At 52.5% G+C, this 230,686-nt stretch carries 217 protein-coding genes, 2 tRNA genes and 2 pseudogenes (2 of these 221 running past the window's edge); 123 read left to right on the top strand and 98 right to left on the bottom strand.

Annotated features, from left to right (window positions below; genetic code table 11):
- Together ABKW30_RS18225 and ABKW30_RS18220 are read left to right on the top strand one after the other, a co-directional pair.
- Positions 1–22, top strand: the final stretch of a protein-coding gene (locus ABKW30_RS18225; RefSeq protein WP_348600321.1) for an L-serine ammonia-lyase. The gene continues 1,382 nt to the left of window position 1, outside the view; only the last 22 of its 1,404 coding nucleotides appear in the window; the start codon falls outside the window, past its left edge; its stop codon occupies positions 20–22.
- A gap of 66 nt (positions 23–88) precedes the next feature.
- Complete coding sequence (locus ABKW30_RS18220; RefSeq protein ID WP_348600320.1) at positions 89–526, top strand: DUF1489 family protein; 438 nt, start codon at positions 89–91, stop codon at positions 524–526.
- A 4-nt stretch (positions 527–530) separates the two neighbouring features.
- Here the strand turns inward: ABKW30_RS18220 and ABKW30_RS18215 are convergent, their stop codons facing one another.
- Positions 531–800 carry a hypothetical protein gene (locus ABKW30_RS18215; RefSeq protein WP_348600319.1) on the bottom strand — a complete coding sequence of 90 codons (270 nt, stop codon included), beginning with the start codon at positions 798–800 and terminating at the stop codon, positions 531–533.
- Positions 801–850: 50 nt separating this feature from the next.
- Positions 851–2,194 carry a D-alanyl-D-alanine carboxypeptidase family protein gene (locus tag ABKW30_RS18210; protein WP_348600318.1) on the bottom strand — a complete coding sequence of 448 codons (1,344 nt, stop codon included), beginning with the start codon at positions 2,192–2,194 and terminating at the stop codon, positions 851–853.
- Between the two features lie 281 nt (positions 2,195–2,475).
- On the opposite strand from ABKW30_RS18210, the gene ABKW30_RS18205 reads away from it, so the two are divergent.
- From ABKW30_RS18205 to ABKW30_RS18185, 5 genes are all read left to right on the top strand, one after another.
- Positions 2,476–2,808 (top strand): phasin family protein, encoded by a 333-nt coding sequence (locus tag ABKW30_RS18205; RefSeq protein ID WP_348600317.1) that lies wholly within the window; start codon positions 2,476–2,478, stop codon positions 2,806–2,808.
- Between the two features lie 216 nt (positions 2,809–3,024).
- Entirely contained in the window at positions 3,025–3,357 is a 333-nt protein-coding gene (gene clpS / locus ABKW30_RS18200) for an ATP-dependent Clp protease adapter ClpS (protein ID WP_162130135.1), read from the top strand.
- Between the two features lie 6 nt (positions 3,358–3,363).
- Complete coding sequence (gene clpA, locus ABKW30_RS18195) at positions 3,364–5,832, top strand: ATP-dependent Clp protease ATP-binding subunit ClpA (RefSeq protein WP_348600316.1); 2,469 nt, start codon at positions 3,364–3,366, stop codon at positions 5,830–5,832.
- Positions 5,833–5,934: 102 nt separating this feature from the next.
- Entirely contained in the window at positions 5,935–6,654 is a 720-nt protein-coding gene (locus ABKW30_RS18190) for an AzlC family ABC transporter permease (RefSeq protein WP_348600315.1), read from the top strand.
- Positions 6,651–6,995 (top strand): AzlD domain-containing protein, encoded by a 345-nt coding sequence (locus tag ABKW30_RS18185; RefSeq protein ID WP_348600314.1) that lies wholly within the window; start codon positions 6,651–6,653, stop codon positions 6,993–6,995. Before ABKW30_RS18190 ends, ABKW30_RS18185 begins: the two co-directional genes overlap by 4 nt.
- Here ABKW30_RS18185 and ABKW30_RS18180 read toward each other — a convergent pair.
- From ABKW30_RS18180 to ABKW30_RS18165, 4 genes are all read right to left on the bottom strand, one after another.
- Complete coding sequence (locus ABKW30_RS18180) at positions 6,990–7,421, bottom strand: HIT family protein (protein WP_348600313.1); 432 nt, start codon at positions 7,419–7,421, stop codon at positions 6,990–6,992. The genes ABKW30_RS18185 and ABKW30_RS18180 overlap by 6 nt on opposite strands.
- 84 nt (positions 7,422–7,505) lie before the next feature.
- On the bottom strand, positions 7,506–8,690 hold the full coding sequence (locus tag ABKW30_RS18175) for a GNAT family N-acetyltransferase (protein ID WP_348600312.1): 1,185 nt from the start codon (positions 8,688–8,690) through the stop codon (positions 7,506–7,508).
- Between the two features lie 104 nt (positions 8,691–8,794).
- A complete protein-coding gene (locus tag ABKW30_RS18170) occupies positions 8,795–9,514 on the bottom strand; it encodes a glycerophosphodiester phosphodiesterase (RefSeq protein WP_348600311.1) in 720 nt (239 codons plus the stop codon).
- Between the two features lie 2 nt (positions 9,515–9,516).
- The gene (locus tag ABKW30_RS18165; protein ID WP_348600310.1) at positions 9,517–9,981 is read right to left on the bottom strand and encodes a RidA family protein; all 465 of its coding nucleotides are present in this window, start codon (positions 9,979–9,981) and stop codon (positions 9,517–9,519) included.
- Between the two features lie 157 nt (positions 9,982–10,138).
- Between ABKW30_RS18165 and ABKW30_RS18160 the strand changes: the two genes are divergently transcribed.
- From ABKW30_RS18160 to lpxB, 14 genes are all read left to right on the top strand, one after another.
- Positions 10,139–10,924, top strand: coding sequence for a cell envelope integrity EipB family protein (locus ABKW30_RS18160; protein ID WP_348600438.1), 786 nt, complete (start codon positions 10,139–10,141; stop codon positions 10,922–10,924).
- A 177-nt stretch (positions 10,925–11,101) separates the two neighbouring features.
- Complete coding sequence (gene rpsB / locus ABKW30_RS18155) at positions 11,102–11,899, top strand: 30S ribosomal protein S2 (RefSeq protein WP_348600309.1); 798 nt, start codon at positions 11,102–11,104, stop codon at positions 11,897–11,899.
- A gap of 219 nt (positions 11,900–12,118) precedes the next feature.
- Positions 12,119–13,042 (top strand): translation elongation factor Ts, encoded by a 924-nt coding sequence (gene tsf, locus ABKW30_RS18150; protein WP_348600308.1) that lies wholly within the window; start codon positions 12,119–12,121, stop codon positions 13,040–13,042.
- A 99-nt stretch (positions 13,043–13,141) separates the two neighbouring features.
- Positions 13,142–13,864, top strand: a complete 723-nt coding sequence (pyrH, locus tag ABKW30_RS18145) for a UMP kinase (protein ID WP_348600307.1) — start codon at positions 13,142–13,144, stop codon at positions 13,862–13,864.
- 36 nt (positions 13,865–13,900) lie between these two features.
- Entirely contained in the window at positions 13,901–14,461 is a 561-nt protein-coding gene (frr, locus tag ABKW30_RS18140; protein WP_348600306.1) for a ribosome recycling factor, read from the top strand.
- A gap of 39 nt (positions 14,462–14,500) precedes the next feature.
- Entirely contained in the window at positions 14,501–15,220 is a 720-nt protein-coding gene (locus tag ABKW30_RS18135) for an isoprenyl transferase (RefSeq protein ID WP_348600305.1), read from the top strand.
- A gap of 17 nt (positions 15,221–15,237) precedes the next feature.
- Positions 15,238–16,044, top strand: a complete 807-nt coding sequence (locus ABKW30_RS18130) for a phosphatidate cytidylyltransferase (protein WP_348600437.1) — start codon at positions 15,238–15,240, stop codon at positions 16,042–16,044.
- A 59-nt stretch (positions 16,045–16,103) separates the two neighbouring features.
- Positions 16,104–17,240, top strand: coding sequence for an RIP metalloprotease RseP (rseP, locus tag ABKW30_RS18125; RefSeq protein WP_348600304.1), 1,137 nt, complete (start codon positions 16,104–16,106; stop codon positions 17,238–17,240).
- A gap of 230 nt (positions 17,241–17,470) precedes the next feature.
- Positions 17,471–19,873, top strand: a complete 2,403-nt coding sequence (bamA, locus tag ABKW30_RS18120; RefSeq protein ID WP_348600303.1) for an outer membrane protein assembly factor BamA — start codon at positions 17,471–17,473, stop codon at positions 19,871–19,873.
- Positions 19,874–19,927: 54 nt separating this feature from the next.
- Entirely contained in the window at positions 19,928–20,983 is a 1,056-nt protein-coding gene (gene lpxD, locus ABKW30_RS18115; RefSeq protein ID WP_348600302.1) for a UDP-3-O-(3-hydroxymyristoyl)glucosamine N-acyltransferase, read from the top strand.
- A complete protein-coding gene (gene fabZ / locus ABKW30_RS18110) occupies positions 20,976–21,461 on the top strand; it encodes a 3-hydroxyacyl-ACP dehydratase FabZ (protein WP_348600301.1) in 486 nt (161 codons plus the stop codon). The genes lpxD and fabZ overlap by 8 nt, the downstream gene beginning before the upstream one ends.
- Complete coding sequence (lpxA, locus tag ABKW30_RS18105; protein WP_348600300.1) at positions 21,461–22,285, top strand: acyl-ACP--UDP-N-acetylglucosamine O-acyltransferase; 825 nt, start codon at positions 21,461–21,463, stop codon at positions 22,283–22,285. The genes fabZ and lpxA overlap by 1 nt, the downstream gene beginning before the upstream one ends.
- On the top strand, positions 22,272–23,162 hold the full coding sequence (gene lpxI / locus ABKW30_RS18100) for a UDP-2,3-diacylglucosamine diphosphatase LpxI (RefSeq protein WP_348600299.1): 891 nt from the start codon (positions 22,272–22,274) through the stop codon (positions 23,160–23,162). Before lpxA ends, lpxI begins: the two co-directional genes overlap by 14 nt.
- Complete coding sequence (lpxB, locus tag ABKW30_RS18095) at positions 23,162–24,337, top strand: lipid-A-disaccharide synthase (RefSeq protein WP_348600298.1); 1,176 nt, start codon at positions 23,162–23,164, stop codon at positions 24,335–24,337. Before lpxI ends, lpxB begins: the two co-directional genes overlap by 1 nt.
- A gap of 64 nt (positions 24,338–24,401) precedes the next feature.
- Here the strand turns inward: lpxB and gltA are convergent, their stop codons facing one another.
- Together gltA and gltX are read right to left on the bottom strand one after the other, a co-directional pair.
- On the bottom strand, positions 24,402–25,694 hold the full coding sequence (gene gltA / locus ABKW30_RS18090; RefSeq protein ID WP_348600297.1) for a citrate synthase: 1,293 nt from the start codon (positions 25,692–25,694) through the stop codon (positions 24,402–24,404).
- Positions 25,695–26,005: 311 nt separating this feature from the next.
- Positions 26,006–27,433, bottom strand: coding sequence for a glutamate--tRNA ligase (gene gltX / locus ABKW30_RS18085; RefSeq protein WP_348600296.1), 1,428 nt, complete (start codon positions 27,431–27,433; stop codon positions 26,006–26,008).
- A 60-nt stretch (positions 27,434–27,493) separates the two neighbouring features.
- On the opposite strand from gltX, the pseudogene ABKW30_RS18080 reads away from it, so the two are divergent.
- Positions 27,494–29,290 (top strand): annotated as a pseudogene (locus ABKW30_RS18080) (ComEC/Rec2 family competence protein); the annotation flags it as partial.
- Positions 29,291–30,017: 727 nt separating this feature from the next.
- On the opposite strand, the gene lexA reads toward ABKW30_RS18080, so the two are convergent.
- Together lexA and ABKW30_RS18070 are read right to left on the bottom strand one after the other, a co-directional pair.
- Positions 30,018–30,734, bottom strand: a complete 717-nt coding sequence (lexA, locus tag ABKW30_RS18075) for a transcriptional repressor LexA (RefSeq protein WP_348600295.1) — start codon at positions 30,732–30,734, stop codon at positions 30,018–30,020.
- A 161-nt stretch (positions 30,735–30,895) separates the two neighbouring features.
- On the bottom strand, positions 30,896–31,918 hold the full coding sequence (locus tag ABKW30_RS18070) for a substrate-binding domain-containing protein (RefSeq protein ID WP_348600294.1): 1,023 nt from the start codon (positions 31,916–31,918) through the stop codon (positions 30,896–30,898).
- A 281-nt stretch (positions 31,919–32,199) separates the two neighbouring features.
- On the opposite strand from ABKW30_RS18070, the gene ABKW30_RS18065 reads away from it, so the two are divergent.
- From ABKW30_RS18065 to ABKW30_RS18040, 6 genes are all read left to right on the top strand, one after another.
- Positions 32,200–33,462 carry an ABC transporter substrate-binding protein gene (locus tag ABKW30_RS18065; RefSeq protein WP_348600293.1) on the top strand — a complete coding sequence of 421 codons (1,263 nt, stop codon included), beginning with the start codon at positions 32,200–32,202 and terminating at the stop codon, positions 33,460–33,462.
- A gap of 111 nt (positions 33,463–33,573) precedes the next feature.
- On the top strand, positions 33,574–34,521 hold the full coding sequence (locus tag ABKW30_RS18060) for a sugar ABC transporter permease (protein WP_348600292.1): 948 nt from the start codon (positions 33,574–33,576) through the stop codon (positions 34,519–34,521).
- Entirely contained in the window at positions 34,521–35,348 is an 828-nt protein-coding gene (locus tag ABKW30_RS18055; protein WP_348600291.1) for a carbohydrate ABC transporter permease, read from the top strand. Before ABKW30_RS18060 ends, ABKW30_RS18055 begins: the two co-directional genes overlap by 1 nt.
- Positions 35,349–35,375: 27 nt before the next feature.
- Positions 35,376–36,383, top strand: a complete 1,008-nt coding sequence (locus ABKW30_RS18050; protein WP_348600290.1) for an ABC transporter ATP-binding protein — start codon at positions 35,376–35,378, stop codon at positions 36,381–36,383.
- A gap of 31 nt (positions 36,384–36,414) precedes the next feature.
- The gene (locus tag ABKW30_RS18045) at positions 36,415–37,197 is read left to right on the top strand and encodes a ThuA domain-containing protein (protein WP_348600289.1); all 783 of its coding nucleotides are present in this window, start codon (positions 36,415–36,417) and stop codon (positions 37,195–37,197) included.
- Positions 37,198–37,283: 86 nt separating this feature from the next.
- On the top strand, positions 37,284–38,342 hold the full coding sequence (locus tag ABKW30_RS18040) for a Gfo/Idh/MocA family oxidoreductase (protein ID WP_348600288.1): 1,059 nt from the start codon (positions 37,284–37,286) through the stop codon (positions 38,340–38,342).
- Here ABKW30_RS18040 and glp read toward each other — a convergent pair.
- The 5 genes from glp to ABKW30_RS18015 are packed head-to-tail and all read right to left on the bottom strand — an operon-like array spanning position 38,334 to position 43,777.
- Positions 38,334–39,542 carry a gephyrin-like molybdotransferase Glp gene (glp, locus tag ABKW30_RS18035; protein ID WP_348600287.1) on the bottom strand — a complete coding sequence of 403 codons (1,209 nt, stop codon included), beginning with the start codon at positions 39,540–39,542 and terminating at the stop codon, positions 38,334–38,336. The two genes, ABKW30_RS18040 and glp, sit on opposite strands and share 9 nt — an antisense overlap.
- Positions 39,543–40,040, bottom strand: coding sequence for a cyclic pyranopterin monophosphate synthase MoaC (moaC, locus tag ABKW30_RS18030; RefSeq protein WP_348600286.1), 498 nt, complete (start codon positions 40,038–40,040; stop codon positions 39,543–39,545).
- Positions 40,037–40,852, bottom strand: coding sequence for an indole-3-glycerol phosphate synthase TrpC (gene trpC / locus ABKW30_RS18025; RefSeq protein WP_348600285.1), 816 nt, complete (start codon positions 40,850–40,852; stop codon positions 40,037–40,039). Before trpC ends, moaC begins: the two co-directional genes overlap by 4 nt.
- 2 nt (positions 40,853–40,854) lie before the next feature.
- Positions 40,855–41,874: an anthranilate phosphoribosyltransferase gene (trpD, locus tag ABKW30_RS18020; RefSeq protein WP_348600284.1), complete on the bottom strand. Its 1,020-nt coding sequence runs from the start codon at positions 41,872–41,874 to the stop codon at positions 40,855–40,857.
- A gap of 13 nt (positions 41,875–41,887) precedes the next feature.
- Positions 41,888–43,777 (bottom strand): SurA N-terminal domain-containing protein, encoded by a 1,890-nt coding sequence (locus tag ABKW30_RS18015; protein ID WP_348600283.1) that lies wholly within the window; start codon positions 43,775–43,777, stop codon positions 41,888–41,890.
- Between the two features lie 163 nt (positions 43,778–43,940).
- Here ABKW30_RS18015 and tpiA point away from each other — a divergent pair, with 163 nt between their 5' ends.
- The 19 genes from tpiA to ABKW30_RS17920 all read left to right on the top strand — a co-directional run bounded on the left by tpiA (position 43,941) and on the right by ABKW30_RS17920 (position 60,886).
- Positions 43,941–44,705, top strand: coding sequence for a triose-phosphate isomerase (tpiA, locus tag ABKW30_RS18010; RefSeq protein WP_348600282.1), 765 nt, complete (start codon positions 43,941–43,943; stop codon positions 44,703–44,705).
- Positions 44,706–44,792: 87 nt separating this feature from the next.
- On the top strand, positions 44,793–45,236 hold the full coding sequence (gene secG, locus ABKW30_RS18005; RefSeq protein WP_348600281.1) for a preprotein translocase subunit SecG: 444 nt from the start codon (positions 44,793–44,795) through the stop codon (positions 45,234–45,236).
- Positions 45,237–45,442: 206 nt separating this feature from the next.
- Positions 45,443–46,090 (top strand): L,D-transpeptidase, encoded by a 648-nt coding sequence (locus tag ABKW30_RS18000; RefSeq protein WP_348600280.1) that lies wholly within the window; start codon positions 45,443–45,445, stop codon positions 46,088–46,090.
- Between the two features lie 146 nt (positions 46,091–46,236).
- Positions 46,237–47,865 carry a CTP synthase gene (locus tag ABKW30_RS17995; protein WP_348600279.1) on the top strand — a complete coding sequence of 543 codons (1,629 nt, stop codon included), beginning with the start codon at positions 46,237–46,239 and terminating at the stop codon, positions 47,863–47,865.
- Between the two features lie 53 nt (positions 47,866–47,918).
- Entirely contained in the window at positions 47,919–48,815 is an 897-nt protein-coding gene (locus ABKW30_RS17990; protein ID WP_348600278.1) for a VOC family protein, read from the top strand.
- A 1-nt stretch (position 48,816) separates the two neighbouring features.
- Positions 48,817–49,647: a 3-deoxy-8-phosphooctulonate synthase gene (kdsA, locus tag ABKW30_RS17985; protein ID WP_348600277.1), complete on the top strand. Its 831-nt coding sequence runs from the start codon at positions 48,817–48,819 to the stop codon at positions 49,645–49,647.
- Between the two features lie 103 nt (positions 49,648–49,750).
- On the top strand, positions 49,751–50,113 hold the full coding sequence (locus ABKW30_RS17980) for a PRC-barrel domain-containing protein (protein WP_348600276.1): 363 nt from the start codon (positions 49,751–49,753) through the stop codon (positions 50,111–50,113).
- A gap of 146 nt (positions 50,114–50,259) precedes the next feature.
- Entirely contained in the window at positions 50,260–51,537 is a 1,278-nt protein-coding gene (eno, locus tag ABKW30_RS17975; RefSeq protein WP_348600275.1) for a phosphopyruvate hydratase, read from the top strand.
- A gap of 183 nt (positions 51,538–51,720) precedes the next feature.
- A complete protein-coding gene (locus tag ABKW30_RS17970; RefSeq protein WP_008128996.1) occupies positions 51,721–52,053 on the top strand; it encodes a septum formation initiator family protein in 333 nt (110 codons plus the stop codon).
- A gap of 128 nt (positions 52,054–52,181) precedes the next feature.
- Positions 52,182–53,213, top strand: a complete 1,032-nt coding sequence (gene pdhA / locus ABKW30_RS17965) for a pyruvate dehydrogenase (acetyl-transferring) E1 component subunit alpha (protein WP_348600274.1) — start codon at positions 52,182–52,184, stop codon at positions 53,211–53,213.
- Between the two features lie 13 nt (positions 53,214–53,226).
- On the top strand, positions 53,227–54,630 hold the full coding sequence (locus tag ABKW30_RS17960; protein WP_348600273.1) for a pyruvate dehydrogenase complex E1 component subunit beta: 1,404 nt from the start codon (positions 53,227–53,229) through the stop codon (positions 54,628–54,630).
- A gap of 15 nt (positions 54,631–54,645) precedes the next feature.
- A complete protein-coding gene (locus ABKW30_RS17955; protein ID WP_348600272.1) occupies positions 54,646–56,016 on the top strand; it encodes a pyruvate dehydrogenase complex dihydrolipoamide acetyltransferase in 1,371 nt (456 codons plus the stop codon).
- An 8-nt stretch (positions 56,017–56,024) separates the two neighbouring features.
- Positions 56,025–56,663 carry an SGNH/GDSL hydrolase family protein gene (locus ABKW30_RS17950; protein ID WP_348600271.1) on the top strand — a complete coding sequence of 213 codons (639 nt, stop codon included), beginning with the start codon at positions 56,025–56,027 and terminating at the stop codon, positions 56,661–56,663.
- Between the two features lie 18 nt (positions 56,664–56,681).
- Positions 56,682–58,127, top strand: a complete 1,446-nt coding sequence (lpdA, locus tag ABKW30_RS17945; RefSeq protein WP_348600270.1) for a dihydrolipoyl dehydrogenase — start codon at positions 56,682–56,684, stop codon at positions 58,125–58,127.
- Positions 58,128–58,223: 96 nt separating this feature from the next.
- Positions 58,224–58,421, top strand: coding sequence for a hypothetical protein (locus ABKW30_RS17940; protein ID WP_348600436.1), 198 nt, complete (start codon positions 58,224–58,226; stop codon positions 58,419–58,421).
- A 15-nt stretch (positions 58,422–58,436) separates the two neighbouring features.
- On the top strand, positions 58,437–58,718 hold the full coding sequence (locus tag ABKW30_RS17935) for a GlsB/YeaQ/YmgE family stress response membrane protein (protein ID WP_008128983.1): 282 nt from the start codon (positions 58,437–58,439) through the stop codon (positions 58,716–58,718).
- A 282-nt stretch (positions 58,719–59,000) separates the two neighbouring features.
- Positions 59,001–59,966 (top strand): lipoyl synthase, encoded by a 966-nt coding sequence (gene lipA, locus ABKW30_RS17930; protein ID WP_348600269.1) that lies wholly within the window; start codon positions 59,001–59,003, stop codon positions 59,964–59,966.
- A 3-nt stretch (positions 59,967–59,969) separates the two neighbouring features.
- Positions 59,970–60,443, top strand: a complete 474-nt coding sequence (locus ABKW30_RS17925) for a type II toxin-antitoxin system RatA family toxin (RefSeq protein ID WP_348600268.1) — start codon at positions 59,970–59,972, stop codon at positions 60,441–60,443.
- A 14-nt stretch (positions 60,444–60,457) separates the two neighbouring features.
- The gene (locus ABKW30_RS17920) at positions 60,458–60,886 is read left to right on the top strand and encodes a GNAT family N-acetyltransferase (RefSeq protein WP_348600267.1); all 429 of its coding nucleotides are present in this window, start codon (positions 60,458–60,460) and stop codon (positions 60,884–60,886) included.
- Here ABKW30_RS17920 and ABKW30_RS17915 read toward each other — a convergent pair.
- Positions 60,873–61,376, bottom strand: coding sequence for a CinA family protein (locus ABKW30_RS17915; RefSeq protein ID WP_348600266.1), 504 nt, complete (start codon positions 61,374–61,376; stop codon positions 60,873–60,875). The two genes, ABKW30_RS17920 and ABKW30_RS17915, sit on opposite strands and share 14 nt — an antisense overlap.
- The gene (locus ABKW30_RS17910) at positions 61,373–62,614 is read right to left on the bottom strand and encodes a bifunctional 2-C-methyl-D-erythritol 4-phosphate cytidylyltransferase/2-C-methyl-D-erythritol 2,4-cyclodiphosphate synthase (RefSeq protein WP_348600265.1); all 1,242 of its coding nucleotides are present in this window, start codon (positions 62,612–62,614) and stop codon (positions 61,373–61,375) included. The genes ABKW30_RS17915 and ABKW30_RS17910 overlap by 4 nt, the downstream gene beginning before the upstream one ends.
- A gap of 153 nt (positions 62,615–62,767) precedes the next feature.
- Between ABKW30_RS17910 and dusB the strand changes: the two genes are divergently transcribed.
- The 3 genes from dusB to ntrC are packed head-to-tail and all read left to right on the top strand — an operon-like array spanning position 62,768 to position 66,362.
- Entirely contained in the window at positions 62,768–63,760 is a 993-nt protein-coding gene (gene dusB / locus ABKW30_RS17905; RefSeq protein WP_348600264.1) for a tRNA dihydrouridine synthase DusB, read from the top strand.
- Positions 63,760–64,899 carry a nitrogen regulation protein NR(II) gene (locus ABKW30_RS17900; RefSeq protein ID WP_348600263.1) on the top strand — a complete coding sequence of 380 codons (1,140 nt, stop codon included), beginning with the start codon at positions 63,760–63,762 and terminating at the stop codon, positions 64,897–64,899. The genes dusB and ABKW30_RS17900 overlap by 1 nt, the downstream gene beginning before the upstream one ends.
- Before the next feature lie 2 nt (positions 64,900–64,901).
- Positions 64,902–66,362, top strand: coding sequence for a nitrogen regulation protein NR(I) (gene ntrC, locus ABKW30_RS17895; protein WP_348600262.1), 1,461 nt, complete (start codon positions 64,902–64,904; stop codon positions 66,360–66,362).
- 39 nt (positions 66,363–66,401) lie between these two features.
- Here ntrC and ABKW30_RS17890 read toward each other — a convergent pair whose 3' ends face one another.
- Both ABKW30_RS17890 and ABKW30_RS17885 read right to left on the bottom strand, forming a co-directional pair.
- On the bottom strand, positions 66,402–66,911 hold the full coding sequence (locus ABKW30_RS17890) for a DUF1993 domain-containing protein (RefSeq protein ID WP_348600261.1): 510 nt from the start codon (positions 66,909–66,911) through the stop codon (positions 66,402–66,404).
- Positions 66,912–67,084: 173 nt separating this feature from the next.
- On the bottom strand, positions 67,085–67,873 hold the full coding sequence (locus ABKW30_RS17885; RefSeq protein ID WP_348600260.1) for a GGDEF domain-containing protein: 789 nt from the start codon (positions 67,871–67,873) through the stop codon (positions 67,085–67,087).
- Positions 67,874–68,089: 216 nt separating this feature from the next.
- Here ABKW30_RS17885 and ABKW30_RS17880 point away from each other — a divergent pair, with 216 nt between their 5' ends.
- The 8 genes from ABKW30_RS17880 to hflX all read left to right on the top strand — a co-directional run bounded on the left by ABKW30_RS17880 (position 68,090) and on the right by hflX (position 77,649).
- Positions 68,090–70,369 (top strand): PAS domain-containing sensor histidine kinase, encoded by a 2,280-nt coding sequence (locus tag ABKW30_RS17880; RefSeq protein WP_348600259.1) that lies wholly within the window; start codon positions 68,090–68,092, stop codon positions 70,367–70,369.
- Positions 70,359–71,720 (top strand): sigma-54 dependent transcriptional regulator, encoded by a 1,362-nt coding sequence (locus tag ABKW30_RS17875; protein WP_348600258.1) that lies wholly within the window; start codon positions 70,359–70,361, stop codon positions 71,718–71,720. The genes ABKW30_RS17880 and ABKW30_RS17875 overlap by 11 nt, the downstream gene beginning before the upstream one ends.
- A 7-nt stretch (positions 71,721–71,727) precedes the next feature.
- On the top strand, positions 71,728–73,104 hold the full coding sequence (trkA, locus tag ABKW30_RS17870; RefSeq protein WP_348600257.1) for a Trk system potassium transporter TrkA: 1,377 nt from the start codon (positions 71,728–71,730) through the stop codon (positions 73,102–73,104).
- A 17-nt stretch (positions 73,105–73,121) separates the two neighbouring features.
- Positions 73,122–73,880, top strand: a complete 759-nt coding sequence (locus tag ABKW30_RS17865; protein WP_348600256.1) for an MBL fold metallo-hydrolase — start codon at positions 73,122–73,124, stop codon at positions 73,878–73,880.
- A gap of 8 nt (positions 73,881–73,888) precedes the next feature.
- Positions 73,889–74,989, top strand: coding sequence for a lactonase family protein (locus ABKW30_RS17860; RefSeq protein ID WP_348600255.1), 1,101 nt, complete (start codon positions 73,889–73,891; stop codon positions 74,987–74,989).
- A gap of 12 nt (positions 74,990–75,001) precedes the next feature.
- Entirely contained in the window at positions 75,002–75,868 is an 867-nt protein-coding gene (locus ABKW30_RS17855) for a D-amino-acid transaminase (RefSeq protein WP_348600254.1), read from the top strand.
- Positions 75,869–75,990: 122 nt separating this feature from the next.
- Positions 75,991–76,230 (top strand): RNA chaperone Hfq, encoded by a 240-nt coding sequence (gene hfq, locus ABKW30_RS17850; protein ID WP_008129219.1) that lies wholly within the window; start codon positions 75,991–75,993, stop codon positions 76,228–76,230.
- Positions 76,231–76,278: 48 nt separating this feature from the next.
- Positions 76,279–77,649, top strand: coding sequence for a GTPase HflX (hflX, locus tag ABKW30_RS17845; protein WP_348600435.1), 1,371 nt, complete (start codon positions 76,279–76,281; stop codon positions 77,647–77,649).
- Here the strand turns inward: hflX and mazG are convergent, their stop codons facing one another.
- The 7 genes from mazG to ABKW30_RS17810 form a co-directional block, all read right to left on the bottom strand.
- On the bottom strand, positions 77,650–78,471 hold the full coding sequence (gene mazG / locus ABKW30_RS17840; RefSeq protein WP_348600434.1) for a nucleoside triphosphate pyrophosphohydrolase: 822 nt from the start codon (positions 78,469–78,471) through the stop codon (positions 77,650–77,652).
- A gap of 92 nt (positions 78,472–78,563) precedes the next feature.
- Positions 78,564–79,952, bottom strand: a complete 1,389-nt coding sequence (gene tagF, locus ABKW30_RS17835; RefSeq protein WP_348600253.1) for a type VI secretion system-associated protein TagF — start codon at positions 79,950–79,952, stop codon at positions 78,564–78,566.
- Between the two features lie 64 nt (positions 79,953–80,016).
- Positions 80,017–83,595, bottom strand: a complete 3,579-nt coding sequence (tssM, locus tag ABKW30_RS17830) for a type VI secretion system membrane subunit TssM (protein WP_348600252.1) — start codon at positions 83,593–83,595, stop codon at positions 80,017–80,019.
- The gene (tssL, locus tag ABKW30_RS17825) at positions 83,592–84,968 is read right to left on the bottom strand and encodes a type VI secretion system protein TssL, long form (protein ID WP_348600251.1); all 1,377 of its coding nucleotides are present in this window, start codon (positions 84,966–84,968) and stop codon (positions 83,592–83,594) included. The genes tssM and tssL overlap by 4 nt, the downstream gene beginning before the upstream one ends.
- 4 nt (positions 84,969–84,972) lie before the next feature.
- Positions 84,973–86,310 (bottom strand): type VI secretion system baseplate subunit TssK, encoded by a 1,338-nt coding sequence (tssK, locus tag ABKW30_RS17820; RefSeq protein ID WP_348600250.1) that lies wholly within the window; start codon positions 86,308–86,310, stop codon positions 84,973–84,975.
- Between the two features lie 18 nt (positions 86,311–86,328).
- The gene (gene tssJ / locus ABKW30_RS17815; RefSeq protein ID WP_348600249.1) at positions 86,329–86,847 is read right to left on the bottom strand and encodes a type VI secretion system lipoprotein TssJ; all 519 of its coding nucleotides are present in this window, start codon (positions 86,845–86,847) and stop codon (positions 86,329–86,331) included.
- Positions 86,848–86,960: 113 nt separating this feature from the next.
- A complete protein-coding gene (locus tag ABKW30_RS17810) occupies positions 86,961–88,310 on the bottom strand; it encodes an FHA domain-containing protein (protein WP_348600248.1) in 1,350 nt (449 codons plus the stop codon).
- 212 nt (positions 88,311–88,522) lie between these two features.
- Between ABKW30_RS17810 and ABKW30_RS17805 the strand changes: the two genes are divergently transcribed.
- Together ABKW30_RS17805 and ABKW30_RS17800 are read left to right on the top strand one after the other, a co-directional pair.
- On the top strand, positions 88,523–89,941 hold the full coding sequence (locus tag ABKW30_RS17805) for a caspase family protein (protein WP_348600247.1): 1,419 nt from the start codon (positions 88,523–88,525) through the stop codon (positions 89,939–89,941).
- A 46-nt stretch (positions 89,942–89,987) separates the two neighbouring features.
- Entirely contained in the window at positions 89,988–92,273 is a 2,286-nt protein-coding gene (locus ABKW30_RS17800) for a peptidoglycan DD-metalloendopeptidase family protein (RefSeq protein WP_348600246.1), read from the top strand.
- Between the two features lie 6 nt (positions 92,274–92,279).
- Here the strand turns inward: ABKW30_RS17800 and tagH are convergent, their stop codons facing one another.
- Positions 92,280–93,383: a type VI secretion system-associated FHA domain protein TagH gene (gene tagH, locus ABKW30_RS17795; RefSeq protein ID WP_348600245.1), complete on the bottom strand. Its 1,104-nt coding sequence runs from the start codon at positions 93,381–93,383 to the stop codon at positions 92,280–92,282.
- A 146-nt stretch (positions 93,384–93,529) separates the two neighbouring features.
- On the opposite strand from tagH, the gene ABKW30_RS17790 reads away from it, so the two are divergent.
- From ABKW30_RS17790 to ABKW30_RS17780, 3 genes are read left to right on the top strand one after another with little or no spacing between them, the layout of a single operon-like run.
- Positions 93,530–93,952: a DUF1036 domain-containing protein gene (locus ABKW30_RS17790; RefSeq protein WP_348600244.1), complete on the top strand. Its 423-nt coding sequence runs from the start codon at positions 93,530–93,532 to the stop codon at positions 93,950–93,952.
- 58 nt (positions 93,953–94,010) lie between these two features.
- Positions 94,011–94,778 (top strand): protein phosphatase 2C domain-containing protein, encoded by a 768-nt coding sequence (locus ABKW30_RS17785; RefSeq protein WP_348600243.1) that lies wholly within the window; start codon positions 94,011–94,013, stop codon positions 94,776–94,778.
- Complete coding sequence (locus ABKW30_RS17780) at positions 94,775–96,661, top strand: protein kinase (protein ID WP_348600241.1); 1,887 nt, start codon at positions 94,775–94,777, stop codon at positions 96,659–96,661. The genes ABKW30_RS17785 and ABKW30_RS17780 overlap by 4 nt, the downstream gene beginning before the upstream one ends.
- On the opposite strand, the gene tssG is transcribed toward ABKW30_RS17780, so the two are convergent.
- From tssG to ABKW30_RS17735, 9 genes are all read right to left on the bottom strand, one after another.
- Positions 96,658–97,665 carry a type VI secretion system baseplate subunit TssG gene (gene tssG / locus ABKW30_RS17775; protein ID WP_348600239.1) on the bottom strand — a complete coding sequence of 336 codons (1,008 nt, stop codon included), beginning with the start codon at positions 97,663–97,665 and terminating at the stop codon, positions 96,658–96,660. The two genes, ABKW30_RS17780 and tssG, sit on opposite strands and share 4 nt — an antisense overlap.
- Positions 97,662–99,464, bottom strand: coding sequence for a type VI secretion system baseplate subunit TssF (gene tssF / locus ABKW30_RS17770; RefSeq protein WP_348600238.1), 1,803 nt, complete (start codon positions 99,462–99,464; stop codon positions 97,662–97,664). Before tssF ends, tssG begins: the two co-directional genes overlap by 4 nt.
- Complete coding sequence (gene tssE, locus ABKW30_RS17765; protein WP_348600237.1) at positions 99,457–99,948, bottom strand: type VI secretion system baseplate subunit TssE; 492 nt, start codon at positions 99,946–99,948, stop codon at positions 99,457–99,459. Before tssE ends, tssF begins: the two co-directional genes overlap by 8 nt.
- 3 nt (positions 99,949–99,951) lie before the next feature.
- Entirely contained in the window at positions 99,952–100,764 is an 813-nt protein-coding gene (locus ABKW30_RS17760) for a type VI secretion system accessory protein TagJ (protein ID WP_348600236.1), read from the bottom strand.
- A complete protein-coding gene (tssC, locus tag ABKW30_RS17755; RefSeq protein WP_348600235.1) occupies positions 100,764–102,206 on the bottom strand; it encodes a type VI secretion system contractile sheath large subunit in 1,443 nt (480 codons plus the stop codon). The genes ABKW30_RS17760 and tssC (ABKW30_RS17755) overlap by 1 nt, the downstream gene beginning before the upstream one ends.
- A gap of 147 nt (positions 102,207–102,353) precedes the next feature.
- Positions 102,354–103,835, bottom strand: a complete 1,482-nt coding sequence (tssC, locus tag ABKW30_RS17750) for a type VI secretion system contractile sheath large subunit (RefSeq protein ID WP_348600234.1) — start codon at positions 103,833–103,835, stop codon at positions 102,354–102,356.
- Positions 103,836–104,357, bottom strand: a complete 522-nt coding sequence (tssB, locus tag ABKW30_RS17745) for a type VI secretion system contractile sheath small subunit (protein WP_008129253.1) — start codon at positions 104,355–104,357, stop codon at positions 103,836–103,838.
- 227 nt (positions 104,358–104,584) lie between these two features.
- Positions 104,585–104,779, bottom strand: a complete 195-nt coding sequence (locus ABKW30_RS17740; RefSeq protein ID WP_348600233.1) for a hypothetical protein — start codon at positions 104,777–104,779, stop codon at positions 104,585–104,587.
- A 20-nt stretch (positions 104,780–104,799) separates the two neighbouring features.
- The gene (locus ABKW30_RS17735) at positions 104,800–105,312 is read right to left on the bottom strand and encodes a GNAT family N-acetyltransferase (protein WP_348600232.1); all 513 of its coding nucleotides are present in this window, start codon (positions 105,310–105,312) and stop codon (positions 104,800–104,802) included.
- A gap of 127 nt (positions 105,313–105,439) precedes the next feature.
- Between ABKW30_RS17735 and ABKW30_RS17730 the strand changes: the two genes are divergently transcribed.
- From ABKW30_RS17730 to ABKW30_RS17720, 3 genes are all read left to right on the top strand, one after another.
- Positions 105,440–106,501, top strand: coding sequence for an ABC transporter ATP-binding protein (locus ABKW30_RS17730; protein WP_348600231.1), 1,062 nt, complete (start codon positions 105,440–105,442; stop codon positions 106,499–106,501).
- 125 nt (positions 106,502–106,626) lie between these two features.
- The gene (locus ABKW30_RS17725) at positions 106,627–107,649 is read left to right on the top strand and encodes an extracellular solute-binding protein (RefSeq protein ID WP_348600230.1); all 1,023 of its coding nucleotides are present in this window, start codon (positions 106,627–106,629) and stop codon (positions 107,647–107,649) included.
- 46 nt (positions 107,650–107,695) lie between these two features.
- A complete protein-coding gene (locus tag ABKW30_RS17720; protein WP_348600228.1) occupies positions 107,696–109,369 on the top strand; it encodes an iron ABC transporter permease in 1,674 nt (557 codons plus the stop codon).
- 132 nt (positions 109,370–109,501) lie between these two features.
- Here the strand turns inward: ABKW30_RS17720 and ABKW30_RS17715 are convergent, their stop codons facing one another.
- The 3 genes from ABKW30_RS17715 to tssH all read right to left on the bottom strand — a co-directional run bounded on the left by ABKW30_RS17715 (position 109,502) and on the right by tssH (position 113,435).
- Entirely contained in the window at positions 109,502–110,035 is a 534-nt protein-coding gene (locus ABKW30_RS17715) for an OmpA family protein (protein WP_348600227.1), read from the bottom strand.
- Positions 110,036–110,233: 198 nt separating this feature from the next.
- Complete coding sequence (locus tag ABKW30_RS17710; protein ID WP_348600226.1) at positions 110,234–110,710, bottom strand: type VI secretion system tube protein Hcp; 477 nt, start codon at positions 110,708–110,710, stop codon at positions 110,234–110,236.
- A 67-nt stretch (positions 110,711–110,777) separates the two neighbouring features.
- Positions 110,778–113,435 carry a type VI secretion system ATPase TssH gene (gene tssH / locus ABKW30_RS17705; RefSeq protein WP_348600225.1) on the bottom strand — a complete coding sequence of 886 codons (2,658 nt, stop codon included), beginning with the start codon at positions 113,433–113,435 and terminating at the stop codon, positions 110,778–110,780.
- A 285-nt stretch (positions 113,436–113,720) separates the two neighbouring features.
- Between tssH and ABKW30_RS17700 the strand changes: the two genes are divergently transcribed.
- Positions 113,721–114,830, top strand: a complete 1,110-nt coding sequence (locus ABKW30_RS17700; RefSeq protein WP_348600224.1) for a type VI secretion system ImpA family N-terminal domain-containing protein — start codon at positions 113,721–113,723, stop codon at positions 114,828–114,830.
- A 42-nt stretch (positions 114,831–114,872) separates the two neighbouring features.
- Here the strand turns inward: ABKW30_RS17700 and ABKW30_RS17695 are convergent, their stop codons facing one another.
- From ABKW30_RS17695 to metG, 5 genes are all read right to left on the bottom strand, one after another.
- The gene (locus tag ABKW30_RS17695) at positions 114,873–115,406 is read right to left on the bottom strand and encodes a hypothetical protein (protein ID WP_348600223.1); all 534 of its coding nucleotides are present in this window, start codon (positions 115,404–115,406) and stop codon (positions 114,873–114,875) included.
- Positions 115,407–115,547: 141 nt separating this feature from the next.
- Positions 115,548–116,018, bottom strand: a complete 471-nt coding sequence (locus tag ABKW30_RS17690; protein WP_348600222.1) for a YbaK/EbsC family protein — start codon at positions 116,016–116,018, stop codon at positions 115,548–115,550.
- Complete coding sequence (locus ABKW30_RS17685) at positions 116,015–116,821, bottom strand: MBL fold metallo-hydrolase (RefSeq protein ID WP_348600221.1); 807 nt, start codon at positions 116,819–116,821, stop codon at positions 116,015–116,017. Before ABKW30_RS17685 ends, ABKW30_RS17690 begins: the two co-directional genes overlap by 4 nt.
- Positions 116,814–117,614, bottom strand: a complete 801-nt coding sequence (locus tag ABKW30_RS17680) for a TatD family hydrolase (RefSeq protein ID WP_348600220.1) — start codon at positions 117,612–117,614, stop codon at positions 116,814–116,816. Before ABKW30_RS17680 ends, ABKW30_RS17685 begins: the two co-directional genes overlap by 8 nt.
- Before the next feature lie 4 nt (positions 117,615–117,618).
- Positions 117,619–119,226: a methionine--tRNA ligase gene (metG, locus tag ABKW30_RS17675; protein WP_348600219.1), complete on the bottom strand. Its 1,608-nt coding sequence runs from the start codon at positions 119,224–119,226 to the stop codon at positions 117,619–117,621.
- A 115-nt stretch (positions 119,227–119,341) separates the two neighbouring features.
- Here metG and ABKW30_RS17670 point away from each other — a divergent pair, with 115 nt between their 5' ends.
- Positions 119,342–120,103 carry a site-2 protease family protein gene (locus ABKW30_RS17670; RefSeq protein ID WP_348600218.1) on the top strand — a complete coding sequence of 254 codons (762 nt, stop codon included), beginning with the start codon at positions 119,342–119,344 and terminating at the stop codon, positions 120,101–120,103.
- Here ABKW30_RS17670 and ABKW30_RS17665 read toward each other — a convergent pair.
- The 4 genes from ABKW30_RS17665 to ABKW30_RS17650 form a co-directional block, all read right to left on the bottom strand.
- Complete coding sequence (locus ABKW30_RS17665) at positions 120,100–121,137, bottom strand: DNA polymerase III subunit delta' (protein ID WP_348600433.1); 1,038 nt, start codon at positions 121,135–121,137, stop codon at positions 120,100–120,102. The two genes, ABKW30_RS17670 and ABKW30_RS17665, sit on opposite strands and share 4 nt — an antisense overlap.
- An 11-nt stretch (positions 121,138–121,148) precedes the next feature.
- Positions 121,149–121,820 carry a dTMP kinase gene (gene tmk / locus ABKW30_RS17660; RefSeq protein WP_348600217.1) on the bottom strand — a complete coding sequence of 224 codons (672 nt, stop codon included), beginning with the start codon at positions 121,818–121,820 and terminating at the stop codon, positions 121,149–121,151.
- Between the two features lie 76 nt (positions 121,821–121,896).
- On the bottom strand, positions 121,897–123,126 hold the full coding sequence (locus ABKW30_RS17655; RefSeq protein ID WP_348600216.1) for a D-alanyl-D-alanine carboxypeptidase family protein: 1,230 nt from the start codon (positions 123,124–123,126) through the stop codon (positions 121,897–121,899).
- A complete protein-coding gene (locus tag ABKW30_RS17650) occupies positions 123,095–124,411 on the bottom strand; it encodes a septal ring lytic transglycosylase RlpA family protein (protein WP_348600215.1) in 1,317 nt (438 codons plus the stop codon). The genes ABKW30_RS17655 and ABKW30_RS17650 overlap by 32 nt, the downstream gene beginning before the upstream one ends.
- 241 nt (positions 124,412–124,652) lie before the next feature.
- Here ABKW30_RS17650 and ABKW30_RS17645 point away from each other — a divergent pair.
- The 3 genes from ABKW30_RS17645 to ABKW30_RS17635 all read left to right on the top strand — a co-directional run bounded on the left by ABKW30_RS17645 (position 124,653) and on the right by ABKW30_RS17635 (position 127,138).
- Positions 124,653–124,742, top strand: a tRNA-Ser gene (locus ABKW30_RS17645).
- 138 nt (positions 124,743–124,880) lie between these two features.
- Positions 124,881–125,870: an AraC family transcriptional regulator gene (locus ABKW30_RS17640; RefSeq protein WP_348600214.1), complete on the top strand. Its 990-nt coding sequence runs from the start codon at positions 124,881–124,883 to the stop codon at positions 125,868–125,870.
- A gap of 59 nt (positions 125,871–125,929) precedes the next feature.
- Positions 125,930–127,138, top strand: coding sequence for an MFS transporter (locus ABKW30_RS17635; protein WP_348600213.1), 1,209 nt, complete (start codon positions 125,930–125,932; stop codon positions 127,136–127,138).
- 78 nt (positions 127,139–127,216) lie between these two features.
- Here ABKW30_RS17635 and ABKW30_RS17630 read toward each other — a convergent pair whose 3' ends face one another.
- Positions 127,217–127,624 (bottom strand): DUF2000 family protein, encoded by a 408-nt coding sequence (locus ABKW30_RS17630; protein WP_348600212.1) that lies wholly within the window; start codon positions 127,622–127,624, stop codon positions 127,217–127,219.
- Between ABKW30_RS17630 and ABKW30_RS17625 the strand changes: the two genes are divergently transcribed.
- Complete coding sequence (locus ABKW30_RS17625; protein WP_348600211.1) at positions 127,623–128,516, top strand: AraC family transcriptional regulator; 894 nt, start codon at positions 127,623–127,625, stop codon at positions 128,514–128,516. The two genes, ABKW30_RS17630 and ABKW30_RS17625, sit on opposite strands and share 2 nt — an antisense overlap.
- A 30-nt stretch (positions 128,517–128,546) precedes the next feature.
- Here the strand turns inward: ABKW30_RS17625 and ABKW30_RS17620 are convergent, their stop codons facing one another.
- Positions 128,547–130,229: an ATP-binding protein gene (locus ABKW30_RS17620; protein WP_348600210.1), complete on the bottom strand. Its 1,683-nt coding sequence runs from the start codon at positions 130,227–130,229 to the stop codon at positions 128,547–128,549.
- 195 nt (positions 130,230–130,424) lie between these two features.
- Here ABKW30_RS17620 and ABKW30_RS17615 point away from each other — a divergent pair, with 195 nt between their 5' ends.
- From ABKW30_RS17615 to ABKW30_RS17595, 5 genes are all read left to right on the top strand, one after another.
- Complete coding sequence (locus ABKW30_RS17615) at positions 130,425–131,072, top strand: glutathione S-transferase family protein (protein ID WP_348600209.1); 648 nt, start codon at positions 130,425–130,427, stop codon at positions 131,070–131,072.
- Between the two features lie 177 nt (positions 131,073–131,249).
- Positions 131,250–132,092, top strand: coding sequence for a MipA/OmpV family protein (locus tag ABKW30_RS17610; protein ID WP_348600208.1), 843 nt, complete (start codon positions 131,250–131,252; stop codon positions 132,090–132,092).
- Positions 132,093–132,222: 130 nt separating this feature from the next.
- Positions 132,223–132,963 carry a response regulator transcription factor gene (locus ABKW30_RS17605; RefSeq protein ID WP_348600207.1) on the top strand — a complete coding sequence of 247 codons (741 nt, stop codon included), beginning with the start codon at positions 132,223–132,225 and terminating at the stop codon, positions 132,961–132,963.
- Positions 132,963–134,372 carry an ATP-binding protein gene (locus ABKW30_RS17600; RefSeq protein WP_348600205.1) on the top strand — a complete coding sequence of 470 codons (1,410 nt, stop codon included), beginning with the start codon at positions 132,963–132,965 and terminating at the stop codon, positions 134,370–134,372. Before ABKW30_RS17605 ends, ABKW30_RS17600 begins: the two co-directional genes overlap by 1 nt.
- Positions 134,373–134,720: 348 nt before the next feature.
- Positions 134,721–137,360, top strand: coding sequence for a glycosyltransferase family 39 protein (locus ABKW30_RS17595; protein ID WP_348600203.1), 2,640 nt, complete (start codon positions 134,721–134,723; stop codon positions 137,358–137,360).
- A 17-nt stretch (positions 137,361–137,377) separates the two neighbouring features.
- Here ABKW30_RS17595 and ABKW30_RS17590 read toward each other — a convergent pair whose 3' ends face one another.
- From ABKW30_RS17590 to ABKW30_RS17580, 3 genes are all read right to left on the bottom strand, one after another.
- The gene (locus tag ABKW30_RS17590; protein ID WP_348600202.1) at positions 137,378–138,490 is read right to left on the bottom strand and encodes an ionic transporter y4hA; all 1,113 of its coding nucleotides are present in this window, start codon (positions 138,488–138,490) and stop codon (positions 137,378–137,380) included.
- A gap of 523 nt (positions 138,491–139,013) precedes the next feature.
- On the bottom strand, positions 139,014–139,973 hold the full coding sequence (locus ABKW30_RS17585; RefSeq protein ID WP_348600201.1) for a pyridoxamine 5'-phosphate oxidase family protein: 960 nt from the start codon (positions 139,971–139,973) through the stop codon (positions 139,014–139,016).
- An 11-nt stretch (positions 139,974–139,984) separates the two neighbouring features.
- Positions 139,985–140,596, bottom strand: a complete 612-nt coding sequence (locus ABKW30_RS17580) for a glutathione S-transferase (protein ID WP_348600200.1) — start codon at positions 140,594–140,596, stop codon at positions 139,985–139,987.
- Between the two features lie 116 nt (positions 140,597–140,712).
- On the opposite strand from ABKW30_RS17580, the gene ABKW30_RS17575 reads away from it, so the two are divergent.
- Positions 140,713–141,612 carry a LysR family transcriptional regulator gene (locus ABKW30_RS17575; protein ID WP_348600199.1) on the top strand — a complete coding sequence of 300 codons (900 nt, stop codon included), beginning with the start codon at positions 140,713–140,715 and terminating at the stop codon, positions 141,610–141,612.
- 328 nt (positions 141,613–141,940) lie between these two features.
- Positions 141,941–145,033 carry a LysM domain-containing protein gene (locus ABKW30_RS17570; protein WP_348600198.1) on the top strand — a complete coding sequence of 1,031 codons (3,093 nt, stop codon included), beginning with the start codon at positions 141,941–141,943 and terminating at the stop codon, positions 145,031–145,033.
- A gap of 8 nt (positions 145,034–145,041) precedes the next feature.
- On the opposite strand, the gene hutH is transcribed toward ABKW30_RS17570, so the two are convergent.
- The 11 genes from hutH to ABKW30_RS17515 form a co-directional block, all read right to left on the bottom strand.
- Positions 145,042–146,511, bottom strand: coding sequence for a histidine ammonia-lyase (gene hutH / locus ABKW30_RS17565; protein ID WP_348600197.1), 1,470 nt, complete (start codon positions 146,509–146,511; stop codon positions 145,042–145,044).
- On the bottom strand, positions 146,508–147,509 hold the full coding sequence (locus ABKW30_RS17560) for an ornithine cyclodeaminase family protein (protein WP_348600432.1): 1,002 nt from the start codon (positions 147,507–147,509) through the stop codon (positions 146,508–146,510). The genes hutH and ABKW30_RS17560 overlap by 4 nt, the downstream gene beginning before the upstream one ends.
- A gap of 14 nt (positions 147,510–147,523) precedes the next feature.
- Complete coding sequence (locus ABKW30_RS17555) at positions 147,524–148,849, bottom strand: LLM class flavin-dependent oxidoreductase (RefSeq protein WP_348600196.1); 1,326 nt, start codon at positions 148,847–148,849, stop codon at positions 147,524–147,526.
- Entirely contained in the window at positions 148,846–149,919 is a 1,074-nt protein-coding gene (locus ABKW30_RS17550) for an LLM class flavin-dependent oxidoreductase (RefSeq protein ID WP_348600195.1), read from the bottom strand. Before ABKW30_RS17550 ends, ABKW30_RS17555 begins: the two co-directional genes overlap by 4 nt.
- Before the next feature lie 16 nt (positions 149,920–149,935).
- A complete protein-coding gene (locus ABKW30_RS17545) occupies positions 149,936–150,868 on the bottom strand; it encodes an ABC transporter ATP-binding protein (RefSeq protein ID WP_348600194.1) in 933 nt (310 codons plus the stop codon).
- The gene (locus tag ABKW30_RS17540) at positions 150,865–151,506 is read right to left on the bottom strand and encodes an ABC transporter permease (RefSeq protein ID WP_348600193.1); all 642 of its coding nucleotides are present in this window, start codon (positions 151,504–151,506) and stop codon (positions 150,865–150,867) included. Before ABKW30_RS17540 ends, ABKW30_RS17545 begins: the two co-directional genes overlap by 4 nt.
- Before the next feature lie 4 nt (positions 151,507–151,510).
- Positions 151,511–152,128: an ABC transporter permease gene (locus ABKW30_RS17535; protein ID WP_348600192.1), complete on the bottom strand. Its 618-nt coding sequence runs from the start codon at positions 152,126–152,128 to the stop codon at positions 151,511–151,513.
- A gap of 105 nt (positions 152,129–152,233) precedes the next feature.
- A complete protein-coding gene (locus ABKW30_RS17530; RefSeq protein ID WP_348600191.1) occupies positions 152,234–153,115 on the bottom strand; it encodes a glycine betaine ABC transporter substrate-binding protein in 882 nt (293 codons plus the stop codon).
- A gap of 203 nt (positions 153,116–153,318) precedes the next feature.
- Positions 153,319–153,651 carry a hypothetical protein gene (locus tag ABKW30_RS17525; protein WP_348600190.1) on the bottom strand — a complete coding sequence of 111 codons (333 nt, stop codon included), beginning with the start codon at positions 153,649–153,651 and terminating at the stop codon, positions 153,319–153,321.
- 138 nt (positions 153,652–153,789) lie between these two features.
- Positions 153,790–154,491, bottom strand: a complete 702-nt coding sequence (locus ABKW30_RS17520) for an anti-sigma factor (protein WP_348600189.1) — start codon at positions 154,489–154,491, stop codon at positions 153,790–153,792.
- The gene (locus tag ABKW30_RS17515) at positions 154,488–155,057 is read right to left on the bottom strand and encodes a sigma-70 family RNA polymerase sigma factor (RefSeq protein WP_348600188.1); all 570 of its coding nucleotides are present in this window, start codon (positions 155,055–155,057) and stop codon (positions 154,488–154,490) included. Before ABKW30_RS17515 ends, ABKW30_RS17520 begins: the two co-directional genes overlap by 4 nt.
- Before the next feature lie 218 nt (positions 155,058–155,275).
- On the opposite strand from ABKW30_RS17515, the gene ABKW30_RS17510 reads away from it, so the two are divergent.
- From ABKW30_RS17510 to ABKW30_RS17495, 4 genes are all read left to right on the top strand, one after another.
- Positions 155,276–156,058, top strand: a complete 783-nt coding sequence (locus ABKW30_RS17510; protein WP_348600187.1) for a DUF4394 domain-containing protein — start codon at positions 155,276–155,278, stop codon at positions 156,056–156,058.
- A 139-nt stretch (positions 156,059–156,197) separates the two neighbouring features.
- Positions 156,198–156,443 (top strand): hypothetical protein, encoded by a 246-nt coding sequence (locus tag ABKW30_RS17505; protein WP_348600186.1) that lies wholly within the window; start codon positions 156,198–156,200, stop codon positions 156,441–156,443.
- A gap of 42 nt (positions 156,444–156,485) precedes the next feature.
- Positions 156,486–156,656 (top strand): hypothetical protein, encoded by a 171-nt coding sequence (locus tag ABKW30_RS17500; protein WP_348600185.1) that lies wholly within the window; start codon positions 156,486–156,488, stop codon positions 156,654–156,656.
- 87 nt (positions 156,657–156,743) lie between these two features.
- Positions 156,744–157,175 carry a BA14K family protein gene (locus tag ABKW30_RS17495; protein WP_348600431.1) on the top strand — a complete coding sequence of 144 codons (432 nt, stop codon included), beginning with the start codon at positions 156,744–156,746 and terminating at the stop codon, positions 157,173–157,175.
- A gap of 63 nt (positions 157,176–157,238) precedes the next feature.
- On the opposite strand, the gene ABKW30_RS17490 is transcribed toward ABKW30_RS17495, so the two are convergent.
- Positions 157,239–157,859 (bottom strand): isoprenylcysteine carboxylmethyltransferase family protein, encoded by a 621-nt coding sequence (locus ABKW30_RS17490; RefSeq protein WP_348600184.1) that lies wholly within the window; start codon positions 157,857–157,859, stop codon positions 157,239–157,241.
- Positions 157,860–158,022: 163 nt separating this feature from the next.
- Here ABKW30_RS17490 and ABKW30_RS17485 point away from each other — a divergent pair, with 163 nt between their 5' ends.
- Both ABKW30_RS17485 and ABKW30_RS17480 read left to right on the top strand, forming a co-directional pair.
- A complete protein-coding gene (locus tag ABKW30_RS17485; protein ID WP_348600183.1) occupies positions 158,023–158,697 on the top strand; it encodes a response regulator transcription factor in 675 nt (224 codons plus the stop codon).
- Complete coding sequence (locus tag ABKW30_RS17480; protein WP_348600182.1) at positions 158,694–160,040, top strand: HAMP domain-containing sensor histidine kinase; 1,347 nt, start codon at positions 158,694–158,696, stop codon at positions 160,038–160,040. The genes ABKW30_RS17485 and ABKW30_RS17480 overlap by 4 nt, the downstream gene beginning before the upstream one ends.
- Before the next feature lie 4 nt (positions 160,041–160,044).
- Here ABKW30_RS17480 and ABKW30_RS17475 read toward each other — a convergent pair whose 3' ends face one another.
- Positions 160,045–160,434 carry a hypothetical protein gene (locus tag ABKW30_RS17475; protein ID WP_348600181.1) on the bottom strand — a complete coding sequence of 130 codons (390 nt, stop codon included), beginning with the start codon at positions 160,432–160,434 and terminating at the stop codon, positions 160,045–160,047.
- 346 nt (positions 160,435–160,780) lie between these two features.
- Between ABKW30_RS17475 and ABKW30_RS17470 the strand changes: the two genes are divergently transcribed.
- From ABKW30_RS17470 to ABKW30_RS17460, 3 genes are all read left to right on the top strand, one after another.
- Entirely contained in the window at positions 160,781–162,307 is a 1,527-nt protein-coding gene (locus ABKW30_RS17470; RefSeq protein WP_348600180.1) for an ABC-F family ATP-binding cassette domain-containing protein, read from the top strand.
- Between the two features lie 106 nt (positions 162,308–162,413).
- Positions 162,414–163,121, top strand: a complete 708-nt coding sequence (locus ABKW30_RS17465) for a glutathione S-transferase N-terminal domain-containing protein (RefSeq protein WP_348600179.1) — start codon at positions 162,414–162,416, stop codon at positions 163,119–163,121.
- 129 nt (positions 163,122–163,250) lie between these two features.
- Positions 163,251–163,379: a hypothetical protein gene (locus ABKW30_RS17460; protein ID WP_348600178.1), complete on the top strand. Its 129-nt coding sequence runs from the start codon at positions 163,251–163,253 to the stop codon at positions 163,377–163,379.
- Positions 163,380–163,396: 17 nt separating this feature from the next.
- Here ABKW30_RS17460 and ABKW30_RS17455 read toward each other — a convergent pair whose 3' ends face one another.
- Positions 163,397–163,717: a hypothetical protein gene (locus ABKW30_RS17455; RefSeq protein WP_348600177.1), complete on the bottom strand. Its 321-nt coding sequence runs from the start codon at positions 163,715–163,717 to the stop codon at positions 163,397–163,399.
- Positions 163,718–163,962: 245 nt separating this feature from the next.
- On the opposite strand from ABKW30_RS17455, the gene ABKW30_RS17450 reads away from it, so the two are divergent.
- A complete protein-coding gene (locus ABKW30_RS17450) occupies positions 163,963–164,208 on the top strand; it encodes a hypothetical protein (RefSeq protein ID WP_348600430.1) in 246 nt (81 codons plus the stop codon).
- 3 nt (positions 164,209–164,211) lie between these two features.
- Here the strand turns inward: ABKW30_RS17450 and ABKW30_RS17445 are convergent, their stop codons facing one another.
- On the bottom strand, positions 164,212–164,775 hold the full coding sequence (locus ABKW30_RS17445; RefSeq protein ID WP_348600176.1) for a flavin reductase family protein: 564 nt from the start codon (positions 164,773–164,775) through the stop codon (positions 164,212–164,214).
- A gap of 374 nt (positions 164,776–165,149) precedes the next feature.
- On the opposite strand from ABKW30_RS17445, the gene ABKW30_RS17440 reads away from it, so the two are divergent.
- Both ABKW30_RS17440 and ABKW30_RS17435 read left to right on the top strand, forming a co-directional pair.
- The gene (locus ABKW30_RS17440; protein WP_348600175.1) at positions 165,150–165,299 is read left to right on the top strand and encodes a hypothetical protein; all 150 of its coding nucleotides are present in this window, start codon (positions 165,150–165,152) and stop codon (positions 165,297–165,299) included.
- 241 nt (positions 165,300–165,540) lie between these two features.
- Positions 165,541–165,699 carry a DUF5320 domain-containing protein gene (locus ABKW30_RS17435; protein ID WP_008123123.1) on the top strand — a complete coding sequence of 53 codons (159 nt, stop codon included), beginning with the start codon at positions 165,541–165,543 and terminating at the stop codon, positions 165,697–165,699.
- Positions 165,700–165,900: 201 nt separating this feature from the next.
- On the opposite strand, the gene ABKW30_RS17430 is transcribed toward ABKW30_RS17435, so the two are convergent.
- Positions 165,901–166,347 (bottom strand): host attachment family protein, encoded by a 447-nt coding sequence (locus ABKW30_RS17430; RefSeq protein ID WP_348600174.1) that lies wholly within the window; start codon positions 166,345–166,347, stop codon positions 165,901–165,903.
- Between the two features lie 241 nt (positions 166,348–166,588).
- Between ABKW30_RS17430 and ABKW30_RS17425 the strand changes: the two genes are divergently transcribed.
- Together ABKW30_RS17425 and ABKW30_RS17420 are read left to right on the top strand one after the other, a co-directional pair.
- Complete coding sequence (locus tag ABKW30_RS17425) at positions 166,589–166,768, top strand: hypothetical protein (protein ID WP_348600173.1); 180 nt, start codon at positions 166,589–166,591, stop codon at positions 166,766–166,768.
- Between the two features lie 64 nt (positions 166,769–166,832).
- Entirely contained in the window at positions 166,833–167,198 is a 366-nt protein-coding gene (locus ABKW30_RS17420; protein ID WP_348600172.1) for an antibiotic biosynthesis monooxygenase, read from the top strand.
- Positions 167,199–167,258: 60 nt separating this feature from the next.
- Here the strand turns inward: ABKW30_RS17420 and ABKW30_RS17415 are convergent, their stop codons facing one another.
- A complete protein-coding gene (locus ABKW30_RS17415) occupies positions 167,259–167,582 on the bottom strand; it encodes a hypothetical protein (protein ID WP_348600171.1) in 324 nt (107 codons plus the stop codon).
- A 29-nt stretch (positions 167,583–167,611) separates the two neighbouring features.
- On the opposite strand from ABKW30_RS17415, the gene ABKW30_RS17410 reads away from it, so the two are divergent.
- The 5 genes from ABKW30_RS17410 to bfr all read left to right on the top strand — a co-directional run bounded on the left by ABKW30_RS17410 (position 167,612) and on the right by bfr (position 170,382).
- A complete protein-coding gene (locus ABKW30_RS17410) occupies positions 167,612–167,920 on the top strand; it encodes a hypothetical protein (RefSeq protein ID WP_348600170.1) in 309 nt (102 codons plus the stop codon).
- A 206-nt stretch (positions 167,921–168,126) separates the two neighbouring features.
- Positions 168,127–168,372, top strand: coding sequence for a hypothetical protein (locus ABKW30_RS17405; protein ID WP_348600169.1), 246 nt, complete (start codon positions 168,127–168,129; stop codon positions 168,370–168,372).
- 141 nt (positions 168,373–168,513) lie between these two features.
- The gene (rirA, locus tag ABKW30_RS17400) at positions 168,514–168,975 is read left to right on the top strand and encodes an iron-responsive transcriptional regulator RirA (protein WP_348600168.1); all 462 of its coding nucleotides are present in this window, start codon (positions 168,514–168,516) and stop codon (positions 168,973–168,975) included.
- A gap of 644 nt (positions 168,976–169,619) precedes the next feature.
- Positions 169,620–169,931 (top strand): (2Fe-2S)-binding protein, encoded by a 312-nt coding sequence (locus tag ABKW30_RS17395; RefSeq protein WP_348600167.1) that lies wholly within the window; start codon positions 169,620–169,622, stop codon positions 169,929–169,931.
- The gene (bfr, locus tag ABKW30_RS17390) at positions 169,897–170,382 is read left to right on the top strand and encodes a bacterioferritin (RefSeq protein ID WP_348600166.1); all 486 of its coding nucleotides are present in this window, start codon (positions 169,897–169,899) and stop codon (positions 170,380–170,382) included. The genes ABKW30_RS17395 and bfr overlap by 35 nt, the downstream gene beginning before the upstream one ends.
- Positions 170,383–170,450: 68 nt before the next feature.
- Here the strand turns inward: bfr and ABKW30_RS17385 are convergent, their stop codons facing one another.
- From ABKW30_RS17385 to pcsA, 6 genes are all read right to left on the bottom strand, one after another.
- Entirely contained in the window at positions 170,451–171,518 is a 1,068-nt protein-coding gene (locus ABKW30_RS17385; RefSeq protein ID WP_348600429.1) for a BMP family ABC transporter substrate-binding protein, read from the bottom strand.
- A 70-nt stretch (positions 171,519–171,588) separates the two neighbouring features.
- Positions 171,589–172,509, bottom strand: a complete 921-nt coding sequence (locus ABKW30_RS17380) for an ABC transporter permease (RefSeq protein WP_348600165.1) — start codon at positions 172,507–172,509, stop codon at positions 171,589–171,591.
- Between the two features lies 1 nt (position 172,510).
- Positions 172,511–173,602 (bottom strand): ABC transporter permease, encoded by a 1,092-nt coding sequence (locus ABKW30_RS17375; protein ID WP_348600164.1) that lies wholly within the window; start codon positions 173,600–173,602, stop codon positions 172,511–172,513.
- Positions 173,602–175,188: an ABC transporter ATP-binding protein gene (locus tag ABKW30_RS17370; protein ID WP_348600163.1), complete on the bottom strand. Its 1,587-nt coding sequence runs from the start codon at positions 175,186–175,188 to the stop codon at positions 173,602–173,604. Before ABKW30_RS17370 ends, ABKW30_RS17375 begins: the two co-directional genes overlap by 1 nt.
- 115 nt (positions 175,189–175,303) lie before the next feature.
- Positions 175,304–176,281: a quinone oxidoreductase gene (locus ABKW30_RS17365; protein ID WP_348600162.1), complete on the bottom strand. Its 978-nt coding sequence runs from the start codon at positions 176,279–176,281 to the stop codon at positions 175,304–175,306.
- Positions 176,281–177,033: a phosphatidylcholine synthase gene (pcsA, locus tag ABKW30_RS17360; RefSeq protein ID WP_348600161.1), complete on the bottom strand. Its 753-nt coding sequence runs from the start codon at positions 177,031–177,033 to the stop codon at positions 176,281–176,283. Before pcsA ends, ABKW30_RS17365 begins: the two co-directional genes overlap by 1 nt.
- Positions 177,034–177,184: 151 nt before the next feature.
- Here pcsA and ABKW30_RS17355 point away from each other — a divergent pair, with 151 nt between their 5' ends.
- Positions 177,185–178,384, top strand: coding sequence for a UbiH/UbiF family hydroxylase (locus ABKW30_RS17355; protein ID WP_348600160.1), 1,200 nt, complete (start codon positions 177,185–177,187; stop codon positions 178,382–178,384).
- On the opposite strand, the gene ABKW30_RS17350 is transcribed toward ABKW30_RS17355, so the two are convergent.
- Both ABKW30_RS17350 and ABKW30_RS17345 read right to left on the bottom strand, forming a co-directional pair.
- Complete coding sequence (locus ABKW30_RS17350) at positions 178,385–179,731, bottom strand: Nramp family divalent metal transporter (protein WP_348600159.1); 1,347 nt, start codon at positions 179,729–179,731, stop codon at positions 178,385–178,387.
- Between the two features lie 90 nt (positions 179,732–179,821).
- Positions 179,822–180,766, bottom strand: coding sequence for an AEC family transporter (locus ABKW30_RS17345; RefSeq protein ID WP_348600158.1), 945 nt, complete (start codon positions 180,764–180,766; stop codon positions 179,822–179,824).
- Positions 180,767–180,855: 89 nt separating this feature from the next.
- Here ABKW30_RS17345 and hspQ point away from each other — a divergent pair, with 89 nt between their 5' ends.
- Positions 180,856–181,188 carry a heat shock protein HspQ gene (gene hspQ / locus ABKW30_RS17340; RefSeq protein WP_348600157.1) on the top strand — a complete coding sequence of 111 codons (333 nt, stop codon included), beginning with the start codon at positions 180,856–180,858 and terminating at the stop codon, positions 181,186–181,188.
- A gap of 68 nt (positions 181,189–181,256) precedes the next feature.
- On the opposite strand, the gene ABKW30_RS17335 is transcribed toward hspQ, so the two are convergent.
- On the bottom strand, positions 181,257–181,877 hold the full coding sequence (locus tag ABKW30_RS17335) for an invasion associated locus B family protein (protein WP_348600156.1): 621 nt from the start codon (positions 181,875–181,877) through the stop codon (positions 181,257–181,259).
- A 379-nt stretch (positions 181,878–182,256) separates the two neighbouring features.
- Here ABKW30_RS17335 and ABKW30_RS17330 point away from each other — a divergent pair, with 379 nt between their 5' ends.
- Positions 182,257–183,981: an extracellular solute-binding protein gene (locus ABKW30_RS17330; RefSeq protein ID WP_348600428.1), complete on the top strand. Its 1,725-nt coding sequence runs from the start codon at positions 182,257–182,259 to the stop codon at positions 183,979–183,981.
- A gap of 9 nt (positions 183,982–183,990) precedes the next feature.
- Complete coding sequence (locus ABKW30_RS17325; protein ID WP_348600155.1) at positions 183,991–184,656, top strand: DsbA family oxidoreductase; 666 nt, start codon at positions 183,991–183,993, stop codon at positions 184,654–184,656.
- On the opposite strand, the gene mfd is transcribed toward ABKW30_RS17325, so the two are convergent.
- Together mfd and ABKW30_RS17315 are read right to left on the bottom strand one after the other, a co-directional pair.
- Positions 184,657–188,157, bottom strand: coding sequence for a transcription-repair coupling factor (gene mfd / locus ABKW30_RS17320; protein ID WP_348600154.1), 3,501 nt, complete (start codon positions 188,155–188,157; stop codon positions 184,657–184,659). It abuts the gene before it with no gap.
- A 45-nt stretch (positions 188,158–188,202) separates the two neighbouring features.
- The gene (locus ABKW30_RS17315; RefSeq protein ID WP_348600153.1) at positions 188,203–188,490 is read right to left on the bottom strand and encodes a succinate dehydrogenase assembly factor 2; all 288 of its coding nucleotides are present in this window, start codon (positions 188,488–188,490) and stop codon (positions 188,203–188,205) included.
- 116 nt (positions 188,491–188,606) lie between these two features.
- Here ABKW30_RS17315 and recG point away from each other — a divergent pair, with 116 nt between their 5' ends.
- Positions 188,607–190,715 (top strand): ATP-dependent DNA helicase RecG, encoded by a 2,109-nt coding sequence (gene recG / locus ABKW30_RS17310; protein ID WP_348600152.1) that lies wholly within the window; start codon positions 188,607–188,609, stop codon positions 190,713–190,715.
- Here the strand turns inward: recG and glmS are convergent, their stop codons facing one another.
- The 3 genes from glmS to ABKW30_RS17295 all read right to left on the bottom strand — a co-directional run bounded on the left by glmS (position 190,716) and on the right by ABKW30_RS17295 (position 194,842).
- On the bottom strand, positions 190,716–192,539 hold the full coding sequence (glmS, locus tag ABKW30_RS17305; RefSeq protein WP_348600151.1) for a glutamine--fructose-6-phosphate transaminase (isomerizing): 1,824 nt from the start codon (positions 192,537–192,539) through the stop codon (positions 190,716–190,718).
- 105 nt (positions 192,540–192,644) lie between these two features.
- Positions 192,645–194,006 (bottom strand): bifunctional UDP-N-acetylglucosamine diphosphorylase/glucosamine-1-phosphate N-acetyltransferase GlmU, encoded by a 1,362-nt coding sequence (gene glmU, locus ABKW30_RS17300; RefSeq protein WP_348600150.1) that lies wholly within the window; start codon positions 194,004–194,006, stop codon positions 192,645–192,647.
- A gap of 89 nt (positions 194,007–194,095) precedes the next feature.
- Positions 194,096–194,842, bottom strand: coding sequence for a cytochrome c biogenesis CcdA family protein (locus ABKW30_RS17295; protein WP_348600149.1), 747 nt, complete (start codon positions 194,840–194,842; stop codon positions 194,096–194,098).
- Between the two features lie 249 nt (positions 194,843–195,091).
- On the opposite strand from ABKW30_RS17295, the gene ABKW30_RS17290 reads away from it, so the two are divergent.
- A tRNA-Lys gene (locus tag ABKW30_RS17290) sits at positions 195,092–195,167 on the top strand.
- A gap of 57 nt (positions 195,168–195,224) precedes the next feature.
- Here the strand turns inward: ABKW30_RS17290 and ABKW30_RS17285 are convergent.
- Positions 195,225–195,995 (bottom strand): class I SAM-dependent methyltransferase, encoded by a 771-nt coding sequence (locus ABKW30_RS17285; RefSeq protein WP_348600148.1) that lies wholly within the window; start codon positions 195,993–195,995, stop codon positions 195,225–195,227.
- Between the two features lie 86 nt (positions 195,996–196,081).
- On the opposite strand from ABKW30_RS17285, the pseudogene ABKW30_RS17280 reads away from it, so the two are divergent.
- Positions 196,082–196,495: pseudogene (locus ABKW30_RS17280) on the top strand (alpha/beta hydrolase); the annotation flags it as partial.
- A 7-nt stretch (positions 196,496–196,502) separates the two neighbouring features.
- On the opposite strand, the gene ABKW30_RS17275 reads toward ABKW30_RS17280, so the two are convergent.
- On the bottom strand, positions 196,503–197,222 hold the full coding sequence (locus ABKW30_RS17275) for a Crp/Fnr family transcriptional regulator (RefSeq protein ID WP_348600147.1): 720 nt from the start codon (positions 197,220–197,222) through the stop codon (positions 196,503–196,505).
- A 124-nt stretch (positions 197,223–197,346) separates the two neighbouring features.
- On the opposite strand from ABKW30_RS17275, the gene ABKW30_RS17270 reads away from it, so the two are divergent.
- From ABKW30_RS17270 to ABKW30_RS17255, 4 genes are all read left to right on the top strand, one after another.
- Positions 197,347–197,577 (top strand): hypothetical protein, encoded by a 231-nt coding sequence (locus tag ABKW30_RS17270; RefSeq protein WP_348600146.1) that lies wholly within the window; start codon positions 197,347–197,349, stop codon positions 197,575–197,577.
- 105 nt (positions 197,578–197,682) lie between these two features.
- Positions 197,683–198,459, top strand: coding sequence for a hypothetical protein (locus ABKW30_RS17265; protein WP_348600145.1), 777 nt, complete (start codon positions 197,683–197,685; stop codon positions 198,457–198,459).
- Complete coding sequence (locus ABKW30_RS17260; protein ID WP_348600144.1) at positions 198,371–199,924, top strand: DNA polymerase Y family protein; 1,554 nt, start codon at positions 198,371–198,373, stop codon at positions 199,922–199,924. The genes ABKW30_RS17265 and ABKW30_RS17260 overlap by 89 nt, the downstream gene beginning before the upstream one ends.
- Positions 199,921–203,169 (top strand): error-prone DNA polymerase, encoded by a 3,249-nt coding sequence (locus ABKW30_RS17255; RefSeq protein WP_348600427.1) that lies wholly within the window; start codon positions 199,921–199,923, stop codon positions 203,167–203,169. Before ABKW30_RS17260 ends, ABKW30_RS17255 begins: the two co-directional genes overlap by 4 nt.
- Here the strand turns inward: ABKW30_RS17255 and ABKW30_RS17250 are convergent.
- The 4 genes from ABKW30_RS17250 to ABKW30_RS17235 all read right to left on the bottom strand — a co-directional run bounded on the left by ABKW30_RS17250 (position 203,166) and on the right by ABKW30_RS17235 (position 207,786).
- Positions 203,166–204,257, bottom strand: coding sequence for an alcohol dehydrogenase family protein (locus tag ABKW30_RS17250; RefSeq protein ID WP_348600143.1), 1,092 nt, complete (start codon positions 204,255–204,257; stop codon positions 203,166–203,168). The genes ABKW30_RS17255 and ABKW30_RS17250 overlap by 4 nt on opposite strands.
- A gap of 18 nt (positions 204,258–204,275) precedes the next feature.
- Positions 204,276–205,655, bottom strand: a complete 1,380-nt coding sequence (locus ABKW30_RS17245; protein ID WP_348600142.1) for an aspartate aminotransferase family protein — start codon at positions 205,653–205,655, stop codon at positions 204,276–204,278.
- Positions 205,656–205,678: 23 nt separating this feature from the next.
- Entirely contained in the window at positions 205,679–207,172 is a 1,494-nt protein-coding gene (locus ABKW30_RS17240; protein WP_348600141.1) for an NAD-dependent succinate-semialdehyde dehydrogenase, read from the bottom strand.
- A gap of 116 nt (positions 207,173–207,288) precedes the next feature.
- A complete protein-coding gene (locus ABKW30_RS17235) occupies positions 207,289–207,786 on the bottom strand; it encodes an Lrp/AsnC family transcriptional regulator (protein ID WP_348600139.1) in 498 nt (165 codons plus the stop codon).
- Positions 207,787–207,870: 84 nt separating this feature from the next.
- Here ABKW30_RS17235 and ABKW30_RS17230 point away from each other — a divergent pair, with 84 nt between their 5' ends.
- From ABKW30_RS17230 to ABKW30_RS17180, 11 genes are all read left to right on the top strand, one after another.
- The gene (locus ABKW30_RS17230) at positions 207,871–209,256 is read left to right on the top strand and encodes a PLP-dependent aminotransferase family protein (protein WP_348600138.1); all 1,386 of its coding nucleotides are present in this window, start codon (positions 207,871–207,873) and stop codon (positions 209,254–209,256) included.
- Positions 209,257–209,380: 124 nt separating this feature from the next.
- Positions 209,381–210,178 (top strand): ectoine/hydroxyectoine ABC transporter ATP-binding protein EhuA, encoded by a 798-nt coding sequence (gene ehuA, locus ABKW30_RS17225; protein ID WP_348600137.1) that lies wholly within the window; start codon positions 209,381–209,383, stop codon positions 210,176–210,178.
- A gap of 51 nt (positions 210,179–210,229) precedes the next feature.
- Entirely contained in the window at positions 210,230–211,078 is an 849-nt protein-coding gene (gene ehuB / locus ABKW30_RS17220) for an ectoine/hydroxyectoine ABC transporter substrate-binding protein EhuB (protein ID WP_348600136.1), read from the top strand.
- Positions 211,079–211,151: 73 nt separating this feature from the next.
- Positions 211,152–211,811, top strand: coding sequence for an ectoine/hydroxyectoine ABC transporter permease subunit EhuC (ehuC, locus tag ABKW30_RS17215; protein WP_348600135.1), 660 nt, complete (start codon positions 211,152–211,154; stop codon positions 211,809–211,811).
- A 10-nt stretch (positions 211,812–211,821) separates the two neighbouring features.
- The gene (ehuD, locus tag ABKW30_RS17210; RefSeq protein ID WP_348600134.1) at positions 211,822–212,478 is read left to right on the top strand and encodes an ectoine/hydroxyectoine ABC transporter permease subunit EhuD; all 657 of its coding nucleotides are present in this window, start codon (positions 211,822–211,824) and stop codon (positions 212,476–212,478) included.
- Positions 212,479–212,489: 11 nt separating this feature from the next.
- Positions 212,490–213,269: an ectoine utilization protein EutA gene (gene eutA, locus ABKW30_RS17205; protein ID WP_348600132.1), complete on the top strand. Its 780-nt coding sequence runs from the start codon at positions 212,490–212,492 to the stop codon at positions 213,267–213,269.
- Between the two features lie 2 nt (positions 213,270–213,271).
- A complete protein-coding gene (gene eutB / locus ABKW30_RS17200; RefSeq protein ID WP_348600130.1) occupies positions 213,272–214,276 on the top strand; it encodes a hydroxyectoine utilization dehydratase EutB in 1,005 nt (334 codons plus the stop codon).
- Positions 214,264–215,256 (top strand): ectoine utilization protein EutC, encoded by a 993-nt coding sequence (eutC, locus tag ABKW30_RS17195; protein ID WP_348600129.1) that lies wholly within the window; start codon positions 214,264–214,266, stop codon positions 215,254–215,256. Before eutB ends, eutC begins: the two co-directional genes overlap by 13 nt.
- Positions 215,257–215,288: 32 nt before the next feature.
- The gene (doeA, locus tag ABKW30_RS17190) at positions 215,289–216,470 is read left to right on the top strand and encodes an ectoine hydrolase DoeA (RefSeq protein WP_348600128.1); all 1,182 of its coding nucleotides are present in this window, start codon (positions 215,289–215,291) and stop codon (positions 216,468–216,470) included.
- Between the two features lie 8 nt (positions 216,471–216,478).
- The gene (doeB, locus tag ABKW30_RS17185; RefSeq protein WP_348600127.1) at positions 216,479–217,483 is read left to right on the top strand and encodes a N(2)-acetyl-L-2,4-diaminobutanoate deacetylase DoeB; all 1,005 of its coding nucleotides are present in this window, start codon (positions 216,479–216,481) and stop codon (positions 217,481–217,483) included.
- Between the two features lie 167 nt (positions 217,484–217,650).
- Entirely contained in the window at positions 217,651–217,905 is a 255-nt protein-coding gene (locus tag ABKW30_RS17180; RefSeq protein ID WP_348600126.1) for a GlsB/YeaQ/YmgE family stress response membrane protein, read from the top strand.
- A 74-nt stretch (positions 217,906–217,979) separates the two neighbouring features.
- Here ABKW30_RS17180 and ABKW30_RS17175 read toward each other — a convergent pair whose 3' ends face one another.
- Together ABKW30_RS17175 and ABKW30_RS17170 are read right to left on the bottom strand one after the other, a co-directional pair.
- A complete protein-coding gene (locus ABKW30_RS17175; protein WP_348600125.1) occupies positions 217,980–221,066 on the bottom strand; it encodes an efflux RND transporter permease subunit in 3,087 nt (1,028 codons plus the stop codon).
- Complete coding sequence (locus ABKW30_RS17170) at positions 221,063–222,286, bottom strand: efflux RND transporter periplasmic adaptor subunit (RefSeq protein WP_348600124.1); 1,224 nt, start codon at positions 222,284–222,286, stop codon at positions 221,063–221,065. Before ABKW30_RS17170 ends, ABKW30_RS17175 begins: the two co-directional genes overlap by 4 nt.
- Positions 222,287–222,449: 163 nt before the next feature.
- Here ABKW30_RS17170 and ABKW30_RS17165 point away from each other — a divergent pair, with 163 nt between their 5' ends.
- A complete protein-coding gene (locus ABKW30_RS17165) occupies positions 222,450–223,013 on the top strand; it encodes a TetR/AcrR family transcriptional regulator (RefSeq protein ID WP_348600122.1) in 564 nt (187 codons plus the stop codon).
- 5 nt (positions 223,014–223,018) lie between these two features.
- On the opposite strand, the gene tgt is transcribed toward ABKW30_RS17165, so the two are convergent.
- Genes tgt through coaD form a run of 5 tightly spaced genes read right to left on the bottom strand, consistent with a single transcriptional unit; the run spans position 223,019 to position 226,866 of the window.
- On the bottom strand, positions 223,019–224,152 hold the full coding sequence (gene tgt / locus ABKW30_RS17160) for a tRNA guanosine(34) transglycosylase Tgt (protein ID WP_348600121.1): 1,134 nt from the start codon (positions 224,150–224,152) through the stop codon (positions 223,019–223,021).
- A complete protein-coding gene (queA, locus tag ABKW30_RS17155; protein WP_348600120.1) occupies positions 224,149–225,228 on the bottom strand; it encodes a tRNA preQ1(34) S-adenosylmethionine ribosyltransferase-isomerase QueA in 1,080 nt (359 codons plus the stop codon). Before queA ends, tgt begins: the two co-directional genes overlap by 4 nt.
- Before the next feature lie 17 nt (positions 225,229–225,245).
- A complete protein-coding gene (locus ABKW30_RS17150; RefSeq protein ID WP_348600119.1) occupies positions 225,246–225,755 on the bottom strand; it encodes a peptidylprolyl isomerase in 510 nt (169 codons plus the stop codon).
- Positions 225,756–225,779: 24 nt separating this feature from the next.
- On the bottom strand, positions 225,780–226,358 hold the full coding sequence (locus ABKW30_RS17145) for a peptidylprolyl isomerase (RefSeq protein WP_348600118.1): 579 nt from the start codon (positions 226,356–226,358) through the stop codon (positions 225,780–225,782).
- Between the two features lie 13 nt (positions 226,359–226,371).
- Positions 226,372–226,866 carry a pantetheine-phosphate adenylyltransferase gene (gene coaD / locus ABKW30_RS17140; protein WP_348600116.1) on the bottom strand — a complete coding sequence of 165 codons (495 nt, stop codon included), beginning with the start codon at positions 226,864–226,866 and terminating at the stop codon, positions 226,372–226,374.
- A 186-nt stretch (positions 226,867–227,052) separates the two neighbouring features.
- Here coaD and ABKW30_RS17135 point away from each other — a divergent pair, with 186 nt between their 5' ends.
- A complete protein-coding gene (locus ABKW30_RS17135; RefSeq protein WP_348600115.1) occupies positions 227,053–227,190 on the top strand; it encodes a hypothetical protein in 138 nt (45 codons plus the stop codon).
- 14 nt (positions 227,191–227,204) lie between these two features.
- Here the strand turns inward: ABKW30_RS17135 and gyrA are convergent, their stop codons facing one another.
- A complete protein-coding gene (gene gyrA / locus ABKW30_RS17130) occupies positions 227,205–230,009 on the bottom strand; it encodes a DNA gyrase subunit A (RefSeq protein ID WP_348600114.1) in 2,805 nt (934 codons plus the stop codon).
- A gap of 252 nt (positions 230,010–230,261) precedes the next feature.
- Here gyrA and ABKW30_RS17125 point away from each other — a divergent pair, with 252 nt between their 5' ends.
- Positions 230,262–230,686: the 5' portion of a MarC family protein gene (locus ABKW30_RS17125; RefSeq protein ID WP_348600113.1), read on the top strand. The gene runs 205 nt beyond the window's last position; only the first 425 of its 630 coding nucleotides appear in the window; its start codon is at positions 230,262–230,264; the stop codon falls past the right edge of the window.

Raw genomic sequence — 230,686 nt, 5'->3', positions numbered from 1 at the left:
TGTCAATGTCGTTGAGTGTTGAATTGCTACTGTGGAGAAACCGCTGCACAAGGTTGACCACGCAACCTTAAAGCGTAAATGCTAGCTTATGGCTCTCAATCTCGTAAAACTCTGTGTCGGCTGCACTGCAATCGAAGATCTTGCAGCGTGGATCGATTTTCGTCTTGATGAACGCAGGCGTGCAGGCTTGCCTGCAGAGCAGTTTCATACGACCCGCATGGTGCCCAAGCGCGCAGAAGAGCTTCTTGACGGAGGATCGCTCTATTGGGTGATCAAGGGTAATATCCAGTGCCGCCAGCGTTTGACTGATCTTCGCACATTTACCGATGATGAGGGTATTTCGCGCTGCAATCTTGTGCTGGAGCCACGCATCATCGTGACAGAATGGCAGCCTCGGCGTGCGTTTCAAGGCTGGCGTTATCTTACCAGCGAGGATGCACCTCCGGATGAGGGGCAGGGCAAACACAGTCGAGCCAAATTGCCACCGGAATTGCGAAACGAACTCGCCTCGTTAGGACTGTTGTAAATCCTCAGGAAAGACGCAGGCGCACAGCGGTTACGCCATTGCGGCGTTCGGAGCGAATGCGCAACGAAACCGGCGGCAGTGCAGCGCGGCGGGTTCTTGCCGCTTGGCACAGCAAAACGTTTACAAGGTCCATGGTTTTGAAGGCCGAACTTCCGCGACGGATATCAGCCAGGCGCAAGGCCGCCTGCTGTAGTGCACCTATACCAGCCAGACGAGACTTGGCCGGCTTTGCCGCAAATCCGAATGAACTATCTGTTTCCGTAATACTCGACATTGCCTGAACCCTTTACGCTGAACAATCGGGGCTTCTTCAATCAATGAACCTTACAATTGCGGTGCAATTGCAAAGCAGTTGAAACTTTGCCGTTTCAGGGCGGCGCAAGCGCTGTTCGCGGCTTTCGCAGAGGTGATGCCGGCGAAACGTGCACGATGATAAGTAATTGAACCCTTCTGGAACTTTTCCGTATAGGGCGACAGGCTCGATACAGGCGCGCCAACCTGAGTAATCGCCTTGGAAAGCAGGGCCTTGGCTTCCTGTGGGCTGCCGGTTGAACCAATCTGCACCATCCATCCACCGGGTGAGGCCGAAGCGGTTGTCACGGGATCAACCTCGGAAACATCGCCTTCGCCAACTTCCACTTTAGGTGTTGGGGCAGGGACGCGCAGAATATGCGCTGCCGGTGAATTTACAGGGGCAGGTGCTGCATAGGCAGTGACGACTTCTTCCGGCTCAAGCTCCGGCTCGGCTGCTGCTACCTGACGGCGTACTGGAACCGGAACATCATTTTCAGGAAGTGCCAGTGCTGCAACATTAATTTGGCTGTTCTTGCGGGATGCCAGCAGATTGCCACCATCGCGGCGCGAAGCTGCCGGAAGATACTGAGCGATCAGCTTTGCCATCTGGGCATCGCGTGAACCACCGCTTGTTCCGCCCATGACAACCGCAACAAGTTTCTTGCCGTCGGTATTGACTGACGAAACAAGGTTGAAGCCCGACATGCGGGTATAGCCGGTCTTGATACCATCTACGCCTTCGACCTTTCCAAGGAGGCGATTGTGGCCAACGATACGGCGACCCCGATAGCTGAAGCTGCGGGTGGAGAAATAACTGTAATATTGCGGGAAATGCTCACGAAGCGCGATACCAAGAACTGCAAGGTCGCGTGCTGTCGAATGTTGCTGCCCGTCCGGCAAACCATTTGCATTGCGGAACTGCGTGTTACGCATGCCGAGCTGGCGGGCCTTGTTGGTCATCATGACTGCGAAACGCTGTTCCGAACCGCCGAGATATTCGCCGATGGCAGTCGCTGAGTCGTTGGCCGATTTCGTGATGAGCGAGAGAATCGCAGCTTCCGCGCTGATGGTCTGACCCTTCTGAAAACCGATTTTTGTGGGCGGTTGGGAAGCCGCATAGGCTGAAACCGGAATTGGTGTCGATTTTGAAACCTTGCCTGCGGCCATGGCATCAAAAAGCATATAGAGCGTCATCATCTTGGTCAGCGAGGCCGGATAACGCTTGGCATCTGCATTGGATGAATAAAGAGTTTTACCCGTATTGGCGTCAACGACGATTGCAGCCGCCTTGCTTTGAGCCGCTGCCTGTGTGGCACTCCCCAAACTCAGCCCGGATACAATTGCTACTGCAAGCAGGGCATAAGCCATTTTCATAACTAGTCTGGAACTCTGGCGGGCCGGGTAAAGCACAATCAACACCTGCTCGGTATATGCGTCGAAATTTACTGACGATCAAATGCAGTCAGAACGGATGAGCAGACTTTAGCCGTATCAGCGTTACCAAACTCTTTATGGTAACCGGAAGGTTCACGCTTTTCCGTCGATTTTGATTAATATTTAAGGTTAAAATCCAACGCTTCCTTGAATTTGACTTTTTGTGCAGTGCACACTACCTCTTCAACAACAACAAAAGTTCATTTGAAAAGGTCTGAATTATGGTCACTTCGCTCGGCGCACTGAACGAAAAAAGCAAAGAATTTCTTGGCAGCAGTATGGCAAGCCTTTCGGCGGTGAATGAAGGTTTGCAGGCGATAGCCGGTGAAGCTGCGGACTATTCGAAGCAGTCACTCGAAGATGGTTCGGCGCTCATTCAGAAGCTCGCATCAATCAAGTCACCCCAGCAAGCGTTCCAGACTCACAGTGCTTTCTCGAAAAATGCATACGAAACATTTGTGGCGCAGGCCGCAAAGTTTGGCGAGCTTTACGCCGATCTCGCCAAGGACGCTTTCAAGCCATATGAGTCCATGTTGGTGAAAGTGCGCAAATGAGTGTGCTCTCATAAGGTTGATTTCGGGCCTGCTTGCACTGCAAGCAGGCTTTTTTTATCTTTGAAGCGGCAAATCGCCTTTGCAAGTGTAACTTGATATTGCAAGCTTCAGGATAGGGCTTAAAATTCGTTCATCGCGACCTACATAGAATGTACAGAGCGACACATGGCGACCAGGATGCAGGCAGCAAAAAAGATGAATACGTTTTCACCCACGATGCAGGATGAGGACAAAGGCAATGGCAACGGCCCCGGTCGGGGCACGGCTGTCATTACCCGTACCAAACCAAAGCTGAAAAAACCAAGTCTCTACCGTGTGTTGATTCTCAATGACGATTACACTCCCATGGAATTCGTCATTCATGTTCTGGAGCGTTTTTTCCAGAAGAACAAAGAAGATGCCACCAGGATCATGCTTCATGTGCATAATCATGGAGTTGGTGAATGCGGTGTCTTTACCTATGAGGTCGCGGAGTCCAAGATGACCCAAGTCATGGACTATGCGCGGCAAAACCAACATCCGCTGCAATGCGTGATGGAGAAAAAGTGAGGTTTCATGCCATCTTTCTCACCTAGTCTTGAGCGGGCCCTGCATCAGGCGCTAACCATCGCCAATGAGCATCATCACGAATACGCTACGCTGGAGCATCTGCTTCTTGCGCTGATCGACGATCAGGACGCAAGCAGCGTCATGCGCGCATGCAATGTCGATCTGGTGCAACTTACCCGCACGGTGAACGATTATGTCGATCATGAGCTTGATAATCTGGTTACGGGCTATGACGAAGATTCAAAACCTACTGCTGCGTTTCAGCGCGTGATTCAGCGCGCTGTTATCCATGTGCAGTCTTCAAACCGCGAAGAAGTGACCGGCGCGAACGTGCTTGTTGCTATCTTTGCCGAACGTGAAAGCCATGCGGCTTTCTTCCTGCAGGAACAACAGATGACCCGTTACGATGCGGTCAACTACATTTCCCACGGGATATCCAAGCGTCCGGGCATGTCTGAGCCGCGTACTCCGCTCGGCGCTGAAAGCAACAATGAAGAATCGCATTCTTCGGAGTCCGATGAAGGGACGAAGAAAAAGCAGGATGCGTTGACGGCGTACTGCATCAATCTGAATGACCGCGCCAAAGCCGGTAAAATTGATCCGCTGATCGGTCGTGATCAGGAGATCAACCGCACCATCCAGATTCTTTGCCGCCGTTCGAAGAACAATCCGCTTTATGTTGGCGATCCAGGCGTTGGCAAGACGGCCATTGCCGAGGGACTGGCAAAGCGTATCGTCGAAAAGAAAGTGCCGAGCGTGCTTCAGGACGCAACAGTGTTCTCCCTCGATATGGGAACACTATTGGCTGGAACACGCTATCGCGGTGATTTCGAAGAGCGTTTGAAACAGGTCATCAAGGAACTCGAAGAGTTTCCGGGTGCTGTCCTGTTCATCGATGAAATCCACACGATCATCGGGGCCGGTGCGACATCGGGCGGCGCAATGGATGCGTCCAACCTTCTGAAGCCTGCGCTATCGTCAGGAGCAATTCGTTGCATTGGTTCAACGACTTACAAGGAGTTCCGCCAGTTCTTCGAGAAGGACAGGGCCCTTGTTCGCCGTTTCCAGAAAATCGATGTCAACGAGCCTTCCATCCCTGATGCTATCGAGATCATGAAGGGCTTGCGGCCATATTTCGAAGACTTCCACAAGGTGAAATACACTGTGGAGGCAATCAAATCGGCTGTGGAACTTTCGGCACGCTATATCAACGACCGCAAACTGCCGGACAAGGCAATTGACGTGATCGACGAGACTGGTGCGAGCCAGATGCTGCTGCCGGAGGCCAAGCGCAAGAAGTCAATCGGCGTCAAGGAAATCGAGGCGACTATCGCAACGATGGCCCGGATTCCTCCGAAGACCGTTTCGAAGGATGATGAAGCCGTTCTTTCTAACCTCGAAGCTGAGTTGAAGCGCGTCGTCTATGGTCAGGATTTGGCTATCGAAGCACTGTCTTCATCGATCAAGCTGGCGCGTGCCGGACTGCGTGAACCTGAAAAGCCAATCGGCTCTTACCTGTTCTCCGGCCCCACCGGCGTCGGCAAGACCGAGGTTGCCAAGCAATTGGCTGCATCTTTGGGTGTCGAACTCCTGCGTTTCGATATGTCGGAATATATGGAGCGTCACACGGTTTCGCGTCTGCTCGGTGCACCTCCCGGTTATGTAGGGTTCGATCAGGGTGGTCTTTTGACCGATGGAGTCGATCAGCATCCGCATTGCGTATTGCTGTTGGACGAAATCGAGAAGGCGCATCCGGACCTGTTCAACATACTGTTGCAGGTTATGGATCACGGCAAACTGACGGATCACAACGGTAAGCAGATTGATTTCCGCAACGTCATCCTCATCATGACGACGAATGCGGGTGCTTCGGATGCAGCCAAGGCAGCTATCGGCTTCGGCTCCTCGCGTCGCGAAGGCGACGATCTGGAAGCGATCAACCGCCTGTTCACGCCGGAATTCCGCAATCGTCTCGACGCTATCGTGCCGTTCGGTCCGTTGCCTGTTCCAGTTATTCATCAGGTGGTGCAGAAGTTTGTTATCCAGCTTGAGGCACAGCTTGCCGATCGCGGCGTAACATTCGATCTGCAGCAGGAAGCAATCGCCTGGCTGGCTGACAAAGGCTATGATGATCGCATGGGTGCACGTCCGCTTGGCCGTGTCATTCAGGAATACATCAAGAAGCCATTGGCTGATGAGGTTCTGTTCGGGAAACTCAGGAAGGGCGGCACCGTCAAGGTTACAGTCGGTGAGAAGCCTGATGGTTCCCGTGGTCTCGTGCTTGACTACATAGCTGACGAGGTTGTGGTTAAGCCGAAGAAGGAAATACCGGTCGACAAAAAGCCGTTGGCACGAAAGAAGCCAGCGCCGAAAAAGCCGGTGCTGGAGAAGGCTTCGGCAGATGTCATCAGCGATGACCGCCCCACGGCGGCAACGCCCAAGGCCTCCGTGCCTAAGGTACCGCGCAAGAAATAGTAAAAAGGCCACCTCCGGGTGGCCTTTTTCTTGCCGACTACAAAACTAGCGTTTAACGCTTGAGGCATGGCTGATTCCGGAATCCCCACCGAAGAAACACAGATGCCTGAGCGTACGCCGCTCGGCTGGTTTCTGGCCGGTGCTTCTCTGATCGGAAGTATTCCAGCGCTTATTCTCATGACCGCTCATGTCGGGTTTGCGGGGTTTGCCAGCGAGAACGGCGTTACCATGCTGCAAGCAACATTCATGGTGGCTTCGATTTGGGCGCTTCCCGCTAATATCGTGTTGATAGGCGCGATTTCCGGCGGGTATTCGATTGTTGCGACGGCAATCGCGGTTGGTTTGTCTTCCATAAGGCTCATGCCAATGGTTGCTGCCTTCATACCGGAAGTACGAGGACCGAGAACCAGAAAGCGGGCGCTGATTCCGCTTGCACATTTCATAGCGATCACCGCGTGGGTGGTTGGCATGGAAAAACTGAAGCATGTGCCACGCGACATGCGCCTGACATTCTTTGCGGGTCTGGGAATCACGCTCACGACGGTTAATACGCTCGTTGTAGCTGTGGTCTACTGGTTGTCGGCAAGCTTTCCACCGCTTGTCTTTGCTGCCCTGTTTTTCCTGACACCCATGTATTTTCTCGCATCACTCTGGGGCTCGGCACATGATCGTTCCGTTCACGTGGCCATGGTTTCGGGACTGCTGCTCTTTCCTGTGATCCACTATATTGCCCCGGCTTACGATCTGCTTCTGACTGGTTTTGCCGGGGGCTTGGTGACGATGGCCTATGTGCGGCTTGCGCGTATGCGGAGGCCGACATGACCTGGCAAAGTCTTTCTGACTGGTGGTGGCCTTACGTCTTCATTCTGCTGGGCGGGGCATTTCCCACCTACATCTGGAGGTTTATCGGCGTATTCATTGGTGGACGCGTCAGTGAAGACTCCGAAGCACTGGTCATTGTGCGTGCCGTGGCTACCTCACTGGTCGCTGGCGTTATCGCGCAGTTGATCCTCTATCCAAGTGGTGCCTTGGTGGAATCATCCATATATTTAAGAGTGGGTGCTGCACTCGCCGGATTTCTCGCCTACCTCTATCTCGGCAGGCGCGTCATTATCGGCGTTGTTGTCGGTGAAGCGATCCTGATCGCAGGTCTGCTTTTATAGGCTTCCTAAAGCAGTCCTGATCTTTTCCGCATCGGCCGCAAGCACGGCATTATCTTCCATCGTGTTGTTATGCGGCTTGAGCGCAACTCCCTCAAAACGCGGGATTATATGAAAGTGCAGGTGAAAAACCGTCTGCCCGGCGGGAGCTTCATTGAACTGCGCAATGCTTACACCGTCTGCATCGAAGGCTTTGACCACAGCTTGAGCAATTTTCTGCGTGGTGGCGATGGCTGCGGAAAGATCGTTTGCACCGACATCAAGAAGGTTGCGGCTTTGCGATTTGGTCAGCACGAGGCAATGGCCTTTTCCCTGCGGCATCACATCCATCAGCGCATAGGTGCTGTCGTCTTCGTAAATCTTATGAGACGGAATTTCTCCACGGAGAATACGCGCGAATATATTGTTGCTATCGTATTGCTGGCTCATGCTGTGCGTGTCCTTACAAAATCATGGCTGATGTTTGAACATGCTCTGCTGATGGGTCAAGCGCATTTAAAATGGCTTGATAGTTTATTGGTCGGATTTCTTGAACGGGGCATGCTCGTTCAGCGCTTCGCTTATCAAGGCGACGTCAGCGCGTTCATGTCTCAGAAAATCATTGACCGCACGCCGCAATCCTTCATGGGCGATGTAATGCACCGAGTTGGTAATGACCGGAAGGTAGCCGCGTGCCAGCTTGTGCTCCCCTTGCGCGCCAGCTTCAACAACACGCAATTTACGCTCAAGCGCAAAATCGATGGCCTGATGGTAACAGACTTCGAAATGCAGAAAGCGGTGGTCTTCAATACACCCCCAGTTACGGCCATAAAGTCTGTCAGATCCGATGAAATTGATCGCGCCAGCAATATAGTGGCCGTCGCGGCGAGCCATGACGAGCATGATGTCGTCAGGCATACGTTCACCGATCAGCTCGTAGAACTTGCGATTGAGGTAGGGGCGACCCCATTTGCGACTGCCGGTATCCATGTAGAAAGTATAGAAATCATCCCAAACTTCAGGGGTTAGCTGGCTGCCGGTCAAGCGCTCAATGGTAATGCCATTGGCCACAGCCTCCCGCCGCTCTTTCTTCAGGGCTTTGCGTTTGCGTGAAGCCAGTGTGTCGAGGAACTCGTCATAGTCCGCATATTCATCATTGATGAAATGGAATTGCTGATCGACGCGATGCAGGAACCCCGCCTCGTTAAACGATGCAAGGTCGTCTTCGTTGACAAAAGTGGAGTGTGCCGATGAGACTTTTAGCTGCGTGGCTAGTTGCTGCAGGCCGTTGGCTAGTGCTGCGCGCACTGTATCGCCATCCCAATCACCATTGACCAGAAGGCGCGGTCCGGTTGCCGGGGTGAAGGGGATACTGGCTTGCAACTTTGGATAGTAGCGTCCGCCAGCGCGCTCAAATGCGTCGGCCCAACCATGATCGAACACGTATTCGCCTTGGCTATGACTTTTCAAATAACAGGGAACGGCACCGATGAGTGTGCCGCATTCATCCTCCAGCCGAAGGTATTGAGGTAGCCAGCCAGCCTTCGTTGCAACGCAACCAGAGTCTTCAAGTGCTGACAAAAAGGCGTGGGAGATAAACGGGTTGTAGTATGGCTGGTCGCGGGACGTTCCAGCCAGTTGCGACCATTCCACGGGCGTGAAACCGCCAATGCCTTCGCAGACACGCAAGGTAAAATTGCCTTGTTCGAGATTTTGCATCGGCGAGATTGGCTTTCCATAAGCGAAGGTGAACCGGAGGCTATGCATCCGGTTCAAACACTAAGCTAGGTGATTGATTTGCCGATACAAGAGGCAAGGCAATCTTATGCTATGCGCGGGTCAAATCCTTCGAAAGTGATCTGGTCGGCGAGAGCATCGCTTTTCGCCTTATCTTCAGCGCTACGCACAGTCCAAGAGATTACCGGCAGGTCGAGGTGCGAGCGAACAAACTCCAGAAAACGATTCTCCAGATGATGAACACTGTAGGAGACGAAATCGATTTCATACGCCAGCATCGAGAAATGGGCTTCCATATCCTCATCGCGCAGGCCGTCAGCGGTCAGACCCGCCGGAATGCCGGGCGCGTCCTTGCTGAACAGCCGGATAAGATGATGATCGAAAGACATGATGGCGGCCTGACCATCATAGCCGGCAAGATCATTGGCTACGGCCTTGACCAAACCGTCGTCACGTCCCGCGATACCTTTAAGTTCGATGATAATAGGTACGCGCCCATCAATTAGTTTGAGCGCGTCGGCCAAAGTGGGAATGCGGTCTTTCGTGCCGCCAACGCGTATTTCACCAGCCTGCTGCGCGGTGAGTTCGTCAATATTGCCCTTTTGGCCGGTAACGCGATCCAATGTGCCATCGTGAAAGACAACAGCTTTGCCATCGGCTGACAGGTGGACATCGCATTCAATGGCATAGCCCGCACTTGCCGCTGCATCAAAGGCGGAAAGAGTATTTTCCCAACGCTTGTTGTTGAGATCGTGCAAGCCGCGATGGGCTATCGGCGTATTCTTCAACCAGTCAATCGATGGCATAATCAGCGAACCTCAATAATGGCTTCGATTTCAACCGGGGCATTAAGGGGCAAGGCGGCGGTTCCGACAGCAGAGCGTGCATGACGACCCGCATCGCCGAGGGCTGCAACAAGCAGATCAGAAGCACCGTTAGCTACGAGGTGCTGTTCCGTGAACGTTGGCGTCGAGGCAACAAACACGGTAATTTTCACAATCCGGACAATCCTTTCAAGATCGCCAAGCGCGGCCTTTGCCTGAGCCAGAATGTTCACCGCGCATGCCTGCGCGCAAGCCTGACCCTGCTCTACATCCAGATCCGAACCGACTAAACCGGTGTGGACGAGCTTGCCGCCGACCAATGGCAATTGACCTGATGTCAGCAAAAGGTTTCCCGTCTGCATAAAGGGCACGTAATTTGCGGCAGGGGCTGCAGCAACGGGAAGGGTGATGCCGAGTTCGCCGAGGCGGGATTCGATGGGATTGCTCATGATTTGTTATCCTTGTGTTTCGGAATCGCAATTGATTGTGATGGAAGTTGCGATTTTTGCCTCGCTTCCGCCAAGAGTTTTTTTAATATGCACGTTCAAATAGTGGAGAATCTTGTCTATGCGCGTTTTACCCGTCCTTGTTTGCAGTCTCGGCGTCATGGCTCTGAGTGGCTCCAGCATGACATTTGCCGCCGGAACTGCAACGCTGGTTCCTCATCGCGCGATCTATGACCTGAAATTGGACAACGCGCAGGACTCCAGCGGCATAACAGGGCTGACAGGCCGCATGGTCTATGAATTCAATGGTTCCGACTGCGAAGGCTATACAACCAATTTCCGATTTGTGACTAGAGTCGACATGGAAGAGCAGCCGCAAAGGGTGACGGATCAGCAGACAACGACATTCGAGACAGCGAACGGCGAGAAGTTCCGCTTCGTCAACAAGACATTCGTTGACCAGAGCCTGACAAAGGAAGTGCGCGGTGATGCATCGCTGCTGAAGGACAAGACGGAAATCTCGCTGACCAAGCCGGTCGCATCCAAGGAAGACCTTGATCTTTCGCAATTCCCGACGCGCCACATGCAGGAATTGATCGAAAAGGCGCTTGCCGGCGAGGTTTTCTACCAGACCAAGCTTTTTGATGGCTCGGAAGACGCCAACAAGATCATGGCGACCACGGTTGTCATCGGCAAATCGGGCGTGGCCGAGCCAGACGACGAAATAAAGCACATGGGCCCGTTGGCCAAAGACGCGACGTGGCCGGTTTCGATCGCCTATTTCGACGAGAAGGAAAAGGCAGAAGGATTGCCGAGCTACCGCATCAACTTCAAGATGTATCGCAATGGCGTAACACGCGACCTTAAAATGGATTACGGCGATTTCTCCATGACCGGCAAGCTGGTAAATCTGGAGCTGTTCGATGCGCCGAAGTGCAAGAAGTAGAGCAGGGCTGAAGTCTTTTATGCGCGACGCCCTTGCGTTTGCCGCGATTATCCATTAACAGCCGCTTCATTCCACACACGGGATTTGGGTTGATATCGGGAGAAATCCGATATGGCCTCCGGTGGCGGGTTTCCCGCCTCTTCCCGTGGAGGTTCAACCGGAAAAGGAAAATACAAGATGGCATTGCCTGATTTCAGCATGCGTCAGCTCTTGGAAGCTGGCGTTCACTTCGGCCACCAGACACATCGCTGGAACCCGAAAATGGCACCATACATTTATGGTTCCCGCAACAACATTCACATTCTCGACCTTGCCCAGACCTATCCGCTGCTCAACACAGCTCTGAAGAAGGTTTCGGACACCGTTGCCCGTGGCGGCCGCGTTCTGTTCGTTGGCACCAAGCGTCAGGCTTCGGACATCATTGCCGATGCTGCAACCCGTTCTGCCCAGTATTACGTTAATGCCCGCTGGCTCGGCGGCATGATGACAAACTGGAAGACGATTTCGAATTCCATTCAGCGTCTGCGCAAGCTTGACGAACTTCTTTCCGGCGAAGCACAGGGCTTCACCAAGAAGGAGCGTCTGAACCTTGACCGCGAACGCGAGAAGCTCAACCGCGCTCTGGGCGGTATCAAGAACATGGGTTCGGTTCCTGACCTGATCTTCATCATCGATACCAACAAGGAAGCGATTGCAATTCAGGAAGCCAAGCGTCTCGGTATTCCAGTTGTTGCAGTGATCGACTCCAACTGTGATCCGGACCAGATCGATTTCCCGATCCCCGGCAATGATGATGCTTCCCGCGCTATCTCGCTTTATTGCGATCTGGTTGCCAAGGCAGCTCTCGACGGCATTCTTCGCCAGCAGGGTTCGCTCGGCGTTGACGTTGGCGCACAGGAAGAAGCTCCTGTTGAGCCAGCTCTCGAAGCTTCGACTGAAGAAGCTCCTGCACAGGAAGGTGAAGCCTCCGCTTGAGGCTTCATACACCCGTCTTATCGGGTGGTTAAAAACGATTCGACTGGCGCATGATGCGCCGCAAAGTTGGCATGCTGGTTCACCAGTATGCCTTCGTTTTTAAAGTGGTTTGGCATCGATAGATCGTGAAGCCACTTTATCTTTTTGTTTTCACGCAGTTTCGAACGGAAAGCCGATCCGTGTTTTCCTTGGGGATTGCTTTGAGAAGAGGCGATTAGAATGAGCATTACCGCAGCACAAGTAAAAGAACTCCGCGAAATCAGCGGCGCTGGCATGATGGATTGCAAGACAGCCCTGACCGAAACCAATGGTGATATGGAAGCCGCTGTCGACTGGCTGCGTGCGAAAGGTATTTCCAAGGCTGACAAGAAGGCTGGCCGCACGGCTGCCGAAGGTCTGGTAGGCGTTGCAACCAACGGCAAGAAGTCGGTTGTTGTTGAAGTCAATTCCGAGACCGATTTCGTTGCCCGCAACGACGCGTTCCAGGACATCGTTCGCAACGTTGCGAATGTTGCACTGACAACAGACGGTTCGACCGCTGCTGTTGCTGCAGCAACCTATCCTTCAACCGGCAAGTCGGTTGTGGACACGATCAAGGATGCTGTCGGCACCATCGGTGAAAACCTTTCGTTCCGCCGCTCGGCTGCGTTGAGCGTCAACGAAGGCGTCGTCGCGACATACATCCACAACGGTGTTTCGGATGGTCTTGGTAAGCTTGGCGTTCTCGTTGCTATCGAAACCGCAGGCAATGCCGATGCAGCAAATGCATTCGGCCGCCAGGTTGCGATGCACGTTGCTGCGACCAACCCGCTTGCATTGACTGCTTCGGAAGTTGATCCGGCAGCTGTTGAGCGTGAAAAGGCTGTATTTACCGAGTCTGCTCGCCAGTCTGGCAAGCCAGACAACATCATCGAGAAGATGGTCGAAGGCCGTCTGCGCAAGTTCTATGAAGAAGTTGTTCTTCTTTCGCAGGCATTCGTCATCAACCCTGACCTGACTGTCGAAGCCGCTCTCAAGGATGCGGAAAAGGCAATCGGCGCACCGGCAAAGATTACGGCATTCGCCCGCTTTGCTCTGGGTGAAGGCATTGAAAAGGAAGAAACAGACTTTGCAGCAGAAGTTGCAGCAGCTGTTAAGAAGTAATATTCAGTGACTTAAACATGGGGGCATCGCGTGACAACGCGATGCCCTTCGTGTATCCGGAATTTACATTCAATTAGAAAAGACCCTGAGGGAAACTCCATGGCTGGTACGGCTGTCTACAAACGCGTTCTGCTGAAGGCCTCCGGTGAAGCTCTGATGGGCGATCAGGGTTTTGGCATTGATGTTGCGGTTGCCGACCGTATTGCCAGCGATATTGCCGAGGCGAGGGCTCTTGGGGTTGAAGTTGGCGTGGTCATCGGCGGCGGAAATATTTTCCGCGGTGTCGCTGTGGCCTCCAAAGGTGGTGACCGTGTTACCGGTGACCACATGGGCATGCTCGCAACAGTCATCAATTCGCTCGCCCTTCGCACTTCCCTTGTGAAACTCGGCATTGATACCGTGGTGCTTTCGGCTGTCGCCATGCCGGAATTCTGTGAGACATTCTCGCAGCGATTGGCCACAGCCTATATGGATATGGGCAAGGTGGTGATTTTCGCTGGCGGCACAGGCAACCCGTTTTTCACCACCGATTCAGCAGCTGCGCTTCGCGCTGCGGAAATCAGCGCTGATGCCTTGTTCAAGGGCACGCAGGTGGATGGCATTTACTCGGCTGATCCAAAAAAAGACCCGAATGCCGTGCGATTTGACCATTTGACCCATAAAGACGTACTTGATCGTGGCCTTGCCGTGATGGACACGACGGCCGTTGCGCTTGCGCGTGAGAACAACATCCCGATTATCGTCTATTCAATTCACGAAAAAGGTGGTTTTGCAGAAGTGCTGCAGGGTAAAGGACGTGCAACAGTCGTATCCGACAGCTAATTTGCCTGATCGCCCAAGAATATAGGAGCATTGAGTATGAGTGATGCACTCGATTTGAACGATTTGAAGCGCCGCATGGATGGCGCCGTGCAGGCACTGAAGCACGATCTTGGCGGTCTTCGTACCGGGCGAGCTTCTGCAAGTCTGCTCGAGCCGATTACTGTCGAGGCTTATGGCTCGCAAATGCCCCTCAATCAGGTTGCGAATATCACTGTGCCTGAATCGCGCATGTTGTCCGTATCTGTCTGGGACAAGTCAATGGTTGGCAAAGTTGAACGCGCAATTCGCGAATCCGGGCTGGGCCTCAATCCTATTACCGATGGAAACAATCTTCGCATACCTTTGCCGGAGCTTAATGAGCAGCGCCGCAAGGAACTCGTCAAGATTGCCCATCAGTATGTCGAGCAAGCCAAGGTGGCTGCGCGTCATGTTCGTCGCGACGGCATGGACGAATTGAAGAAGCTTGAAAAGGATGGCGATATCAGCCAGGACGATAACCGCGTCCTATCCGAAAAGGTCCAAAAGCTGACGGATGACACAATCGCCGAAATGGATAAGGTTGTGGCTGTTAAAGAAGCGGAAATTATGCAGGTTTAGAACTATAGTCAGTTCTAATATCCATCGGAGGTCCAACCCATGTCCAACCCGCGCCACATTGCCATCATCATGGATGGAAATGGCCGTTGGGCGAAGGCCAGGGGCCTGCCGCGTGCTGCTGGACACAAGGCTGGCGTAGAGTCTCTCCGCGGGACAATTCGCGCTGCCGGGAAGATGGGTATTCCCTTTCTGACGCTTTTTGCCTTTTCCTCGGAGAACTGGTCTCGGCCCCGTTCTGAGGTTTCCGATCTCATGGGGCTTTTGAAGTTATTTATTCGCCGTGATCTTGCGGATCTGCACCGGGAAAATGTTCGCGTTCGCATTATTGGAGAGCGTGAGGGGCTTGCAAAAGATATCCTCGGGCTTTTAAGCGAAGCTGAGATACTTACTGAAAAGAACCAGGGGCTGACCCTTGTGATCGCTTTCAACTACGGCTCGCGCAATGAAATTACCCGTGCTGTGAAGCAACTGGTTGACGATGTTGCAGCGGGCATAATCGCAAGCGATGCGATTACAGCGGAAGCGATATCCGCGAGACTCGACACGGCAGATATGCCGGACCCGGACATGATTATCCGCACCAGCGGCGAGATGCGGCTTTCGAATTTCCTCCTCTGGCAGGCGGCTTATTCAGAATTCATGTTCTTGCCATGTTATTGGCCGGATTTCCGTCCATCACATCTCGCAGAAGCGGTAGAAACCTTTCAATCGCGAGAACGCCGTTTCGGTGGAGTTACGGCACAGGAAATCGCTCTGTGATTCTTTCCGGCAATGGGCTGTCCAATCTGCAAAAACGCATACTGAGTGCAATTGTTCTGATAGCTATTGCCGTTGTTCTGACGTGGACAGGGGGATTCGGCTTCGGCCTGCTTGCCAGCGCAATAGGGCTGAGCGTGCTGTTCGAATGGCAGTCCATGTCCAAAGATCGCATGAACAATTTGACAGCCGGGCTGTCGTGGGTGGTCTTGATCGCCACGTTGCTGGTGCTTTTGTTTACGCAGCATGTTTTGGCGATGTTCTGCATTTTATTTGCCGGGGCTGCGGTTATTGCCGCGCTGGGCGGGCGACAGTCTGGATACTGGCCCGCAGCAGGGCTGATCTACGCGGGTTTTCCCGCGATCTCGCTTACATTGTTGCGCGGCGACACCGGGGACGGTTTTGCAGCAATCCTGTTTTTGTTTGCAGTGGTGTGGGCGACCGATATTTTCGCCTATTTCAATGGCAGGGCACTAGGCGGGCCGAAGCTTGCACCACGGTTCTCGCCTAACAAGACATGGTCTGGCGCAATTGGCGGTACTGCGGCTGGCGTTGCAGCCGGGGTGGCATGCGCTTCATTCATTACTCCCGGCGGTGGTATGGCTTTGCCTTTTATCGCGCTGCTGATTTCAATCATCGCGCAGTTTGGAGATCTTGGCGAATCCTGGATGAAGCGGAAGTTTGGCGCGAAAGATTCTGGCACGCTGATTCCCGGTCACGGTGGCGTGATGGACCGTGTTGATGGGCTTGTCGCTGCCGCTGCATTGCTATACGTCATCGGAGCAATTCTGGTAACGCCGGAAACGCCATACGACATACTTTTCTAGACGGCTGAGCTTCCGGGGCCTTTTGGCTTATTCATTGAGTTGCGGGCCCGGAGGACACTTTGACAGATTTGTTGCACACGGTTTTTGGTACTCAAAGCGTGCTAGTAGGAACGATCCTGCCGTTTCTCATTGTTTTGACTGTCGTGGTTTTTGTCCACGAGATGGGCCACTATCTGGTGGGGCGTTGGTGCGGCATCGGTGTAAAAGCTTTTTCGATTGGCTTCGGGCCCGAATTAATCGGATTCAATGATTCAAAGGGAACGCGCTGGAAGCTTTCTGCCATTCCACTCGGCGGCTATGTAAAATTTGCCGGCGATGAAGACGTTTCCAGCTCCACAGCCGCCGACGTAACGAAAATGACAGATGCCGAGCGTGCGGTAGCGTTCCATACGCAACCGGTATGGAAGCGGGCGGCTACAGTCTTCGCGGGTCCGGCATTCAATATTTTGCTGACCATCGCTATTTTTTCGGTCTTCTTTGCGCTCTACGGAAAGATGGTATCCGATCCGATGGTTGCTGAGGTGCGCCCCGGCGGTCCGGCAGCTATTGCAGGTTTTCAGCCCGGTGATCGTTTCGTCAGTGTCGATGGTGACAAGGTGGTTACGTTTGCGGACGTACAGCGCCATGTCTCGGCAAGAGGCGGAGATGCCCTCGATTTTGTTGTCGAGAGAGCCGGTAAAGAGGTGCATCTGACGGCGACGCCTGAACTTTCCGAGCAGGAAGATGCGCTTGGCAATAAGGTAAAGGTCGCCGTGATCGGCGTTGTAACCAATCTGCAAGCTGGAAACGTTCGCCGTATTGAATATGGCCCAATCGAATCAGTCGGCCAGGCAGTTCGCGAAAGCGGGTTTATCATTGCCCGCACGGGACAATTCTTCAGCCGGTTTTTCGCGGGCAGGGAAGACAAATGCCAATTGGGCGGACCTGTGAAAATCGCAACGATGGCCGGTCAGGCAGCCAGTCAGGGAATTGATTGGCTGATTCAACTCACTGCCATGCTGTCCATCGGTATCGGGCTGCTCAATCTCTTTCCGCTGCCGCCGCTTGATGGAGGGCATCTGGTCTTTTATGCTGCCGAAGCCGTCATTGGGAGGCCTGTAAAACCTGCAGTACAGGAGTTGTTTTTCCGTGCAGGGTTCCTTTTAGTGCTAGGATTCATGGGATTCGTTATCTTCAACGATCTTTTCGCATGCTGATCAGAAAATTAAACATTAGTGAAAATTTGAGGCGCTTTATGGCAAATCGACATGATCTGTTTACTATACGTGCCGAATGGCGTGGCATGGATGCCACTGTTATGTGGGAAGTAAACAGTTTTTAACCGTAAGCCTTGCGTGTATATAAAAACCGGCTATGACGGTGTACGAGTAATGCTTAGTCCGGGATCTCGCCCGGGTACAACGAGAAACGAAGGTTCATAAGGCCTATGGCGGCAAGTTCAAAATTTGTTGGTGCAGCGTCGGCGCTCGCCATTTCAGCGGCACTCGTCAGTTCGGGTGCGATCGTAACAACGGTCGCAGGCGTGACTACAGCGCATGCAGCCACTGTCAGCCGCATTGAAGTGCGTGGCAATACACGCGTTGATGCACAGACAGTGCGTGACAATGTCGGCATTACGCCCGGCAAGTCATTCTCCAATGCTGATATCGATGCTGCAACCAAGCGCCTTTTTGCTACGGGCTTGTTCAGCGATGTGCGTATCAGCCAATCGGGCGGTGCGCTTGTCGTCACGGTCAACGAAAATCAGGTCGTAAATCAGGTTATCTTCCAGGGTAACAAGAAGATCAAAGATCCTGCGCTGCAGAATGCCGTTCAATTGAAGCCGCGCGCAGCCTTCGATCAGGCAACGCTTGATGCAGATACTGAAGCTGTCCGCGCAGCCTACCGCAATGTTGGCCGCAGCGACGCAACCGTAAACTCGCGTTTGATGGATTTGGGCGAAGGTCGCGTAAACGTTGTCTTCGAAATCAATGAAGGTGACCGCACGAAGATTGCCGCAATCAATTTCGTCGGAAACCAGGCTTTCGGCAATCGCCGCCTGCGTGACGTGATTTCTACCAAGAAGTCCAATCCGTTGTCATGGTTGACCCGCAATGACGTTTACAGCGAAGATCGTTTGCGTGCGGACGAAGAAGCTTTGCGTCGTTTCTATTACAATCGTGGTTATGCAGATTTCCGTGTTGTTTCCTCGACGGCCGATCTCGATGAGTCAACCAATGATTATACAATCAACATCACTGTCGAAGAGGGTGAGAAGTATACGTTTGGTGGTGTTCAGATCGAAAGTTCAGTTGAAGGCGTCGATACCGGCCAGCTGAATGGTCTCGTAGAATCACGCGAAGGCGACACTTATAGCGCCAAGGATGTTGAAGATTCGATCATCAAGGTTTCCGAAAAGGTTGCCGGTCAGGGCTATGCTTTTGCGAAAGTAGAGCCACGGGGCGATCGTAACTTCGAAAACCATACGATTTCGGTTACTTATGCGATTGATCAGGGCCCGCGCGCCTATGTCGAACGCATTGAAATCCGTGGCAACGAAAAGACCCGTGACTTCGTTATCCGTCGCGAGTTTGACGTGAGTGAAGGCGATGCTTTCAATCAGGTTCTGGTTCAGCGCGCCAAGCGTCGTCTTGAGCGTCTTGAGTTTTTCCAGACTGTCAATATTTCGACGGCGCCCGGCTCGCAGCCCGATCAGGTTATTCTGGTAGTGGATGTTATTGAGAAGCCGACAGGCGAATTCTCTATCGGTGGTGGCTATACGACAGGTGGTGAAAGCCCCGGTCCGACAGTGGAAGGCTCGGTTACGGAGCGCAACTTCCTTGGTCGTGGTCAGTATATCCGTATTGGTGCCGGTGGTGGTCTCGATAATAACCGTACCTATTCTCTTTCGTTCACAGAGCCTTATTTCCTCGGTCAGCGTATTCAGGCCGGCTTTGATATCTTCAAGCGTCAATCCGGTGTGAGAGACAAGTACGAAACCGATGTTACCGGTGGAACAATTCGCTTCGGTCTGCCAATCACAGAAGAATTGTCAGCTGGTGTTGCGTACAATCTCTCGCAGGAGAAGTATGAGATTGACGACGATGCAATGATGGACGACCCTGACAATCCAGGCGGGCCGCAGATTCCTAACCCTAGAGAGATTTCTCAGGCATTTGTTGATGCGGCGGAAGACAGCCCATGGATCAAGTCTTCGGTTAGCTGGTCGCTCACTTACAATTCCATTGATGATCTAAAGAACCCGCGGGACGGTATCTACGCCAAGTTCAATCAGGAATATGCAGGTATCGGTGGTGATGCGAACTTCCTGAAAACTACATTCAAGGGTCAGTACTACAAGACTCTTTTGGATGAGCTTGATGTAGTTGGTTTGGTCAGCGTTGGTGCCGGTCACATCGAGGGCTTTGGTGACAAGGGCTTGCGCGTATTTGATACATTCAAGAATACGCAAGACATGATCCGCGGCTTCAAATATGCCGGCATAGGCCCCCGAGATGGAAATACCAAAGACGATGATGGTAGCTTCCTCGGTGGTAAGACTTACTTCAACGCCAGCGTTGAAACACAATTTCCGATGCCGGTTATCCCTGAAAGTTTAGGTATCCGTGGCGCTCTCTTTGCTGACGCTGCGACCCTGTTCGGTAGCGATATCAAAAACTCGAAAGTTGACGTAGAGGGTGATAGCATGGAGTGGCGTGCATCTGCCGGTGCCAGCATCATGTGGGCATCTCCGTTCGGCCCGTTGCGCTTTGACTATGCAGTGCCGATCAAGAAAGTTGATGGCGATCAGGTGCAGAATTTCAACTTCGGCATGTCGAGCAAGTTCTGATAGATTGCTGACCTCCCGGGGGGAGCAAATTTCCCCGGGGGAGAAAGTTAGTCGATGGCCGATCCGATCTTTTATGAGCCACTGTCAAACGTAACCATTGGTCAGATCGCGGATCTGGCCAATGGCGTTCTTGTTGACGGTTCCTTGGCCAATCGCCCTGTATCCCGCTTGGCTTCACTTAATGATTCAGGTCCTGATGCCCTCGTGTTCATCGAGAGCAAGAAACTTGAGCTTGACGTTAGCGGACTAAAAGCTGCTTGCGTCTTATGCACGGAAGCAGTCAGGGCAAGTATCCCCAAAAGTGTTGCCATCATTGTAACACGCCATCCACAGCAGGCTTTCGCTGCCGTTGGTCGCGCGCTTTATCCCAATGCCGTGAATGCGCATTTGTGGAGCGGGCAGACCGGCATTTCATCGCATGCAATCGTGCATGAAACGGCTGAAATTGAAGACGGTGTAACGATTGAACCCGGCGCAATCATCGGCAGCCATGTGTCCATTGGCTCCGGTACAGTAATTGCTGCGAATGTCGTGATAGGCAATGGCTGCAAGATAGGTCGCGATTGCTATGTCGCTCCGAGTTGCTCGGTTCAGTACGCATTTCTCGGGAATAGGGTGCTTTTGCATCCGGGTGTTCGCATTGGTCAGGATGGATTTGGTTATGTGCCGGGCAAGGCTGGTCTCGACAAGATGCCTCAGCTTGGCCGCGTCATTATTCAGGATAATGTAGAGATCGGTGCAAATACGACCGTGGATCGTGGTGCTTTGGCGGATACTGTCATTGGCGAAGGCACAAAAATCGATAATTTGGTGCAGATTGCCCACAATGTGCAGATCGGCCGCCACTGTGTCATTGCGGCGCAATGCGGCATTTCCGGCAGCGTTATTCTTGGTGATATGACACGCCTCGGCGGCAGTGTCGGAATCAAGGATCATGTCACTATCGGCGCGAGTGTTGAAATCGCTGCAGCTAGCGGCGTTATGAATGATATTCCGGACGGTGAGAGGTGGGCCGGCGCGCCTGCCCAACCGTTCAAGCAGTGGTTCCGTGAGATTGCCAGCGTTCGCGCCATGACCCGGACCAAGAAGGAGAGCAGTTCAGATGACTGATACCATGAAAGCGGAGAGCCTTGGGGTTGCGGATATACAGAAACTTCTGGCCAATCTGCCGCATCGCTATCCATTTCTGTTGATCGACAGGATTGTTGATATCGATGCTGACAGATCAGCTACCGGCATTAAGAATGTCAGCATCAATGAGCCGCATTTTGCTGGACATTTTCCCGAACTCCCCATCATGCCGGGTGTTCTGATCATCGAAGCCATGGCGCAGACAGCTGGCGCTATCGTTCTTTTCAACAATGGCAGCGGAAAGCCCGGTCAGGTTTTCTTCATGACCATCGATAATGCCAAGTTCCGAAAGCCTGTTGTGCCGGGTGATCAGTTGAAGCTGCGCGTGACGAAGCTCAAGCAGCGCGGCAATATTCACAAATATGGTTGTATCGCTGAAGTAGACGGTGTGAAGGTTGCTGAAGCTGAAGTTGCTGCAATGGTCAGTTTTCCCGACGAAGAAGTGACCGGGGCTTGATGTCGAGCATTCATCCTACTTCCATAGTCGAGAATGGCGCACAGATTGGCGAAGGCGTAGCCATCGGGCCGTTTTGCCATATTGGTTCTGAAGCGGTCATTGGCGATAATGTAATGCTTTTGAGCCACGTGGTCATAATGGGGCCCACGACACTGGGAGATGGCTCAAAAGTCTATCCGAATGCTGTGCTTGGTGGTGATCCGCAGAACACGAAACACAAGGGCGGGCATACGACACTCATTATCGGCAAGAACTGCGTTATCCGCGAAGGTGTTACCATGCACCGCGGAACGGATGGCAGCCGGGGCATCACGACTGTCGGCGACAATTGCATGTTTCTTGCCTATTCCCATGTCGCTCATGACTGCATTATCGGCGACAATGTTACGTTTTCAAACAATGTGATGATTGGCGGGCATGTCACCATTGGTAACAATGTCATTATTGGCGGCGGTGCCGGCATTCATCAATTCGTACGTGTTGGACACCATGCCTTCATCGGCGGTCTCGCGGCGCTGGCAAGCGATCTCGTGCCTTATGGCATGGCCATTGGTAATCATGCTTATCTCGGGGGCCTCAACATTATCGGGATGAAGCGCTCGGGAATGGCGCGGCCGGAGATTCATAATCTTCGCCATGCTGTCCGGATGCTGTTTGATCGGACAAAATCGATCAAACATCGGGCTGACGATGTCCGTACAGCATTCCCGGAATCGCCTGCCGTGGCTGATCTGATTGATTTCATCAGCACCGATACCAAGCGCGCCTTCTGTACGCCGCCGCTCGATTCTGCAATCGAGATCAGTGACAGTGACGCCAGCTAACGCGCCAAAAACAAAAAAACTGCCAAGGCCTATCACTGGCCGTACCGCAATTATAGCGGGCAATGGCTCCTTGCCGGTGGCTGTTGCTGCAAGTTTGCGCAAAAATGGTGACAACCCTTTGATTATCAACATCAAAGGGGAGGCGGACCCCGAGCTTTATGCCAGCGAACATGCCGAGATATCCATTGTGGAACTCGGTGGCCTGATGAAGATTCTCAAATCCGAAAACATCACCAATGTTGTGCTGGCGGGTGGCATCAAGCACCGGCCGGAGTTTCGGGCTGCGCTTAAACCCGGCAATGGCAATCTGGTCGCACTTTATCGCTTTATGAGAGCTTTTCGGCTGGGCGATGATGGCTTGCTTCGCGCAGTTGTCGCGACGATTGAATCCTACGGTTTCCGGGTGCTCGGTGCTCATGAAATCGTGCCGGATATTCTCGCACCAGCGCCGGGTACGATAACCCGCAAGAAGCCGACACAGGAAGGCATCGAAAATATTCAAGCCGCACGAAAAGCAGCAGTTTTGATAGGCTCGCTCGATATCGGCCAGGCCGCAATAGCAATCGGCCGCCGCGTTGTTGCGCTTGAGGGCGTTGAAGGTACTGACGCCATGTTGCAGCGTGTCGCCGATCTGCGTCAGGCGAAGCGTATAAACCGCAAAGGCGGCGTGCTGGTCAAATGCGCCAAGCCGCAACAGGAAGTCAGGGCGGATTTGCCAGCTATCGGTGTTAGCACTGTTGAAAATGCTGTTAAAGCAGGCCTGAACGGGATTGCTGTTGAAGCAGGGCGCACTCTAATTCTGGCTTATGGCGAAACCATTGCTGCTGCCAATGCGGCTGGCCTGTTTATCCAGACCTTCGAGCAGGAGGAAAGCTGATGGCGGCCGAAAAACCGCTCCGCCTGGCTATTGTGACAGGGGAAGAATCTGGCGACCAGTTAGGCGCTGATCTCATAAGGGCACTCCGCAGCCAGTATGATGGAGAAATCACATTGACTGGAGTCGGTGGCGATCATCTGGCGGAGCTTGGTCTGGACAGCCTGTTTGATCAGCATGAAATAGCTCTAGTCGGCCTCAGTGCCATTGTTCGCAAGTTGCCCCAGCTTATTCGCCGTATTTCGCAGCTTGCCGCTTCAATTGTCGCCGCAAAGCCAGATTGCCTGATAATCATTGACAGTCCCGATTTTACCCATCGTGTAGCCCGCAAGGTAAGGGCGGCTGATCCATCTATACCGATCATAAATTACATCAGCCCATCGGTCTGGGCATGGCGGCCTGAACGCGCCAAAGCAATGCGTTCTTATATAGACCATGTACTGGTTATTCTTCCGTTTGAAGTGCAGGCTCTGAAAGATTTGGACGGACCGGCATCGACTTATGTTGGGCACAGGCTGGTTTCATACGCACCATTGCTCGAAGCTGCGGAGAGAAATCGGGCTCGCAATGCAGGGCTTGGTGATCGTGAGATCAAAAACCTTCTGATACTGCCGGGTTCACGCCGATCCGAAATTACAAGCCTTGTTGACGTATTTGGCGAGACAGCAGAATTGCTTGTCAGCCGCGGCAATCAGATCAATGTGACAATACCAACATTGCCAAGGGTTGAGGGCTTGGTCCGCGAGCTAACTGCGAAGTGGAAGGTGCGGCCTAACATAGTAGTCGGCGAGGCCGAGCGGCTGCGAGCATTTGCAGAGGCAGATGCTGCACTCGCCGCGTCGGGAACAGTGTCGCTGGAGCTGGCTCTGGCGCGGATACCTACAGTATTGTCATATAAGCCGGATTGGCTGGCTCGGACGTTTCTTGCACCGCGTATCAAGATATGGAGCGCTGCTCTGCCGAATATTATAGCCGATGAACCGGTTGTGCCGGAATATTTCAATATATTTGTGCGGGCAGGGTCATTGGCACGGCAGATTGAGCAATTGCTGACACCGGGTTTACGGCGCAACGCGCAGCTTGAGAGTTTCGACAAAATCACCAGATTGATGCAAACGGAACGTCCGGCCGGAGAAATCGCTGCCGAAAAAGTGCTTGAGCTGGCAAAGTCAAAATAGCTGATTGCAAGCTTGCAAATAAAAAAGGCGCCACTCGGCGCCTTTTTTATTTCTGATGTTCCGATTATTTGCGGTTTTCGACGTTTATATAATCGCGCTGTGTGGCGCCGGTGTAGAGTTGGCGCGGGCGGCCAATCTTCTGCAGCGGATCTTCGATCATTTCTTTCCACTGGGCGATCCAGCCGACAGTACGGGCCACGGCGAACAGTACGGTAAACATCGTGGTGGGGAAGCCAAGCGCCTTCAACGTGATTCCGGAATAGAAATCGACGTTTGGATAAAGCTTCTTTTCGATGAAATATTCATCGGTTAGAGCAATACGCTCAAGTTCCATCGCAACGTCCAGCAACGGATCGTCCTTGATGCCCAGTTCGGCGAGGACTTCACGGGTTGTCTGCTGCATGATCTTGGCGCGTGGATCGTAATTTTTGTAAACGCGGTGGCCAAAGCCCATCAGACGGAATGGGTCATTTTTGTCTTTAGCGCGGGCAATAAACTCTGGAATGCGATCAACAGTACCGATCTCGCCAAGCATATTGAGTGCGGCTTCGTTGGCACCTCCATGGGCAGGGCCCCAGAGACAGGCAATACCAGCAGCAATACAAGCAAATGGGTTTGCACCGGACGAACCTGCAAGGCGTACTGTGGATGTCGACGCGTTTTGCTCGTGATCAGCGTGGAGAATGAAAATGCGATCCATTGCACGTGCCAGAACAGGATTTGGAACATAATCCTCGCAGGGCACAGCAAAGCACATGTGCAGGAAGTTGGTCGCGAAATCGAGATTGTTCTTCGGATAAACGAATGGCTGACCGATATGATACTTATAGGCCATAGCGGCCAGCGTTGGGATCTTGGCGATCATTCGGATCGAAGCGACCATGCGCTGATGCGGATCGGAAATATCCGTTGAGTCATGGTAGAAGGCAGACAGAGCGCCGACACAGCCGACCATTACTGCCATTGGATGCGCATCGCGGCGGAAGCCGCTGAAGAAGCGTGACATCTGCTCATGCACCATAGTGTGGCGCGTTACGCGGAAGTCGAAATCCGCTTTCTGGCTCTTTGTCGGCAGTTCGCCGTAGAGCAGCAGGTAACAGGCTTCCAGAAAATCGCCGTGTTCGGCAAGTTGTTCGATGGGATAACCGCGGTGGAGCAGAACGCCCTCGTCGCCATCAATATAGGTAATTTGCGACTCGCAAGAGGCTGTTGATGTAAAACCGGGGTCGTATGTGAACGCGCCGGTATTCTTATAGAGAGTCCCAATGTCTACGACATCCGGTCCGATGGTCCCCTTTTTTATGGGTAAAGCGAATTCGTGACCATTGAGATCGATGTTTACGCTGTTCTCAGACATTGCCGTTCCTTTCTTGCTGACTTGCGCTGAACCCAGCGCAAAAGCACCTTTCCTCGAATGAGGTTATATTCGTGATTTTTACGGGCAGTGCACCGTACCCGAAAGGCACAATGTTGCAATGCAAAAATGCAATCAAACTTATCTGCTGGTGGAGTGAATTTGACATTTGTGACCCCATCCGGTCGCAGGCTCGATTTCAAATGTCAAATTCGAAAACTCCACCAGAAATATAAGGCTGCTAGTGGTCTTCCCGATTCCAGCATTCACTATGTGCGTGATCGAAATGGGATGTGAATGCTGGAATCAGACCACTAGTGCCCTTTTAATTGATCTTCGATGCGTCCAAGCGATTCTTCTTTGCCCAGTACCGCAAGCACATCGAAGACGCCAGGAGATGTTGCTCTGCCCGTCAATGCAGCTCGCAAAGGTTGAGCAATCTTTCCAAGTTTCAGGCCAGTTTTCTCGGCATGAACACGAACGGCTGCATCGAGAGCTTCAGCAGTCCAATCGGCGACACTAGCCAAGTCCGGAAAAACGCCTTGTAGGACAACCAATCCTTCTTCATTGAGTAGGCTCGCGGCTTTTTCATCAAGAGGCAGAGGCCGTTCGGCAAACAGGTATTTGGCGCTATCGGCAAGTTCCACGAGGGTTTTGGCGCGTTCTTTCAAACCCGGCATAGCAGCGAGTAGCTGTGCCTTGGTGTTGTCGTTGAGACGCGCCAATATTTCAGAACCACCTTCGATCTCGGGAAGTACGTCAATCAGGGCTTTGACCAGATCGGCATCTTCAGAAATTCGCATATAGTGGCCGTTGATTGCTTCCAGTTTCTGAAAGTCGAAACGTGATGCGCCGCGATTAATATCGGATATTTCGAACCACTGGATCATCTGCTCGTCGGACATGATCTCGTCATCGCCGTGGCTCCAGCCAAGACGAACAAGATAGTTGCGCAGGGCAGCTGGCAGATATCCCATCGCACGATAGGCCTCAACACCGAGCGCACCATGACGCTTGGACAGTTTTGCACCGTCAGCACCATGGATAAGCGGAATATGGCCCATGACAGGCACATCCCAGCCCATGGCATTGTAGATAACAGTCTGGCGTGCGGCATTGGTCAGGTGATCGTCGCCGCGAATAATGTGCGTTACGCCCATATCGTGATCGTCAACGACGACAGCGTGCATGTAGGTTGGATTGCCGTCGGAACGCAGGATGATGAAATCATCGAGATCCTTGTTTGGAAAACGCACATCGCCCTGTACCTGATCACGCACAAGGGTTTCGCCCTCCTGCGGAGCTTTGATGCGAATGACGGGCTTTACGCCAGCAGGAGCTTCCTTTGGATCGCGGTCGCGCCAGCGGCCATCGTAACGAGGCGGGCGACCTTCGGCACGGGCCTTTTCACGCATTTCTTCCAATTCGGCCTGTGATGCATAGCAATAATAGGCCTTGCCTTTGGTAACCAGTTCTTCCGCCACTTCGCGATGACGAGGTGCACGTTCAAATTGCGAGACAACATCGCCGTCCCAATCGAGGCCAATCCATTTCAACCCGTCGAGTATGGCGGTTACGGCCGCTTCTGAAGAGCGCTCGCGATCGGTATCCTCAATGCGCAGCAACATCTTCCCGCCAGTATGCTTTGCGTAAAGCCAGTTGAACAGGGCTGTACGGGCACCGCCAATATGCAGAAAGCCGGTGGGTGAGGGAGCGAAACGGGTAACGACAGAAGATGACATAGGGTCTCCAGGGCAGTTCGGTCTATTAGTCGAACGTCCAATCGAATTGATTTGGCGTTGATGTACCATAGCGGTGCTGTCGTGCAAGGGCATTGGCAGAAATGGGGATCAATGATCGAGCCGTCAACAGACGCGAAAACGAGTGAAACACGCTTCTGGTCTCAGTCAGAGGGCGCCCAAGAGCTGTTTGCTGTTGATGTCTATAATAGCGGGGTTGTTGAACGCAAATGGGCGGGTGTCCGCAGCTATCTTGTTGTTGCCAGGCAAATTGCCGAGGCTTGCGCCGCGAATATTGTTCGGGCCGTACCAAATGCCATCAGTAATGAGGCAACGCGCGGTACAACATTCCTGTTCTTGCCAGTGTTCGCAGGGATAGGTTCGATTGTTTATTTCAACGCAGGAACGGAGCCGCAGCTTAGCGCAATCCTGTTTGAAGTGACTGCGCTTGTAGCGGGCTATATGTTGGCAGACGCAAGACCAGCCCTAAAGCTGATCCTATTGTTCGCAGTTGCATTCGTTATCGGCATGCTGTGCGCCAAGTTGGAAACATTTCGGGCCGCGACGCCAATGCTGGGCTCTGAAGTGACAACCCGTATGACAGGGCGCGTTTCAGCAATAACAAGGGATGCAAGGGGTGGCTGGCGAGTTACCATGGATGTGCTTGCTACCGAGCGTCCGTCTCTGCGCTTTGGCCCCGATCGGGTCACCGTTTCGGCACGCAAAATGCCGCGAGACATCCGTGTGGGAGATGGATTGCACGGGCTCGTCCATCTGCGTCCGCAATCAGGCCCTGTGCGCCCGGGCAATTATGATTTTGCCTTTTACAACTATTATCGCGGGATAGGAGCCAATGGCTTTTTGCTTGGTTCTCCGGAAAAAATCCATGTTCCGCCAAAACAGGGACTGCTGGCAGCCGCACTGTTGACTGTGAGCAATATTCGCCAGCAACTGACCCAGCGCATTCTGCATAATATCAAGGGGGAACCGGGCGATATTGCAACGTCGCTCGTGACCGGGCAGCGTGACGGAATAAGCGATGATACGAACAACGCCATGCGTTTAAGTGGTTTGTCTCACATATTGTCGATCTCCGGTTTTCACATGGCTTTGGTCGCAGCAATTATCATAGGCGGGCTGCGAGCAGTATTCGCCCTGTTTCCAAATGCATCGGTCCGTTATCCGGTTAAGAAATTCGCTGCCGTCATCGCTTTGCTGGGCTCCGCATTCTATCTCCTGCTTTCGGGCGCCGATGTTGCGGCACAACGAAGTTTTGTGATGCTTGCCGTTATGCTGCTGGCGGTAACAGTTGACCGGTCGGCGATCTCCATGCGCAATCTTGCTATTGCGGCATGTATCACTTTGGCCATTTCACCGCATGAAATTTTAGGTCCCGGATTTCAGATGTCATACTCAGCGACGGCAGCGCTTATCGCCTTTTACGGCTGGTGGTCTCGGTATCAATTAAAGCGAAGTCGTCGGGGGAAGGGGACGGGATACGGGATGTGGTCAATTCCGTCGCGAGCGTTGAACTATGTTGGTGGTATCGCCATGACTTCGCTCGTCGCAGGAACAGCCAGCGCAATTTTTGCAGCTTATCATTTCAACAATACAGCTCCCTTCGGACTGATTGGAAACGCACTGGCATTGCCGGTTGTCTCAATACTGGTGATGCCGTTTGCCGTACTTGGCCTGCTCGCCATGCCTTTCGATCTCGATTGGCTGCCGTTCGCTGTCATGGGGCAGGGTATTGAATTGGTCATCATCATCGCAAAAGCTGTGGCATCCCACTCGCCCAGCGGAAACCTTGGCTTGATGCCCCCGTTGACGCTTATTCTTTTGGCCACAGCGCTTCTGCTGCTGGTGTTTCTTTCAACGTGGCTGCGGTTGTGTGCTTTACCGCTTCTTGTATTGGCGTTTATTGTCATGGGGAATTCGAACGAGCCGAGCATAATGATTTCAGAAGACGGCAAACTCGTTGCTCTAAGGACCAGCGAAGGAAACCTCGCCATCAACAGGGCAGTGGGAAGCGCATTTCATCTGAAAAACTGGCAGCAAGGATATGGTGCAGATGAACTCATTAAGCCTGTAGGAGCTGGGCTTGCTGTCAACGACACGCAATTCGAATGCTTTGAGCGGGTTTGCACCGCACGGGAGCCGGGAGGACTGGTTCTTGCATATACGGACGATCCTGAAAAAATGACCGATGCATGCATGTCAGGTGATATTGTTATTCTTGCCTATGCAGCCGAAGCCCCTACGTGCCGGGATGCTGGCGTATTGACGATTTCAAAACGCGATCTGGCAATTAAAGGGGCGATGGAAATAAGCTTCGACAATTCGCAATCCAAAAATAATTCAGAATCGAAAAACCCGGCGGATGCACTTTCACACCGCCTGCAAACTGCCCAGATGACATATGCTGTTGGGCAATCTAATCGACCCTGGAATACCTATCGCAATTATTCACGTGCTGCGCGAAATCTTCCTGACAAGCGCTCAAAGGAGAACTCTGGCAGCTTTCGTAACAACGCCCTGCAGGAGCGTATTCTTTCAGCGAGCCCATTCCTGCTCCTGATGCCGCAACTCAATAGCGACGTATCAGGCCGACCAATTTGCCCTGCACCTGAACCCGGTCTGGTCCAAAAATTCGTGTTTCATAGGCTGGATTCGCTGCTTCAAGTGCAATTGATGCACCCTTGCGCCGGAACCGCTTCAAGGTTGCTTCCTCATCGTCAACAAGAGCAACGACGATTTCACCGGGGCTGGCTGTATCGCCGCGTTTTATGACAACGGTGTCGCCATCAAAAATTCCGGCCTCGATCATGGAGTCACCCTTGACCTCAAGTGCATAGTGCTCGCCGCTGCCAATCATATCTGGCGGAAGGTTCAGCATATGAGTCTGGTTCTGGATTGCAGCGATAGGCACACCGGCAGCAATCCGGCCCATAACCGGAATACTGATCATGTTTGCAGCAACGATGTCTGCTGAGCTTGCTTGAGGGCGAGGCGGCGCAATATTGCGGCCGAGGCTGCCTTCTATGACACTTGGGGAGAACTTACGCTGGGCATTCAGTCCCGGCGCTATCGAATCCGGAAGGCGGAGCACTTCCAGGGCCCGGGCCCTATTTGCAAGGCGCCGAATAAAGCCTCGTTCCTCCAGCGCTGTGATAAGGCGGTGGATGCCCGATTTGGATGCGAGATCCAAGGCATCCTTCATCTCATCAAATGAGGGAGGGATACCCGTTTCCTTCAACCGTTCATGAATGAAAAGCAGAAGTTCATGTTGTTTGCGCGTGAGCATGGGGCGATCCTTCAGCGTGGAATCGGAAAAACAAAACCAGAACAAACACTATATGTTCCAGTTGTGTTCCACAAGGATTAATATCTGGTATAAACCAGCCACTTATAGCACACGACGGTAAAAATTAGACGAAACGTTGTGAAAAAGGCGAGAAGCGCCGATTAGCTGCTTACAGGAGGCCCGCTTGACTGGCGGACAATAAGGTCCACCGGCCAAAGTTCGTGAATGTCATCAACTGGCTCTCCATCAAGCACGCGCACGAGCATTTCAGCAATCCGGGTGGCCGCAGCCCGCATCGACGACCGCGTCGTGGTCATCGATGGCACCATGTTGCTGGCGTTGAGATAGGGGAAAACGTCATCATGCGTGATGAGCGACACCTGTTTGCCGAGTTGATAGCCATTATTGCGTACGGCACGAGCGACGCCCAGAGCAGTCATCATTGATCCCGCAATAATAGCCGTCGGCTGTGGTGTGCATGCAAGCAGGCGCTGCGTTTCGCGGAAGCCGATTTCATCGGAGAAACGGTCATGCACGATGAACCGCGAATCTATTTCAATACCGCGTTCGCCAAGTGCTTGCCGATAACCAAGCTCGCGATGTTCGGAGAATGTGAACCCCCTCAAGCCATCGATCATGGCGATATGGCGGTGCCCGAGATCAAGCAAATGGCTCGCCGCCTGATAAAACGCGCCCTGATTATCGATGTCGAGCCACGCGTGCGGTTTGCCGACATTGGTGCGTCCATGCAGAACAAAAGGAAACTTTGCGTCGATCAGCATCGAAACGCGCTCATCCACGAGAGACGGGTGAGAGACAATGATGGCATCGACGCGCTTGCTGGAAATCAGGCGCTTGTAGACCGAGATTTCATCATTGTCGACGAGAGGACTGATGAGGAAGTCTATTTCGTCATGCGCAAGGCGTTCTGCCAAGCCGGCAAGAAACTCGGCTGTGTGCGGTCCGAAACGCTGGCTTGATTCAGCGGGAACGATAATGCCGATGGCGCCAACGCGGCCCATGGCGAGCCGCCGGGCATTTGCATTTGCACTATAGCCGAACTTTAACGCCGCCTTGTTGACCCGCTCGCGCGTCGCTTCATTGACTTCAGGATAGCCGTTCAATGCCCGGCTAACTGTCGTCTGCGAAAGGCTGAGTTTATCAGCAAGTTCTTTAAGCTTCATGCCGGATGTCCAAACTACGTTCCGATCTGTGCGGTCCATCATCTAACTCAGCTTACTATAACCATACTTCAAAGCGCTTTAAATGATCAGAACAATTTTATTTGTACGATTACAGGCGTTCATAAACTATTTATTGACAATCGATTTGCGTTTTGACACCTTCCATCCAAAGCGCTTTGGATTGGTTAATTTCATCACTGATGCGCTTGAGGAGGGGTTTATCGATTGGGGTTACCTGCCGTCCGGCACTGGCGATCCATCAAACATTTTTGGGAGGGTTTATGAAAAAGAGTTCAATTCTTGCAGGTGCCCTGCTTGCAGCGCTTCTGTCTTCCGGTGCCTACGCGGCAAATCTTTCTATAGTTTACAGCTCGACCGGTAATGAGACTGCTGAGCTACGCAAGCAGCTTGACCGGTTTGAGAAAGAGACTGGAAATAAAGTTTCGATTGTTGCCATGCCATCCAGCAGCTCGGACAATTTCGGCCAGTACCGCCTTTGGCTGGCCGCCGGAAACACCGACATTGATGTCTACAAGACCGACGTGGTTTGGGCGCCGCAGCTATCGGAACAGTTCCTCGACTTGACTGAAGCGGCGAAAGACGTCGTCGATCAGCATTTCCCTTCAATTATTGAAAGTCAAACCGTTGACGGAAAGCTCGTAGCTTTACCGTTATATACGGACGCACCCGCGCTTTACTATCGCAAGGATCTTCTTGAGAAATACAAGAAACCGGTCCCGAAAACCTGGGATGAAATGGCTGCGACCGCCAAGGAAATACAGGATGCCGAGCGTCAAGCCGGTAACAAGGGAATATATGGATTTGTATTTCAGGGAAACGCTTATGAGGGCCTGACCTGTAACGCTCTGGAGTGGGTCAAATCATCCGGTGGTGGCCAGATCGTCGAGGCAGACGGTACAATTTCGATCAATAATCCTGATGCAATTGCGGCTATCGATCGCGCGAAAGGCTGGATCGATACAATTTCGCCGAAAGGTGCGTTGGCTTATCAGGAAGAAGAGTCGCGTGGTGTCTGGCAAACGGGCAATTCCGTGTTCATGAGAAACTGGCCCTATGCTTATTCTCTAAGCCAGGGTGCAGACAGCGCCATCAAAGGTAAATTCGACGTTGCGCCGCTTCCGGTGGGCAAAGAGGGCGAGAAATCTGCTGCAACGCTGGGTGGCTGGAATCTGGCTGTTTCAAAGTATTCGAAGTCGCCGGAAGAGGCTGTGAAGCTTGCGCTGTTTCTGACTGCCGTTGAGCAGCAAAAGGAAATGGCGATCAATATTTCCCATCTGCCGACCATAAAATCTCTCTATGACGATAAGGACATTGCTTCAGCACAGCCATTGATCCCGTTATGGAAACCCGTTTTCGAAACGGCTGTTCCAAGGCCATCTGCCCCAACAAAAGTCAAGTATAACGAGGTGTCTTCCATGTTCTGGAGTGCCGTTCACGACACATTGTCCGGCAATGGTACGGCAGCTGAAAATGTCGAGATACTTGAGGCCAAAATCGCAGAGCTTCAGGGAGGTAGCTGGTAGGTCTCTGCCAGCTTAAGGGCACGGTGCAAGTATTTGGAAGCCTCCTGACAATTACTTGCACCGATTGCCTGAGTTCACATCCCGTTGTTTCTCCTGGGCAGGAATTCAAACATGACCTCAACAGTTTTGCGATCAGAGCTACTGCGTCAGCGCTCGCGCTCGGCCCAACTATTTCTCATCCCGATGATCATCGCTCTGGCAATTGTTGCCGGATGGCCATTGATCCGCACAATTTATTTCTCTTTCACCGATGCTTCACTGACAAATATGAGTGCCGCCAAATGGGTTGGCCTCAAAAATTACATTTCATGGGTCCAGCTCAAAAGCGGCAGGACGATCTATTCCGGGCTTCTGGTTGATCCCGCGTGGTGGAATGCCGTCTGGAATACAGTGCGCTTTGCCGTGCTTTCCGTAGCACTGGAAGCATTTTTCGGAATGATCATTGCGCTTGTCCTGAATGCGGAATTCAAGGGCAGGGGCATTGTTCGTGCCGCCATTCTTATCCCTTGGGCGATTCCCACTATTGTTTCGGCCCGCATGTGGGGCTGGATGCTCAACGATCAGTTCGGCATTTTGAACGATTTGTTCATGCGGCTTGGCTTTATCGACAACCCAATTGCGTGGACCGCCAGTTCGGATACGGCGATGATCGCGGTCCTGATTGTCGATGTCTGGAAGACAACGCCCTTTATGGCCCTGCTGATTCTTGCAGGCCTGCAAATGGTGCCAAGTGATGTTTACGAGGCTGCCAAGATCGACGGTGTACATCCGGTAAAGCAGTTTTTCCGTATTACGCTGCCACTTGTCAGGCCGGCATTGATGGTTGCGATTATCTTCCGCCTGCTTGATGCCATGCGAATTTTTGATCTGATTTATGTTCTGACGCCAAACAGTGCGCAGACAAAAACCATGTCGGTGCTGGCGCGTGAAAACCTCATCGAGTTCGACAAATTTGCCTATGGTTCAGCGCAATCCACGCTGCTGTTTGTCGTAATCGCTTTCATGACCATTCTGGCTATCTGGATTGGTCGCGTTCGGCTGGATGGGGGAGACCGCTGATGCCTGTAGCTATCAAGAATACAGCATTCTATGCACTGGTCGTTCTTATCGTGTTGTTCGCGGTATTCCCGTTCTATTACGCGATCATCACGAGCTTCAAAACGGGCAGTGCCCTCTTTACAATCGAGTATTGGCCCACTTCATTTTCGTTGGCTAATTACATCAGTGTTATCGAAACGGGAAGCTTTCCCCGCAATCTTTTCAATTCGCTTGTCGTATCCGGTCTTGTGGTTGCCTTGTCGCTGCTCATGGCGGTTACAGCTGCTTTTGCTCTGGCACGGGTGCGGTTTCGCGGGCGTTCGCTTTTGCTCCTGACGATCCTTTCAGTCTCGATGTTTCCACAGATTGCAGTGCTTGCAGGGCTGTTTGAGGTGATCCGTTTCCTGGGGCTCTACAACACGCTGTGGGGACTGATCTTCTCCTACACGATCTTCACCCTGCCATTTACCGTCTGGGTGCTGACGACATTCATGCGGGACCTGCCGATCGAAATCGAGGAAGCAGCGATCGTTGATGGTGCAACGCCGTGGGTCATCATCACCAAAGTATTCCTGCCATTGATGTGGCCGGCATTGGTAACGACAGGCCTTCTGGCATTCATTGCCGCATGGAACGAGTTTTTGTTCGCGCTGACATTCACCTCGTCCACGGAAACGCGCACGGTTCCCGTCATCATTGCACTTTTATCCGGCAACAGCGCTCACGAAATACCATGGGGTCTGATCATGGCGGCGTCCGTCATCGTGACGGTTCCACTGGTTGTTCTCGTGCTTATTTTTCAACGCAAGATCATTTCCGGTCTTACCGCCGGTGGCGTCAAAGGCTAGAGCCGCGCGCTCAGGGGAGTTTCAAAAATGACAGTTATTCGCTTGAACAATGTCCGCAAATCCTTCGGTACTTACGATGTCATCAAAGGCGTGGATCTCGAAATCAATCCGTGCGAGTTCATGGTTTTCGTCGGGCCATCGGGTTGCGGAAAATCCACTTTGCTTCGTCTCATTGCAGGGCTCGAGGATATAACTTCCGGAACGCTGGCCTTTGACGACAAGGTGGTCAACAGCCTCACGCCATCGCAGCGCGGCATCGCCATGGTGTTTCAGTCCTATGCGCTTTATCCGCATATGACCGTCTACGATAATATGGCTTTCGGGCTGAAGCTGGCTAAGGGCGGTGCTGAAGAGATCAAGCGCCGGGTGAACGAGGCCGCTGAAATGCTGCAGATCACCGGCTATCTCGACAGGCTGCCCAAACAGCTTTCAGGCGGACAGCGGCAACGCGTTGCCATCGGCCGCGCTATTGTGCGTGACCCGAAAGTATTTCTCTTCGATGAGCCGCTTTCCAACCTCGATGCCGCATTGCGGGTGCAAACGCGTCTTGAAATCGCCAAGCTCCACGCGAAAATGCATGAAACCACCATGATCTACGTAACGCACGATCAGGTGGAAGCCATGACACTCGCGGATCGCATCTGCGTGCTGCGTGACGGCAATGTCGAGCAGGTCGGTACGCCGATGGAACTCTACGAGAAACCGCAATCCACTTTCGTTGCCGGATTTATAGGATCTCCAAAGATGAACTTCCTGACGGAAAAATTTGCCGATGCCTATAGGGCACACACGCTTGGCGTGCGTCCGGAACACCTCGAAATCCGGGAAAAGACCGGAACCTGGAACGGGAAGCTGATCCTTTCCGAGAATCTCGGCTCTGAAAGCTATCTCTATATCGATATTGGCGCAAAAGACCCGCTCGTTGTTCGTCAGGACGGGTCAGCGCGCCAGCAGCCGGGTGACCTTCTGCATGTTTCGCCCATTAACGACAATGTCCACCGCTTCGACCAATCGGGCCAGCCGGCCCAAGCATGAAACAGCACAAAGCATAAGTAAGGAAATGACCATGCCTATTCGTACGCTCGTCTGGGGTGAAAACGTTCACGAGCACATCAACAAGACCGTTGCCGAAATTTATCCCGAAGGCATGCACAGCCAGATTGCCAAGCTGATTGGCAAGGACAGCAATATCACGGTCAAAACCACGACGCTTCAAGAGCCGGAACACGGGTTGACTGACAAGGCACTGGAAGAAACAGACGTTCTTGTCTGGTGGGGCCACCGGGCCCATGGCGATGTTGCTGACGAGATCGTTGAGCGCGTGGCCAAGCGCGTTTGGGAAGGTATGGGGCTGATTGTTCTCCATTCCGGGCATTTCTCGAAGATTTTCAAGCGTCTGATGGGATCGCCCTGCGCTTTGAACTGGCGTGAGGCCGGCGAGCGTGAACGGCTATGGGTGGTCAATCCCGGGCATCCTATTGCCAAGGGATTGCCTGCTTATTTCGAGCTTGAGAATGAGGAAATGTACGGCGAGCCGTTTTCTGTTCCCGAACCTCTGGAAACTGTTTTCGTATCGTGGTTCCAAGGTGGTGAAGTGTTCCGGTCCGGCCTGACTTATCGCAAGGGGGCAGGCAATGTCTTTTATTTCCGCCCCGGCCATGAGACATACCCGACATATCATGACGAGACGGTAGGGCTGGTGCTGCGCAATGCGGTAAACTGGGCCTATAACTCCAGCCGCTTCCCGCACATTACAGAAGCTCCCAACGTGCCTGTCGAAAAAGCTCTGGAGCCTATCGAACAACGCGGTGGAAGTTTACACGAAGCTGGTGAAGAAGGGTTCCGTTGACCCGTCGCTCAACGCAGTACTGATCTATAATAATGATATCGCGACGTCGTACTCAGCGAGTGCGGCGCGTTCAAAGGACCGCAAGAATGCGCTTATTGATCCTCGGAACCGGCAGCATGGCCAATGCCCATGCAAAGAACTTCTCTGAAATCGAGGGGGTGACGCTGGCAGGTGCTGTTGACGTCAACATAAACAGTGTCGAGGCATTTCGGGAAAAGTACGGTATTGAGCGTGCTTTTACTTCACTCGATGATGCGCTTGCATGGGGTGATTTCGATTCTGTTGCCAATATCACCCCGGACAGCATTCACTATGCAACCACCATGCAATGCCTGAGGGCAGGCAAACATGTTTTCTGCGAGAAGCCGCTTGCGGTTAATCATCATGACGCAATGGAAATGGCCGATACGGCCGAAACTGCGCATCTGGTTGGCATGGTCAACCTGACCTATCGCAATGTCGCGCAATTGCAGGCCGCGCGCAAACTGGTCACCGGCGGCCAGATAGGCAAAGTCAGGCACATCGAAGCATCATACCTGCAAAGCTGGCTTGTCGCGAAAATGTGGGGCGAGTGGCGGACTGAAAGCCGATGGCTCTGGCGCTTGTCGAAGAAACACGGCTCCAACGGTACGCTTGGTGATGTTGGCGTGCATATACTGGATTTTGTGGTGTACGCCACTGACACTGAAATCGACGAGATTTTTTGTCGCCTGAAAGCATTTGACAAGGCAGATGGCAACAGGATCGGCGAGTATGACCTTGATGCCAATGACAGCTTCACCATGACGGTCAGCTTTACCAATGGCGCATTGGGGGTTGTTCATTCAAGCCGTTGGGCCACAGGGCATGTGAATGAGTTGCGCCTGCGGGTTTATGGCGACAAGGGCTCGCTTGAGATTCAGCATCGCCATGACGGGTCAAAACTCATGGTCTGTCTGGGCGATGATGTTGAAACAGCGACCTGGAAAGAACTCGAAGTCGATCCGGTGTCTACAAACTATCAGCGTTTTGTCGAAGCAGTTGCGCAGGGACGGACGCTTGAACCCTCATTCCGGCACGCTGCCAAGCTGCAAAAAGCTATTGATCTCGCGACTATTACTGAAAGTGATCGCAAAGAACATCAGCTCGAAGCGAACCTAGCGTAGCATCATCACCTTGCACATTGTCCCCGCTTTCATAGCGGGGGCATGAGGCTCGCGAATGATAAGACATTCGGCATCGCTAAGAAATTTCAGCATTGACGAATCCTGCAGCGGGAAGGGTGTTGCGGTAAGCGTACCGTCAGCATTTCTCAAGAGCGTTGCGCGAACGTAGTCTTGGCGCAGGTCATTGGTATTCATATCGCGGCCAAGCATTGCCGCTCGCAAATCCGGGTGATGCGGGAGCCCCAACATCGCCCGGATCAATGGCACCAAAAAGATATGGCCGCATATCAAACTGGATACGGGATTGCCGGGAAGGCCCAGAATGTTCATATCGTTCAACCGTCCGAACATAAGTGGTTTGCCCGGGCGTAACGCAATCTTCCAAAAATCAAGCTGCATCCCTTTGGCAGCCAAAGCAGGCTGGACCAAATCATGATCGCCGACCGACGCGCCACCAAGTGTGACCAGAATATCGGCTTTGGCGCTTACGGCGCGGTCGACGGCCTCGCTCAAAGCCTCCAGCCGGTCTTCAACGATCCCTAAATCAATCGGCAAACCGCCTGCCTGCCGTACAATCTCTGCCAGACCAAAACTGTTGGACGCAATAATCTGGTCAGGGCGAAGTTCTTCACCGGGATTTACAAGTTCATCGCCGGTGGCAAGTATCGCCACCCGGGGCTGCCGGTAGACCGGGACTTCCGGATAATTGGCTGCTGCTGCCAGCGCGAGCGCTGAAGGATCAAGCACCCGCCCAATTTGCAACAGCAGATCGCCTTCCTCGAAATCCAGCCCGGCCTTGCGAATATTTTTGCCGAGATCGATCTTTTCAGTGATTTCAATTTCAGTGCCGCGGGCAATCGTATTTTCCTGAATAACGACGCTATCGGCACCGGAAGGCACCGGAGCGCCGGTGAAAATGCGTACTGCTTCGCCAGCATTCAAAGAGCCGGAGAAGGCGTGACCTGCAGCAGACTGGCCGATCAGTTTCAGGATTGCAGGCAGCTGAGCAACATCAGCCGCGCGAACGGCATAGCCATCCATCGCAGAAGCTGCAAACGGTGGCTGTTGCCGCTTCGCACAGAGGTCTGTAGCGAGGACGCGGCCGCCAGCGTCGCTCAGTGCAACCGTTTCCGGTTCCGCTTCAACAGCCGCACCAATAATACGGGACAAAGCCTCGTCAACGGGAAGGAGACCGGCCATTTAGCCCTCACTGGAGGGGTTAGCTGACCAATCACCGGATTTCCCGCCGGTTTTTTGCAAGAGCCGAATGTTTTGGATGGTCATGGCTTTATCCACCGCCTTTGCCATATCGTAGATCGTCAGGCAGGCAACGGAAACAGCGGTCAGCGCTTCCATTTCCACCCCTGTTTTGCCGGTCAGCTTGACAGTTGCGATCACACGGAGCCCGGGCAATGTCTCGTCTGCTTCAATATCGATTGATATCTTGCTTAAAAGCAGTGGATGGCAAAGCGGAATGAGTTCATGTGTTTTCTTTGCAGCCATTATACCAGCGATACGGGCGGTGCCGATAACATCGCCCTTTGCTGCGTCACCAGCGCGTATGACCGCCAACGTCTCGGGGAGCATTGCGACAAAGCCTTCCGCTGTCGCGATGCGAACAGTTTCTCCCTTGTCGCCAACATCCACCATATTGGCAGCACCTGTCGCATCGAGATGGGACAGTTTAGCCGATGTCATGCCGCATCCGTTTGGGATGCATTGCCAAACAACAGCGATTTTGTTGCTGCTGTTACATCGCTCTGCCGCATGAGGCTTTCGCCGACAAGGAATGACCCGATATTCGATTTGGCCAGTCGCTGGCAATCATCATGGGTGAACACGCCGCTTTCGCTGACAAGGAATTTCGATTCCGGCACCATCGCCGCCAATCGTTCTGACACTGCCAGATCGACCTCGAAAGTACGCAGATTGCGGTTGTTAATGCCGAGAAGTGGGGATGTCAGCCTCAAGGCGCGTTCCATCTCGGCTTCATCATGCACTTCGACAAGAACATCCATGCTGAGTGAGAAGGCTGTGTCTTCAAGCGCCGTGGCCAGATCGTCGCTGACGCTTGCCATGATGATCAGGATGCAATCAGCTCCCCAGCTGCGGGCTTCGTAAACCTGATAAGTGTCGAAGAGGAAGTCCTTGCGCAGGGCAGGAAGGCTCACCGCGTCGCGGGCTGCTTTCAGGAATTCAGGCGCACCCTGAAATGATGGGCCATCGGTCAACACTGAGAGACATGCGGCACCGCCAAGTTCATAGGCCTTGGCGAGAGCGGGCGGGTTAAAATCTGCGCGGATCAGGCCCTTTGACGGGCTGGCTTTCTTGATTTCGGCGATAAGCGCGAACTCATTCTTTGCCCGTTTTGCCTGCAACGCAGCCAGAAAACCACGCGGCTTACCCTGATCGTCAAGACTGGCCTTCAGATCGTTGAGTGAGACCGTGGCTTTGGCAGCAGCGATTTCCTCGCGCTTGTACGCCTCGATCTTGCGAAGAATATCTACCATGGTCAGGCCATCCCGCTGTTTGAAACTTGGACCAGCTTCTTTAGCACATTTCGCGCAGCGCCGCTGTCAATGGAATGAGCTGCCATGTCGATGCCAGTTTTCAGATCGCTTGCCACGCCGGCTATTACAAGACCTGCACCGGCGTTGAACAGGGTGATGTCCCGATAAGCACCGTGAGCCCCATCGAGCACTGAAAGGAGCGAGACTGCATTTTCGTCAGCCGTACCTCCTTTGAGATCCTTCGGATTGACACGTGCGAGGCCAAAGCTTTCCGGCTCGATCTCGAATGTACGGATTTCGCCGTTTTCAAGCGCAGCCACTTTCGTCACACCGGCAGTCGTTATTTCATCCAGACCATCGCCATGAACGACCCAGACGGACTCAGAACCCAGGTTTTTCAATACTTGAGCGATTGGCTCTACCCATTCCGGAGCAAAAACGCCGACAAGCTGACGTTTTACTCCTGCGGGATTGGTCAGAGGACCGAGAAGGTTGAAAATCGTGCGGGTGCCAAGTTCAACGCGTGCCGGTCCTACGTGTTTCATCGCCGGATGATGCATCGGTGCAAACATGAAACCGATGCCCGCCTGTTCGATGCAGGTAGCTATCAGCTCAGGTCCGATTTCAATATTGATACCGAGAGCAGCCAGCGTATCCGCAGCGCCTGAACGGGAAGACAAAGCGCGGTTGCCGTGTTTGGCAACCGGGACACCGGCTCCTGCGGCTACAAAAGCGGCGCAGGTTGAGACATTGTAAGAACCCGACTGGTCGCCGCCAGTGCCAACAATATCAATCGCGTTGACCGAAGCTGAAACTTTGAGCATCTTCGAGCGCATTGCCGCAACTGCGCCGGTGATCTCATCGATATTCTCGCCGCGAACACGCAATGCCATCAAGAGCGCACCGATTTGAGCAGGTGTGGCCTGTCCCGACATCATTATGTCGAAGGCTTCAACTGCCTCGTCTTGCGAAAGAGCTTTGCCCGAAGCGGCAATACCAATGAAACGCTTTAGCTCAGCCATTATTCACTCATTTTTACCGGGCAAGCGCCTGATTGATGACTGTCTGATTGACGGTCACCGGATAGACGGTCTGCAACTGTACTACCAACTGGTCGAGAAGATCATCAGCGAGACGCGAGCCAAATGCATCTTTTTCCGCCGTAGTCAGCGAATCGGGGCCGACATTGGCTGGCTCGATCGACTCGGTAACCTTGAAAATTAGCTTCGAACCGTCGCTGGCTGATTCAGTCATTCCAACAATCCCCTCCGGACCGTCGAAAACCGAATCGACGCCGCCCTGACCGAGATCGCCATCCTTGCTTTCACGCGTAATGCCTCGCTTGGTCTCCTTGGTGAACTTGAACTCTGCTGCGATAGCATCGAGAGAGGCTCCATCGGCAACGCGCTTACGGACTTCCTCTGCCTTTGCATTGAGTTGCTTCTCAAGCTCAGCGGTCTTCCAGTTCTCGATGACTTTGGATTTTACTTCATCCAACGGTCGTTCGCGGGCCGGAGTTACGGCGTCAACATCATACCAAAGATAAGCATTGGTGCCGAGGCTGAACGGCTCGTTGTCAAACCCGACATCGGCCTGGAAGATCGCTGCCATCTGATTTTCATCGAAGGGCAGGTTGGCGACATCTTTTTCGTCAGGTCCACGACCATTCTGGTCGACTGCATCTATAGTGACAACTTTCAGATTTTGTTCCGCTGCGGCTTCAGCCATGGTTTTGCCGTCAGCTCGGCCATTTTCGTAGGCATCGTGAACGTCTGTCACGGCATTTGCTGCCTGTGCGAGCGCTATGTTCTCGCGGATTTCATTTTCCACCTCGGGTAGCTGCTTGACTAGTTCAGGCGTCACGGCAGTCACGCGAACGATGACTGGACCGAAAGCGCCTTTCAGAACATCACTGACGCCATTTGCCTGAAGCGCAGAAACCGGTTCGGCGATCGACTGATCGGGCAGGGCCGTTTTCGGGAACGTCCCAAGATGGACATCCTGCATGGTCTTGCCTTCAGCCTTGACCAGGTCGTCAAAGCTTGTGCCGGACTTCAGTTTTTCCAGACCGGCTTTTGCTGCGGCTTCATCAGCAAAGGATAGTTGCTCAATCGTCCGTGTTTCCGGTGTGGAATAGCGATCAATATTCTTGTCGTACTCAGCCTTGATCTCTTCAGGTGTTACGGTTGCCGCGTTTGCGATATCCGAAGCTTCAAGCTTGACGTAGCTGATCTTGCGATATTGTGGCGCGCCATAAGCTTCCTTGTTGGCTTCATAATAGGTTTTAAGATCGGCATCGCTTGGGTCAGCAACGCTTGCAACAAAATTCTTCGGCATGGCCACGTATTCAATGGTGCGAGATTCGCCTTTGAAGATGGCGATTGCCTTGATCAGCGTTTCAGGGGCTTTAATGCCGTCGGCGACTGCTTCAACGATCTGTTGGCGGCGAGCAACCTGCGCACGATTGTCGAGATAATTTTGCGGGGTCATGCCGGCATTGCGCAGAACTGCGTCGAACTGTGCAGTGCTGAACCGGCCGTTTGCGCCCTGAAATGCCGGGTCTTCGGCTGCAAGCTGCGCGAGCCGGTCCTTGGAAAGGCCAAGCGACATTGTGCGGGCCTGCTCATCCAGAACGACACCTGCAACCAGCTGACCCTGTACCTGATTGTTTATACCGATTGCATCAGCCTGTTCACGGGTCAGTCGCTGGCCAAAACGCTGCGACAGCGATGCAAGCTGGCGATCATAGGCCAAACGATAATCCACGGGAGAAACTTCCGAATGCCCGGCCTTGATGGCAGCGCTGCCGTTGATAGCGCCAAGAACGGTACTCGAAACTCCCCAGCCTACAAAGCTGAGACCGAGAAGACCGAGAAGCAACTTGGCCACCCAGGTCCGGGCAACGTCGCGAAGAGAGTCGAGCATATTAAAGTCACCGTATTAGAAGAAACGCAGTTGAATCCTAGCGGGAATAGCGTGATGCAAAGCTTGTGTCGATTGCTTTATCAAGTGAATTTGCTAGTCAGGCAATTAAAGACTTCAGAAAATCGCCTAAACCATGGCTTTCATGACCTTTAAGGAAGAGAAGATGACCCCCGATATTCGCCCTCTCGTCGCCGGTAACTGGAAAATGAATGGTGTGGGAGACCAGCTTGATGAACTCCGTGTCATCGTGAATCGGCCAAATTCAGCCATCGGTGAAAAGATCGACGCTTTGATCTGCGTGCCTGCTACCCTTGTATTCAGGGCTGTACAGTCCGTGGAAGGAGAGCGTCTCAGCATTGGCGGACAGGATTGCCATGCCAAGCAGTCGGGCGCGCATACGGGTGATATAGCCGCCAATATGCTTAAAGACGCTGGCGCTTCGCACGTCATCGTCGGTCATTCTGAACGCCGCACCGATCACGGCGAAACTGACGTAATTGTGAACGCAAAAGCGCGCGCGGGCTGGGAGGCAGGCCTTTCTGTCATTATCTGCATCGGAGAAACCGAACTGCAGCGTAAAGCAGGCTCGACGCTCGAAATCATCGCAACGCAACTTGCCGGGTCAATTCCTGAGGGTGCCACCGCCGGCAATACTATTATAGCCTACGAGCCGGTCTGGGCGATCGGCACCGGGCTAACGCCAACTGCTGAAGACGTTCGCGAAGTTCATGCTTCTGTCCGTGCTGCATTGAGTGAGCGCTTCGGTAATGAAGGCAACAAAATGCGCATTCTCTATGGGGGGTCGGTTAAACCATCCAACGCCGTTGAGCTTCTCGGTATAGACAATGTTGATGGGGCACTTGTTGGTGGCGCCAGCTTGAAAGCACCTGACTTCCTCGCCATCTGTGAAGCATATCATTCGCTTTAGTCTGAAAACTGTTGTCTGACGGGCTTGGTTTATCAACCGATACGGTGTAAAGAGCCGCGTCCGACACTTGAGAAGCAGAAAATACCCATGCAAACCGTCGTTATCGTGATTCATCTTCTGATTGTACTTGCCCTTGTTGGGGTCGTGCTCGTACAGCGCTCCGAAGGCGGCGGTCTGGGTATCGGCGGCGGGTCAGGTTTGATGACGGCTCGGGGTGCTGCAAACGTGCTGACGCGCGCAACAGCTATTCTGGCAACAGGGTTCTTCATTACGTCTTTGGCGCTTGGCATCATGTCGCGCTACAGCGAAACACCCACTGACATTCTCAACCGTATTCCGACAACGACTGGCAGCCAGCCTGCCGGGCAGCAGCCGCCTACGAGCGGTGGCATTCTAAACCAGTTGGGCGGCGAATCATCGACCACACCGCCAGCAACCCCAACCGCGCCAGCGCCCGAATCGACTACGCCGGCTCCAACGGCCCCTGTCACGCCTGCGCAGCCTGCAAATCCGGTACCGAATTCGCAGTAAAGTTATCTGGTTACATAATTACGCGGAACCACGGCAATGTGTTGCGGTTCCGCAACGTCCTGAATGCATCGATAGCTCATCCCGAATGATCACAGCGATTTGCATTGAGAAGAATCCCGTCTTCAGTTATCGCAATATCAAGTTGGCCTAGGGGGCCCGGCAAGCGTCGATTAGGACGTTTTGCAATCTATGCGGGAATATAGATCATGTTGTCACGTCGCTCATTGCTCGTTGGGATGTCTGTTCTGGTCATGGCCGGTCCAGCCGCTGCTGAGCCTATCCTCAAAAAACTTGCCAAGCCATTCACCGGCGAACGTGATGCGGCAAAGCCCGTAGAGGTTGCCGAGGCGCGGGGGCCAGCTCGTCCAAAGAAGACGAAGTACGGTTTTGATCCTAAATATCTGCCGCAGGAAGTAGAATTTTCCGGATATAAGCCAGGCACGATTGTTATCGATCCCCGGGCACGATTCCTCTACCTTGTTGAAAGCCCTTACTCTGCTCGCCGTTACGGAATTGCCGTTGGCAAGGAAGGGCTTGAGTTCAAAGGCACCGCTGTTATCCAGACAAAGCGTGAATGGCCACGCTGGATACCGACCAAGGACATGATCAAGCGCGAACCTGCTCACTATGCCAAGTACGAAAACGGCATGGATGGCGGTCCGGGCAATCCCCTCGGCGCGCGGGCTCTTTATCTGTCGCAGGGCAACAAGGACACGCATATTCGCATCCACGGAACCATCATCCCTTCGAGCATCGGTAGCTCGGCGTCCAATGGTTGTTTCCGCATGGTCAATGATCATGTGATTGACCTCTATGATCGCGTCAAAATCGGCACGGAAGTTATTGTTCTGTAATAACTAAACTATCCATGAATTGAACGGCCAGACTTCACGTCTGGCCGTTTTGTTTGAAATGTAGAAAAGATTTGTGCGGGAAAACGGCGCTTCTGCCGAATTTTTTTGTGGCCAAATCACTTGCAAAGGACTAACGAGATAAGCCCATGGCCCGATATGTTTTCATCACTGGCGGCGTGGTTTCTTCCCTCGGAAAAGGCATCGCTGCAGCCGCTTTGGCGGCACTCCTCCAGGCTCGTGGATACCGTGTACGGATTCGCAAGCTCGATCCTTATCTCAATGTCGACCCCGGTACGATGTCGCCTTATCAGCATGGCGAAGTGTTCGTAACCGATGATGGCGCTGAAACTGACCTTGATCTTGGTCACTATGAGCGTTTCACGGGGCGTCCTGCAAACAAGCAGGATAACATCACGACAGGGCGGATTTACCGCAATATTATCGAAAAGGAACGCCGCGGCGACTATCTCGGCGCAACTGTTCAGGTAATTCCTCACGTAACCGACGAGATCAAGAACTTCATTGTCGAAGGCAATGAGGATTATGATTTCGTGCTTTGTGAAATCGGTGGCACGGTCGGCGATATCGAAGCGATGCCGTTTCTTGAAGCAATCCGCCAGCTAGGCAACGATCTGCCGCGCGGAAGCGCGGTTTATATCCACCTGACACTTATGCCGTACATCCCGGCAGCGGGTGAACTCAAGACCAAGCCAACGCAGCACTCGGTCAAAGAGCTGCGTTCCATCGGTATTGCGCCTGATATTCTTCTCATTCGCGCTGATCGCGAGATTCCGGAATCCGAGCGTCGCAAGCTTTCGCTATTCTGTAACGTGCGGGCTTCGGCTGTTATTCAGGCGCTGGATGTCGATACGATTTATGATGTGCCTATGGCCTATCATGAAGAAGGTCTCGATTCAGAGGTACTGGCCGCATTCGGTATTGATCCTGCGCCAAAGCCTCGCATGGAACGTTGGGACGAAGTAAGCCAGCGTATCCATAATCCTGAAGGTGAGGTCACAATTGCCATCGTTGGTAAATATACCGGCCTGAAGGATGCCTATAAATCCCTGATTGAAGCGTTGCACCATGGCGGCATGGCCAACAAGGTAAAGGTCAATCTGGACTGGATTGAATCCGAGATATTCGAACAGGAAGATCCGACGCCTTACCTGCAGAAGGTACACGGTATTCTGGTGCCGGGTGGTTTTGGCGAGCGCGGTTCTGAAGGCAAGATACTTGCTGCCAAGTTTGCGCGTGAAAAGAAGGTGCCGTATTTCGGTATCTGCTTCGGCATGCAAATGGCTGTGATTGAGGCTGCCCGTTCATTGGCTGGTGTCGAAAAGGCATCATCCACCGAATTTGGCCCGGCAAGCGAGCCGGTTGTTGGCCTCATGACTGAGTGGCTCAAGGGCAATATGCTGGAGAAGCGGGCGCAGGCTGGCGATCTTGGCGGCACGATGCGCCTTGGTGCCTATGAAGCACTGCTAAAGTCCGGGACGCGTATTGCCGAGATTTACGGTTCTACGGATATTTCCGAGCGTCATCGGCACCGTTATGAGGTCAATATCGAGTACAAGGACCGCCTTGAAGAATGCGGTCTGGTATTCTCTGGCATGTCACCGGATGGCGTTTTGCCTGAAACAGTCGAATATCCCGACCATCCCTGGTTCATCGGTGTTCAATACCATCCCGAGTTGAAATCGCGTCCGTTTGAGCCACATCCATTGTTCGCATCGTTCATCAATGCGGCAATGGCGCAAAGCAGGCTGGTTTGATCTGCAAGGGTGTGACTTGAATTGCAATCCGCATTGAGGCACACCCTTTCACCATGAACACATCTTCACCACGTACACCCCGACCTGTTGATCATCTGGTTTTGCCCACGGCTGAGCTTGAAATTGCTCGTGGCCGTCTGGGGCAGCTTGGTTTCACGGTAGCGCCGGTCGGTGTCCATCCATTTGGTACAGAGAATGTATGTGTCTTCTTCAGCGATGACACGTTTCTGGAATCATTGGCTATAGGTCAGCGCGAGACGTGCGAGCAAGAAGCCAAGGCCGGCAACGTATTTGTTGCGCGAGACCAAGCTTACAGGTTCCGCAACGGACAAGAAGGCTTTTCAGCGCTTGTCATGGGCAGTAAAAATGCCAAGGCGGATCATCAGTCTTTCATTGAGGCAGGGATTTCGGCAGGCAATATTCTCGATTTTTCCCGGCCATTCATTTTGCCGGATGGAAAAGAGGACAGGGCCGGCTTCCGTCTTGCCTTTGCCGCTGATCTTCGTGCGCCTGATGTGTTCTTTTTTACCTGTGAGCGTATCAACACACCAAAAGTGGACCGAAGTGCATTGCAAGCACATGCGAACGGCGCTGCCGTTTTACGCGAGGTTGTTTTGTCCGAGATCAACCCCACAGATTTTCAGTATCCTTTGCAGGAAGTGCTTAATCAGCGCGATGTCAATGCGCACTCATTCGGCATGGATATCACTGCGGCTAACGCCAATATCACGGTGCTTACGCCATCCGGGCTACAGGCATTCTTCGGCATAGAAACATCAACGACGGAGCGCGGTTTGCGTCTGCAGGCTTTTGTTCTTGCTGTGCGTGATCTTGCGGCTGTTGAATCTTTGCTCACCAACAACAATATTCCCATCGAAAAGCGTGGCTCCCGCCTGATCGTGCATAAGGCACCAGGGCAGGGCGCTGCCATCGCATTTGAGGCTCTTTGATATGTCCCAGAATTCCACTGTTTCCGCTGGTAATGTTGCATTTTCCAACAGCGGCAAGCTCTCCCTTATTGCAGGTCCCTGCCAGATGGAAAGCCGTCAGCACGCCTTTGATATGGCTGGAGCGCTCAAGGAAATAACGGAGAAGCTGGGCATCGGCCTTGTGTACAAATCAAGCTTCGACAAGGCAAACCGCACGTCGCTCTCCGGTAAGCGTGGCTTTGGTCTGGAGAATTCATTACCGGTCTTTGCTGATATCAAAAAGGAATTCGGTCTTCCGACCCTGACCGATGTTCACACGGAAGAGCAGTGCGCAATCCTTGGTGAGGTTGTGGATGTCCTGCAAATTCCGGCATTTCTCTGCCGCCAAACCGATCTTCTGATTGCGGCTGCAAAGACTGGTAAAGTCGTCAATATCAAGAAAGGCCAGTTCCTCGCGCCTTGGGACATGAAGAATGTTGCTGCAAAAGTAACAGAGAGCGGCAATCCGAATGTGATGCTGACCGAGCGCGGTGCTTCCTTTGGTTACAATACGCTCGTCTCAGATATGCGTTCACTACCGATCATGGCAGGCTTCGGCACGCCCGTGATTTTCGATGCGACGCATTCGGTGCAGCAGCCAGGCGGGCAGGGTGGGTCGACCGGTGGTCAGCGCGAGTTCGTCGAAACCCTGTCACGCGCAGCTGTAGCTGTTGGCGTTGCAGGTGTATTTATCGAGACGCATCAAGACCCGGATAATGCTCCTTCTGACGGACCTAACATGGTGCCGCTGGATCAGATGCCCCGCCTGCTTGAAACTCTTCTGGAATTTGATCGCATAGCGAAATCCATTTAATCAAGGGGCGTAATTGTTCCACGATTAAAATTAAAGTTTTTTGCAACTCATGGGCAGGTTGACCCATTAACCCTTCATGCCAACGCAAGAAGGAGAGAGCAAAATGCCAACCGGTACAGGACATACAACTGCTATTCGCGCTTCGCGTGTCATCGGCACAAATGTTTACAACACTGCTGGTGAAAAGATGGGCGAGATCGAGGATGTCATGCTCGACAAGACGTCTGACAAGATCATGTTCGCAGTCATTGGCTTCGGTGGATTTCTTGGAATCGGCGAAAAGTATCATGCCGTACCTTGGTCGCTGTTGGACTATGACAAGGAGAATGGCGGCTATACTGTCGGGTTTACGCGCCAGCAGTTGGAGCAGGCTCCCGTACACAGCATTAGCGAGCTGACGGAGAATGACGGCCGCAAGGTCAGGGATATGTCATTCTCCTATTATAAGGTCGATAAGGCGGCTTAATGTCGCTGAATTCTGAAAAAGGCCGCTTTCGAGCGGCCTTTTTTTCGTTTTAATGCACAAATCGCCTTGTCAGGGTTTTCCTTGTCATCTTCATTCGCTATTCAGTTGCCAGCTTATGCTGTCCCACGTTTTCAAAAGGAACTCCCATGACTGCGATTGTCGATATTATTGGCCGTGAAATTCTGGATAGTCGTGGTAATCCGACTGTTGAAGTCGATGTCATTCTCGAAGATGGCTCCATGGGCCGCGCGGCTGTTCCCTCCGGTGCGTCCACTGGTGCCCATGAAGCTGTCGAGCTTCGCGATGGCGGCCCGCGTTATCTGGGCAAGGGCGTGCAAAAGGCAGTTGATGCGGTCAATGGCGAACTGTTCGATGCCATTGGTGGTCTTGAAGCTGAAAACCAGATTCACATCGACCAGACGATGATCGAGCTTGACGGTACACCGAACAAGAGCCGTCTTGGCGCCAATGCAATTCTCGGTGTTTCACTTGCGGTTGCCAAGGCGGCAGCTGAGGCATCAGGCTTGCCGCTTTACCGTTACCTTGGCGGTCCAAACGCACATGTTCTGCCAGTGCCAATGATGAACATCATCAACGGTGGTGCGCATGCGGACAATCCAATCGACTTTCAGGAATTCATGATCCTTCCTGTTGGCGCATCTTCTTTGGCAGAAGCGGTGCGCTATGGCTCCGAAGTGTTTCACACACTGAAGAAGCGCCTCAAGGATGCCGGCCACAATACCAATGTCGGTGATGAAGGCGGCTTTGCACCAAATCTGAAGTCGGCTGAGGAAGCCCTCGATTTTATCGTGGAATCGATTGAGAAAGCCGGTTTCAAGCCCGGTGAAGAAATCGCCATAGGTCTTGATTGTGCCGCAACGGAATTCTTCAAGGGTGGAAACTACGTTTATGAAGGCGACAACCAGACACGCAACCCGAAAGCCCAGGCCGAATATCTGGCCCAGCTCGTCGGCAATTATCCGATCATCACCGTCGAAGATGGCATGTCGGAAGATGATTGGGAAGGCTGGAAACACCTCACCGATCTCGTTGGAAAGAAATGCCAGCTCGTTGGCGACGATCTGTTCGTTACCAATTCTGCCCGCCTTCGCGATGGTATCAAGATGGGTGTCGCCAACTCGATCCTCGTTAAGGTCAACCAGATTGGCACATTGTCCGAAACCTTTGATGCCGTGGAAACTGCACACCGCGCTGGCTATACCGCGGTCATGTCGCATCGTTCAGGCGAAACTGAAGATTCTACGATTGCAGATCTCGCTGTTGCTACCAATTGCGGACAGATCAAGACGGGCTCGCTTGCGCGTTCGGATCGGGTCGCAAAGTACAATCAGTTGATCCGCATCGAGGAAGAGCTTGGCCCACAGGCAAGCTATGCGGGCCGCGGTATTTTCCGCTTTCTCTAGTATCTGATCACTTCGGATTTAAATGGCGGGCCTCGTGCCCGCCATTTTTGTTCATGGCCAAGTGATCCTAACCAAGCACGGTTTTCGCGTGCTGGTAATCGCCTGTTAAGCAAAACATTGTTTTATGAGTGCGTGACAAGTCAGGCCATTGTGACCTGATTCCGTAACGATCCGGATAAGGCAATGTGGACAAAACAGAGACGTAAAACCAGACGAGGGCGGTTGATTGTTCCGCTGCTCGCAGCCCTGTTTTTCGCCTATTTCGGCTTCCATGCCTATCACGGAGAGTATGGCCTTTACTCCACCATCAAACTGCAGGAACGCACGCAACTTCTTCAGGCTCAACTTGCTGCCGTCGTCGAGAATCGCAAGGAGCTTGAACGGCAGGTCAAACTTATGCATGATGGAACAATTGAGAAGGATATGCTTGACGAGCAAGCTCGCAAAGCACTGAACGTTTCGCGCCCGGATGAAGTCACGATAATGCGTGGTTCCGGCGATTTAGCTATTAACTGATATCCGGTTAATCGCTGTTTTGTTGTGTATTTTGAACGTCTTATTTGCATAGCACTTATTCGATTCTGCATATTGTAAGTTCTGCCCCTGCTGCTATTCTCTTGCGACCAAGTCACAGGGAGTGAGATATGGCCACGAGGGCGAAAAAAAGCCCTGCGCGTTCCGCGCAGACTTCTGCTGTAAAAGCACCAAAACCAATCGAATTCACCAAAGAACAAGAGCTGGAAGCCTACCGGCAGATGCTGTTGATCCGCCGTTTCGAAGAAAAGGCCGGTCAGCTCTACGGTATGGGCTTCATCGGCGGCTTCTGTCACCTTTACATCGGACAGGAAGCAGTCGTAACCGGTATGCAGATGTCGCTGAAGGAAGGCGACCAGAATATCACCGGTTATCGTGATCACGGTCACATGCTTGCTTGCGGTATGAGCCCGCGCGGGGTGATGGCTGAGCTGACCGGACGTCGCGGCGGCCTTTCCAAGGGCAAGGGCGGCTCGATGCACATGTTCTCCAAGGAGAAGCATTTCTACGGCGGCCATGGCATCGTTGGTGCGCAGGTTTCGCTCGGAACCGGTCTGGCCTTCGCCAACCGCTATCGCGACAATGGCAATGTTTCGCTCGCATATTTCGGCGATGGCGCTGCCAATCAGGGTCAGGTCTATGAAAGCTTCAACATGGCATCGCTATGGAAGCTTCCTGTGATCTACATCATTGAAAACAACCGCTATGCAATGGGTACTTCGGTTTCCCGCGCATCGGCCGAGACTGATTTCTCCAAGCGCGGTCTTTCATTCAACATTCCCGGTATTCAGGTGGATGGCATGGATGTTCGTGCTGTACACGCTGCAGCCGAGGAAGCGACAGCCTGGGCCCGTACGGGCAAGGGCCCGATGATCCTTGAAATGCAGACCTACCGGTATCGTGGTCACTCCATGTCGGACCCGGCCAAGTACCGTTCGAAGGACGAAGTGCAGAAGATGCGCTCCGATCATGACCCAATTGAGCAGGTGAAGAACCGGTTGATCGAGAAAGGATGGTCCAGTGAGGACGATCTGAAGAAGATCGATAAGGACGTTCGCGATATCGTTGCAGATGCTGCCGATTTCGCTCAGTCCGATCCGGAGCCGGATGCATCCGAGCTTTACACCGACATTTTGCTCTAAGGGAGGCGCAACCATGCCTGTAGATATTCTGATGCCAGCGCTCTCGCCTACTATGGAAGAGGGCAAACTTTCCAAATGGCTGAAAAAGGAAGGCGATAAGGTTACCTCGGGTGACATTCTCGCAGAAATTGAAACCGACAAGGCAACGATGGAAGTCGAAGCCGTGGACGAAGGCACAATCGGCAAGATTCTTATCGCCGAGGGTACCGATGGCGTTAAAGTAAACACTGTGATTGCCGTATTGCTCGGTGATGGTGAAAGCGCTGACGATGCCGCTGCGCCAAAGGCCGAGACTCCTGCCAAGGCGGAAGAAGCGCCAGCAGAGGCTAAATCCGAAGCTCCGAAGCAGGAAGAAGCGTCTGAAAAGGCCGGTGTTCCTGCTGCTCCGAAGACTGAAGTGGCTGCCGATCCGGATATTCCGGCAGGCACGGAGATGGTTTCGACAACTGTTCGCGAAGCTTTGCGCGACGCAATGGCTGAAGAAATGCGCCGCGACGACACAGTGTTCGTCATGGGTGAAGAAGTTGCCGAGTATCAGGGCGCTTACAAGATCACTCAGGGTCTTCTGGACGAGTTCGGCCCGCGCCGCGTTGTTGATACACCAATTACCGAGCATGGCTTTGCCGGTGTTGGCGTTGGTGCTGCGATGACTGGTTTGCGCCCGATCGTAGAGTTCATGACATTCAACTTTGCCATGCAGGCAATCGACCAGATTTTGAACTCTGCGGCCAAGACGCTCTATATGTCCGGCGGTCAGATGGGCGCGCCTATGGTGTTCCGTGGTCCAAGCGGCGCGGCATCCCGTGTGGCGGCTCAGCATTCGCAGTGTTATGCGGCTTGGTACAGCCATATTCCCGGCTTGAAAGTCGTCATGCCTTATTCGGCTGCTGACGCAAAAGGTTTGCTGAAGGCTGCAATCCGCGATCCCAACCCGGTCATCTTTCTTGAGAACGAAATCCTTTACGGCCACTCCTTCGATGTGCCGAAGCTCGATGATTTCGTCCTGCCTATCGGCAAGGCTCGCATCCACAAAAAGGGCAAGGATGTCACGCTCGTCTCCTTCGGTATCGGCATGAACTATACGGTGAAGGCTGAGGTGGAGCTTGCGAAATTGGGGATTGACGCGGAAATCATCGATCTGCGCACGATTCGCCCGATGGACATTCCAACGGTAGTGGAATCGGTAAAGAAGACAGGCCGTCTTGTAACGATTGAGGAAGGCTACCCGCAGTCGTCCGTTGGTACCGAAATCGCTACCCGCGTCATGCAGCAGGCATTCGACTATCTCGATGCACCAATCCTCACGATTGCGGGCAAGGACGTTCCAATGCCTTACGCCGCCAATCTGGAAAAGCTGGCATTGCCGAACATTCAGGAAATCATCGACGCCGTCAAAGCTGTGACCTACACAGCGTAAGGGGAGGAAATCGATATGCCGATCAATATCACCATGCCGGCGCTTTCTCCCACGATGGAAGAGGGCAATCTTGCCAAATGGCTCGTCAAGGAAGGCGATAAGGTTGGTCCCGGCGATGTAATTGCCGAGATTGAAACTGACAAGGCGACGATGGAAGTCGAAGCGGTCGATGAGGGCACTGTTGCCAAGATTGTCGTTCCGGCAGGCACAGAAGGCGTCAAGGTCAATGCATTGATTGCAATTCTTGCAGCCGAAGGCGAAGATGTTGGTGCTGCCGCCAAGGGCGGCGGTGACGCTGCTCCAGCCAAGGCTGAAGCAACAGAAGAAAAGAAAGCTGAGCCTGCTGCGGAAGCCCCCAAGGCAGAGACACCCAAGGCTGAGCCAGCCAAAGCGGAAGCTCCAAAGCAGGCAGCCGCATCGGCACCTGCGGAGGCCAAGTCCGGTGAACGTCCATTCTCATCTCCGCTGGCGCGTCGCATTGCCAAGGATGCCGGTGTCGACCTATCCGCTGTCACTGGTACCGGCCCTCATGGCCGTGTGATCAAGAAGGATGTTGAAGCAGCCATCGCTGGTGGCGGTGCAAAAGCCGCTGCTCCAGCGGCGGCAGCATCAGCTGCCCCTGCAGCACCGAAGCCTATGTCTGATGATGCTGTGCTCAAGTTGTTTGCCGAAGGCTCTTACGAGTTGGTACCGCATGACGGTATGCGCAAGACAATCGCCAAGCGTCTTCTTGAGGCAAAGTCGACAGTTCCGCATTTCTATCTCACTGTCGATTGCGAGCTTGATGCTCTGTTGGCTCTGCGCCAGCAGATCAATCTTGCCGCTCCCATGCGCAAGACCGATAAGGGCGATGTGCCGGTCTACAAGTTGTCGGTCAACGACATGATCATCAAGGCGATGGCTTTGGCTCTGCGCGATGTTCCGGAAGCCAATGTTTCCTGGACCGAAAGCAACATGGTCAAGCACAAGCATTCCGATGTGGGTGTTGCTGTTTCCATTCCTGGCGGTCTGATCACGCCAATTATCCGCAAGGCTGAAGAGAAAACATTGTCTGCCATTTCCAACGAAATGAAAGACTTGGCCAAGCGTGCGCGTGATCGCAAGTTGAAGCCAGAAGAGTATCAGGGCGGTACGACTGCGGTGTCCAATCTTGGCATGTTCGGGGTGAAAGACTTTGCGGCGATCATCAATCCGCCTCACGCGACTATCCTTGCCATCGGTGCAGGTGAAGAACGTGCCGTGGTGAAAAAGGGCGAGATCAAGATTGCCACAGTGATGTCTGTTACGCTTTCGACGGATCACCGCGCTGTTGATGGTGCCTTGGGCGCAGAACTCGCTCAGGCATTCAAACGCCACATTGAAAACCCAATGGGTATGCTGGTCTGAGTAGCACCATGAAAACAGTCCTCTGCTATGGCGATTCACTGACCTGGGGTTATATCCCGGACGGGTCGGGTCGCCATGCATTGGAGGACCGCTGGCCGCAGGTGCTTCAGGCTGAGCTTGGAGCAGGTGTCAATGTTATTGCTGATGGCTTGAATGGTCGAACGACCGCCTATGATGATCATTTGTCAGGATTTCAAAGGAATGGTGCCAAGACACTGACCACTGTGCTTGGAACCCATTTTCCTCTTGATCTGATCATGATCATGCTCGGCACGAATGATATGAAGACGTTTATCTGTGGCAATGCGCAGGGTACCAAACGTGGCATGCAGCGATTGATCGAGATCGTCCGTACGACGCCATATCAGTTGAATGCCAAGCCGCCGCAGATTCTTGTCATGTCCCCGCCCGCATTGGGCGAAACGGAAGGGCCGGAATTCCGGCTTACCTTCGAGCAAGGCGTCGAGCAGTCGCGTTTGCTTGCCGAGTTCTATCGTGATGCGGCGGACTTTGCCGGTTGCGCTTTCTTCGACGCGGGTTCGGTGGCGAAAGTATCGCCGCTCGATGGTGTACATCTTGATGCAGAAAATACACGGGCAATCGGCAAGGCCGTTGCACCAATCGTTCGAGACATACTCGATCTTTAATTCAGGAGGACAATGGTCTTGGCCAATAATTACGACGTGATCATCATTGGTTCTGGCCCCGGCGGCTATGTCACCGCAATCCGCTCGGCGCAGCTTGGCCTCAAGACAGCGATCGTGGAGCGTGAGCATCTTGGTGGCATATGCCTCAACTGGGGCTGTATTCCAACCAAGGCACTGCTGCGATCTGCCGAAATTTTCCATTATGGTCAGCACGCAAAAGACTACGGGCTAACAATCGAAGGCAAGATTTCCGCAGACATCAAAGCTGTCGTGCAGCGTTCTCGCGGCGTTTCGGCACGTTTGAATGCTGGTATCGGCTTCCTGATGAAGAAGAACAAGGTTGATGTTATCTGGGGCGAGGCCAAACTCTCGAAGCCGGGCGAGATCATTGTTTCCAAGACTTCAAAGAAGCCTATGGAGCCGCAGAATCCTGTTCCCAAGAATGCGCAGGGCGAGGGCACCTACACAGCCAAGCATATTATTCTCGCTACAGGCGCGCGGCCTCGTGCGTTGCCCGGCATTGAGCCGGATGGCAAGCTGATCTGGACTTATTTCGAAGCCATGATCCCGCCTGAAATGCCTAAATCCCTCGTTGTGATGGGGTCTGGCGCGATTGGTATCGAGTTTGCATCCTTCTACCGCACCATGGGTGCAGACGTAACCGTGGTCGAACTTCTGCCGAATGTCATGCCTGTGGAAGATGCAGAGATTTCTGCCATCGCCCGCAAGCAGTTCGAAAAGCAAGGTATGAAGATCATCACCGAAGCCAAGGTAACGAAGGTCGAGAAGGGGGCAAACTCTATTACAGCCCATGTTGAGACCAAGGATGGCAAGGTCGAAAAGATCACTGCTGATCGGTTGATTTCAGCGGTAGGTGTTCAGGGCAATATCGAAAATCTCGGCCTTGAAGCCCTTGGCGTGAAGACTGATCGCGGCTGCGTTGTTATCGATGGCTACGGCAAGACTAACGTTCCGGGTATCTATGCGATTGGTGATGTGGCCGGTCCGCCCATGTTGGCACACAAGGCTGAACATGAAGGCGTTATTTGCGTCGAGAAGATCGCCAATGTTCCCGGTGTTCATCCTATGGAAAAAGACAAGATTCCGGGCTGCACCTATTGTCATCCGCAGGTCGCATCTGTCGGCCTGACTGAAGCCAAGGCCAAGGAAGGCGGCCGTGAAATTCGCGTCGGACGCTTCCAGTTCGCTGCAAATGGCAAGGCCATTGCACTTGGTGAAGATCAGGGGCTGGTCAAGACAATCTTTGACAAGAAGACCGGGCAGTTGATCGGTGCGCATATGGTTGGTGCGGAGGTTACCGAGTTGATACAGGGCTTTGTCGTTGCCATGAACCTGGAAACGACTGAAGAAGAACTCATGCATACGGTATTCCCGCACCCTACCTTGTCTGAAATGATGAAGGAAAGCGTGCTTGATGCCTATGGCCGTGTACTCAACGCGTAACGTGTAAGCGCAAAGGAAGGGAATTCTACGCTGGTAACTATCAAGGACAGCAGGCCTTGGATCAGTTTTTCGTGGTCGATCCTGAAATGGTCGACTCTGATCGGGATTCTGCTTGGGTTCGTACCCGCTGCCTTGAGTCTGGTTTCGGGTAACACCATATCGGTAAACGGCACGGAAATTTCCGGCTGGACCGGTGTTTGGGTCGTCACTTTTGCCTGTGGTTTGGGTGGTTTTCTATTCGGTGCTATATGGGCCTTGGTGTTTCGTGCCATTGCCCTTGCATCCGGGCGCTAGAAAGGAACGAAGAAGATGGATCAGCCAGTAGTCGGTATCATGGGCATGCCCGAAGTGGGTTTCTTCGGCATGCTGGTTATCGGTTTCATTGCAGGTTATATCGCCGAAAAGGCGATGAACCGCGATCATGGGCTTTTCACCAACATTCTGGTCGGCATCGCCGGTTCGTTTGTTGGAGGAACGCTGGCAGGTCTGGTGAATTTCAATTTCTACGGATTCTTTGGAAATCTGATCGTTGCGACAGTTGGCGCAATTCTCATCCTGTGGGTCTTTGGTAAAGCCAAAGCCGCAAGCTAGAGCAAGTTTTGTTTATATAGAGTCATTCTGCCGGAGGGAATTCATGGACAAGGTCGAGGGATTTGGCAAGACCGATGTTTATCCATCGGGCGATGATAAAGCCCGAAGGATTTGGCCTGAATTCACCCGGCCCTTGGGGTTTCCGGCTGACGGCCAACCACTTTGTCATGCAGCTTCGTTCGATGGAACCACATCGCCCTCGCTGCCTTCCGCGTGGATTGCCTCGTCATCCGAGAAACAGAATGTGCTCGATATAAACAAAATTTGCTCTAGGATATCCTAATGGTAACGGTACTCGACACGATTGATCAAAAACGGCGTCTGCGCCATCCGGAAAAGGCTAATCGCCCCGATACGGAGCTTTTGAAGAAGCCTGACTGGATTCGCGTCAAAGCCCCGATCTCCAAGGGCTACTCTGAAACACGTGATATCGTTCGGTCGCACAATCTTGTAACCGTTTGCGAGGAAGCCGGTTGCCCGAATATTGGTGAGTGCTGGGACAAGAAGCACGCGACCTTCATGATCATGGGCGAAATCTGCACCCGCGCCTGCGCATTCTGTAATGTTGCGACCGGCTTGCCGAAGGCACTTGACCGCGAAGAACCGGACAATGTGGGCAAGGCCGTTCTAAAGATGGGTCTCCAGCACGTCGTTATTACATCTGTTGATCGTGATGATCTTGCCGATGGCGGTGCACAGCACTTTGCCGATGTAATCCTGGCTATCCGCCGCATTTCACCCGGCACGACTATCGAGATTTTGACGCCTGACTTTCTGCGCAAGCCCGGCGCACTTGAAATCGTGGTTGCCGCACGACCTGACGTTTTCAATCACAATCTCGAAACTGTGCCTTCAAACTATCTCAAGGTTCGTCCGGGTGCCCGTTATTTCCATTCAATCCGCCTGCTGCAACGCGTGAAGGAAATTGACCCGACGATTTTCACCAAATCCGGTATCATGGTTGGGCTAGGGGAAGAGCGGAACGAGGTTCTGCAGCTTATGGACGACCTTCGCTCTGCCGATGTGGATTTCATGACAATTGGCCAGTACCTGCAGCCAACCCGCAAGCATCACGCTGTTTTGAATTATGTCACGCCGGACGAATTCAAATCCTATGCAACGATTGCCAAGACAAAGGGCTTCCTCGTTGTTGCTTCAAGCCCATTGACGCGTTCCTCACACCATGCGGGAGAAGATTTCGCCAGATTGAGAGCTGCACGCGAGGCGTTGCACGCAAGCCGCGCCTGATCGATGCCGAAGTTTGATACGAACCGACCGGTTGCCCATCGCGCCGAACAGATGTTTGATCTGGTCGCTGACGTGGAAAAATATCCGCAGTTTTTGCCAATGTGCGAAAGCTTGAAAGTGCGCTCCCGTAAAGAACGGGATGGCAAGGTCCTGCTTATAGCGGACATGACAGTCGGCTATAAACTCATCCGCGAAACCTTCACCAGTCAGGTGCTGCTGAAGCGTGAGGAAAACATCATTGAGACCAAGTATATCGATGGTCCGTTTCGTTATCTGGATAATCGATGGCAGTTCGTTCCTGATGCGAACCCTGAGCACTCAACAGTGAAATTTTACATCGACTACGAGTTCAAGAGCCGGACCCTTGGGTTTCTCATGGGTTCGATGTTCGACATCGCGTTCCGGAAATTCACTGAAGCATTCGAAAAACGTGCCGACGCCATTTATGGTATGGACGGTAAATCTCCAGTCGCCTGAAAAGAGCTTTAGCCGTGCAGCACGAAAATCCCGATTATCAGCTCAGCGTCGAAACTCCATCTGTAGATGATTATCTGCGTCTACGGGTGATATCGGGATTAAGTCCCAAGGGCCGTGAAGCTGCGGAAACCGGCCTACCCAATACAATTCATGCTGCGATCATTCGGTATCAGGAGCAGGCTGTCGCGATGGGTAGGATCATTGGTGACAATGGTTGCTTTTATCAAGTTGTCGATATTGCTGTCGATCCTGAGCATCAGGGTCGGGGCTTGGGTAAGATGATTGTCGAAAACCTTGTTGATTATGTGCAGGCCAATGCGCCGGATGGAGCTTATTGCAGCCTGATCGCTGATGGTCCCGCCAAATATCTCTATGAAAAATTTGGCTTTAAGCCGGTTACTCCGAAGTCGATTGGTATGGCGTTCAAGGTTACGCGTTCTTAGCTTCAAGCGCGGAAAGCGCCATGTCGAGCGCTACATTAACCGCAGCCATACGGATCGAAGCTCGCCCCCGATCTTCGAAAATGTGCCGCGCCGCAATTGGCGGCTGTCCCTTCAGAGCCAATCCAAACCATACGAGACCGACTGGCTTTTGCTGTGATCCGCCACCGGGGCCTGCAATGCCTGTAACCGAGATTGCGATACCGGCGCGAGAATGAGCGATGACTCCAGCTGCCATGGCCAGCGCCACCTGCTCGGAAACAGCGCCGTATTGTTCTATCAGCTCAGTCGGAACGCCAAGCATTTCGTGCTTGGCCTCGTTGGAATAGGTCACAAAACTTCTATCAAAGACATCGGAAGAGCCGCCAATATCAGTCAGAGAAGCAGCTATAAGGCCGCCGGTGCAGGATTCGGCAGTTGCAAGCGTGATGCTTTTGCGGCGGCACGCTTCCAGCAGTGCAACAGCCTTCTCTTCTGCAATAAGCCCGCTCATTCCGGTAATCCACCCGGATAAATGACTGATGCTGTTGCTATCGCAGCGATGCCTTCCTCACGTCCGATAAAGCCTAGTTTTTCGTTTGTTGTCGCCTTGATGGAAATGCGGTCCGGTGTAATTCCCAGCATTCCGGCCAAAGCGGCTGTCATGGCTTCACGGTGTGGCCCGACTTTTGGAGCTTCACAGATCAGGGTAATGTCGGCATTGGCGATCCTTCCGCCAGCCTCTTTCACGATCTTCACGGCATGTTCGACGAAGATGTGTGATGCAGCGCCTTTCCATTGGGGATCAGAAGGCGGAAAGTGTGTGCCGATGTCCCCGGCACCGCGCGTGGCCAATAGAGCGTCGGTCAGAGCATGCAAAGCCACATCTGCATCAGAATGCCCTGACAACTTCTTGTCATGCTTGATAAAAACACCCGCCAGCCAGACACCATCGCCCGCTTCGAATGCATGAACATCATATCCATTGCCGGTCCGCACATCCGGGAAAGCAGATTGCTTCTGTGACAGGCGGTCATCGGCCATTTCAATATCCTTTGCCCATGTTAGCTTCGTGTTGTCTGCCGAGCCATCGACGATCCGGACGGGTAACCCGTGCCATTCGGCAATCGCGGAATCGTCGGTGAAATCAGAACGACCTGCAGCAAAAGCCGCGTTGTGTGCATCGAGAATTGGTGCGTATGGAAATGCCTGAGGGGTTTGAGCGGCATATAGCCCGGCACGAGGCACAGTAGCGCTTACCATCGCATCGTGACCGGCCGCCTTCAGTGTATCGGACACTGCCAGAACAGGCAAAACGCCGATATGGGGCGTAAGGTTGAAAATAACGCGTTCGAGCAAATCTGCGGCAATAAACGGCCTTACACCATCATGAATAAGAACGTGATCGATTTCTGCGCCATTCAATGCAAGCAAACCCAGTCGGGTTGATTCCTGCCGCGTCGGCCCTCCAGTGACAGCTTTTACCTTGCCGGTAAAATCACCCAGTGCTTGTGCGAACAGTGCATCATCCTCCTTATGGATAACAACCACGACCTGATTTATCAGGGGACAGCCAAGAAAAGCGCGTACAGTGTGCATAAGCACAGCTTCGCCGCCGATCCTGCGATATTGCTTCGGACCCTCGACGCTCTGTCCGGCACGTTCGCCGCGTCCTGCTGCTACGATGACGGCAGCTACCCGCAGTTTGTTGTCGTCAGTCTTGGCAGGCACAATTCTCTCCAATTGGTCCATCTGCGTTACCCTTTGCCAAAGCGAAAGGCCAGAGTTTTCGACTAAACAAGGTCGAAAACTGATCACAGAAAGACGCGGTTTGCCTTGCGAAGTGGCACAATCGTGTCTAAAGGATAGGCTATTATAAAATTGCATACGAAACAGGCAGGGCTGGTGACCGATTTAAAGCAACCATTGGCAGTAGGCGGCGTAGAATTGCGCAATCGCGTATTTCTGGCGCCTATGTCCGGTGTGTCTGACCTGCCATTTCGCCAACTCGCCTGGCAGGCGGGTGCTGGCATGGTCGTGTCTGAAATGGTTGCCAGTGCGGAGCTTTGCACTCGGGAGCGAGGCAATTTATTGCGTCTCAAGGGCGACGGGCTGGGCACGCATGTGGTTCAAATCGCTGGACGCGAGACGAGGTGGATGGCGGAAGCTGCCCGTATCGCTGAAGGCGAGGGTGCTCACATCGTCGACATCAATATGGGCTGCCCGGCGAAGAAGGTAACAGGCGGCCTGTCGGGTTCCGCCCTGATGCGCGATCTCGACCATGCTTTGACGCTGATCGAAGCAACCATTGAAGCGGTCAAAGTGCCGGTGACGCTGAAAATGCGCCTTGGTTGGGACGATGATACAATCAATGCGCCGGAGCTTGCATTGCGGGCAGAGCAGGCCGGCGTGCAGATGATAACCGTGCATGGCCGCACACGCTGTCAATTCTATGAAGGCAAGGCTGATTGGCGTGCCATTCATGCCGTCCGCGATGTGATTTCCATCCCGCTGGTTGCCAATGGCGATGTCGTCAGTCGAGATGATGCTGTTGGTATATTGGAAGCGTCCGGTGCGGATGCTGTGATGGTAGGTCGTGGTTCATATGGCCAGCCCTGGCTGCCGGGGTGGATCGCCAGTGACAACGCCGGGGATGCTCCCGAGACTGTGGCCGACTACGCTGTGGCCCATTACGAAGCAATGCTTGCGCATTATGGCGAGACCACAGGTATTCGCCATGCACGCAAACATCTTGGCTGGTATCTGGATTTGCATGGCGTTGATATCGGGCCGGCAACACGAGCTTCCATCATGACAGAAACGAACTCATTGCTTGTAGTGAGACGTTTACATGATGCTTTGAGCCGCCCGCAGACAGATTTGAAGAAAGTTGCTTGATGACGATATCGGAAGACACGCTTGCAAGCATGGTTCTCAATTCATTGCGGCATCCCGTTATAATGCTGGATGAGGCAGGCTATATCTCGTATGCAAATGCCGATGCGGAAGCGTTCTTTCGCTCAAGCGCCACAATCCTGAACCGAAATACCCTCGATATGCTGCTGCCCTTTGGCAGCCCGCTATTGGCGCTGGTCAAGCAGGTACGCGAGAGCCCATCGCCTGTAAACGAGTATCGTGTTGATGTTTCGTCTCCGCGGCTCGGTCAGGACCGTATTGTTGATCTCTATGTTACGCCGGTAAGCGAATCGCCCGGTTCTATAGTCATCTTGTTCAAAGAGCGGTCCATGGCGGAGAAACTTGATCGCCAGATGACGCATAGAGGTGCGGCACGCTCCGTGACGGGGCTCGCCTCCATGCTCGCACATGAGATCAAGAATCCGCTTTCGGGTATCCGCGGTGCGGCTCAACTCCTCGAAATGGGCCTCAATGATGATGATCGGGCGCTGACGCGCCTGATCACTGATGAAACCGATCGTATCGTGTCACTTGTGGACCGTATGGAAGTGTTTTCAGATGAGCGCCCCATCGAACGGGAAGCTGTCAACATTCATGTGGTTCTCGATCACGTCAAAGCTATCGCCAAGAATGGGTTCGCCAACCACATAAAGTTTCACGAGGATTATGATCCTTCACTGCCTTATGTTTTCGCCAATCGCGATCAGCTTGTGCAGATATTTCTCAATCTTGTGAAAAATGCAGCGGAATCCATTGGGGCAAACGAGCCGGGTGAGATTACCCTTTCCACAGCGTTTCGTCCGGGTATCAGGCTGTCTGTACCGGGCATGCGTAATCGTGTTTCGCTTCCGCTTGAGTTCTGCGTTTCCGATACGGGCGCGGGTGTTTCTCCCGATATCATGCCGCATCTGTTCGATCCTTTCGTCACGACGAAGCCAAATGGTTCGGGCCTCGGGCTCGCGTTGGTCGCAAAAATTGTTGGTGATCATGGCGGCGTGATCGAATGTGATTCATTTCCGCGTAAAACCACTTTCCGGATTTTGATGCCTGCATGGCAAAGCGGTCCGCTCGATGATGATCATGCAGATGACAATCCATACCCCACCAAGACAGGATTCTGATAATGAGTTTGGGTAGCATTCTCGTAGCCGACGACGACGCGGCAATCAGAACGGTTCTCAACCAGGCGCTGTCGCGTGCCGGTTATGATGTTCGCATAACATCCAATGCAGCCACACTGTGGCGCTGGATTTCAGCTGGCGATGGCGATCTCGTCATTACTGACGTGATCATGCCGGATGAAAATGCCTTTGATCTTCTGCCGCGCATCAAGAAATCCCGTCCGGATTTGCCGGTTATCGTCATGAGTGCCCAAAATACGTTCATGACGGCTATCCGAGCTTCGGAAGCCGGGGCTTATGAGTACTTGCCGAAGCCGTTCGATCTGACCGAACTGGTCAGCATTGTCGGGCGGGCACTTTCCGAACCGAAAAAGAAGCCGGAAAAATGGGCGGCTGACGAGCAGCCGGATACAATGCCGCTGGTTGGGCGATCACCCGCCATGCAGGATATCTACCGCGTGCTTGCCCGCATGATGCAAACCGATTTGACCGTCATGATTTCCGGTGAATCCGGTACAGGCAAGGAACTGGTGGCACGGGCACTGCATGAGTATGGTCGCAGGCGTAAGGGCCCCTTCGTCGCGATCAACATGGCCGCAATTCCACGCGATTTGATCGAATCTGAATTGTTCGGACATGAACGCGGGGCCTTCACCGGTGCCCAAAACCGATCAAGCGGACGCTTTGAGCAAGCTGATGGTGGGACACTGTTTCTGGACGAGATTGGCGATATGCCGATGGAAGCCCAGACCCGTCTTCTGCGTGTCCTGCAGCAAGGCGAATATATGACTGTCGGCGGGCGCACGCCGATCAAGACCGATGTGCGCATCGTGGCGGCGAGTAACAAGGATCTCCGAACCCTCATCAATCAGGGATTGTTTCGCGAAGATCTGTACTACCGCCTCAACGTTGTGCCATTGCGTTTGCCACCGCTGCGCGAGCGCGGGGAGGATATTCCTGATCTGGTCCGGCATTTCTTCAAGATGGCAGTTAAAGACGGTCTGCCGGAAAAACGCATTACCGGAGCCGGCTTGGACCTCATGCGACGTTACCCGTGGGCGGGCAATGTGCGCGAGCTGGAAAATCTTGTTAGACGATTGGCGGCACTTTATCCGCAGGAAGAGATCAATGCCGAGGTCATCGAAGCCGAGCTGAAAGCAGATTTGCGTCCGGCAGAGCCGTCATCGAATGGCTTGGCAAATGAAGACATCACCATTGCCCAGTCAGTAGAATTGAATATGCAACGCTACTTTCTGTCTTATGGCGATGATCTGCCGCCCGCCGGACTGTATCAACGGGTGCTTGAGGAGGTTGAATATCCGCTTATCCTATCATGCCTGACTGCCACTCATGGCAATCAGATCAAGGCAGCGGAGCTTTTAGGACTGAACCGCAACACGTTGCGCAAGAAAATTCGCGAGTTGGGTGTCAATATTTACAAGCACAATAAAAGCGATCGGTAGGTTGGGGCGACCGCGCTAACGGCCACCCATGACTGCCTGTTATGCTAGCGGTCCGATATAATCGAGTTTTCCAACTGAAACGCCATTATGGCGCAATATGTTCTGTGCGGTTGTGACATGGAAATAGAAGTTCGGTAAAACGAACTTTGTGATGTAGTCGTCACCTGTAAGGGTGGTCTTCAGTTTGCCAAAGCTGAGCGTGACTTCTTTCGAAGATGCCTCATCGAATGCGCTTTCATCGACGCTTTTCAGAAAATCCACTGTTTTAGCGATCCGCTCCTGAAGCTCTGCAAAGGTCTTCTCTTCATCGGGCATTTTAGGTGGTTCAATGGAGGTGAGGCGGCCGATTACGGCTTTTGAAGTATCACTTATCCTTTGCACTTGACCTGAGAACGGCAACATGTCGGGTGCCAAACGGGCATTGACCAAAACGTCCGGGCTAATTTTCTTCTCGGTTGAAAACGCCTCTGCCTTCTCAATCAGGGATGAAACGATGGAAAGCCCGCGTAAAAGCGCGGGAACTGAAATTGCGTAGGTCGAGTTCGACATGAGATACTTCCCTAGAAGATTGTTGTTGCTGAATATTTAAGTGTTCAGGTGCTGATTTCATGCGTTAAGCGCGTTTGATCGGCTAAGTGGCAGATACGGTTCAGGTTCGTTTTTACAAGGCGGGCAGGTGAAGATTACTGCCATTTCGAACCAGCCAAATCTATATGCTGAACTTAAACGATCCGGCGTTTCGGCTCGTATGTTCCGATAAACTCGCTGTTTGCATGAACGATTCGATTGCGCCCTTGATTTTTGGCGGCATAGAGACACTTATCAGCCGCAACAAGAGCCTCTTCCAGTGACTGACCTGACTGGTGAACAGCGATGCCGACACTAACTGTCACATTGAGTTCTAGGATACGCAAGTGTGTGGGAATTTCCTTCATGCCCATAAGAATTTTATGTGCCAGCCAGTCAGCTTTGCCTATATCTGCATTGGTAAGGAAGAGAGCGAACTCTTCACCTCCGAATCTTGCGGCGAAATCCCACTCACCAATTACAGAGCGTAGCAAAATGCCTACTTCCTGTAGAACACTGTCGCCAACCGCGTGTCCATGTTGATCGTTGATCGATTTGAAATGGTCGGCATCGATATAGAGAATGGCCCCCGCACTTCTTTCAGGGTCGCACAGTGCAATCTGCCTCTGCGCCTGCAAGTAGAATTCATTTCTGTTTGATAGTCCCGTTAAATCATCCCTGCGCGATGCCAGTTCAAGCAGCAAGGCGGTCTGCTTGAGCCGATAATTGAGACCAACCAGAAATGATCCAAGCGGAGCACTTACAATAACAACGATAGCTGTGGTCACAATCAGGAGATTGTCGATCTCGCTTAAATCAACAAAGACAAAGAATCCAAGAGCAAGAAAATTGGCGGCTACAGTCGCCATTAAAACCATTATGACAACCTGTTTATAGGGCGACATATTACCAAATTTTGTCATCCAGAGATCGTAGGTCGTCATCGCAACCGCCAAGGAGTTTGATACGCTTTTACTACAACTAAGAGCTGTGAAGAAAGCTATGCGTAAATGCCGTAAATTTTAATGGTTGGCTGAATTGTTGGCCTTAAAAGCCGGCTACATCAAATGGTTGTGCATTTCGATCTGCGTATATGACAAAGCGTTGCATTTCCGCCACAATGTGTTGCATGAGTGCCACTTGGTTGGGGTCACATTGCAATGCTCTTGTCAAACTCGGTCAACATATTGAACAGTTCTGTATCCGGCGCGACGAGCGGCGTTACGCAGAGGTTCTTTTCGCGTCTGGGTATTGCAACAGTGTTATTGGCGTTGTTGACGACCGGGATCACTTTTTTCATTCTGACTGGTGTAACGCCGATCCGCCCGGACAGCGACGTGACTTTGCTGCTGACGAGCATCAATACAATTCTGATTATCGCACTCATCCTGCTTATTGGCCGCGAAATCTATCGTGTCGTCCAAGCGCGGCATCGCGGAAAAGCAGCGTCTCGTCTGCACGTGCGTCTCGTCGTCCTTTTCTCGCTCGTTGCCGCTGTGCCAGCGATGATCGTCGCCATAGTTGCCTCAATCACATTGGATATGGGGCTTGATCGCTGGTTTGAAATGCGCACGTCGACGATCGTTAAATCGTCGATCAGCCTTGCGGAAGCCTATATTCAGGAAAGTGCACGTAGCCTTCAATCTTCAACCCTGGAAATGGTCGACGATCTGGACGCGGAACGTACCTTGTTCAACTTGGACCGAAGCGGTTTTGTGCGTCTGATGACGCAGCAGGCGCTCGGACGAAATATGATTGCGGCATCTGTCATACGAGCTGATGGCAGTACGGCTGTGCGAGCCGATATTCCCACCACAACGCCAATTCCGTTGGTTGCAAAGTCTGTCCTTGAAACGGCTTCCGACGGCAAGCCCGTGCTTATTCCGCCGGAGCAGACGAATCTGTTGAGTGCCGTTATCAAGATGCGGGAGATACCGGGCGTCTTTCTTTATGCGATACGCCCGGTTGATCCGGATATACTCAATTCCAGCCGCGCAATGGAAAAGAAGAATGCTGATGCTGCAGTCGCCGCGGATGGCAATGGCATCAGTACGCAGATTCTTTTTGCAATGCTTTATTTCGGGTTGACGCTGACTCTACTCTTATCGGCAATTTGGACGGGTATTGCCGTTGCAGATCGTCTGGTGCGTCCGATACGCCTGCTCATCGGTGCGGCGGACAATGTTGCGACAGGCAACCTCAATGTTTCAGTTCCTGTGCATCGCTCTGACGGCGATGTCGGGTCTCTATCCCAGACATTCAACACGATGGTTCGGCAGTTGGGAACGCAACGTAAAGACCTCGTATCAGCAAAGGATCAAATCGACGAACGTCGACGCTTTTCAGAAGCCGTGCTCTCCGGCGTCACAGCCGGTGTTATCAGCGTCAACGCTGACGGAGCGATTGGTATCGTAAATCGGTCGGCTGAAGCAATGCTGGCACTCGATCCGCTTGCGTCGCGTGGCAAGAATCTGAGCGCCCTCGTGCCGGAGATCGGTCTGGTATTTGAAGTAGCACACGCGACCGGCCGCTCGGTCTACCGGGAACAGGTGACGATGTCACGTCGCGGCAGCGCTCGTACCTTTAATGTGCAGATCACCGTGGAAGACGCTGAATCGATTGAGCATTCTTACGTCGTTACTGTTGATGATATTACCGACCTTGTGGAGGCGCAGCGCTCGTCGGCCTGGGCAGATGTGGCGCGCCGCATCGCGCATGAAATCAAAAATCCGCTTACACCCATCCAATTGTCGGCAGAACGTCTCCGCCGCCGTTTTGGCAAGGTCATTACCGAAGACCGTGAAGTCTTCGATCAATGCACCGAAACAATTATCCGGCAAGTGGGTGATATTGGCCGGATGGTTGATGAGTTCTCCTCATTTGCCCGCATGCCAAAGCCGGAAATCAAGAAGATGGATTTGCGTGAGGCGCTTCGGGAGGCCTCGTTCCTTGTGGAGGTGAGCCGCAGCGATATCCGCTTTGAACGTGACTTCGGCGCAGTGCCCTTGATGGGGCAATTCGACAGCCGCCTTTTGGGGCAGGCATTTGGCAATGTTATCAAGAATGCGGCTGAAGCAGTGGAGGCCGTTGTCAAGGAAGGGCACGTAGAAGGACATATTCTTATCAGGTCGCGTGCTGAAGGCGATTCTATCATTGTTGAGATACTTGATAGCGGTAAGGGGCTTCCCCGCGAACACCGGCAGCGTTTGCTGGAGCCATATATGACGACACGCGAGAAAGGCACCGGTCTCGGCCTTGCTATCGTCAAGAAGATTGTCGAGGACCACGCAGGCCACATCGAACTACATGACGCGCCGGACGATTTCTACGGAGGACGAGGCGCAATGATCCGCATGATTTTTCCAATGAACCAATCTGCATCCGCAGAGTCAGAAAATCCCGATAAATCGGCAAAACAGGTGAATTCAAATGGCATCTGACATTCTTGTAGTCGACGATGAAGTCGATATCCGCGAGCTTGTTGCAGGCATACTTAGTGATGAAGGTTATGACACTCGTGTCGCGTCGGACGCAGATAGCGCTTTGGCGGCGATCGATGACCGGATACCACGTCTGATATTCCTTGATATCTGGATGCAGGGCAGCCGTCTCGATGGTTTGGCTTTGCTCGATGAGGTCAAGCTGCGCCATCCTGAAATTCCTGTGGTTATGATTTCCGGTCACGGGAATATTGAAACAGCGGTTTCCGCCATCCGGCGAGGCGCTTATGATTTCATTGAGAAACCATTCAAAGCCGACAGGCTGATTCTTATTGCCGAGCGGGCGCTGGAAACGTCAAAGCTGCGCAGGGAAGTCTCCGATCTGCGCAAACGCTCAACCGAAAGTTTTGAACTGCTTGGCTCGTCATTGTCGATGAATCATTTGCGACAGACGATTGAACGCGTGGCTCCGACGAACAGCCGTATCATGATCACCGGACCATCCGGTGCTGGTAAAGAACTGACGGCGAGGGCAATCCACGCTTTGTCCGGCCGTTCAAAAGGGCCATTTGTCAATCTGAACGCCGCTACCATCACGCCTGAGCGCATGGAAGTAGAGCTTTTCGGTACGGAATCAGATGGCGGTGAACGGAAGGTTGGCGCGTTGGAAGAGGCCCATGGGGGCATTCTCTATCTCAATGAAATCGCCGACATGCCGCGTGAAACTCAAAACAAGATTCTGCGTGTATTGGTCGATCAGCAGTTCGAACGTGTTGGCGGTACAAAACGGATCAAGGTCGACGTCAGGATCATCTCGTCAACAGCACAGAATCTTGAGGCAATGATTGCCGAGGGTCGGTTTCGTGAAGACCTGTTTCACCGGCTGGCAGTGGTTCCGGTTATCGTGCCGCCGCTCGCTGATCGCCGTGACGATATTCCCGCGCTTGTTGATTTCTTCATGGCACAGATTGCTGACCAGGCTGGTATCAAGCCGCGTAAGATTGGTCCCGATGCAATGGCGGTGCTGCAATCGCACTCCTGGCCCGGAAATATTCGCCAGCTGCGCAATAATATTGAACGCCTTATCATCCTTGCGCGGGGTGATGATCCTGAAGCAGTCATTACGGCAGATCTTCTTCCGGCGGAAATTGGCGATACCTTGCCCAAGGCCCCGACAGAATCCGATCAGCATATTATGGCTTTGCCCTTGCGGGAGGCGCGCGAGCGCTTCGAAAAAGAATATCTGATCGCGCAGATCAACCGTTTTGGCGGAAATATCTCGCGCACCGCTGAATTCGTTGGTATGGAACGTTCGGCACTGCACCGGAAGTTAAAATCCCTCGGGGTCTGAAGCAAATATGCGTGTAATCATCTGCGGGGCGGGCCAGGTCGGTTATGGCATAGCGGAACGGCTGGCAGCCGAAGACAACGATATTTCGGTAATAGATACCTCTGCCGAACTGATTCAGGTCGTTCGGGACACGCTGGATGTTCGCGGATTTGTAGGACATGGCGCCCATCCTGATGTGCTTGCGGCTGCGGGTGCCGATCAGGCCGATATGATCATTGCCGCGACCCTTTATGATGAGGTCAACATTGTCGCGTGTGAGGTTGCTCACGCGCTATTCAATGTGCCCACCAAAATCGCCCGTATACGTGCTCAGGCCTATTTGCAGTCGCACTATCAGGATTTGTTCTCCCGCGATCATATGCCCATCGATGTCATCATTTCGCCGGAGCTGGAAGTCGGTGAAATGGTGTTGCGGCGCATAGCGCTGCCGGGCGTCAGTGATGTCGTTCGATTTGCCGATGAGAATGTCGCGGCTCTGGCCATCGAATGCCTTGAGGATTGTCCAGTTATCAATACGCCATTGTTTCAGCTTACCGATCTCTTCCCGGATCTGGCAGCGACAGTCATGGCCATCGTCCGTAATGATAAGCTTTTCATACCTCGTTCAACTGACCAGATGTTCAGCGGCGACATTGCCTATGTTGCAGCGGAGAAATCCCAGATACATCGAACGCTGGCGCTGTTTGGCCATGAGGAACCGGAGGCTACGCGTATTATCATTGCCGGCGGTGGCAATATTGGTCTCCATGTCGCGCAAACCATAGAAGCCAAGCAGCCGAAAACGAAGGTCAAGCTGATCGAACCTAACCTGAAGCGGGCCAATGCGATTGCAGACGAACTTCGCCGGTCTCTGGTTCTGCATGGGAGTGCGCTGGATCAGAAACTGCTTTATGAAGCGGAGATACAGGACGCTGACCTGATGGTAAGCCTGACCAATGACGATCAGGTCAATATGCTTGCAGGCGTCATGGCGAAGCGCTTGGGCTGCAAATCGAATCTTGTGCTTATAAATAATCCTGATTTTCTCGATCTGAGCAAATCGCTTGGCATTGATGCGCAAATCAGTCCGCGTAGCGTCACTATTTCACGTGTGCTGCAACACGTCCGTCGTGGACGAATTCGTGCGGTTCATAGCGTCCAGAAGGGGCAAGCGGAAATCATTGAAGCGGAAGCCCTGGAAACCTCTCCAATGGTCGGTGCCCCGTTGCGCGAACTGGATTTGCCAGCAGGATTGCGCATCGGCGCAATCTACCGCAATGGCGAGGTCATCAAGCCAGACGGCAATGTTCGCATAAAGCCAAAAGACCGGGTCGTGCTGTTCGCCACCGCCGAAACTGTCAAACAAGTCGAGCAGATGTTCCGTGTCAGCCTCGAGTTTTTCTAACAGCAGGGCATACGTTCATGAAATTACAACTTTTGCGTAATGCCACTCTCAAGATTGACTATGCTGGCAGGACGTTGCTGATTGATCCTGATTTTTCTCCCAAACATAGCCGCCCGTCTTTTACCGGACGCTCGCCCAACCCGATGGTCGATCTTCCTGCGGATATCGCTGATATTCTCGCGGGTGTGGAACTGGTCATTGTCTCACACCTTCATGCGGATCACTTCGACAAGGTAGCTCAGGACAATGTTCCGAAGGATATACCTCTGATTTGTCAGCCGGGTGATGCAGAGAAAATTCGCGGCTTTGGTTTTACTGATGTTACCGAGCTAACCGATGAACTGGTGTGGCGCGGTATTCGCCTTACGCGGCGTGATGGTAATCACGGTACAGGCGCAGTACTCGACAAAATGGGTTCAGTTATCGGCCTCTCAATCGAAGTGGACAACGAGCCTTCGATCTATTGGGCTGGCGACACTGTGCTTTATCCGCCTGTGGTTGAGACGATTTCAGGCACTAAGCCTGACATCATCATCACGCATTCCTGCGGTGCCAAATGGGACGATACACTGATCGTCATGGATGCCGGACAAACAGTCGAAGTTTGCCGGATCGCTGATGAAAAGGCCCGCATCATAGCTACGCATATGGAAGCGCTTGATCACGCAACGGTTTCTCGTGGTAACCTAAGGGCTTTTGCGGACAGCAACAATATTACAACCCAAAAACTGATCATCCCTGCGGATGGCGAAATACTTCACCTCTCGAATTCATGAGTAAACCAATGCCAAAAACCTTCGCTTTCGTCGGTAACTTGAATCGCAACGCTCTGCCTGGTCAAGGCAAGGGCATCAGTGTCTATCAATTCGACACTGAAACCGGGAGCCTTACACTTGCGAGTGAATATCTGGCAATCGACAATCCCGGTTATCTGGCGATAGATGAGCATAACAAGCGGCTTTATGCGGCGGTTGAAGTCCCGGAGTGGAATGAAAATCTCGTGGCTGCCTTTGAGATTGACGCGGATAGCGGCGCTTTATCCTACATCAACATGCAGTCAACCATGGGTAACACAACATGCCACATAGGTTTTGATCAAACGGGCACGATGATGTTTGCCTCGAACTACACTGTTGCGCCGTTGGGCTCGCTGCCGGGTAATGCCGTAGCTGCTTTTTCCATTCGCAATGACGGCGGTATCGAACCGGCTTTTGCCGCAGCATGTCACGAAGGTGCAAACGCTATCTTGCCGACAGATAAGCGGCAGCATGGACACTGCACGGTCGTAAGCCCGGATAATCGTACGTTATTCGTTTGTGATCTCGGGCTGGACCAGATCATTGCCTATGAACTGCCAAAGAACGGCGAAAAGTTGAAACTTGCTGCAACACCTTTCACACAATTGCCGGAGGGCGCAGGCCCACGCCATTTGACGTTCCACCCCAATGGAAAAATAGCCTATGTTATCAATGAGCTGAATTGTACTGTTTCAGTATTGGATTATGATTCAGAAAAGGCTGGATTCTCGATCAGGCAGACTTTGCCGACAATACCGGGCGATTTTACCGATACGAACACGTGCGCTGAAATCGCCGTCAGTCCCGATGGGCGTTTTCTTTACGGATCGAACCGTGGCCACCACAGCATTGTGAGCTATTCAATTCAGGAGTCGGGTAAGCTTACGTTGATTGGCTGGACACCATCGCAGGGCATTGGTCCACGTAATTTTACTATCGACCCGTCTGGCAAGTTCATGCTGGTGGCAAACCAGAAAGGCGGCGGGATTGCTGTTTTCAGGCGCGATATAGAAAGCGGCGCATTGGAGGACACCGGCAAGCGTGTTGATCTTTCTACGCCTATGCGCATTGTCTTTGGCTCATTCTGAGGAGGGTCGAAAATGTCCCGGATTGCCTATGTGAACGGCCAATATGTCCAGCATTCTGAAGCTGGTGTGCATATTGAGGATCGCGGTTATCAATTTGCAGATGGTGTCTACGAGGTGTGTGAGATTGCGCGCGACAATATCATGGATATGACGCGGCATCTCGACAGACTTGGACGCTCATTGTCAGAGCTTAAAATTGCTTGGCCAATGGAGCGAAAGGCTTTGCAGATGGTCATCAGGGAAGTGGTGCGTCGCAACAGGGTTCACAATGGTCTTGTATATTTGCAGGTAACCCGCGGTGTTGCTCGTCGCGATCATGTTTTTCCTTCTGCGGAAACGGCTCCCTCAATCGTTGTGACAGCCAAGCGTACCAGTCCGGCGGCTTCTCAAGCGCGTGCTGAAAAAGGCATCAAGATCATAACGGTTCCCGAAAACCGATGGGAGCGGGTGGATATAAAATCTGTTGGTCTGCTTCCAAATGTGTTGGCTCGTCAGCAGGCAAAAGAGCAGGGCGCTCAAGAGGCATGGTTCGTTGATGCCGATGGCACCGTCAAGGAGGGAGCGGCGACCAATGCGTGGATCGTGACCAAAGACGGGGTTCTCGTTACGCGCCCAGCCGAAACCGGCATTTTGAGGGGCATCACGAGGACCACAATCTTTGATGTGGCTAAAAAGCTTGGTTTGAAAATAGAAGAGCGGGGTTTCTCGGTGAACGAAGCAAAAAGCGCAAAAGAGGCTTTTATTACTGCTGCAACCACTATAGTTATGCCGGTTGTTGATATCGATGGCGTTACGGTGGCTAATGGCCACCCCGGAACGATAACACTTTCGTTACGTGAAGCGTTTTTTGAGATTGCGGAAAAAACGCCATCCTGTTAACCCGTGAGTGAGGGGACTTTACAAACGCTGTTTTCCGCCTCCTGTTGGGAGCAGGGTTACCTGTTTCCACTGCAGAATTTTGCACGAGACACATTTGCTGATCGCATAAAAGGATAAAAACAATGGCTGAACGATCGCAGAATCTTCAAGACCTTTTTCTGAACTCAGTCAGAAAACAGAAGATTTCTCTGACAATCTTCCTCATAAATGGTGTAAAATTGACCGGTATTGTTACTTCTTTTGACAATTTCTGCGTGCTTTTGCGCCGCGACGGCCATTCGCAGCTTGTTTACAAGCATGCCATTTCGACCATCATGCCAAGCCAGCCTGTGCAGATGTTCGAAGTTGAAGAAAGCGACTAATCACATTTGACCAAAGAAACCACGCGTAACGCAAACAAGCAGGGCGGAATTGTCGGGGATGACGATACCGCCCGGGAAGCTACTCGTGCGCTTGTCATCGTCCCGGTGCTACCAAATCGTTTTGCAGACGGCGGCAGGCAGGAAGACCACAAAGCTCCAACATACTACCGCGAATTCCAACGTAGCGATGAAGCACGTCTCGAAGAGGCCAAAGGACTGGCGCGCGCCATTGATCTGGACATTGTGCACTCGGATATCGTGCAAGTATCGGCTCCGCGACCGGCGACCCTGCTAGGCTCCGGCAAGGTCGAGATGATTGCCGAAATTATCGAAGAAACGCATGCCGAACTGGTTATAGTCGATCACTCGCTCACGCCCGTGCAGCAACGGAATCTCGAAAAAGCGTGGAATGCCAAAGTTCTCGATAGAACAGGGCTTATTCTTGAGATTTTCGGACGTCGCGCGCAGACAAAAGAGGGTACACTACAGGTTGAACTGGCGCATCTGACTTACCAGAAAGGTCGACTGGTTCGGAGCTGGACCCACCTTGAGCGGCAGCGCGGCGGTGGCGGCTTTCTCGGCGGTCCCGGTGAAACGCAGATCGAGTCCGACAGACGTGCCTTGCAGGAAAAGATCCTGCGTATCAAACGCGAATTGGAAACCGTCGTTCGCACGCGCGCACTACACCGCAGTAAGCGCCGGAAGGTGCCTCATCCGATTGTAGCGCTCGTGGGCTATACCAACGCGGGCAAATCTACCTTGTTCAATCGTATGACAGGCGCAGGCGTTGTTGCAGAGGACATGCTTTTTGCCACGCTTGATCCGACGTTGCGGCGCATTCGCCTGGAACACGGCGAAATGGTCATCCTGTCTGATACTGTGGGTTTCATTTCGAATCTGCCGACGCATCTCGTCGCAGCATTTCGGGCGACACTTGAAGAAGTTGTCGAAGCAGACCTTATTTTGCATATACGCGATATCTCTGATCCCGATACCGCCGCGCAAGCGGAAGATGTGCATGCGATCATGGCCGATCTGGGCATAGAACGCGGCGATATAAAGCGCATTATCGAAGTCTGGAACAAAATTGACCTGCTTGACGATGCGGGCAGGGAAGCCGCGCAACGCCTTAGCGCTGCTGCGACCGGCAATGAGCATCCGATCCCCGTTTCAGCAATAACCGGGGAAGGCGTCGATATTCTATTGAAAGAAATCGAAAATCGCATCGCCGGGAAACTTGCCCACGTGAAGCTGACGCTACAGCCCGAACGAATGGGGCTTATCGATTGGATTTATCAGCATTCCACCAATGTGAAGCGTAAAGATCAGGATGACGGTTCTGTGCTGCTAACCATGGATATGACGGCGGCTTCAAATGCTATTCTGCAAGAGAAGTTGCTGAGCAAAACCAGAACCTGACTACTTTTTGGTTTTGGCCTCGCTCCAGAGTGCTTCCATTTCATCGAGCGTTGCGTCCTCAAGCGATTGCTGACGCTCTGTCAGCTTCTTTTCTATGTAATGGAACCTTGTCCGGAACTTTTCATTGGTCCCGCGCAGCGCGCTTTCCGGTTCCAGTTTCAAATGCCTGCCGAGATTGACCATGGCAAAAAGCAGATCACCATATTCCTCTTCAGTCTTTTGCTGGTCCCCAGCATTAATTTCATGTCGTAGCTCCGCAATCTCTTCTTCTATCTTATCGAGAATGGGGAGGGCTTCCGACCAGTCAAAACCTACCTTGGCAGCCTTCTGCTGGAGTTTCAAAGCCCGCATCAGCGACGGAAAACCTTCGGGTATGTCATCAAGGAAACCATTTGGCTCGGACGGATCGAGTTGCAAAGCCCGTCGCCGTTCGCGGCGCTCGGCTTTCTCCTCAGCTTTGATCTTGTCCCACATACCTTTGGCCATGCCCGATCCACGGGCAGCTTCATCGCCAAAAACATGCGGATGGCGACGTATCATTTTGTGGGTTATAGCCTGCACCACATCCCCAAAATCAAACACCTTCATTTCCTCGGCCATCCGGGCGTGAAAGACCACCTGAAGCAGCAAATCACCGAGTTCTTCCCGAAGATCATCGATGTCATTGCGTTCAATGGCGTCGATGACTTCAAATGCCTCCTCTAGCGTGTATGGCGCGATTGATCTGAAATCCTGCTCGATATCCCATGGACAGCCTGTAACGGGTGTCCGCAGGGCTGCCATGATGTCCAGAAGACGTGTTATTTCGCGTGATGGTTTCATCAAATAAACATAGGCGAGGTTGCGGGTTGCGACCATGGACATGTGAGAGCGCTATAAGCCTTGTCCACAACAAGCGCGAATAGGCGGAACGTCTATTGGGGAGATTGATCAACCGATAACGCGACGATTGTAAGGTTTTCTGCCGCACCATTGATCAATGCGTCGTCGATAATCCGGTCGACAATGGCCTCGACACGTTGATCATGGAGTGTGCTGGAGTTCTCATGCTCCAGAACATCTTCAGCAATATTCGCTGTCATCAGCAAAAAGCGGTCGCCGGGGAAAAGCTCGCCGGTAACGGTGGAGGAGGTCGCTTTGAATTGCAGCTGCAGGGTAGAGCCGGAGCGTTTGCTAAGGCTTGTATCGGTCAGTTCGATCACTTCATCGCCTCGAAGCAGGATGCAGTGCACATTTCCCTGCACGATCAATCCAAAACGATTTTCGCGGAAGACAAAGCTTAACGTGCCAGCTTGCAGGGCTGGACCGGCCACCGTGATATCGAGACGTTCGGTCAGTGCGCGTTTGGCATCCTCCAGTCGTTCTTGCAGAACCTGCAAAGCATCATCAATGCTGGCCGGCATCTGAACGCTGTCCAGAGATGCCAGCAGAAAACGTGAAATAGTTGCACTGCGGCTGAGACCAAACGTCCCGTCGGCAATGGAGACAAGTCCTTTATCCAACCGAAACACGAAGCTTTCAATGTTTTGTTCGGCTAAAGTTCCCCGATGGGAGCGCGCGGCCAGTGATAATGTTCCAACCTTGGCCGATTCAGAAAGCATGCCATTATTGTGACGCGAAAGCCCACTTTGGCGCGCGCGCTCAAAGGCGTCGTCGAAATTTGCGGGGGCAGAGCCGTCCGTGAAGAATGATGCAAAAGCGGTAGCTGCGGGCCAACCACTGTAAAGCGAGATGCCCGCCTTGCGTCGGTCGGAGCCCGAAGTCCACCACACGGATCGTGGGCCAGAGCTTTGATCATTCAGTGCTGCTGCAAGTGGCGCAAATATTACCGTGTTGCCCGTATCCTGATCGGGGTCGCCAATATCAAAAGCTATTTTAGCCAACCGATGATCGAAAAAATCGAGATCGAAGTCATCGTCAAGTACGCTTAAAATCAGACTTTCGAGAGATTGCAGCCATTCATCGGTTTGCCCGACTGCGGCAACGGAGAGGGCAAAGTCCGGTATTTGTGCTGCTACGACAAAAGGAAAATAACGGCCTGCCTTGTCAACGCTCGGTATCATCATCCCAACAACGGGATATGGTCCGCATATCTCTGCCTCGAGATAGAAGCGCCATATCGGTGCATTCAGATAAAGCTCCAGCCATTCGCCCGCCAGCGTTTCCTGGCTCGCCTGCAACGCAGATTGAAGCCATTGATCAAACTGCGCGCGAACATTGCGATCAAGGCGCCGGCTGACAAAATCTCCCTTTGAGGGAATTTTGCCGAAATAGCCTGCCAAAACCGTGTCGCGGTGGTGCATAAACCTGGTTCCTCACTTCCATTGGGCTGGCAGGATTCTATTGCCTTGTATTTAAGATTTAAGGCTACAGGCCCTCAGGGCATTTAAACGAGCGTATCGCGTCCAAGGCAAACGGATTGAGTACTGACCCCACCCTGACATCAAAGCTCGCCCTGCGGCTGCCTATCCGGAATAATGCGGTAAATTGATCGGCGCTGGATACATTTTTCTGTGCTCTGTCGAACAGGCGGAACATCGCCCATGGGCCGTTTTTCTTTATGCTTGTTTCCGGTCCGGGAGGATTGAACGCGATGCGTGCTTCGCGATTACCTTCGCCCGGCCATTGGAAGGACTGCGTTTGGGGAGGACCGTGATCGTAGGTGATATTCTTGCCATTGATATCAAGGGAAACACTTGTCGAATTACTGTCGAGGTCAATCGGCGTAATATCCAGATCAAGACTTAGCTCGTTTCCGCCCTTTGAGAAAAAGGCCGTCTGTATCGTCTGCGCGTTTTCAAACTGGATCAGAGCGTCGCTCGGAATGGCTTCGGCGCCGTTCATTCCGGTTAAACGCCACGGAGACTGTGATACATCGACAAATGGCTTCAAATGCAGTTGGAAGAATGTTGAAAACTCACCGGATGGTCCGAACATGCGAATGAAATCGTTGATTGCAACATCGTTGACACCGTTGCGGTCAAAGGGATAACGGCCTTCAATGCCAGCCTTGCAGACGCGTGCCGCTGAGGCTTGCCACATTGCAGACATTGATTGACGGGCACCGTTTGCTGTCAACCGTGCAATATCAGTCGCAAGACGGCCTATCCAGATACTCACTGGTTCAGGCAGGCGCTGTGCCTGTGTTACGAGCATCTGGTTGGCTGATACAAGTTTGCTTTCCACGCCAAAGATCGTGTTGACGTCGCCGGCGTTGATCGCGGCGCGGCTTAGTTGCAAGGAAAGTTCCTCAAGGATAGGGGAAAGATCGGCAAATTCCGATTTTTGTCCTTCGGGCGCCTGCAAAGATTTACGCAACGCTGCGTAGGGATCGAGCATGTTGGTTTCAAAACCGTCTGTCAGTAATTGCAACGCTTCAACGCGTGCAATCTCTGCCTTGGCTTTTTCCTCTGCCAGGCGTTGCTGCGCTTCGTCTATTTCTTCTTCTTTGGGGACTGGGTTTTTAGATGTTTCCGGTGGTGCGAACTGTTGTGGATCGAGATTTGTTGCATCCGCAATCGCCGTGGCAAGAGTATGCAACGGATTGTCATTGGAAGCGAGAATACGCACGATTTCGGCTGCCTGAATTAGATCAGGAGCAGGGAGAATAGTTAGATCGCTCAGCAGCGCTGCCCATTGCATGCGATTGGCATTAAAATAGATGCGCAGGACGTTGGTTTTAAGATCGTCACCCGACTCTGCATTGGCTTGATCCTCGCCAATAACCCAGCTTTCCTTTGCGAACTGCTCAGACACTTCTGCGAGGCGAGGCAGGAAATAATTGAAGTAGCCGTCGCGAGTGAAAACTCCTGGTATTCCCTCACGCAGATCAGTTCGGCTCTGACGCGCAAAGAGCAATTTTGCTCCCGACCCAGCTTTATCGATAGGCCGCCATTCTGGTATGGCAAGGGCATCAGGGCTTGCCACAAGAAGTTCATAGAGCTGCTGCGCGCGTGGAATGGCGTTCAGCTTTTCGCGGGCCTTCTTGATCAGATTGTCGTCTAGCGTTACTGCCGCCAAGGGCCGCGACAGCAATGCACTGCTGTGAGCAAGCAAACTCTCGCGCGACTGCGTACGACCAGCGCCGGGTAGGCTGACTTCAAATGTTGCCCGGAGTTGTCGCAGGGCAAATTCCCGATCGAGCGGTCCGAGACCGCCAAGCATGCTGTATAGTTTAAGCGTGTCATAAAGCTGGCCCGTGCTGATCTTCGGATCATTCATCCGGTTTTGCAGGTGGACCAGCAAACGCGGCAACAAGAAGCCATTCAGCCCGCGCGCATAGGTTGCCTGCATGCTTTCCCGCAGTTTTTCTTCCTGATCGGTACCGAAATGATACCAGCGGCTCTTACCAGCAATGTCATCGGTCAGCGCACCACGTAAAGTATCCAGCGGCGACAAGATCCGATTCAAATCGTCAGTTGTAATATCTTCGACCGGAATGGACATTGCTTCGCGGTTATAGGATGCAATCCTTTCATTCACTGCGCTCATCGTGTCTTGGTTGGTAAGATAGGCATGAGCCCAGCCTGCGAATAGTCCACCAGCGATAATGAGAGGAACAAGATAGAAGATTGCAGACATGATGCGCTTGCGGCGCTGAACCTTGAGATCCGTGGTAACGAGATTGGCTTCGCCAAAAATCACATCATTGAACAGACGCGACAGAAAGAACGCCTTCTGAGAGACCGTTCCTGTTGTATTGGGCTCCTGCAGAAACGAGAATCGTTCGGACGTTGAACGGCCCACCTTGTCGTAAACCGCGCCGGTTTGGGTGGCTGAAACAAAATAAACACCGCGCAGCAATGGCGCACCAACCAGTTTTGAACTCGCGGTCAATTCGCCGATCTGCTCGACGAGAACATTCTTGATAGACGCAAATTGCGCTGGAAACCGGAACACACTGCTGCGCCGGATGTCATCAGGCTCCTGCTGCATGCGTTCCAGCAATATCCGATGCATGCGTTCCAGCAGCAGATCGATTTCACCCGAAAATGCCTGAGCAATCTTGCCTTTCGATTGGCTCACGCCGAGTGGGAAAGTAACGCCCAAGACCTGTTCGCGGTCAAACTTGTTGAAGTTGTCGAAGAACTCACCAAAGCCTGCAAGCATATCGACCTTGGTGAACACGAGATATACGGGAAGGCGTACTTTCAGATTATCTTCAAGATCACGCAGGCGCTGCTTGAGTATCCGGACTTCCTTGAAGCGCGCTTGCGCACTTTGCGTAAGGATGTCGGCCATGCTGATTGTTACGATAACGCCATTGATTGGCTTTAACGGGCGGTGACGCTTCAGCAGACCCAGAAAGCTTTGCCATGCAGTGCTATCAACGGTAACGTCGCTGTCCTGCGTCGTGTAGCGTCCGGCAGTATCAATCAGCACGGCTTCATCGGTAAACCACCAGTCGCAACTGCGTGTGCCGCCAACGCCTTGAATGGCCTGATCATCCATTTCATCGGCAAAAGGAAAAGACAGGCCTGAATTCACCAGCGCAGTTGTCTTGCCGGAACCGGGGGAGCCGATGATAAGATACCAGGGAAAGTCATAAACGTAGCCAAACCGCTTTTTACTGATCGACTTGAGGCGCAGCAGTGCGTCCTTGAGGCGTTGCCTGAGGAGCGTAACCTCGTCTCGCGCATCAGCTTCGGAATCCGTGCCGTCTTCTGCCACGGCATCGATCATCGCAGCCTCAGCCCGGCGACGCCTGACCGCCGAGACAATTACGTAGATCAGCCAAGCCAGTATGACGACGCCAATCGCCACGAGACGGCTATACTCGGTTTCCAGCGGACGCCATTGGCCGAATGCTACGCTTTCGCCGTAAAACCAGATCATCACAGAAATGGCGACAACCCAGATCAGTGACCAAAACCTGCCGCCTTTGAGGAAGCCAGCGTAGCCCTCAAGGTAAGATCGGATTGTATAGAGCCAATTGAGGATATTCACTGTTGAGTGCCTGCGCCGGTTGCCGTGTCGTTGTCGGGGCGCGGAGTAGCAATTACGACGATTTCCGTTCGCCTGTTCGCCTCCTTACCCTCTCTAGTGTCGTTGGTATCGATCGGTTCGGATTCGCCTTTACCTTCGAAAGTTATCTGATTGCCGGGTACATAAGCCCCTAGAATTTTTGCAACGTTTTCTGCTCGTGCCCGTGACAGATCAAAGTTTGATGGAAACCGGGTATTATTTCTGATCGGATCATTATCGGTATGACCGATGACTTGCACTGCAAAATGCTCGTCCGCAATGGCCCTGCCTATACGGTCTATCAAACCTTGAAACTGCGGCGACACATCTGCTTTGGCCGATGCAAAAAAGCCTGTGTTGCGAAAACGCACGAGCACTCGATTGCCGTTGCGTTGAGTGGTGACCAGACCGCGATCTACTTCCGGTTGCAGGAAAGCGAGGAAATTGCGAAGCCGGTCGATCTGCTCGACTGGCTGGGGAGCCGGTTCTGCAACTTTAATCGATGGATTGCCCTCGGGCGGTGCAGCGGCCATAGCCACCATGACTGCGTCGGAGTCTGTGTTGAGCAGCCGCAAAATACCGATGTAACCGAAAGCACAAAGCAACACCAGGAAGCCAAGCAAGGCCGGATAAAGGTTTTTGAATCGTCCCTTGAGAAAGCGAGCGTTGATCCCGCGCCAATGGGGTGACACCTCCCGCTCGACATCGCCCATTGTAGCTTGGAGCGTCCGGTATAGGCTGTCTCTTATCTGGGACAGTTCAAGAGCGCCGCGTGCACTAACTCTCAGCTTGCCTTTGAAGCCAAGTGAAAGGCACAGATACAGCAACAGCAGAATATCGCGGTTGCGGCCCGGATCTTTGTGGAAGTGCTCCAGCAGTTCAAAAAAGCGTTCACCGCCCTGCACATCGCGATGGAACGTTGAAACAATACTGTTGCTTGCCCAATTGCTGGCGCCGCCCCACCGGGTTGCGAGAACCACATCGTCTATGGTTGCGCACAAGGCATAATGGGCAACACGTGCGTGCTGAGCATCGACATTGGCATTGGCAACTTTGCGCTCATATGCGCGCATCTCATCGATGACGGCTGTACGCAATTGATCAGGATCAGGTCCTTCATGAAGTCCACGCAAATGATAAAGCAGGTTAAGCTGTGGTCGCGCCGCCGAAACCAGAAATGGCAAACCTTTGGGTGTGCCATCGATCATCTCGACACCACCTTCAGTCAATGCAGCCTGTAGCGTGGTCGTTTCTGCAGAGTCAGCAGTGCTGGATTGGGCATTGCGACCACGATCACCACCAGGTTTTGGCTTTATGATCGTCGGTTCGCTGCGCCAGAACTTATCGTCACTCATGGCGTCATGACTTTATAGCCCAAAGCTCAAACTCGATGGACGGAAATTCACCGGCCAGATGCAGGGCAATGGCACCGGAGGTGCTAAGCTGTTTCCACAAAGGTCCGTCCCTGTCGAGTTCAAAATAGCTCGTTCCCGGGCGATATGGCAATTGGCGCGGCGCTACAGGTAGAGGACGAACCGCTATGCCCGGTAGAGCGACGTTGACGAGTTCGGCGATACGCTCGACTGGTCCCACCTTGATCTGCCGGGGCAGGGTGCTGCGAAGCGCTTCCGAGGGCATGTCGCTTCGTACTGCCAAGACAAAGCCGCTTCCGACGAGGAGATTGCGGTCTGTAATCGTGCCGACACGCACGCCATGCTTGCGTTCGTCGAGTGGAATTTCCACGGCGGAACGCTCCAGCACAGAAGAAAGCGACTCGCGCAAATCAGCAAGAACCGGATCAAACGAGCCGCGCAAATCAACATGACGATAACCCGGGAAAACCGAGCCCCTGCGACGTTCCTTGGTGAACGTTGAAAGCTCGCCGGCCAGCTGCGCGCAAAGCACATAAAGTGTCTCCGGATGCAAAGCTGCAAGGTTTTCGCGGTGATGCCGGAAGACTGCCTCATTGCGGTTAAGGACTTGCAAGAACTGAAAGTCAGACACCTCTGCCGTGCCGCGTATGGAAGGATCGCCCATGCGGTCCGCAATCGCTTCGGCACGGTGGGACATGATACCCAAAATTTCGGTGACGATGTTTTCGAGTTGAAGCTGGGCGGCGCAATTTGTGGCCGATGCAATGAAGGTATCGTCAAGCACGACAGATTGATCCTGCCGAACCTCTACAATTCGCGCTACAGCTATACGATCATAGCCAGCCAATTCTTCGTCTGACAAAAGAAAGCTCAGGCGAAGCCTGCCAACATCCAGCAGCGCAGAAATCGAACTGCCCTCATTGGTATCCTGCACTTCGTACTTCTGACGCGCATAACGAATGCTGCGGCCCGGAGTAGCCTCGCCGCCTACTTCTGCAAGTCCTGCCTGCTGCATGGGAAGGCACAAATAGACAAGAACATTCTTGGTACCTTCCTCAAGCCTCAATGCAGGAGGGAGATCGACAGGGCCGGGGGCTTCAAAAACAGTTCCATCCGGCATCACTCCCCGTGCACTGGAAAGAGCAAACAGACCATTGCTCAAGAGCTGTTCATTGATAGCGAGACGGGAAACCCCCCACGGAAATTTTACCAGTTCACGCGTTGCCGCCTTTACAAGCTTCTCGGTCCAGCGGTCCTGTTGCTGGAAATGCTGCACCCGAAGGAACATACCTTCCGACCAGACGACGCGATTGTCATGTTCCATCAATAAACACCGTATCGATTAATTGCTGGCGGATGCACTTACAGACAGTCTTCCGACAGAAATGCTTAGTTTTCCGGCACCTGAAATGGGAGTCAGTGCCCGCCAGCGCGCGTTTTCAATGTCGCGGAACCCGGCGATTACACCTGCATATGCGCCGTCTATACCCGGATTGATAACCAGGCTGGCACTTTCACCCGGGCGTACAGAAATCGTCTTGCGCTCTACAAGATCGTCACCGAGCGCGCCTCCGCCTTTCAGCTGGAAATAATCGAGCGACTGGAAGCGACCGGGTGACTTGAGCACGAAGACTTCTACCGCAGTGGGTGTGGCAGAGCCGGATGGCGATGGATTGGCAGAACTGCTGGCAGATACAGTAACGGGAATTGGTTCTTGATATCGCGGCCCCGTGTTCTCAGGCGTTGATGTGCAAGCAGAAACAAACATTACCGCCGAAGCAGCAAAAGTTAAAGGAAAAGACCGTTTCAACGATGTGTTTTGGTGACGAGACTCAGATACCTCAAGCGTTTCAAAACGCATACTATTCTCCCGATACAATCCTTTTATGGACTTGACACAACCTATGTGACTAATCTGGTTGTAACTTGCAGATAAGACACCTTCACGTCAACGTAATCTTGAGTTCGCGGGATTTATGTTTTGGAAAAGAATTTGCGAAGAAGTTTCAATAGTGCAGGTTTGCGCTTTTCACCCTGTTGTTCCTCGAAAAGCGTCGTAGAGGTAAGAAATTCGTCCCACAGGGCTGCCTTGCGAAGTGCCGGTATGGTTTTTGATTTGGTTTTGCTTGCAAGTACCGAAGGGTCGATTGCCTGTTGTATCTCTCCGATAAAATCCAGCATGGCTGCCGAAAGGTCGGTCTGGTAATTCGTGATTGAACGAAAGTCGCGCTCGATAAGCTTCATATCAGCCGGCTCAGCCTCGTTAATGAATTCTACGATGCGGTACATACGCTGATTGTCTTCTTGACTGGCGAGCGAAAATATCCACGGCGTGTCTCCAGCAATACCTTCCAGTTCCAGACGAGCCGCTGACGCATTCTTGCCCACGTGCATTTCATAGAGTTCGCCCAAGGCGATTCGCATAACGGCGCCTGCTTTTCTCAAGAATTGTTCCGGATCGAGACCGGGCTGTGTCTCTGTGTCCAATCCTGCGCCCTCCAGAAAAGCCTGAAGCAATTCAGCAGCCTCCTGTGCCGAAACAGTTCGTGCAGGCGCAACTTTTGATGGAGTTGGTACAGGGTTTACGGCTTCTGGTGCTTTTGCCGGCGGCTGCTCAAACCGGACCGGCTGTTGCTGCGTGACAGGCTCTTCGTCATCGCTGTCCCAATTGTCCGGAAGAATGGGTCGCACGACTGGCAGTTCGAACAGCGAGTTTGCCGCGGGTGTTTGTTCTATCCTGTCGGAAAGTGAAGAAGGGCGGCTGGTCCTGTATGGCTTGATGATATCCACTTCAGTTTCAGGTGGTCCGTCCCAACCGATATCGGAGACGCCTAAACCTTCACGTGACGCAGGCTTGGCTGGCTTGTCGAACAGTTCATCATGGCTTTCGCCGGGTAGCTGGCTTGTGGCTCCAACGCCTGCAGGAGCAATATCCGAGAGAATCGACGTTACACTTGGTCCTGCCAGCAAGTCGGCGCTGCTTTGCGCTAACGGTGTTCGAATGGCCGAATCTTTTTGCATGACCAGCTTGAAGCGATAATCTGCAATCTCGATTGTGTCGCCGTCAAACAATTGCTGGCCATATTGCCGGTCGACCGCAATTCCACCGACACTGACGCCGTTTGTGCTTTTGTCGATGAGATATAACCCGGTATCGCGCTGTTCCAACGTGCAATGATGCTTCGAAACAACACGGCGGCTATCCTTGATTACCCAATTACAGCTTTCACCGCGACCAATGGTAAAACGTTGTCCTTGAACTGCCATGGAACCACCGAAAGAGGTGTCATTCGAATTGTTCATGGCTTGAAGCTCGATTCGCATAGGTAGTTCCTGCATATGGTAGTAAATCTGCACTGCTTCCGACGGACAAATAACTCGGATATCTTAGTCTTCGCCATAAGACAGTTGCAAGTACAGCAATATCTAGGCTATTTTTGCGTATACACTGTGATCTGCGGAAGATCGGATGAAAAACGGTAGTGTGCTGGATGACAAGATTTATCTGGCCACCCCATAATTTGAAGAGACAGTGAGTGTCCTCTCATGTGCAACACATCAGGCATTTGGTTTCCTTCGCGCTAAGCGCGGGTGCAATGCTCGTTGTGCTGCTTTTTGCATTGCAGAGTGCCCAAGCTGAAATACTAGGGCTTCCGGTACAAAAACGTATTGCTCTGATCATCGGTAACGCCGATTACCAGAACGTCGAGAAGCTGGTAAATCCATCAAATGATGCCAAAGGCATCTCGGATGCGTTGAGGGCGCAGGGATTTGACATCTTTCCCGCAAGCAATACCACGCGAGCAGAATTCGACAGGATTTTCGAGGATTTCAAAGCGCAGGCCAAGACCGCAGACGTATCACTGGTTTACTTTTCGGGCCATGGGTTTCAATTGAATGGTACGAATTATCTGGTCCCGGTAGACGCGCACCTCAATGACCGGGCAAAGATTGTCGAGGAGACGATCAGCCTGGATAAGATCATTGCCGAAGTGCAATCGCCAGATCGGCAGACACTGATTTTTCTCGATGCCTGTCGTAACAATCCCTTGCCGGGCGGTGGATCGGTCAATGCCGGTCTTGCGCAGGTAACTGGTGGAGCGAACGTATTCATAGCCTTTGCCACCCAGCCGGGTAATATCAGTTATGATGGAGTGAGTTCGTACAGCCCATTTACCAAAGCTTTGCTCGATCACATCAATACACCTGGTCAGGACATTTCAAACCTGATGATCAAGGTGCGCACCGATGTGGAAGCAAATACGCTTGGACGGCAGTTGCCTTGGGATCAATCATCCTTGAAGCGGCAATTCTATTTCTCGCAGCCCACTGATGCGGGTGACGATCAACAGACAAATATTGCGATGGGTAGTCAACCGGCCATAGGCGAGCAGGGCCTCTCTCGCCGAACAGACCTCGGAGCAATAATTGATCCTCCGGCGGGGCGCCTGACTATTACGCCGCCGGATGGTGGAACTGCACCTTTTCCACCGGCCACCAACCCGGAAAATACTCCAGATAATGGGCTGAATCCTCCTGTGATCTATATGCCTACGGCTCCGGCCGAAATATTTGGGCCCGAAGATCTGGTATGGGGCCTGCAGCAGGAATTACAGAGGCTCGGATGCTATACTTCGGATTTGGATGGGGTTTGGGGTGCAAGCTCGCGGGAAGCGCTTACTCGATACTATTCGAACAGAAATCTGAAGGTGACTGATACGGCGCCGACACAGTTTCATTATGATACCTTACGGCGCGAACCCAGCGTGGTTTGCGTTTACGTACCGCCTCGGCAGGCTACTCCAACCCGCATTGGTCCGCGAGCACCGGCAAAATCTAAAGCCCCGCGCCCCGTAATAATGTCGACGCAGCAGCCACAGATTGAAGCACCAGCTCGCGCTGCGCCGCCGCGTAAGGGTCTGCGTGATATCGGTATTGGTGGTGTGTATCGATAATGCCCATCCGGGCCCGCAAGTCTGTCTCAGCCTCATATGGTGACCTATGAAGCACGAGGGATCGCTGCACAGCATCAACACGGACTTCAAGCAAGCAAAGAAACTGTCTGGACGGCGACGTTTGATCCGGCGGCTAACACACGTTCTTTCGTTTGCCTTCATCGCCGCCGCCATCGTTTCAGCGATATATTTTATGCCGCATTTTGTCAGTGAACAGGAAGATCTGACAGACCAGACATTGGTTATTCCGGAAGGGGAAGTTAACCCCGCCGGGAAAGGGGGCGATTTCGAGCTTGCTGCAACAGACGACCGCCGGGATGCGCTGTTGCTGCAGACCGTCAACAATGAGAAGCCGCAGGCCCGTAAAACTGAAATTCGCTTCCAGAAGAACGATAGCGGTTCCGAAATAAAGGGACCGATTTTCTATGTGTCGGACACGATGCTTTCGAGTTCCGTTCGGTTGATGACGGCGTTGCCTGCAACTCCGCAAGACTTCGCGCTGATGCAGTCGGCTCCTGAAGCTCCGGTGACCTCGGCAACGCCCATGAGCCAGCCGGATGCCGGACCTGCGCCCAGCAACGCCGCTCCTACGGACGCTGGCTGGGAAGGTGGTGTGTCGTCCAGCGAGAGTGCCCAGATCGGCCAAACAACGCCTGGTAGCTCCAATAATATCGAGATTACCGGCGAAAAGCAGCGTCCACCACAAAATCAGCAATATGTAATCAAGGTTCTGGCGGAGCGGAGTGTGGCTGATGTGCTGACGGATGGACACACTACGCTTGCGGAAAACGCGCGTGTCTCCGAAGCGGTAGCCAAACTTTTGAATATTCAGCTGCTGCGTCCGGGTTACCTTGCCGTCTGGCGAACATCTGTCGTCGATTTGCAGAGCTTGGCAACAGCACCTGTGCAACTTTCGCTGTACGGAACGGAGGGGCTGATCGGTAGCGTGGCACGCGCGGATGATGGCAGCTATCTCAGGATTGACGATCCATGGAAGGATGAAAGTTGGACTGAGCTTGTGACAGGAGGCAAGTCCGATACTTCTGAGCAGAACTTCCGCATCATGGATGGCATTTATAGCGCTGGGATTCGCAACGACATTCCTTCGAACGTAGTCACAGAGACAATTACACGTATGTCGCGATTGTATGATCTCGGCAAGTTCATCTCACCCGAGGACAAAGTTACATTGCTCTATTCAGAGTCTCCGCGCGACGAGCCTAGCGAGAGTGGGCGCGTGCTTTATGTTTCTGTCCGTCGCAGCGGCGAGACTTTGAAATGCTATCTCCTCCGGCCTGAACGTGGAGGTGACTATTCGTGCATGACTGAAAACGACACCACATCAGGCCTTGGGGGCGCGGAAGGTTTCGTGCTGCCCGTCAAAGGCGTGTTCCGGTCTGGTTTTGGCCCGCGTGTTCATCCAATTCTTGGCTCGGTTAGGTTTCATGAGGGTGTGGACTGGTCAGCGCCAGCCGGAACACCAGTTTATGCGTCTTTCGATGGTACCGTGTCTTTTGCAGGCACCAACGGTAGTTTTGGAAATTTCATCAAGATCAAACATGCCGGTAATCGTGAGACGCATTATGCGCATCTGCAAGGGTTTGCCGGGAATGTGGCGGTCGGAAAATCAGTGAAAGCTGGTCAGATAATCGGCTTTGTTGGTTCCACGGGCCTCAGTACTGGTCCGCACCTGCATTTTGAACTCGTTGCTAATGGCGGATTAGTGGACCCGCTGGGCTCCAGCTACAGCGAAATCGGGCTGGATGGGGAAGCGGCGAAACTTGTTCAACGGATTATCCATGTCGAAAGCGGCGGCAATCCTAGTGCAGCCAATCCATTGTCGTCGGCCAGCGGTCTTGGCCAGTTCATTAATAGCACATGGCTTCGGATGATGAATTCATATCGCGGTGACCTTGTTTCCAAGATGAGTGTCAGCGAATTGCTTGCATTAAAGTTTGACCCCACACTTGCTACGGAAATGGTCATGAACCTTGCCAATGAGAATGAGGCAACGTTGAAAGCATCGGGAATTCCGGGTACGGCGGGAAATCTTTATCTGGCGCATTTCCTTGGCGGCGGTGGCGCCGTCACTGTTCTTTCAGCAGCGCCGGACACACAGTTAAGCTCTCTGTTTGATCAATCGGTATTCACGGCCAATCCATTCCTATATGGGAAAACTGCCGGATGGATCGTCGAATGGTCCAGTCGTAAAATGTCGGGTAGGGCTGGAGGGATGACATCTCCCGTTTATCGCGAAGCCCGGGTCAAGGCATCCCGGTTCCGGCAGTATAGCTCGGCAATCGACGATATTCTCTCCAAGGTTCCGGGCTGATCGACCCTATTCGCCGGATGGCTCGCGACCGATCTTTTCATCATATGCCTCGCCGAAGTAGTGAAGAAATACGTCCAGAATGCCATTTTCATGTGGCTCGTTCCGTTCGCTCCATGCTTTGACATAACGTGCCCAATAAGCGCCTTTGCCTGAAAGCAGGGAATTGGTGGTCGAAGCCGCGATCGCGTCGGGAGACAGTTCATTCAGGAGACGGAACAAGGCTGTCTGCATCGCTTGAAATACAGCTTGTTCGTGCTGTTTTAATTCCTCAACTGTTTCGGCAAAACTATTGCCGGCATCCAGGTATTCCAGCTTGTTTGCGCCAAATAGCGCAGCCAATGCCGTAGATGTCTCGGGAATAAACTTCATCGGATTATTATTATTCGCTTTAAGCACTGTTTGCCGGGTACTGCGGATGAGGGCACGCATTTCTGCCCGGGCTGCCAGCAATTGCGTTAATCCGGGTACAACCGTGCGGAATATCTGTCCAAGCTGCTCTGCGAACTCGTCGTCCTGACGCCCGGCCAGAGTATCGGGGTCAAGTCCTGCGCCACGGGCGAAATGTTCGATGAAGCGCTCTCGGGAGCCTCCGGTATGAGTAGTGCTTGGCCGAGGTTTGACGACTTGTTGAGATTCGCCAGCGGATACAGGCGCCGGTTTAAGGTTCTGCAGTGACGCAAGCTGATCGACCCCCAGAAACATCGTGCGATCCTCGATCTCACGCATTCCACCGTCGGTATTCAGTGGCATGACTACTGTTTGTTCGAAGTCCGAGGGTTGAACAACCTTGGCTGGCTTTTCAAAAAAAACCCGCAACTGATAAGGACCGATCTCGATAAGGTCACCGGCAGAAAGAACGCGCCGGGCGCTTTTTTGCAGTTCCTCATCGTTGATCAGAAGACCGTTGGACGATAAATCCTCTGCCCAATAAGCGTCTTCATCGTAGTCAACTCTACAATGTGTGGTTGAGACGAAGCGGCTCCTATCAGGCAATGTCCAATCTGCTTCGTCAGCGCGGCCGATCGTGAAGCTACGCTTGTCAGATATATATTCCGGTAAGACATCATCACCATGCAGAGAACGGTTCTCCAGTCTTAGCACCAAGCGCATCTGCTTCTCCGTCTGACCCTATCCACCTATAGCCTATTCAAATAAAGTGTTGAATACCAAGACTATAGTGGATTTGGATGATAGATAGTCCGCAAGGTTGGTCATATTTGATAAAGTTCGCACGGTCGAAGCGGGGAAAGCAGCATTTGATACGTAGAAACCTTATTGCCACGGTCGGACTGGGCGTTGTGTTTTTAATGTTGGCTCCGATAATGCCCGCATTGGCTGCATTTACGGTATGCAACCAAACGTCTGATATTGCCAATGTTGCTATCGGTGAACAGGTTGAGGGGCAAATGCGCACAGAGGGCTGGTGGGCCATTGCGGCCAATCGTTGTGCAGATGTTATCAAAGTGAAACTCAGTAATCGCTATATCTATGTGCACGCTGTTGACGTACAGGGGCGCCCCGTTCTTAAAGGAAGCGTGACATTGTGTGTCGATGCCAAAAAGTTTCAGATCACCGGCAAGGATGCTTGCTGGCAACGCAACCATCTGCGAGGACAGTTTACGGAAGTCGACACACAGTCATCTGATAACTGGACACTATTCTTAAAAGATGGATCATAAAAGGAAAATCAAATGCTTATGCTGATTTTCTCTTGTAAGTATGGAGCCGGCACGTTTCATGTATATTGACGGCAAGCCGCCAATCTCGGGCGAGTGGTTCAATTCCCACGGCGCTACACATACGGGGCGGGTCCGTCCGGTAAACGAGGACCGGTTTCTCGCAAAACCGTCGCACGGTATCTGGCTCGTGGCTGACGGGATGGGCGGTCATTCACATGGCGACGTCGCGGCGTCGATGATCGTGCAAGCTGCCAGCAAGATAGACCAGCAATCTACCCATGCAGGTCTCGTAGACGAGTTCATCGGGCAATTACATGGAGTGAATGAGGATATTCGCAATCTGGCTCGCGAACATGGATTGGGTGTCATGGGTTCGACCATTGTCGGGCTGCTTATCGCAGAGGGCCATTTCTCAGCAGTCTGGGCTGGTGACAGCCGCCTTTATCTCAATCGCGGAAACCGTATGACCCAACTGACCAAGGATCATTCGGAAATCCAGCAAATGATCGATAACGGGACTTTGGATGCTGCGGCTGCAGTATCCAAACGCAAGAATGTTATTTTGCATGCAGTCGGAGTTCGCGAGGTTCCTTATTTCGAAACCGTGGACGGTGAGATCAAGGAAGGTGACACATTTATTTTGTGTAGCGATGGTCTGACGGCACATTTGTCTGCGCCGGATATACAGGACATCGTTTTGTCCCTGCCAGCAGCACCTGCCTGCCAACTATTAATAGAAACTGCGTTGCAACGGGGCGGAACAGACAATGTGACGGTTGTAATCGTTGAGTATCGCGGAAATGAAATGACGGGCAAGCAGTCATGACTGACGATACCGGTAAAAGCGCGGGTAGCATCAAACCCGGAACCCGGCTGAATGACATTTACGAAGTCACCGCGCTATTGGCGGTGGGCGGCATGTCTGAGGTTTATAAGGGGCATAATATCCAGACTCTGGATGAGGTTGCCATTAAGGTGATCCTGCCGCATCTGGCCAGTGATGAGCACGTTATTTCGCTGTTCAAGCAGGAAGCATCGATCCTGAATTCCCTCGGGCACGATGCCATTGTTCGCTATCACGTTTTCTCGATAGATCGCGCTACTGGCACTGCTTATCTGACGATGGAACTGGTCGAAGGACCGTCATTGTACGAGCGGATAAAGGAGCGGCCTCTCAGTTTGGCAGAAGCCGCCAAGCTTATCAGCCGGATAGCATCAGGTTTAAAAATTGCACATGGTCGCGGTGTCATCCACCGCGACATCTCGCTGGATAATATCATCTTGTCCGGCGGGAATGTCGAAGGCGCCAAATTGATCGATTTCGGGATTGCCCGTCTGGGCATTGGCGGCGACAGAACGTTGCTGGCCGGGAGCTTCGCAGGCAAATACAACTATGTTTCGCCCGAACAGCTAGGGTTGTTTGGCGGCGAAGTCCATGAACCCAGTGATATTTATAGTCTTGGATTGGTTTTTGCAGCCGCGCTGCGGGGTAAGCCCATCGATATGACGGGCACCCACGCGGATGTTGTGCGCAAGCGGCAATCCATTCCCGATCTTTCGACGATCCACCCTGCAGCGCGATCCATCATTCAGCGAATGCTGCAGCCCAATCCTGCACTCCGGCCCAAGAAAGAAGAAATCATTGATGCTCTGAGGCCAATGATTCCGACCAGCAAAGAGCCCACTTTGCGCCGCTCCGGTGGTCTGGCAGGCAATACTCCATTAGCCGGTTCCAGTCAGAACGCGACAACGCAGGGAGGAGCAGGCAAATGGCTGGGTTTTGGGCTCCTGTTTCTCATCGCGGTTGGCCTCGGTTGGTACGGCTACAACAATCAGGCATTGATCCAATCTTATCTCGCCGCGACCAAAGAGCCGGTGCAAGCGCCTGCCGGCAAATCTGATTTCAAACTGGACGCAGATCCTGGCAGTGCGCCGCCCACGCCTGTGTTACCTGAGCCACCGCAACCGTCTGCTGAATCTCCAAAGCAGGAAACGCCTGTAGCCCAGCCCAAGCCTGAAACGCCACAAAAGGCTGAAGAGCCTGCACCACCCGTGACCAAACCCGCCGAACCGATGGCAGAACCGGAAAAGCCTGCGAATGATACTCCACAGGTCGCCTTAAACGAGCAGGACTGGGTAAAGCAATTTTCCGGCGGCCCATGTTTTTTCGCCAATAGCGCTAAAACAGCACCCGAAAAGATCAATATTGAAGGTTTTGCGCCAAGGGTGGAGCCATTCTACGAGATGGAAAGAGCGTTCCGCGACGCCTTCAAATACGAGCCTACGATCCATGTGCGTCAGGTTTCCGCTGCTCAATGTGAGGCAGTTGCCTATCTCGCAGAAACCGATGCAAATTCTGGTCAACCGATCATTTCAATGAAAAATGAAGTGTTGCAAGCGGGCGAACCGCTCATTGCAACAGTGAGCGGCGTTGAGAATGGCCAGCTCCATGTTTTGCTGGTTCGTAGTGATGGCGGAGTCGACGTTGTGGACACAAAACGCGGCGCTGATGGTGCTCTGGCGATTAATCTCAAATTGGCCGCACCCGCTAAGCAAGCATCTGCGCCTTATATGCTTATCGCTGTTCAGTCAGATGAAAAGCTCGATATAAAGGCCGACAAGGATGTCTTCAAAGCGTTGGCATCCGCTTCCCAACAAATGAAAATCAAACCGATTGTCACGGTAAAGTACTTCCGGCAGCAGGGCTAACTTGCAGTTTGGACGATTTTGTCGGGGTCAAAAACCGCGTCTGCGCTATTCTCAGCGGCAGGGGCTTGCCGCACCCAAAGATCCCAGCCAAGTCGTCCGACTGGTGAACCACCATGCAGGCGAGCTTCGGGAACATCTTCTTTTGCCAGGATCAATTGTATTTCGAATGAGAGCGATGGTCCGCAATAGAGCCGGATAAGCTCAGTAAGTTCGGCAAATTTTTTCTGGGCGGGCATCAGTGACAGATACTCCCCGTAGCGAAGAGGACCGATAGAAACCCGAATCGCACTTCTACGGTCAGCATAAGACGAACCGGCAATGGCAGTTACGCCCAATAAGGCATTCTCTCTTGCGCCACTGCCCAGCTGTGTTTGTTCCGAGATATCGACAGGTAGCCAGCGCTTCTGGAATTGATGCACGGTTACTTCGTATCCGAGAAACTCGGCAAGCATGAGTCTCAGATTTGTGGCAGTGCGCCGTTGATTGGCGAAAAACCCGGAGAAGTAGAGCGGCACCTCCGGTGCGATGACAAGTTGATCAACCAGTTTTGGAGAAGCAAGACCCAGAAGAGCATATATGCTCCGCGTCACCTTGTTTTTTGGGCCAATTCCAAAAAGCTGGATCAGGCTGGACAGTCGGTACTTTCGCGAACTTGCGAAGAACAACTCGCGCAACTCTGCGGCAAAAATCTCCAGGAAGTCAAAATAGCTTGAGCTGCGCAGTCGTTTCTCATCGAGAGCACGGTCGGTGTAGACGGCAGGCAATGCTGCTACCGGGCCGACAAATCCGATATAACTGGCGTGGATACTGACTTTCTCTCCCCTGTTTTCAGCTGAGGAAAGTGCCGTAGCCACATGACTATTCGTAGCGTGAGATGTCAACGCCACTGCAGAAGTGGCCTTATCGCCCGCCAGCTCAAGCAATAATTGTGCAGCGTCCGGATCAAACAGGTGCGGTTCAGCCTTGAGCCGATCAATCAAAGAGCTTGGAGCGATCTCACTCAAAGCAGCACCTCTTCGGCGGTGCGTGGCGGGAATCTAACAACGGGCAGGGCAAGTCCGCTGAGCCGTATTGTAAGGCGGGAAAATGTATTGATCGAAGCGTACAGCCCGAAAAAGTGCGACAGCACCGATCCAAAAAGGTAGGCTTGACCTCGATCCATGAAGGCATCGGTAAACTCGACCGTGACATCAACACCGCTGGCAATGGTTCCATCACTCAATCGTGCAGTGGCTTTGCGGCTCGTGACTGATGCAATCGCTTCGATCATTGATCGCATTTCCGGTGATCGTCTGAAATCATAAAGCCGCAGCATGCTCTTTAGTATTTCCGGATCGCCACTGGTCAGCGGCAGGTGGTTCAACGAAAGATGCGAGATGAGCTTCCAATAGGACTCACCTTCAGATTCGAAACGGTGCGTATGTGTGGGAGGGAGCAGGCAATTGATTTTGCCGATCTCCCCGACTTTGGATTGGGCGCTGAAATAAGGTTGTCCGCCACCAAACGGCAGTAACTCCGGCAGGCCCCGGTTCAGGCAAAGCGCATCAATAGAGGCTACCAGATGATCTTCGGGTGTAGTGGGGTCGAGGTTCATATCCACAAAGCGAATCTTTGCCTTGAAGGATTTGCTGTCGTCATCGATCTCGCGCTTATATTGCCAGAACATGTCGGCATTTTTTTCATTGGATTGCTTTTTCCTGCCAAAGAAAGGCGGCACCTCTTTGCGGTTGCCCTTCTGGTCGGAAATATCGACCCGTTCTATGGCGTAAATTTCCCGAGTGGAGTTGTAACGGGCATCCGGGAGCAAATCATATTCATTCTGGGTATGGTTTACCGAGATAGGCTCAGCACGCTGCTCAAAGAGGTTGATGACTGGCGTGCAATGCAGATCAAAGCTCGTCAGATCAACAGCTTTCGTCAAGGCATTGGCTGGGGTATCGAGGTAGAAGAAAATGTGAAACTCACTGCCTTTCATTCCTGACAGAAACGATTTCAGTCCCTTCAGCTCGAAAAACAGGAACTTTTCCGGCAGCGCGAAAAACTCGGCGAGAAGACGAAAGCCGGGGAAGCTTCTGTTGGAGTAAGGCAACATACGTCTGTCATGCTCGAAGCCGAGTGGCTTCAGCGCATTAGGTGGGAGGCGAAGTGCTGCTTTGTCTTCCCTGTGGCGCCCAATCGCGATGCCCAAAGTATGATTGAAAAGAAGTTCGTATAGTGCGGCGCCCGTTACAAACGGTGCTTTTATGAAGAACGTCAGTTCGTCAAGGTTAAGTTCAGCAATACTTGTAACGGGGCCGGTTGTCTTGATACTGAACGAGAGACATGACATTGGCGCGAGATCTGGCACTGGCGGTGCCACATAAGGCGGTTGCGCCAGCTTGCAATCAGTCAGAGCGACGGGGCTTAATGCCAGGGACTGTGTTGTCGTGAACCGGCACGTATCACCACGAACTGGCTCTGAATCGACAATCATACCCCGTGGCAGTTCAATCGTTTCATCCTGCTGGTCGGAAGGATTGAACTTGAGAATAGACATCGACGGTATCTGCGCCAAATAGTGCGGATAAAGCGATTCCAGCAGCGTTTCTGTAAGCTCCGGAAAGTCATCATCCAGCTTCTGCCGGACGCGCGCTGCACTATAAGCAAACCCCTGTATGAGCCGCTCGACATGAGGATCGTCGACAGCTTCCGGGGTGAGGCGTAGACGCCCGGCAACCTTGGGATGCTGATGGGCAAAAACTGAAGCACGTTTGCGTAGCGCACCAAGCTCCCGGTTGTACCAAGCAAGAAAGCGGTTAGCCATGATGGGCGCCGCCAATCATGAAATGCCGGGTTGTCGGGTCCAGGGAAGTATCGAACACAATCGGCTCTATACCGTCCGGAAAGAGCATTTCTGCTTCGATGCGCAAATCCAGAACACGGTCCTGGTCGTTTCTATTTCTGCCCAGCCCAACCTGAACCTGAGAAAGGCGAGGGTCGAATGTAACGATCACTTTCCTGATGGCTTCTGCAAGACGCAAACGCTGTTCGGTTGTCGCCAGCATCAAGCCATGAAAACCGGCAGTGCCAAATCTTAAAAGGCTTGTATGTAGTTCTTCAAATTCTTTTTCGATGGAATGAGGCCATTGCTGTGCGTTCAGTAGTGCTTCTATGTCCTTTCGGACGCTTTCGCGGATATTATTGATCTTCTGGCGCGGAGTTGTGGGCTGATCGGCCAACATATCCGGGTCATGATCCATCAGACGATCAAGTACCGATTCAAATGATATCCTGCTGCTTACTGCCATGTTCTAACTTGCCACTGCGGGAATGAATTCTATCGAGCCAATGTCGAGAATTCCGAGTACGTCGTCATCTGCCAGCAAGCATTTTTGTCCTTTGCCTGCGTAGAGCCCGCTGCCAGATTCTACCCAATCGGTTTCACGGCCAAGTTTCATAGCGTCATCCGCATCTCGGGAAAAATAGGTTGCCGGCATGACAATCTCGGACTGGGACTCGTCGCGAAGCGTGAGCAGCGCATTACGCCAAGTCAGGTCGCGCACACTTTGAATGGGATGAAAATCTAGGCGGCCAATGCGGTTAAAGTCGATCCACATATATGTGCCGTTCGTATGGAAAATTTCGATGGCATGCGGAATACGATCATCGAGGTCACGAAACGCGTTCACCGTACGGCCGTCGATTTTGACAGAACCCTCGAAGACGTTTTCGGGGAAAGATTCTGGCGCTTCACCGTTTTTTCCGCCCGATTTCTTGTCAAATACAAGCGCGTTTTTCATTGCCACTTGATCACGTTCGCTTGGGCCCTCAGGAAAAGCTGGGATTGCTCCCGTTTCAAACCATGCGGCGCGCGCATCTGCGGCGCGAAGTCGTCCGCGGAGCATTGCAAGGCCAAGCGCCAGATCCGGCACAGTGTTCGACAATATCGCAGCTTGCTTGTCGGCACGCTCGAAATCGCCACTGACAATCAACAGGTCTATGAGCAAGCGGCGCGCCAAAGCGTCTGTCGGGTTTTGCTTAACTGCGGCTAGTCCAGCGTCGACCGCTCCACGAAGATCTCCGGCATCGATGAGCGCCGAAACGCTGTTTGTTTCACCCGTCATTATACTTTACCTCTGGTGGACTGTTCGGATTTGCTGTTCATATCGGCGAGTAGCTGGAAGCTCGCGGTAACATCGTCCAGCTGAAAATGCGGTTGCAAGCGCATAATACAACCGTAGACACCAGGGCGCCCCGGTATCTCACGCACTTCAACGGAAGCGGACCGCAATGGATGACGTGCTTTCATCGTTGCATTGGCATCATCATTGCCGATGCAATAGGTGGAGAGCCATTTTTCCAGCGTATCCCGCAAGCTGTTCGATGTTGCGATCTGACCAACATTTTCGCGCATGATCATTTTGAGATAGTGCGCGAAGCGGCAGGCACACAGCACATATTGAAGCATTGACGCGATACGGGCATTACGGTTCGCGATATCTGAATCGTATCTGGCTGTCCGGTGAACTGATTGATTGGAATTGAAAACCAGATTGGGCGTATAGGGGACCGTGGCGAGCGGCATGAACCCTGCCTCACTCAATATCTGCTCTTGCGCCGGATTTAATCTCTGTTCGACGGGTGGTTGAGCGGCAAAATCATGGCGATCGGTTGAGAATGCCAGATGCGGCAGCATATCAACCAGGCCGCCACTTTTTTCGTCTTCACGAACACCGCGCAAATCTGCAAACCATCCTGACGACGCATACTCACGCAAGACGACAAAGGCGAAGGCGAATGCCGGGTTGCCCCAAAGCAGGTTATCTCCTTTAGCATCTATTTCCTCGCGAAAGCGAAAGCCATCCTGACGGCTGATATCATTGCTCTTATAGGGACTGCGAACAAGAATGCGGGGCAGGGCTAACCCGAGGAATCGCGTATCGGCTGCCTGCCGTAGCCTATTCCAACGCGGTGCGCGGTTTGGTTTCAGGAGGAATGTCAGGTCTGGCATGCGATCTAGATCGGTGTAGCTTTCCATTTCGAAAAGAGAGGGGTGAGCAGCGCAAATGAAAGGTGAGAAAGCCGCCGCTGCGATACTTGCGACACTCTCAATAACGGAAAGGTCATTGGTTTTTGTGGCAGGATTTATGCCGTCAGCAATAGTGTAATCGCCTATGAGCAGACCATAAGGCTGGCCACCCGGCATATCGAATTCTTGCGAGTAGATAAGTTCGAATAACCGACTTTGATCGAAATCCGCAGCGCGCTCGATATCCCGCGCAATCTCTTTCCATTTTGCCGAAAATATCCGAATTTGGACCGGACTGGTGCTTACCGGCATCCATACGAGGCGCAAGAGATTCCGCCAGACTGCTTCCAACCGCTGAAATTCAGGATGGTGAATAATCCGATTGACCTGTTTCGCAAGGCTATCGTCAATAGCATCGATCAGGCAGTCAATCTGATAGCGGATATCAGTGTTTGCATGCGGTGCTGACGTGGCAGCCTTTGCAAAGGACTGACGGGTCTCGTACTGTTTTGAAGTTACAAGACTTTCGGACGCCACGAAATCATCACTCCTGATATCCGAAAGTAGTATCGGAAGAAAGACCGCCTAACACATTGGAATAAAGGTAAAAACCCTTGGTTCGTTTGTGCGAGGCGGTCGGTACAACAATAATAGTCTGCCTGATGCCGGAGTATGGCGGCAGGCCTAGTTTCGTGCCTTGGGAATACGTGCAACCATCCGCAGGGATGTTGTCAGTTCTTCCATCTGCAGCCAAGGACGAAGCCAAGCAATGGCTTCGTAAGAGCCGGGGCTGCCAGCCACTGCCTTAACCTCTACGCGCGCATCCCGTAACGGATATGCGGCGCGATTTTCCGGCCCTGCATCATCATTGGCGTTGACGTAATTGTTGATCCAACGATTGAGCCAGGCTTGGCAATCTTCGGCTTCCATGAAGGAGCCGATCTTGTCGCGTCCAATGACCTTCAGGTAATGCGCAAACCGGGATGTCGCCATCATGTAAGGCAAGCGCGCGGAGATTGCTGCGTTTTCAGTAGCTTCCGGCCGGTCATATTTTGCCGGCTTATGCGTGGTCTGCGCACCGAAAAACACGGCATAATCTGTGTTTTTATAGTGGCAGAGCGGCAGGAAGCCAAGTTTCCCGAGTTCCGCATCGCGGCGATCCGTAATGCCGATTTCGGTCGGGCATTTCGTATCGGTGTCGCCATCATCACTCTGGAAAATATGAACCGGCAAGGATTCAACCTTACCACCATTTTCAGCACCGCGGATTGCCGTGCACCAGCCATTCTTGGCAAAAGCGTCGGTAAGGCGCGAACCAAGAATATAGGACGCATTGGACCAGCAGTAATTATTGTGATCCATTTCCTTATCGCCGAACTTGATGGCTTCGTTGTAATCGAACTCATCGATGGTCAACGTTTCCGGACCGAAGGGCAGGCGTGTCAAAACACGTGGCATTGTCAATGTCACAAAGCGGGAATCACTGCTCTCACGGAATGAGCGCCACTTGATGTATTCCTTGGTCTGGAAGATTTTTTCCAGATCGCGAGGCTTCGACAGTTCGGTAAAGTCATCGAACCCGAAAAGCGTCGGGCCAGCAGCAGCGATGAATGGAGCGAAGGCCGCCGCAGCAACTGAACTCATGTTCTGCAGCGCTTCGATGTCTTCAAACGAATTTCCGAACTCGTAATCGCCTACCAATGCGCCGAAGGGTTCACCACCGGCGATGCCAAATTCGCTTTCGTAGATCGTTTTAAAAATCTTGCTCTGATCGAACTCGACAGCTTTAGACAGATCGCGTGAAAGCTCGCGTTTGCTGACATTGAGCACGCGGATTTTGAGGTTTGCACTCGTTTCGCTGTTATAAACGAGATAGCGCAGACCGCGCCAACTGCCTTCCAGCTTACGAAAATCTTCATTGTGCATAATCTCGGCGACCTGCGTGGATAGCAGTTCGTCGATCTTCTTGATCGCATTGTTGATCGTGACAGAGAGGTTGCGGTTATAGGAAACCGTGCCTTTCAATGCTTCGCTTGTCAGCGTGCGCAGCAGTTGTTCAGTGCGGTCAGCAGAGGTTTGTTTGGTAGCGGAGATTGCTTCGTCGAGCAGGCTCTCCTTGACGACAGTCGTCGTAGTGCCTTGCGATGCGCTCTTTGAGGTCGCCATTTATTTCGTCCCTTTTTCGCTGCCGGGATTGCGTTCGTCGAGTTCAGCGGCGAGCTTTTTCAGATCTGTCTGGTTCTGCAGGATGCGCTCGAGGAGCACCTCAAGATTTTCAGAACGATCAGCTTTGGTCAAAAGGTCACGTAGCTGGTTGCGTGCTTCGAGCAGCGATTTGAGGGCAGGAACCTGCTCAACGATGGAACCCGGTTCAAAATCCTCGAGCTTCTCGAACTTGAGAGCAACCGCCATTTCACGGCCTTTGCCTTCAAGCGTATTCTCAACGCGGATGTTTAGTCCCGGTGTCATGCGGCGCATGACGTCGTCAAAATTGTCCCGATCTATCTGGACAAATTTGCGCTCGCCGAATGGCTTCAGCGGGTCTGTCGGATTGCCGGAAAAGTCGCCGAGAACACCCACCACGAACGGCAGTTCCTTCTCGACAACCGCACCTTCGGTTTCAACCTCGTACTTGATGTGTACCCTCGGCTTGCGGACTCTTTCGAGTTTGTCGTGAACGCTGGCCAATTGATGCCTCCTGCCTATGTGTGCTTCTAAGAAGTGGGGGGATTATTGCAAACCCTTTGTAGTTAGCAACTATTTTCTCAACCGAGGGTTACTAGCGGTTGTACTGTAGATCAAGGGTAATGTCTCGTCGATCTATAATCAGCATGCATAAGTTCCATAATCTATCTTATCTGATCTTTGGATATAGCCGCAAAGTTGAAGTGTCCTGTTTCTGCAAAGTTGGAATGTCACACTCCCCGCGCCTGAATGATGTCTGGGACAATGCGATCAATCTCATGTGCTTCGCGCAACTGTCCATTTTTATCCCAAACGGCATCGTCCACCGAATAAACCGGCAGTTGCAATTGAAGCCCGAGCTTCTTGGCCAGCCGGGTTTTACCGGAACCCGGCCCACCGATGATCATGATTTTCGATATTATCATTACCCAATGGACCGTGAATATCAGACGTTGCTGGTGTTTGGATGTCTGAAGACCAGATCATTCGGGTCGTCGCGAACCGCATTTACATCCAGCTGCGCCCCCAGCTTTTCAGCGAGTCTTCGTGATTTGATGTTGTTCGGGTCCATATAGCTAACCAAGGTTTTCAATCTGCGCGTTTGAAATGCCCAATTACGCAGTGCCTGCGCGGCTTCAAAAGCATAACCCTTACCTTCAGAGCCGGAATAAACGAACCACCCGAGTTCGCACTCTGGAAACAGAGGACCGTGATTGATTCCGACTTGTCCATGACAAACACCTGTGCCTCGATCCTCGATCATCAGCGCACCGTGCCCCATCAGCGACCATTGCGCTACATCGTGACAGAATATGCCCCATGCGACTTTGGTGGAGTAAGGTCCTCCCATGTATTCAGATCGTTGGGAATGCATCAACTCCACATAAGCCGGCCAATCTTCAAGCTTTATCGGGCGAAGTGACAGCCGTTCGGTTTGAATAGTCGGAATATCAGTCATCTTATGCTCCGGTACACAAAAGAATCGAAAGGAATTGCTCACTATCACGGGCTTGCATCATTTGCATTTCGTCGAGATTTAGCCGATCAAGTCAGCACGCTACGGCAGCAGACGGAGACAGACAAAGATGAGCACAATGACAGCAACACGCGAAGAAACGATACTTCAGCTCAATGCTGTCAGCAGAAACTTCGGTGGAGTCGATGCACTTAAAGATATAACGCTGTCGATCCAAACCGGTGAAATAATCTGTCTTGCCGGTCATTCCGGCTGCGGCAAGTCTTCGCTTCTAAGAATTATTGCAGGCGTTGACCGGCCTGACAGTGGTGTTCTTTCCATGCACGGTCAGGAAATCGCCGGCCCGAGTTATTTCGTGGAGCCTGAAAAGCGCAAGATTGGTTTTGTATTTCAAGACTATGCACTTTTTCCCCATTTAACGGCCGAGCAAAACATACTGTTTGGTTTGAAGGCGTTGCCGAAGCAGCTTGCTGCCAGCCGTGCCCGAGAGGTAATCGAGCATGTCGGCATCGCTTCGCTTGTCAAACGCTACCCGCACATGCTTTCCGGCGGTGAACAGCAGCGTGTTGCCTTGGCACGTGCCCTCGCCCCCAACCCTGACATCCTGCTCATGGACGAGCCATTCTCCAGTCTCGATTCCGGATTGCGTCAAAAAGTGCGGGATGAAACTTTCCGGTTACTGCGCCAGTTGGGTACGACGGTGATCATGGTGACTCACGATCCCGAAGAAGCGCTATCTAGTGGCGACCGCATCGTGCTCATGCGCAATGGTCAAATCGTGCAGACAGGAACAGGATATGATCTCCATGATAGACCGAATTCGCCTTACGCCGCCGATTTCTTCGGAGAGTTTAACAAGATACCCGGCATTTACCGCGATTCCCATATCGAAACAGTTTTGGGGACGTATGCTTGCAAGAAAGCACTTGCAGACGGCAGCGCTGCCCTCGCCTATGTGAGGCCGCAAGCCATTACGGTAAGCACTGACAAGGGACAACCAACCGGCAAGATTGCTGCACGGGTGTTTCTTGGCGATGTGGAACAGTTGACGATCAATATTGCAGGATTGACCAAACCGCTGCAGGTAAGAACCACGGAGCGCTTTCCCCCCACAACCGAGTATGTAGGTATCACAGTAAAATCAGAGGGGTTGATCATATTTGCCGCATAACAACCTATGGTTTAAACCAGTTCAACATTTCGTGATAAACACCTGATCCACCTGTTAAAACTTGATAAAACTCCTCAAGTATGGTTTCCCCTTGAACGTTATTTTCTTTTTTCTAGGGGGTTAAAATGCGTTCAAACAATATAGCGAAATCAATTGCATTGGCAGGGACGTTGGCGTTCGCTGGCGGCGCGGCATCGGCCGCGGAACTCAATATCTACACCACACGTGAACCCGGACTGATCCAACCGCTGCTTGACTCTTTCAAAGCAGCCACCGGCACCACGGTCAACACGGTTTTCCTGAAAGATGGATTGGCTGAGCGCGTTGCCAGCGAAGGAACAAGCTCACCCGCCGACATTCTCATGGCGGTCGATGCAGGCAATCTTGTTGATCTGGTGGATAAGGGTGTTACGCAGCCAATTGAATCCAAGGTTCTGACGGATGCCATTCCTGAAGCCTTGCGCGATCCTAAGGGCAACTGGTTCGGCCTTTCCCTGCGTGCTCGCGTGCTATACGCGGCGAAGGATGTCGATCTGTCCAGCTTCAACTATGAAGACCTCGCTGATCCGAAATGGAAGGGTAAGATTTGCATTCGTTCCGGTCAGCACCCTTATAACACAGCACTCGTTGCCAGCTATCTGGCGCATTACGATGCAGCCGAGACTGAAAAGTGGCTTACCGCCGTTAAAGGCAACCTTGCCCGCAAGGCAGCTGGTGGCGACCGCGATGGTGCCAAGGATATCCTTGGTGGTATCTGTGATATCGCCGTGGCAAACTCCTATTATGTCGGCCTGATGCGCTCCGGAAAGGGCGGCGAAGAGCAGGTTGCATGGGGTAATGCAATCAAGGTCGTGCTTCCAACCTTCAAGAACGGTGGAACGCAGGTCAACATCAGCGGTGCGGCGGTCGCAAAAAATGCCCCTAACAAGGCTGAGGCCATCAAGCTGCTTGAGTATCTTGTTTCTGACGAAGCTCAGAAGCTCTATGCCGAAGCCAATTTCGAGTATCCGGTAAAGACTGGCGCAACGGCAGACCCGATCATTGCATCCTTCGGCGAACTCAAGATTGATTCAACACCTTTGACAGAAGTTGTGAGCCATCGCAAAGAGGCGAGTGAGCTTGTAGACAAAGTTGGTTTCGACAACTAATCAAAAGCAAGCGCCCGGTTTCACGGGCGCTTGCCACCTACTTTGATTGGACGCCAGTTTGAACATCCCGTTAGCAAAAAGCCGGCGGCGCAGCATCAGCGCATCGGGATGGATTGTTTCGGCAGCAATTGTAGCAATTCTGGTCCTCCTACCCATTTTAGCGCTTGCGTTCCAAGCGATTCAGGGCTCCGTCGGGTTGTGGTCGCACCTGCTTGCAACCACCCTGCCCGACGCACTGGCAGATACACTTATTTTACTTTGTGGGGTGGGCATTCTCGTCGCCGTTCTTGGCACGGGAGCAGCTTGGCTTGTAACTGCCTACGATTTTCCGGGCAGGCGTATGTTAGAGTGGGCGCTTATTCTACCATTGGCAGTGCCCACCTATATCATAGCCTATGCTTATCTGGATATTCTGCATCCGATAGGTGTCGTACAGGGCGCAATTCGATGGGGGCTCGGCTTCTCCAGCCCACGCGAATTCCGGTTGCCGGACATACGGAATATGACGGGCTGCATCATCCTTCTCGGATTCGTGCTGTATCCTTATGTTTACATTCCCACGCGTGCACTGTTTCTTATGCAGTCATCCAATTTGATTGAAGCGGCACGCACACTCGGTGTTTCGCGACGCCAGATATTCTGGCGGGTAGCTTTGCCCCTCGCCCGTCCCGCCATCGCGGTTGGCGTCAGTCTGGCGCTCATGGAAGCATTAAATGACATCGGTGCCTCTGAATTCCTCGGCATCCGCACACTGACAGTCTCTATCTACACAACATGGATAACGCGCGCTGATCTGCCTGGGGCTTCCCAGATTGCGCTTTCATTACTTTTCATCGTGGTTGTGTTGGTGGCTGTGGAACGCTGGGCGAGACGCGAGCAGCGCTATTCCGTTAGTGCGCAAAGAAGTCGTGTATTCGAGCCGTACCGGGTGTCATCATTGCGGGGAATATTGATGTTCTGCGTCGGACTTATCCCTGTTCTCGTAGGATTTGTTTTTCCTGCAATATATCTTGCAACAGAAGCTTGGCGACGGTTTCAGTTTGCAGGCTTGTCGCCACGATTGCTTGCGGAAGCAGCCAACACAGTGGTTTTTGCATTCACGGCTACATTGGCCACAGTGTTTCTTGGTGTTTTAATCGCCTATGTCGCTCGCCTGCGTCCCGGATCAGCTTCCACCTGGATTTTCCGACTGTCGACGATCGGCTATGCAGCACCCGGCACTGTTGTTGCTATCGGAGTTCTCATCCTGCTGGCAGGACTGGATCAGATCATAGACAAGGCCGCCATCGCCTGGTTTGGCGTTTCGACCGGCCTGCTATTCATGGGATCGGGAGCAGCACTGATTTATGCCTACACGACGCGATTTCTTGCCATATCAGCAGGTGGTATGGAGGCTGGCCTGACGCGAATACCTTCATCATTCGATCATGCATCACGCACTCTTGGCCAAAGCGCCAGCGGTACATTCAGGCATGTCCACCTCCCGTTGTCGAAAGCGGCATTAACAGCTGCAGCCCTGCTTGTCTTTGTCGATTGCGTCAAAGAACTGCCTGCAACATTGCTGTTGCGACCGCTTAATTTTGAGACATTCGCGACCCATCTTTACGGCGAGGCTGCGCGAGGCACTTACGAAGAGGCTTCCATTGCAGCTCTTGCCATCGTGGCCATCGGTATATTGCCCGTTATTCTCTTATCGAGAGTAGGAAGAAGGACTTCCTGACTAGTGAAGATATACTATAGTTATGATTCACTATACTATCCAAAAACAAAAAAACCGCTGCAATGAGCAGCGGTTTTTTCGTTTCAACAATCAAATTTCCAATGCGATTCGCAAGGAACCAAGCGTCTGAAATCAGCCCTGTGGAAGAACAATACGCGTTTCAACGCGGCGATTCTCAGGCGCAAATGGATCGCTTACGCTCGGATGACGCTTGCCAAATCCTTCAGCTTTCAAGCGCTCAGCCGAAACACCAAGGCCTTCCAGATAAGCCGAAACAGACTGGGCGCGGCGCATCGACAAGGTATCATTGTAAACATCGGTGCCGGTTGCATCCGTATGACCCTCAACCTGGAACGATGCAACTTTGAGAGCCTGATCATTCATAGCTTTCGCAAATTCATCCAGTGTTTGCTTGGCTTCGCCGGTCAAACGATCAGAATTAAGCTCGAAAGTCACCTTCATGTTCAATGGTGAAGCGGCTTCATTTACAAGCTGTTTCGCGCATTCCTGTTCAGTACCGACGCAAATCGCACGGGCCTTTCCGAGTTCAGCAGATTTGATGAAATGCTCAACTATGGCTTCTGATTTATACGCAGGATCTGCAAAAGATGGCGCAGCAAAGCTTACCAAAAGTGCCGCCGCCGAAACAGAAAGGAGCAATCGCATAGTTATTCCTCTTCATGGGCCTGTAAGTTGTAACGAGTTGCATTCAGAATAAATTAACCAAGGCGTTTATTCAAGCAAAGCTTCACATGTAAAAAAACATTCATATCAACGTCATGCGTGTCGCACTTGTCATGGATTCTGACAGCTTACAAAAAGCTGAAGCGGCCCAAAGGCCGCCTCGATCATCTGAAATCTGGCTTACGCTGCGCGTGTTGTAGCGAGATCGTAAGATGCAATCAGTGGCGACTGCGGCATATGGTTGTTGTCGTATGGCGTGTACTTCACTTCCATTTTCGTGAAGTTCAAACGCAATGTTTCAATCGGGCGATCACCATTGGAATCCACCGAATAATTCGCGATCAATGTATTAGTTAGAATGTATTCGATGTAAGTATCACCAGGATTTCCAGTGGTTACCAGATGAATGGTAGCTTTCTTTCCAGTACGGCCAGCACAGGCTTCCTGAAAAAGCTTTGTCGAAGATGAATCGCTAACTTTAGTTAGTACAACTTCACTAAGCGTTGGCTCTGATGCTTCGCGATTTGCTGCAGAACCCGCCGAAGTATTCATTTTACGGCCTACGTTCCAGTGGATTGCTTCAATATCCATCCAGCGCTTGTGCGTTTCGTGCGTCGCATCACCCTGAATTTGGTCAATCTGCAAGTAAATTGGCATTATCTAGCTCCTTTAGTCGGTAGGACTGACGGGATAAACCCCTCTCCGTGAATTGCCTAAGCAAAAGTTATGGCAATATATCAACCTCCCTAGCATCCTTATGTGACGGATATTCGGTTGGGTTCTTAAGTACTGTTACAGGTTCGATATCAACAATAAATCTCCCCGTCCCGTCAATACCTACACGCACAACTTCCGGATGTAAATTTTCTAAATTCAATTCCAGAATACTTCGTGAGAGTTTTGGCAGTAACTCGCGGGAGATGGTTGATTCGATTGCACGGGCACCTGTCTCCACCGCCTTTGACCGATCAATCAGTGCCTGTGTCGCTTCGTCCGAGACGATCAGCTCTGCTTTGTAGGCATCGCGCAGACGCTTGCTCACCTTGGCGATTTGCAACTTGACGATAAGTGCGAGCACAGTTTCATCAAGCGGCTTATATGGCACTACGGTCACACGGCCGAGGAAGGCAGGCTTGAACTGGCCAAGCAATTCAGGCTGCAGCATATCTACCAATGCCTGCCCTTCCGGCATTGTATCAGGGTCTGCTGCAAGCGCGGTCAGCGTGTTTGTGCCGGTATTGGCAGTCATCAGTATGGTTGTGTTCTTGAAATCGATATCGCGACCTTCACCATCTTTCAGCATTCCCTTGTCGAAAACCTGATAGAAAATATCCTGCACCCCGGGGTGTGCCTTATCGATCTCGTCCAGCAAAAGTACGCCATAGGGACGCTTGCGGACTGCTTCTGTCAAAATGCCGCCCTCACCGTATCCGACATAACCTGGAGGCGAACCAAGCAAAAGGGAGACCTTATGTTCTTCCTTGAACTCCGACATATTGATGATCGTAAGGCTTTGATCGCCACCATAAAGCGTGGAAGCGAGCGCAAGTGCCGTTTCGGTTTTACCCACGCCAGATGTGCCTACCATGAGGAACACACCAGGCGGGCGCCTGTCATCACCCAGACTTGCACGAGCTGTGATCATGGCATCGGAGATCAACGTGATAGCCTGATTTTGACCTACAACGCGCTCTTGCAAACGCGCCTCAAGTGATTGAACAGCTTCGACAAGACTGCGGACCAGACGACCTACAGGAATACCGGTCCAGCGCGCAGTTACCGCTGCAACGGTTTCCCTGTCGACAACGCGGTGAATAAGCGGAGACTCTCCCTGCAAGGCACGCAACTCTTTCTCAAGCAGCGCAAGCTTCGGCCTGTTTTCCGGCTCGGCGAAGCCAATTTCTACCTCGTCCGCATTGGCGACAAGTGCCTTTTCCTGTTCCAGTCTTGTCGTGAAGGCCTTTGCGCTGGCCTGCAAGCTTGTAAGTTGTTCATCTATTTCAACCAGCCGTTCACCGGCGACTGAGGTATCAGGCTCGAGTTCAATCCGTGTTTTTTCGAGATTAAGCAGATCAATTGCCCGGTTCGCATCCTCGATTTGGGCAGGGACAGTCGCGCGGGAGATGGAAACCGCCGCTGCTGCTGTGTCAATCAAGCTGACAGCCTTATCCGGAAGCTGCCTCCCCTGAATATAGCGCATGGATAGCGATACCGCCGCCCTTATGGCTTCATCGCGTATCTTGACCCCATGATGCTTTTCCAGAGCGGGAACAAGGCTGCGCACCATGCGAACTGCTGTTTCTTCGTCCGGCTCATCTACTTTAACCACCTGAAAGCGACGCGTAAGCGCAGCATCGCGTTCGAAATACTTCTTGTATTCGCCCCAAGTGGTAGCGGCCACGGTACGCAGTTCGCCGCGGGCTAAAGCAGGCTTGAGCAAATTAGCGGCGTCACCCTGCCCGGCTTGCCCACCCGCCCCGACCAGGCTGTGGGCCTCATCAATGAACAGGATGACTGGAACGGGCGACGCTTTCACATCGTCAATGACGCCCTTGAGACGCCGTTCAAACTCGCCTTTTACACCCGCTCCAGCTTGCAAAAGACCAAGATCGAGCGTGAGCAGGCGAATGTCTTTCAGCATATCCGGCACGTTGCCAGCAGCAACTTCAAGGGCAAATGCTTCGGCTATAGCCGTCTTACCAACGCCCGCCTCTCCCACAAGGATTGGATTGTTCTGCCGACGCCTTACGAGGATATCGATCAGCTGTCGAAGTTCTGCCTCACGTCCGACAACGGCGTCAATCTCACCGTTACGGGCCTGTTCCGTCAGGTCGATTGTAAATGCCGATAGGAACTCTTCGTCTCCAGTATGTACCGACGAACCTTCCGAGGCTTGAGGCCTCGCTGAAACAACCGGCTCGCTGCCGCGCTCCTCAATCTGGCGCTCGAGTTCCCCTAACCTGATATCTCTGGCCGAAGGCACGGCACTAATTGTGGTAGCGCGCAAAGTGCTGTCAGAAAGCAAAGTATGGAGAAGATCAAGAACTCCAACGCTTGAACGCCCGCTTTGCAGGGATGCTCCGATCCAAGCTTCCCGGATAACATCAATAATGCTGGTGGATATCGCTGGCGCTGAAGTGTTGTCACGCGGATAACGTTCCAAAGCTTGATAAGCCTCAGCCTCGATTGAGGCCAAATCACCGCCACTCCGTTGAACAACTTCGCGAAAACGCTCGCTCTTATCGTTCAGCGCAAGCAGCCAATGTTCAATTTCAACGCTTGAATGATTATTCCTCACCGCAATGGCAACGGCTTCTTCAAGGCCTACGACTACTTCCCCGTCCAGTTTTTGAACGAGCCGTCTGAGATCCAGTTTTGGCATGAAATAAAACCTGCTCCTGCTATTGCCGCGCGTACATTAGGGAAAATCAGAGTGAAAAATCAATCGTCAAAAACAACCATTGTTAATGTTGCCATAGCCTAAAACAGTGAACCCGATAAAAATGCTGCATAGTGCAAATACTTTTATTTGCTAGTGAGGAATCGTTCAAAAGGTTCCGTCTGGGGATTCAACATAACTCCACTACATAACAATGTTCCATTTGACATATTCTTCGCATAAGGTTCAAAACGGCGTCTCAGAGTTTTGTGTATTTGGGTATTGCGAATGAATAACTATGAAATTCTCGGCGTGGCATTTGCCGGGGAAAATCCCTGCGGTGTTAACCTTCGAATCGACAGTAAACTCGTAGCTGTTTATCAGGCGATACGGGACGCCCGCTCAAATGCGCGTTCCGAAGACCGAACTATTGAAAATCCTGCGATCATAAGTCAGGACGATGACCGCAACTCTGCTACAACTGAATCTCTGGTGCACCGGCCATCGGTTCATTGGCGTACTGTGCACGATCTTTCGTTTGATGCACTGTCTTTGCACACGAAAGATATTGAAATATTCGCTTGGCTGATGGAAGCCGCCGTTCGCGTTGAAGGTATTCAGGCTTTGACCGAAATTCTCGCAGCTTTCGATAAGATGGTGCACAACCATTTTGCCCAGTTGCACTCGATCGATGACGAAGATCTGGCCGATAAGCTGGCGCCCTTAACCGGACTGAACGGCAGCCAGGACGATGGTACGCTTGTGCGACCCTTGCGTCTCGTTTCGATGCTTCCCAATGAAATCTATGGTCGTTTCAGCCTTTGGGCATATGATCAGGCATTCCGTGACTTGTCCGGTCCGCAATGGGCCGAGTTTCGCGATGCGCTGGAACATGTCGATGGCCATGCGTTCGGTCGCATGAAGAACGATGCAAACAGGGCCCTCGCCATACTCGCCTCGATCGACGAACACCTGACAGAAGAAAGCAACGGGAATGCCGGTGCCTTTTCCGTCTCGCGAATTCAAGCTGTACTGGAATCAATAAGCGGAGCTTACAGCGAAATGGAAAAGCTGGTTGCGCACGTTCCTCAAGCTCCGGCATCAGCAGACGCACCCGCCGAAGCTCAAAATCCCGGTCAGGCAGCTCCTGTTGCGATTGCTGCGAAGCCCGCCGGCCCCATCCAGAACCGGGAACAAGCCTTTGACCAACTGCTGCAAGTTGCCAATTTCTTTCGGACCACCGAACCAAACTCGTCGCTGCCATTTGCCTTGGAGACGCTTGTTCGTCGCGGGCGGATGGACTTCGTGCGGCTTCTTGAAGAGCTGATACCCCATGACGAACTTCGCAGAGACGTCATGATCCGGGCAGGAATTGACCCCGTCAATCGACGGGAATGAAGCTATTATTTGGGTTACAGTGCCGTGGTTGGTGACAACGCACTAGAGACTGTTCGCCTTCTGATAAGGAACAAGTTCGGGATCCAGATCGATCTCAATGGCGTTTGTAAAGATTGTAGTCGCGATCATAATGCCGGCAAATGCGACGAGATTAACGATTGTGCCTTCGGTATATACGGCTTTCAGCTTTTGCCATATGCCCTCAGGTATAGCATTGGAATCCGCAACGATTGCTTCAGCAAATTCCATTAAAAGGGCTTCGTCATCATCGGGTGAATGTGTTTCAGGATCGGTTCCAGAGTCGATAAGCGCTCTCCGAAAGAAAATAACGGGTACGGCTGATTTACTAGCTTCCGATATGGCAAGCGAAAACAACCATATCGCGCGGTCTGGAATTACAGGTCGTAAAAGATCGCGCAATGTGAACCATTCGGCGTAAATTCGATGGGCAACTGGCGAGTGCAATAGCACGCGCTTCATATTGGTCATCCGCCCCCGCAACTTAAGTTCCAGGTCATGTTCAGCACGAGTTTCTGGAGAGGCCTGCTCATAATCAATAGGTGAAATGCGACTCATTTGATCCGTTCTCTTCTCCTAATTGCCTTTTCAGTATCGACACCCTTTACGGAACTTCAATGATAGCCAGTCGGCCGCCCGACTTGGCCATCTTGTCACTGTTCCTTGACCGTAAATCAACTTCGTCTCTTATTCGGCAATCTAAACTGTAATATCGGCGATCTGCGCATTTGCCGCCTTCGCCAACACGCGCGGATCGCAAGGAAAGACAAAGTTTGTTCCACCTGCTGCTGCCCATACAACATCGAACTGCATAAGGGTTTCGTCTGCATAAGTCTGGATTTCGATTAAATGTCCCAATGGTGAAACACCACCAATCGCGAAACCGGTTTTCTTACGGACATGCTTTGGGTCTGCGCGATGCAATGGCTCGCCGGTCAATTTTGCCGCCTTGGTCAAATCGAGCATCTTCGGACCAGATACGAGGAAGAGATATAGCCTATCGCTGTCTGCACCTTGGAAAATCAGAGATTTGACAATCTGCGCTACAGTTACACCGCATTGGATCGCTGCGTCCTCAGCAGTATGCGTTGAATCAGTCATCTGGCGAATTTCAATATCCAGACCGGCTGATTTTGCGGCTTGGCATACACGCTCAACGCTCTTGCTCATAGCTCAACCTCAAATGACAGCCCATCATAGGCCGGTTCGACGTTTCCCGGTGTTTCGCTAAGCACAGTTCCATAATCCAGAGGTATATGCATATGTGTCAAAATCGCTCGATCAGGCTTTAGCTTATTTATCCAATCTATTGATTCAGCGAGTGAAAAATGACTTGGGTGCGTCCGGTACTGCAAAGCATCGATGATCAGGACGTCAAGGTCGAACAACTGTGCCGCAGTGGTATCTGGAAATGCGCTGACGTCCGAACAATAGGCGACATCAGCGATCCTGAACGCCAGAGACAGAATATCGCCATGTATCTGCGGTAGCGGCAGAAATCTGATCGGACCGCCCGGCCCGTCTATCTCAAAAGCTTCATGATGAATAATCTCGTGAGGCCGCAGAATGGGCGGATAACTCGAGCCTTCGGGTGTTTTAAAGCAATAGGAAAAGCCTTCCATTAATCGCCGTTGTGTCGTGGCATCCGCATAGATATTTACGAGATCACGGCGATCTATAACAAAGGTTCGCAGATCGTCGAGGCCATGTATATGATCGGCATGTGCATGCGTATAGACAACTGCATCAAGCTTACCGTGGCCAAAATCGATCATCTGCGACCGGAAATCCGGTCCGGTGTCAATAATAACTGTGGTGGTGCCCTGCTCGGAGATACGCTCAACGAGCATTGAAGCGCGACGGCGTTTATTCTTCGGCTCACTCGGATCGCAATTGCCCCAGTCACCATTAAGGCGTGGCACACCAGGCGATGAACCACAGCCAAGAATGGTGAAGCGCAGGCGATCAGGCATGGGCTGCTCCGGCTTCTGGCCTCGGCATCTTGGTGAACAGCCGGAAGACATTTTTTGAGGTTATATCGCCGATTTCCGCTTCGCTAACGCCAATGGTTTCGGCCAGCACCGCCGCTGTATGGCGTACAAAACTGGGCTCATTTCGTTTGCCGCGATGTGGCATCGGTGCAAGGTATGGTGCATCGGTTTCGACCAAAAGCCGCTCGCGTGGCACATTTCGTGCGATTTCCCGGATTTCCGGCGAGTTCCTGAAAGTAAGAATGCCGGAGAACGATATATAGCCGCCAAGCTCCACTCCAACACGCGCAAGCTCCGGGCCGGATGAAAAGCAATGCAGGATAAAAGGGAAGGCGCCCTTCCCTGTTTCCTCGCGCAAGATCGAAATCATGTCCTCGTCGGCGCTACGTGCGTGGATGACCAATGGCAGCTGCGTTATCCGCGAGGCCGCTATATGCGTGCGGAAACCCTGCGCCTGTGCCTCGGGTGGTGCGTAATCATAATGATAATCAAGCCCCGCCTCGCCTATGGCGACAACTTTCGGATGTTTCGCCAGTTCAACAAGATCATCCGCTGTAATGTCCAGCTCTTCATGGGCATTGTTCGGATGAGTGCCGACCGAAGCGTAGACGCTCTCATAGGTTTCCGCTATCGCGATAATGCTGTCGAAGCGGCGAACACGCGTGCATATCGTCACCAGCCGCTTGATATCATGATCAAGCGCGCGTTGGACGATAGCATCGCGTTCTTCGGCAAAATCCGCAAAGTCCAGATGACAGTGACTATCAACCAGCATCAGACTATTCCGCTTTGTCCGCTTCTACATAGCGAGGGAAGATGGGCTGAGGCGCAGGCAGATCGCTACCCGAAACAAGCTGGCTTTCCGTCAGGTCAGCGAAATTGCGCTTGTCCGCAGGCACAGCCAGAATATCAAGCAGCTTTTCAGCAGAACCCGGTATGAATGGCTGGCAAAGAATACCGATGCGCCGGATTACTTCCGCCGTCACATAAAGAACCGTTTCCATGCGGGCCGGATCGGTTTTCTTCAGCGCCCAAGGCTCCTGCCCTGCGAAATAGCGGTTTGCTTCCGCTACCACACCAAAGATCGCTGCCAGAGCCTGATGTAGCGCCTGTACACCAACAGCCTTGCGTGCAATGTCCAGTGCAGCAATTGCCTGATCGAGAATGGCTTTGTCGGCCTCGGTCAATGCACCCGGTTGCGGCACCTTGGCTTCACAATTCTTGGCGATCATCGATAGCGAACGCTGCGCCAGATTGCCGAGGTCATTGGCAAGGTCGGCATTCGTACGATTGACGATTGCTTCATGGCTGTAATTGCCGTCCTGACCGAACGGAATTTCGCGCAGCAGGAAATAACGAAGTTGATCGAGGCCGTAGTGCTCCACCAGCGCGGTAGGATCAATGACATTGCCAACCGACTTTGACATTTTCTCGCCGCGGTTAAACACAAAACCATGACCGAAAACCCGCTTGGGCAATTCGATGCCTGCGGACCAGAGAAATGCCGGCCAGTATACCGAGTGAAAGCGGATGATATCCTTGCCGATGATATGCACGTCGGCCGGCCAATAATGCCAGAGTTCGGAATTCTCATCCGGGTAGCCGGCGGCGGTGATGTAATTCGTCAGGGCGTCAACCCAGACATACATCACGTGCTTTTCATCGCCGGGAACAGGAACGCCCCAGTCAAAGGTTGTGCGCGAAATCGAGAGGTCTTTCAGTCCGGATTTAACGAAAGACACAACTTCGTTGCGCCGTTCATCGGGACCAATAAAGCCCGGATTCTCGCTGTAGAGCGCCAGCAGACGGTCCTGATAGGCTGACAGACGGAAGAAATAGCTCTCCTCTTCCAGCCATTCTACGGGAGTCCCCTGTGGACCGTAGCGCACATTGTCAGCACGCAGCTCGGTCTCCTCTTCCTGATAATAGGCTTCATCCCGCACGGAATACCAACCGGCGTAACCACCCTTATAGATGTCGCCTGCATCTGCCATCTTCTGCCAGATTGCTTGCGATGATTTGTAATGACGCTCTTCGGTGGTGCGGATATAATCATCAAATGAAGCATTCAGAAGATGCCCCATGTCACGGAAAAGCTTAGCGTTTCTGTCGGCAAGCTCACGCGGAGTAATGCCTTCCTTGCGCGCCGTCTGAAGCATCTTGATGCCATGTTCGTCCGTTCCGCTCAGAAACATGACGTCCTTGCCGTCATGGCGGTTGAAGCGCGCAATAGCGTCGGTAGCGATCACCTCATAAGCGTGACCGATATGCGGGCTTCCGTTTGGATAAGCGATGGCAGTCGTAATGTAGAATTTTTCGCGGCTCATGCGTGACCTGATTTCGTCTTTATGTTTAATGCATCTTGGGAGAAAACGTTTGGTTGACATAACGCATGTCAGACGTGATTGCCATAGGTGCGAGCGTTCTCGTGGTACACTTGCTTATAGTTCTGGCTAACCGTATGTGTTGCATTCGTTTCCATTCAAATCGCTGGATTCCAGATTGACAATAGTTCCTACCTCTCCACGGCGCTTAAGCGCCAATTTTTATATGGTATGTGCGATTTTTCTGTTTTCCGGCTTTCTGCTTTATTCAGGCAAGGAATCTCCGGTCTGGGTGTTTGTTTTTGTTTTTACCGGCTGGATTGTTTCGCTTTGTTTGCATGAGGGCGCTCACGCGTTTGCAGCTTATTATGGCGGCGACAAATCGGTTGTCGACAAAGGCTATCTCAGGCTTGACCCTCTCGGTTACGCAGACCCGCTCTACAGCTTCGGTTTGCCTCTGGTTTTCCTGTTGATTGGCGGTATCGGCTTGCCCGGCGGGTCCGTCTATATTCAAAGAAATGTTCTTAAAACCAGGCATTGGGATGCTATAGTGTCGGCCGCCGGTCCTCTCGCCAATCTGATCATTCTGTTGGTTCTTGGAATACCGTTTCTTGCAGGCCTTCCTGAAACGACGAGCACCGATACGTTCTGGGCTGCGATGAGCTTTCTGGCCGCGCTGCAAGCCACTGCCATAGTCCTAAATCTTCTGCCGATTCCGGGCCTGGACGGGTTTGGGATTATCCGTTCCTACCTGCCTTACGATATGCAGGCGCAAGCCCAGCAATTGGGTTCCATGCTGAGCTTTGTCCTGATGTTCATCTTTCTGTCGGACGCAGTGAGCGGAGCCATATGGAATGCGTCCTACAAGCTCGCAGGCCTCGTCAACGTAGATTCGGACTATATCTACTACGGATTCAAACTGTTTCGCTTCTGGAGTTAGTTCAATGTGCGTTGTACGCGCTCCAAGAAAATCAACACGGTTTGTTTGCGGTCAAGATTGAACGCAGCCGCCTCCCTCGCTTCGCTCTGCATATCCTGCCATAGCAACGACCAGCGGTTGGCCTCGCCGCTATTTCCCTGCTCTGCTGCAAGCCGAGCCTTTACGGCAATGCGTGCCAGCAAATCTTCCAGAAAGAGGTCATATTGAATTTCCGCATCGCGTCCGGACAGTGCTGTTGCGAGAGCATGAGCCTTTGGCACATCGAATACGCGTTTCTCCAGAATACTATCGACGGCAGCAGAAATTTCGAGCCCTCCGAAAGCGAGCAGCAAGGCGGCTTTGCGTACACTGCCGTCTGCATGAGCCATTAGTTGATCTGCATCAGGCAGCCCCTGCGTATCGAGATTGATCGCCTGCAATGCCGCAGACAGATCGTCTTTTGCCAATGGCTCAAACCGGATGGACTGGCAGCGCGAGCGAATGGTCGGCAACAGTCTTCCTGACGAGTGCGATATCAAAATGAAGAGAGTCCGCTTTGGTGGTTCCTCAAGAGTTTTCAATAAGGCATTGGCAGCATTGCGATTCATGTCATCAGCGGGGTCAACGATAACAATTCGCCATGCGCCATCATGTGACGTGCGGTTAAGGAAATGCGCCACACGGCGGATCTCCTCGACAGGAATGCCAGTTTTGAATTTTCCGGTTTTAGCGTCAAACGGCCTGCTTATATGCAGAATGGACAGATGGGTCCCGGTCGCGATTTGGCGATAAGGCGCTGTCCCGAAGTCAGGAGTTGCAAGCGATAACGGCGCTTCTGTCGGCTGGGCATATTTCAACATGTGTCCCGCCAAATGAAACGCCAATGTTGCCTTGCCAACCCCCTGCGGTCCTTCAAAGAGCAATGCGTGATGTATCTGGCCCGATTGATATGCCTGAGCCAAAAAATTTCGTATCGCTGCGTGACCAAACAATGCCGGATTTGCTGACGGCGTCGGGACGCCATCGATTCCGTCATGAGTAGCAGGTACATCCATTACAGTGTCACTCACTTCGTAACCTCGACAGCCCGAAACTCTTCCGCGCTATTCGCCGCCCTTGCCGCATCGACAAGCGCAGCGATTTCGCTGGCTATTTCATCGATTGGCCGATCCGCCGCGACAACCTTGCAGCGCGTGGGTTCCGCTTTGGCAATGGCAAGGTAAGCCTCGCGCCTTTTGACGTGCAGTTCGAGTGTTTCCTTTTCAAAACGATCCGCCGTGTCCGCACCGCGCCGTGCATTGGCGCGCTGAAGGCCGGTTTCCGCTGGCAAATCGAGAATAATGGTCAGGTCTGGCATAAGCCCATTGATAGCGGCCCGCTCGATGCCACGCATAAGCTGCGGATTGAGATTACCCGTGACGCCCTGATATACACGGCTTGAATCAATATAACGATCGCAAAGCACTATGCAGCCCGACTGCAAAGCCGGTCGGATCACTTGCTCGACATGGTCATTGCGCGCGGCTGCAAATAAAATTGCCTCCATCGCAGGCCCCAACGATTCTGCAGCGCCGCTCAGTATAACGTGCCGTGCCGCTTCCGCACCGGGTGTTCCTCCGGGTTCCCGCGTTACCAGCACATCATTGCCCGCAGCTCGCAAATGCTCACTAAGCCGCGCAATCTGGGTCGATTTGCCAGCGCCCTCGCCGCCTTCGAATGTAATGAAAAATCCCTGCACGCTTATTGACGTCTTTCGAACCAGTGTAACTTCGTATGATCGGTTCTAACGTTCGGCTGCGTGATGTGCAACGATCCTAAAATCTCAATCGACGCATCCAGCCGGTCGATAGCTCGAAGACCGCATTAATGGAGCGTTTAGTCAGGTCGCCGCTTTCCACCGCCTCTGCCGTATAAACGGGTGTTTCTTGCACCAGTGCGTCACCTATCCAAATCCGCAACATCCCAACCTGTTGATCCGCCTCCAGCGGAGCGACCAACGGTCCATTATAGACGACGTGTGCTTTCAGACGGTCACGGTTGGCCACGGGAACCAGAATGCTGACTTTCTCATGGGCTTTCAGTGGAACGCCGGATTTCACGCCGCCGAAAACGCTTGCATCGCCCACTGCTTCGCCAGCTGCGAAAATGTCGACTTCCTCGAAAGCCTGATAGGCCCACTCGAAGATACGTTTGGCTTCCTCCGCCCGTTCCCTGTCTGTGGCAAGGCCACTCAGTGCTACGATATAACGCCGACCACTTCGCTCTGCCGCGCCAACAATACCGTAGCCTGATTGCTCGGTATAACCGGTGCCCATGCCGTCTGCGCCAATATCCAGTCTCAACAGTGGATTGCGGTTGCGCTGGAAAATCTTGTTCCAGGTAAAATTGTCCTGTGCGTATGTTTTATAGTAGTCCGGATACTCTTTCTTTATATGACGCGCCAGCTTTACCAGATCGGTCAGCGATACCCGCTGCTTAGGGTCCGGCAGTCCCGTAGAATTGACGAATGTTGAAGCGGTCAGACCGATTTCCTTGGCGCGGGCGTTCATCAATTCGGCAAATTTTGCCTCTGAACCGGCAATGCCTTCCGCAAGAATGATGCACCCGTCATTAGCCGATTGCACAATGACGCCCTGTATGAGATCGCCGACGGCAAGCTGCGATTTAAGCTTGGCAAACATCGTTGAACCGCCGGAAGGTGCACCGCCAGTGCGCCATGCATTTTCACTGACGGTGTATTGGGTCGTCTGTGAAATATTGCCGGTCTTCAATTCGTGGAACACGACTTCCATGGTCATGAGCTTTGCCAGAGCTGCCGGTTCGATCAAAGTATCGGGTGATTTGGCAAAAAGAATTGTGCCGGTCTGGTCTTCGACCATCAGTGCCTGTTTTGCCTTGGTTTCGAACAGGGCATCTTCGGCATTGGCCACGTTAAAACCAGCAAAAACAACCCCAAGACTCAAAGCATAAATACGAAGATGCTTTGCCAGCTGAAACGGTGATTGGTTCAGATTATCGGCCATCATCGCGAACGACAAACGCATCTGCCGCGCCAGCCTTCCAGGCCGCCTGCAACAATGCATCAGTTTGTTTTGCAGTATCGGCTTTTGCAATAAGGGCGATACGAGCGCCGGTCGGGCCTGCAACCTCCGAGAGCTTGATCTTGCCCATCGGTGCAAGTGTACTCATCAAGCGTGCAGCATCTTCTTTGTCGGCAAAGATGCCGATATCAACGTACTCACCTTCGAACGCACCTTGCGAAGCACTCATTGATTTCCACGCTGTCGTCACTGCTTCAGGTGAAAGCAGCATTTCCGTTGCAGCAGCCGGCGCATGAGCCATTTCGATGCGTTCGCTCGCGTAAGAATTTACAAAGGGCGACGATATCGGCTTCCGGCTTTTGTAGGAACCTATCAGTATGGCAGGCTTGTCAGCAACGAATGGGCCAATGAGCGGCAAAATCGGATCAACATCAGTGTTGAACGACAATCCTGTTTCGTCAACGAAACTCTGTTGTTGCTCTGGGAATGCTAACTGGTTTGCTTGGGAACCAAGCGACATTGGCTGGGAACCAAGACTGGCAACCTGAATTCCAGCGGGTTCGGGACGCACCATTCCCGGAACCGGCGTTTGTTTCCGACCGGTGGGGGTGGCGCCATTCATGGCAATCATTACGCCCGATGCAGGCTGTCCCCACGGATCAGGTGCGCCGGGCCCACGATAGGATGCCATAAGGAAACGATCATCATCGCCATTGAGCGGTGCGCGGCCAACATACTCAACCTTAACGTCAGCCGTGCCGGTATGCTGATAGTCGAGCATTGTCGCGGCACGTTGCGAAAGATCGATTACGCGGTCACTGTGATAAGGTCCGCGATCATTGACGCGAACGATAACCGAGGAACCGTTACCGAGATTGGTCACGCGTGCATAACTTGGTAGAGGCATCGTCGGATGTGCAGCGGAAAGCTGGGCGGTATCATAGACTTCGCCATTAGCGGTCAAGCGACCATGGAAGGCCGATCCATACCATGAAGCCCTGCCCTTGCGGACATAACCGGGCTCTTCCTTCGGGTAATACCACTTTCCCGCAACCTGATAGGGACGACCAACCTGATCGCGGCCACCGCCGCGCTTGATTTTGCCACCGGACCAGACGCGCGGGCTTGCTTTCACTCCATATTTGGATTCAGCGAAATATTCTTTACCGTGGGACTTCTTGGCGACCTTTGCCTTAGGCGATGCACAGGCGGTCATCAGGACGCCCATTGCAATAACGCCCGCAATGCGGGTGATATCGGAAACTCGGAAGGCTTTGGCTTTTGGCAATGCAAACCACCGGCCAATCTGGCCGTCCCCACAATTTTACATCAAGGTATAAATACCAGATTGAAATATCTGCGCAAAGCCGAGACCCATCACCGGACTTGCACAGCTTTCATAAATGTCACCTAGTGGTTGATACGCTATTAACAAATCCTCTGCGCGATCTGTAAAATGTTGTGAAGTTTGACTTGGGTTCGTAAAACGACTTGAAATCGCCGCAACAATCGCGCATAGACGGCGCGCTGGAGGGGTGGCCGAGCGGTTTAAGGCACCGGTCTTGAAAACCGGCGTAGGTGAGAGCCTACCGTGGGTTCGAATCCCACCCCCTCCGCCATCAATCTCAATTCGCCATTATGTATTGCTGCGGTTTGTAAGTGGGCGATAAACCACGCTTTTGATGTGGAACTTTAGGCAACTGGCTACACAGCTGTTTTCTACTTGTTTCTGGACGCTCAGTATATATATTAGCTAAATGCCTGACAATTCGTCCCGACCATCCTCGCCGCCACATATCCCAATGGATTCGCTAAGCGAAGTCCTGCAAGATTTCCGTTTGAGCGGTGTCAATTACGGCCGCTGCGAGCTGCGTCATCCGTGGAGTATCGCCTTTCCACAGCAACAGTTGCTTCGTTTTCACTTCGTCAGTCAGGGTCCATGCTGGATTCATACGGAAGTGCAAGGGTGGCAGGAACTGCGCGAAGGCGATCTGGTCCTGCTGCCACAAGGTATAGCCCATAAGTTGGCCAGTGCGCCCGATGTTGTGGGTGAATCGCTCCAAGGCTGCCAGGTTACCAAGTTGGGAAGCAACATCTGTGAAGTGGTACGGGAAGGAACGGGCGCGACGAGTACCCTTTTCTGTGGCTCAATGGCGCTGGGTGCCTGTGCGCTCAACCCCTTGATCACTTTGATGCCGCCAATCATCAAGGGCTGTGACGTTGCTGGTAATGATCCGATTGTTGGTCCTTTGCTGGCGGCTATGACGGTGGAGGCTTCGCAACCGCAGATGGGTAGCGCCACTATTTTGTCACGTATGGCGGATCTGCTTACTGCCCGGCTCATCCGTTGCTGGGTCAATTGTACCGGAACTTCCACTACCGGTTGGCTTGCCGCTATCCGTGACCCGCATATCGGCCGCGTTCTGGCAGCCATGCACCGTGACCCCGGCCATAACTGGACTTTGGAAAACCTTTCTGCCCTTGCAGGCCAATCCCGTTCCATTTTTGCCGAGCGCTTCAGCGCTGTTTTAGGAGAAGGCCCGGCACGCTATCTCGCGCGGCTGCGTATGCAGCTTGCCCGCGACCTGCTGGGACAAAACGGCCTCTCGGTTGCCGAAGTCGCTAACCGTTTGGGCTATGAGTCCGAGGCATCCTTTGCTCGCGCTTTCAAACGCATCACCAGTGTCTCGCCTGGCGTTGTGCGGCGCACAATTCCCGGACGAACTGCTATGGAATTCGGATTATAGGATACACATCATCCGGAAAGACTCGTCTACAAAGATCTCCAAACCTTGGAGATACTTCAATGACAGATACAACATTACAGCTTGACGGCACGGCGATAGAGCTTGATGCCGCTGCGCCCGCCGTGTGGACTCCCGCCACCTGGTTCGCGGTCCTTTCTATGGCGGCAGCCAGCTTTGCACTGGTGTCAGCCGAGTTTTTGCCGGCAGGTCTTTTGACGCCGATGGCACGGGATCTCGGCATTAGCGAGGGAACGGCCGGACAGGTGGTCACCGCCACCGCATCAGTCGGTGCCGTTACAGCTTTGTTCAGCAATGTCCTCATCGGCAAGTTGAACCGCAAGACTGTGCTGGTCGGTCTCAGCGGCTTGGCGATTGCCTCCAATATTCTTGCGGCGGTAGCGACTGATTTCTGGCTATTGCTGCTGGGCCGCGCCGGACTGGGCATCGCACTCAGCGCTTTCTGGGCACTTTCAGTTGCCGTCGTGGCAAGACTGGTTGGCGCGAATGCAACCGGTCGTGGCATGGCTATCGTCACCCTCGGCGTTTCGCTCGCCACCATTGCCGCACCGTCAATGGGAGCACTGATCAGTGATTGGCTGGGTTGGCGTACTGCCATGGCCCTGACGGCGGGATTGGCCGCACTTGCCATGGTGACGCAGTTTCTCAGCTTGCCGACGCTACCTGCAACCACAAGCAACAGTCTTGCCGATGTCTTTCGACTGACAAAGAGACGCGGTGTGCAACTCGGTATGCTTGCTATTCTTTTGCTGATGACAGGGCATTTTTCCGGCTCGGTTTACGTACGCCCTTTTCTTGAACAGGTAACGCTGCTTGGAACCGGGCCTATTGCCTTGGCGCTGCTTGGATTTGGCATAGCCGCTGTGGTCGGTAATATTGCTGGTGGCCGCATGGCCGACGCCAATATCCGCATTGCCCTCACCGTCACTGCCGCGCTAATGGCGTTTGCTGCCCTCGCATTGGTTCTTTGGGGCGCGCATATCGGAGCTGCCTTCGGCTTTGCTACGCTTTGGGGCTTTGCCTTCGGCATGGCGCCAGTGGTGCTACCAACCAATTTGTCCCGTGCGGCACCAGATGCGCTGGAAGCGGCCGGGAGCTTGATGGTCACCTCTTTCCAGGTAGCCATCACCATCGGTGCGGTTGCTGGCGGCTACGTCGTGGACAACTATGGCGCCACGGGTCCACTAACCCTCACTGCCATTCTTGCTGCATCGACTGTCATTCTGGCACTGGCACAACCGCGCACCTGATATCTTCTGCGCAACAGATGCGGCGATCCCTCCCCGCCGCATCTGCCAGATGGTAACCAAGATACCGGGATGAGCTGATCACGGATGCATCTTCGCCCCTTTGGTAATTTTGTCAGCGCTCTTTTTCTCAGCACGTAACGCAATGCCCGCGAGTTTGGCGTCCATAGGGTTAAAGCGTGAGAACACCTCCCGGTTGGCAGCGTCGTGGCCGGTGGCGAACATTTCTTCCACATAAGCCGATGGAACTATGCCCCGATCAATGGATCGCAGGTGGATTTTCCGCAAGGTTTCCTGATCCGCGGCAAGAACGACGACGGGTTGGATTGCCATCGGATTATAGACACGGCCTGCCGCGTCCTTGTATGGTTCACCGATGATGGCAGGGTGTTGAGCAATAAGACCGCTTGTCAGGAAAGCCGTGACATTAAGCTTCTGCCATGTAGCGAGGTCATCGCGCAGTACTATTACGATCTTGGTTTCAAACATGACAACAAACTCCATCCGTGGATATGCAAAGACAACGGAGATAGCAGCGGAGGCGCGCGTTGGTCTTGAACGTTTGTGCAATACATCCAAACCGGGAGGTATTACTGAAGCCCCCTCATCGCGTGGGATCGAGCGTATAGAGGCCCGGTTCGTCGGGCAGGGTTTTGAACCGCATAGACACGATACATATGCCTTGGGGCTGACGCTCACCGGCGTCCAGACTTTTCATTATCGCGGCGCTTCGAGGTTTAGCATGCCCGGCAACATTATCGTGCTTCATCCCGATGAAGTACATGATGGTGCCGCCGGGACAGAACGTGGTTTGAGTTATCGCATGCTCTACCTTCCTCCCGAACGTCTGCTTGAGACTTCTGAAAAAATTCGTTCACTTCCGTTCGTCGCCAATCCAGTGGTTTCAGACGAGTCATTCAGGCTTTGCCTTGCCGAAGCGCTTTGCGAACTCGAGTGCAGTCTGGAAGATCTGCAGCTTGACGATTTGATTGGCCGATTCTTCGAAAGCCTGGATAGACACTCCGAAAATAGACCGCGACCATCGAGCGCGGTTGCATCTAGCGCAGTAATGCTCTGCCGGGATTTCCTCAGGGAAAATTGCGATCGTCTGGTTTCTTCTTCAGAACTCGAGGCAATCAGCGGACTAGATCGGTTTATGTTGGCGAGACAATTTCGACAGGTTTTGGGTACCAGCCCTCACCGTTACCTCCTGATGCGGCGGCTGCAAAAGGCAAAATCATTCCTTTCAAAGGAAAGCAAGCTTGCCGAAGTAGCGGCGATGACTGGATTTGCCGATCAGGCCCACTTTACCCGGCACTTTAAAAAGACTTTCGGCATGACGCCGGGGCGCTGGATTCAGCTCACATCCATGGCTAATTGAAACAAACAGGAAGCGTCACCTGCTTGTTCGTCAGACGGCAAGCATTTGCTGTTCTGTTCGGAGTTTCATTGCCATTATGGTCGACCGCAGTTCCGCCGGGCGTATCGGCTTGGACAGGATCGGTATCTCCGGATCGCCTATATCATCACGCACCCGGTTTTCATCGTGGCCAGTAACAATGATGGCTGGAATATTCTTACCGTTTTTACGTCGGATATAATTGATGCAGTCCGCGCCGGTGGTCTTGGCGCCCAAGTCGAAATCCGTGATAATGAAATCGCAAATTACGGGCTTTCCTTCTGGAAGCGCATCTTCCCGTTGAACAATGCATCCCCATTTCTCCAGAAGGATACCCGTTGCCATAAGGATATTGATGTCGTCTTCGATCAGGAGAACGCGCAGACCATCGAGCATTGAAATCGGTTTGAGACGGGTTATTTCTGCAGAGCGAACAGGTTCTGCGACGATATTCAATCCGCCAATAACAACCGTAGTGCCTTTGCCCACCACTGATCGAAGAGAAATTTCCACACCCATGAGTTTGGACAACCGCTGTACAATTGACAGACCAAGCCCGACGCCCTCTGTGTCCTTGTCGCCTCTTTCGCGAACCTGATAAAACTCCTCGAACAATCGAGGTAAATGCTCTCCGGCTATCCCCGGTCCCCGATCGTGTATTTCGATTGAAAGTTTGCCGTTTCTCACACGGGTTCCAATCAAAACCGGATTCTCCGCTGCATATTTCAATGCATTGGAAACGATATTCTGAACCATCGTCGTCAGAAGGTTGGAGTCGGTGCGGACGAACTTTCGTGTTCGCACAAGCTTGAGTTCAACACCCGCCCATTGCGCAGCCTTGGAGTTTTGCTGTGCTATGTCATGAAGAATATCGCCTATCGCAACATCTTCCAGATGCGCCGATATCTTGCCGCTATCGAGGGTGGAAATGTCGAGCAGCGATTGGAAAAGGCTTGCGACGCTTTGCAGGGAACGGTCAATGTTGTTGACCATTTTCTGTTCTTCATCTTCCAACTGCGCATCGCGCAAACAGGCAATGAACAGGCTGATGGCGTGGATAGGCTGGCGCAGATCGTGGCTTGCTTGTGCCAAAAACCGTGATTTGGCGAGATTGGCTTCAAGTGCGGAATTGTAAGCTTTGTGAACTCGATTGAGAAGAACGTAAATATATGCCGGAACGAGGATAGCAGTCATGATAAAGGTAATGACAACATATGGTTGCGCACGCCAGAAACTGTTGAAGTATGTCGTTGCCGCCAGAGAAAGAAGTGCCAGTCCGGTTGCTGCCATGAGATAACGCAGCCCATAACGCAATCCGTTTCCCACAGTCACCCATAGTACCATTGCAAATATGGGAGTGGTAATCGCTCCGCCGATAGCCATTGCAAATGTCATCGCAAGATAGTCGTTGGATATCGCGAAGACACGGCGTTTGAAGTTGTAACCTGGGTTCTGCACGATCTTTCGAAGCAGTAGCCATGAGCCAGGGATATAGATGATAGAGTAAATGAGTATCACGGCGATAGGTATAGTCAGCTCGCGACCACTTACTGCAATTGCAATCATCATATAGAGGAAAATAAGCGGCACTGTGATGATGCGTGATATGGCTTGGCCACGTTCAGCGTCATATTCATTTTTGCTATTGCGAGTATAAGAAGCGATATTGTTGAAAAGGTTCTTCGGCCAACCCATCTACATTGTTCCCTTGCCGACCCTCGGCTTATTCAATGCCACTATTTCAATCCATCAGCAAATAGATCCAAACATTGGTCGCAATCGTTTTAACGCGGGCTCGCAAAATCGCTTTCGTCGCATTCGTGAGATTATCCCTGTCGGAATCTCGTTAAGCCAATCGTCTTCAAGAAGGACAAGCTATGGAGAACAGCGATGACCATTACAATTACCGCCTTCGAAAAGTCACCTGATCGAGGTCAAGGTCTGGCGCGTGATATGCGTGTGCGCTGGGCGCTTGAAGAAGTTGGCCAGCCTTACGTTGTCCGTCTTGTTTCGTTCAGGGCGATGAGGGAACCTGCGCATCTTGCGCTACAACCTTTCGGGCAAATTCCGACTTACGAAGAAGGCGATCTTGCGCTGTTCGAGTCCGGGGCGATCGTGTTTCATATTGCAGAGCGCCATGCAGGTTTGCTGCCCGACGACCCTAACGCCAGGGCACGAGCAATCACATGGATGTTCGCGGCGATCGGCACAGTGGAACCGCCGATCCTTGAGCGCCAAACTGCCATGTTTGCTGAGGGAGACAGGAACTGGACCGCGGAGCGCCTGCCTCTCATCGACGACCGTATCCGGACACGGTTGAGCGAACTTTCAACCCGGCTTGGCGATGCAGAGTGGCTCGATGGCGAGTTCAGCGCCGGAGACCTTGCGATGGTGCATGTGCTGCTTAGGCTGAGGCCATCGGGGATGCTGGCGGAATATCCGAACCTCGCCGCCTACCTTGAACGAGCGGAAGAACGCCCTGCCTACAAGCGCGCATACGATGCGCAAGCAGCGGTCTTTAAGGCGTCGACTGGCTAGAAGAATGCTTATGCAGTGGCTTCGGAAAACCTTGTGCCACCGGAATCACACAATTGCGCAACATTTCTTAACATTACAAAACCCCTGAAAATACAGAAATAAAGATAATCCTGATCGATGAGGGCAGACGGTTGCCAGCTGGTAATTTGCCTCGGAAAATCTCAGGAGCAGTTTTCTATGCCAACTACCCAAGAAGTTTGTTTTGATCTCCGATTGGCTGTGTCAGCCGCCGCAATCGGTATATTCTGCCTCGTTCCTCCGGCGGCTACTGCGCAAACTTTCGACGAAGCCAGCCCCGAACGGATTAACCCAACCCGCTTCGAAAGATTCAAGGATCGCCTTAATAAATGGAATGTCGTGGTTGGTGCCGGCGGCATTTATGCACCAAAGTTTGAAGGGTCGGATGAATTTGAAGTCCAGCCCTTTCCGATGTTTTCAGCGACATTCGGCGAGTATGTGACCGTAGACCCTCGTGGGATTTCCATTAATGTTTATCGTAATCAAAGCTTTAGTTTCTCGGCGAAAGTCGGTTACGATACGGGCCGGGATGAAGATGATAGCGATCATCTGAAAGGCCTTGGCGACATTGATGCGGGAGCTGTTGTTGGCGGCAAGCTCGCGTATGAGGTTGGGCCTGTAGAGTTGTTTACGTCTTTCGATAAAACAATCGGTGGCAGCGATGGACTTGTGGGAACTGTCGGCGCCAGTATTTCGCATTCATACAATCAATTCCTTTTCTCCGCTGGCGCTTCGGCAACTTGGGCTGATGCCAACCATATGGATTCATATTTCGGTGTGACCTCAGCGCAATCAGCGCGATCAGGTCTTGCGCAATATGATGCAGGAGCAGGTTTCAAGCGCGTCGATTTTGAAGCATCCATCACTTATGTGACCGAGAAAAGCTGGCTCATTCAGGGTCAGGTTGGCATCGGATATCTCGTTGGTGACGCGGCAGATAGCCCAATTGTACAGGATGCATTTCAGCCTTCAGCGATGCTGGTGCTTGGCTACAAATTCTGACCACTGATGAGCCACAGAAATGTTGCAATGCTGCGGCACCCAAGCTCCTACGATGTCATGATTAGATCGCGCCATTCATGGGACAATATTTGCCTCTCAGGACCGGCGGTAGCTTTTGGGGGACTGGAGGATGAATATTCACATGCGTGTTCCAGTCTCGGATAATTATGCGAGCATTCTCCTTGTTGAGGATGACCAGGAAATCGCCAAAATGGTGATAGAAACCTTGTCGGACAATGGTTTTACCGCTGTCTCGACGGGGTCGGCGGTAGAGATGGAAGTTCTGCTTCGAGAACGATCATTCGATCTGATCATGTTGGACGTGATGCTGCCAGGCGAAGACGGTTTCAGTATCTGCCGCCGCCTTCGTGCTGAGGCAACAACCCCCATTATCATGCTCACGGCGCTTGGGGACGACATTGATCGTGTCGTTGGTCTGGAGCTGGGTGCCGACGATTATGTTACCAAGCCATTCAATTCGCGCGAGCTTCTGGCGAGGATCAAAAGCCTGCTCCGTCGTTCATCCTACACCTCTGCGGGCCCGCAGGGACAGGAGCCCATGCAGTTTGAAGGCTGGCACATCGATCCGGTGCTGCGTCGTGTGCGTGATCCAAATGGCGTACATATCTCCATGACGACAGCTGAATTCGACGTGCTGCTCGCCTTCTGTCGCAACCCGGGCAAAGTGCTCGCTCGCGAACAGCTTCTTGGATTGACGCATGCGGGCCTTGCCGGACCAGTCGAGCGCAGCATCGATGTTCATGTCAGCAGGGTCAGGCAAAAAATCGAGCCTAATGTTCGGGAACCTACCCTCATCAAGACTGTTCGCCTTGCCGGTTATCTCTTTACGCCAAAAGTGGAGCGTGCGTGATGTCTCAATCATCCAATCTCGACACTATTCGCGGTCAGATAATTGCACTGGCAATAGCTCCAATACTAATTGCCTGTGCCATGGGCGTCGTCACGGAACCTTTGGTATTCGACGACACAATCCCATATCACCGCTCGACAGCCATTAGAATTGAAACCGTAGTAAACCAGTTTCTGGCCGCAAAAACTCCGGAGAACCGCAACGCGATTCTGGAGGCCACAGCCAACAGCGATATCCCCGTTGAAAAGGTTGGTGCCGTAGAGTTTGATAAAGCGGCTAGTGACAATAATCAGATAAATGACTTGGGAACACGCGTGCGGGATGCGCTTGTGAACAAGTTCACAATGGCGTTGGAGCCTTCGAATATCGCTGGCGAGCTGCGCAATGTCCTGCTTGTCAAAGTAAACGCCACGGAAGCTCTCGCATTTTCGATTATCCCCGAGCCCAAGGAATTCTGGCTACCCGAAACCCGTTTCATCTCTGTTCTGAAGGGGTTGACGATAGTTGTTCCGGTGATCCTTCTGGCGTTTTATGCCGGATGCATGATTGTTGCTCCCCTGTCGCGTTTCTCGGCGGCGGCTCTCGTATTGAATGCGGATGACGGTCCCGACAGGCCATTTGAGGAACGTGGCGCGCAGGAAGTCGTAGCGCTTGCCCGTGCTCTCAATGATATGCGTAGCCGGCTACGAAGTATGATGAATGATCGTACAAGGATGTTGCGAGCCATAGGTCATGATCTCAGGACGCCGCTTACCCGATTGCGATTACGCGTGGAACGTTCAAAGGAAGGCGCTTTGCGCGAAGCGATGCTGAACGACATCGCGACGATCAATGGCATGATGGAAGAAACCCTCACCTATCTGAGCAAGGAAGTCTCGTCAGAGGCGGTATTGCGATCAGACTTGCCAAGTCTGCTTGGGACAGTCTGCTCAGATTTTGCAGATGTCGGATTCAATGTCAGTTATACGGGGCCTGACCGCCTCGCCTATTCCTGTAAACCCCGCGCATTGAGCCGCGCCATCACAAATCTCGTCGACAATGGTACAAAATTCGGCACTCAGGTTGTCGTATCCCTTGTTCCTTCCAGTGATGGGGCATTGATAATCGAGGTGTCGGATGATGGTCCGGGTCTGCCGGTAGAACTTCAGACGACGGTCTTCGAGCCCTTCTTCAAGGTCAATCCCGCGCGTACGACAAGCGGATTTGGCCTCGGTCTGTCCATCGTTCAGGACATTGTTCGCGGGCATGGCGGTTCCATCTATCTGAGGAACAGGGAAGCGTCTGGTCTGATAGCTCGTATCAGCCTTCCATGCGAACCTGGAGCATTGGAGAAGAACCGTATCGCCAAGTCGGCAAATCATGGCTTGGTTGCGATGTATAAAACTGTGTCAGATACAAGCTTCTCCTGACGTTTTGCACCATCGTGGGCGCATTTTTGGTAACTGACATAAATCCATATATTCTGAAACATATCTAAACAAAACCTCGCAAAAGATGCCTGTTTTCAGGCGGATATTCACTGACAAGCCGCTTCATTTTGATGTGCGGCACCATTTGACTGGTGAGTATCCATGACAAATTCCAAGCAATTCATTCGCCCTGGATGGCGCCAAAGTAACCCCTTCGCGGCAGTCCCGGCGGACACGTTCCGGTCGGCCTGAAGCCTCGCACCAAACACCATTTCCGAGCTTTGTATCTCTTCTCCGGGCAATCGGAGGGCGAATGATGCACGCCTATTTTTGCTGAGTTCCAATACCATGAAACACATTCAATCTATCTCGATTGTCGTGCCCACGCTAAACGAGGCCGAGAATATCGATTTTCTGTTATCGTCAATTGTTTCCCAGCCCAGCGCAGGCGTGGTGTTGGAAATCCTTGTGGCCGATGGCGGTTCGACAGACGGAACATTGGAACGTGTCCGCGCTTGGGAGGCCCAAGCCCCGGTCAGGCTTATTTGCGGGGACGGAACGCAAGGATTGGCGGGCGATGTCTTGTCAGCCTCCCGTTGTGCCAGTGGCAGTATTATTGTCGTCATGGACGCTGACCTCAGCCATCCGCCAGACCAGATACTCAATCTGGTTCGCCCCATTATCGACGGTGCCTGCGATATGGTGGTCGGGAGCCGATATGTGGCAGGTGGTGCCACGCCTGACTGGCCCACATCACGGCGTCTGCTTTCGCGCTTTGGCGGAACGCTCGCATGGCCGATAACAGAACTGCGGGACCCCATGTCCGGTTTCTTTGCCGTTCGCAAAGAACATCTTCTGGCCGTGGACCCCGAAGCTACCGGCTTCAAGATTGGTTTGGAAGTCATCTCCGCTGGCGGGAAGGATTTCCGGGTTGCCGAGATACCGATCATTTTCCGTGATCGGGTTTTAGGTCAGTCGAAGATCGGCCTTGTCCAAATTATAAGTTATATTCGCCGGCTGTTCGTCTTGGGAGGCGGCAACATTTCGTTCGGCACAGCAAGCCGCTTTGCGGGTGCCGGGTTGATTGGTCTGGTATCGGACCTTCTGGTGTTCCAGATTTTGATGGCCACGGGATTTGGTCTTGGCGTGTCTCATACGATCAGCTTCGCCATTGCTGCAATCGTCAATTATATCTTCAATTCCCGATGGGCCTTTGCCCGACATACAGCTAATCGGCAGAAGCGGGACTGGATACGTTTTGCTCGCTTCCTGACGGTTTGCGTTCTGGCTTTTTCATTGCGGGGCGGTATCGTCGCCTGTGCTGTCCAGCTCTTCGGATTGTCACCCCAAATGGCTTTGATCCTGGGTATCGGCGCTGCCGCAATCGTGAATTATTTCGGTAATGCGTTCTTTGTTTTTCCAACGTCGAACTCGCGGACGCCCCTGGATATCTCATGGCGCGTGGCTGCTATTGGCGTACTGGGATATGTTCTGGTGCTCCGGCTGACCTTCCTCGGAGTGGTAGATCTCATTCCTGAGGAAGCATATTATTGGAACTACGCGCAGCACCTCGACATTGGATATCTCGATCATCCTCCCATGGTTGCATGGCTTATCTGGCTGGGAACGAGCCTGTTTGGCAACACAGAGTTTGGCGTACGCATCGGTGCTTATGTTGCGTGGATGGTGACGGCCTTTTTTGCGTTTCAGTTCTCCCGCAATCTGTTTGGAAAATCAGCCGCACTTGTAAGCGTTCTTTTGGTAGCTGCCCTACCCTTCTTCTTTTCCACGGGCATCCTCATGATGCCGGATGCGCCACTCACTGCCGCTTGGGCAGGCACGCTATATTTCCTGGAAAGAGCACTGCTCGGCAATAAGCGCGGGGCTTGGTTTGGCGTCGGCATTTGTGTCGGACTCGGCATGCTCTCCAAATATACGATCGTTCTGCTCGGGCCCGCTACACTCATCTTCCTGCTCTGCGATTCCGGGTCGCGGCGTTGGCTGCGACGGCCGGAACCCTATATTGCAGCGGCAATTACCGTAATGCTTTTTTCGCCGGTGATCTTATGGAATGCAATGAATGAATGGGTGTCGTTTGAATTCCAAAGCACTCGGCGGCTTAACAGTTCAATCAATTTTTCATTTCCAGCCCTGCTTGTCAGTATTGCTGTTCTGCTGACGCCATTCGGATCACTCGCTGCGCTTGCCGCATTCAGGCAGTTGAACTTTATTGGCAATAGCCGCGATGTAGCGACCGCCCGCAGATCAGTGTTCATCGCAAGTTTCACTCTCGTTCCGCTATCGGTCTTTGTTGCATTCAGCCTGTTTCACAGCGTGAAACTGAACTGGACAGGGCCGATCTGGCTCGCCTTTATCCCGGTAATTTCTGCCGCAATAAGCAGCAGTACGTCGCGGGTCGACAGCGTTCTGCGGCGATTATGGGTTCCTACCCTGGCGTCAACGCTCGTTATATACGGGCTTGGTCTTCATTATCTGACGCTCGGGCTGCCATTTACTGGCTATATCGGCACTATCCGTACCCTGCCTGTTGCCTGGCAGGAATTCGGTACTGCCGTCGGAACGGTTCAAAAATCAGTCGCAGAACGCACCGGCAAGCCAGTTCTTCTCATTGGTATGGACAGGTATTTCCTGGCCAGCCAAACCGCCTTCTATAATCGTCTCGACAAAGACCCTGTCGGCAGCTCCGTTGGTAGCGGCGTCGTGGGAAAAAACAGCCTGATGTATAACCACTGGTTTGATCCGGCAGACATGAAAGGCAACAATGCCATTTTATTCAGCCTGAAGCGGCACGAGCTGGAACAGGATACCTTGGATGATCATTTCCAACACCTTACGGATATCCGGCAACAGGAAGTGCTGAAACAGGGTGTGCCTGTGGGCAATTTTTATTACAGGGTTGGCTACGACTTTCGTGGTTGCCCTTACATAACCGAGAAAACTCCGCTGAATTCCTGCAAACACGAATAGCTTGTGCCGGTGCTCTCTCAGGGAATCGCGGAAAACAACATGAACACCGCAAAGATTACGAGATGAACCGCGCCCTGCAAGACTGTCGTCCTTCCAGTACCAAGCGTTAGCGTGCTGACGAAAAGTGTCAGCAGGAGAAGCGTCATGTTTGCTGGAGATATGCCAAGCACCAGATCCTGACCGAGGACAAGCGATACGATGGCAACGGTGGGAATCGTGAGCCCAATGCTGGCAATTGCCGATCCCAATGCGAGATTGATACTGTTCTGCAGCTGGTTTTTAACCGCAGATTTCGCTGCCGCTATTCCCTCTGGTAAAAGTACGATGGCGGCGATGACGACACCGACAAAGGCTTGGGGTAGTCCAGCAAAGGCAATTGCCTTGTCCAGTGATGGGGACAAGGCTTTCGCCAATAAAACCACGGCAACCAGTGAAACCAGCAAAAGCCCAAGTGAGGCCAATGCAACGCCGTCCGTTGGTTTTTCGTATTGGGTATCGTTTTCATCAACACCTTGAGCAACGACGGGCGCATCAACAAAATAATTCCGGTGCTTTACAGTTTGCACGAATACGAAAACGCCCCACAACACCAGTGCTACGCTGCCGACAAATATCACCTGCGTGCTGGAAAAGGATGGCCCCAATGCAGTCAGCGTATAATTGGGCAGAATAAGCGTAAGCGCCGCCAAGGTGCCTAATACTGCTAGGGCCGACGATGCACCCTGCAACTGGAATGTTTGTTCGAAATGCCTCGTTCCGCCCATGACAAGACAGAGACCGACAATCCCATTGAGCACAATCATAAGCGCCGCAAACACCGTATCGCGGGCAACGGCTTCGCTGCCAGGCGCACCCGACGCCATGATCGACACGATCAGGGCGACCTCAATGACAGTAACTGCAACCGCGAGAAGAATTGATCCGAACGGCTCGCCGAGTTTGAAGGCAAGCACTTCAGCGTGATGCACGGCTGCAAACACCGATGCGCCCAATAGCAATCCTGCCAGAACAAGCATGACTGCCGCATCGGACGGAACAAGATCAAGAAACTTGAGCGCCAGCAGCCCTGAAGCCAAGGTGGGCATGACCCACGTCCATGTTGGAATTGTAGCATGGTGCGCGCTGGCCATAAGATTACCTTCAAATCAAAATCGTAAGTTCTTCTAACATTGGCACGGACCTGAGTTCCATCCCGTATGCCAGAATATCTCTCAAAATCTGCGTTCAAATAATCAATTTAAATGGGCCGGTTGCTGAATAGGCTTATTGCCTGAGATCGCTTCGGATCGTGTTGATCCTTTCAGCCAAAGTCAGAGCGAAACTGTCACCTCCTATCTTGCACGCGGTTTCAGTGATTATGTCGAAGTCAATAATGTCTGAAATGCCATTTGCGGATAAATTTGACAGAATTCCCGCGATCAATGTGCGCTCGACTGCATAATCCATACTAAGCCGCTCAATCATCTCGGATTGTTCTCTGAGTATGCCGGATAGACCATAGGAATTAGTTTTCATCGACTTGCCATGCTGTAATGCCATGTAAATTAACTACCGGGATTCTCCTTTCGCGGGCATACATAGTTGTAACTAGATCGACAGTTGTTAGGTCGACAATTTGAATTAATGATATTGCCTGACATGATTTGCCGGAAGCTACGTTTCGGAAGCCCAAACCCCGGTTGCAAGTGAATTGGGCGACCAGCCCTCTTCCGCCATCTGGAAATCCAAAGGTAGCCGACCGCGCCGCCTTACGATCTTTTCGGGAGAAAATTTCCAGAACATCTCTGCGCCTTCGAAACGCTGCGTTGGCGATGCGTTCAGGATGGTGGCTGTTCCGGTCATCTGCAAAAGCTGCCCATCTTTCACGAAAACAAAACCGGCCTTCGGATTCACCAGAAAATTCCCAAGCGTATTATAGAAACGGTTCCCCATGAATTCCGGGATAATCAGCGACCCGTCTCTGGCTATACCTACGAAACCTGCCCGTCCGCCTCGGTGCGAAACATCGACCTGTCGCGAACCATCGGCGTGATCGGCATAGGAGGCGACGAAGAAAGTGTCAGCTTCACGGACTAGGCGTTTTGCTTCGTCATCCAAACCTGTCATTGACTCGGCAGTGCCGTTGTAAGGCTGCCGAGGATCATCAAGCAGATTCATGCTGCGAAGCTGAATGTACTTTGGACAATTGCCGTAACTCTGCTCCACGATGAGGCGAAACGATCCATCGTCAGTCCTGTCGACGTACCCGTTCAGCCTGTTGCGGCGTCGTGTTCGCAGATCGATTCCAAGCAATGCCAAGGCCGCACCATCCTCCATGCCCGCATCGGCGGGGTCGGATGGATCTCGTGGCAGGTCAACATGGAGCGCATTTGGATCAGGTGCAGTCATGAAGCCGGGGTGCCCTGCCCGAACAGTTGCCCAGGCATTGCCAACAGCATCAACCGAGCCCAGGACGACCATCGGCAAAAGTGGATAGAACTCCCGGTGCTGATCCAGCAGTTCAGTCCGGATAACCTTTTTTCCAATTTCTGCCATGCGGGCTGCAACGCCCATGTGGTTTTGCAGCGCCACCTCTCCAGCATGCCAGGGCGGCTGAATTCGCTGATTCAACATAACGGCGCTCCTCAGGCGGCAGCAACTTCTGGCGTTTCCTGAAAGGGAACGAAGTTGGGCAGTGCTTCCACGCGTCGTAACCATGCCTGTATTGCACCGTAATCCGACAGATCAACTTTGCCTTCAGGAGCGCGAGCTACATAGCTGTACAACGCAACGTCGGCGATTGTCGGCTGGACTGCTGCAATCCAATCCCGCGCGGTTAATTCAGCTTCGATCAATTTCAAAATGCCATGGGCTCTGTTTATCACCTCGTCAGGACGAAACGGCGCATTAAACAGCGTCACAAGACGCGCCGCAGCCGGGCCGAATGCTACCTGCCCTGCTGCGACTGACAGCCAACGTTGTATTTGGGCGGCGCCCGGAGCATCTTCCGGCAACCAATCACTACGACCGAACTTCTTGGCGAGATAAACAAGGATAGCGTTGGAATCTGCGATAACGGTTGTCCCATCAACCAGAACGGGGATTTGCCCAAAGGAATTGAGCTTTCGGAACTCTTCCGACTTGTGCTCGGCAGTCTTGATATCAACCAGCACCAACTCGTATTCGGCTCCAATGAGCGAAAGGAAAAGCTGCGCCCGATGAGAGTGACCTGAAAGTGGATGATAATAGAGTTGCATTGGTTTCGCCTCGCTGTTCAATTTATCTCAGGCGAATGTGATTGCTTTTTATTGGCAACTCAATCCATACAGTAGACACTTAACTATTGCAGAAATTGAAATAATAGAGATTGCCCATGGATCGCTTGGAATGCATGCGGATTTTCAGTCTGGTTGCCGAACGGGAAGGCTTTGCGAGTGCTGCGAAGACTTTGGGAATGAATGCTGCAACCGTCACGCGCGCGGTCGCCAGTCTTGAGCGCTCTGTGGGAGCCAGATTGTTGATCAGGACCACGCGTTCGGTGAAACTGACGGAATCAGGCCTTCGGTATCTCCAGGATTGCCGCCGAATTTTGTCGGAGATTGCCGAAGCCGATGCCCAGGCAGCAGGCAGTTTTTCCGCGCCGGCTGGTACTCTCACCATTACAGCCCCCACCCTCTTCGGCCGCCTTTATGTTTTGCCGATCATTCTGGAATTTCTCGACCTTTATCCCGGGATCAGTGTGCGAACCGTGTTTGTTGATCGGGTGACCAGTTTGATTGATGAAGGGATTGATGTTGCAGTGCGAATTGCTCACCTTTCCGATTCCGGTTTGAATGCCATTCGGGTCGGATATGTAAGGCGTGTAGTCTGCGGCGCTCCTGCCTACTTTCGTAAACATGGCATTCCCGATACACCCGGAGCGCTTCGTCAGCACCAGCTTATTGCACGCAGCGGCATATTCGGAACACTTGAATGGAGCTTTGGCAAGGACTCCGCAATCAAAGTTCCGGTGCATAGCCGTTTTCTTTGCAATACTAACGAAGCAGCAATCGACGCAGTATCAGCCGGTTGGGGCGTTTCACGTTTTCTTTCATATCAGGTTGCGCACGATATCCAGTCGGGCAGATTACAGCGGGTGCTGGCGGATTTTGAGGAGGACCCGGTGCCTATCCATATTATCCATGCTGAAGGACGTACCGCATCAGCGCGCATGAGGGCATTCGTCGATTTCGCTGCAAAACGGCTAAGATCGAACGAACACATCAGAAAGTAGATGGTCGGATACTGTCGTCAAATTCGAGTTTTTGCTCCATGTATACTCAAATAAAGTAACAGTATTGATAATATTCGTGAGATTCACGAAGTCAAAAGTGTATCAGTACAATTTACGATGTGTTTTTATGGGAAATACTGCGTATATTTGCTGCAAACACAGCAAAAATTGTCATTTCATTGCTTTTGTCAGTTTATGTCAGCATAAATTACGACGCGCATTCACTCTCCGGATCGTCCGTACAAATTATACAGCGGTTGCCAAAGTAAACCGGCTTACATAGATTTCTCTCCAATTCGACATGACCATTACGCTGAGGTATTCCGCCATGGGACTATTCGATCGTAGCCGCTTGTTCTCACCTCTTCTGCGCAACCCGGTGTTCAACCCGGCCGCTGCGGCCAATACGGATATATTCAGCAAGGCAGTTCAAACGGCTAAAAAACCGGATGTGCCGCAGGGCAATCCCGAGCAGGAGAAGGATGGCCGGATCGATCATGGTATTCAGAGGGGCGAAACGCTCAGCGGTATCGCCCCTCTCTACCGGCAGGAAATTCCCGATATCCTCCTGACCAATCCTGAAATCCGCAATCCTGATTTGATCAATGAAGGCGGTTCTCTACGTGTATTGAGCGAAGAACGGCGTACCAGCCTGCAAACGATCAAAAACTTGCAGAGTGAGGCGAGCTCCGCCACCGATCCGGTTGTCAAAGAAGACAAAACCAAGGCGCTGAAAGTTGCCGTCAACACCGATCTGATTTCGGCTGCCGAGAATGGAGCTTACACGCCGGCGACACTCAAGACCTTGCTTGATGAACGGCAGAACGACCTTGTTGCGCTTGGTCCAAAGGACGATTCTTATAAAACATTGGTAAAAGGTGAGCGGAAGACCATCGAGACCGATCTCAATGCTGTTTTTGCCCCGCTCAGCGACAAGATAATTATCGCGCAGGATAACCCGGCCAAATGGCCGGAAGTACAGGCTGAAATTACCAATCAGTTCGATCAATTAGCGAAAGGCGCGCCGGACAAGGGTGAGGCAGCGATCAATCGTGCTCGTGAAACGTTGAAGCAATTCGGCCCCGAAGATGCCAACTTTGTTCAGGCACTTGACGCCAGCGGGCATGAAATCCTTGTCGCTCGTCCGGCGAAAGCTGTCCAAGATGCCTATCGTAAAGGCGAGTACGCCTTCTTCGGTGGCGACGACAGCTTCAAGAAAGAGGCGCAAAAGGAAGATGGTGCAAGGCTGGCTGCCAAAGCACTCAACGAGGTAACAAAGGGCGTTACGCCCGAAACAGCGATCTTGATCATGCAGGAGGCCAACAAGCCGACAGAGGCTTTTGGCGAGAAAGTGCAATTGGTCAGCGAGATCGAAAAGACTATCGGCAAACGCACGGCAATTGAATCGGGTGCCATTCCAGATCACAGGCTGGGCGGCAAGAACAGTAATATCTCCGGAGAAATCAAACTGTCGCTCAATCTCGGGACGCGCGACATGTTTGGCGATCTGTCGGAGGTGATGGACCGGATTTCTACAGCCCCTCAAGGCAAGACAATTGTCGAGAACAGCGCCAAGTCCATAGCCAATGCCATGGCTGCGACCGAAGATCAGACATTCAAGGATTGGGAAGGAAAACTTCCCGAGGAAGTCAAAGACTTCTCGCTCGATGAAAAGAAGATGATCGGTAAGGAAATGGGCATTCCCTACCCCGAGATAAAGGCGACTGATCCAAACAAAGCGGGTGACCCCTTCCGCCTTGCGATTGCTAATGGAAAAGGCCCGTCCCTGACAATTGCCCTCATCACCCAGTTGAAATCCTCAGGAAAGACCTCTCAAGCCAACAATCTGTTGGGCGCTGCCATAAAAGGCACCGATGAATTCAAGACCAACAGCCAGAATGTTGTCGGAGAGTTTGCCAAGGATAATCTCGTCGTTGCGTCGGATTGGAAGGATGCGCTTTCAAGCGAACAGCTAACGAAAGGTATCAACGACTCCCTTGCCAAACACCCTGACAGCAAAGCAAATATGGACGAACAGGGAGCAAAAATCGTTCGGACGCTCGATGCGTTGCATGCTGGCGAAGACGGTCTCAAGGGGCTTGAAGGCTTTGATAATTACCAGAAAGCAGTCAATGGATTGCAGACAGACGAAAAATCCTCTTTTGCAGTAACCAACAGCGAGAGCGCCTGGACCGAAATGGGTCGGCTCTATGTCACGAGCGTCGAAAAGCCGACAGGCGTGGAAGTTCCAAGCACCCCGACGCTATATTGGACTGGGCGCTCGATAATCGGTTTGAACCGCACCCTTTCAGCATATGGGCAATTGGGCGGGACAAAACTCTACCAGCCGCCAACCCCAGGGAGCATCGATACGGCTGCGCGCATCAGTCCGCAGCCAACGGACCCACGTTTGGCGCAACTTGCGTCAGGTTATCTTGCAACACCCGAAGCCGCCAAAAACCCTGTCATGCGCCAAAAGGCTATCGAGGATATCAGCAAGGCTTTTGAGGGATCGAAATTTGATCCGCGTATCGGCATAACCACCACGTCTCCGTTCGGGAAAGGCTTGGCAGGTGTACAGGGCTCCCTCTATTTCTTGAGCGCTCAGGACACTTTTGCCGCAGATAGTCCGCTCTATAAGGCTTTCGGCGCTTTCCTTTACACCGGCGCTGCTTATGAAGTCACGCAAATGGGTGCAGGTCATCTGCAAAACCTTGTTCAAAACGGCAAGCTCCCGGCTGGCGGTTTCTGGGATAAGACTTCGCAGTTTGCCAACGTCAATGGCACGCCGCGCTGGGGATGGTTCAGCAAGTATTTTGATCGCATAGGCGGCGCGTTGATGATTGGTTATACGCTTGATTTCGCAGCCAAAGGGCAATGGGCCAACTCCGCCTTCGCGGCCACAACGACGCTTGGCACGTTCCTGTCTATGATGAAGTCACCGAGGGCTGGTCTTTGGGGTGCCGGTCTCGCTGTTGTCGGCGTTATTGGTGAGTTCGCCTATAATTCCTACCGCAAAAGTGAAGCCGCAGCTTATTACGAGGGCCCTACAGAACAGTTCCTCATTCAGGCTGGCTTCAAACCGGAATCAGCGAAGATCCTCTCCGATCATGACGGGGAAGGTAATAGCGTAGGGCTTGCCCTCACCCCGTTGGCCAAAGAACTCGGAATGACACCGCAAGCTCTCACTGAAGCGCTTCGCAAAAATGAGGATACTGCCAAGCTACGGCTTTTCGTAGATCAGGTGCACGGTGTGGAGCCAAACAAAGAAGGTGTATATCCTTTGACTGCTCCACCTCGCCAAGATCCCATCGAAATGCCGGATGGTGGCATCGTCTATCCGAGCGGGCCTCCCGGCCAATCCCGATCCATAGAGGAACTTGCACTGTGGACCCGCGACAACCTGATCCTGACAAGCTGACGTAACGTTCATCTGTGGATCATTGAATAGACGAGTTTGGAGAGATCGTCGCTTAGCGCCCGGTCTTCTACCAATTGAGCTGACAAGTCACGCACGAAATGATGTATCTGCGAAGTGCCGGAACCGCAGATATGTTGGGGCTTGAGATCAACGGCTTGTGCCGCCGCAAGCAGCTCGCAAGCCACAAGCTGGCGCCACAGATCAATCATGTCAGCGCATTTGGAGACCGCAAGAGGTGACTGCGTGGCATGGTCTTCAACGCCTTCAGAAACCGGCAGGAAATCCAGCATGACCGGATTGGCTTTGTGGCGGATCGCTGCAAGTAGCGCTACGACTGTCTTTTGCAATGGGATGAAGCCTGCCGATGCACTACCAACAGGCGTAAGATACTTGGGAAGACCGTTGCGTGACGAGCCGGTCAACTGAATGAATCGTGCAGCGCTGGCAGCAGCGGCTTGCGCTATGGCAAGACCCAATGTCTCGAATGCCAGCGCCAATGCTGGTGTATGAAAATTGCCGGTTGAAAGCACGCGTTCTTCTTCAATAATCACCAAGGGATTATCAGCCGCAGCGTTCAATTCGATTTCAATTGCGTGCTTGGCAGCTTCCAGTGCTGTGGCCAGTGCTCCGTGGATTGACGGAATGCAACGCAGGCTCAAGGGGTCCTGTATGGCAGATTTAGCCTTATGCAGCGCCGAACCATCCAGCAATGCCGCGAGTTTTTCGGCTTCTTCGATTTGACCGGAGGCAGGTCGTGCGCGTTGCAGGGCCGGTGTCAGAATAAGCGGATTGCCACCCAAACCTTCAAAGCTTAAAGCTGCAGCCTGTCGCTGAAAATCAAACAACGCCAATGCATCGACAACCGCAAGTGCGCCCTGCCCGACCGATACTGCGGAAGCGTTAAGCAGCGAAAGTCCATCTTTTGGACCAAGTTGCGAGGGTGCAAGTTCGGCCAATTTCAGAGCCTGAGCCGCCGGATAAATCACCCCCTGATATTCGGCGTTACCCTCACCTATCAGACTTTGGGCAAGCGCCGAGAGCAGCACGAGATCACCCGCTCCAATCGATCCAATTGAAGGCATGACGGGGTGAACCTGTTTATTCAGGAGACTGAGCAAATCAGTAAATACGACAGGCGAAATGCCCGAGCCTCCCACCGTTAGCATTGAAAGCCTTGCAGCCATGACTGCCCGGGTTAATTCGCGGGACAAGGATGCTCCCACCCCCATGCCGCGGCCACGCACCAATTGCTGTTGGAATCCCGTGATATCGCTGCTGACAGATGTTTTGAGATTGGCACCAAGTCCGGTGTTTAACCCGTAAATGTGCTGTCCGGATGCAGCGACTTTATCGAGTACTGCTCGTGCCTTTGCCAGCCGTTCATATATTTCCGGTGCAATCTCCACTACCGCATTGTTGCGAGCTATACCGGCAATATCTGCAGTGCTGACTGGGCCTTTGCCGAAGACGATATTCATGCAAACCGCAATCGCTGACCAATCTTGGCGGCCTTGGCTTTTTCAAGCATGGCATAACCAAGTGCAATATCGCTGAGTGATAAGCCGCGATGCCAGAAAAGGATGGTTTCTTCATCGTTCTCACGACCAACCTTGTGGCCGGCAACGATCTGCCCGAGTTCAGCGTGTAAAGTCTTTTCGGAAAGCTTTCCAGCCTCGACATGAGCGCGGAGCGAGCCGAACTTTCCGCCCTTGCACTGCCCCCAATCATCAACAACAAGCTTGTCCATGATGTCAGTCAACGACAGTTCGACGGCGCTCATGGTGCCATAAGGCACTACGAACGCTCCCGGCTTGATCCAATCGGTTTTCAACATCGGCTCGGGCGATGGCAGACGTGAAGCTTCGACGATGATATCAGCGCCTTCAACACAGCTGCGCCAATCATCGGTTACGATGATCTTTTTGCCCAGATCATTTGACAGCTTTTCCGCAAAGGCTTCACGGCTTTCCGGGCGACGCGAATGCACCCTGATCTCGTCGAAATCATAAAGGTGGTTGAGCAGTCGCACATTCCAGTAGGCAGTGCCACGCGCTCCTATATGGCCGAGAATCTTCGAGTTCTTTCGGGCCAAATGCTTTGCACCCAAGGCGGTAATTGCGCCCGTCCGCATATCGGTGATTGCCGTGGCATCGATGATGGCACGTGGAACGCCGGTGCGTGGGTCAAAAAGGTTCAGCACGCCAAACTCGGAAGGATAGTTTTGTTTGTAGTTGTCTACAAAATCGCCAACAATCTTGACGCCAGCCAAATCCAATGGTGCAACATACCCGCGCAACACATTGAAATGACCATTGAAACTGGAATCCGGTTCAAGATGCACCCGGGGTTCAATAACGGTTTGATTGTTGCCTTGTGCGGCAAGCGATTTCTCGATGGCATCAAGAATTTCCGCGTCGGTTAATGCCAGCGCTTCGATATCGAAGGCGTTCAAATAGTCGATATAAACGGGTTTCATATTGTTTTCTTTGCTCATGCGGCATGCTCCGGAATTCTGATGCCCAGATTTTCGCGCAGTGTTTTGCTTTCATATTCCTCACGGAACAGACCACGGCGGCGAAGTTCAGGCAGAACCAGTTTGATAAAATCTTTCAGCGCGCCGGGGAAATATGGGGCCATGATATTGAACCCATCGGCAGCCTTGGCACGAAACCGCTCTTCCAGTTCATCAGCAATCTGTTTGGGTGTCCCGATCAACTGCCAGTGCCCGCGTGCACCTGCAAACTTGCGGGCGGACTGCCGAATATCCAGATTTTCCCGCCGCGCCTGATCGATAATCAATTGCTGGCGGCTTTGAATGCCATCTGTTGGGGGCATATCAGGCAAAGGTCCGTCGAGCGGGTATTGCGACAGGTCTTTAATGCTCAAATAGCTGGCGAGTAGTGCCACGCCAACCTCATCGGGAATGAGATCCTGCAACGCTTCATACTTGGCCCTCGCCTCGCCTTCGGTATTGGCAACAATAGGCGAGACACCGGGAAGTATTTTCAGATCATCCGGCTGCCGTCCAAACCCCGGCATCCGCGATTTCAAGTCTGCATAATAGGCTTGCGCTTCTTCGATTGTTTGCGCGGCAGTGAATACCACATCCGCTGTCCGAGCAGCGAGATTTTTGCCTGCATCCGATGCGCCTGCCTGAACCATAACCGGGCGTCCCTGCGGTGAGCGCGGGCTATCGAGTATGCCGGTTACAGTGAAATGTTTGCCGTGGTGGTCAACTGGATGAAGTTTAGCTGGATCGGCATAGACTCCATCTTTTACGCGGTATGCATCGCTATCAACACCGTCCCACAAAGCCACCGCTGCACCGGCAAATTCTTCTGCGCGTTCGTAGCGTTGTGCGTGTGGCCTCAGTCCACTTGAAACAAAGTTCTCGGCTTCAAGTTCACTGGCAGAGGTAACGAGATTCCAGCCTGATCGCCCACCGCTCAGTTGATCCAATGAGGCGAATGCTCGTGCAAGACCATAAGGTTGGTTGTAGGTGGTTGATGCGGTAGCAACCAGCCCGATATGCGTTGTATTGACCGCCAGTGCAGCCAAAAGAGACAGTGGCTCAAACATTGTCGAACGCGCGGCCTGACTGGCGAGATTGGGATCGCGCTCCCGGATTGCAGCCGCATCCTCGACAAATATCATGTCAAACTTTGCGGCCTCGGCCATGCGCGTCAGTTCAATGAAATGTTCAATGTTTACTCCGGCATCGGCAATTGCATCAGGATGACGCCAAGCTGCGATATGGTGTCCGCCAGCCATAAGGAAAGCGCCAAGTTTCATCTGGCCTGAGTTTTTACCGGTCATCGTGATTGCTCCGCGATAATGGCGGCGGGATGGATTGGCCTTTGCAGCCCTAGATGGTCACGCAAAGTTTTGCCGGCATAATCATCGCGAAACAGACCGCGCTTGCGCAGTTCCGGGATTACACTGTTTACGAACGCATTGCTGTCATCGGACACTACCGGAGGAAGGATGGTAAACCCATCAACCAGTTCGCTCCACTCTTCGAGCCGGTCTGCAATTGTCTGTGCTGTGCCGATCAATTCGATACCCGCGAGACTGACATCGCCTGCCAGATCATCAAGCTCCTGTCGAAGCTTGGCCGCGCCTGCTTCGGATTCGGCGACATAGGGCACGACATTTGCCAGAACTCTAACATCACTTCGGTTGCGGCCATTGCGATCAAAAGCCTGCTGCAAATCAGAAATAACGGACTTCAATTCCTCCAGCGTCCGCACATCCAAGAAAATTATCTCGGCCTTTTGCGCGGCGAGTTCCAAGGCCAGCGACGTTAGCAAAGTGGAAATAACAGGCTTGCCCTGTGGTGATCGATTGACATTGAGCGGGCCACGAACCGTGAAGTTTTCGCCCTTGTGATTTAGGACGTGCATTTTCTCAGGTTGGAATAAACGGCTCTTCGCCTTGTCATAAATGAAGGCATCATCCTCCCAGCTGTCCCACAATCCGCTGACGACTTCTATATATTCGGCAGATTTTACCGGAGCTGCTGAAGCAATATAGTTCCACCCCGCCCGGCCGTGACTGATGGTATCAAGTGAAGCAAAACGGCGTGCCAGATTATATGGCTCATGCTGATCCATAGCCGCGCTGGCAATCAAACCGATTTCGCGCGCAATGGTCGCCAAGGCGGAGATTAACGTTGTCGGCTCAAACGGCAGAGTTTGGGCGGATAGATTGTCAACTGGGCGATGACCAAAATTGTCTGCAAAAAAGACAAAATCCAGCTTGGCGTCCTGCGCCTGTTTCACCTGCTCCGAAATTCGGCTGAACTGAAGCGTATTTGACGACCCATTTTTTTGCCACGCGGCGGAATGATGGCCGAACGGCGTAATGGATATTCCAAGATGCATCATTGCATTTCCTTGAGCATCAAACCGAAAAAATGGCGTCGCGGGTCAGCTTGCCCGTCACGGTGCCATGCTCATCGACCACTGCAAGAACGTCGCTGTTGGCGGCAACCATCAGCGCCAGCGCATCGCGCAGATTACTCGTTTGCCTGACTGTACTTGCATTCTTTGAAGGTGCGTCGCCGTTCATGGCATCACCGACAGTAAACAGGCTAAGACGTTTGATTGCTCTGTCTATTCCGACGAAATTTTCGACAAAAGCGTCTGCCGGATGTGACAGTACTGCGTCTGGCGTATCATATTGAACGATCTTGCCGTCTTTCATGATGGCGATGCGATCACCGAGCCTGATCGCTTCGTCGAGATCATGCGTCACCAATACGACAGTCTTTTTGACCCGCTGTAATATCTGGCGAAACTCGGCTTGCAGTCTTGTGCGGGCGATTGGGTCGATTGCGCCGAAAGGCTCGTCCATCAGCAATACGGGCGGATCAGCTGCCAGTGCGCGGGCAACACCGATACGTTGGCGTTGCCCGCCGGAGAGTTGACGAGGATACCGCTTCAGCATTTCCTTCGGATCAAGACCGACCAGATGCAGCAGCTCCTCCGTCCGGCTCCTGATTTTCGCATCATCCCAGCCGAGGAGCTTCGGTACCGCCGCAATATTCTGCGCGATTGTCATATGTGGAAACAACCCGACCTGTTGGATCACATATCCAATGTGCCTGCGCAATTGTACGGGATCGACCTTGGTTACATCTTCGCCATTGACGATAATAGTGCCTTCAGTTGGATCGATAAGGCGGTTGATCATCCGCATCGTCGTCGTCTTGCCGCAACCTGATGGCCCGATAAGCGCGGTCGTCGTTCCTTCGGGTATGACAATCGACAAGTCATCAACCGAAGCAGGTCCGCCGTCGGTATAGCGTTTGGTGACGTGTTTCATATTGATCATGCGGTAGATCTTTCTGAAAAGAAGACTTTCTCGGCAAGGCCAAGGATGAACTCGGTTCCTAATGCCAGAAGTGCGATTGGAATTGCGCCGACAAGCAGGCGCGACATATCCATCATGCTGATACCCACGGCGATGAAATCGCCAAGGCCACCGCCGCCAATGAATGGCGCGAGCGTCGCTCCGGCCAGCACCTGAACGGCAGCGGTGCGTGCTCCGGCAAACATGGCTGGTGCTGCGAGAGGAATGCGGATTTTGCGCAATACCTGCCCACGGCTCATACCCATGCCGATTGCGGCTTCGACCGCATCGGCATCAACGTCGCGCAGACCGATAAACGCATTAAGCAGGATTGGCGGGAGAGCGAGAACCGTTAGCGCGACAATAGAGGGCCAGAGCCCGATACCCAGCAAAGGCATCATGATCGCGAGGATGGCAAGGCTCGGAACGGTTCGTAATGCATTGACCGTGTTGATAACGGTGAAAGCAAGATTGCTTCGATTGATAATCAGGATCGCCAGCGGCAATCCAATCGCAAGCGCAATTGCAAGGGAAACACCCGACATGACGAGATGCCGGCCTAGTGCCTGATAGAATTCCGGCTGATGTTCAATAATCCAGGTGAAGGCTGTGCTTAACATGATGTCAGCGCCCCCTCGCCATCAGTTTTTCGGCTTGGCTTAGAACGACATCAAAGAATGTCGCCATCAGCGCTGTCAGTATGCCGCCAACCAGAATCTTCTCGGTGTATTCCTGATCGATCCCCGTGAGGATGATGGTGCCGAGACCACCTCCATCGATGAACGCCGCCACCGTTGCAATGCCGATTACTGTGACAAGCGCAATTCGAATGCCGGAAACGATAAGCGGCATTGCCAAGGGTAGTTCAATGCGAACCAGCCTTTGCCACGCGCTGTAGCCCATTCCATCGGCAGCATCGAGCACATCGGCGGGAACGCCGCGCAACCCCGTCACGACATTGCGCAGCAGGATGAGCAAGCAATAGGATGAAAGGCCGACAAGCGCAGGTTTGGTGCCGAGCCCCAGCCACGGTATGAGCAAGGCAAACAAGGCAAGGCTCGGAATGACAAAGATAATTCCGGTTATTGTCAGTACGATCGCATAGAGTTTCTGGCGGCGGGCGCAGATAATACCCAGTACCAGTGCGATAATCAGTCCGATGAGAACCGAGGAGACGGACAGGAACAGATGCTGCCAGGTTGCGGTCAGTATTTCTGGAATATTTTTTGGAGCCCAATTCAAAGGAATGTCCTGTATTGCCGGTTCTGCAATGAAACAGCGGAGATGCAATCATCTCCGCTGGATACTATCGAATGGTCAGTGGAACTTTTGGTTCCGCTAAAAACCTTAGAGATTGTTCGCTTTCAGGAATTCGGCAGCCACTTCCTTTGGTTCCTTTTTGTCACGCTCTACGGCCGCGTTCAGATCACGCATATTTTCGTTATTGAGCAGCGGGCTGATCTTGTTGAGCACTTCGGCAATCTTCGGATTCTTCGCGAGCGTATCCTGACGGACCACAGGCACGAGATAATAGGGAGGGAAAAGATGTTTGTCGTCATCAAGCACGACAAGCTTGCTGTCTGCGATCTGCCAATCGGTGCTGAATCCGTAGGAAACATCGATATTGCCGCTTGTCAGTGCGCTGTATCGAATACCCAATTTGGCAAAAATACGGAAATCCTTGAATTCGATGCCGTAGACCTGCTTCAGGCCGGGCAATCCATCCTTGCGCTCGCCGAAACCGCCCTCTGCACCGAATGACAGGTCTTTGGACGCAGGTCCAAGATCGGTCAATGTTTTCAGCTTGTATTTTTCAGCGGTTGCCGGAAGCGTAATGATCGCATAGCCATTGTTGATCTGCGTTGGGTCAAGGAGGGTCAACTGCAGGTTCTTTTCGTAGTAATCCTTGACTTCCTTGTAGATTTTGTCAGCCGAACCCGAGAGGTCGCCTTTAACCACCGAAGCGAGCGCTGTGCCGGTATATTCCGGATAGAGATCGATTTCACCGTTGGTAAGTGCCGAATGCGCTATGAGAGTAGCGCCAAGGTTCAGCCTGCGCTCGACCGTCAGGCCAGCCTTTTCCAAAGCCTGTGCGTAGATTTCGGCAACGACGAATTGTTCCGTAAAATTCTTGCTGCCAATCTTCACCGTTTGGGCAAAGCCTGCACTCGCACCAGCGAGCGTTACAAGAGCACCTAGACCAAGCGCAGCGATACTTTTCAAGATCATGATTTTTCCCAAGAGCTATCGTAAGATCCCGACGTATCTTACTGGTTTAACTAATCATTTTTCATGCTATCAATCTTGATCATCGGTTTCGTAGAATGCTTTCCCATTTTCACCCGTATAAGTAGAAATTATTTACCAGTGGATTGCAACCGCCGCTGAGGCCGTTGCTGCCATCTTGCGGCAACATGTTCCAGCAGCACCTCCTATTGTTCCGCAGTGCCATAGAGTCCCTCCACGACTTCCTGCGCTTGTGAAATGAGCGCGATGCAGTCACCCCGGTTGATGGGTTTGGCAAGCTTCACGGCCTTGTTCTTCAATGCATCATCCAAAGCCATCACGCTTTTCTCGCTGAAAGACGTCACTCCTTTCAGCTCCGTAATTGTTTCAATCACCCGGTTTCTCTTTGATCGGTAAAGCGGGTCGTCACAAAAGAAAGACAGCTTCAACAGCTCCATTTGCGCCGTTACTATTGCATCACCCTTTTCGATGCTTCCGACGGAAACAAAAGCTCCAAGCAACAAGACAGTAATCATCATTGGCTCCCAGTGGATATTGAGCCAAATGGTGATGCGGTTTGATTACAAATCTATTGATACTTGGATCGTCAGGACTAATCCCTTTGATGTATATTGTCTTCAATATTTCGGCTTAACAATTCGTTGGTCACAACAGGATCACCGCGCTGCTTTTGAATAGCCTTTGACCAGTATAGGACCTGTCGGGCGACCGGTTGGAGATCCCCCGCTCTGTTCGACCGTGATTTCGTATAGTTGATCGAGTCGAGGTCTTGGCAGGTTTGGTCCCTCAAGTACCGCCGTGCTTGACGTTGACAGCAGACCCAGGGATACCGGGCCCATCTCCTTGGATGGCAAAGTCCAGACCTGCATCACCTTGTCTTCAGGCACTGCGAAATCCGCCAGCAGTGTAACCTTGGCGCTCCGATCACCGAAATCTTCCACCAGAGCCTGCGCCTGCCCTTTATCGTCCAGAAGAATGGCGATAACCACGGGGTCTGGCTGATTATTCAAGCTCCATAAAAGACCTGCCGCCAACAGGATCGATGCCGCTGATGCCGTCAGAGCAAGTCTGCGCCAGAAAGAACCATTATTGCTGTTTGCCGCGACTGGGAGGACGTGTGTACCATCGGCAGACTTATCCAGCCGTGCTGAGATATTCTCCCACATTTCGGGCGGCACCGACGCCGGTTTTGCGGTCATGTCCAGTTCCAGAAAGCGCTCGCGGCTATCCGAAACTGCACTTTGCATGGCTTGATCGGTCAGCAGAGCAGATTCAACTGCTTGCAGTTCGTTATCGTCCAGTAATCCGAGAACGTAATCGTCGGCGAGATCAGGAACGGAGCGGGTTTCATCGCTCATGCCATGCACTCCCGCAAAGCTGAAAGCCCTCTTCGAATCCACGCCTTGGCCGTTCCAAGAGGAATACGCAGTCTCCCGGCGATTTCGCCATGGGTATAGCCGCATATATAAGCCATCAGGATGGGTTTTCGCTTAGTCTCATCAAGTGCAGACAGGCATTCCCTCAGCCGGCTTTGCACTCCCAAATCTGCCCAAGCCTGATCCACGTCTTCGTTCAGACCGGAATCCGCCAGCGTCACCAGAAGATTTGGTTCTGTAAGGTCTTCATGCCTGCTGGCTCTAATCGTGTTGAGAGCCCTATTGCGGACAATGCTATAAATCCAGCCTCTGGCCGATCCCCGTGAAGCATCATATTGATGTGATTTGGTCCAGATTTGCACAAAGCTGTCCTGCACGACCTCTTCGGCGAGTTCTCTACGGCGCACAATCCTTTGGGCTATCGCGATCAATCTGCCGCTTTCCGCTTCGAAAAGGGTACGCAGAGCCTGCCGCTCCCCGCGTGCGCACCGGATGAGCGCGGCGGCAAGGTCCGGTTGTCCAATGCCCGTCGTTTCGTTGTTCCGCATGATCACTCGCAAATTCGAGCCAAATCCGGCCATCATCTATCCTTGCCATGAATTAAACAGCTCCGTCCAGCGTTGGAACTGCACCAGTTATTCCGACTACACGGGAGTTGGCGATTTGGATGCAAAGTTTTTTTGACTGCCACTGCATCCAAAAACGCAACTGGCGTGTCTAACCTTTGAAGCGGTCAGTCCGGCCTGCTCACACAGGGAGTTTCATTATGAAAATCGTCAGTTTTCTGGTTGTTGCAGCCAGCTTTGGTGTTGCTGGTTCTGCCCTCGCCGCGCCCGCCGTCGGGCTTGTTGGAGACAAGACATTGATATTCTTCGATACGGACAAGCCTGAAGTTTCGAAGTCAATCGATGTCGAAGGCGTCGACAAACTTGTCGGAATTGATTTTCGCCCCGGTAACAACACGCTCGTGGGCGTAACTCCGGATAGCGGCATCGTCACGATCGACCCATCAACGGGAGCAGCTACAAAGCTTTCAGCGATGAACAAGGCGCTTGAGATCGGTGCTGCGCCGGTGATTGTTGACTTCAATCCCATGGCAGATCGACTTCGTTACATGAGCGGAACCACCAATCACCGCGTCAACGCGGATTCCGGTGAAGTTACCGTCGACGGGCCACTGGCATTTGCCGAAGGTGATATGCACAAGGGCGAGAAACCAAACATCGTGGCAGCGGCTTATATCAATTCGTACGGAAAGCCTGAAAAGACAGCGATGTACAATATCGATGCAACCATCGTTGCTTTGATCCAGCAGGCCCCACCCAATGATGGCCAGCTGAAGGCCATCGGTAAGCTCGGCATTGAAAAGCCTGCAGCAAACTATGCGTTCGATATACATACGGACAAGGACGGCAAGAACACAGCCTGGCTGGTCAACGGCAGCAACCTTTATACCGTCAATCTTGAAACGGGAGCGGCAACGCTGTCCAACGAGATAAAAGGTGCAAGCGGCGAACCTCGCGCCATCGCCATCATGCAAGCCATGTAATCCAGCATTGCCAAGCCGGATGGCTGCAATGCCATCCGGTGATTTTTGATCTGCGATGGAACTGCACCCTGTTCCGCGAGTTCTATGGTAGCTGTACAATAGACAGCATAGCCCTTCTCAAGCTGCGGTAGATCAAATCATGAATAATTATTGGTTCAATATGTGGCTTCTGGGCGCGGAATCCCAGCGGGTTGTCTGGCTTAGAATGTGGAAAATGTCGGTTGGCGGCCCTGCTGCACTGGCTGAGGCTAATCTGATGCTCCAGGAGAAAATTGACACGGCTGGTCAATCGGCTTTTCGCCTGGCGATGGGATCTTCGCCTGCTTCGATCGTCAGCAATTATCGCAGGAAAGTCAAAGCCAACGAGCGTCGTTTATCGCGCTGAGCCCAAGCGCTTCCTGCTCCAGATCTGCCAGTCTTGGTTTGCATGAGTGATATTCTTTCTGAAGATTGTCCTGATTCATGTCTTGCCGTGTTTATGAACGTGCATGCGGACAACGCTTATGCTCAATCCTCTACCCCAAAACTGCCGGGTGCTGCCTGTGAAGTAGCAATGCCTGAAACTGCTCCCAACGCGCTCAACGTTACAAAAACGTAATCTTTCAGGGCACTTGGAAGGTGTTATGTTCATATAGTATTCATCTGGAACAAGTCATTCTAGGGTTCTTATTCAGGAGGAATAATGATGAAAAAAATAGTTTCTGGAATATTTGCAGGCGCCTTGAGTTTGGCAATGGGTTTCACGTCAATCATCCCGGCATCGGCAGCTCCGTTTGTATCTGCCCCGCTTGAAATCAAATCGAACGTCGATCAGGTGCAGTACCGCAATGACAGGCGTTGGCGCGGCGGTCATAGCTGGCGTGGGCATCGCGGTTATCGTAATTCCCGCCCCGGTTATCGCCGTCATAATGACGGTTGGTGGTATCCTCTGGCAGCCTTTGGTGCCGGTGCAATTATTGGTGGAGCCATTGCCAATCAGCCGCGCCGGGTAGCCCCGGTGCGTGGTAATGCCCATGTGCAATGGTGCTATGACAAGTATCGCTCCTACCGGTCTTCCGACAATAGTTACCAGCCCTATGGCGGGCCGCGTGCACAGTGCTATTCGCCGTATAACTAACCAGGTGCCACATCAACAAAAGGCGGCTTTTCGGAGCCGCCTTTTTCTTTGGCCCTGGTGACGTCAGGGAATGAACGCCACTACCGGTAATCCGCCAGTGCCATGCAGGCTTTCCAGCAGCCACGCAAATGGGATGGCTGCAAAATAATGCAGCGAGTCAAGAAGACCGGCGGCTGCGGTTTCCGCAGAATAATGGGCGGAACGGCCAGAGCGCCAACGACGTATGTTTGGGATGAAACGCATTATATGACGCCGGTAATATTCGTAGTCGACACCGTGCAGCTTTGCCAAAAAGCGCTCTTCGCGCTTTATCGTCGATGAGAAGATTATCAACGCGGTCATGCCAAATGCAAAACCATAGAGGAGACTGCCAATCTGAAGCCCCGCTCCAACAGCGCCGAGAACCGAAAACAGATGATAAGGGTTCCGGACAACTGAATAGGGTCCGTATGTAACAAGTGGACCGGTTCGTATTGGAGGAATGAAAAGACCGCACCAGCTGCGTCCTGCAACGCAGATGGCGATCAGCACAAGGCCTGTCATACGGATTGAGACAGACGTTGCGCTGTCCGTGGCCCATTGCGGCTGAGTTATAAGCAGTAGTGTGGTGAGCGTGCCGAGTGCCAGAATGGTACGTCTTCGTTTTAATGCCGGCCTTCCCGCTGTCCCCGAAACATTTGCCATACTTGACCCCGTTCGCTTCAAACAAATATGAGCAATGGTGAATTGGCGGGATTGCAGCAGCATTGCGCGAGTTTCCGATATCGTGAACATGCACGTAATACTGACGCAACTGTCCATCCCGATATTGCGGGCAAACTGGCAGCGTTTGGAAGTGAGGAATCATATGCGTCTATTGCTTGTCGAGGACGAGCCGCAAATGGCGGAGGCATTGAGCCAGGCTTTGACGCAGTTTGACATTATTGTTGATCACGCGCCGACGCTCGAAATAGCCAGATACGCCGTGAGCGAACAGGTTCATGATGCGATAGTACTCGACCGGCAACTGCCGGATGGGGACGGAATATCGCTTTTGACCTATCTCCGGTCCATTAATTTAAGCATTCCTGTCATCGTGCTTACGGCGCTTGGTTCCGTTCCGGATCGTGTCACGGGACTCGACATGGGTGCGGATGATTATCTCGCAAAACCTTTTGCCGTCGAGGAGCTTCTCGCCCGCGTGCGCGCTTTACTGCGCCGCCCCTCCGCAATCGCCCCGCTTATTGCCACCTTGGGCAAGCTTGAATTTAATCTCGATAGTCGCGAAGCTCGTGTCGACGGAGTAGCACTCGATCTGCCGCGGCGAGAATTGCTTGTTCTGGAAGCGCTTATTCGCAGGCAGGGTCGCACCGTATTGCGAAGCGCTCTTGAGGAAGCGGTCTATGGCTTCGATGATGAAATCCAGTCCAATGCGCTGGATTCACACGTCTCCCGCTTGAGAAAGAAGCTTTCCGATGCCGGAGCCGATGTGGAAGTCCATGGTATACGCGGTGTAGGCTATCTGCTGCGGTGCCTGCCATGAAACCATTCTCACGGAACTCTCTCAAACGAAGGCTGATCTGGCAACTATTGCTATTTCAGGTCGTGCTGCTTTTCTTATTTGTTCTGGCACTTGTTGCATTGCTGGTGCGTGCCGATCTTGGCGGCGCATTGGTTGATCCGGAAGTCACGGAAATTGCTGCACGCGCAATGAAACGGGACGAAAACGGTCAATTGAAACTGGTTGAAACCGAAGAACTGAAGGCATTGCGTCAAGCTGTCCCGGACTTCTGGTTTGTAGCTCGCAGTGAGCGTGGAGAAGTCATCGCGGTTGGAGACGTTCCGCCGGTTTACCAAAACATGGCAAAACATCTTGATCGTGTCAGCTTTGCCGATATCCGCGATATGGTTCAGCCTTATACTTATTCTGCGGTAATCCGGGAAACATCAGGCCCCGCCGGCAAGTTTACCGTTTTGGGCGAAGGAAGACTGTTTAGCCTGACCTTTGTTGTTCTGTTCCTGTCAAATCTCCTGATGATTCCGATCCTGCTCATCCTGACGATCATCACCATTGTAGCGATTCCATGGATAGTCACTCGCGCCTTTTCCGGTTTGGCTGTTGTGGCAGGACAGGCGGAGGAAATTGATATTGACCGCCGGGGTAATCGATTGCCTGATAGCAATGTCCCCGCCGAAGTTCGTCCACTGGTGCACGCGGTCAATGGCGCTTTGCAGCGTCTCGATGCAGGTTATGAACGCAATCAACGCTTCATTCTTGATGCAGCCCATGAGCTGCGCACACCTATTGCCATTCTGCAAACGCGTGTTGAAACCATGCCTGCCAATCCCCTTCGTACGCGGCTCTTGGCTGATACGGGGCGGATCGCGGCTCTGGCCGAGCAACTCTTGGACTTGCAAAGGTTGGACCGTGACAAGGCAACCTTCAAGCGCGTCGACCTTGCGGTTATCTGCAAAAGGGTTGCTGCAGACCTTGCGCCGCTTGCAATTGCGTCCGGATACGAGCTTTCCGTGGAGGCTGAGGAAAATGGCGTACTTGTTATCGGCGATACAGGCGCACTTGAACGCGCCGTTATCAATCTTGTCCAGAACGCCATCGAATATGGTGGACAGCAAGGCGATATCAACATTCGCGTTGAACGAAACGGAGTGATTGAAGTTTCCGACGAAGGCATCGGAATTCCTTTGAGTGAACGCGAGCAGGTTTTCGAGCCCTTTTATCGGCTGCACCCGCGCGATCATGGCGCGGGGCTTGGCCTCAATCTCGTAAAGGAGATCGTGAGCCGGCATGGCGGGCATGTGACCATCGTAGATGGTGTCTCAAGCGGCGCATGTTTCCGGATTACAATTCCCCTCGCCGCTTCTTAGCTCACTATTCGCATTCGAGCTTGGGCTTGCGGAAATCGGTGACGTACCAGCGGCCATAGGAAAACTGGGCGTAGAATGTATAGAAACACTCTGTTTCCTGAACGTAACCTGGCGTCTCGATAGTCTGATAACTCTTGCCGTGCTTGGTTCTGCGCATCTGTTCGGTTGAGGTTCCGGGCACGGCCATCGTGTTGATCTTACGCCATTGATAGGCTTTTCGACCGGGGCCTATGTCGATGACATTGGTTGGAGGTCCATAGTCGATGACCAATGATTCCAATGGCTTGCCAAGATAGCCTTTCATGACATCCGACGCGCAACCGGCAAGAAATGCGGCACTGACCAGAATTGCCGGCACGATGCGCGACCAACGCTTGATTTTGGAAACTGACATTTATCCCCCTGACTGTATTGGATACCACAGCAGATGCGGTCGCCAGATTGCGCTTGCATTACGCCCGATTGCTTCCCGCAAAAGGCAATGTTATCTATGCGGCGAACACCATCAAGAAAGGAGGGCTGCACATGAACGGACCATTCCATCAGCATCGTCGGCGCGGCCCTGTCTACGCCCTGCAATCGCGTTTGCAGGGCTGACCGGAAGTCTCTTTCAAGTTCATATCCTGGTCTGCCCTTCGTTGAGTGCAGCGTACAGCCTGAAAATTCGGGTCGCTGCCAATCGATAATTCACCGAGTCTGAGTGGCGTAGTCGCCGCAGCTCGGCATTCCAGAGAATGAACATGACCCTGATCAACGTCAGAAGCCTTGGTATCACCCTTGGCGCCCCACTCTTTGCTAATCTCAACCTCGCCATCGCCGCAGGCGATCGCCTTGGTATCATCGCTGCCAATGGGCGCGGCAAATCAACTTTGTTGCGCAGCTTGGCTGGTGAACTGGAGCCAACGACCGGCGATATTACCCGGACACGTGGCTTGCGGATCGGCCATGTCGAGCAGATCATGCCCGACAAACTCGTGAGCACGACGTTCTATGAAGCCGTACACCTTGCCCTACCCGCTGAGCAGATCGATAGCGAAAGCTGGCGCGTCGATATCGTGCTTGATTCACTTGATGTACCGGAGGAATTACGACAGCGCGTACTGTCGCAATTGAGTGGCGGCTGGCAGCGGCTTGCCATGCTGGCCCGTGTTTGGGTAACAGAACCGGACGTACTTTTACTCGATGAGCCGACCAACCATCTGGATCTGTCGCGGATTACCCAGCTGGAGCGTTGGATCAATGACCTGCCGCGCGATGTGCCGCTTGTCATCTGCAGCCATGACCGTGCCTTCCTTGACGCGACGACAAACCGGACATTGTTTTTGCGACCGGAAAACTCGCACTCATTCTCCTTGCCTTATGGCCGCGCCCGTCAGGCTTTGGACGAGATCGATGCTTCGGAGGCACGGCGTTTTCAGCGTGATATGAAAGTTGCTAATCAGCTCCGCCAGCAGGCAGCAAAGCTCAATAATATCGCTATTAATTCAGGTAGCGATCTCCTCACGGTCAAAACCAGGCAATTGAAGCAACGAGCGGAGCGGCTGGAGGATTCGGCCAGGCCTGCACATCAGGAACGCTCGTCGGGAGCCATAAAACTTGCCAATAGCGGCACGCACGCAAAGGTACTTGTCACGCTGAACGAGGCTTCGGTCAAAACGCCGGACGGAACGCTGCTGTTCAATACCGGCAAGCGTTGGATTTGTCAGGGTGACCGCATAGTGCTCCTCGGGCTGAACGGTGCAGGGAAATCCCGGCTCGTCGACATGATCCGCAAGTCGATTACCGATCCTGCAGCGTTGCCGGAATCGATCAAGGCAACGCCGTCACTGGTCCTTGGTTATGGCGATCAGGCCTTATCCGATCTTTCGGATCGTTCAACGCCTTTTGACACGATCAGCCGCCGTTTCGATGTCGGCGATCAGCGTGCACGCACACTTCTTGCCGGAGCCGGTTTGGGAATAGATATCCAGAACAAACCAAACAGCATTCTTTCCGGCGGGCAAAAAGCGCGCTTGGGCATGCTGGTTTTGCGGCTGTCCAACCCAAACTTCTACCTGCTCGATGAACCAACCAATCATCTTGATATTGAAGGTCAGGAAGCATTGGAAAATGAGCTGATGACGCAGGAGGCAAGCTGTCTGGTCGTATCGCATGATCGTAGTTTCGTCCGCGCTATCGGCAACCGATTCTGGCTTATCGAGAAGCGCCGCCTCGTTGAGGTGGAAGGACCGGAACAATTTTTCGCGTCCTTCTCCGCAACTGCGTGATCAAGTAAAAGTGTTTCGGTGAAACCATATTTCGCCGGAACACTTTGACAGGCGATCATGCTAGCTTTCCACGACTCGTAAACACCGCTATCCAAGGGAATATCAAATGACTGACCTATCGTCCTTCCCCATCGCGACCAAATGGCCTGCACAACATCCTGAGCTTTTGCAGCTTTACTCTTTGGCTACGCCCAATGGTGTGAAGGTTTCCATAGTACTGGAAGAACTTGGTATTCCCTATGAGCCCCACTTCGTCGATATCACGACGAACGAGACATGGACCCCGGAATTCCTGTCGCTCAATCCGAACGGCAAGATTCCTGCAATCATCGATCCGGATGGTCCCGGCGGCAAGCCGCTCGGCTTGTTTGAATCGGGAGCGATCCTGCTCTATCTGGCTGAAAAGACCGGCAAGCTAATCCCTACGGACCCGGCCAAGCGCTATGAAACCATTCAGTGGGTATTCTTCCAGATGGCGGCTATCGGGCCAATGTTTGGGCAACTCGGATTTTTCCATAAGTTTGCAGGCCGTGAATATGAAGACAAGCGGCCGCTTGAGCGTTATCGCGCTGAATCGCAGCGTCTGCTGGGCGTGCTTGAGACCCGTCTTGAAGGCCGTGAGTGGATCATGGGCGATGAATATACGATCGCCGATATTTCCATGCTCGGCTGGGTGCGCAATCTCATCGGTTTTTATGGCGCGGGAGAAATTGTCGAGTTTGATAAGCTCAAGAATGTTCCGGCTTGGCTTGAGCGTGGTCTGGCTCGCCCCGCGGTGCAGCGCGGTCTGGACATCCCCAAGCGTCCCGCGTAGTTGGCCTAAAAATCAGGCAGTGTTGAAACTGTTTGCATTTTGATACGTTATCTTACTACCATAAGTAATCTGAGGTTCGGAACTTTTGAAGTTCCTGCCTCAGACCCATCCACCGAAAGGATTGGATTCTTGGTAGTAGACGATTTTGACGAAGACGATGAAGATGCTTGGGCTGTTCACAATTCCCAAGGTTGGTATCTTGCGATATTCGGCATTGGCGTTGCTTTGGCTGCCCTGATCGTTTTTCTCTGCCCATAGAAATTCAGTTTTGAACTTTATTCGGCTGCTGAACGGGCGTGCTCCAATGCGCGCATTGCTGCAAACAGTACTTCCCTGTCCCGCTGATGTGCCTCAAACAGTTCGACAAAAGCCGGATTGCTGATTTCATGTGGCCGTGGTGCGGCTTTTGCGCGTAAGAGGCTCTGGTCTGCTGCAGCTCTAGCCACCGCAACCTGCTGCTTGGCAGCATCAATGTGGGAGAGTGACTGGCGGAGACCATTTGTCTTCGCGCGCAAGGCTGTTCCTGCCAGCACGGATGCCAGAAGTTTTTCGCCGGCCACCTCCGGATGTTCAGTTGGAACGACTCGCCCGTTCATTTCGAATATGCTTTCCGTGTACGATTCAATTTTCGCCATTATAGGCATCGGTTTATGACAGCAGAACGATGCAGCGATTAAATTGCGTGGTGATCGGGGTAGGCAATTCCTGTTTTCGACCAAGTTGTGGAATTCAGTTGCGATTGCCACAGGACGTCTCCCTGTTAGGGCAAACCAATTTGACTGTATGCGCTTATTCGGTTGTAATCGGGCCAATAGCTACGCGTAGACTGCAGGAGTAAATGATGGACCGCTATGAAACCTTCGCGACGTGGATATTTATTGTCTTCGGGGCGCTCATCATTGGCGGGTTGATGGCTTTTGCCATTTCTACCGGCGATAAGCCGGCCTTTATCTTCGCTCTGGCTGCTGCCTGTAGCGCGTTCTTCCTTGGTTTTGCGGTTATTTTTGACCGCCCGCGGTTATACGGGCTGATCCTGTTCGTTTCATTCGTGTTGATTGCCGGTTCGGTGACGACAATCGTTACCTAACGTCTAAGCGCTGACGATCGGGGCCGTGATATGTCGATAGGCACCATGCCAGTATAGCAATGGCTCCGCTTCCGTGCGCAGAGTTACAGCCCTCACCCGGCCGATCAATATGCCATGGGAATGACGCTCGACCGCCTCATCGAGTTCGCAATCAAGTACAGTCAAGGCGTTGACCAAGGCTGAGGTGCCTGTGGCGAGTTCCTGCCATTCGGCGTCACGATAGCGCTCAACGCCTTTAATACCGCCTCGGCCTGCAAAATTATCTGCGATGTGCTTCTGGTCATGGGCCAGCACGTTTACGCAAAAGCTGCCATGACGCTGCAATACCGCCCAGGATGATGACTCTCGATTAAGACTGACAATCACAGACGGCGGGTCAATCGCCAATGAAGAAACTGAAGTCGCTGTGAAACCACTGCGGTCATTGCCGCGCCCAACGGTTATGACGCTTACAGCACCTGCAAGATGGCGCATTGAATCTTTGAAGGAAGCAGATTCCACAGTCAAATCATTATGGGCCACCAGGTTCTGATGAACTGGTGCGGCTCCCGCTTGTACTAAAGCCATTGGATGTCATTCCTCGATTGCTGCCGACATGAACATGGGAGAACAAGACTCTCCTCGTTCCTTATTGCAGCACATCCCGTATGCCCTCAGCCAGATTACGATTTGCTCTGCCAGGGTTGATTTCGCGATATTGTTTTTGCCGATTGGCCTATTTCGAGAATTCAAATTCTGAAGTTGCGGAATTGCCCCATTACTCCGACCTTCAGGCAATCTATTATCGTTGAAGCTTGCTGGTCGGTGGGATAAAAATATTTCGCAGTAAACAGATCTCGCGCAAATTTTGTCCGATAATGCAACGCTTTAAGTAATCTCTATCGTTCTAATCGGGTATCAATTCCGGCGTTATTGCTCTCACATGAATGGGAGCCTCTTTAATGAGCCTGATCGACGCCGCTGTATGCGAAACCTCGCCCTCGAAACGTAAGCTGACGATCAGCACTGATCGCCTTGGTGTGTTTTTCGTTTTCGCCGGTGCCGTGGCCTTTCATCTGGCGGTAATCTTCAATCTGCTGCCTTCAGCCTAGGCACTCCAATCTCAATTTTTTTTACTGAAGCTGGAACCAATTTTTACCAGATGCATTTTGCATGTACTGGTTCCCCCAAACCAGTTTTGGCTAAACCCCACAAGCCAACAGCCCAATCCTCACGCCCCTGAGGGTTGGGCTTTTCTTTTAGGTGCAGTTGGAGCAACCTTGCGCAACAACACGGTGGACCCGGTGAAAACCGCTTCTACAGGTGGAATTAAGGTGACTTTGGAGGAGAACGATGTCGCTCGAAAACGCCAGACAGGCAATTGAAGCTGCAATTCATAGTGGCGACTTTAAAAGCATGGGGGTCGCAGTATTTAAGGCCATCAATGCTTTGGAAGAAAGAATTAAAGTATTGGAAGAAGAAAATGAGAGATTGAAGGCCCGGTTGAAATAATACGTGCTCGTTCGGATCGTTGAATTTGTCGGCAATTGTGTTAAAATACCAACAAGTTGAGTGTAGCGGTGTCTTGAGCCTGAGCCGCACTGAAACGATGCGCGATATATTTATCCAGAGTCCAGTTTGTTAGAGCCGAATCAAGCCTCAACTTACAAAACCCTTGACCGCATGGCCAAGGGTTTTGTTTGACTGCTTCACTTATCCAGCGAGAATGGATTGAATGTCACTAATCGGATGATTGGTAAGCGTCTTTGGTATCTCACTTACGATTTTGTCAGACACTTCCTTGTGAAATTCCTGACGAATTTCACCCAGGACCACCGGTGGGGCGATAATTATAAGCCGCTCGAAGTCGCCCTTATGCGCGAACGTGTAAAGTTCGTCGGCAACTTCTTTAGCAAATCGCTTCTTTGAAATTTCATGCCAATCTGTTTCTTCAGCGGCGCTTCGGTGTGCAGTTGGCCCATCTGAAAAGCGTCCGGGCTTGTCAGTGCCCTGCTCCCGAGTTGCGGGGTTTGCCTGTGTCATTTCATGGATTGTGTGCAGTTCAACGTTATTCGCCTCGCGCTTGTTACGAAGAAACAGAGCTTTCTCGCCGTCTGCAACCACAATCCAGGTTTGCCGGTTCAACATCACATCCACCATTTCAAACTCCACCATTCGAGTTTTGAGATTGGATAAGTTTCATTGGGAGTTTCCTTCCGTTTGAGACTAGGGATCATCTTGACCCTTGGCTGCAAGGCAACCTTAATCATCGCAGTGAAACGACATTCGAGGTATGTCTGACTTGCGATGGCGGACAAAAAATTAACGTCCCGAATCCTTAGATGTTCCAGAATTTTTGCGTAAACTGCATTGACCCCTTTTGAGCATCTTGGAGGACAGAATGAAAACCATTTTGCGCGTCATTGCCGCGTTACTGATAATCGCCGGCTGCATATGGACGCTTCAGGGACTCAGCCTGATCGGCGGCAGTTTCATGGTTGGACAGACGCGTTGGCTGGTTATTGGCCTGTGTACCATGGTCATGGGTGCCTTATTGTTGATTTTTCTCCGGCGGCAATGAGCGCTGTCTGGATTTAACCCCTTGCCCCTGTTAGACCTTTTTTTCTAGATGGGAGACAGGATTGATGACCGCATTGACTATTATCGTTGAGTTCGAAACGAACGAAGGCAGCGAAGAAGAATTTCTCACAAGAATACGCGAACATGCCAGGAAAACCCTCGAAGAAGAGCCGGGTTGCCTGCGGTTTGAGGTCATCAAACCGATCAAACGCGATGGTACGCCTATTCCTAATAAGGTGATGGTCAATGAGCTTTACGCAAATGAAGCGGCTGTGACCGCGCATGAATCCAATCCTCGTCTGGCCAAAGTGCGGGAAGCGAATGGACCATTGTTGAAATCCAGCAGGCTTATTCTTGCGCAGGCCGTTGATGGCCGTGCTGCAGATGAGGGTTTGCGGCCGCAGGAGTTGAATGCCAGCAATGATGATTGATTTTGATCATCTATAACGAAAGTATCATGGTACGACTTGCACATTATATGTCATGCTTGTTCAAGGCTGCCATTTTTGCGACCGGCCATATTGAAAGTCTGGAATGATGAAGATACTTGCGACGGTTGTTATAGTGCCCTGCATGCTTGTGCTGACAGGATGCGGCGCAATGCGTTGGGCCGACAAAAACCCGCCGAGAAACTCTAACTGCGCGGGGTGGAATAAAATCAGAATCAAGCCAGAAACCGCAGTATTCCTGGCAAAGAACGATTTTTCAGCCGGCATCGATATCGATTCGCACAATTTGAACGGGCAGAATAACGGCTGTTGGAAATAGCTTTCCGGCTTTATGCGGAACCAAATATGTCCTTTGACGTTCTTCAAACGGTAGAAATCACAAAGGAATATTTGGAATGGCAACAAATACAACGAAAGTTCGCGACACAATTGAAGACGATCTGGAAACACAGATTGCCTCTTTGCGCAAAGAGCTTTCCTCGATCAGCAAATCGCTCTCCGACCAGGGGTACGATCTCTATGATCAGGCCAGTTCCACTTACGACAGTGTGAAGCAAAGCGGCCGTAAGGCAGCTCGATTTGTTGGCGACGAGGCACAATATGTTGCCGAAAAAGCCAAGGAAAATCCGCTCACTGCTGTCGCCATCGTCTCCGCTGTTGCAGCAGTCGGTTTGCTTATTGGTTTAAGCGCCTACCGCCGCTAACGAGCGTGACAGTTTATTGAAGGCCGGGTTTCCCGGCCTTTTTTTGTGCCCAAAGCTATGAGCAATATCCAATCTGACAAGATTCGTTGGAATATTGCTTTCGCACGACCTAAAGGTCTATGTATGCGCAATTCGTCGGCCCTGACCGGCGTTTACGTATGGAAGGCTGTCTTCCACAATATGCAGGTTGAGAGTGAGTTATCGCGATGGACAAGTTTGAGAATTACGCCCTTGCTTTGATGGTCGTGTTCGGCGCGTTGATCATAGGCGGGCTTATGGCTGTCCATATCGCCTGGTTGAACAAGGCAGGTTTTCTCTTCGCTTTGGGCGCCGCCGTCGTTGTTTGGGCTGCCGGCTTTTCTGTGCTTTTCGACAAGCCGCGCCTTTATGGGCTTTCGCTTCTCGTCGCAATCGGCCTGATAGCTTCATCTATCGTGGTGCTTGTTGCCTGATCGATCCCGCATGTTATCGCTTCCAATAATAATATGAACATTAGGTTCATATTATTATTTACTTTATCGAGAATAATTCTAAAGTAGGATACGTAGAGTGAGTGAAATTGCCTGACGGTTCAGGTTGAGAAAGACATTCCCATGCGACTTACACGTCAAACAAACTACGCTATCCGTATTCTGATGTACTGCGCTGCAAATGACGGCAAGCTCAGCCGTATCGGCGAGATCGCCCAGGCGTACACAGTGTCAGAACTTTTCCTTTTCAAGATCCTTCAGCCACTCGTGGAAAATGGTTTCATCGAAACTGTCCGCGGCCGTAATGGTGGCGTGAAGCTGGGCAAGCCCGCAACCGACATTACCCTATTCGATGTTGTTCGCGTCACCGAAGAAAACTTCGCAATGGCCGAATGCTTTGAAGCTGATGGTGCTGATTGCCCGCTCATTGACAGTTGCGGTTTGAACTCAGCACTGCGCAAAGCTCTCAATGCTTTCTTTGAGGTGCTGTCCCAATACTCGATCGACGATATCGTTGACAAGCGCGATGTTCGCGCCCTGCTCGGAATTGATGCATTGGCTCCACGCCTCGCAACAGCCAGTTGAGTCGATCACTCGTCAGCCGGTGAAGCCGGCTGCGAGTCCCCACCGGCAAGCTTTTGCTGAGTATTTGACGGAATCGACTTAGCGTTCAGGCAGAACGGTGACGTTCCTGCGGAGAAACCTGCGAATCTCCGAGCAAAAGGTTCGATTTTTGCAGCAAATTCGCTATCGACAGTTGCGAAATGATTGTGCTCGGTTGCGCCTGTCTCCACCATTGCCATGTATTTTGGTCGGAATCCGACAAATGAGACGTTATGACACACGTCTTTTTGTGCCCGATTTTGACCTGCCGAACCAACCCATTTATCGAAACATGATTGAAAAGGTTATGTTATTTTTCTAGTTTAGAACTATTCTAAGTTATTGAAATCATGACGCAATCCGGCCTGCCGATTTGACAGAATGCTTATAAACACGTTTGATAGAGCCAGCGTTGTACAAACGCATGACCTTTAATGTTTGGGCCTTGAACCCTTGCGATTGGAGGAACCATTGTTCGGTTCGGAAGTATTCCCCGCGTGCGGGATTGTGTTTTCAGATATAGAATTACAGCCTGAGGCAATGTCTCGGTCATTTTTTGGTATTTCACAGAAAACACATAGCATTTCCAATAGCTTGTCTACTTCGCAATACGGCATCAAAACACGATGCTAGTTTGCCATTGCAATATCATTACCCAAAAAGAGATCGAGAATACTATCATTGAGTTTCTCGATGCTGACCCTTGGCAGCTTTTGGTTCCTGCCAAGATTTACCACGCCCTGAAGAAGCGCGGCCGCTGCTGCGGCTGCTTCCCAAATGTCGTCGAAACCATCATAAAGGTGACGGAAGACTATCACCTCCGCCATGGTCCGAACGACTCCGATGCTGTGTTGTTCATTGACCGTGTGCGGTCATTACGACACGAATACGGGAGTTCACGACATGAAGGGCGATCCAAGGGTCATCGAGCGGCTTAACGAGGCACTGTTCCTCGAACTGGGAGCTGTCAATCAGTATTGGCTGCACTTCCGCCTCCTCGATGACTGGGGCTTCAAGAAGCTCGCCAAGAAAGAACGCGCTGAATCAATTGAAGAAATGCATCACGCGGATCGCATTATCGAGCGCATTATTTTCCTTGAAGGCCACCCAAATCTGCAATCCATCGGTGCTCTTCGCATCGGCCAGAATATCAGGGAAGTTCTCGAGGCTGACCTGCAGGGCGAAATGGATGCGGTAGCTTCCTACAAGAAGTCCCGTGAAATCTGCTCAGAACTGGGCGACTATGTTTCCAAGGAGCTGTTTGATGAACTCCTCAAGGATGAGGAAGGTCACGTTGATTTCCTTGAAACCCAGATCGACCTGCTGAACTCAATTGGTGTCGAGCGTTATGGTATGCTCAATGCTGCTTCGGCTGATGAAGCCGCTTGATTTCAGGTTCTGACAAACTAATGAAAAGGGCGCCAGTGGCGCCCTTCTTTTTTGCGGTTCGCTCGATTTCAGTTGGGGAGCTTGTCGTCTACGCCCGCCACATAAAAGTTCATGCTCAATATGGTCTTGTCGTCGGCAGTCTCACCAGCCTTTAGCCATTCCGAACCATCCTGTTTCTTCAATGGACCGGTAAAAGGCTTCAGCTCACCGGAAGTGATCTTTGCCTGCGTTTCTTCGGCAAGCTTCTTCACGTCATCCGGCATGTTGGTATAGGGCGCCATGACAACCAGACCTTCCTTCATGCCTTCGAAGACATTGTGGGACTTCCAGCTACCATCAATCACCGCTTTTGCGCGTTCAATATAGTATGGGCCCCAATTATCGACGATGGATGTCAGCTGCGTTTCAGGACCGAATTTGATCATGTCGGACGCCTGACCAAAAGCTTTGATCTTGCGCTCGGAGGCTACCTGCATCGGCGCTGTCGAATCCGTGTGCTGCGTAATGATATCAACACCTTGATCGACAAGCGCCTTGGCTGCATCGGCTTCCTTGCCGGGATCGAACCAGGAGTTTGCCCAGATCACCTTGACCTTGAAGTCGGGATTGACTGACTGCGCGCCGAGCATGAATGCATTGATGCCCTGCACCACCTCGGGGATCGGGAACGATCCGATATAACCGGCAACGCCAGCCTTCGACATTTTCGCGGCAATGACGCCCTGTACATAACGCCCTTCATAGAAGCGGGAGTTATAAACCGAAACGTTCTCGGCAGTCTTGTAGCCAGTCGCATGTTCGAACTTCACGTCCGGAAACTTCTGCGCGACCTTGATCGTCGGGTCCATGTAACCGAAGGATGTCGTGAAAATCAGCTTGTTGCCGGCGCGAGCGAGACGTTCGATTGAGCGCTCCGCATCAGCGCCTTCGGGAACGCTTTCAAGAAAAGTCGTCTCGACCTGATCGCCGAGTGCCTTCTCCATCTCTTTGCGGCCCTGATCGTGCTGATAGGTCCAGCCGAAATCACCGGGCGGTCCGATGTAGATAAAGCCAATTTTCAGTTTTTCAGCCGCAAATGCAGCGCCTGTTGCAGCAAAGCTGGCAGCACCAAGGCTTGCAGCTATTGTCAGCCCCATAATCAGTTTTTTCATTAAAGTTCACCTCTCTGTTAAAGCAATGCGTTGTTCTTTTTGGTCCCGTCTGCAATCAGCGGTCAGGGACAAAAGCTTTGCCAAGCGATGTTGGCGTATTCATTAGCGTCAGGCGTTTGTTTCGTGAAATCAAGACCAGAACAATTATCGTGGCAAGATAGGGCAATGCTGACATCAGCTGTGACGGCACGCCGATACCAAGAGCCTGAGCATGGAGCTGACCTATCGTCACCGCTCCAAACAAGTAAGCCCCGGCCAGAATGCGCCAAGGCCGCCACGAGGCGAAAACGACCAGTGCCAAAGCGATCCAACCACGCCCGGAACTCATATTCTCTACCCATTGCGGCACATAAACCAGTGAAAGCTGCGCACCTGCAAGCCCGGCACAGGCGCCTCCAAACAGCACCGCAAGGTAGCGAATCCTGATCACCGGCACACCCAGAGCATGGGCTGATGTGTGGTTATCGCCGACTGATCGAAGCGTCAGGCCAGCGCGGGTTTTGAATAGGAACCAAGCCACGCCAATGGTCAAAAGAATGGACATGTAGAAGATCGGGTCCTGTCCGAAAAGAAACTTTCCGACGTATGGCAAGTCTGTAAGCCCTTGAATATAAAGGGATTGCATACGAACACCGGGCAGCCCGACAAAGCTTTCCCCAATCATTGCGGATGCGCCAAGACCAAGTAGAGTAAGGGCCAGTCCAGTTGCCACCTGATTGGTGGCCAGTGTCAGCGTCAAAAACCCGAAAAGCAGCGAAAATGCTGCCCCTGCAAGCACTGCAGCAAGCAATCCCAGCCAGGCAGAGCCAGTCATTTGTGCGGCCGCAAAACCAGAGACCGCGCCCATGATCATCATGCCTTCTACACCGAGGTTGAGGACGCCCGAACGTTCAACGACAAGTTCGCCCAAGGCAGCGATCAACAGCGGCGTAGCAGCCGTTGCAATCGTCAGAAGTATGGCCTCGAACATCGTCATTTCACGCGCCTTTCGCCGCTGTGTCGCCCAAGCGGGACACAATCCGGATGCGATAATAAATCAAGGTGTCACTGGCGAGGATAAAAAACAGCATTATGCCTTGAAAGATTCGAGCTGATTTCTCGGAAATGCCCAATGATATCTGTGCTGCTTCCCCTCCGAGATAAGTCAATGCAAGCACCAGTCCTGCTGCGACGATCCCCAGTGGATTAAGCCTGCCGAGGAACGCAACGATAATTGCGGTGAAGCCGTAGCCCGGTGAAATACTGGTACGAAGCTGTCCGACGGCACCCGACACCTCTGCTATGCCAGCGAGTCCCGCCAATGCACCGGAGATCAGGAACGCGAAAAAAGTCAGGCGTCCGGCACTGAAACCTGCAAAACGTCCTGCACGCGCGCTGCGTCCGAAAACCTTGATCTCAAAGCCGCTCAATGTACGTGACAGCGTGAACCAGACCGCTAAAGCAGCAATCAATGCAAGAATGAAACCCCAATGTGCCCTGCCCGATTGCGTCCATATTTCCGGTAGAATCGCACTCGCATTGAACTGAATTGTCTCCGGGAAGTTGTACCCTTGCGGGTTGCGCCAAGGGCCTCGCACGAGCCAATCCAGAAAAAGTTGCGCTACATAAACCAGCATTAGGCTGGTCAGAATCTCGTTGGTGTTAAATCGCACCTTGAGGAACGCAGGAATGCTCGCGTAAGCCGCACCGCCCGCCATACCCAGCAGCAGCATAATTGGCAGGACATACCATCCTTGAAAGTCCGGAAAGACAATGGGAAGAATTGAACCTGCAATGCCACCGGCAATGAACTGCCCTTCGGCACCGATGTTCCAGTTATTTGAAAGAAAACAGACAGATAGGCCAACTGCAATAAGGATCAGCGGAGCGGCTTTAATCAGCAGTTCGTGGATCGACCAAATCTCGGTCAATGGCTCGATAAAGTAGGAATAAAGCGCGGCAAAAGGATTTTTGCCAAGGATTGAAAATAGAATTGCACCGGCAATCAGTGTCAAAAACAGCGCTATGAAAGGTGACAAGGCGCTGAATAGAGCCGAGTGCTGTGGTCGCCTGACAAGTTCTATCCTCATCAGGCGGCTCCTGCATGTACAGAGGCGGAAGAGGTATCGGCCCCGCCCATCATTAGTCCCGCCCGCTCCATTGTCATCGCTTCTATGGGAACGGATTGGGACAACCTCCCATGAACCATGGCGGCCATCATGTCTGAAATTTCAAATAGCTCGTCGAGATCCTGGCTGATAACGACAACAGCAGAACCGCTTCGGGCAAGATTTACCAAAGCTTGGCGGATAAGAGCAGCGGCGCCCGCATCAACGCCCCAAGTAGGCTGATTGACGACCAGAAGAGACGGGTTACGATCCAGTTCCCTACCGATAAGAAACTTTTGCAGATTTCCACCTGAAAGCGCCGAAGCATCGGGATTTTCCGCGCTTTTTCGGACATCCATCTTGGAAACGATGCGCTTGGCAGCCATCGCCAGACTGGATTGCGCAACGAGCTTGAACAAGCCACCGGAGACAAACACTTTCTTGTCGGTTGAATGACGGGATAGCAACAGGTTTTGCGTCAGCGCCATGTCCGGCACCGCACCATGCCCGAGCCGCTCCTCCGGCACGAAGGCTGCGCCCAGCTTGCGGCGTGCTGATATACCCAGCAAACTGGCGTCTGTCCCCCGAATCGTCACTTTTCCGGCCTGCTCTTGGCGAACCTCACCTGAAATCGCATCGAAGAGTTCACCTTGGCCATTGCCCGCAACGCCAGCAATACCAAGTACTTCGCCTGAATTCACCACGAGGTCTATATCGTGCAGAGCCACAGAAAATGGTCCGCGTGGCTTTTGCGAAAGTCCACTGATCTGGAGCAGCGGCGTTGGCTTCGCATTCGATTTTTCAACGGTCGGTCGCTCGATAATGTGGATATCGCTCCCAACCATCATGCGGGCCAGCGAAGATGCTGTTTCCCCGCGCGGGTCGCAATGACCGACTACTTTACCGTGGCGCAATACTGTCGCCCTGTCGCAAAGTCGGCGAACTTCTTCAAGCCGATGACTGATGTAAAGGATGGACTTACCTTCAGAACGCAGCCGCTCCAGCGTGACGAACAAAAGATCGGCTTCTTGTGGCGTGAGGACCGAGGTTGGCTCATCCAGAATGATCAGGTCGGGATTTTGTAGAAGACAGCGGATAATCTCGATCCGCTGTCGCTCTCCAACGGAAAGATCGCCGACTAACGCATCGGGATCGACAGGGAGACCATAGGTCTGGCCTATCTGCCTTGCGCGTTCGGCAATGCTGTCGAGGGGCGCTTTTTCATCCAATGAAAGTGCAATATTTTCCGCTGCGGTCAGTGCATCAAACAGTGAAAAATGCTGGAAAACCATACCGATACCAAGCGATCTTCCCATAGCAGGACTGGAGACAATGACAGGTTGTCCCTTCCAGGAAATATCGCCAGAGGTTGGCTGCAAAGCGCCAAACAGCATTTTGACGAGCGTGGACTTGCCCGCTCCGTTTTCTCCAAGCAGGGCATGAATTTCACCGCTACCGATTGTCAGATCGATTCCGTCACACGCCTTCAATGTTCCGAAAACTTTGGTGAGCTTGTTTGCTTCCAGTAGCGGATTTTCAGAGCCGTCTTTTATTGTTTTTGTTGTCATCGTTCCCCGCGGCCAAGACCGTTATTGATCCTATGTCAGGCACATTCCGCTTGGGAAGCGTAAATTGTCTATTGCGGCTATTTGCGCACATTATTCGTGCATCGACGAAAATGGCTCAAGGAATAAGCACGGTCGTTCCCGTTGTTTTGCGCGATTCCAGCTCGCGGTGAGCTGTAGCTGCCTCTTTCAATGGAAAGCTCTGCCCTACCTCAATGCGAATTACACCTTTTGCAACAAGCTCAAATAGCTCGCCCGATGCCTTCACAAGCGCTTCGCGCGCGGCCACATAAGTCACCAATGTTGGGCGGGACAAGAAGAGCGAACCCTTTCGTGCCAAAATACCAAGATCGAACGGCGGAACCGGACCAGAGGATTGTCCAAAACAGACCAGCATGCCCAAAGGACGCAGGCAATCGAGCGATCCATCAAACGTGTCCTTGCCGACAGAATCGTAAACAACGTCGACACCCTTGCCGCCCGTAAGTTCCCTTAACCGCTCGACGAAGTTTTCAGTCCGGTAATTGATTACATGGTCATAACCGTGCTCCAGCGCCAGCTTGACCTTTTCGTCGGAGCCAGCTGAGCCAATGACGGTTGCGCCAAGATGCTTTGCCCATTGACCTGCAATGAGACCGACGCCGCCAGCAGCAGCGTGGAATAGAATTGTATCGCCTTTCTTGACCGGAAAAGTCTGTCGCAGGAGATATTGCGCGGTCATTCCCTTGAGCATCATGGAGGCGGCCTGCTCAAATCCGATTGCATCCGGCAGTTTAACCAGCCGCGCCGCTGGGATCAGGCGTTCTTCGGCATAGGAGCCCATAGGGTCCGCATAGGCCACCCGGTCGCCCTGTTTGAAATCCTGCACATCTGCGCCAACGGCCAATACCGTCCCGGCACCCTCATTTCCCGGTACGAAAGGCAAGCCTTTGGGCGCTGGATAAAGACCGGTGCGAAAGTAAACATCAAGGAAATTCAGGCCGATGGCTTCATTACGCACGTGGACTTCACCCGGACCGGGCTCAGCAATCGAAACATCCTCATAGGTTAGAACTTCAGGTCCGCCTGTCTGATGAACTCGAATAGCTTTGATCATTATGCCTTCTCCGTACGTCCAAGATTTGGGAATGCCTGCATTACCGCACCGATGCAGAAGAGATAGATTCCTGTCGCTGAAATACCAACACGCACCCATAGCGGCGAATCCAAATGCTGATAAAGCGATAGTGCGCCGAGTGCGCACCAGACAAAGAATATTGCCAGATTAAGCGGTCGCAGTCTTTGTACGCGTACGGGATGCAGAAAATAGATCGGCAGGAACGAAACGATTGCGGCGGCCAGCACAATTGCGAATGCAACCCACTCGCCGGGCCGGACGATAAACAGTGTAAACACCACCATATTCCAGACAACGGGAAAGCCCTTGAAGAAGTTCTCTTTGGTCTTCATGCCTGTGTCGGCATAATAGATCGCGCTGGAGACCACAATTATCGCTGCTGCAAGGAATGACAGCCCCTCACCCATGAATCCGCGCTGATAGAGTGCGAAGGCGGGAATGAGCACATAGGTCATATAGTCAATAATGTTGTCGAGCAGTTCGCCCGACCAGTTAGGCAACACGTATTTTACATCGAGTTTTCGCGCGATTGGTCCATCGATACCGTCGACAAACAGCGCCAGTCCCAACCACCAGAACATGGCAGTCCAGCTTTCTTCACTGGCGGCAACTACCGAGAGAAAAGCAAGGAAAGAACCGGAAGCAGTGAGAAGATGGACGGAGAATGCTTTCGCCTGCGGTGCAGTAACCTTCTTGGGCTTTATGCTTTTTGGTAAAGTTGGTTTTTTCACAGTCCGCGCCAATCTGCTGCATGATAATTGTCCGCTCAGCATGTATCTTATACATACCGGGCATTTTGTGAGCAGCTTTTCTTGAAAATGGCCCAAAGTGCAAGCAAAGAAGCTTATATAAGCTGTTGAAAGCCATGAAATGGAGAAAACCATGACCGATACCAGAACCGATCCAATCGTCGTTGCCGGTGCAGGTCATGTTGGACTGATTGCAGCGCTTTCATTGGCGAAATCCGGCTACAACGTTATCAATCTGGGTGAATTGCCCGGCCGTAGCGACAAGCGGACGACTGCATTGATGATGCCTGCAATCCGTTTTCTGCAAAGCGTTGATCTTTGGCAGGATATCGAACCACATGCCGCGCCAATGACGACCATGCGCATTCTCGACGGTACAAGACGGCTTGTCAGAAGCCCCTCAGTCACATTTGAAGCCAGCGAGATCGGTGAGCCCGCCTTTGGCTACAACATACCGAATAGCACGCTTACTGCTGTTCTTGGCGATGCCCTGAAGAAATCAACGGCGCAACACAAAGCCGTATCAATCAGCAAATACAATCACGTTGGCGATACGATCAGGGTGGAAACGGTCGACGGTTCAAGTTTGACTGCCAGCATAATAATTGCGGCTGATGGACGATCTTCACTTGCTCGCGATGCTGCCGGAATAGCTGCCCGTACGTGGAGCTATAATCAAACCGCAGTGGTGTTGAGTTTCACGCATACGCGCGACCACCATGACACCTCAACCGAGTTTCACACGGAATATGGTCCATTTACCGTGGTGCCACTTCAGGGCCAGCGCTCAAGCCTTGTCTGGGTTACTACCCCGGAAATGGCAGCGGAACTACTCGCTATCGACCATGATGAATTGGCCAAGCGTGTCGAAGATCGCATGCAATCCATGCTTGGTGCCGTGGCGATAGAGGTAGCGCCGCAGAGCTGGCCACTATCAGGTCTTGTGCCTACTTCCTTTGCCAGGAACCGAATATTTCTGGCAGGTGAATCGGCTCACGTTTTTCCGCCTATCGGTGCGCAAGGCCTCAATCTCGGTATCCGCGATGTAGAGGCTTTGACTGAGACGCTGCCGGTAGATGGTGGCGACCCCGGCAGCCCGGATATCATTTCTGCTTATAACCGTAAGCGCAGCCCGGATATTTTGGCCCGTACTGGTGCTGTTGATGCGTTGAACCGCTCCCTGTTGTCAGATTTTCTTCCCGTACAGATGGTTCGTAGCGGAGCGCTGGAGCTGTTACGCGTCTTTTCGCCATTGCGCAGTTTTGTGATGCGCGAAGGTTTGCGTCCCGGAAGCGGCTTTCGTTTCTCCACCCGGAACGCAGGCCACCAATAATTATCCGATAACGAAATCGCTAAGCAGTTTCACGTTCAGCAAAGCAATGACGATTGCGATGAACATGGCAAAGGCTGAAAGCCAACGTGGTGAAACCAGTTCGCCCATTTTTGTCTTGCTGGCCGTGAATATGACCAAGGGAAACACGGCAAAGGACAATTGAAGACTGAGCACAACTTGCGTCAGGATCAATAATCTGGCCGTTCCTTCGTCGCCGAACCAGATTGTAACGATTGCTGCCGGTACGATTGCTATGCCTCGCGTAATCAACCTGCGCAACCACGGCGACAGCTTGATGTGGAGAAAACCTTCCATCACAATCTGCCCGGCCAGTGTTGCCGTCACCGTTGAATTGATACCACAACAGAGCAACGCAATACCGAACAATGTTGGCGCAAAAGCCCAGCCCAGCAATGGTGCGAGAAGCGAGTGGGCATCACCCAGTTCCGCAACCTCAGTCTGACCCGTTTTGTGAAATGTCGCCGCTGCAAGGATTAGAATTGAAGCATTGATCAGCAACGCAAACATCAGGGCTACAGTTGAGTCAATCGTTGCATATTTCAATGCCTGACGCTTTTCGGGCACGGTATGGCCATAGTCACGGGTCTGTATTATGCCTGAATGCAGATAGAGATTGTGCGGCATGACCGTCGCACCAAGAATTCCGAGAGCCAGATAGAGCATCTCCGGGTTGCGGACGATTTCAGTTGTCGGTGCAAAGCCCTTGATGACCTCGCCCCATACAGGGTCTGCCAGAAAAATCTGAATGCCGAAGCATACCGCAATAACACCCAGCAAGGTGATGACGAGAGCCTCAACCCAGCGAAACCCAAGCTTTTGCAGATAAAGAATAAGAAATACGTCGAGTGCAGTGATGAGAACACCAATCTCAAGCGGTATCCCAAATATCAGGTTCAAGCCAATAGCTGTCCCGATTACTTCAGCAATATCGGTGGCGATGATGGCGATTTCAGCGAGAAACCAAAGTATATAGGCCACCGGACGGGGAAACGCATCGCGGCACGCTTGTGCTAGGTCTCTTCCTGAACCAATCGCCAGACGGGCGCAAAGCGCTTGCAGGACAATCGCCATGATGTTCGAAACAAGCGCAACGACCAGCAATGTGTAACCGAACTTTGAGCCGCCAGCGAGCGAGGTTGCCCAATTACCCGGGTCCATATAGCCGACCGCAACGAGATAGCCCGGCCCGACAAATGCAGCAGCCCGCCGCCAACCGGGGCCGCGGGATTGAACAGCTATAGAGCGGTGAACATCCGACAACGAGGCCTCACCTCGCTTTCGCAGCCAACCTTCCGGCTCTGCGTCCACCTGCCTTAATTGATCCATGATGTTTTTATCCGCAATTGCAAATCATTTGCAATTATATACATTCTAAACTGCTGACTGCAAGTTACGGCAGCGAAAGCGCTGAACTTTTTATGGAATAAGTCCGTGTGTCATGGCGTAAAGCCAAAGCGTCAGGGTCAGAATGGAAAAAAGCGTGGTGGCGAGGATGCTGCTTGATGCCCGCTCCACCCAGACACCATATTGCTGCGCAATCACGAAGACGTTGGTAGCAGTTGGCAGTGCAGCCATGAGCATTGCTGTATAAACCCAAACCGGAGGGAAATCGCCGGCCAGACTCAATAAGCCATAAATCATGAGAGGCTGAACAAGCAGCTTTAGCGGCACAATGAGATAAAGCTCTTTTGGCACCCGCTTCAGTGGCCGCAATGCAAGAGTAGCGCCCATGGCAAACAGAGCACAGGGTGCAGCGGCAGCCGCCAGCAAATCAATCATCCTCGTCAGTGCCAATGGAGGCGTCAGTCCGCCAACAGCTGCTCCAACGCCTAAAATAGTAGCAATTATAAACGGATGGAAGAATATCTTCTTCAAAACACCGAGGACCAATTGCGACTTTGAACGCTTGTCATTCCCCGAGATCGCCATCATCAAAGGTGACATGACAAAGTGGAGAATGTTGTCGAAGCAGAAAATCAGCGCAACGGGCACCGCAGCCGGAGCGCCAAAGGCGAGTATCGCCAATGGTGGTCCCATATATCCGATATTGCCGTAGGCAGCGGCAAGACCTTGAATAGTGCTTTCATCGATCCTTCGGGTTCGCACCATTCCGACAAGGAACATAATCGCAAAAACGCAAAAAGTGGACGCAGTGCAACCAATAATGAATGCCCATTGCGTCAGTTCGGATACGGGCGTGCGTGACAATATCTGGAAAAACATGGCTGGCAGCGCCACATAAACAATGAAGGTGTTCATCCATCCCAGTGCTTCGAGCGGCTGCCGATTGATTCGTGCCACGAAAAAGCCGAGAAAAATCAGTCCAAAGAAGGGTAATACCAGATTGAAGACACTGAGCATGGTTGGCTTTTAATGTTGTGGCGGGCAAGAACCCATGATTTATGCTCGCGTGTTCTAGCAGAAACAGATAATTATAACGAATGAACACAATGACACAGATACGACATGCAAAATTTCAGATCGGCCAGGTGGTCAGCCATCGGATATTCGCGTTTCGCGGCCTGATTTTTGATGTCGATCCGGAATTCAACAATACGGAAGAGTGGTATCGCTCGATTCCCGAAGATATCCGCCCTCGCCGCGATCAACCATTCTACCATCTCTTTGCTGAAAATGCGGAGAGCGAGTACGTGGCTTATGTATCCGAGCAAAATCTGGTTGCTGATACAACCGGAGTACCGTTAAGGCACGCGCAGATTTCGGAAATGTTTGATAAATCCAAGGACGGCACTTATCGCGTCAAGAGTCCGCATATCAACTGACCGGCTCTTGAATAGCTGCGAACAAAAAAGGGACGCATATGCGTCCCTTTTTTCATTGCAAGGCTCTATTATTGAGGCGCTTTTGCTTTTTCCTGCTCAGCTTTCATCTTTTCTTCGAACTCTTTCTGACGCTTTTGCACTTCGTCCTGAAGTGTTTTCTGGCGCTCTTCAAGTTCATTCTGCTGAAGGCCGGGGCCGTCATAAGCCTGCGTGAAGCCAGTCAAAGCAACATTGATCGGGTTCGGCTTATTCTGGAAATTGACGGAAGTCAGTGTCAGCTGGTTACCTTTTTTGAAGGAAGCCAACAGCTCATCCGACAAGGCAACTTCGGAAATGCAACGATCCGGGAAGCAGATGGCATAATCGACCTTGACGGTCTTGGCATTGTTAACCTGCAGTCCGACGCCAGGGCCAATCAAACGGCCGGTAGGCACTGAAATCTGGAAAATCTTACGGTTTACCTTGCCTTTGATCTCAATGAGATTGACGGCTGTAAGAAGCTGGCCGCTATCTGCGGTCACGATGTTCTGCGTATTGCAGATATCGTTTTCTTCCTGCTTGGAGCATACCTTGAACCAACCCTGCGGCGCTCTCTGCTGCTGGGCTGATGCCGGCACTGCAGCGGCGGCGAGCAATGCAATGGCACCCGCGATAGATGTGGTTGCAGCGAAAACTTTAGGGCTGGACATGGTCAACTGGTTCCTTTCAGCGCACTTATCCGAAGTGTGACTTGATCACTTAAAATTGCTTGTCTGGCTTTTGAGTGCCAAATAAGGCAACAGAGTGACCCTTGTTATCGAACGCCGTGTTACACTGCAAGGCAGCGCAAATCCAGCCACCTTTTGCGCTAGTTATCAATTCAGACGTTGGTTTATGGCTCTTGCGCCGCATAATTGTCGTCAAATGATAGTTTGTGACACGAATCAGAATAAACCGCTCGACAGAGCGCAGACCAAAGGGCGTAGGGTCCAACGAATGATCAGACAAAGTTTCAAGGCGCTGGTGCTGGCTTTTGCGTATTTGGCAACAGTTGCTGCTGCGCCCGCCGAGCCCAGCTATGGTCTTGCGATGCGTGGCGAACCAGCCCTACCCGCAGATTATACTCATTTTCCCTACGCCAACCCTGACGCTCCCAAGGGTGGCTCTTTGACCTATGGTGTGGTTGGGACATTCGACAGCCTGAATTCTTTTCTTGTGAAAAGCCTGCGTACCACTGCCCGCGGTGTTTTCAACGACCCGCAATTTGGAAATCTGATCTACGAAACCCTGATGCAACGCAGTGCCGATGAGCCTTTTACGCTTTACGGACTTCTGGCGGAAAAAATTGAAACAAATGATGATCGCACATGGGTTGAATTCACCCTTAACCCGAAAGCAAAATGGTCGGATGGTGAACAGGTCACCACGGACGATGTAATCTTCACGTTCAATCTTCTCGCGGAAAAAGGCTTACCCCAATACAAGCAGCGTATGGACCGTATCGAAAAGATCGAGAAAGTCGGCGAGCGCGGTATCAGGTTCACCTTCAACGATCAGGCGGATCGTGAATTTCCTCTCGTACTCGGTCTTATGCCAGTCCTGCCTAAACATGCCATAGACCCCGTAAAATTCGACCAATCTCCCTTGCGCGTTCCAATCGGGAGCGGCCCCTACGTCGTGTCCAGTGTTCAACCCGGGCAGCGTATTATCTACAAACGCAATCCTGATTATTGGGCTGCCGATATACCAAGCAGGCGCGGCTTCAATAATTTCGATATGATCACGGTCGAATACTTCCGCAATGCACAAGCACAGTTTGAAGCCTTCAAGAAAGGTGTCTTCGACGTTTTCATGGAAGGTGATCCCAATAAATGGGCATCGTCGTACGATTTCCCCGCCTTCAAGGAAGGGCGCGTCGTTAAAGAAACATTCGAAACCAAATCACCCTCCAACATGTTCGGTTTTGTCTTCAATACAAGGCGGCCGAAGTTTGCGGATCGGGATGTGCGGGCCGCATTGGGAATAATGTTTGATTTCGAATGGACGAATCGAAACCTTTACGCGGACCGTTATGAACGTCTCGCGAGCTTCTGGCAGGGTTCGGAATTGTCGGCATTTGGTGTTCCTGCCAGCGCATCTGAACGGCAACTGCTGGCCGCCTATCCAGATGCCGTCGCGCCTGATGTGATGGATGGAACATACATTCCAGCAAAAACCGATGGATCTGGTCGTGACCGTAAGGAAATGAAGCGCGCTTTTGATATTCTCACAAGCAAGGGCTTTTCCATAAAAGATGAGGTGATGCTGGACCCGCAAGGCAAGCCCCTGACATTTGAGATCATGACCCGCTATGCAGCGGAAGAGCGTCTTGGCCTTGCCTATACGCGGACGCTTGAACGCTTGGGAATTGGCGTAACCATACGAACGGTAGATGATGCCCAATATCAGAAACGGCTCGAAACATTTGATTACGATGTGATTCTCGGCGCCTATTCCGGCTCACTCTCGCCCGGATTTGAACAGTTCAGGCGTTGGAGCAGCCAGTTCCGGGATATTGACGGCAGCTTCAATTATGCGGGAGTTGCGGATCCTGCGGTTGATGCGCTGATAGGCAAAATGCTTATTGCGCGCAAACAGGATGAATATGTAGATACGGTTCGCGCGCTTGATCGCGTGCTTATATCCGGCAATTACTTCGTACCGATCTATTTTCAGCCGGCACAATGGGTCGCACGCTGGAATTATATCAAGCACCCAGAGAAAACCTCTCTTATTGGCTACCAGTTTCCCACCTGGTGGTCAGACAAACGATAGGCCAGGAAGATGACCGAAAAGAAATTCATGATTGATGTTGTGTCTGACGTGGTTTGCCCTTGGTGCTTTCTCGGTAGAAAACGTCTCGAAAACGCGCTGACAATGAATCCCGACCTTGAGGTTACGGTAAACTGGCGGCCATTCCAGCTTGATCCGACCATTCCGCGGCAGGGCAAGGATCGAAATCGCTATATGCAGGACAAGTTCGGAAGTTCTGACAAGATATTCGAGATTCATCAACAGCTAGTCGAACTTGGCAAAGAGGAAGGCATCGAGTTTGACTTTGAGGCGATAGAGATCGCCCCGAATACGCTGGACGCACACCGGTTGATCCGTTGGGCCTCGCAAGCCAATCCTAATGTTCAAGACGAGGTTGTGGGCATTCTTTTCTCTTATTACTTCGAGCAGGGCAAGAACATTGGCGACCCTCAGATATTGCTGGAGGCTGCCGAAGAGGCCGGTATGGACGGTGCGATTGTCGCCAGCCTTTTACAGACAGATGCCGATACGGTTGGCGTTCAGCAAGAGATTGATACTGCCAATCAGGTCGGTGTACGCGGTGTCCCTTGCTTCATCCTTGACCAGAAGTATGCGGTGATGGGCGCCCAATCTGCCGATGCTCTGGCAGATGCTATCCGCCAGACCGCCGATGGCTACGAACCGCGCCCTGTCTGATCAGGACGCTTCCGCCAGTTTCGCGAGCTGTGTCATGACTACTGCTGCTCCGTTCAGTCGCTTCTCTGCTGTAGGCCAGTCACGCACAAACACGATGCTCTGGTCGGGACGAATCTTGGCCATCGAGCCTTGCTCGCCGATCATCTTGACCAATGCAGCCGGATTATTGAACGTCTTGTTGCGGAACTGAATAACCACGCCCTTTGGACCCGCATCGACTTTCTCAACATTTGCACGGCGGCAGAGCGCCTTGATGTAGACGATCTTCAGCAGGTGCTGGACTTCTTCTGGCAGGGGCCCAAATCTGTCGATCATTTCAGCACCGAACCCATCGATCTCCTGCAATTCTTCCAAGTCGGCAAGACGGCGATAAAGTCCAAGTCGTAGCTGCAGGTCAGGAACATAGGTTTCTGGGATCATGACAGCTGTTCCAACAGCGATTTGCGGTGACCAGTGACCGTCTTCAACTTCTCCGGTACCCTTGATTTCAGCCACGGCTTCTTCAAGCATTTGCTGGTAAAGCTCAAAACCGACTTCGCGAATATGGCCTGATTGCTCTTCGCCCAGCAGATTACCTGCGCCGCGAATGTCCATATCGTGGCTGGCCAGCTGGAAACCTGCACCGAGAGTGTCGAGCGATTGCAGCACTTTCAGCCTGCGATCTGCCATCTGTGTCAGCACCTTGTTGGCAGGAAGCGTAAACAACGCATAGGCACGCTGTTTTGATCGCCCTACGCGGCCGCGCAACTGATAGAGTTGGGACAAGCCAAACATATCGGCGCGGTGAATGATCAACGTATTGGCGGTTGGAATATCAAGGCCGGATTCAACAATCGTGGTTGAAAGCAGCACGTCATACTGACCATCGTAAAACGCATTCATAATGTCATCAAGTTCACCCGGCGCCATCTGGCCATGCGCCACAGCTACTTTGAGTTCTGGCACCTGTGCATCAAGAAATTCCTTGATTTCATTCAGGTCCGAAATGCGCGGGCAAACGTAAAAACTCTGGCCGCCACGATAGCGTTCGCGCAGCAAGGTCTCGCGGATGACAAGCGGATCGAAAGGCGAAACGAATGTGCGCACGGCCATACGATCCACGGGTGGCGTCGTAATAAGCGAAAGTTCCCTAACGCCAGTCAATGCCAGTTGCAGCGTGCGGGGAATTGGCGTTGCCGACAAGGTCAGCACATGCACATCCGACTTCAGTTCTTTTAGCCGTTCTTTATGCTTTACCCCGAAATGCTGCTCTTCATCGATAATCAACAATCCCAGGTTCTTGAACTTGATGCCCTGCCCCAGTAGCGCATGTGTGCCCACGGCAATGTCAACCTGACCTTCAGCAATGCCCTTTTTATTGTCTGCAAGCTCTTTTGAGCCAACAAGCCGGGAAGCTTGGGCCACATTGACCGGCAATCCTTGAAACCGCGATGTGAACGTTTTGAAGTGCTGTCGAGACAACAATGTCGTAGGCACCACCACGGCAACCTGAACACCATTCAGAGCCGCCACGAAGGCGGCGCGCAAGGCCACCTCGGTTTTGCCAAACCCAACGTCGCCGCAAATCAGGCGATCCATTGGCTTACCGAGTGACAAATCATCGATGACCGCATCGATAGCCCGATCCTGATCTTCCGTTTCATCATAAGGGAAACGGGCTGCAAACTCACCGTACAGCCCATCAGGCGGCAGCAATACTGGTGCGCCGCGCATCTGGCGCTCCGCCGCAATACGTATCAGATGTCCTGCAATATCAAGCAGACGCTTCTTCAGCTTGGCTTTGCGGGCCTGCCAAGCGCCGCCGCCGAGCTTATCCAGAATAGCCGTTGAGGTTTCCGAACCAAATCGAGACAGAAGTTCGATATTTTCTACGGGCAGGAAAAGCCGGTCATCACCCGCATAATGCAGTTCGAGACAATCATGAGGCGCGCCGGCAGCTGTGATTGTACGCAGGCCGATGAATCGACCAATCCCGTGATCGACGTGAACAACGATGTCTCCGGCATTCAGCGCGGCAACTTCGCTGATAAAATCCCGATCCCGCTTGCGCCGCTTGGAATGACGAATGAGACGGTCACCCAATATATCCTGTTCAGCAACAACAACGAGTTCGCCCGCGTCAAAGCCGGTTTCAAGTGAAAGAACGCCTGCCGTCACCTTATCGCGTGCAAGCGCTTTTACAGTACGCAGGTCTTCGACCAATTCGATCTTTTCAAGCCCGTGCTCGCTCAGAACCTGCACAAGCCTGTCTCGCGTTCCCTCGCTCCATGCCGCCAGAAGTACTTTCTTGCCTGCTGCACGTTCATCCGAAATATGCTTGACCACGCTGTCGAACACATTGGCATCTTTAGCTGTGCGTTCTTCAACGAATGTGCGTCCACGATGTGCACCAGCATGGATCGTCGAGCGCCCTGTAACAAACGGCGCATCAAATGGGGTGAAATCGATCCGCATTCCGGATGAAAGCGCAGCAGCATCGACCTGACCAGGTGTCAGATAGAGCGAACCCGGCTCTACAGGCTTGTAAGGAATTGTATCACCGGGTTCCTTGCCGTCAGATTGGCGCTTGCGCGCCTCATAGTGATCCAGCACCATTTTGTGGCGCTCAGCCATGGATTCATGTGCCAGATGATCGAAGACAATAGGCATATCGCCTGCGTGGTCGAACAGCGTTTCAAGATTGTCGTAAAATAGCGGTAACCAATGTTCCATGCCGGCAAAGCGGCGGCCCTCGGAAATAGACTGGTAAAGCGCATCGTCACGGGACGGTGCACCGAACTTCAAAACATATTGTGTGCGGAAATGACTGATGATCTCGGGCGATAGCGTTATCTCGCTCATCGGCTGCATCGAGAACTCTGTTTTCTGGCTCGACGTTCGCTGTGATGCCGGATCAAAAGTCCGTATTGTCTCCAACGTGTCGCCAAAGAAGTCCAGACGGAGAGGTTCTTCAGCGCCCGGGGCAAACAAATCCAGTATGCCGCCGCGCACGGCGTATTCACCTACGTCACGAACCGTTGGAACGCGCTCAAACCCATTGCTTTCAAGGCGTTGAACTAGAGAGTTCATATCGATTCTATTGCCCGGCTTGGCAAGAAAGAGCTGTTGGCTAAGAATTTTACGCGGTGGCAGTTTCTGCAAAACCGAATTTGCCGTGGCAAGGATGACGCCCGGATGTTTTCCATCACGCATGGCTGCAAGTCCAGCCAATGCGCTCAGTCGGCGAGCGGACGTATCAGCGCCTGGGGAAACGCGGTCATAGGGAAGGCAGTCCCAGGCGGGAAGTTGCAACACCGGCAATTCCGGTGAAACAAAACTCAATACCTGTTCGATATCTGCAATGCGCTGGCCGTCGCGTGCAATGAACAGCACAGGACCACCTGCCCCGGCTTCTGCAACGACTTTAGCCAGAGCAAAAGCCTCGTAACCATCAACAACACCGTCAACGACAATGTGTCCACGTGCATCCGGTCTCAATCCGAGTTTGGTAAAAGCGGTCATTTTCGATGTCAGGATTTCATTTCATGGCCATGCGACGGCAGGACCTTAGTATTTCAGATTATGGCGGGAGGCGACAACCTTGTGAAAGATTGGCGTGTCGAATTCGGCGGGAACCTCTGCTTCTCCTGTGACCCATTTCAGCAGATCACGGTCGAGTGCCTCCATCAACGACTCATATTGGTCAAGTTCTTCATCAGACAAGGTATCGATATGAGCGTCCGCAAATTGACCGAGAATCAGGTCCATCTCACGCATACCGCGATGCCAGCAGCGGAAAAGTATTCGCCTCTGTCTTGGCGGCAAGTCGGCGGTTGTGCGACTGCTTCCACTCATGCGCGTGCTCCGTTTGTAAAATTCATGATACCCGGCCAATCAATGCGGCTGGGTATAGCCTGCCTTGTGGCATCTGTCAGCCTTGCAACGCAAATCGAACACGTTAAACGTTACATATGCGTCCTTCCTTGCTCGATCCGCTATTTGCTTCTGTTCGTTCGCTTTCGGGTATAGGTCCGAAGGTATCCGGGCTTTTGAGTACTTTACTCGGGACGCAGCCACCCGGTGCCGAACCACGCGTCGGCAATTTGGTCTATCTGCCCCCATACAGTGTTATTGATCGACGTAATCGCCCAGGAATTGCTTATGCTCCCGAAGGTGCGATCGTCACTCTTGAGGTGCGTATCGACCGCCATCAGCCTGCACCTAGTGGGCGCAGCAATGTTCCTCATCGTGTCTACGCTCACGATGATACCGGTGAAATCGGCCTGACATTTTTTCATGCAAAGCAGGCTTGGTTGGAAAAAGTCATGCCCGTGGGTGAGACCGTAATAGTATCCGGCACGATGGAGTGGTTCAACGGAAGGCCGTCAATGGTTCACCCGGACCATATTGCGAGTATTGAGGATGCAGCTTCGCTTCCATTGGTCGAGCCGGTTTATCCTCTCACAGCCGGACTATCGCCAAAAGTGCTCGCACGTGGTGTTCAAGAGGCTCTCGGCAAAACACCGGATATGCCTGAATGGATTGATCCGCCAGTTCTTGAGAAATACCACCTGCCCTCACATCGGCAGGCTTTGCAAACCCTGCATAATCCGCAAGACCCAAGCGATATTGCGCTTGATCATCCAGCAAGGCAGCGATTGGCCTATGATGAATTTCTTGCCGGTCAATTGGCGCTTGCCTTGGTTCGTATGAAAACTCGCCGACTTTCCGGTCGGAAGCTCGAGGGCGATGGTCATCTCAAAGCAAAAATCATAGCTGCGTTACCCTATTCTCTGACAAATAGTCAGCAACAGGCAGTCAAGGAAATCATCGCTGACCTGCGTGAGCCAGACAGGATGCTGCGGCTTTTGCAGGGGGACGTCGGTTCCGGCAAAACCATCGTTGGACTGCTTGCCATGACCCACGCGGCAGAGGCTGGTGGCCAGTCAGCATTGATGGTGCCGACAGAAGTGCTGGCCCGCCAGCATTTTGCAACGATAGCACCATTGGCTCAGAAGGCCGGCCTGCGAGTAGCATTGCTGACTGGCCGCGAAAAAGGACGGGAACGCGAGGACATTCTTGAAGGACTGAGAAGCGGCACGATCCATATCGTTGTTGGGACACATGCGCTTTTTCAGGAAAAGGTGAATTATCGCGATCTGGTTTTGGTCATTGTCGATGAGCAGCACCGGTTTGGTGTCCATCAGCGTTTGCTTTTGACGTCAAAGGGTACGGCACCAGATATGCTGGTCATGACGGCGACACCTATTCCACGAACGCTGGTACTCACGGCATTCGGCGATATGGATGTATCAAAGCTGACAGAAAAGCCTGCTGGCAGACGCCCGATTACAACAGCAATTCTGCCTATGGAGCGGCTCAGCGAGCTTGTCGATCGTATGCGTACGGCGATCAATGAGGGCCAGAAAATCTATTGGATTTGCCCTTTGGTGGAAGAATCCGAACTGGTTGATCTTGTCTCAGCGGAAGAACGTTTCCAATCGCTGCAACCATTACTTGGCAATCGGATCGGTCTTGTTCACGGGCGAATGAGTGGCGTGGAAAAAGACGCAGCCATGGCCGCTTTCAAGAGTGGCGAAACACGGTTGCTCGTAGCTACCACTGTCATCGAAGTCGGCGTCGATGTTCCGGATGCAACGATCATCGTTATTGAGCATGCCGAACGCTTTGGTCTCGCACAGTTGCATCAATTGCGTGGACGCGTTGGTCGCGGTGATAAGCCCTCTACCTGCCTGCTGATTTATAAAGGTCCTCTTGGCGAGGTGGCGCAAGCCCGGCTAAAGATCATGCGGGAAACCGAAGATGGCTTCCGCATCGCGGAAGAAGATCTGAAGCTGCGCGGTGAAGGTGAACTTCTTGGCACGCGTCAATCCGGTACTCCGGGCTTCCGGCTTGCAAATCTCGAAGCGCATCAGGAATTTCTTGAAGTCGCTCGCAAGGATGCACGCTATATTCTGACGCGCGATCCCGAATTGCAGAGCGCGCGCGGCGAGGCCCTGCGCGTTCTGCTTTATTTGTTTGAGCGCGATGAAGCTGTCAGGCTGCTTCGCGCTGGCTGATTATTCCACAGTCACCGATTTCGCTAGGTTGCGCGGCTGATCAACATCAGTCCCCATGAAGACGGCAGTATAATAGGCTAGCATCTGGATCGGCAGGGTATAGATGATCGGCGTAATAACTTCCGGCATGTCCGGCAATACAATCGTGTGCCATGTTTTCAAGCTGTTGGCGGCTGCACCTTTTTCGTCCGTAATCAGGATGATCTTGCCGCCACGAGCGGCCGCTTCCTGCATGTTTGAAATGGTTTTCTCGAACCAGCGATCATGCGGAGCGATAACGATAACGGGCATTGATTCATCGATAAGAGCGATTGGCCCATGCTTCAATTCACCGGCGGCATAACCTTCAGCATGAATGTAGGAAATTTCCTTGAGCTTGAGCGCGCCTTCAAGTGCGAGGGGGTAATTTGTGCCACGGCCAAGGTAAAGTACGTGCTTGACCTGACTTAATTCGCGGCTGATTGTTTCTATCTGCCCTTCCAGCTTCAGCGCCTGCGTGGCATAGCGCGGAATTTCTGAAAGCTCGCGTACGAGTTGGCGCTCTTCCTGTTCGGTTATTGTGCCGCGCATTTTGCCAGCAGCGACAGCCAAAGATGCGAGCACAGAAAGCTGGCATGTGAAAGCCTTGGTCGAGGCTACACCTACTTCGGGACCGGCAAGGGTCGGGAATATGGTGTTGGACTCGCGAGCCATCGTCGATTCTTTGACGTTGACGATGGTGCCCACTGTCAGACCCTGTTCTTTGCAGTAGCGCAACGAGGCAAGAGTATCGGCTGTTTCGCCGGACTGTGAGACAAACAAGGCAAGACTGTCTTTCGACAGAGGCATTTCACGATAACGGAACTCGGATGCTACATCGATATCTACAGGTAGTCTTGCAATGCGTTCAAACCAGTATTTGCCGACAAGGCCGGCATAGAAGGCTGTGCCGCAAGCTGAAGCCGCAATTCGGTCAACCTTGGTGAAATCAATCGGCGCAGCATCGGCGCGAATGGTGCCTTTGGAGAAATCCAGATAATTCGCCAAAGTATGCGAAATGACCTCTGGCTGCTCATGGATTTCCTTTTCCATGAAATGCCGATGATTGCCCTTGCTTACCAGAAAAGCCGAACCGGCGGATTTCTGCACAGCTCGGTGTACCGTTGCACCAGACTCGTCGTAGATCGTCACGCCGTCGCGTGTCAAAACAGCCCAATCACCATCCTCAAGATAGGATAAATTGTCCGTAAAGGGGGCGAGTGCAATGGCGTCGGAACCAAGATACATCTCACCTTTGCCATAGCCTACGGCTAGCGGCGGGCCATTGCGGGCAGCGATCAGCAAATCTTCTTCGCCCTTGAACATGATTGCGATGGCAAATGCCCCGCGTAGTAGTGGCAAAGATTCGCGAACAGCCTCAACTGGAGCAAGTCCCCGATCCAGCGCGCGCGTTACCAGATGGGCGACCGTTTCGGTGTCGGTTTCTGTCTCGAAAATATAGCCATCAGCCTCCAGCATGGTGCGAAGCTCGGCAAAGTTTTCGATGATACCATTATGTATGACAGCAAGGCGCGGCGTTGTGTGCGGATGAGCATTGCGGACGATGGGGGCGCCATGCGTAGCCCAACGCGTGTGGCCAATCCCTATCGTTCCACCTAAAGGGTTTTCTTTCAGCAGGTTGTCTAGATTGACAAGTTTGCCTTCTGCCCGCCTGCGATCAAGTTGACCGTTTTCCAGCGTTGCAACGCCAGCAGAGTCATAACCGCGATATTCAAGCCGCTTGAGCGCATCGACCAGAAGGGGTGCCACTTGTTCCCGTCCGATGATTCCTACGATTCCGCACATATAAAACTCCGATGCCCCAATTTTCGCCGCCTCTGCCTAGGGCGAAACTGCCGTGACAGAAAGTCAAGTTTCGTTACTCAATCTTGCATGAACGCGAAGGACTGCCTACTCTGCCTTTTTCGACAGTTTCAACGCGGCATATCGCGCCCGCAATTGTACGGCTCGCCCTTCCTTGATTTCCTGACGCGCTCTGCCAAAAGCCAATGCGTCTGCCGGAACATTTTCGGTGATCACGCTGCCGGATGCGACATATGCATTATCGCCAATCGATATTGGCGCAACGAGCGATGAATTAGAACCAATGAATGTATTGGTTCCAATTTCGGTATGATACTTGTTGTAACCGTCATAGTTGCACGTGATGGTGCCAGCACCAATATTTGCATCTGCACCAATCGTAGCATCTCCGATGTAGCTCAAATGATTTAGTTTGGCACCCTGCCCGATTTTGGCATTCTTTACTTCAACAAAATTTCCGACCTTTGCCTTTTCTGCGAGATCGGCACCGGGCCGAAGACGGGCGAAGGGACCAATGCTGGCGTTGGCTCCAATCTTCGCCCCTTCAATGTGAGAAAATGCATGGATCACAGTGCCGGTTGCAATCGAAACACTAGGGCCGAAGACAATGTTCGGCTCCAGAGTAACGTCTGACTCGATAAGTGTATCGTGTGAGAAGAATACGGTTTCCGGTGCTTGCATCGACACACCGGCCAGCATCATGTCGCGACGTTTGCGGTTCTGCCAGATTGCTTCCGCTTCCGCGAGTTCCAATCGAGTATTGATACCAATGACATTATCGGGAGATATCTCAATCGCAATAACCGACTTTCCTTGTGAATTTGCGATCTCAACCACATCAGTCAGGTAGTATTCGCCCTTTGCGTTTTCATTTTTGATCGCACGCAGCAATGCTAACGCATTGTCACCGCGCAATGCCATCAAGCCACCGTTGCAGAACCCGATTTTCTTCTCGATTTCGCTTGCATCTTTTTCTTCACGGATCGCGATCAGCTGACCGTCCCGTTCAATCAGACGACCATAACCATGCGGGTTATCAGGCCGGAAGCCCATAACAACGATATCCGAACCGCTGGCCAATTTTTCGCGTGCCACCTCCAAAGCCGAAGTTTCGATCAGAGGTGTATCACCGAATACTACGATAATATCGTCATAGCCTGCGGCTATCGCAGACTCAGCAGCGAGGACTGCGTGCCCTGTGCCAAGACGCTCCACCTGCTCATGAACGGCGATATTGCTTATAAGTGAGCGTACAGCCTTCTCCACCTTGTCAGCCCCGCGACCAACCACCAAGGCTATATCGCTGCTGCCAGCACCCTGCACTGCTTTTGCTACATGTCCCACAATCGGCAAACCTGCTATTGGATGCAGCACTTTCGGCAATGAGGATTTCATCCGGGTGCCTTCGCCGGCAGCGAGAATAACCGTAAGGCAGGTGCGTGACGTCATGGTTCGGACTTTCGGATCATCGTGGTCAAAAGCAGTATTGATACCGCAACATGCATAATGCTGGTTGCAATTTGGTAACTTGCGCCTCTTTAGCCGAGTTGACCAAGGATGGGAAATGTTTCGAGCAGCCAAAAAGAAAATGTCTGTAGCCCACCTGTGAGAAAAAGAATGCCAGTGATTACCAGAAGTCCGCCCATGACCTTTTCGACCTTGCCAAGATGCATGCGAAACCTGGAGAGGAAACGCATGAACATGCCGGAAAATAACGCAGCAATAATAAAGGGAATGCCGAGTCCAAGAGAATAGACCGCGAGCAGCGATGCCCCGTCTGCTACAGTATCGCGTGCACCGGCTAGTGCTAATATCGGACCAAGCACCGGGCCAATGCATGGGGTCCAGCCAAAGGCAAATGCCAAACCCATGACATAAGCCGCGAAGGGGTTGGCTGGTTGTCCTTTGCTTTGAAAACGGGCCTCGCGAGAGAGAAAAGCCAACCTGAACACCCCAAGGAAATTCAACCCCATGAGGATGATGACGATACCTGCGACTATGGCTATCTCCTGTTGCCACATGCGCAGGAAGCCGCCAATTGTCGATGCGCCCGCTCCGAGAAGAACAAAAACGGTGGTGAATCCCAAAACGAAACTGAAGGATGACAATAAGAGTGCGCGTCTGACTGGCGAAATTCCGGCAGCAGGTGTGTCAGCCCTGAAATCTTCTACAGTTACTCCCGCCATATAGCACAGGTAGGGTGGAACGAGTGGCAACACGCAAGGCGATAAAAATGAGAGTGCTCCGGCTCCGGCTGCAGTAAGATAAGATACATCAAGCGCCATATGCGCTCCTTCATGTTCATTTTGGTTTGCGCCGGAGTAGGCCGAATCTCTTCGGATTTCCAATCACCTTTTCGCCATTTCAAGGCTACAACTCTTGGGCTTACGCAGGCTCTATCCGCACGATTTTAACAAAAGCTGTAAAAACACGGCTTTTTGTCGCAAAAACTATACACAATAGCTGTTGACCGATTGCCATCTCGCACCTATGTTCCGCCGCAATTCCCGAGGCCGGTTTATGGGCTCGCAAGGGAGCGCGTAGCTCAGCTGGTAGAGCAACTGACTTTTAATCAGTAGGTCCAGGGTTCGAACCCCTGCGCGCTCACCATTCAAATTTCAAATCAGGCTCAGACATTCTATAGTACCTGCTGAAGACTCGATCAGGCTATTGTTTTTGAGCCGTGATAATCCACGTTCGCGAATCGAAGAGCACGCCTTCCGTGGTCATATGTGTGGTCAGCAAATCACGCAGTCGTTGCGAGGTTTTTTGCGCCCCTTCATTGGTTTGTGCAAATGCATCCTTCACAAGATAGAGTTCCATGAGTGCATTATAGGCCTTATCAACATCCGGCCCATAGAATACCGGTTCACGCACGTCGATAAAATCGATGGAACCAAAGCCCACCTCGGTCAGAAGTTTTGTGGCGATAGCGGGATCGCCAAGTGAAAACGGCTTTAAAGCATCTGCGGAAATCGATGTTTCAGGAGCCAAGGCTCTCCGAATGGCTCCCGACCAATCATTAAGTTCCTGGCTTTGCCAAACCATCCAGGCAAGACGTCCGCCGGGACGCATTGCACGAGCGATGTTGGCAAAAGCTGCTGCCGGGTCAGCAAAGAACATCACGCCAAATCTGCTGATGCAGAGGTCGAAATGGGCAAACGGAAATGAATGGTTCTGTGCATCACCATGTTCAAACGTCGTATTCAACAGATTCTCTTCGGCTGAGCGCTGTCGTGCAACCTCAAGCATCTCCGAGGAGGTGTCCACCCCGGTCGCATTACCCTCAACTGCTATGCGGGCAGCGTCACGCGTTGATTGTCCCGCGCCGCATCCAATATCGAGCACACGGTCGCCGGGTCCAACGTTAGCAGCGACACGAAGATGCCCGTTGTGCCGTTCTAATTCTGCGTCATAGAAGTCAGCCCGGTTCAACATCTCCGCCTCCTGATGTCTGTGTCCGCAACTCCGGAAACCGGTTGCATAATGATATCAGTTGTGTCAGAAATACAACCGATTGCATAGCAGCAACTGGCGAGAATATTGATTGGGCCAACAACGCTCAGGTCATCGATTTTATCGTCGAGGATACGAGGATGATCGCGGGAACGCCCCCCTATGATGAACCCTTTGCGCGTAATCTTGTGGAGCGTGACGTCAAGCGTGCTAAAAATTTCGTCAGTGCTACCAATCATTTCATGCTGGGCGATCTGTGGAACGGCAAGCTTGGCGGATTGGTTGCGCCGCTTCTCGTCATCCACGGTACGGCAGATCCGATCTTCCCTGTCGAGCATGGCGAATTGCTGGCCGAAACTGTCAAGGGCGCAGAACTTCTTCGACTTGAGGGTGGCGGCCATGAAATTTATCGCGAGGACTGGGACGAAATCATTTCAACTATTGATGTTCATCTTGGCGCACATCCTACGAAAAACACCTGAATGTGTCCTATCTCGGTTCAACAGTCAGATTCAAATATGCCGGATTGAACTGCGCGACGGTTGTAAGACGATCCCAATCCAGAATAGTCACAGTGCGGTTTAACCAAGTAAGAAGCTTATCTTTCCTTAGGGTTTGCAGTGTCTTGTTGAGATGAACAACCGAGATGCCAAGGACATCTGCGACTTCCGCCTGAGATAGCGGAAAGTGAAAACTCCATTCGTTGGTACGCTGAACGACCTGCAAGCGAATATAAAGCTCGCAGATAAGATGAGCGAGATGCGCTTTCTTTGACCTCCTACCCATTGCAACTATCCATTCGCGATGTATCGCGCCATCAATCAAGGTATGAAGCCATAAAAGACGTGTGAGATGCGGGGCTGTCTCTGTTATTTTCTTGAGATCGGGATGATTGGTAAAGGCAACCCGGCAAGGCGAAAGCGCAACTATGCCGTGATCCATGACTTTCAGGGGAAATGCGTGGAGATCAACAAAGTCGCCGGCAATATGCAACGAAGTAATCTGCCTGCTCCCGTCCTCAAGCACTTTGTAACGCCCCGCAAAACCATCGAGAAGCAGTGTGCTGAATTGTGGGCGCGATCCCTCTGTTACCAAATCCTCTCCAATGGAAAACTCACCTTGCCGAACAATGGTTTCGGTCAAAGATTTCTTTTCTGCTTCTGAGACAACATCATGACTTTCCAGTTTTAACAGAAGGGATTCGATCAATTTGTTCTCCGGTTTATTTAATCGGGCTGTGGCAGCTGGGATAAAAATCAATGCCTTATATCTATGCCCCTATGGAACCTAATTGATAACCACGACTTCTGTTCCCATGCGCAATCGAGAAACAATGCCCCGCTACTATTTTGATCTGCATAACGGCGATCATACCCGCGATGATATAGGCATGGAACTGCCTTCTCGCGACCATGTGAGCCGTGAAGTTGCACGGATATTGACAGATGTGGCTCGTGAGGAACTCGCGGGAGAACGCGGCGTGGTTTCAGTAACAGTCCGCGACGAAAATGGTCAGGCAATATCAGTTGCCAGCCTTACTTTCAGCAGCGAATGGCTGGACTGACTTCCACAACCTTTAACTAAATATATTGGTTTGCCAGAGGCCGCTTGACACTGCATTCCGTAAACTCAATAATAGAACATATCATGAACAAATAAGGGTTCCACAGTGGCAATCGTCGATCTTACGGCGTTAAGGCGCGATATCGCGTCCTTGAATGAGCAAGGCACACATACTGTGTCTGGCTCTGCCTTCGACTTTGGTTGCCCTGAAGTAGACCGTATTTTTCGAAATGGCCTTGCGCGCGGTGCATTACATGAAGTTCTTGCAGAAGAGAGTGGTGATGCAGGCGCTGCAACGGGTTTCGTCATTGCCCTCGCCTTGCGTGCTTCATCCGATCAAAGCCCGATTTTATGGGTCGAGGAAGACTTTATCGGAACCGAACATGGTTTTCCTTATGCTCCCGGCCTCGATCACTTAGGGCTTAACCCGGATCGTTTGATTATCGTCCGTTGCTCATCGCCTCAGGATGTTTTGAAGGCAGCATCAGACAGTCTCGGCATTCGTGGAACGGGTGCAGTGATCATTGCGCCATGGAGCAATCCAAAATGTCTGGATCTGACTGCCTCCCGAAAATTACTCCTCAACGCTCAACAAACCGATGTGCCTGCCTTTCTGCTGCGGCTGGGTGCGGTTCCCAGTGAGAATGCTGCTGCTACACGGTGGTTGATCAGCGCGGCCCCCTCGCAATCGGCAGGGGCAAATGCACCCGGAAATCCTGTTTTTGAAGCCAAACTTATTCGCAACAAACAGGGCATGACAGGCCAATGGCTATTACAATGGGAGAGTGAAGATCATGTTTTCCAAAGGGTCGAGCCGGTTTCTGGCGCTATGGTTTCCCCATCTTCCTACAGATCGTCTCAAACGCGAAAATCCGCAACGTGACCGCACTGATCAATACCTTGTCGTTGTCGATAAGGTTGCCAATGCGCTGCGGCTGGCGGCGGTTGATCAGAAAGCTGCAAAGGCAGGCCTATACAAAAGTATGACATTGGCAGATGCGCGTGCCCAGTTTGAAAAGCTGGATATCGCCTTTGCTTCACCCCGTCAGGATGCCGCGCTTTTGGAACGGCTGGCGGATTGGTGTAATCGCTATACACCATTGGTGGCTTTTGATGATCCGGATGGACTTGTACTCGACATTACAGGTTGCATCCACCTGTTCGGCGATGAACAAAAAATGCTTGAGGATATTAATTATCGCCTCAACCAGAACGGAATGATTGTCAAATCAGCCACTGCAAATAATGCCGCGTCCGCACGTGCCTTTGCACGCTATTCGTCGGGCGGTGTCATAGGCAATGACGAGGAGAAGAGGCTGCATAAGCTGCATCTTGCCTCCCTTGAATTGGACGCAGCGCATCTTGCCGGGCTCAAAAAGGCAGGCCTACTGCATGTAGGCGAAGTCGAATCTTTGCCACGTGCAGCTCTTGCCGCCCGCTTTGGAAAACAACTCGTTGACCGTCTGGATAGTCTTTTTGGCAAGCAGAACCAGCCAATTTCTCCCCGGCGCATTGTGCCTGTCTGCATGGTCGAACGGCGTATGGCCGAGCCCCTGACTGTTATGGATTCTGTCGAGCTTGTGCTTCAGTCCCTCGGCGAGGAACTCTTCAGGCAATTACAAATACGTGTTGAAGGAGCACGCGAAATAGAAGCAAGCTTTTTTCGCGTTGATGGAAATGTACGCCGGATAAGCATTGAAGCAGGAAGACCGCTTGTAGAGACAAAAACATTGATGCGACTGCTCAAGGAGAGATTATCCACCTTGGCTGACCCTTTGGATGCTGGCTATGGCTTTGATATTATTCGCCTCTCTGCTGTTAGAACTGAACGCACGCAAGTACAGCAGAAAAGTCTCGACAATACGCAGCAGGAAACAGAAGCTTTTGACGGGCTTATCGACAGGCTTTCCATAAGACTGGGTAATTCACGTGTGTTGTGTCCGGTTTCTGCCGATACGCATATACCGGAACGAGCTGTCATGTTTGAGCCTGCAGCTCGCAGCAAATCTGATCAATCAATTCGTTGGTCACCGGAGCATCAGTCAGGCAATCCGCCCGAGAGGCCAGTCAGGCTGTTCAATCCTCCAGAGCGTATCGAAACCACGTCAGGGGTTCCTGATGGTGCACCGGCCCGGTTTATCTGGCGCCGTGTGCAACACACAATAGTGCTTGCAGAAGGGCCGGAGCGCATTGCACCCGAATGGTGGCGTGAGCATGCAGGCGCTCTTACGCGCGATTATTATAGGGTTGAAGACAATCACGGAAAGCGTTTCTGGGTATTTCGTGAAGGACTTTATGAGCGCGGCGACCCGACTCCCCAATGGTATTTGCACGGGGTTTTTGCCTGATGGATTATACGGAGTTAGCAGTCACCAGCAATTTCTCTTTTCTGAAAGGCGCGTCGCAACCTCAGGAATTGGTTCTGGCGGCGTCTCTTCTTGGCCTTAAAGGTATTGGCATTGCAGACTGCAATACGCTTGCGGGCGTGGTACGCGCGCATAGCGGCCGAAAAGAAATCAAAAAAACGCAGGGTCTTTCGATAAATCTCTATATTGGCTGCCGGTTATGTTTTGCCGATGAGACACCAGACCTTCTGGTCTATCCGCGTAATCGCCTTGCCTACGGCCAGCTTTGCCAGATTTTGAGCGTTGGGAAACATAATGCCGGGGTCAAAGGTGAATGCCGACTGCTGTTCGGGGATTTTCAATTCAAAGCAGACAATTTTCAGATTGCAGTGATACCTCCTGTAAACCCTGATGAAAGCCTGATCGCTTTCCTTCGAATACTATCTTTGGCAGCCCCAGATTCAGTTTGGCTCGCGCTTGTCATGCCCCGCAATGGCTCAGATAGGCGTCATGGCGAAAAACTGGCCCATATCGCAGCAGAAGCAAATGTTCCGCTGCTGGCCGTTAATGATGTGCTTTATCACACCCCTGCCCGGCGACCGCTTCAGGATGTACTGACCTGTATCCGGGAGCATGTCACAATAGAAACAGCAGGACGCAAGCTTGAAAAGAACGCGGAAAGGCATCTGAAATCCCCGACGGAAATGCAGTATTTGTTCCGGTATTTTCCCGAAGCGCTTGAGGAAACGCAGCGTTTTGTAAAACCGATCAGCTTCTCTCTCGATGACCTCCAGTATCAATATCCTGACGAACCTGTTCCGCCAGGCAAAACGCCCCAGCAGCACCTGATTGATGAAACATGGATAGGTGCCAATAAACGCTACCCGCGTGGCATTCCTAAAAATGTAAGCGAAATTCTGGAAAAAGAACTGACTTTGATCGGGGAGTTGCAATATGCGCCATATTTTCTGACCGTCTATGACATTGTCACCTATGCCCGCTCAAAGAATATTCTTTGTCAGGGGCGCGGTTCCTCGGCCAATTCTGCCGTCTGCTATTGCCTGGGTATCACGGCAGTCGATCCAATAAATGGCAATCTGCTTTTTGACCGGTTTCTTTCGCGGGAACGAAAAGAGCCGCCTGATATCGATGTGGATTTCGAGCATGAGCGGCGCGAAGAAGTCATGCAGTGGATTTTTGGTCGATATGGACGGCACCGTGCCGCCGTCATTGCTACTGTCATCAGCTATCGCCCGCGCAGTGCAATCCGCGATGTCGGCAAGGCTTTGGGTCTTACAGAAGATGTCACTGCCGCCTTGGCCAATATGGTTTGGGGCAGTTGGGGATCAATCGTTGAAAAGCAGGAAATAAAGCAAGCAGGGCTTGATCCCGACAATGTCATGATCCGTCGTGCCATCAAACTTGCCAAGGAATTGCTTGGCTTCCCACGCCATCTTTCCCAGCATGTCGGTGGTTTTGTGCTGACGCAAGAACGTCTGGATTTGACTGTTCCGATAGGGCCCGCTGCAATGAAGGATCGTACTTTCATAGAATGGGATAAGGATGATATCGACGAACTCAAAATCATGAAAGTCGATGTCCTTTCACTGGGAATGCTGACCTGCATTCGGAAAGCTTTTGATCTCATCCATTTGCATGGTGGCAATCGTTACGAGCTTGCAACCGTCCCCCAAAGAGATGACGAGGTTTTTGATATGCTCTGTGAAGCAGATTCTCTTGGTGTTTTTCAGGTGGAAAGCCGCGCGCAGATGAATATGCTGCCCCGCCTTCGGCCGAGAACATACTATGATTTGGTTATCGAGGTTGCCATTGTCCGGCCCGGCCCCATTCAAGGCGATATGGTTCATCCCTACCTGAAGCGGCGAAATAACCCAGACTCCGTAGTTTATCCCTCACCCTCGCCCAAGCATGGCCATAAGGATGAACTGAAGGACGTTCTTTTCCGGACGCTTGGCGTTCCTCTGTTTCAGGAACAAGCGATGAGCATTGCCATTGTTGCGGCAGGTTTTACCGGCGATGAGGCCAATCAGTTGCGCCGGGCCATGGCAACATTCCGCAATGTGGGCACTATCCACACTCTTGAAAACAAGATGGTGGAAGGCATGGTTCGCCGCGGTTATGAGAGGGATTTCGCGCAAAATTGTTTCAACCAGATCAAAGGATTTGGTGAGTATGGTTTTCCCGAAAGCCATGCCGCAAGCTTTGCCATCCTTGTCTACATTTCCTCATGGATCAAATGCCACCATCCAGCTGTTTTCGCTGCAGCTCTGTTAAATTCCCAACCCATGGGATTTTACCCGCCAGACCAGATTATTCGCGATGCGCGCAAGCATGGGGTCGAAGTCCGCCCTGTAGATATTAATTTCAGTCATTGGGATAACACACTGGAATCAAATGAAAATGGAAAACTATGCACCCGGCTTGGTTTTCGTCAGGTCGATGGTTTTTCAAAACATTGGGCGGAACTGATTTGCGAGAAGAGAACACAGAGCTATACCGATATTGAAGAGATAAGACGCCTGACGTTACTTGAGAAGCGCGCATTTGTTCTGCTTGCCGATGCTGACGCATTTCGCTCGCTCGATATTGACCGGCGAGAAGCGCTTTGGGCCGTTCGCCGCTTTCCTGACAATACAACGCTGCCACTGTTCCATGCTGCTGAAACAAATGAGCTGGCTAATGAAGAAGAAACAGTCCTTCCTCAAATGAAATTGTTCGAGCATGTTATTGCAGATTACGAGTCAACGAGACTCTCTCTCAAGGGGCATCCCATGCAATTTCTTCGTGAAATGTTCGCAGCAGAAGGCGTTGCCACCTGCAATTTTGCAAATGGTCTGGCGAATAACAAGCGCGTCAAACTGGCTGGAGTGGTCACGGTCCGCCAGAGACCCGGAACTGCTAAAGGTGTAGTCTTTATGACTATCGAAGATGAAACGGGTATCGCCAACATCGTCATTTGGCAAAAACTCCTCAACATTTATCGCAAGGAAGTCATGGGATCGCGACTGATCCTGATCGAAGGTATAGTTCAAAGTGCAGATAATGTGGTGCATGTCGTCGCAAGAAAACTTACTGATCGAACCGGCGACCTCTATCGCCTCTCAGAGCAGCGGACAATTTTACCCAGATCGCGCAATGATGAAGCTACGCATCCTGTACAGGGAGACGCGCGGGCGCGTCATCCCAGAAATGTGCGTATCCTGCCGAAATCCAGGGATTTTCACTAACGCTTGGCACTATCCAGTTCGGCATCTGGTACAACGACGAGTTTTCCGACAAAAGATTTTGCCATAAAATCGGTCTGAGCCCGATGAAACTCAGACAACGGATAAACACCACCAAGGAGCGGCTTGATCTTGCCTTCTTCAATGTAACGCACGATGCGGCGGAAATCCCCGCGCGTGCCCTGCGACGATCCATGTAAAGCCAATTGTTTAAGGTACATGGTCCTGAGATCTAATTGCACTACCGGTCCTGCGATTGCTCCGGCGGTCGTATATCGACCCTCAGCCCTGAGGATACGCAGCAGATCATTGAATATCGAACCACCAACAAGATCAGCGACTACATCGATAGGCTTTCCGCCAGTCGCTTCGTTTACCGCAGTGACCAGACCTTCGGTCCCACGCGTGATAACGGCTTCGGCACCGATATCGAGCAGTGCCTGCTCTTTGCCGGGTCCTACAAGCGCATAAGGAATTGCCCCACGCGCTCTTGCCAGTTGAACAATGCCAGAACCGACACCTCCAGATGCGCCGGTGACCAAAACGCGCTCTCCCGCCTTCAATCCCGCACGCTCCAGCATCTGTTCGCCGGTTAAATACGCACAGCAGAACGTGGCAAGTTCAATGTCGCTCAAGCCGGTGTCGACAAAGTGAGCATTCTCGGCAGGTACGGTTACATATTCAGCATACCCGCCATCCCGGCCATGGCCGATGTAATCAATGTCGGCAAGGCTGTCGTCATCGCGATTATAGATAGAAAAATCGACCATCACGCGTTGACCTATACGCTCCTGATCGACCTTCTCGCCCACAGCAGCAATCGCACCAACAATATCGGTGCCCTGAATGCGCGGAAAGCTCAGCGTCGGGTCCTGGCGACGCCAGGTCGAAACGGCACCGGCGTCTTCTTCCGTACCATAAGCGCCTTCCCGAACCCAAACGTCGGTATTATTCATACCGCAGGCGGTTATCCGGATGAGCACTTCACCTGCCGCCGGCGTAGGCACCGGCGTTTTCCGGTTATAAACAAGCTTGTCGAGCCCGCCATGGCCGACAAGCTGTATGGCGGCCATGGTTTGTGGAATGTTCATCTCTGTCATCGTTCAACCTCAGAGAGTTTTGGCTATCGATTCAACCGCGTCGGTCGCAGCCTTGACGACGATGTCGGCCTCGTCACGCGTCAGGCAAAGTGGTGGTGCAAAGCCCAGAATATCGCCTTGGGGCATAGCGCGGCCAAGCACGCCGCGTTCCGCCAGCGCTGCCGCTATACGCGGCCCGACTTTCAATGCCGGATCGAAGAATTTCCGGTCATCCTTGTCAGCAACGAATTCCACTGCGGCAAGCATCCCGTCTCCCCGCACCTCACCGACAATTGCATTGTCTGCCAAGGATTCGGCCAACTGCCCACGGAAATATGCGCCTGTTTCGCCAGCATTTGTCACAAGGTCCAGCTTGTCGATGAGTTCAAGGTTGGCGATGCCTGCTGCTGTGCAGATTGGATGAGCCGAATATGTCCACCCGTGCCCGATTGCCCCAAGCATATCGGAGCCTTTCACCAACACCTGCCAAACCTTGTCCGAGACGATCACACCGGAGAGAGGCGCATAGGCTGACGTCAATCCTTTTGCGATGGTGATCAGATCAGGCTTGATGCCATAATGATCCGACCCGAACATCGTACCCAATCGACCAAACCCGGTAACGACCTCATCGGCAACAAGCAGAATGTCGTACTTGTTCAGCACAGCCTGAATCTTTTCCCAATAGCCTGCTGGTGGCGGAACAATACCGCCTGTTCCCAGAATTGGCTCGCCGATGAACGCGGCAACGGTTTCCGGTCCTTCGGCCAGGATCATCTCTTCCAGCTTGTCGGCACAATGCTGCGAAAACTGCTCTTCGCTCATGGAACGATCTTCGCGGCGGAAGTAATATGGTGCTTCCGTGTGAAGAATAGGCGCACGCGGCAAATCAAAGGCATTATGGAAAAGCTCGAGCCCGGTCATGCTACCAGTCATGATTCCGGAACCATGATATCCGCGCCAACGCGAGATAATCTTCTTCTTCTCCGGGCGACCTAGAACGTTGTTGTAGTACCAGATCAGCTTTATATTGGTTTCATTGGCGTCCGAACCCGAAAGTCCGAAATAGACGCGGCTCATGCCTTCCGGCGCGCGGTCTATTATCATCTTGGACAGTGTGATCGATGCGTCCGTGCCATGCCCTACATAGGCGTGGTAATAGGCTAACTCTTGCGCCTGTTTTGCGATGGCATCGGCAATTTCGCGTCTGCCGTAGCCAACGTTGACGCAGTAAAGTCCAGCAAAAGCGTCAATACTGGTGCGCCCGGTACTGTCGGTGATATGAACGCCCTCACCGCTTTTGATGATACGGGTCGGAGTTTCGCCGCGGGCATGAGTACCCATATGGGTCGAAGGATGGAAGAAATGATCCCGGTCCCAGGCGTTCAGTTCGTTCGAGCGTTCAAGCATGATATTTTCCTGTTCTTCGAATGTCAGTGAGTGTCGATGCAGAGATATTTTAGTTCCGTGAAAGCTTCGATGCCGTGGCGTGAACCTTCGCGTCCCAGCCCGGATTGTTTGATGCCGCCGAATGGAATTGGTGCGCCGGTGATCTTCACCCGGTTTATCGCAACCATTCCATATTCAAGGCTGCGACCAAGGCGCAGCATGCGGGCGCCATCCTTGGTTACGGCATAGGCAACAAGGCCGTATTCAGTGTCATTGGCGCGGCTGACGACCTCTTCCTCCGTGTCGAAAGAGGTAACTGCGGCAACGGGACCAAAGGTTTCCTCGCGCATGATCAGCGCATCTTCCGGAACATTGACCAGAAGCGTCGGCTCGTAAAATAAAGCGCCTGCTTCGTGCCGCTTACCGCCTATTGTGCATTTCGCGCCTCGGGCGATGGCATCTTCGACCTGCTCTTCAACCTTCTGTACGGCGCGCTCATGCATCAATGGCCCAATATCGGCACCATCCGTCAGGCCGCTAGCCACTTTGAGTTGTGAGATTCGCTTGGCAAAGGCAGCAGCGAAGGCATCGTGGACGGGGCGTTCAACATATATCCGGTTTGCCGCAAGACAATCCTGTCCTGAGGTGGCGAACTTGGCGTCAATTGCAATATCGACAGCGCGGTCAATGTCCGCATCTGCAAAAATGATCAACGGCGCATGGCCGCCAAGTTCCATTACAAGGTTCTTCATTGTGGGCGCACATTGCGCAGCGATCAGTCGTCCGATTTCTGTTGAGCCGGTGAAGCTCAATGCACGAACGCGGGAGTCTTCGCACATTCGCCCAACCACGGTTGCAGCATCTCCCGTGACAATGTTGAAAACACCGGCAGGAATTCCCGCCCGATCGGCGAGTTCAGCAAGCGCAAGCGCTGAAAGCGGCGTTTCTGATGATGGGTGAGCGACAATGGTACAACCGGCAGCAAGGGCTGCGGCGGCCTTTCGTGTCAACATCGCTGACGGGAAATTCCATGGAGTAACAATCCCGACAACACCAATTGCCTCGCGTCGAACTATCATTTCTGCACCAGCAAGATGGCTGGTTACGTTCTCCGCGTTAAGCCGCTTTGCTTCTTCTGCATACCACTCGATAAAGGAAGCCGCATAATCGATCTCACCGCGCGACTCCGCCAGCGGCTTGCCCTGTTCCAATGTCATGATCAGTGCGAGATCATCTTTCGCTGCCAATATCAGTTCATGCCATCTGCGCAATTTCGCTGTCCGCTCCTGCGGAAGAAGATCGCGCCAGGCTGGAAAGGCGCGCGCAGCAGCATCAATGGCTGCCGTCGTTTGCTCGGCATTGAGCTTGGAAACCCAACCAATGGCGGAACCCGATGCCGGGTCTGAAACTTCGAAAGTCTGTCCCGCATCACCTGCGGTCCAATGACCGTCGACATAGGCCAATTCACGCAGCATGCGACGGTCATTCAGGCGATCAAGGGCCGCGTGGCGGTCTGGTCGTGCAAAGTGAGCGGACATTTAACTCTCCCGGGTTGTACACCCAAGACTCCCACGAACATGCGGAGAGAGAGACTGTTTGTGGCATTCCGTTAGGAGAGATTGTCCTTATCCGGCCACTTCGAAAGAGAGAATGACTAGCTGTTGCCCTGTTCAGGGAGCAGTTCTGCAACTGGCAAAACCGCATCATCCTTGACTGTCTTTGTAACGATATAGGTGAAATACCGGTCGATCCCGATTTCGCGCTGCAGGAGATCATCCACCAGCCGCTGATAAGCATCGATATCCCGGGTCATGACCTTCAAGACGTAATCAACACCCCCGCCTACCGACCAGCATGCCACCACCTCCGGCAATGTCTTGATGACCCGTTCAAAGCGATCAAAATCTGCCTGTCGATGCGCACCGAGGGTAATTTCCATCAGGACAGTGGTAATTGGCGTAACAAGCCGCAAGGCAATTCGCGCGTGATAACCAGTGATTACCCCGGCTTTTTCCAACCGGCGCAGGCGTGTCCAACATGGCGTTGGCGATATTCCTACCCGCTCTGCCAGCGCAAGCTTGGTAATCCTGCCTTCCCGCTGGATTTCGTCAAGGATGCGGATATCGATCTGATCTAACTTTATTGAAGTCATGATACGCCTGTTGGATTCATGTTATAATCATGACGTTGTGATTTTTTGATTGTCAATTGCACTGACTTCGATCACTTATAAATCATGACATTATGGCAACCAGATCCGACAAGTCTACGTCGCCCGGCCTATCTCTCGCTGGCGGAACAGATTGCACGCGCTATAGCGGATGGCAAACTGGAAGGCGGAACGCGTCTGCCAACACATCGGCGAATGGCGGATGAGCTGCGCCTTTCAGTGCAGACAGTCAGCCGCGCTTATGAAGAACTAATCCGCAGAAATCTGATTTCCGGAGAGACGGGGCGCGGCACGTTTGTCTGTGCCACAAGCCGCGAACCTGACCCGCCCTATTTGCCGGAACGGCTTGGCGAGGTCATTGATCTCTCTATACTGAAACCGGTATGCGAGCCGATGCATCTGGAGCGTATGAAGAAAGCCTTGGCATGGCTCTCCGAAACCCTGCCCCCCAGTTCAGCACTATCTTTTCGGCCCAACGTGGTTTTCCCGCGTCATCGCGCCATTGCTGTGGAATGGCTACGCGCCTGCGGTCTGGATGTCGCTCCCGGCAATATCAGTGTTACGAATGGTGCCACGGCAGCTATGACAGTAGCCTTGATGAGCGCTGCGCCACCCGGCTCAAAAGTTGCGACGGAAGGCATAGGGCATCACACCTTGACGCCGCTCGCTTCCTATCTCGGCCTCACGCTTGAAGGGCTGGCCATTGACGACCAGGGTATCATTCCGGAGTCACTGGATGAGTGTTGCCGAATGACAGGTATTCAAGCTGTCTTCGTTCAACCATCCGTCATCAATCCGACTGGAACCCTTATGGGGTTGGAGCGGAGGAACGCTTTGGTTGAGATTGCCCGAAAGCATGACATTGCAATTATTGAAAGCGACGTGCTTGGGCCCCTCGTTGAAAACCGGCCACCGCCTATTGCATCTATCGCTCCGGAGCGAACGCTGTATTTCACCAGTTTCACCAAGATCGTGGTTCCCGGCTTGCGCATTGGCTATCTGGTTGCACCTGATCGCTATGTTGCGGCGGTTGCAAATCGCCATCTCGTTTCAAATTGGATGGCTACGCCGATTGTAGCAGAAATTGCCAGCAGGTGGGTTTCCGACGGCACCGCGATGGAACTTGTCAATTGGCAGCGCGAAGCACTTCGGGTCAGGCATTCAGTCGCCTCCGAAGTTTTGGCGGGTATTCCCTTCCTGTCGCATCCGCAAAGTCTGCATATCTGGCTGCCACTAACCGGTGAACGTACGGAAGAAGCGTTTGTTGCCCATGCAAGGTTGCAGGGCGTTGCCATCGCGCCCGGAGCGTCTTTCCGCATATCCAATCACCCGTGGCACCCGGCCGTTCGCATCTCACTTGGTTCAACAACCGAGCAGGAGTTACGGTCGGGGCTTGGTGTCGTAGCTAACCTTCTTCGCGGAGACCTGGAACATTTACTGCTTGCAATCTGAGCCGACTGCCTGAATTTTCATCACGATCAGTTAAATTGTCATGATTTAATTTTTACAATTGACATGATTTCATAAGTCTCCCATCGTTAGCGCATGAGGTTGTCTCAACCAGAAGGAGACACGCATGCCGCCATCCAACGCCGCACCGATCATCGAGATTGACGGTATCAGTAAAAGTTTCGGTGCGTTCAAAGTTTTGAACGACCTGTCTTTCAGTGTTGCACCGGGCGAGAAGCTTGCGTTGATTGGACCATCCGGTTCAGGCAAGACGACGATCCTGCGCATTCTGATGACGCTCGAAGGGATAGACTCCGGAACTATCCGCGTTGCTGGTGACAATCTTTATCAGATGGAGCGTAACGGCACAACGCAGCCAGCCGATGAAGCGCATTTGCATAAGATGCGCGAAAAGATCGGCATGGTCTTTCAGCTGTTCAATTTGTTTCCCCACAAATGCGTACTCGACAATGTGACCTTGGCGCCGATGCTGACGAAGGGCGTCTCAAGGAAAGATGCTGAACAGCACGCTATGGAATTGCTCGATATGGTTGGACTTGCGGACAAGGCAAAGTCCATGCCGTCACAGCTCTCCGGCGGCCAGAAACAACGGGTCGCCATTGCGCGTGCCCTCGCCCTTAAACCGAAAATCATGCTGTTTGATGAGGTGACGTCAGCTCTTGATCCTGAACTCGTTGAGGAAGTGCTGAATGTTCTTTGGCGCCTCTGCCGTGAGACAGACATGACAATGCTGCTCGTGACGCATGAGATGGGTTTTGCTCACGATTTTGCTGATCGCGTTCTTTTCTTTGATCGTGGCCGCATCGTTGAAGACGGCAAGCCAGACGAGATTTTCAGACATCCGAAACAGGAAAGAACACAAGCCTTCCTGAAAAAGATCATCGCCGCAGGTCACCGCATTTAATTCGGGCCCTCGACGATCAGACATAAAAGAAAAACCAGAGGAGTTGGGAACATGACGAAATTACAGACAATCAGTGCATTATTGGGAGCTGCGGCCTTGTCCGCATTGGTTTCCTCTATGCCGGCAAAAGCAGATGAAGCACTCGATAAGCTGAAAGCGCAGGGCTTTGCCCGTATCGCTATTGCAAACGAACCTCCGTTCACTGCCGTTAAAGCTGACGGTAGCGTATCGGGCGCCGGTCCGGATGTGGCACGTGCTGTGTTCAAAAAGCTCGGTGTGAACGACGTCGTTGCTTCGATTTCCGAATATGGCGCGATGATCCCCGGGCTGCAGGCTGGCCGCCACGATGTCGTAACTGCTGGGCTTTTCATGAAACCTGAGCGCTGTAACGCAGTCGCCTATTCAGAGCCGATCCTCTGCGATGCCGAGGCTCTCCTCGTGAAGAAGGGTAATCCCAAAGGCTTCAAGAGCTATGCGGACATTGCGAAGGACGAGAAAGCAACAATCGGTGCCCCCGGTGGTGGTACTGAGGAACGTCTCGCCCTCGAAGCTGGCGTGCCACGGGACCGCGTTATCGTCGTTCCGGATGGTCAGAGCGGCCTGAAAATGCTGCAGGATGGACGCATCGATACATATTCATTGCCGGTTCTGTCGATCAACGATCTGGTCAAGAAGGCCAATGACCCGAACATCGAGGTTATCGCGCCGGTACAGGGTGCGCCGGTCTATTGCGATGGGGCAGCATTCCGCAAGGGCGATACGGCACTTCGTGATGAGTTCGACAAGGTTCTGGCTGAGATGAAGAAGTCCGGTGAATTCGCCAAGATCGTCGAGCCATATGGCTTCTCGGCAGAGGCAGCATTGTCCACCACCCGCGATAAGCTTTGCGCCGCTAACTAACTGACGCAAACAGTGCCGCTTTGCCGGAAGGTAGGCGGCACCTTTCCTGGACTCTCACAAAGGTGGCGAAGCGATGGGCCAATGGGCCGGCTATCTGCAACTTATCCTCGACGGTGCGGTCGTAACCATTGAGCTGACGCTGATGGGTTCGGCGCTGGCACTGGTGATGGCCTTTCTGGCAGGGATGGGAAGATTATCGCGCATCGCTCCGGTGCGTTGGCTTGCTACGGCCTATATTGAGTTCTTCCGTGGTACATCGATTTTTGTACAGCTATTCTGGGCATATTTCGTTCTGCCACTATTCGGCTTTTCTCTCACGCCGTTGCAGGCTGGCGTTCTTGCCCTCGGTTTGAATGTCGGTGCCTATGGCGCTGAGGTAGTTCGCGGTGCAATCAAATCTATCGGCAAGGAGCAATATGAAGCTTGCATTGCGCTGAATTTCACGGGTTGGCAGGGTCTTCGCAAAATCATCCTACCACAGGCATTTGTCTTGATGCTTCCTACCTTTGGCAACAATGCCATTGAGCTTCTGAAAGCATCCGCCGTCGTGTCGCTGATATCACTCTCCGATATGACATTTCAGGCGCAAGTGGTGCGTGCGCAAACCGGCAGCACACTTGTGCCATTCCTGACAATTCTCGTGCTGTATTTTCTTATTGCCAGCGTCATCTCCTTCGCAATTCGCGGCCTTGAGCGTTATCTGACGCGCGGCCTCGATGGCATCAGGTCATAGGAGGCGGACAATGGAATGGGATTGGGCTTTCGTCGTTCAAATTCTTCCAACGCTCATCGAAGGCGTGAAGATCACCATTATTGCCACTCTCTTGGGTTCGGTGCTGGCCGCAATTGTTGGACTGGTCATCGCAATAGTTCGCCGCTCGAGCAACCGGCTGGTGTCAATGCCCATGGGCTTTGTTGCGGAGTTTATTCGCGGCACGCCGTTGCTGGTGCAGCTCTATTTCATCTTCTATGTGCTGCCTGACCTTGGAATTACGCTCTCGCCACTCGTCGCAGGCGTTATCGGTCTTGGCTTGCATTACGGCACCTACACCGCCGAAGTCTATCGCGCAGGCATCGACAATGTGGCGCGTGGTCAATGGGAAGCTGCCAAGGCGTGCAATCTCAGTCCTCTCCAGACTTGGACACAGATCATCATGCCACAGGCACTGCCGCCCATGATCCCTGCTCTGGCCAATTATTTCATCGCCATGTTCAAGGAAACGCCGCTTCTCTCGGCAATCACGGTGCTTGAACTGATGAATCAGGCTCGCAGCATCGCCAACTATAACTACAGATACATTGAACCAATCACGATGGTTGGTGCGTTCTTCCTTGTGATCAGCGTTGTTTCTGTAATCGGCCTGCGCTGGCTGGAGCGCCGCTACGGCAAGATTGATTGAGGAGCAATTAAATGGAGGCGTTCCCGACGATCAACCAGACAGACTTGCAGCTCGAATTTGATGACCGGCCGCTGCCAAAGCGTGTCGGGCTTGTCATCCTTGCTACCGATCACACGACCGAGCCAGACTTTCAGCGTATGGTCGCCAGTAGCAATATCGGCCTCTATACATCGCGCATCCCCTACGCCAATCCGACAACGCCTGAAAATCTGCGGCGTATGCTTCATCCGATGAGAGAAGGCGCATGGATGATCCTGCCTGACGAAGAGCTGAATGCAATTTGCTATTCATGCACGTCTGCCTCTGTCGTTATCGGCGATGATGAAGTGGAGCGGGCTCTCCAACAGGCCAAGCCAAATGTGCCTGTGGTAACGCCGACACGTGCTGCTGTGAAAGGCTTGCAGGCATTTGGTGCAAAGAAGATCAGTATCCTCACGCCCTATACAATTGAAACCAGCAAGCCAATGGCGACTTATTTTAGCGCCAAGGGCTTTGATATCGCGAACTTCACCTGTTTTGGGCTGGATGATGACAGGCAAATGGCACGGATCAACACACAATCGTTGATCACAGCAGCACGCGAAACAATTGCCAGCGATGCAGACACGCTATTTATTTCTTGTACAGCCCTGCGGGCCGCGAGCGTAGCGGCGGAGATTGAACAGGCAATCGGCAAGCCAGTCGTCACAAGCAATCTCGCAACGGCATGGGCAACACTGCGCATTTGCGGTGAGCACTCGCTACGCCCTGAACTCGGCAGCCTGATGGCCCAGCCAATGGCGAACTGGTGAAAATGACTTCGAACCCGGTCACCATTGCCAATATTGAACAAGCGCGTGAGGCAATTGCCGGGAAAGTCTTGCGAACACCAATGGTTCAATCCGTAACGCTTTCAGACAAAATGGGTGTGCCGGTTTGGCTTAAACTCGAGCATAGACAGACCACAGGTAGCTTCAAATTACGCGGCGCTACCAGCGTGTTAAGTCAGCTTTCTAAAGCAGAAAAGAAACGTGGTGTTGTGGCTGCTTCAACAGGAAACCACGGTCGCGCACTCGCCTATGCCGCTCAACTGGAAGGAATACGTGCAGTCGTCTGCATGTCCCGCCTCGTTCCTAAAAACAAGGTAGACGAAATTCGCCGCCTTGGAGCAGAGACCCATATCATCGGCAAATCACAGGACGATGCCCAGGAGGAAGTCGAGCGCCTGGTACGTCAGGATGGTCTGGTGATGGTGCCGCCTTTCGACAATGCGCATATCATCGCGGGCCAAGGCACGCTCGGACTTGAGATTATCGAAGATGTTCCTGATGTTCATACAGTGCTTGTTCCGTTATCCGGCGGCGGGCTGGCATCGGGTATTGCCTGCGCGGTTAAGGCGAGACGGCCAGCATCAAAGCTCATCGGTGTTTCCATGCAAAATGGCGCGGCCATGCATGCGAGCCTGAATGCCGGAAAGCCCGTTCTTGTTGAGGAAAGTGAGAGCCTTGCAGATTCTCTCGGCGGTGGCATCGGCCTTGATAATCAATTCACCTTCGCGATGGTTCGGGACCTTCTGGACGATGTGGTCCTTCTGACCGAACAGGAGATCGCAACTGGCATCAACCATGCCTATCGATATGAACGTGAAATTATCGAAGGAGCCGCCGCTGTCGGCATTGGTGCATTGCTCGCCGGCAAAGTGCAGGCGCAAGGGCCGATTGTCCTCATCCTATCCGGACGCAACGTCGATATGGATCAGCACAAACGTCTGGTCTGCGCTGATGAAATCAATGAAAGGGCAGAGCCATGCCCCGCATGACAATCCTAACCGAAGCAGAACTCCGCAAGATCATCTCGCTGGATATAGATGCCGTTGCCTGTGTCGAAAATGCATTCGAGGCGCTGGCAACAAAAGCCGTGGCTATGCCACCTATCCTGCGGCTCGATATTCCTGAGCATCGGGGAGAAGTGGATGTCAAAACTGCCTATGTGCCCGGAATCGACAGTTTTGCCATAAAAATCAGCCCCGGCTTCTTCGATAACCCAAAACTGGGCCTGCCAAGTGTCAACGGCATGATGGTTCTGCTCAGCAGCAAGACCGGATTGGTGGAAGCGCTGCTCCTCGATAATGGATATCTTACTGATATTCGAACCGCGGCGGCGGGTGCCGTTGCAGCCAAACATTTGTCGCGTCAGGATTCGAAAGTTGCAACGATCTTTGGTGCAGGTGTGCAGGGACAATTACAATTGGAAGCGCTTACACTGGTGCGCCCCATAGAGAAAGCATTTATCTGGGCAAGAGATCGCGCCAAAGCCGAACAAGCTGCGCATACTGCGAGTAAAAAGTTAGGTATCCCGGTCACGGCAATTGCCGATCCTGAGGAAGCTGCCGGTCTTGCGGACATCATAGTGACGACTACGCCCTCCTCCGAGCCGCTTCTTCAAGCCTCCTGGCTTCGGCCCGGCCAGCACATTACGGCGATGGGTTCGGACGCGGAACACAAAAATGAATTGGCGGCAGACGTTATAACCAAGGCTGATCTCTACATCGCTGACAGCCTCAAACAGACACGCCGTTTGGGTGAACTGCACCACGCAATCGAAGCCGGACTGGTCGCACCGGATGCATCTTACGGCGAACTTGGTGCAGTGATTGCTGGTTCTGCCAAAGGCCGCAGCTCCCAATCAGAGATCACACTCGCCGATCTGACCGGTACAGGTGTTCAAGACACTGCCATTGCTACGCTGGCGCGAGAGCGTGCAACCCGCACAAACGCCGGAACGAATTTCGAAAGTTGATAAGGGCTTAGCCCAAGCATGAGGAAACAGAAATGACCGAACCCAACCTGAAGTTCACAAGGCAGGAGTTTGCCGAACGATTGAAGAAAACCCGCGCGGCAATGCAGAAGCGCGGAATCGATCTTTTGATCTGCAGCGATCCTTCCAATATGGCGTGGCTTACCGGATATGATGGCTGGTCGTTCTACGTTCATCAGGCTGTGCTTGTGCCGCCGGAAGGCGAGCCGGTCTGGTATGGCCGTGGGCAGGATGCCAATGGCGCAAAACGTACTGCCTATCTGCACCATGACAACATAGTGGGCTACGCCGATAATTATGTTCAGTCGACGGAACGCCATCCGATGGACTTCCTTTCGCAAGTCATCGCGGAGCGCGGTTGGGGCAAGCTTACAATCGGCGTCGAGATGGATAATTACTGGTTCTCCGCTGCAGCCTATGGCTCGTTGCAAAAACACCTGCCGAACGCTCGCTTTGTCGATGCTACCGCATTGGTCAACTGGCAGCGCGCTGTCAAAAGCCCAACCGAAATTGACTACATGCGCAAGGCGGGGCGCATTGTCGAGCTTATGCATCAACGTATTGTCGACAAGATTGAGCCCGGCATGCGCAAATCCGATCTCGTTGCAGAGATTTATGATGCGGGGATTCGTGGTACGCCTGAGTTTGGCGGCGACTATCCCGCCATCGTGCCTCTGCTTCCATCAGGGGCCGATGCGTCCGCTCCCCATCTCACATGGGATGATAAACCCATGAAGCTGGGCGAAGGGACATTCTTCGAGATTGCGGGTTGTTACAATCGCTATCACGTCCCACTTTCACGCACCGTATTTCTCGGCAAACCCACGCAGGAGTTTCTCGATGCTGAGAAAGCCACGCTGGAGGGTATGGAGGCAGGTCTTGCTGCGGCAAAGCCCGGCAATACCTGCGAAGATATAGCCAATGGCTTTTTTGGTGTCCTGAAGAAATACGGCATCGTCAAAGACAATCGTACCGGCTATCCAATCGGGATTTCCTATCCGCCGGATTGGGGCGAACGCACGATGAGCCTTCGTCCCGGTGACAAGACCGTGCTTGAACCCGGTATGACATTCCATTTCATGACCGGTCTTTGGCTTGAAACCATGGGTCTCGAAATTACCGAAAGCATTCTGATCACAGATAGTGGCGTTGAGTGCCTTGCCAACTTCCCGCGCAAGCTGATTGTGAAGAACTGAGGCGGGCGATGCAGTCAGAAACACTCCGGCCTTCGCCCGTTACGCCGACTATCGATCTTGATAAGCAAGGCGTGCAGCATGGTTTCCTGAGATTACCATATAGCCGTGATGACTCTGCATGGGGATCAGTAATGATTCCCATCGCGGTTCTGCGTAACGGCAAAGGGCCGACAGCGCTTCTGACCGGCGGCAACCATGGCGATGAATATGAAGGCCCAATCGCTTTATACGACCTCGCCCGCACGCTCGACATCAATGCCATCAGTGGCACTGTGATTATTGTTCCTGCAATGAACTATCCGGCTTTTCAGGCAGGTACCCGGACGTCGCCTATCGACAAAGGCAATATGAACCGCAGTTACCCTGGCAAGCCCGATGGAACAGTCACTCAAAAGATCGCCGATTATTTCACTCGGGAACTGCTACCGCGTGCCGATGTCGTGCTCGACTTCCATTCCGGGGGCAAAACACTCGACTTTGTGCCTTTTGCCGCCGCTCATATCCTGCCCGACAAAAATCAAGAGGCTAAAGGCTTTGAAGCCGTCAAAGCGTTCTCTGCCCCTTGGTCTATGCGTATGCTTGAGATCGACGCTGTTGGAATGTACGACACCACTGTCGAAGAGATGGGCAAGATATTTGTTACCACGGAACTCGGCGGCGGTGGCACGGCACGGGCTGAAACAGTCGCCATAGCAAAGCGCGGTGCAGCAAATATTCTTCGTCATGCCGGCATTCTTGATAGCGCGATTGAACACAGGGATACCCGTTGGCTCGATATGCCTTCCGGGGATTGTTTCTCTTTTGCCGAAGATGCCGGACTGATCGAAACCATGATTGATCTGGGTGAGCCCGTACAAGAAGGGCAACTCATTGCGCGTATCTTTCCTATTGGCCGGACTGGAGCCGCGCCTGCGGAAATTCGGGCCAAGCTTACTGGTATTCTCGCCGCGAGGCATTTTCCCGGTTTGGTCAAGCCGGGCGATTGCGTAGCAGTCATAGGCACTGTTGACTGAGCTGTAATGTATCAAGCGCCAAGGCCAGATATTAGCCGAAACAAGTTTTGTTATCCAAAAGCGATGCCTCGGCGTAAACTCTCCTAGATGATTCTCTTGCCGATTATGGATTGAGGAATCCAGGCCTGCGAACCATCGTGGTGAAACCGGTTTATGGAGAACTTGATATGGGTGGAGAAGGTCTTCTCGTATTTCTACTGGTTGGACTGATTGCTGGCTGGCTTGCCAGCATGCTGGTCCGCGGCGGTGGCTTCGGCCTCGTCGGCGATCTTGTCGTCGGCGTGATCGGCGCTTTTATTGCAGGCTTCCTGTTTCCACGCCTTGGCATCTCATTGGGTGCAGGGCTGATCGGGCAGATTATCGCTGCAGCAATTGGCGCAATTATTCTACTTGTAATCATCCGTGCTGTTAAACGCGCCTGATTGCTCTAAAATCGGATAATAAAAAACCTCCGAACCAGTTTGGTTCGGAGGTTTTTCGTTTCTATGACCTCTATCTAGCTATGGCTAGGATGAGGTACGGCATTTCCGCCAGGTTCTGCCTCAGCACTCTCGGACTTCACATCTTTTCTGGAGATGAAAGTGTAGAACATCGGGACCACGAACAGGGTGAAGATCGTTCCAACCAGAATACCGGAGAAGATCACCAGACCGATTGAGTAACGCGCTGCGGCACCCGCGCCTGTTGCCGTGATCAGCGGAATAACACCGAGAGCCATGGCAGCAGTGGTCATCAGGATCGGGCGAAGACGTGTCTTGGCCGCCAGAATGATCGCGTCATGCCGTGAAATGCCATGAAGCTCGCGCTGCTGATTGGCAAACTCCACCATCAGAATACCATGCTTGGTAATCAGCCCGACAAGGGTGATCAGCCCAACCTGAGTATAGATGTTCAAAGTCCCCAAGCCGAGATTCAGCGGCACAATCGCCCCGAAGATCGACAGCGGAACCGACATCATGATGATGAACGGATCACGGAAGCTTTCAAACTGCGCTGCAAGCACCAGATAGATGACGACCACGGCCAGAGCAAATGCGATCAGAATTGTACTTCCCTGCTCGATTTCAAGACGGGACTGCCCCGAGTAATCGAGGAAGAACCCATCCGGCATCAACGGCCGTGCAGTATCGATAACTGTTTGCAGGCCTTGACCCGTTGTCACACCCGGCAACGGAAGAGCCGAGATTGTCGCGGAGTTAAGCTGATTGAACTGCTCGATAGCCGCAGGTGACGCGTTTTCGCTGATTTTCACAACCGCCGACAGAGGAACCATCGAACCCGACGCGCTCTTCACAAAATACTGTCCGAGCTTGTCCGGATTGGATCGGAAATCCTGCGGAACCTGCGGATAGATATCATAGCTGTTGGAGTCGCGATCGAACTTCGACACTTTCGGCTCACCGACAAGCAGTCCAAGCGTCTGGCCGATTTCGCTGACAGGTACACCCAACGCCGATGCCCGGTCACGGTCAATGGTAATCGTGACTTGAGGCGCGTTGAACGACAGTGAGTTTTGCACGATGATAAACTGACCCGAAGCTTGAGCCTTGTTCTTGATATCCTCGGCAACCTCAAACACCTTGTCAGCGGGGCCGGTCGACTGGATGATAACCGAGATAGGCAGGCCGCCACCCGTACCAGGCAGTGTCGGAGGTGAGAATATGAAAGCTTCGGCACCAGCTACTGGCGCAATACGACCCTGCAATTCTTCCTGCAACTGCTTCTGCGATTTGTCACGCTCTGACCAGTCCTTGAACACCCAGATCGCAAATGCGGAATTTGTCGTGCCAAGCCCAAGAATGTTAAAGCGGGCTTTCAGCTCGGGTAAATCCTTGGTCAGATTGTCGATCTGATCGGCATAAAGCTTGGTGTAATCCGATGTTGCGTATTGAGGAGCATTCACCAGAGAGAACAGCGCGCCGGAATCTTCTTCCGGAGCCAATTCAGAAGAAGTCTTCGTGAACAGGAAGCCGGTCAAAGCAACAAGCGCGATAACGATGAACAATGTTACAGGGCGGAAGCCCAGTGACCCGGCAACACGCCGCTCATAGGCACCTTCGAGCCAGCCGAAAGCACCATCTACGATACGCTGGAACCGGCTATGATTGCCGCCACGAAGCAGCAAGGCGCACATCATTGGCGATACAGTCAAAGCTGCAACGCCAGAGATGATAACCGAGCCTGCGAGTGTGAAGGCGAATTCGCGGAACAGCGAACCGGTCAGGCCGCCTGTGAAGCCCAGCGGCGCGAACACCGCAGCGAGCGTCACAGTCATGGCGATGATAGGACCTGTGATTTCCTTCATACCGCGTAACGCGGCATCAATCGGCTTCAATCCTTCTTCAATGTGGCGATGGATATTCTCCAACACCACAATAGCGTCGTCCACCACAAGGCCGATGGCAAGAACCATCGCAAGAAGCGATAGCAAATTGATCGAATAGCCGAGCAGGAACAGGAAGAAGCACACGCCGACGAGCGAAATCGGGATTGTTACAACCGGGATAATAACTGAGCGGAACGAACCGAGGAATAGAAGAATAACCGCTACAACGATCAATACCGCTTCGACAACAGTCTTCAAAACTTCCTCAATCGAGGAGCTGATTTGCTCCGTGGCATCGTACAACATGGTGATTGTCATGCCTTCGGGAAGAGTTGCCTGAATGGATGGCAACTCCTTACGAACAGCCGCAGTCATGTCGATCGGGTTAGCGGCTGGTGTCGGAAAGACACCAAGGAATGTACCGCTGGAACCATTGAACGTCACAACCGTATCTTTGCTTACAGCGCCAAGCTCAACACGGGCAACGTCGCGCAGACGCACGATATTATCCCCATCGGATTTGATTGGCATAGCCCCGAATGCTTCGGGGGTTTGCAATGTCGTCTTCAGAGTAATTGGCGAAGCAACATAAAGATTCTTCACCTTACCGGGAGCCGACAGGAAGTTGGACTGATTGATCGCAGTCAGCACTTCGGTAGCCGTAGTACCACGAGCAGCCAGCTTGATCGGGTCAATCCAGACACGCATCGAGAATACCTGACCACCCAGAATCTGGGCATCGGCAACACCCTGAATCGTCGACATACGCGGTTGAATAACGCGCTCGAGATATTCGGTGATCTGCTCGCTGGTCATGTTCGGGTTCTGCACCGCGAGGTACATCGTCGCGAAGTCCTGACCAGTTCCCTTGGTAATGATGGGATCGTCGGATTCCTCCGGCAGATCACCGCGAACCTGGTTGACCTTGGAAATAACTTCGGTCAACGCCGCATCCGGATCAGCGCCGAGCTTCATCTGTACGGTAACCTTACTCGACGATGGAGACGAGGAAGATGTAACGTAATCGATGTTTTCAGTCGTCGTCACCGCTTTGGCGATAGGCGACGAAATGAAGCCCTGCATCAGATCCGCGCTGGCACCCGGATAAGCTGTTGAAATGGTGATGACCGTTTCCTCGACCTTCGGGTACTCACGAACAGACAAGTTCACAAGACCCTGCGCGCCAAGCAGAATGATCATCAATGCTACAACCGTCGAGAGAACTGGACGGCGAATGAATATCTCGGAAAAATTCATTTCTTTGGCAGTCCTGCGTCGGTTGTATTTGCGGGGTTAACGGTATTGTCGATCTTGACCGCTGCGCCAGGGCTCAGACGATTTTGACCTGCAGTAACAATGATATCGCCCTTCTTCAGACCTTTGGTGATTTCGACCACCAGTCCGGAGCGGCGACCGGGCGTAACGAATACCTGTGCCACGACGAGCTTCTCTTCTTTCTTCTCGCCTTCGGCTGGCTTGGCTGTGTCAGCGGGCTTGGCCTCCTCGGGCTTGGCAGCATCGGCAGGAGCGGCACCGTCGGCTGGCTTATTTTCTTCAGGCGCTGGACGAACGACGAATACATAGTCGCCATACAGGCTGGAAACGAGCGCAGTCTGAGGCAGGGTCACGACATTCTCCTCTTTGGGAAGTGTGACACGAACCTGAGCAAATTGACCGGGACGGAGCTTGCCCGATGAGTTTTCAACTTTGGCGCGAACAGTTACCAATCGTGTCGATGGATCAATGCGTGGTTCGATAGCTGTAATCTCGCCATCGAAGCTCTCATCATTGTCCGTCAGGTTAAGCTTGATCGGCTGTTTGATGTTGATCGAAGCGAGCACCTGCTCTGGAACGGTGAAATCAACACGCATCGTATTGAGGTCCTGCAGCGAAACAACGACCGTGCCCGGCGAGAGATACTGGCCAAGTTCGATACGCGGAATACCTACTGTGCCCTCGAATGGAGCCTTGATAAGTTTTTGGTCGAGAACAGCCTGCAGCTTTGCGATCTCGGCCTTCTTAGCCAGAGAGGCGGACTGTGCTTCATCCACATTGGAAACGGCGCCAACACCACGGGTATTCAGCGTACGGGCGCGTTCCAGTGTCTGGTCAGCCAGAACATCCTGTGCTTTTGCGGCGACGATATCTGCCTTTTCAATGGCATCATCAAGCTGAAGCAGGGCAGCGCCCTTCTCAACAATCTGGTTTGCCTCGAAAGGAATATCCTTGACGATGCCTGCCACTTCGACCGCAAGTTCGACACCCTGAATGGCACTCACAGTACCGATTGCTTCAATATTCGGTGTCCATATGCCAGGCTCAACCGTGTAGGTTGAGACAGGAGCTGCCGGTTGCTGCATAGTAGCAAAGAAGTCTTTAATAGCCTTATCCCGGAACAGGTTGAATCCAACCAATCCAACACCGAGCAATACGACCAGGATCAGAACGATCACGGGGACAATGTAGCGCTTAATCATGGGGGATACCGCTCCGGAACAAAACAATGGCCAGCAAAATATCTGCCAGCCTTTCATATGAGATTAACGTAGTGTGGACTTGATTGCCACATGCAATGTACTGTACCGTCTGGACGGTATTGTCAATATCAGTTGGCAAGTCTCTTACACCGAAAGTTTTAGAATGAAGGCGGACACGCTCTCCACCAAAGATAAAATCCTGCAGGCGGCTGCCGAAATTGCCATGGAAGTCGGGCCGGTTAACCTGTCACTTGATGCAGTTGCGCGTAGAGCCGGCCTTTCAAAAGGTGGACTTCTTTATAGTTTTCCGACCAAAGCAAAATTGCTGGAAGCACTCGTTGAAAACCACATGGCTGAGTTCGACGAATCACTAAAGGCGGAAGAGGCCGCCAGAAATCATGGCAGGAACAGCGTCATTCTGGCCTGCATTGCGGTCTTCCGGGCGGAATTTCTGTGTAACGAGAAAGAGCCGTCCGGAATACTTGCCGCCATTGCCAATGATCCGACATTTCTCGATCCGATACGGCGTTATAATAAACAGCTATTGCAGCGCATCCGGGAAAACTCCGAAGATCCTACTCTCGCCTTGATGGCATTTCTAACCATTGAGGGCATGCGCAGCCTGAAACTCTTTGAGATGGAAGGCTTGAGCCGCGACGAGCAGATCGCAACGATCGACCGCCTCAAAGTGCTATTCAAATCCACCAACGTATCCGAGGTCCAGTAAGGCGATTAAACGACAGGAATGTCGCCCGTTGCCCATGCTGCCTGCGTTTCGCTGACAAAATCATTGAAACGTGTGGCTTCAATTGCACTTCGCACGCCCTGCATGAGTTGCTGGTAATAGGCAAGATTGTTCCATGTCAGCAACATGCCGCCGAGCGCCTCACCCGATTTAACCAGATGGTGGAGATAGGCACGGCTATAGTCCCGCGCAGCAGGGCAAGTCGACTCTTCATCAAGTGGTCTCGGATCGTCTGCATGCCGGGCATTACGAAGATTGACTTTACCCCGGCGAGTGAAAGCCAGACCGTGCCGCCCTGCCCGGGTCGGCATAACGCAATCGAACATATCGATACCACGTGCAACTGACTTCAAAATGTCATCAGGCGTACCGACACCCATCAGATAGCGTGGCTTTTCAGATGGAAGTTCCGGACAAGTCACATCCAGCATATCAAGCATGACTTCCTGCGGTTCACCGACTGCCAGTCCGCCCACTGCATAGCCCTTCAAGTCCATGGATTTGAGTGCCTGCGCCGAGCGGATGCGCAAGTCCGGAATGTCACCGCCCTGCACAATTCCAAACATGGCTTTGCCAGCTTGCGTGCCGAATGCAATCTTGCAACGCTCCGCCCAACGTAACGAAAGCTCCATGGCGCGCTGGATATCTTTAGCCGTTGAAGGAAGTGCAACGCACTCGTCGAGCTGCATTTGGATATCTGAATCCAGTAAGCCCTGAATTTCGATGGAACGCTCCGGTGTCATTTCATAAGCGCGACCGTCGATATGTGAGCGAAACGTCACTCCCTTTTCATCGAGCTTGCGCAATTGCGCGAGCGACATCACCTGAAAACCGCCCGAATCGGTCAAAATTGGCCCCGGCCAACGTGCAAAGTCATGCAAGCCGCCAAGTTTGGCAACGCGTTCGGCTCCCGGACGCAACATCAGATGATAGGTATTGCCAAGAATGATATCCGCACCCAGATCCCGCACCTGATCCATATACATGGCCTTGACCGTACCGGCCGTGCCGACCGGCATGAAGGCTGGTGTACGCACAGTTCCGCGCGGCATGGTGATTTCACCGCGTCGCGCCTTGCCGTCCTCGGCTATCAATTTGAATTCAAAGTTTTCGCTTGTCATGATGTTGTTCGCCATAACAGGCTTGAGTCGCCATAGGAATAGAAGCGATAGCGGTTTTTGATCGCATAGTCGTAAGCCGCGTGCATGCGCTCAAACCCGCTGAATGCGGAAACAAGCATGAACAGCGTGGAGCGTGGCAGATGGAAATTGGTCATCAGCATGTCAACGGCGCGAAACTGATAGCCGGGTGTAATGAATATGTCTGTTGGTCCTGACCATGGCTTTATGACGCCATCCGTGCCGGTGGCACTTTCCAGCAGACGCAGAGATGTTGTACCAACCGAAATAATGCGTCCGCCCCGCGCCTTCACGGCATTCAAGGCATCGGCAGTTTTTTCATCAACAGTACCGATCTCAGCATGCATCTTATGATCAGCGGTGTCATCGGCCTTTACCGGCAAAAACGTTCCGGCGCCCACATGCAATGTAACGAAATGTTCTTCAATACCGCGCTTTTTCAGATCGGACAGCAATTCCGGCGTAAAGTGCAATCCAGCGGTCGGCGCTGCAACAGCGCCTTCTTCGCGCGCATAAACGGTTTGATAGTCTGCCTGATCGCGCTCGTCTTCGGCACGTTTGGAAGCTATATAAGGCGGCAAAGGTATGTGGCCAACTGCTGCGATAGCCTGATCAAGATCGGGACCGCTAAAGTCGAATACCAATAGTGCTTCGCCCGCGTCACCCTTTTCGGCGACAGTTGCCTGCAGCGAGCCCAGCAAGCAAGCATTATTGCCGTGACCGAAATCGATGCGCTCGCCTTCTTTGATCCTCTTGGCAGGCCGAAGGAAAGCTTTCCAGCGATCAGGCCCTGTACGCATATGGAGAGTTGCGCTGATCTGCGCCTTCACACCTTCCCGCTCACGAAAACCTTCAAGTTGCGCCGGTATCACTTTGGTATCATTGAATACCAACGCATCACCTTCCTGAAGATAATCTCCAAGATTACGTACCGTACTGCCCTGAAAATCGGAGCCATCATTCCTTACAAGCAAAAGCCGCGCTGAATCGCGCGGCTCTGCCGGTCTCAATGCAATGTTGTCTTCCGGCAAGTCGAAATCGAAAAGATCAACACGCATAATGGATAAACAATGCCTTATTCAGCGTCTGCTGCAACGCGCATGGAAACGATGGAATCTGGATCCTGCACTGGTTCGCCGCGCTTGATCTTGTCGACATTATCCATGCCTTCGATGACCTGCCCCCAAACCGTGTACTGGCGATTAAGGAAGCCTGCATCGTCGAAGCAGATGAAGAACTGGGAATTGGCAGAGTTAGGGCTCTGCGAACGGGCCATTGAACAAGCGCCGCGACCATGATTGGCGTTGGAGAATTCAGCCTTCAAATCAGGCTTGTCGGAACCGCCCATGCCAGCGCGCGAAGGATTGAACGAGCTGCCGCCCTGCTTACCGAACTTTACGTCGCCGGTCTGCGCCATGAAGCCATCAATCACGCGGTGAAATACAACACCGTCATATGCGCCTTCGCGTGCCAATTCCTTGATACGCTCGACGTGACCGGGAGCAAGATCAGGATAAAGTTCGATAACAACATTGCCCTTGGTTGTTTCGAGCAGGATTGTGTTTTCTGGGTCTTTGTAAGCCATATCAGGCAATCTCCTTGTTAGTAATTATTGGCCAACTGTGACCTTGAGCATCTTGTCCGGGCTGTCGACAGCACCATTGTCTGCCTCTGAACCCTTCTTGATCTTGTCGACGGCTTCCATGCCGCTCGTAACCTTCCCGACAACCGTGTACTGGCCATTAAGCGAAGGATACTCGGTGAACATGATGAAGAACTGTGAATTTGCCGAGTTTGGGTTCTGCGAACGGGCCATGCCGACGACACCGCGCACGAATGGCTCCTTGGAAAACTCTGCAGGGATATCCGGGCGGGTCGAGCCGCCTGTACCGGCTGCTGCCTGGTTGTAGCCCTTTTCCGTATTGCCATATTGGACATCGCCAGTCTGAGCCATGAAGCCTGGAATAACGCGGTGGAACACAACATTATTATATGCGCCCTCTTTCGCGAGCGCCTTGATCTGTTCAACATGCTTTGGTGCAAGGTCTGGAAGCAATTCTACTTTGACGTCACCATCCTTGAGTTTGATCGTCAGGGTGTTGGCATCATCAGCCCAACTTGGGCTCAGGGTGGCGAAAGACAGAGACGAAACGGCAGCAACAAGCAATGCTGTGCGGAATACGGACATGAAAGTCTCCAGATCAGGATTTGAATTTAGTCTTGAGCGCATCAGCGACAAGCGCGGGAACAAAGTGCCGGACGTCGCCGCCCATGGCTGCAATCTGACGAACCAATGTGGCAGTAATTGTGCGAACCGATGGATCGGCGGGCAGAAACACGGTTTGCAACTCCGGTGCCATCTTGCCGTTCATGCCAGCCATCTGCATTTCATAGTCAAGATCCGTTCCGTCACGCAAACCGCGCACCATGAGCGAAGCCTTGTGTTTATGTGCGGCATCGATGAGCAATCCGTCAAATGCGATAACCTTGATTCTCGCACCATCCTTACCGAATACATCCAAAGAAACGCGTTTGATAAGATCCACGCGTTCTTCGAAAGTGAACAAAGGCGCTTTGCCGGGATGAATACCTATGGCAACGAATACTTCATCTGCAAGTCTCAGCGATCCTTGCAACACATCCATATGGCCATTGGTGATCGGATCGAATGATCCGGCATAGATTGCTGTCGTCATGAGCGCTTACTAGCGGGTTTACCGGCCGGATTCAATGGCTGAACCGTTCCGGATGAACGCTGAATGAACAAGTTCGTCAGCAAGCATTCAGAAGTTTTCACCTATGCGTGAACTGCACTGATGAAACCATTTCATGCTTACTACGTTGTTAACTATGAAATGCAATGACACCGAAGGGACTGATTGATGTTTATTCTTCTGAGTATTGCCATGATGGTCGCGATGATGGTCTCCGCGATCATCATGATTGTTGAAGAAAATAAAAAGCGGGAAGCTCCCGTAAGAACTTCCCGCTTCGGTGTTTATCAACCCAGCGATAACTAAGCGTATCTGCGAAATTACTCTTCGCTGGTACTAGCTGTCGTATCTGGCGCTGTTACTTCTTCCTCGTCGCCTGCGCCTTCCTCAATATCCTCGGACTCTGTCTCGGAGATACGTTCTACCGAAACGACCTTCTCGCCATCGGCAGTATTGAAGATGGTGACGCCCTTTGTAGAGCGCCCTGCAACGCGAATGCCATTGACAGGAACGCGGATAAGCTGGCCGCGATCAGAAACCAGCAATATCTGATCTGCTGCCGCAATTGGGAACAGCGCCACAAGCTTGCCAATCTCATCAGTCTTGGACGTATCCGTAGCGCGAATACCCTTTCCGCCACGGCCGGAAACGCGGAATTCATAAGATGATGAGCGTTTGCCGTAGCCAAATTCGCTGACAGTAAGTACCGTTTGCTCACGATCGCGAAGTTCTGCATATCGCTCCGGTGAAAGGCTGGTCAACTCGGTAGCCTCCTCTCCGACCAATGCGATTTCTTCAACATCGTCAGCACCCTGTGCCCGGCGCTCAGCCGCAGCCTGCTTCAGATAGGTAGAGCGTTCGGCTGGACTTGCTTCAACATGGCCGAGGATCGCCATCGAAATGATCTTGTCACCCGGTGCGAGGCTAATGCCACGAACCCCAATCGAATTACGACCGACGAAAACGCGAACATCCGTTACCGGGAAGCGTATGCACTGGCCGCCTGCTGCCGTCAGCAATACGTCGTCAAATTCGTCACAGGTATCGACGCTGAGGATTTCATCACCCTCGTCTTCCAACTTCATCGCAATTTTGCCATTGCGATTGACCTGAACGAAGTCCGACAACTTGTTGCGGCGAACAGTTCCGCGCGTCGTCGCAAACATCACATCGAGGTTTGCCCAGCTCGCCTCATCTTCAGGAAGCGGCATGATCGTGGTGATACGTTCACCCTGTTCAAGCGGCAGCATGTTGATGAGTGCCTTGCCGCGCGACTGCGGCGTACCAATCGGCAAGCGCCAGACCTTTTCCTTGTAAACAATACCGCGCGACGAGAAGAACAGCATCGGCGTATGCGTATTGGCAACGAACAGCCGTGTGACGAAATCCTCGTCTTTCATCGACACACCAGAACGGCCCTTGCCGCCACGGCGCTGCGCACGATAGGTCGCGAGCGGCACACGCTTGATATAGCCGGCATGGCTGACAGTGACGACCATGTCTTCACGAGCGATGAGGTCCTCATCGTCCATATCCGCGCCGCCTTCAGTCAGGACAGAGCGGCGTGGCGTGCCAAACTCATCGCGAATAGCAATCAGTTCATCCTTGACGATGCCCATGATGCGGGTGCGGGAAGCAAGAATTTCAAGATAGTCGGCAATCTCAACGCCGATCTTGTTCAATTCATCCGCAATTTCATCACGGCCGAGGGCCGTCAAACGCTGCAAACGCAAATCGAGGATGGCGCGAGCCTGCTCTTCCGACAGATTATATGTGCTGTCATCGTTCAACTTGTGACGAGGGTCGGCAATCAGCGTAATCAGAGGTGCAACATCATTGGCTGGCCAACGACGCTCCATCAATTGGTCGCGGGCAGTCGCGGGATCAGGCGCCTGGCGGATCAGCGCGATAATTTCGTCGATATTTGCCACAGCAATGGCAAGACCAACCAAGACGTGCGCGCGATCCCGAGCTTTGCGCAGCAGGAACTTCGTGCGGCGGCTGACAACTTCCTCGCGGAAACTGACAAAAGCCCGCAGAATATCGAGCAGGTTCAACAGACCCGGCTTGCCGCCATTCAATGCCACCATATTGGCGCCAAATGATGACTGCAGCGGGGTAAAGCGGTAAAGCTGATTGACGATAACATCGGCAACAGCGTCACGCTTCAACTCAACAACAACGCGATAGCCGTCGCGATCGGATTCATCGCGGATGTCGGAGATGCCCTCAATCCGCTTTTCGCGGACGAGATCGGCCATCTTCTCGATCATCGTTGCCTTGTTTACCTGATAAGGCACTTCCGTAATGATGATAGCTTCGCGATCACCGCGCATGCTTTCAATGGCAACCTTGCCGCGCATCAAAATGGAACCGCGCCCGGTGCTGTAGGCTGAGAGTATACCCGAGCGTCCAAGGATCAGACCACCGGTCGGAAAATCCGGACCTGGAATAAATTCCATTATTTCGTGAAGTTCAATGGCCGGATTATCGATCAGTGCAACGCAACCATTGATAACTTCGGCCAGATTGTGCGGCGGTACATTTGTCGCCATGCCGACCGCAATACCGCCGGAGCCATTGACGAGCAGATTGGGAAAGCGCGCCGGCAGAACAGTTGGTTCCTGCTCGCGGCCATCATAATTGTCCTGAAAGTCGACAGTTTCCTTGTCGATATCGGAAAGCAAAGACTCCGTAACTTTTTCGAGGCGGCATTCGGTATACCGCATCGCAGCCGGGCTATCGCCGTCGATGGAACCAAAGTTTCCCTGTCCGTCAACAAGCGGATCCCGAAGCGACCAATCCTGCGCCATGCGGACGAGCGCGTCATAAATCGAAGCGTCGCCGTGTGGATGGTATTTACCCATCACTTCACCGACAACACCCGCCGACTTACGGTATGATCTGTTCCACGACAGACCCATTTCATTCATGGCGTGAAGAATACGGCGGTGGACTGGCTTCAAACCGTCGCGCACATCGGGCAACGCACGGCTGACGATCACGCTCATCGCATAATCGAGATAGGAACGCTGCATCTCCTCGATGATGGAAATGGCTTCAATACCGGAACCGGGTCCGGTCTTGTCGTCTTCTGGGCCAGGAGGTGGAGTTAAATCAGACACGAGGCACTCATCTTTCGAATAGAATCAATCTTTGATCTTATAGCGGCTTTCCAAACCAAATGCCAATTAACGCGCCGGTAATACACAGATGAAAACCCTTTAATATCAAGAACATAAAATAGAGTTTCTCATGCGGTGAAAAACTTGCATAAGGAATTTCATCTTTATCGACGCTGGATAGCAAATCCGGTAAGTTAAGGCGGGGACAGCCATGGGCTTGCATGGTGTTTAGCAGAAAAGAAAAGCAAAATCGTGGCGTTATATGACTCAATTCTGAATGCGCTCGTAACCCTGATGGTCACGATTGATCCGCCGGGGCTGGCACCGCTTTTCCTTGCCCTTACTCAGGGCATGAATCGCAAGGAGCGCGGTCAGGTCGCCCTGCGCGCCAGCCTTACCGCATTCATCGTTTTGACTGTTTTCGCAATTGCAGGTGCCCAGATACTGGCGCTGTTCGGCATAACCCTTGGCGCCTTCCGCATTGCAGGCGGGCTGCTTTTGTTCTGGATCGCCTTCGAGATGATTTTCGAGAAGCGTCAGGATCGCAAGGAAAAGAGCGCCGCCGTGGCGATCACGAAGGATCACATCCGCAATATAGCGGCTTTTCCGCTAGCGATCCCTCTCATCGCCGGTCCCGGTGCCATATCCGCAACGATTCTTCTGGCTGGCACAATGTC

Source organism: Phyllobacterium sp. SB3, assembly GCF_040009165.1.
Classification (GTDB): Bacteria; Pseudomonadota; Alphaproteobacteria; order Rhizobiales; family Rhizobiaceae; genus Phyllobacterium.
Note: the sequence above shows the minus strand (reverse complement) of the source record. Positions and strands in the feature narration are given on the sequence as shown.

Excerpts from the sequence above, each read along its gene's own strand:
- ABKW30_RS18220 (WP_348600320.1), top strand. The coding sequence starts at position 89 with ATGGCTCTCAATCTCGTAAAACTCTGTGTCGGCTGCACTGCAATCGAA.
- ABKW30_RS18215 (WP_348600319.1), bottom strand. The coding sequence starts at position 800 with ATGTCGAGTATTACGGAAACAGATAGTTCATTCGGATTTGCGGCAAAG.
- ABKW30_RS18210 (WP_348600318.1), bottom strand. The coding sequence starts at position 2,194 with ATGAAAATGGCTTATGCCCTGCTTGCAGTAGCAATTGTATCCGGGCTG.
- ABKW30_RS18205 (WP_348600317.1), top strand. The coding sequence starts at position 2,476 with ATGGTCACTTCGCTCGGCGCACTGAACGAAAAAAGCAAAGAATTTCTT.
- clpS (WP_162130135.1), top strand. The coding sequence starts at position 3,025 with ATGCAGGATGAGGACAAAGGCAATGGCAACGGCCCCGGTCGGGGCACG.
- clpA (WP_348600316.1), top strand. The coding sequence starts at position 3,364 with ATGCCATCTTTCTCACCTAGTCTTGAGCGGGCCCTGCATCAGGCGCTA.
- ABKW30_RS18190 (WP_348600315.1), top strand. The coding sequence starts at position 5,935 with ATGCCTGAGCGTACGCCGCTCGGCTGGTTTCTGGCCGGTGCTTCTCTG.
- ABKW30_RS18185 (WP_348600314.1), top strand. The coding sequence starts at position 6,651 with ATGACCTGGCAAAGTCTTTCTGACTGGTGGTGGCCTTACGTCTTCATT.
- ABKW30_RS18180 (WP_348600313.1), bottom strand. The coding sequence starts at position 7,421 with ATGAGCCAGCAATACGATAGCAACAATATATTCGCGCGTATTCTCCGT.
- ABKW30_RS18175 (WP_348600312.1), bottom strand. The coding sequence starts at position 8,690 with ATGCAAAATCTCGAACAAGGCAATTTTACCTTGCGTGTCTGCGAAGGC.
- ABKW30_RS18170 (WP_348600311.1), bottom strand. The coding sequence starts at position 9,514 with ATGCCATCGATTGACTGGTTGAAGAATACGCCGATAGCCCATCGCGGC.
- ABKW30_RS18165 (WP_348600310.1), bottom strand. The coding sequence starts at position 9,981 with ATGAGCAATCCCATCGAATCCCGCCTCGGCGAACTCGGCATCACCCTT.
- ABKW30_RS18160 (WP_348600438.1), top strand. The coding sequence starts at position 10,139 with ATGGCTCTGAGTGGCTCCAGCATGACATTTGCCGCCGGAACTGCAACG.
- rpsB (WP_348600309.1), top strand. The coding sequence starts at position 11,102 with ATGGCATTGCCTGATTTCAGCATGCGTCAGCTCTTGGAAGCTGGCGTT.
- tsf (WP_348600308.1), top strand. The coding sequence starts at position 12,119 with ATGAGCATTACCGCAGCACAAGTAAAAGAACTCCGCGAAATCAGCGGC.
- pyrH (WP_348600307.1), top strand. The coding sequence starts at position 13,142 with ATGGCTGGTACGGCTGTCTACAAACGCGTTCTGCTGAAGGCCTCCGGT.
- frr (WP_348600306.1), top strand. The coding sequence starts at position 13,901 with ATGAGTGATGCACTCGATTTGAACGATTTGAAGCGCCGCATGGATGGC.
- ABKW30_RS18135 (WP_348600305.1), top strand. The coding sequence starts at position 14,501 with ATGTCCAACCCGCGCCACATTGCCATCATCATGGATGGAAATGGCCGT.
- bamA (WP_348600303.1), top strand. The coding sequence starts at position 17,471 with ATGGCGGCAAGTTCAAAATTTGTTGGTGCAGCGTCGGCGCTCGCCATT.
- lpxD (WP_348600302.1), top strand. The coding sequence starts at position 19,928 with ATGGCCGATCCGATCTTTTATGAGCCACTGTCAAACGTAACCATTGGT.
- fabZ (WP_348600301.1), top strand. The coding sequence starts at position 20,976 with ATGACTGATACCATGAAAGCGGAGAGCCTTGGGGTTGCGGATATACAG.
- lpxA (WP_348600300.1), top strand. The coding sequence starts at position 21,461 with ATGTCGAGCATTCATCCTACTTCCATAGTCGAGAATGGCGCACAGATT.
- lpxB (WP_348600298.1), top strand. The coding sequence starts at position 23,162 with ATGGCGGCCGAAAAACCGCTCCGCCTGGCTATTGTGACAGGGGAAGAA.
- gltA (WP_348600297.1), bottom strand. The coding sequence starts at position 25,694 with ATGTCTGAGAACAGCGTAAACATCGATCTCAATGGTCACGAATTCGCT.
- gltX (WP_348600296.1), bottom strand. The coding sequence starts at position 27,433 with ATGTCATCTTCTGTCGTTACCCGTTTCGCTCCCTCACCCACCGGCTTT.
- lexA (WP_348600295.1), bottom strand. The coding sequence starts at position 30,734 with ATGCTCACGCGCAAACAACATGAACTTCTGCTTTTCATTCATGAACGG.
- ABKW30_RS18070 (WP_348600294.1), bottom strand. The coding sequence starts at position 31,918 with ATGAAGCTTAAAGAACTTGCTGATAAACTCAGCCTTTCGCAGACGACA.
- ABKW30_RS18065 (WP_348600293.1), top strand. The coding sequence starts at position 32,200 with ATGAAAAAGAGTTCAATTCTTGCAGGTGCCCTGCTTGCAGCGCTTCTG.
- ABKW30_RS18060 (WP_348600292.1), top strand. The coding sequence starts at position 33,574 with ATGACCTCAACAGTTTTGCGATCAGAGCTACTGCGTCAGCGCTCGCGC.
- ABKW30_RS18055 (WP_348600291.1), top strand. The coding sequence starts at position 34,521 with ATGCCTGTAGCTATCAAGAATACAGCATTCTATGCACTGGTCGTTCTT.
- ABKW30_RS18050 (WP_348600290.1), top strand. The coding sequence starts at position 35,376 with ATGACAGTTATTCGCTTGAACAATGTCCGCAAATCCTTCGGTACTTAC.
- ABKW30_RS18045 (WP_348600289.1), top strand. The coding sequence starts at position 36,415 with ATGCCTATTCGTACGCTCGTCTGGGGTGAAAACGTTCACGAGCACATC.
- ABKW30_RS18040 (WP_348600288.1), top strand. The coding sequence starts at position 37,284 with ATGCGCTTATTGATCCTCGGAACCGGCAGCATGGCCAATGCCCATGCA.
- glp (WP_348600287.1), bottom strand. The coding sequence starts at position 39,542 with ATGGCCGGTCTCCTTCCCGTTGACGAGGCTTTGTCCCGTATTATTGGT.
- moaC (WP_348600286.1), bottom strand. The coding sequence starts at position 40,040 with ATGACATCGGCTAAACTGTCCCATCTCGATGCGACAGGTGCTGCCAAT.
- trpC (WP_348600285.1), bottom strand. The coding sequence starts at position 40,852 with ATGGTAGATATTCTTCGCAAGATCGAGGCGTACAAGCGCGAGGAAATC.
- trpD (WP_348600284.1), bottom strand. The coding sequence starts at position 41,874 with ATGGCTGAGCTAAAGCGTTTCATTGGTATTGCCGCTTCGGGCAAAGCT.
- ABKW30_RS18015 (WP_348600283.1), bottom strand. The coding sequence starts at position 43,777 with ATGCTCGACTCTCTTCGCGACGTTGCCCGGACCTGGGTGGCCAAGTTG.
- tpiA (WP_348600282.1), top strand. The coding sequence starts at position 43,941 with ATGACCCCCGATATTCGCCCTCTCGTCGCCGGTAACTGGAAAATGAAT.
- secG (WP_348600281.1), top strand. The coding sequence starts at position 44,793 with ATGCAAACCGTCGTTATCGTGATTCATCTTCTGATTGTACTTGCCCTT.
- ABKW30_RS18000 (WP_348600280.1), top strand. The coding sequence starts at position 45,443 with ATGTTGTCACGTCGCTCATTGCTCGTTGGGATGTCTGTTCTGGTCATG.
- ABKW30_RS17995 (WP_348600279.1), top strand. The coding sequence starts at position 46,237 with ATGGCCCGATATGTTTTCATCACTGGCGGCGTGGTTTCTTCCCTCGGA.
- ABKW30_RS17990 (WP_348600278.1), top strand. The coding sequence starts at position 47,919 with ATGAACACATCTTCACCACGTACACCCCGACCTGTTGATCATCTGGTT.
- kdsA (WP_348600277.1), top strand. The coding sequence starts at position 48,817 with ATGTCCCAGAATTCCACTGTTTCCGCTGGTAATGTTGCATTTTCCAAC.
- ABKW30_RS17980 (WP_348600276.1), top strand. The coding sequence starts at position 49,751 with ATGCCAACCGGTACAGGACATACAACTGCTATTCGCGCTTCGCGTGTC.
- eno (WP_348600275.1), top strand. The coding sequence starts at position 50,260 with ATGACTGCGATTGTCGATATTATTGGCCGTGAAATTCTGGATAGTCGT.
- ABKW30_RS17970 (WP_008128996.1), top strand. The coding sequence starts at position 51,721 with ATGTGGACAAAACAGAGACGTAAAACCAGACGAGGGCGGTTGATTGTT.
- pdhA (WP_348600274.1), top strand. The coding sequence starts at position 52,182 with ATGGCCACGAGGGCGAAAAAAAGCCCTGCGCGTTCCGCGCAGACTTCT.
- ABKW30_RS17960 (WP_348600273.1), top strand. The coding sequence starts at position 53,227 with ATGCCTGTAGATATTCTGATGCCAGCGCTCTCGCCTACTATGGAAGAG.
- ABKW30_RS17955 (WP_348600272.1), top strand. The coding sequence starts at position 54,646 with ATGCCGATCAATATCACCATGCCGGCGCTTTCTCCCACGATGGAAGAG.
- ABKW30_RS17950 (WP_348600271.1), top strand. The coding sequence starts at position 56,025 with ATGAAAACAGTCCTCTGCTATGGCGATTCACTGACCTGGGGTTATATC.
- ABKW30_RS17935 (WP_008128983.1), top strand. The coding sequence starts at position 58,437 with ATGGATCAGCCAGTAGTCGGTATCATGGGCATGCCCGAAGTGGGTTTC.
- lipA (WP_348600269.1), top strand. The coding sequence starts at position 59,001 with ATGGTAACGGTACTCGACACGATTGATCAAAAACGGCGTCTGCGCCAT.
- ABKW30_RS17925 (WP_348600268.1), top strand. The coding sequence starts at position 59,970 with ATGCCGAAGTTTGATACGAACCGACCGGTTGCCCATCGCGCCGAACAG.
- ABKW30_RS17915 (WP_348600266.1), bottom strand. The coding sequence starts at position 61,376 with ATGAGCGGGCTTATTGCAGAAGAGAAGGCTGTTGCACTGCTGGAAGCG.
- ABKW30_RS17910 (WP_348600265.1), bottom strand. The coding sequence starts at position 62,614 with ATGGACCAATTGGAGAGAATTGTGCCTGCCAAGACTGACGACAACAAA.
- ABKW30_RS17900 (WP_348600263.1), top strand. The coding sequence starts at position 63,760 with ATGACGATATCGGAAGACACGCTTGCAAGCATGGTTCTCAATTCATTG.
- ntrC (WP_348600262.1), top strand. The coding sequence starts at position 64,902 with ATGAGTTTGGGTAGCATTCTCGTAGCCGACGACGACGCGGCAATCAGA.
- ABKW30_RS17890 (WP_348600261.1), bottom strand. The coding sequence starts at position 66,911 with ATGTCGAACTCGACCTACGCAATTTCAGTTCCCGCGCTTTTACGCGGG.
- ABKW30_RS17885 (WP_348600260.1), bottom strand. The coding sequence starts at position 67,873 with ATGACGACCTACGATCTCTGGATGACAAAATTTGGTAATATGTCGCCC.
- ABKW30_RS17880 (WP_348600259.1), top strand. The coding sequence starts at position 68,090 with ATGCTCTTGTCAAACTCGGTCAACATATTGAACAGTTCTGTATCCGGC.
- ABKW30_RS17875 (WP_348600258.1), top strand. The coding sequence starts at position 70,359 with ATGGCATCTGACATTCTTGTAGTCGACGATGAAGTCGATATCCGCGAG.
- trkA (WP_348600257.1), top strand. The coding sequence starts at position 71,728 with ATGCGTGTAATCATCTGCGGGGCGGGCCAGGTCGGTTATGGCATAGCG.
- ABKW30_RS17865 (WP_348600256.1), top strand. The coding sequence starts at position 73,122 with ATGAAATTACAACTTTTGCGTAATGCCACTCTCAAGATTGACTATGCT.
- ABKW30_RS17860 (WP_348600255.1), top strand. The coding sequence starts at position 73,889 with ATGCCAAAAACCTTCGCTTTCGTCGGTAACTTGAATCGCAACGCTCTG.
- ABKW30_RS17855 (WP_348600254.1), top strand. The coding sequence starts at position 75,002 with ATGTCCCGGATTGCCTATGTGAACGGCCAATATGTCCAGCATTCTGAA.
- hfq (WP_008129219.1), top strand. The coding sequence starts at position 75,991 with ATGGCTGAACGATCGCAGAATCTTCAAGACCTTTTTCTGAACTCAGTC.
- mazG (WP_348600434.1), bottom strand. The coding sequence starts at position 78,471 with ATGAAACCATCACGCGAAATAACACGTCTTCTGGACATCATGGCAGCC.
- tagF (WP_348600253.1), bottom strand. The coding sequence starts at position 79,952 with ATGCACCACCGCGACACGGTTTTGGCAGGCTATTTCGGCAAAATTCCC.
- tssL (WP_348600251.1), bottom strand. The coding sequence starts at position 84,968 with ATGAGTGACGATAAGTTCTGGCGCAGCGAACCGACGATCATAAAGCCA.
- tssK (WP_348600250.1), bottom strand. The coding sequence starts at position 86,310 with ATGGAACATGACAATCGCGTCGTCTGGTCGGAAGGTATGTTCCTTCGG.
- tssJ (WP_348600249.1), bottom strand. The coding sequence starts at position 86,847 with ATGCGTTTTGAAACGCTTGAGGTATCTGAGTCTCGTCACCAAAACACA.
- ABKW30_RS17810 (WP_348600248.1), bottom strand. The coding sequence starts at position 88,310 with ATGCGAATCGAGCTTCAAGCCATGAACAATTCGAATGACACCTCTTTC.
- ABKW30_RS17800 (WP_348600246.1), top strand. The coding sequence starts at position 89,988 with ATGAAGCACGAGGGATCGCTGCACAGCATCAACACGGACTTCAAGCAA.
- tagH (WP_348600245.1), bottom strand. The coding sequence starts at position 93,383 with ATGCGCTTGGTGCTAAGACTGGAGAACCGTTCTCTGCATGGTGATGAT.
- ABKW30_RS17785 (WP_348600243.1), top strand. The coding sequence starts at position 94,011 with ATGTATATTGACGGCAAGCCGCCAATCTCGGGCGAGTGGTTCAATTCC.
- ABKW30_RS17780 (WP_348600241.1), top strand. The coding sequence starts at position 94,775 with ATGACTGACGATACCGGTAAAAGCGCGGGTAGCATCAAACCCGGAACC.
- tssF (WP_348600238.1), bottom strand. The coding sequence starts at position 99,464 with ATGGCTAACCGCTTTCTTGCTTGGTACAACCGGGAGCTTGGTGCGCTA.
- tssE (WP_348600237.1), bottom strand. The coding sequence starts at position 99,948 with ATGGCAGTAAGCAGCAGGATATCATTTGAATCGGTACTTGATCGTCTG.
- ABKW30_RS17760 (WP_348600236.1), bottom strand. The coding sequence starts at position 100,764 with ATGACGGGTGAAACAAACAGCGTTTCGGCGCTCATCGATGCCGGAGAT.
- tssC (WP_348600234.1), bottom strand. The coding sequence starts at position 103,835 with ATGGCGACCTCAAAGAGCGCATCGCAAGGCACTACGACGACTGTCGTC.
- ABKW30_RS17740 (WP_348600233.1), bottom strand. The coding sequence starts at position 104,779 with ATGATAATATCGAAAATCATGATCATCGGTGGGCCGGGTTCCGGTAAA.
- ABKW30_RS17735 (WP_348600232.1), bottom strand. The coding sequence starts at position 105,312 with ATGACTGATATTCCGACTATTCAAACCGAACGGCTGTCACTTCGCCCG.
- ABKW30_RS17730 (WP_348600231.1), top strand. The coding sequence starts at position 105,440 with ATGAGCACAATGACAGCAACACGCGAAGAAACGATACTTCAGCTCAAT.
- ABKW30_RS17725 (WP_348600230.1), top strand. The coding sequence starts at position 106,627 with ATGCGTTCAAACAATATAGCGAAATCAATTGCATTGGCAGGGACGTTG.
- ABKW30_RS17715 (WP_348600227.1), bottom strand. The coding sequence starts at position 110,035 with ATGCGATTGCTCCTTTCTGTTTCGGCGGCGGCACTTTTGGTAAGCTTT.
- ABKW30_RS17710 (WP_348600226.1), bottom strand. The coding sequence starts at position 110,710 with ATGCCAATTTACTTGCAGATTGACCAAATTCAGGGTGATGCGACGCAC.
- tssH (WP_348600225.1), bottom strand. The coding sequence starts at position 113,435 with ATGCCAAAACTGGATCTCAGACGGCTCGTTCAAAAACTGGACGGGGAA.
- ABKW30_RS17700 (WP_348600224.1), top strand. The coding sequence starts at position 113,721 with ATGAATAACTATGAAATTCTCGGCGTGGCATTTGCCGGGGAAAATCCC.
- ABKW30_RS17695 (WP_348600223.1), bottom strand. The coding sequence starts at position 115,406 with ATGAGTCGCATTTCACCTATTGATTATGAGCAGGCCTCTCCAGAAACT.
- ABKW30_RS17690 (WP_348600222.1), bottom strand. The coding sequence starts at position 116,018 with ATGAGCAAGAGCGTTGAGCGTGTATGCCAAGCCGCAAAATCAGCCGGT.
- ABKW30_RS17685 (WP_348600221.1), bottom strand. The coding sequence starts at position 116,821 with ATGCCTGATCGCCTGCGCTTCACCATTCTTGGCTGTGGTTCATCGCCT.
- ABKW30_RS17680 (WP_348600220.1), bottom strand. The coding sequence starts at position 117,614 with ATGCTGGTTGATAGTCACTGTCATCTGGACTTTGCGGATTTTGCCGAA.
- metG (WP_348600219.1), bottom strand. The coding sequence starts at position 119,226 with ATGTCAACCAAACGTTTTCTCCCAAGATGCATTAAACATAAAGACGAA.
- ABKW30_RS17665 (WP_348600433.1), bottom strand. The coding sequence starts at position 121,137 with ATGGATGTACCTGCTACTCATGACGGAATCGATGGCGTCCCGACGCCG.
- ABKW30_RS17655 (WP_348600216.1), bottom strand. The coding sequence starts at position 123,126 with ATGCGTTTGTCGTTCGCGATGATGGCCGATAATCTGAACCAATCACCG.
- ABKW30_RS17640 (WP_348600214.1), top strand. The coding sequence starts at position 124,881 with ATGCCTGACAATTCGTCCCGACCATCCTCGCCGCCACATATCCCAATG.
- ABKW30_RS17635 (WP_348600213.1), top strand. The coding sequence starts at position 125,930 with ATGACAGATACAACATTACAGCTTGACGGCACGGCGATAGAGCTTGAT.
- ABKW30_RS17625 (WP_348600211.1), top strand. The coding sequence starts at position 127,623 with ATGACAACAAACTCCATCCGTGGATATGCAAAGACAACGGAGATAGCA.
- ABKW30_RS17630 (WP_348600212.1), bottom strand. The coding sequence starts at position 127,624 with ATGTTTGAAACCAAGATCGTAATAGTACTGCGCGATGACCTCGCTACA.
- ABKW30_RS17620 (WP_348600210.1), bottom strand. The coding sequence starts at position 130,229 with ATGGGTTGGCCGAAGAACCTTTTCAACAATATCGCTTCTTATACTCGC.
- ABKW30_RS17615 (WP_348600209.1), top strand. The coding sequence starts at position 130,425 with ATGACCATTACAATTACCGCCTTCGAAAAGTCACCTGATCGAGGTCAA.
- ABKW30_RS17610 (WP_348600208.1), top strand. The coding sequence starts at position 131,250 with ATGCCAACTACCCAAGAAGTTTGTTTTGATCTCCGATTGGCTGTGTCA.
- ABKW30_RS17605 (WP_348600207.1), top strand. The coding sequence starts at position 132,223 with ATGAATATTCACATGCGTGTTCCAGTCTCGGATAATTATGCGAGCATT.
- ABKW30_RS17600 (WP_348600205.1), top strand. The coding sequence starts at position 132,963 with ATGTCTCAATCATCCAATCTCGACACTATTCGCGGTCAGATAATTGCA.
- ABKW30_RS17595 (WP_348600203.1), top strand. The coding sequence starts at position 134,721 with ATGAAACACATTCAATCTATCTCGATTGTCGTGCCCACGCTAAACGAG.
- ABKW30_RS17590 (WP_348600202.1), bottom strand. The coding sequence starts at position 138,490 with ATGGCCAGCGCGCACCATGCTACAATTCCAACATGGACGTGGGTCATG.
- ABKW30_RS17585 (WP_348600201.1), bottom strand. The coding sequence starts at position 139,973 with ATGTTGAATCAGCGAATTCAGCCGCCCTGGCATGCTGGAGAGGTGGCG.
- ABKW30_RS17580 (WP_348600200.1), bottom strand. The coding sequence starts at position 140,596 with ATGCAACTCTATTATCATCCACTTTCAGGTCACTCTCATCGGGCGCAG.
- ABKW30_RS17575 (WP_348600199.1), top strand. The coding sequence starts at position 140,713 with ATGGATCGCTTGGAATGCATGCGGATTTTCAGTCTGGTTGCCGAACGG.
- ABKW30_RS17570 (WP_348600198.1), top strand. The coding sequence starts at position 141,941 with ATGGGACTATTCGATCGTAGCCGCTTGTTCTCACCTCTTCTGCGCAAC.
- hutH (WP_348600197.1), bottom strand. The coding sequence starts at position 146,511 with ATGAATATCGTCTTCGGCAAAGGCCCAGTCAGCACTGCAGATATTGCC.
- ABKW30_RS17560 (WP_348600432.1), bottom strand. The coding sequence starts at position 147,509 with ATGAAACCCGTTTATATCGACTATTTGAACGCCTTCGATATCGAAGCG.
- ABKW30_RS17555 (WP_348600196.1), bottom strand. The coding sequence starts at position 148,849 with ATGACCGGTAAAAACTCAGGCCAGATGAAACTTGGCGCTTTCCTTATG.
- ABKW30_RS17550 (WP_348600195.1), bottom strand. The coding sequence starts at position 149,919 with ATGATGCATCTTGGAATATCCATTACGCCGTTCGGCCATCATTCCGCC.
- ABKW30_RS17545 (WP_348600194.1), bottom strand. The coding sequence starts at position 150,868 with ATGATCAATATGAAACACGTCACCAAACGCTATACCGACGGCGGACCT.
- ABKW30_RS17540 (WP_348600193.1), bottom strand. The coding sequence starts at position 151,506 with ATGTTAAGCACAGCCTTCACCTGGATTATTGAACATCAGCCGGAATTC.
- ABKW30_RS17530 (WP_348600191.1), bottom strand. The coding sequence starts at position 153,115 with ATGATCTTGAAAAGTATCGCTGCGCTTGGTCTAGGTGCTCTTGTAACG.
- ABKW30_RS17525 (WP_348600190.1), bottom strand. The coding sequence starts at position 153,651 with ATGATGATTACTGTCTTGTTGCTTGGAGCTTTTGTTTCCGTCGGAAGC.
- ABKW30_RS17520 (WP_348600189.1), bottom strand. The coding sequence starts at position 154,491 with ATGAGCGATGAAACCCGCTCCGTTCCTGATCTCGCCGACGATTACGTT.
- ABKW30_RS17515 (WP_348600188.1), bottom strand. The coding sequence starts at position 155,057 with ATGCGGAACAACGAAACGACGGGCATTGGACAACCGGACCTTGCCGCC.
- ABKW30_RS17510 (WP_348600187.1), top strand. The coding sequence starts at position 155,276 with ATGAAAATCGTCAGTTTTCTGGTTGTTGCAGCCAGCTTTGGTGTTGCT.
- ABKW30_RS17505 (WP_348600186.1), top strand. The coding sequence starts at position 156,198 with ATGAATAATTATTGGTTCAATATGTGGCTTCTGGGCGCGGAATCCCAG.
- ABKW30_RS17500 (WP_348600185.1), top strand. The coding sequence starts at position 156,486 with ATGAGTGATATTCTTTCTGAAGATTGTCCTGATTCATGTCTTGCCGTG.
- ABKW30_RS17495 (WP_348600431.1), top strand. The coding sequence starts at position 156,744 with ATGAAAAAAATAGTTTCTGGAATATTTGCAGGCGCCTTGAGTTTGGCA.
- ABKW30_RS17490 (WP_348600184.1), bottom strand. The coding sequence starts at position 157,859 with ATGGCAAATGTTTCGGGGACAGCGGGAAGGCCGGCATTAAAACGAAGA.
- ABKW30_RS17485 (WP_348600183.1), top strand. The coding sequence starts at position 158,023 with ATGCGTCTATTGCTTGTCGAGGACGAGCCGCAAATGGCGGAGGCATTG.
- ABKW30_RS17480 (WP_348600182.1), top strand. The coding sequence starts at position 158,694 with ATGAAACCATTCTCACGGAACTCTCTCAAACGAAGGCTGATCTGGCAA.
- ABKW30_RS17475 (WP_348600181.1), bottom strand. The coding sequence starts at position 160,434 with ATGTCAGTTTCCAAAATCAAGCGTTGGTCGCGCATCGTGCCGGCAATT.
- ABKW30_RS17470 (WP_348600180.1), top strand. The coding sequence starts at position 160,781 with ATGACCCTGATCAACGTCAGAAGCCTTGGTATCACCCTTGGCGCCCCA.
- ABKW30_RS17465 (WP_348600179.1), top strand. The coding sequence starts at position 162,414 with ATGACTGACCTATCGTCCTTCCCCATCGCGACCAAATGGCCTGCACAA.
- ABKW30_RS17455 (WP_348600177.1), bottom strand. The coding sequence starts at position 163,717 with ATGAACGGGCGAGTCGTTCCAACTGAACATCCGGAGGTGGCCGGCGAA.
- ABKW30_RS17450 (WP_348600430.1), top strand. The coding sequence starts at position 163,963 with ATGGACCGCTATGAAACCTTCGCGACGTGGATATTTATTGTCTTCGGG.
- ABKW30_RS17445 (WP_348600176.1), bottom strand. The coding sequence starts at position 164,775 with ATGGCTTTAGTACAAGCGGGAGCCGCACCAGTTCATCAGAACCTGGTG.
- ABKW30_RS17440 (WP_348600175.1), top strand. The coding sequence starts at position 165,150 with ATGAGCCTGATCGACGCCGCTGTATGCGAAACCTCGCCCTCGAAACGT.
- ABKW30_RS17435 (WP_008123123.1), top strand. The coding sequence starts at position 165,541 with ATGTCGCTCGAAAACGCCAGACAGGCAATTGAAGCTGCAATTCATAGT.
- ABKW30_RS17430 (WP_348600174.1), bottom strand. The coding sequence starts at position 166,347 with ATGGTGGATGTGATGTTGAACCGGCAAACCTGGATTGTGGTTGCAGAC.
- ABKW30_RS17425 (WP_348600173.1), top strand. The coding sequence starts at position 166,589 with ATGAAAACCATTTTGCGCGTCATTGCCGCGTTACTGATAATCGCCGGC.
- ABKW30_RS17420 (WP_348600172.1), top strand. The coding sequence starts at position 166,833 with ATGACCGCATTGACTATTATCGTTGAGTTCGAAACGAACGAAGGCAGC.
- ABKW30_RS17410 (WP_348600170.1), top strand. The coding sequence starts at position 167,612 with ATGGCAACAAATACAACGAAAGTTCGCGACACAATTGAAGACGATCTG.
- ABKW30_RS17405 (WP_348600169.1), top strand. The coding sequence starts at position 168,127 with ATGGACAAGTTTGAGAATTACGCCCTTGCTTTGATGGTCGTGTTCGGC.
- rirA (WP_348600168.1), top strand. The coding sequence starts at position 168,514 with ATGCGACTTACACGTCAAACAAACTACGCTATCCGTATTCTGATGTAC.
- ABKW30_RS17395 (WP_348600167.1), top strand. The coding sequence starts at position 169,620 with ATGCTAGTTTGCCATTGCAATATCATTACCCAAAAAGAGATCGAGAAT.
- bfr (WP_348600166.1), top strand. The coding sequence starts at position 169,897 with ATGAAGGGCGATCCAAGGGTCATCGAGCGGCTTAACGAGGCACTGTTC.
- ABKW30_RS17385 (WP_348600429.1), bottom strand. The coding sequence starts at position 171,518 with ATGGGGCTGACAATAGCTGCAAGCCTTGGTGCTGCCAGCTTTGCTGCA.
- ABKW30_RS17380 (WP_348600165.1), bottom strand. The coding sequence starts at position 172,509 with ATGACGATGTTCGAGGCCATACTTCTGACGATTGCAACGGCTGCTACG.
- ABKW30_RS17375 (WP_348600164.1), bottom strand. The coding sequence starts at position 173,602 with ATGAGGATAGAACTTGTCAGGCGACCACAGCACTCGGCTCTATTCAGC.
- ABKW30_RS17370 (WP_348600163.1), bottom strand. The coding sequence starts at position 175,188 with ATGACAACAAAAACAATAAAAGACGGCTCTGAAAATCCGCTACTGGAA.
- ABKW30_RS17365 (WP_348600162.1), bottom strand. The coding sequence starts at position 176,281 with ATGATCAAAGCTATTCGAGTTCATCAGACAGGCGGACCTGAAGTTCTA.
- ABKW30_RS17355 (WP_348600160.1), top strand. The coding sequence starts at position 177,185 with ATGACCGATACCAGAACCGATCCAATCGTCGTTGCCGGTGCAGGTCAT.
- ABKW30_RS17350 (WP_348600159.1), bottom strand. The coding sequence starts at position 179,731 with ATGGATCAATTAAGGCAGGTGGACGCAGAGCCGGAAGGTTGGCTGCGA.
- ABKW30_RS17345 (WP_348600158.1), bottom strand. The coding sequence starts at position 180,766 with ATGCTCAGTGTCTTCAATCTGGTATTACCCTTCTTTGGACTGATTTTT.
- hspQ (WP_348600157.1), top strand. The coding sequence starts at position 180,856 with ATGACACAGATACGACATGCAAAATTTCAGATCGGCCAGGTGGTCAGC.
- ABKW30_RS17335 (WP_348600156.1), bottom strand. The coding sequence starts at position 181,877 with ATGTCCAGCCCTAAAGTTTTCGCTGCAACCACATCTATCGCGGGTGCC.
- ABKW30_RS17330 (WP_348600428.1), top strand. The coding sequence starts at position 182,257 with ATGCGTGGCGAACCAGCCCTACCCGCAGATTATACTCATTTTCCCTAC.
- ABKW30_RS17325 (WP_348600155.1), top strand. The coding sequence starts at position 183,991 with ATGACCGAAAAGAAATTCATGATTGATGTTGTGTCTGACGTGGTTTGC.
- mfd (WP_348600154.1), bottom strand. The coding sequence starts at position 188,157 with ATGACCGCTTTTACCAAACTCGGATTGAGACCGGATGCACGTGGACAC.
- ABKW30_RS17315 (WP_348600153.1), bottom strand. The coding sequence starts at position 188,490 with ATGAGTGGAAGCAGTCGCACAACCGCCGACTTGCCGCCAAGACAGAGG.
- recG (WP_348600152.1), top strand. The coding sequence starts at position 188,607 with ATGCGTCCTTCCTTGCTCGATCCGCTATTTGCTTCTGTTCGTTCGCTT.
- glmS (WP_348600151.1), bottom strand. The coding sequence starts at position 192,539 with ATGTGCGGAATCGTAGGAATCATCGGACGGGAACAAGTGGCACCCCTT.
- glmU (WP_348600150.1), bottom strand. The coding sequence starts at position 194,006 with ATGACGTCACGCACCTGCCTTACGGTTATTCTCGCTGCCGGCGAAGGC.
- ABKW30_RS17295 (WP_348600149.1), bottom strand. The coding sequence starts at position 194,842 with ATGGCGCTTGATGTATCTTATCTTACTGCAGCCGGAGCCGGAGCACTC.
- ABKW30_RS17285 (WP_348600148.1), bottom strand. The coding sequence starts at position 195,995 with ATGTTGAACCGGGCTGACTTCTATGACGCAGAATTAGAACGGCACAAC.
- ABKW30_RS17270 (WP_348600146.1), top strand. The coding sequence starts at position 197,347 with ATGCCCCGCTACTATTTTGATCTGCATAACGGCGATCATACCCGCGAT.
- ABKW30_RS17260 (WP_348600144.1), top strand. The coding sequence starts at position 198,371 with ATGTTTTCCAAAGGGTCGAGCCGGTTTCTGGCGCTATGGTTTCCCCAT.
- ABKW30_RS17250 (WP_348600143.1), bottom strand. The coding sequence starts at position 204,257 with ATGAACATTCCACAAACCATGGCCGCCATACAGCTTGTCGGCCATGGC.
- ABKW30_RS17245 (WP_348600142.1), bottom strand. The coding sequence starts at position 205,655 with ATGCTTGAACGCTCGAACGAACTGAACGCCTGGGACCGGGATCATTTC.
- ABKW30_RS17240 (WP_348600141.1), bottom strand. The coding sequence starts at position 207,172 with ATGTCCGCTCACTTTGCACGACCAGACCGCCACGCGGCCCTTGATCGC.
- ABKW30_RS17235 (WP_348600139.1), bottom strand. The coding sequence starts at position 207,786 with ATGACTTCAATAAAGTTAGATCAGATCGATATCCGCATCCTTGACGAA.
- ABKW30_RS17230 (WP_348600138.1), top strand. The coding sequence starts at position 207,871 with ATGACATTATGGCAACCAGATCCGACAAGTCTACGTCGCCCGGCCTAT.
- ehuA (WP_348600137.1), top strand. The coding sequence starts at position 209,381 with ATGCCGCCATCCAACGCCGCACCGATCATCGAGATTGACGGTATCAGT.
- ehuB (WP_348600136.1), top strand. The coding sequence starts at position 210,230 with ATGACGAAATTACAGACAATCAGTGCATTATTGGGAGCTGCGGCCTTG.
- ehuC (WP_348600135.1), top strand. The coding sequence starts at position 211,152 with ATGGGCCAATGGGCCGGCTATCTGCAACTTATCCTCGACGGTGCGGTC.
- ehuD (WP_348600134.1), top strand. The coding sequence starts at position 211,822 with ATGGAATGGGATTGGGCTTTCGTCGTTCAAATTCTTCCAACGCTCATC.
- eutA (WP_348600132.1), top strand. The coding sequence starts at position 212,490 with ATGGAGGCGTTCCCGACGATCAACCAGACAGACTTGCAGCTCGAATTT.
- eutB (WP_348600130.1), top strand. The coding sequence starts at position 213,272 with ATGACTTCGAACCCGGTCACCATTGCCAATATTGAACAAGCGCGTGAG.
- eutC (WP_348600129.1), top strand. The coding sequence starts at position 214,264 with ATGCCCCGCATGACAATCCTAACCGAAGCAGAACTCCGCAAGATCATC.
- doeA (WP_348600128.1), top strand. The coding sequence starts at position 215,289 with ATGACCGAACCCAACCTGAAGTTCACAAGGCAGGAGTTTGCCGAACGA.
- doeB (WP_348600127.1), top strand. The coding sequence starts at position 216,479 with ATGCAGTCAGAAACACTCCGGCCTTCGCCCGTTACGCCGACTATCGAT.
- ABKW30_RS17180 (WP_348600126.1), top strand. The coding sequence starts at position 217,651 with ATGGGTGGAGAAGGTCTTCTCGTATTTCTACTGGTTGGACTGATTGCT.
- ABKW30_RS17175 (WP_348600125.1), bottom strand. The coding sequence starts at position 221,066 with ATGAATTTTTCCGAGATATTCATTCGCCGTCCAGTTCTCTCGACGGTT.
- ABKW30_RS17170 (WP_348600124.1), bottom strand. The coding sequence starts at position 222,286 with ATGATTAAGCGCTACATTGTCCCCGTGATCGTTCTGATCCTGGTCGTA.
- ABKW30_RS17165 (WP_348600122.1), top strand. The coding sequence starts at position 222,450 with ATGAAGGCGGACACGCTCTCCACCAAAGATAAAATCCTGCAGGCGGCT.
- tgt (WP_348600121.1), bottom strand. The coding sequence starts at position 224,152 with ATGACAAGCGAAAACTTTGAATTCAAATTGATAGCCGAGGACGGCAAG.
- queA (WP_348600120.1), bottom strand. The coding sequence starts at position 225,228 with ATGCGTGTTGATCTTTTCGATTTCGACTTGCCGGAAGACAACATTGCA.
- ABKW30_RS17150 (WP_348600119.1), bottom strand. The coding sequence starts at position 225,755 with ATGGCTTACAAAGACCCAGAAAACACAATCCTGCTCGAAACAACCAAG.
- ABKW30_RS17145 (WP_348600118.1), bottom strand. The coding sequence starts at position 226,358 with ATGTCCGTATTCCGCACAGCATTGCTTGTTGCTGCCGTTTCGTCTCTG.
- coaD (WP_348600116.1), bottom strand. The coding sequence starts at position 226,866 with ATGACGACAGCAATCTATGCCGGATCATTCGATCCGATCACCAATGGC.
- ABKW30_RS17135 (WP_348600115.1), top strand. The coding sequence starts at position 227,053 with ATGTTTATTCTTCTGAGTATTGCCATGATGGTCGCGATGATGGTCTCC.